The following is a 230,686-nucleotide window of genomic DNA, read 5'->3' on the forward strand; positions in this document are numbered from 1 at the left end:
ATGTATTTGCCGGACTAAATCAGTATTCAACAGGTGTCATCTTAAGCGTAGCAGGATCCCTTATTTGGGTCGCTTATGGAATGGCGCAAAAATTAATGTTGCGTAAATTTAATTCACAACAAATCTTGCTAATGATGTATTTAGGTTGTGCCATAGCCTTTATGCCGATGGCTGAATTCTCACAAGTACAAGAACTCACACCTTTAGCTCTGATTTGTTTTATTTACTGCTGTTTAAATACCTTAATTGGATACGGCTCTTATGCGGAAGCTCTTAATCGTTGGGATGTATCAAAAGTCAGTGTGGTTATCACACTTGTACCTCTTTTCACGATCCTATTTTCTCATATTGCCCATTATTTTAGACCTGCAGATTTTGCGGCACCAGAATTGAATAATATTAGCTATATTGGCGCATTTGTTGTAGTATGCGGGGCAATTTTATCCGCGATTGGACATAAATTATTACCGCATAAAACTCATTAAAGTGCGGTTTATTTTGGAGAAGTTTTAATGAAATTTATTGATGAATCCCTTATTCGAATTGAGGCTGGGGATGGTGGCAACGGTTGCGTAAGTTTCCGTCGAGAGAAATTTATTCCGAAAGGCGGCCCTGATGGTGGCGATGGTGGCGATGGTGGCGATGTATATTTACAAGCCGATGAAAACCTTAATACCTTAATTGACTACCGCTTTAATAAACGCTTTGCCGCAGAGCGAGGAGAGAATGGACGGAGTTCAGATTGTACAGGACGTCGCGGTAAAGATATTATTTTACCTGTTCCCGTAGGAACTCGCGCTATTGATAACGACACTAAAGAAACCTTGGGAGATTTAACCCAACATGGTCAAAAAATGTTGGTCGCCAAAGGTGGTTATCACGGTTTAGGGAATACTCGTTTCAAATCATCGGTAAACCGTGCGCCGCGTCAAAAAACAATGGGTACGCCGGGCGAAAAACGCGATTTATTATTGGAATTAATGCTACTTGCTGATGTGGGAATGCTGGGTTTACCTAATGCAGGTAAATCCACTTTTATTCGTGCCGTTTCTGCAGCCAAACCAAAAGTTGCAGATTATCCATTTACTACCTTAGTACCAAGTCTCGGTGTAGTGAAAGTTGATGACTCACACAGTTTCGTAGTCGCCGATATTCCAGGATTAATTGAGGGCGCAGCAGATGGTGCAGGACTAGGCATTCGCTTTTTAAAACATCTAGAACGTTGCAGAGTGCTTATTCATTTAGTCGATATTGCTCCAATTGATGGCTCTAATCCAGCAGATAATGTCGCTATTATTGAATCTGAACTTTTCCAATACAGTGAAAAATTATCAGAAAAACCACGTTGGTTAGTATTCAATAAAATTGATACGATGAGCGATGAAGAAGCTGAAGAGCGGGCTCGAGAAATTACTGAACAATTGGGTTGGGAAGAAGATTATTACCTAATTTCAGCTGCAACAGGGAAAAATGTTCTACCACTTTGTCGTGATATTATGGACTTTATCATCGCGAATCCACGCGAAGCTGAAACACAACAAGTTGCACCTGAAGAAGTGAAATTCAAATGGGAAGATTATCATCAGGAACAACTATCGGAGCATCAATTTAATGATGACGAAGATTGGGATGATGATTGGACTGAAGAAGATGATGAAGGAATTGAATTCATCTATAAACCTTAAGAAAGTCTAATTTTGTAAGCATTAAAAATTTAAAAGCACCTGAACTATTTTAGGTGCTTTTTACTATCAATCAACGCTCAAAAATTTCAGAATCAGTAAAGAAATAGGCGATTTCACGATTTACACTTTCCACACTATCCGAACCATGAACCGAATTCTCACGCTGACTTAATGCAAAATCTTTACGAATTGTACCTTCTGCTGCAGTTTCTGGATTCGTTGTACCAATCAAAGTGCGGTAATCTTTCACTGCATTTTCTTTTTCAAGAACAGAAACCACTATCGGTGAAGACATCATATAATCAACTAAAGGAGCAAAAAATTCTTTGCCTTGATGTTCTGCATAAAAGCCTTCAGCCTGCTCACGAGTTAAGCGTACCATTTTAGAGGCTATGATTTTAAAACCATTTTGCTCAAAACGGGTTAAGATTGCCCCAATTAGATTACGCTTTACCGCATCAGGTTTAATAATCGAAAAAGTTCTTTCTGTCATCATATCTCCTTACTTCAATGATTTTGATAACATTAAATTTGCTAAAGTTTGCACACCAATCCCTGTTGCGCCAACAGCCCATAAATCACTACCAGATTTACGATAAGTTGCGGAACAATCAATATGCAACCAATTTTGCTGATAATTTTTTATAAAATACGATAAAAATGCCGTTGCAGTGCTTGCACCCGCTCCAACTGGAACCGAACCAATATTAGCAATATCTGCAAAGGATGAATTAATTTGTGAACGATGAAAATCTTCAAATGGTAAACGCCAAAAAGGTTCGTTTTCTTGTTGTGCTGATTGGAAAAGATTTTTCACGAGATCATCATCCATAGATAATACCGAATGATAGTCATTTCCTACAGCCACTTTTGCTGCTCCAGTTAACGTCGCACAATCAATAATAAAACTTGGATTTTGGTTATCAGCCACAATCAATCCATCGGCTAACACCAAACGACCTTCAGCATCAGTATTCAGCACTTCTGCGCTCACGCCATTTTTATAAGTAATAATATCACCCAATTTAAATGCATTATTGCTCACCAAATTTTCTGCACAACATAAATACAGTTTAACGCGTTGATTTAATCCGCGAGCGATAGCGAAACCTAAAGCTCCCGTTAATAGTGCAGCACCTCCCATATCAGTTCGCATTGTGCTCATTCCATCACTTGGTTTAATGCTGTAGCCGCCACTGTCAAAAGTAATCCCCTTGCCAACTAAACAAGCTAACACTGGCGCATTCGGATCTTGTACTGGATTGAAATCTAGTTGCAACATAGCGGGCAAATTAGCTGAGCCTTTACCCACAGTCCAAATTCCATGATAACCTTGTTGCTCAAGCTCCTCCCCAGAAATAATCTTAAAATTTACCGCACTTTTTTCATTATAAATATCCGCTTGGTTTAAGATAAATTCAGCCGCACGCTCCGCTAATTTAACTGGCGTTAAACTTTGTGCTGGTTCATTAATAATCCCGCGCACAAAATCACCACATTCTATACGCGCTAACAATTCATCTTGCGGCTCATCATCTAAATGTGGAAACTCAATCGCGTAATCTTGTTTTGCGGTATAAAAACCTTGATAAAACGCCCAACAAAATTCCAAATCCCATTCTTCACCGACCAATTCCACCTCTTTAATCCCTTGCCCACGCAATTTACGAGCAACTTGTTGAACTAAAGTGCGGTCAATTTTTTCATTATTTTTTAAATGAATCGTAGCTTTATTAGAGTCAAAGCTCAAAATAGCACTTTTGCCCCAAGCGTCAGATGCTTGGTTTATTGATAATATAATTTCCATTTTTATTTCTCGAATATAAGCCCATAGCGGAATAAAACTATACCAGTTTTATTTTTAAATAGTTAATTATTTAAAACTCTTTGACACCATTCTTGATGGTTCAGATACCAAATTACTGTTTTTCTTAATCCAGATTCAAAAGTCTCTTTAGGCACCCAGAATAACTCATCATTGATTTTACTTGTATCAAGCGCATAACGAAGATCGTGACCTGGTCTATCTTGCACATAGCAAATTAAATCTTCATATTTATCAATATGTTTTGGTTTATTAGGTAAAAATTCTTCCAGTAAAGAACAAATAGAACTCACCACTTCAATGTTGGATCTTTCATTATTTCCCCCAATATTATACGTTTCCCCAATATTTCCTTTCGTCAAAACGAAATATAGTGCATCAATATGATCTTCAACAAATAACCAATCTCTAATTTGTAAACCATCGCCATAAATAGGCAGTGTTTTTCCCTTTATCGCATTTAAAATCATTAATGGAATTAATTTTTCAGGGTACTGATACGGGCCATAATTATTTGAACTATGTGTAATGATTGTCGGTAACCCATATGTTCTATACCAAGCCTGCACAAGATGATCGCTTGCCGCCTTTGAAGCAGAATAAGGGCTACTAGGTTTATAAGCTGATGTTTCAGTAAATAAACCCTCATTACTTTTTAAATCGCCATAAACTTCATCGGTGGAAATATGTAAGAATCGGAAGCTGGATTTTTTTTGATTATCTAAACGATGCCAGTAGTCTAGAATAGATTCAAGTAGCCTATAAGTGCCTACAATATTGGTTTGTATAAACTCCGAAGAAGCATTTATAGAACGATCAACATGGCTTTCAGCAGCAAGATGGATAACTGCATCAGGTTGATATTGTGAAAAAATATAAGACAACGCCTTAGTATCACAAATATCTGCTTGTACAAAAGCATAATGTGGACGGTTTTCTACAGTTTTAAGTGAGGATAAATTTCCTGCATAAGTCAGCTTATCAACATTGACGATCTTATTATGTGTCTTTTCAAGAAGATAACGGACAAGCGCAGAACCAATAAAACCCGCTCCACCAGTGACTAGAATTGTTCTATTTGTATTCGACATTTTACCCGAGTCTCGTTATAAACAATTTCAAACGAAAAGTGCGGTAAATTTTACCGCACTTTTAAAAATGATTTCATCAATAATGATTACGCATAATACATATCAAACTCAACCGGATGTGGTGCCATATTTAAACGTTCCACTTCTTTACGTTTGATGCTGATAAACGCATCAATAAAATCTTTAGCAAATACGCCACCTTGAGTTAAAAATTCATAGTCTTTTTCTAATGAATTCAACGCTTCTTCTAGCGAGCTTGCTACTGCTGGAATATCTTTTAATTCTTCTGGTGGAAGATCATAAAGATTTTTATCCATTGCATCGCCTGGGTGGATTTTGTTTACTACACCATCAAGGCCCGCCATTAATAATGCAGCAAAAGCCAGATATGGGTTTGCCAATGGATCTGGGAAACGTGCTTCTACGCGAATCGCTTTTGGATTAGTTACAGCAGGGATACGAATTGAGGCAGAACGATTGCTTGCGGAATAAGCCAGCAATACTGGCGCTTCATAACCAGGCACTAAACGTTTATATGAATTAGTACTTGGATTAGTGAATGCATTTAATGCTTTAGCATGCTTAATAATACCGCCGATGTAATAAAGTGCGGTTTCAGAAAGACCTGCATATTTATCGCCTTGGAAAATATTTTTTCCGTCTTTGCTTAATGACATATTACAGTGCATTCCCGAACCATTATCGCCCGTAATTGGTTTTGGCATAAAGCATGCCGTTTTGCCATGCTCTAATGCAACATTTTGCACGACATATTTATAGATTTGAGTTTCATCGGCTTTTAAAGTTAGCGTATTAAATTTAGTCGCAATTTCGTTTTGCCCTGCAGTCGCCACTTCATGATGATGGGCTTCGATGACTAATCCCATTTCTTCTAAAATCAAGCACATTTCAGAACGAATATCGTGCGCACTATCAATTGGTGCAACGGCACAATATCCGCCTTTTTTCAATGGACGATAAGCGTTATTGCCTTCTTCATATTTTTTATTCGTGTTCCAAGCAGCTTCTATATCATCAATAGAAAAAGATGCTTTGTTCATTGATACATTAAAACGCACATCATCAAATAAGAAGAATTCAGGCTCTGGGCCGAAAAAAGCTTGATCCGCAATACCTGTTGAACGCATATAATTTTCTGCACGAATTGCAATAGAGCGCGGATCGCGATCATAGCTTTGCATTGTCGTTGGTTCATAAACACTACAACGAATAGAAAGCGTTGGAATTTGCGCAAATGGATCGACAACTGCGGTTTCAGCCATTGGCATAAGCAACATATCGGCTTTATTAATAGTCTTCCATCCTTCTACAGAGGAACCATCAAACATCTTGCCATCTTCAAACATTTCTTCATCCACAAGGCTTACAGGAATGGATACACCATGCTCTTTGCCTTTAATATCGGTGAATCGAAGAAGTACAAATTTCACATTATTTTCTTCAATTAGCTTAAATACATTGGCGATTGCATTTGCGTTTGACATTAGGGAGTCCTCTATAATTAGTCCGATTAAAATAAGTCCGTATTATAACGTAACCATACTATTTTTTCATGAGATTTATTTTTCTTATTCTAGCCATAGCAGAAAAAGAAAAATGCATGTATAATTTTTGCCCTTTCGACAAATGTAGAAACGTAGGGTGCAACGCGTTGCACCATTTTTTATGTAACGATGCAATGAAAATTGCATCTCATCTAATCAAAGCATTAAACAATGAAAAACGAAATCGATATTAAAAAACTCCGTAACATCGCAATTATTGCGCACGTTGACCATGGTAAAACCACTCTTGTAGATAAACTTCTTCAACAATCTGGTACTTTTGAATCTGCACGTGGTGATGTAGATGAACGAGTTATGGACTCAAACGATCTTGAAAAAGAACGTGGCATTACAATTCTTGCAAAAAATACCGCGATTAACTGGAATGACTACCGCATTAACATCGTGGACACTCCGGGGCACGCAGACTTCGGTGGTGAAGTTGAACGCGTCCTTTCTATGGTGGACTCTGTTCTATTAGTTGTTGATGCGTTTGATGGCCCAATGCCACAAACTCGTTTCGTGACCCAAAAAGCGTTCGCTCATGGCTTAAAACCTATCGTCGTAATTAATAAAGTTGATCGCCCTGGTGCACGTCCTGACTGGGTTGTGGATCAAGTATTTGACTTATTCGTAAATCTTGGTGCAACAGATGAACAGTTAGACTTTCCTATTATCTATGCATCAGCGCTAAATGGTGTTGCAGGTCTTGAGCACGAAGAATTAGCAGAAGATATGACTCCGTTATTTGAAGCCATTGTTAAACACGTTGAACCGCCAAAAGTAGAACTTGATGCGCCATTCCAAATGCAAATTTCACAATTAGACTACAACAACTATGTAGGTGTTATCGGCATTGGTCGTATTAAGCGTGGTTCGATTAAACCAAACCAACCGGTTACTATCATCAATAGCGAAGGAAAAACTCGTCAAGGTCGTATCGGTCAAGTACTTGGTCACCTTGGTTTACAACGTTATGAAGAAGATGTTGCTTACGCTGGCGATATCGTGGCAATCACTGGTTTAGGTGAATTAAATATTTCTGATACAATTTGTGATATCAACGCTGTTGAAGCGCTTCCATCATTAACTGTTGATGAACCAACAGTAACCATGTTCTTCTGTGTAAATACCTCTCCATTTGCGGGTCAAGAAGGTAAATATGTGACTTCTCGTCAAATTCTTGAACGTTTAAACAAAGAATTAGTTCACAATGTGGCATTACGCGTAGAAGAAACCCAAAACCCGGATGAATTCCGTGTTTCTGGCCGTGGTGAATTACACCTTTCTGTATTAATTGAAAATATGCGCCGCGAAGGTTATGAGCTTGCGGTTTCTCGCCCTAAAGTAATCTACCGTGATATTGATGGTAAAAAACAAGAGCCATACGAACAAGTAACTATTGATGTGGAAGAACAACATCAAGGCTCCGTGATGGAAGCATTAGGTATCCGTAAAGGTGAAGTTCGAGATATGTTACCTGACGGTAAAGGCCGCGTTCGCTTAGAATATATCATTCCTAGCCGTGGATTAATTGGCTTCCGTGGTGACTTTATGACCATGACTTCTGGTACAGGCTTACTTTACTCAAGCTTTAGCCACTACGATGAAATCAAAGGTGGAGATATCGGTCAACGTAAAAATGGTGTGTTGATTTCTAATGCAACAGGTAAAGCGCTGGGTTATGCATTATTTGGCTTACAAGAACGTGGTAAGTTAATGATTGATGCAAACGTAGAAGTTTACGAAGGTCAAATTATTGGTATTCATAGCCGTTCAAATGATTTAACCGTAAACTGCTTACAAGGTAAAAAACTGACCAATATGCGTGCGTCAGGTAAAGACGATGCGATTGTGCTGACTACACCTGTAAAATTCAGTCTTGAACAAGCGATTGAATTTATCGATGACGATGAGTTAGTGGAAGTGACACCTGAGTCGATTCGTATCCGTAAAAAACTTTTAACGGAAAACGATCGTAAGCGTGCAAATCGTACAACGACAAGTACTAGCACGCATTAATAAACAACGCTAGCACGAAAATTTGTAAAAAATTAACCGCACTTTGGGATACAACTAAAGTGCGGTTATTTTTATGCTCAATTTACTAAGGAGAAAGTCTTTCTCTAATCCAATTATTGCTTTCTTTACGATAACGAATGCGATCATGTAAACGGCTTGGTCGCCCTTGCCAAAACTCCACTGTTTCTGGCACAACTAAATAGCCACCCCAATAATCTGGTCGAGGCACGTTTAACGGATGTTTAGCGGCAACCAATTCGGCTTTTGCTAGCAAAGATTTATAATTAGAAATCACCGCACTTTGCTCACTTGCCCAAGCCCCTATACGGCTGGTATAAGGTCGGGTAGCAAAATATTTATCGGATTGTTCTGCTGGGATTTTGACTGCTTTACCTTCAATTCGCACTTGGCGTTCCAATTCAGGCCAAAAGAAAGTCAACGCGACATAAGGATTACGCTCAATACAGCTACCTTTTCGGCTAAGATAATTCGTAAAAAAGACAAAACCTTGCTCATTGACTTCTTTTAGCAAAACCATTCGGCTATTTGGGCGACCTTGTTCATCAACAGTCGCAATATTCATTGCGGTTGGCTCATTGACTTGCGCATGAATAGCCTCTTTCTGCCATTGTTCAAATTGTGAGATTGGATTTTCATGGCAATCATGTTGTGAAAGCACTCGTTTAGTATATTCATCACGAATATTATGTAACTCCATTTTCTCTCCTTTCAAATTTGATGAAAAACGCAAATAGAATAAAGGCTGTAAAATCGTTCGTCAATTTTCATAAAATAAAACTCAAATGACATCGAATCTTGCAATTATTTGAAATATGCGTATCATCTAGCCCCCTATATTCAACCTCGGGTTCCCTAACCCCGATTTATTTAAACTAAAAAGGTACAACATGAAATTAAACTCTCCGATCTTTAATGATCAACAAAAACGTCGTGCAATCATCTGGCTCAGCTTTTTCCACATATTCATCATTGCAGCGAGCAATTACTTTGTACAAATTCCTTTTGAAATCACGCTAAAATTGACCGCTCTTGGTGCAGCAAATGATTTTTCTTTCCACAGCACTTGGGGAACGATCACATTCCCATTTATCTTTTTGGCTACTGATTTGACTGTGCGTATTTTCGGTGCGGAAGATGCGAGAAAAATCATCTTCGTGGTGATGTTTCCTGCACTTATTGTAAGTTACGTCATATCGGTTTTATTCTCTGAAAGCAAATTCCAAGGTTTTGAATCATTAACGCATTTCGATCTGTTTGTATTCCGTATTGCTATTGCGAGCTTTGCAGCTTACGTTGTAGGACAATTACTTGATGTGATCGTATTTAACCGTTTACGCCAGTTAAAAACATGGTGGGTGGCGCCAACTAGCTCAATGACATTTGGCTCAATGGCAGATACGTTTGTTTTCTTCAGTGTAGCTTTCTACCAAAGTGCAGATCCGTTCATGGCTGAACATTGGGCACAACTCGGTTTTGTAGATTATATATTTAAATTATTTATAGGAATTATCTTGTTCGTCCCAGCCTATGGCGTAGTATTAAATGTTATTTTACGAAAACTACAAATGCTCGTAGCAGAACGCGTTCCAGCATAAACCAAATTTCTGGCGCATATAAAACAATTAACCCCGCTCTTTTGAGTGGGGTTAATTATTAAGAAGCTCATTAAATCGCTTGAGAGCGCCATAAAGTCTTCCTATTATATTCTCTACACTTACGTTGATAAGTAGTGTGGTAAAAAAGTATAAATTTATAACCGCGCTTTTTTTATATCAAAAAAACATATTTTCTAGCTAAAAGTTATTGGCGCTACCTTCTTATTTTTTTAGAAAATACCGACCTACTTAGTTCTAAAAGAGAAGGAATATTTATGCTTTTAACTGGATTATTTTGCGGAATTTTACTCGGATTTGTCATGCAGCGGGGGCGATTTTGTATGACTGGCGCATTTCGCGATATGTATGTCACCAAAAATAACAAAATGTTTGTTGCCCTTTTATTGGCGATTACCGTGCAATCCATTGGATTCTTCCTCTTAAAAGAAATTGGTATATTAAATGTTGATCCAGCTGAAAACTTTGCCTTTTTAGCCGTGATTATCGGTGCCTTTGTGTTTGGTATCGGCATTGTTCTTGCTGGCGGTTGTGCAACAGGTACGTGGTACCGTGCTGCGGAAGGCTTGGTCGGCAGTTGGGTCGCGTTATTCACTTATATGTTATTAAGTGCCATCATGCGCACCGGCCCATTAGGCGAATTCAATAAAACTTTACGCAGTATCAATATTGAACAACGCAACATTTACGATACATTCGGTATCTCACCTTGGTGGTTAGTCACATTATTAACTTTAGTGACGGCTTTCTATGTGTACAAACATCTCAGCAAACCAAGCGTAAAAGTCGCGGCATTAAAACCGAAAAAAACTGGGCTTGCTCATTTATTATTTGAAAAACGCTGGCACCCATTTTTCTCTGCCGTATTAATCGGATTAATCGCACTTGCCGCTTGGCCACTCAGTGTCGCTACAGGTCGTGAGTTTGGACTTGGGATCACTGGTCCATCTGCCAATATCATGCAATTCCTCGTTACTGGCGACGGTAAATTTATTAACTGGGGCGTATTCTTAGTCTTAGGGATTTTTATCGGGTCATTCATCGGCGCGAAAGCGAGCAATGAATTTCGTGTCCGCGTACCGGATGCCAGCACGATTCTACGCAGCGGACTTGGCAGTATTCTTATGGGTATCGGTGCAACCCTTGCGGGTGGCTGTTCTATCGGTAATGGCTTAGTCGAAACCGCCTTTTTCTCTTGGCAAGGTTGGGTATCATTGCCATTAATGATTCTCGGCACTTGGGTGGCCGCCTACTTCACCATTATCCGTCCACAACGTTTAAAATTAGCAAAAGCATCATAAGGAGTTTATATGATCGTTAAATTACCAACACTCGGCCTAGTTTGCCCCTTTCCTCTCGTTGAAGCCAAGGAAGCCATGGCTAAGTTAAATAAAGGCGATGGCCTAGAAATTGAATTTGACTGTACTCAAGCTACCGAAGCTATTCCCGCTTGGGCGGCTGAAGAAGGTTATGAAGTGACTAACTTCGAACAAATTGATGATGCAAAATGGTCAATTACGGTGATTAAATAATAAAAAAGGCGGTTAAAAACAAAAACATGTTTAACCGCCCTTTTTCAAAAATTAAATTAATTTAACAGGTACTTTTACGACTAATTTTTTAATTTTTTCTGTTTTTCCATTCACTACGCAGCAAGGTTTATGCGGTTCGTAAGGATAAAATACAGCGAACATTTTTGGCTTCATTGTGACGGTGAATTTATCATCAATATCTGCACAAAGTTGATAATCATCCGCTTCGTTGTAAGATTCATACTTAGACAAATCAGGATAATTAGCGCCAACTTCTATATTTTCCGTACCACGGATTAACACCTGAACATCCAAGTATTCATGATGTAACTCTGCTTTTTTGCTGCTTGGTTCTGCAGTTTCCGGTTCCATTACGTTCATATAAATTTGATCATTAATATCATGGCGACCATTTTCTAACGCATTCAAATCTAACGTATTCAAATAATCACATACTTCAGCAATCACTTTTGGTAAACCAACTTTAAAATTTGGGCTGGTTAAGCTGCTAATAATCATAGAATTTTCCTTATAGTGGATAAAAGTTGTCCTATGATACCAAGTCGGTTAAATGAAATAAAGTTACCAATCACACAAAAACCTCTGTATAATGCTTAGGCTTTATTTTCTACATTAGCGTGCGGCTATCAAAAGCAATTTTAAGCGCTCGAAAGTGCGGTTGTTTTTACAAAAGATTTCTTTTGCTAGTCGCAATCTGGAAAATAAAGCATTGTTTTTAATATAAATTTTAAGGGAAACATTGTGAATCCAATTGTTAAACAATTTAAATACGGTCAACATACCGTTACTCTAGAAACCGGCGCAATTGCACGTCAAGCAACTGCTGCGGTTATGGCAAGCATGGACGATACCACGGTATTCGTGACTGTTGTTGCTAAAAAAGACGTGAAAGAAGGTCAAGACTTCTTCCCATTAACCGTAAACTACCAAGAGCGTACTTATGCAGCGGGTAAAATCCCTGGTGGTTTCTTCAAACGTGAAGGTCGCCCATCTGAAGGCGAAACTTTAATTGCACGTTTAATTGACCGTCCAATTCGTCCATTATTCCCAGAAGGTTTCTTCAACGAAATCCAAGTTGTGGCAACTGTAGTTTCTGTAAACCCACAAATCAGCCCAGACTTAGTGGCTATGATTGGTGCTTCTGCAGCATTAACTTTATCTGGAGTGCCTTTCAATGGCCCTATCGGTGCGGCGCGTGTTGGTTTTATTGACAACCAATTCGTATTAAACCCAACTATGGCTGAACAAAAACAAAGCCGCTTGGACTTAGTGGTTGCAGGTACTGACAAAGCCGTATTAATGGTTGAATCTGAAGCTGATATCTTAACTGAAGAACAAATGTTAGCAGCAGTAGTATTCGGTCATCAACAACAACAAGTTGTAGTTGAAGCAATCAAAGAGTTTGCGAAAGAAGCAGGTAAACCACGTTGGGATTGGGTTGCACCACAACCAAACACAGATTTAATTAACAAAGTAAAAGTGATTGCTGAAGCACGTTTAGGCGATGCATACCGCATTACTGAAAAACAAGCACGTTACGAACAAATCGATGCGATTAAAGCAGATGTGATTGCACAAATCACAGCTGAGGATGAAGAAATCAGCGAAGGTAAAATCGTGGATATTTTCACCGCACTTGAAAGCCAAATCGTTCGTGGCCGTATCATTGCTGGTGAACCACGTATTGATGGTCGTACCGTTGATACCGTTCGTGCATTAGACATTTGCACTGGTGTATTACCACGTACACACGGTTCTGCAATTTTCACTCGTGGTGAAACACAAGCATTAGCCGTTGCAACGTTAGGGACTGAACGTGATGCACAAATCATTGATGAATTAACGGGTGAACGTCAAGATCACTTCTTATTCCACTACAACTTCCCGCCATATTCTGTAGGTGAAACCGGTATGATCGGCTCACCAAAACGTCGTGAAATCGGTCACGGTCGTTTAGCAAAACGTGGGGTAGCAGCAGTTATGCCAAGTCTTGCAGAATTCCCGTATGTAGTGCGTGTTGTATCTGAAATCACTGAATCTAACGGTTCTTCTTCTATGGCGTCTGTATGTGGTGCGTCTTTAGCATTAATGGACGCGGGCGTTCCAATCAAAGCCGCTGTTGCAGGTATCGCAATGGGCTTAGTGAAAGAAGAAGAGAAATTCGTGGTGCTTTCAGATATCTTAGGTGATGAAGACCACTTAGGGGATATGGACTTTAAAGTAGCGGGTACACGTGAAGGTGTCACCGCCCTTCAAATGGACATCAAAATTGAAGGTATCACCCCTGAAATTATGCAAATTGCATTAAACCAAGCGAAAAGTGCGCGTATGCACATTCTTGGCGTAATGGAACAAGCAATCCCTGCTCCACGCGCGGATATTTCTGACTACGCACCGCGCATCTACACAATGAAAATTGATCCGAAGAAAATCAAAGATGTCATTGGTAAAGGTGGCGCAACAATTCGTTCATTAACTGAAGAAACTGGTACATCAATTGACATTGATGACGATGGTACAGTGAAGATTGCCGCAGTAGATAGCAATGCAGCGAAAAACGTAATGGGACGTATTGAAGAAATCGTTGCAGAAGTTGAAGCTGGCGCAATTTACAAAGGTAAAGTGACTCGCCTTGCTGATTTTGGTGCATTCGTAGCAATCGTTGGAAATAAAGAAGGTTTAGTTCATATTTCTCAAATTGCTGAAGAGCGCGTAGAAAAAGTTAGCGATTACCTCCAAGTGGGCCAAGAAGTAGACGTAAAAGTTGTTGAAATCGATCGTCAAGGTCGTATTCGTTTAACAATGAAAGACTTGGCTCCAAAACAAGAAACTGAAATTAACCAAGAAGATTCTGTAGAAGAACAAGAATAATCTTGGAATATCGAATCAAAACTTGGTAGCAACCGCTGCCAAGTTTTGTTGTTTTCCAACTTTTAGGCATAAAGAAAGCAAATGCGGTGTTTTCGCTTATCTCGCCATTTTGTAGTCTATTTATTTAGCTTATGTGCGATCTTACTCCTCGCAGGCTGTGTTCAGTCTAGGGGTGGTTTTGTGTCTAAAAATCATGTCGTGTTGGCTGAACAAAATCCGAATACTCACTTTGAACAAGAAGTGATGATCGTACGATTAAGCCAAGTACTACTCGTTGGAAAAATGAGTAATGAAGAACGTGCATCGCTACATTTTGAACGTGGCGTACTCTATGATTCCCTTGGATTATGGGGACTTGCTCGTTACGATTTTACTCAAGCCCTTGCATTACAGCCTAAAATGGCATCTGTGTACAATTACTTAGGGCTTTATTTATTGCTTGAAGAAGATTACGACGGCGCATTGGAAGCATTCAATACGGTGTTTGAATTAGATTCAAGTTATGACTACACCCACCTTAATCGTGGTTTAAATTTTTATTATGTAGGGCGCTACCATCTTGCTCAGCAAGATTTCTTACAGTTCTACCAAGCCGATACAAAAGATCCCTATCGTGTCTTATGGCTATATTTGAACGAACAAAAATTAAAACCACAAGAAGCCCAAACAAACCTTGTTGAACGAGCAAAAGGGCTATCAGAGGACTTCTGGGGTACACATATCGTTCAATATTACTTAGGACGCATCTCTGTAGAAGAATTACAACAACGTGCGAGTGAATTTGCTGAAAATTCACAACAATATGCTGAAATTCTCACAGAAACCTATTTTTATCTAGCAAAACAAAAACTCAATGTAGGGCTAGTAGATGAAGCAGCAGCTTTATTTAAACTAGCTATGGCAAATCAGGTTTATAACTTTGTTGAGTATCGTTTTGCCGCGTTTGAACTAATGAAATTAAAACCGGTTCAAACAGAAGACGAAAAAGAAGAGAAAAGTGCGGTAACAAAAGCGATTGTTTTCTAAAAATCAATCCAAAACTCACCGCTCTTTGCAGTAGAACGAATAGAAAAATTCATTCGCTCTGCCCAACTTAATAAACCGAAGGCCTCTTTGAGCTTTCCTTTTTATATTCGAGTATTTTAATGACTGACAAAATTACTTTTAATGACTTAGGCTTACCTGAGTTCATCTTAAAAGCTGTTTCTGACTTAGGTTTTGAAACCCCTTCTCCAATTCAACAAGAATGTATCCCGCATTTGCTCAATGGCAATGATGTGCTAGGTATGGCACAAACAGGTAGTGGTAAAACCGCTGCTTTTGCTCTGCCTTTATTAGCGCAAATCGATCCAAGTGAAAAACATCCACAAATGTTAGTGATGGCGCCGACTCGCGAACTTGCTATTCAAGTTGCCGATGCGTGCGAACAATTTGTTAAATATGCGCATGGCTCGCGCATTGTTACTTTATATGGTGGCCAACGTTATGACATCCAACTTCGTGCATTAAAACAAGGCGCACAAGTGGTTGTGGGTACACCAGGTCGTATTCTTGACCATATTCGCCGCGGCACATTAAATCTTTCTGAACTTCGTTTTATCGTATTAGATGAAGCAGATGAAATGCTACGTATGGGTTTCATTGATGATGTAGAAACCGTCATGGCAGAATTACCAGAAAATCACCAAACAGCGTTATTCTCTGCAACAATGCCTGAACCGATCCGTCGTATTACGAAACGTTTTATGAATGATCCAAAAGAAGTGAAGATCAAAGTTAATAACGAAAATGCCCCAGATATCGACCAAAGTTGTTGGTATGTGCACGGTGTGCGTAAAAATGAAGCCCTTCTGCGTTTCTTAGAAGTGGAAGATTTTGATGCAGCGATTATCTTTGCTCGCACTAAAACAGGTACTTTAGACATTACAGAACTGCTTGAAAAAAATGGTTTCCGTTCTGCCGCACTTAATGGTGATATGACACAACAACTCCGCGAACAAACCCTCGATCGCTTACGTAACGGCAGTTTAGATATTGTAGTGGCAACTGATGTGGCCGCACGCGGTATTGATATTGAACGCATCAGCCTTGTAGTGAACTACGACATTCCGCTTGATGCAGAATCTTATGTACACCGAATTGGCCGTACTGGTCGTGCAGGTCGTTCTGGTCGTGCTTTATTATTCGTTGAGCCTCGCGAGCGTCGTTTACTTCGTAATATTGAACACCTAATGAAAAAAGGTATCAATGAAGTAGAATTACCAAATCATCTTGTGTTACAAGAATGTCGCCGCAAAAAATTCGTTGCAAAAATTACAAAACAACTAGAACATCACGATTTAGAGCAATATCGTAGTTTATTAGAAGACTTATTCACAGCCGATCAGGATCAAGAAGATATTGCTGCAGCAATGTTAATGTTGCTACAAGGCAAACAAAAATTAATTCTTCCACCTGATCCACCAATGGAAAAACGTCGTCGTGAACGTAATGAACGAGGTGATCGCCGTGAAAATCCACGTTCAGCGGAACGTCGTGGCGAACGTAAAGGTTATGGAAATCCACAACCAATGGATTTATATCGTATAGAAGTCGGTCGTGCAGATGGTGTAGAAGTTCGTCATATCGTTGGTGCGATTGCTAACGAAGGTGATATCAATAGCCGCTATATTGGCCATATCAAACTTTATGATGACTACACGACCGTTGAATTGCCACAAGGCATGCCGAAAGAATTATTGCAACAATTCGGTAAAACACGTGTATTGAATAAACAAATGCAAATGTCTTTCTTAGGTGCGGTGAAGTCTGATAGTTCCCGTGGCGACGATGATTTTAATGGTAAACGTAAAGGTCGTGGTGGAGATTTCCGTGGAGAACGCGGACGCAATGAACGCGGTAATGACAATCGTGGAAATCGTAAATTTAATGAAAAAAGTAACCGCTCTTTTAGCGATAAACCACGCCGTGATCGCCAAGGATAATATCCTTACGATATAAAGAATAGTGCTATTTCCTAATGTTTTTTGCATCATTTAAAATTTAGCACTACTCGGTGAACAAAACTTAGCTCCTTGAACCTCAAGGGGCTTTTTATTGTCTATTGATTAAATTCTAGCTACAATCCCGCAAGCTTTTTATATAGGAAAAATCATTGAAAGGTCTCTTTTTACGTATTATTACTGCCTTGGCTTTATTGCTTTGGGCTATTGATATGGTATTCCCATGGCAATTTCTACACCATGCTGAAGAAAACCACTATACAGCAATTCAAGAACGAGGCTCACTCATTGTGGGCACAATGAACAACCCTATTTCTTATTTTATAAATAAAGACGGTGAACGAGGCTTTGAATATGAATTGGCTAGAGCATTTGCTGATTCACTAGGTGTAGAACTCGAAATTAAAACTTTCAATAATCAAGAACAATTATTTAATGAGTTAGATAAGCATAATATTGATTTAGCTGCCGCTCACCTTTTATATCATCCTAATAATGCAGAACGTTTCCAAATTGGCCCAGCGTATCATTCAGCCTCATGGCAATTAGCTTATCGAAAAGATGAACAACGCCCTAAAAATCTGGGCGATGTTAAGAAAGAAATTTATATCGCTAACAATTCATCATTGGAAGAAACACTAAAAGAATTACAAAAACAATATCCACAATTAACTTGGGAAAGAAATCAAGCGTTTACTCAAGAAGAACTATTGCTGCAGCTGTCTGAAGGAAAAATTCCTTACGTCATTGCTAATTCCATTGATATCGCGGCGATCCAACAAATCAAACCAGAATTAGCTATTGCCTTTGATATTGCTGATGAAGCAAACATTCACTGGTATTTACCGAATAATGCCTACAATGATCTTCAAGCTGCCTTACTCAATTTTATGAATAATGCTCAAGAAACAGGGCTAGTCGATAATTTAAAAGAAAAATATTTAGGGCATATTTCACAATTTGATTACGTAGATACGCGCTCTTATATGAACGCAATTGAAAATACCCTGCCACAATTCTCACCACTCTTTGAAAAATATAAAGGTGAATTAGATTGGCGATTACTCGCAGCTGTTGCTTATCAAGAGTCTCATTGGAATCCTGATGCAACATCACCTACTGGCGTGCGTGGCATAATGATGCTGACGAAAGATACCGCACAACATATGAAAATCAGCGATAGAACAGATCCTGAACAAAGCATTAAAGCGGGCTCAGAATATTTACACTGGCTGATTAGTCAAATTCCAGAAACCATTGAAAAAGAAGAAAGAATTTGGTTTGCTTTAGCCGCCTATAACATGGGACTAGGCCACTTAATTGATGCGCGTCGTTTAACTAAAAATCTTGGAGGAAATCCAGATAATTGGCTCGATGTGAAAAAAAATCTGCCTTTATTAGCAGAAAAACGCTATTATTCCCAACTGAAATACGGCTATGCGCGAGGCTATGAAGCCCATCAATATGTAGAAAATATTCGCCGCTATATGAATAGCATTGTGAATTATCATCGAGTCCAAGAAAATCAAACAACAAATGATAATGCCAACAACGAAAGCGCGCTTGGAAATTCAGAAGAAATAAAAGAAAAAAAGGATAAATAAAATGTTAAAACGCAAAACTTTTCTTAAAAAGAAAACCAATTTACAACAAACCTCTTTATCACGTAATCTACGTTTAAGACGCTTGAAACACCGAAAACAACAGCAATTTGCGAGACATTCATTACAATTTGTTGTACAAGAAATTTGTTGTTAATTAAAGCATCTCTATCCAACAAAAAAATGGATGCTCGGCACCCCATTTAACAAAAGCAGAAATAATCCCTGAAACGATACCAACAAATACTGCTACGCCATAACGACGACGGTTTGCCGGACTTTGAGTAAAAATACCTGACATATTTTGTTCTCCAATAAAAGTAAAGAAAAAATAACCGCACTTTTACGTCATTGTTTATACAATTTAAAGTGCGATCCCTATTTTATCGATATAACAAAATATGGGTAGAATACTAGAATGTTTTGTGGATTAGTCAAGTTATTATTCTGATTTCACACCAAGATTCCCAATTTTCACGCCTAATAATCCAATAAAAACAGGATCGAAATAATCACACAGAAATTTGAATAACTCATTTAATTCTGTAAAAGAGAGTTGAATTTTTATTTGATCTTCTACTTTACGAACAAACTCATAACGTACTCTATTTTCTTCAAAATATGCAGTTAAAGTGAGGTAGATAGTTTCAAAAAAATGGCTTTTAGCCCCCTCTTCACCAGGATCGCTAATGCGTACATTCCATGTATTATTAAATAGGACTTGAGGCTGATTTGACATTGTTATACTCCTTTTTACTATTTTTAGACTAAGAAAAACCCGATTATAAAGTTTCTGTAATCAAAAAATTTATAATCGGGCTTTTCAAATATTTTCCCTGCGTGTTTCGCTTTACGTTGGTAACTACCTTTCCCTTTACGTTTTTTCTCAACACGCTGGCGAAATAATTTATCATTCAATAATGCCATCACTGCATTATCTTTGATCACTCCTCGAGTGTGCTCATAAACGGTTTCATTTTCAACCGCACTTTTTTGTTGCTTTGCCATAATTTTTCCTCAAAAAAGCCGCGGAAGGATTTCCACGGCTGGAGTATTATACGCGCAAACGTTTAAATTACAAAATCTCAAGTATACTTTCTGGCGGACGACCGATTTTAGCTTGATTACCATTGATCACAATTGGGCGTTCAATAAGCGCTGAATGTTCACTCATGGCTTTTAATAATTCAGCTTGAGAGAGCTCTAAATTGTCTAAATTTAAACTTTTATATAGTTCATCTTTCGTACGCATCATTTGACGCACATCATCAATTCCTAATTTTTGGGCAATGCTTTGTAATTCATCAATGGAATACTGCTTTTGCAAATACAATTCAACTATTGGCTGAACACCTTGATTTTCTAATAATGCTAGAGTTTCACGACTTTTTGAACAACGAGGGTTGTGATAAATCACGATAGACATAGGATTTCCTCTTAGTAGCTATAAACACTATAAATTTTAACTTATAATGGCGAAAAATACTTATAGGAAAAGAAATTATGCTAGAAATGTTGAAAAGCTGGTACTCGCGTCGCTTAAGCGATCCACAAGCGATGGGGCTATTAGCAATATTATTATTTGGCTTTATCTCCATTTATTTTTTTGGAAATTTAATTGCGCCTTTGTTAATTGCTCTAGTGCTATCCTATTTACTAGAAATGCCGATCAATTTTTTACATCAACATTTAAAATGCCCAAGAATGCTAGCCACAATCATCATTTTTGGTAGCTTTATTGGACTAGCAACAATCTTCTTTTTAATCCTCATGCCAATGTTATGGAATCAAACTATTTCCTTATTAAGTGATTTACCCGCAATGTTTAATAAACTCAATGAATGGTTACTAAACTTACCAGAGCATTATCCTGAACTCATCGACTATTCAATGGTAGATTCTATTTTCAATTCTGTTCGAGAAAAGATCCTTGGTTTTGGTGAATCTGCGGTAAAACTTTCTTTAACCTCCATCATGAACTTGGTTTCTTTAGGGATTTATGCCTTTTTAGTGCCATTAATGATGTTTTTTATGTTGAAGGATAAATCAGAACTTTTACAAGGGGTGAGCCGTTTCTTACCGAAAAATAGAAACTTAGCCTTCAAAGTATGGAAAGAAATGCAACAGCAAATTTCCAACTACATTCATGGAAAATTATTAGAAATACTGATTGTCACGCTCATCACCTACATTATTTTCTTAATATTCGGGCTAAATTACCCGCTCTTATTGGCTTTTGCTGTTGGTCTTTCTGTTCTCGTTCCTTATATTGGCGCGGTAATTGTCACGATTCCTGTTGCATTAGTTGCTCTATTCCAGTTTGGAATCAGCTCAACGTTTTGGTATATCATCATCGCTTTTGCTGTAAGCCAGCTCTTAGATGGAAACTTACTCGTGCCTTATTTATTTTCTGAAGCGGTGAATTTGCATCCATTGATTATTATCATTTCAGTATTAATTTTCGGTGGTTTATGGGGATTTTGGGGCGTATTCTTTGCCATTCCCTTAGCGACTTTAGTGAAAGCCGTTATAAATGCCTTACCGCAAGATTAAAAGTCTAAATTAAAAAGTTATACAAATAAAAAAATAGTTAACCATGAATTTTTGGTTAACTATTTTTTATTGAAGTTTATTCTAAGAATAGAATTTAACTAAGGTAATTCATCAATTTCCTTATCTACTTTAGGCGGGATCATATGTTCACGGCGTAATCCAACATCGTATGCAATTGCGATTGCAATAAAGATTGAAGAATATGTACCAAATCCAATACCCACAAGTAATGCTAAAGAGAAGTTATGAATTGATGGACCACCAAAAAAGAACAATGCAATAACAACAATTAATGTTGTCGCAGAGGTCATGATGGTTCTTGATAAAGTTTGCGTTAGAGAAACATCAATAATATCAATCGTATCTAGACGTCTTATTTTTCTGAAGTTTTCACGCACACGGTCAAAGACCACGATACTATCGTTAATAGAATAACCCACAACAGATAAAATCGCTGCAACGAAGGTTAAATCAATTTCTATTTGTAACGCTGAAAACACACCAAGAGTAATAATTACGTCATGCGCAAGGGATGCGATACCGCCGAAACCTAAACGCCATTCAAAACGAGAACCTACATAAACTAGCATCATTGCTAATGTTGCTAATGTCGCATATACCGCGCCTTGAGCCAATTCTTCCCCTACGTTTGGTCCAACGAATTCAACACTACGAATCTTAATGCCAGAATCTACTTCTTGGAGCATCCCTTTTACACGATCGCCAATACCAGAATCATTATCCGTAGCTGGTAAACGAATCATGACATCTTGAACAGAACCCGTCGTCTGCACAATTGGGCTTTCAATACCATTTTCGTGCAGCTTACCACGGATTTTCTCTAAATCTGCAGATTGTGAAAAATGGGTATCAAAAACAACCCCACCAGTAAAATCCAATCCCCAGTTAAAGCCTTTTGATACGATAAAAAATAGCGAAATGGCCATTAAAAGTGCGGAAAAAACATAGCCCCATTTACGCAGTTTCATAAATTCGGTCAATGGGAACGGGAGTTTAATCCCATTGATTTCACGGATAAAATGTCCGTCTTTATCTTTTGCAAAAATTTTCATCGTTCCCTACCTAAATTGATAATTTCTTAAGTTGTTTGCCGCCATAAAGCGCATTAACTAATGCACGTGTTCCTGTAATTGCGGTAAACATTGAAATTGCCACACCAAGTGAAAGTGTAATCGCAAATCCTTGAATTGGGCCTGTCCCCACAGCATACAAGATAATAGCGGTTAAAATTGTCGTTAAATTTGCATCAAAAATAGAACTAAATGCCCCGTTATAACCTTCATTGATTGCTTGTTGAATTGGACGACCATTTCGAATTTCTTCTTTAATACGTTCAAAAATCAACACGTTGGCATCCACCGACATACCTAGGGTTAATACGATACCAGCAATCCCGGGCATTGAAAGCGTTGCACCAGGTAAAATAGACATTAAACCGACTAACAACACAATATTAATGACCAAAGCAAAACTTGCGATAATACCGAACATTTTGTAGTAGAACAGCATAAAGACAATCACAGCAATGAGCCCCCATAAACTCGCATTAATCCCTTGCTCTACATTTTGAGCTCCTAAAGATGGACCAATTGTACGTTCTTCAACAATTTGAATTGGTGCAATTAATGCCCCAGATTTCAATAAGGTAGAAAGATTGTGCGCTTCCGCGATACTATCAACACCAGTAATTTGGAAATTAGAACTGAAACGACCTTGGATCGTCGCCACATTAATGACTTCCTCATGTTTTTCTAAAATGGTTTTACCATTTTCATCTTTTTTGCCATTATCTTTATATTCAACATAAAGTGTTGCCATTGGTTTCTTGTAATATTTTTTGGTGGTTTGAGACATGATCTCACCGCCTTCCCCATCCAACGTTACACTTACTTGCAACGTGCTTGAATGAGGATCTAAACCGGAACTTGAATTAATAATATGCTCACCACCTAATACCGCGCGTTTAAATAATGCGACAGGATGACCTTGGCGATCATATTTAATTTCTGTATCGGCTGGTAACATATTACGAGAAATTGCATCGGCTGTAACATTTTGATTTACGATACGAAACTCAAGCGTCGCTGTTGCCCCTAAAATTTCTTTTGCTCGTGCTGTATCTTGTATTCCAGGTAATTCAATAACAATACGCTCAGCGCCTTGACGTTGAATAACTGCTTCAGATACCCCTAATTCAGCAACACGTTTACGTAAAATCGTTAAGTTTTGCTCAATAGCTAAGTCGCGTGCTTCATTTAATGCTGAAGTTGAAAGACCTAAATTGATACTATCATTATCCAACTCTGTGATATCTAAGGTTGGATGCAACTGATGAATAATACGTTCTGCTTTAGAATGTTGACTTGCATCAGCCAATGTGACAGAAGTACCAAAATGTTCAGTATTTTTAATTGCCGTATATTGAATTTTTTCTTTGCGAAGTTCGTTACGTAAACTGTCTTGTAATTGCTCTTGGCGTTTTACAAGTGCAGAATTCATATCAACTTCCATCAAAAAACGAACCCCACCACGTAAGTCTAATCCCCATTTCATTGGGTTAGCACCAAACATGCTTAACCAAGCTGGAGTGGCTGGAGCAAGATTTAATGCGGTGGTGTAATTATTGCCAAGACGTTCAGCAATTTTATCTTTAGCGAGGAGTTGATCATCGGTATTAGTGAAACGAGCTAGAATTGAGCCGTTCTCAAGCACGACAGATTTGGTTGGAAGATTGTTGGTTTTAAGCACATCTTGAACTTGTCCAAGCACGCTAGTATTCGCTTCTTGACCGCGCGTACCGGAAATTTGCACCGCAGGATCTTCACCATAAATATTTGGAAGAGAATATAAAATCCCGATGGCCACAATAAAAATAACCATCAAATTCTTCCATAATGGATAACGGTTTAACATAGTTTTCCTTTTCTTTTCTAACGCACAGAGCCACAATTCGTGGCTCTGGAAAATAATTTAACGTTACTCTTAAAGTGATTTTAATGAACCTTTAGGAAGAACGCTCACAATGTAGTTACGATTAATCGTAATTTCTGTCGTGTCGTTTAACGCAATCACGATGCTATCACTACCTTCGGTTACTTTAGTAATTTTGCCGATTAAACCACCAGCAGTTAAAACTTCAGTACCTTTTGCAAGCTCAGACATCAATTTTTTATGTTCTTTATTGCGTTTAGCTTGCGGGCGATAAATCATAAAGTAAAAAATTAAACCAAAGATCACGAAAATAAATAACGTGGACATCGGGTTTTGTGCTTCCATTGTATGTTTTCCTTGTTAATTTAAGTTAAAAATTTCGCTTAAAATACCATAAATTGGCTCATTGGGAAAGGTGAACCACGCCCAATATCCTACGTTATGGCGATTAATTTTATTTTTTCAAGATAACGATAAATTCTTTTTCCGAAACGTAATATTGCTCGACCAAAGCAACAGAATTTTCTTCTGCAAAAATAGAAAAATTTTCCACCGCACTTTCAAGGTTTAAGATCAACATTAGCTCATCATTTTTATCCAAATTTTTTAAGGCTTTTTTGGCACTTAAAAGAGGAATTGGACATCGAAGTGCGGTTAAATTGAGCTGATATTTCATTCTTTAACTTGACGACGAGCACTCATGTTCTTGCCCATTTCAGCCAAAATATCCGCACTTAAGCATTCACGCCCCATTTCAAATAGCGGTTCTTCTAACGCAATATGACGATCATAACCTTGAATAAAGCGTTCAATTAAATGTTCATCAATATTTTGACGTTGTTCAGAAATAAGCTCTTCTAACTGCGCAGATAATGCATTCCAATTTTCATGCAAATATTCGTGCTGTTTTTCTAATTCATCAATGGAGCTTTGTGCTTGCGGAGCCACTTTGACTAATTGAGGGAAAAAATCTAATTCTTCGTCCTCATGATGTAACGGCGCGGCACGATTGAAATAAGTTAAAATCTGCTCAACATCATTTAATACAGCCTGAGTATAGCCGTGTTTTTCTAGATAATCAGGCAAAATGCTTAACTGGCGACAAAAGCGTTTTACCTTACTATGACAGGCATAAAGCATTTCAATAGGTTCATTCCAGGTGGCGAATTGTTGAGATTCAAGAATTTGCATAAGGTTTCCTTTGTTAAAAAGTGCGGTCAGAAAACATTTCATTTTTCTACCGCACTTTCATCAATTATGATTTATCCGCTAATTGTAATGGTGGAACAGGTTTGCCCATGCGAGCATAGAATTCCACAACAAAATCATCAAAACGATCATTTTCAATCGCTTGACGAATTTCCGCCATTAAACGTTGATAATAGCGTAAATTATGAATGGTATTTAAGCGCGCACCTAAAATTTCACCGCACTTATCTAAATGATATAAATAGGCTTTGGTGTAGTTTTTACAGGTGTAGCAATCACATTCTGGATCCAATGGGCTGGTATCATCACGGTATTTTGCATTACGGATTTTAACAATGCCGTCTGTCACGAATAAATGGCCGTTACGTGCGTTACGGGTTGGCATTACGCAGTCGAACATATCAATGCCACGACGTACACCTTCCACTAAATCTTCTGGTTTGCCCACGCCCATTAAATAACGCGGTTTATCAGCCGGGATTTGTGGGCAGATGTATTCTAAAATGCGGTGCATATCTTCTTTTGGTTCGCCTACCGCTAAACCGCCCACCGCATAACCGTCAAAGCCAATATTCACTAAGCCTTCTAATGATACTTTGCGTAATTCTTCAAATACGCCGCCTTGAATAATACCGAATAGCGCATTTTTATTGCCTAATTCATCAAAGCGATCGCGGCTGCGTTTTGCCCAACGAAGAGACATTTCCATGGATTTTTTAGCATAATCAAAAGTTGCAGGATAAGGCGTACATTCATCGAAAATCATCACAATGTCAGAACCTAAATCATATTGAATTTCCATAGATTTTTCAGGAGAAAGGAAAATGCGCTCACCGTTAATTGGGTTTTGGAATTTCACGCCTTCTTCGGTAATTTTACGTAATTTACCTAAACTAAATACTTGGAAACCACCACTGTCAGTCAAAATCGGACGATGCCATTGCATAAAGTCATGTAAATCACCGTGTTTACGCATCACTTCCTGTCCAGGACGAAGCCATAGATGAAAGGTGTTACCCAGTAAAATCTCTGCACCTGTCGCACGCACTTCTTCTGGTGTCATGCCTTTTACGGTGCCATAAGTGCCCACTGGCATAAATGCAGGGGTTTCTACACTGAACGTGCCTTGTGGACGTTCAAATACCAAGCGACCACGACGAGCATTGCCGCTTGTTTTATCTAATTCATACTTCATTTTTGCTCCAACGAATAAACAGTTCGAAGATTTTTTTAAACAAAAAAGCCTGTTAAAAAATACAGGCTTTGTGCTATCATATTTCTAATGCTCTTTAAGCAGAGGCGGATCTACTAAGATAGTCCGCCAGTTGCCGCTGTCGGGCTATTTCGTAGATCCTGAGTTTGTTAATCATACTAAGGATAAAAATATGACTAAATTTATGATTAAGTTGGACATCATTATTCTACTTTGCCTGTTATTGAAAAGTAGCACTGGCCATTAGTAGTTGATGCCGACAAGGGATGGTTACCGCCATCTCTTGTTCTTTATTGTAGGTGCTGACTAATTACAAGTCAAACAACTTATTCCAATCCTCTCACATTAGAATTTTTATTAATAAACATCGCATCTCCATAACTAAAGAAACGATATTTTTCTTGCACTGCATGCTTATATGCATTCATGGTATTTTTATAACCAGCAAAAGCTGAAACTAACATTATCAATGTGCTTTCAGGTAAGTGGAAATTAGTAATTAAACAATCTACCACTCGGAATTTTTTACCAGGATAAATAAAAATAGAGGTATCAGAAAAATAAGGCTCAATTAAATCTGGATTGCCAAATTCTTCCGCAGAAAGCGCCGCACTTTCAATAGAACGAACAGAAGTGGTTCCCACGGCAATAACACGTTTACCCGCTTTCTTTGTTGCAATAATTGCATTGCAAACTTCTTGAGAAACTTCTACATATTCTGCATGCATCACATGATCTTCAATATTTTCGACACGAACAGGCTGAAATGTTCCCGCACCCACATGCAATGTGACAAATTCAAAATTGACACCTTTATCTTTAAGTTTTTCAAGCAAAGGTTCATCAAAATGTAATCCAGCTGTTGGCGCTGCCACAGCACCCGGTACTTTACTATAAACGGTTTGATAACATTCTTGATCGGCTTCTTCATCTGGACGGTCGATATAAGGCGGCAATGGAATATGTCCAATGGCTTGCAACACATCTAAAAGAGCGGTTGATTTATCACTTAATTCCACTTCAAACAATGCACCATGACGTGCTGTCATTACCGCTTTAATTCCATTATTTTCGCCTAATTTATCTTCACCTAAAAATAATTCAGCCCCTTCTTTTGGTGATTTTGATGAACGAATATGGGCTAAGAAACGATGCTCATCTAACATGCGTTCAACTAAAACTTCAATTTTTCCACCGCTGGCTTTACGCCCAAACATTCTTGCAGGAATGACGCGAGTATTATTGAAAATCAATAAATCGCCTTCATCAATTAAATCCAATACATCTGAAAAAGTGCGGTCAATTACCGCGCCATTTTCCCCATTCAAATGTAATAAACGGCAAGATGTTCTATCCTCTTTTGGATAGCGAGCAATAAGTTCATCAGGTAAATCGAAATTAAAATCTGAAACACGCATAATAAAGTTTAGGTTAAATAAAATAGGCGGTAAGTCTAGTTTGAATCGGGGATGATCTCAAGAAAAAATAAAAATCTTATCTTCTATTCATAGTTAAACTTTTTTATTTATCTATTGAGGTGATGCAAGTTAAGAGCTATTTAAGATAGAAAAATGGCTAGCAATTACGCTAGCCATTTGATGAATTATAAATTTGCTTTTTTAGTTGCTTTTGCGTTTACATCACAGTTTTTGATGATAATCTTATCGCTAGTTTTGCCTTTTTGAATTAAATTCACTGGCACAACAGAATCAAATTTATCTAAAGTTAAACCACTATCTACATTCCAAACATAGTCACCAGAAGTGAAACTTGTAAAATCGTTTTGTGATTTATCACGAGCAAAATCTTTTGCAATAATTTTGTTACCTAAACTAACCATTGCCGCAACTGGCTCTTGGTTTTCAAATTGATACACTGCAGTCACAGTTTTTTTGTTGCAAGAATAAACTACTGTTTTGTCAGTGATAGTTGACGCAGTTTGAGCAGCCATTTGAGTCGATGCATTTTCCATTATTGGCGCATCTTTTGCACATGCAGATAATACAACAGCGGCAGCAAATGCCGGTAAAACTTTAGTGAAGTTCATTATTAAATCCTCTTAATTAAGCCCCAATCTGAGGCGCTACTTAGATACGTTAAATAAAATAAAGTTCTATTTTAAAGTAAAAATTTGTTGAGATAAAAACTAAACAACTCGTCAAACAAATCAACCTATCTACGAATGATGTTTTACCAACGATAGCCTAATTTCAAGCCTATATTTTGCTGTTTATCTAATTGCGAACCTTTCGATTGTGAGATAGCAGCAGAAAATTGGAAATGTAAAATTTCCGTACTTAATCCAACCTCTTTTTGCCAATAACGTACAAATGGCTGTTGTAATGTAGCACTATTCACTTTGATTTGCATATTGGCATTAGATGCATCAACATAATTCACTGAGAAATAAGGCTTAACCGTGATGTTATTAGTTGGTGTAAAAGTATAATCGATCCGTACACCTGTATTATAGCGATTAAATACAAGGCTAGGTGTTTGAACTCTCACGCCTTCCGATTGATAGTTTTCACGTTCAATAAAATAGCGATTCCCCCCCAAATAAGGCTGAATACCTAATTGCCCTAAGCGGAACTGATAACTTGCATTTACACCATAATTTACCACTTTACGATAAATTTTTCGGCTTTGTTCTCCTGCTGTTTTACTTACACTGCTCCCCATTCCTACGCTTACACCGAACTGGAAATCCTTCCATTGATATTGAGCAAATCCCGATAGCATCATCAGTGTAGTATAATTTTTAACTTGCTCATCAAAGGTATTATCCGAACGGCTATGTGAGAAAACTGCCCCAATTCGTCCATTACCTAACGCTTTTTGCATCCCAATTTGACGCAAGTTAGTTTTCTGCTTATAAGCACGGAACGCATCAGAATCATAGTGTCTTTTATCCTGTGCGATATTTGTCCACACCATAGGCTGCGTTTGCTCCACAAAAAGACGATCCAATTCATCTTGAATGGAAAGCATACTATTTACTGTAGCAGACAATTCCGATAACGCATTGTTTGAGTATTTACTAATTAAATTTTTTTGTTTGAGCTGTTTTTTAGCTTCTATTCTTGCTTGCTCTTCCTGAGCTTTGCGTTTTTCTGCCTCAATACGTTCCTGCTCTTCTTGAGCTTTACGTTTCTCAGCTTCAATACGTTCTTGCTCTTCTTGAGCTTTGCGTTTCTCGGCTTCAATACGTTCTTGCTCTTCTTGAGCTTTGCGTTTCTCGGCTTCAATACGTTCTTGCTCTTCTTGAGCTTTACGTTTCTCGGCTTCAATGCGCTCTGCTTCTTCTTGAGCTTTACGTTTCTCGGCTTCAATACGTTCTTGCTCTTCTTGAGCTTTGCGTTTCTCGGCTTCAATACGTTCTTGCTCTTCTTGAGCTTTGCGTTTCTCGGCTTCAATGCGCTCTGCTTCTTCTTGAGCTTTACGTTTCTCAGCTTCAATACGTTCTTGCTCTTCTTGAGCTTTGCGTTTCTCTGCTTCAATGCGCTCTGCTTCTTCTTGAGCTTTGCGTTTCTCGGCTTCAATGCGCTCTGCTTCTTCTTGAGCTTTACGTTTCTCAGCTTCAATGCGCTCTGCTTCTTCTTGAGCTTTACGTTTCTCAGCTTCAATACGTTCTTGCTCTTCTTGAGCTTTGCGTTTCTCGGCTTCAATACGTTCTTGCTCTTCTTGAGCTTTACGTTTCTCGGCTTCAATACGTTCTTGCTCTTCTTGAGCTTTACGTTTCTCAGCTTCAATACGTTCTTGCTCTTCTTGAGCTTTGCGTTTCTCAGCTTCAATACGTTCTTGCTCTTCTTGAGCTTTACGTTTCTCGGCTTCAATACGTTCTTGCTCTTCTTGAGCTTTACGTTTCTCGGCTTCAATACGATCAGCTTCCGCTTGTTTTAATTCTGCTTCTTTAATTGGGCTGTAAAGTCGATATTGATTACCGTCTTTAATTAACTCATAACGCCATGCTCCCGCATCAACATATTGATTGGTTAATGAAACATCTAATCCAGTCGTAGGCATTGTTCTTAGTGAGATGAGAGTAAGGTGATCGAGTCTCGTTGGTTCTGCACCTGTGTTACGAACATTGAGTTTAAATGTCCCTTGTGCTTGCCCATTGACCTGCAACTTATCGCCTAAATATTGATTCAAATGAGTAAGATAATTAAATGTTCCAGAACCATTTAAATCTCCATTAATCGTTAATATATTAAATTGGTTACGGTTAGTTTCTTTCGCAAAATCAGGATTTAATGTGACTTCACTATTATTTAAAGTAAGATTACCTAATATTGTGCTCGTCGGCATTGTCCATTGTGATTGCTTTAAAGACACATGTGTGCCATTCTCACCTGTAATTTGATGATCAAATCTTGCATTATTAAATTTAAGCTGTGCAGAATGAGTTAATTGTGCATCACCTATTAAATTAGCATCATCTACGATAGAGTCAGCTTGATCTCGCAAAATTAAATTACCTTGATGAGTGGCTTTATTGATTAAACGGTAAGTCGAATATTCTTGTGCGGTTAGATTACCCGTTAATTGAGAATGATCCATCGTCATTTCACCAATATTCGATAAACTAACTGAACCATTGATTTGAGACGCTTCATTAACATTCACTCGTCCAGTTGAGCGAACATTACCATTAATAATTGATCTGGTAATATCTGCAGCCGATCTTTCTGTGGTAAGGTCAAGTAATCCATCCAAACGAGCATTATTGGAAAGAGTGATTCTATTGTTTCCTAAAGAACTCAAACTACCTGAATGTGCCGATTGATCTTTAAGAGTATAGGAGGCATTTTGGCTTAAAGTGACGCTACCATTCACCCGTGCGCTATTTGTCGCGGTTAATTCATTGTCCTTCGTCGCTTGAATATTTCCATTAACAGTGGAAGAATCGATGTTTAAATTCGCATTATCTTCAAGATGAATAGAACCAGTTGTAGCGGCGTGGTTAGTAATATTAATGTTGGTATCATTATAGGCAAGCATATCTCCAGTCATAGTGGCATCATTAATGCTTGCTTGAGCATTGCCATCAAGATGAATATCGCCTGCTTGGTTAGCTTTATGTGTTAAGTGATATTCACTATCAGAGTGGGCGTAAACAGCCCCATTAAGAGAAACTAATCCATTCACATTTAATCGAGCATGATCGGATAGTGAAATATGTCCATTAACTTGTGTAGTAGGAATAGATTTAATCACAGATGGTTCGGTAAGATTAACGGATTGACAAGTTGTTGCGCCCGTCCAATCAGAGCGAGTACAAATTGTGTTTTCTTGATTTGGGATCACGCCAAAAGTAACCGATGCATTATTGCTAATATTCCATCCGCCTTTAATAGAAGAAACATTGCGAGAAACAAATGTATTACCATTCTGAATGTTAAAATTTCCAGCAACGAAAGAACGATTAATCCAATCATCATCCATTACCACTTCACCGCGTTTTGTGCCTTCCATTTTGGCATGGTGCGGATTTAAATGGTTATAAGCGTGTGGAGTAGGGCGACCGCTGAAAATTAAGTTGCCCCCGTTTTGGGTGATATTACCTTTTAGATTGGTGCCACCAGAAAGTAAAAGATGATTTTCTTGATTGGTTGGAGAATAATTAACATTTAAATGCCCCGTGTTTTTTGCATCATCTTTATCGCCAAACCAACCATTAAAGGCAATGTCGCGTTTATTAGTAAGATCATTCTCTTTATTATTAATGATGTTGCTTCCCGTAATAGTAATATTGGATTCTTTGTTGGCATTATGATTGACTAACATTGCACCTTCATCAACGTTTTGAATACGAGTAAAGGTAAGGTCATTCCCATTTAAATCTAAACGTCCACCTCGGAACCCGAAGTAGATATTATTTGGATCGACCTGATCTGCACTATTAAGTTTTACGGTTGCTCGACCGCTCACAATCCCCACTTCTTTGAAGGCTTGTTTCTGACCATTTGTATCTGCTTTCTGATCTAAAATAACGGTTCCGTTACCAACACTAATGTCACCCAAATTTTTCCCTGTGCCGTTTACAAGTAGTGTGCCGATCCCAAGCTTAGAGAGACGATCACCTTCGGGGTTTTTTACCTGCCATTCAACGGTGGCGTCTTCCCCAATAGAAACACCTGCACCCTGCCAAGTTATATTATTTTCACTTGGTTTAACGGTGAAATCACCTTCAAAGTAAATCCCGCCGGCACCTTGATTGACATTATTTGCAATAGTAAGTATGCCTTTCCCCATGTCGCCTAAATAAATAGTTTTACCATTATGTAACGCAGGAGACCAGGGATTCGGTCCACCATAACTTGGGGATATATCGCCATTTTGATCTCGGGCTTTCTCGAGAAGAGTGCTCTTATACAGCCCCACTTCCTTAGGCTTTCTTCCATTTTGAGAGATGGTACCTTTCCCGTCCTCTACGGTTTTAAAGACGTAATGGGCATTATTGGCAAATTCTCTTACCGTTGTGTCATTATTTTGCACTTCTTCAAGGTACTCTTGGCGAGCAACTTGGTATCCATTGCCTACCGCTGCGTAAGGGTGTCCTTCACGCAACACGCCATTTAATAACCACTTGCCTTTATCTTTATCATAAATAAACATAGGGGATCCGCTATCGCCTTGCGCCCCCGCAATCGGTAATGGTCCATATTCATTAGGGTTTTGTACACGTCCATTAAGATAAAGATCGCCGTTTCTTGTACCGCCATCCATAAAGGTATTACCTCCTGTCAGCCATGTACCACCATAAGCTAAGTCACCATTGGTTTCATTATTATCATTCTTCCAATATTGGTGTCCGCTTCCTGCGCGTACTCGCATAGGATATTTTTTTAAGTCAGTGTAAACATTACCGTGAGTGTTTGTTACCATCTCAATCGGTGCGACTTCTGTTACAAACTTAGCAAGACGAGGATGTTGGTAATCCGTCATAAATGGATGTCGAGCATCATTGACATAGTTATATCGTTTAACAACTAGATATTTATAGTTATGTCGATCGGGATTGCGTCCAAACTCACCAAAATCGACATCTTGATATCCCACGTTGTGCGCCACACTCACTAAATGTTGATCGCCCACTAGTGTGGCATAACCACCTTTTGCAAGCGAAGATAAATCAGGCATTGGCACACCTTTCATCATAGTACCAATCATTTCACCTTTCTTGTTATAAATGTCAATATTTTGCGCACCAACCGTAAACTTGCCTTTGTTTTCAGCAAAGTCACGATAGTATTGATAATTGATGCCAAAATAAGTATGTCCTGCCCAAGCTTGCGATACTATCCCTAATGAAATGCAAGCAGTTAAAAGATTAAGACGAAATATAGTTTTTTTCATAAGACTTACTCAATAAACAATTTGTTATATATAAAACTTATAGTTAAACATTAAAAGTGCGGTAATTTTCTGAAAAGATTTCAGATAAAAACTGAAAGGTTTAGGAGAAAATGAAAGTTGAAAATTGTACATCATTAAATAAGCAATCGCCAGGAACTTTGGTTACCGATTGATAGGTAATATTATCGCCCTATATAATATTGGGAATAACTTTTACAAATAGAGATTAAATTAAACCTACATATAGCAAATAAAATCACCGCACTTTATATCTACGTTCTATAAAGTGCGGTAATTTTTAACGTTTTTCCAAAATTGGTTTAAGGAATCTGGCAGTATGAGATCCTTCGACGTTAGCGACTTCTTCAGGCGTGCCAGTAGCAATAATTTGTCCGCCACCGCTTCCCCCTTCAGGACCAAGATCGACAATCCAGTCTGCCGTTTTAATCACATCAAGATTGTGTTCAATGACGACAATAGTATTTCCTTGATCGCGTAATCGATGCAACACTTCAAGTAATTGCTTAATGTCAGCAAAATGCAAACCAGTTGTCGGCTCATCTAGAATATACAAGGTTTTGCCTGTATCACGTTTAGAAAGCTCAGTCGCTAGCTTGACGCGCTGCGCTTCGCCGCCCGAAAGTGTTGTGGAAGATTGACCTAATCGAATATAAGATAATCCCACATCCATCAAGGTTTGTAATTTTCTTGCAATCATTGGAATCGCGTCAAAAAACTCGCGAGCCTCTTCTACCGTCATATCTAAAACTTGATGAATCGTTTTCCCTTTGTAACGAATTTCTAAGGTTTCGCGATTATAGCGTTTACCTTTACATTGGTCGCAGGGAACATAAACATCCGGTAAAAAATGCATTTCAACTTTGAGTACACCATCGCCCTGACAGGCTTCACAGCGCCCACCTCGTACGTTAAAGCTAAAACGTCCTGGATTATAACCACGAGCACGTGCCTCTGGCACGCCTGCAAAAAGTTCACGAATCGGAGTAAATAAGCCTGTATAAGTGGCTGGATTTGAACGTGGTGTGCGTCCAATCGGGCTTTGATTAATATCAATAACTTTATCGAAATACTCTAATCCCTCGATAGACTGATAAGGTGCGTAATCCGTCTTTTCTGCTCGATTTAATGCATTTTGCGCAAGTGGAAATAAAGTGTCATTAATAAGTGTTGATTTTCCCGAACCAGATACACCAGTTACACAAGTAAACAAACCGACGGGGATATCTAAATTTACATTTTTTAAGTTATTACCTGATGCCCCTTTAAGTTTGAGCCATTTTTTCTTATCAAGTGCGGTGCGTTTTTTAGGAATTTCGATTTTATCTTCGCCCGATAAAAATTTTCCCGTGATGGAATTTGGATTCAGCATAATTTCATCGGCATTTCCTTGCGCAATAACTTGCCCGCCATGCACGCCAGCACCAGGTCCAATATCAATAATATGGTCAGCCGCACGAATCGCGTCTTCATCGTGTTCCACGACAATTACCGTATTACCAAGATTACGCAAATGAATTAACGTGTTAAGTAAGCGTTCATTATCACGTTGGTGCAGGCCAATTGAAGGTTCATCTAATACGTACATCACACCAACAAGCCCGGCACCAATTTGGCTAGCAAGGCGAATACGTTGTGCTTCACCACCTGAAAGAGTTTCAGCAGAACGAGAAAGAGAAAGATAATTCAAACCTACATTCACTAAGAACTGCAAACGCTCACGGATTTCTTTAAGAATTTTTTCCGCAATTTGCGCTTTTTGACCAGTGAGAGAAAGTGCGGTGAAAAATTCGAGCGTTTCACCAATACTTTTTTCCGCGATCATCGGTAAATTCGTTTTTCCGATATACACATTACGCGCTTCTGGTCGTAAACGAGATCCGCCACAGTCTGCACAAGGGCGATTACTAATATTTTTCGCTAATTCTTCTCGCACCGACATTGATTCCGTTTCTTTATATCGGCGAGCCATATTATTCAAAATACCTTCAAAAGGATGCTTACGAATAACCACATCGCCACGATCATTCATATATTGGAATTCAATTTCCTCTTTGCCTGAGCCATGCATAATGATGTGTTGAATTTTCTTTGGCAAAGATTCATAGGGCGCTTCAACATCAAAATTATAATGTTTCGCCAATGAGGTGAGCATTTGATAATAATAGAAATTACGGCGATCCCAGCCTTTCACCGCACCACCGGCAAGGGAAATAGTTGGATTTTGCACCACACGATCTTCATCAAAATATTGTTGCATACCCAAACCATCACAAGTAGGGCACGCTCCAGCAGGGTTATTAAAGGAAAATAAACGAGGTTCTAATTCTGGCACAGAATAACCACAATGCGGACAAGCAAAATTTGCGGAAAAAACTAATTCTTCCGCTTTCGGATTATCCATATCTGCCACAATCGCGGTGCCGCCTGAAAGCTCTAATGCGGTTTCAAAAGACTCAGCTAAACGTGTTGCTAAATCTGACCGCACTTTAAAGCGATCAACCACCACTTCAATAGTATGTTTTTTCTGTAACTCTAATTTTGGTGGATCAGATAAATCGCAAATTTCGCCATCAATACGCGCCCGAATGTAACCTTGCGCAGCAATATTTTCTAAAATCTTAACATGTTCACCTTTTCGATTTTTGACAACTGGCGCAAGTAACATCATCTTGCTGTCTTCTGGCAAACTTAATACTTTGTCCACCATTTGACTAATCGTTTGTGCCGTTAATGGAACATCATGATCTGGACAACGCGGTTCACCTACTCGGGCAAACAATAAACGTAAATAATCGTAAATTTCCGTAATAGTCCCCACCGTAGAACGTGGATTGTGTGAGGTAGACTTTTGTTCAATCGAAATCGCAGGGGAAAGCCCTTCAATAGAATCTACATCCGGCTTTTCCATTAAAGATAAAAACTGACGCGCATAAGCAGAAAGGGATTCAACATATCGACGTTGCCCTTCCGCATAAAGTGTATCAAAGGCTAAAGAAGATTTCCCCGAACCTGAAAGCCCTGTGATCACGACAAGTTTATTGCGTGGAATAGTCAGATTAATATTTTTCAGGTTATGGGTTCGAGCCCCGCGAATATCGATATTTTCCATAAAATAACTCAAAAGAATGAAATAAGTTTAAATTCTGCGATCATTATCGCATATTTTAATATCTGTGCAAATATCCAGTTAAAATATATAGATCTTTTGAAAAATTTCAGGCAAAATAACCGCACTTTTTTAGATAAAAAATGAGGTTTTTTATGGCTGGAGTTAATAAAGTCATTATTGTGGGTCATCTAGGCAATGATCCTGAAATTCGTACCATGCCAAATGGCGATGCCGTAGCTAATATTAGTGTAGCGACTAGTGAAAGCTGGAACGACCGCAATACTGGCGAGCGCCGTGAAGTAACGGAATGGCACCGCATTGTATTCTATCGTCGTCAAGCGGAGATTTGCGGTGAATATTTGCGTAAAGGCTCTCAAGTATATGTGGAAGGTCGTTTACGTACCCGTAAATGGCAAGATCAAAACGGTCAAGATCGCTATACCACAGAAATTCAAGGTGATGTAATGCAAATGCTTGGTGCTCGTAATCAATCTGGTGGCTACTCTAGTGATATGGGATCTGCACCACAACCCTCTTACCAAGCTCGTCAAACTAACAATGGTGGTAGTTATCAATCATCTCGTCCAGCGCCACAACAAGCTGCACCACAGGCTGAGCCACCAATGGATGGATTTGATGACGATATCCCTTTTTAATTCAAACGAACTCAAAACAAAAAGGAAGCAATTTGCTTCCTTTTTTTAGTTGAAATGTATTGAAATCATTTTACGAATTATTGTTTGACGTTTCTTCAGATTCCTCAATCAATATTCCTGCTGTTTCATCATTTAATGCCTGAGCATCGACATGAGGTTTAATGAATGGTTTTGGCGTCCAATATTTTTTTAAGATTTCATTAGAAAAACCATGTAGAACTTCCTCATTTAGACGTTCTTGATCCAATGCTCGCACTTCTTTAATGACTTCATCAGCCTCAATCTTATCAATGCCAAGTTTCATTAGTGTTGCTTGGCTAAGCGCAATTGCGGACTCAAAAGTTTCACGCACAATAAAATCCACATCTTGCTTAATTAGGCTCACCGTCGTTTTTCTATCATAAGTGCGGGTTAAAATCGGCAAGTTTGGATAAGCCTCTTTAAGTTGGCTAACAATAGTTTCAATACGATCTGTATCATTAATACCAATCACGACACATTTAGCTTTTTCAATACCCGCGGCGTAAAGTACATCCAAACGAATACCATCACCATAATAGACTTTAAAACCAAATTTTGCCGCAGCACGGATATTTTCTATATTACGATCAATCACTGAAACGCTGATGCCGCGGATTAATAATGTTTGACATACGATTTGACTAAAACGCCCAAAACCAATTACAAGCACGTTATCTTCTAAATCATCAATAGGTGACAGATCACTCGTATCTGGTTGATTCGCTGATTTTCTCTCTCCAGATTGCGCTAATTTGCGAGTAATTTGTGTAATAAATGGAGAAAACAACATCGAAATAATTACTGCTGCAGTAAAAGTAGCATTTTCATGGTTGCTCATTACGCCAGCTGTTGTTGCGGAAGAGAAAAGTACGAAAGCAAATTCACCACCGTGCGCCAAGAGTGACATTCTTCCCACTGCTTCCCTATGTTCTAAGCGAGTGATTCGAGCAACAACATACACAGAAAGTCCTTTGCCAATAATATAAAGGAATACAATTCCAAGTAGTAATAACCAATGATTGAAAACTAAACGTAAATCCAATGACATGCCCACGCCCATAAAAAACAGACCAAGCAATAAACCACGAAATGGCTCTATATCCGCTTCTAATTGATGGCGGAACGAAGATTCTGACAGCATAACGCCCGCTACAAATGCCCCCATTGCCATTGAAAGTCCACCTATTTCCATGGCTAATGCTGCGCCAAGCACAACTAATAAAGCCGCCGCCGTCATCATCTCTCGAATATGTGCTTTAGAAATTAATCGGAATAATGGATTCATTAACCATTTGCCCGCAACAATCAAGCCGATTACCGCACCTAATGCGATGCCGATTGACATCCAATCGGTATGAGTGCTTTCTTCAGAATGAGGCGCAAGAAACGCCACTGATGCCAATAATGGCACAATAGCAATATCTTCAAAAATTAAAGTCGAAATAATTCGCTGACCTTTAGATGTGCTGGTAATACAACGTTCTTCCAAAGTTTGCATCACAATCGCAGTTGAAGAAAGTGTAAATCCCATTCCTGCTATAAATGCGACTTCTTTCGGTAAATCAAGTAAATAAATCCCTGCCAAAGTAAGCAATACACCACACAACCCAACTTGCAGCAAGCCACGACCAAAAATTGCTTTTTTCATAGACCAAAGCCGTTCAGGGTGCATTTCAAGCCCAATAATGAACAAGAACATCACTACACCCAATTCAGCCAAATGCACAACTGAAGCCGGATCTTGAATAACACCGAATACTGAAGGACCAATCATACAGCCCGCCACTAAATACCCAAGCACGCTACCAAGCCCTAGGCGTTTAAATAACGGTACAATAGTCACGCTCGACGCAAGCAAAATTACGGTTTTAATCAGATCTGAATCGGCAAGATGGGACATTAATAGCTCCAATGATGAAATGGAATATAATTGTATTCTAACTAGTTTCCTTTAAATAAAAAAGTGAGCATATCTCATATTATGCTCACTTTAGAAATGGATAAACCTAAGTTCAATTAATTAACTCAGAATGTCTTTTCAAACAACATATTCACATTCTTCTGTGTATAAGAATACATTTCTGGGATATTACTATCTTGTTTACGCCAGCTTAATTGGAGTTTTGGTGTAATTCCCCAAATATGCCAATCGCGTTTCCATAGGGATAAATTTATGCCGTAAATTTTATCTTCTCGACGTTTTCCAAAAGAAAACAAATTGAGATTACCAAGTTTGGCAATATCTTTAAATTCACGTTTCATTATGGATAAGCCGAGACGTGAGGAAATGCCCCAATTCCATTCTTGTCCCCAACCTAAACGTAAGCTTTTACTGTCTGAACCATATTGACGAACCTTCGTTCTTTCTGCCATGAAATCGGAACCGAGGTAGAAAAACTGTTTCGGTGTTCTTGCCCACAGTAAGGTTGCGGAAATCAGTTTGTTATTACCGTTTTGTGATGTACTGTCTAAATAACGTTGTTTTGAAAACTCTCCCGCCGTAAAAAGTTGCCAGTTTGGACTTAACCAGCGAGAAAATTCCACCCTTGCCCCATTAGACCAACGGTAACTTTCGCCGCCATACCAACGTTTTTCATAAAAGGGTTTAATACGGAAATTTTGCTTTGCGGTTTTATGTGCATAGCCAACAAAAGTGCGGTTGGAAATATCATCAAATTTATGATTATCCCAGTAGCTCTTGCCACCGAACTCATTGCCCACCGTGAGGTAATTAGAGTTCCATAAATTGAAATCTCTAGAAATATCAAGTGAATACGCCAAGCCGTGTGCTGTTTGTGGCATCATTGATTCAGAACGCGTTAAGGTGCCACCATTATTTAATACGACCGTTTTGCCTTCGCCGACATTGTTGACATTGGTATCACGTACATAATTAAAAGAAAAGTCCACATTCCAGCTATCACGTTCTTTTAAAGCCTCTAAATAAGCATCCATTAAACGCTTAACTTGAGGCGGTAAATCCTCTGCGGTTTGTGCTTTTTCAAATTGGTCTTTAGCAGCACCGTCTTGTTTTTGATTGAATAAAGCGATAGCCAGTTCAATTCGTACAGGGTTTAAATTTGGATTTTTGGCTAAAATTTCGCGATATTTATCAATAGCTACAGTATAGTTTTCCGTTATCGCAGCCAATTTTCCTTCTGCAAAGCGTTCCATAATCGGGTCACGATTTGGAAAAGTGCGGTAAATTTCCAGCAATTTTTTAATCATTTCTGGATTGCGGGCATAAATGGCACGAGTTAATAATTCGTGGGTTAAAACTGGGTTTTGTTTAAGTTGCTCAAGGGTAATTTGAATTTGTTCGACTTGCTCTGTGCCTAAGGGTGGTAAATTTTGTTCGCGTTTTTCAAGTTTGGCGACATTAATTTGTGGTTCAAGTTCGGTTTTAATTGGTGTTTGACGAATATCTAGTGCCGTTGTTTCTGCTAAAGCAAGAGCGGGGAAAAGTGCAGTAAAAAAGAGAGCAATACTTTTCATAAAATGAGTAACTTTAAGTAAATATTTATAAACAAACAATAAGTTGAAAAATGGCGGACAAAAATCCGCCAAATATTGTTTTATAACGATTATTTAGGTTGTTTGGTTGCATCAAAAAAGGCTTCATAGCCAAAAAGATATTTTGTTGCACCATCTTTGCCTTCAAAGCTTGGATAAAAACCATCCTCTATTGCGCGTCTAGAATTATACTCCACACGTCCAACTATATCACCATTTTTTGAAATAGTAGCAGAATACTTACCGTCAGCATCATCCCCAAAATCTACATGACCATCTTTCACTTTATTTTCTATAATCTCTTTTTCTCTCAACTGAATGCTACCTACGGTTTTACTATCGATAGTTCCCGACATTTTAAATTTATCAGAAGAATTTTTTTGAACATTAAGTGTAACATCACCGTCTTCATCTGTCGTCGTTTGTGCGTATCTTTCCTCGTCAGTGTTACTAAGCTTAACTTTTGCAAATACTTTACCTTTATAAGTTGCATCAACTAAATCGCTAGATTTATCATCTACTACAGCTCGATAAAACAGCTTTTCAAAATCATGGTATGAAGATGCCGCTGGTTGAGTTGCGCCTGGTTGAGCTGCTTCTGGTTGAGCTGCTTCTGGTTGAGCTGCGCCTGGTTGAGCTGCGCCTGGTTGAGCTGCTTCTGGTTGAGCTGCGCCTGGTTGAGCTGCTTCTGGTTGAGCTGCGCCTGGTTGAGCTGCGCCTGGTTGAGCTGCTTCTGGTTGAGCTGCGCCTGGTTGAGCTGCGCCTGGTTGAGCTGCGTCTGGTTGAGTTGCGCCTGGTTGAGCTGCTTCTGGTTGAGCTGCGTCTGGTTGAGTTGCGTCTGGTTGAGTTGCGCCTGGTTGAGCTGCTTCTGGTTGAGCTGCGTCTGGTTGAGTTGCGCCTGGTTGAGCTGCTTCTGGTTGAGCTGCGCCTGGTTGAGCTGCGCCTGGTTGAGCTGCGTCTGGTTGAGCTGCGCCTGGTTGAGCTGCTTCTGGTTGAGTTGCGCCTGGTTGAGCTGCTTCTGGTTGAGCTGCTTCTGGTTGAGCTGCGCCTGGTTTAGTTGCGCCTGGTTGAGCTGCTTCTGGTTGAACTGGTGTTGGACGAGCATCTGCAAAATTTGAAGTAGATTTACAAGCAGTCAAACTTAGTGCAATACACATCGCTAATGCGGTTGTTTTTAACGTTGGTTTCATAACTTTTTCCTTTAAATATAAAGATATCGACTAACGCTTTCATTGAAATCATACTGACTACATGATGCCTCATTAGTAATGAATTCCAATAAAAACGCCCAGTATGATAAACAAAAAAACAAATAAGAACTATTAATATTTGTTGATTCTAAATACAATTTTCTAAATAAACGGCGTGTACAGTCATTCCATGTATTTTCATGATAGAATGCTGCTTAAAATTTTTTTCACCGCACTTTTTAAGTATGTCGTTACAATTCAATATAATCGCCTTGTTATTGGTGATTTTAATTATTCTCGGGTTACTCAGTCACAACAGCGCAATTACCATTTCTTCTGCTGTATTACTTATCATGCAGCAAACTTTTTTATCTTCACACATTCCTTTGCTCGAAAAATATGGCGTTAAAATTGGTATCATTATTTTAACCGTTGGGGTTTTAAGCCCCTTAGTTTCAGGAAAAATTCAGTTGCCTGATTTATCGGGTTTTCTTAGTTGGAAAATGGCACTTTCCATTTCTGTTGGTGTGCTTGTGGCATGGCTTGCAGGCAAAGGTGTTCCTTTAATGGGCGAACAACCGATTTTAGTCACTGGCTTGCTTATCGGCACAATTATTGGTGTAGCATTTTTAGGTGGAATTCCCGTTGGCCCACTTATTGCTGCAGGTATATTAGCTTTACTTTTAGGAAAAATTTAAATGAAAAACAAATACCTCACCCTTACTGCTTTAAGCGGTTTCTTCTGTGTCGCACTAGGCGCATTTGCAGCTCATGGCTTAAGCCATATATTAGAAGCCAAAGCATTATCATGGATTGATACGGGTTTAAAATATCAAATGTTCCATACTATTGCAGTACTTGCCGTTGCATTATCTGCTTTACGTGACAACAAATTCGCCCGATTATCCATGGCTTCTTGGTTAATTGGAACCTTATTATTTAGTGGAAGTTTATACGCACTCGCTTTCGGAGCAAGCAATGCAATAGTGTGGATTACGCCTATTGGCGGAACTTTATTTTTAATCGGATGGATTAGCTTAGCTTACGGAAGTTTCAAAAATAAATCGCTATGAAAAACAGATCGGTAAAACACGCATTAACACCTTTACAACAATCTCTTTTTTCTCAATTACATGACATCATGTTGGTAGATCAACGTCGCTTATCCGCCCGCATTCATGGTATTGGAAAAATTAAAAGCCAAGAGGCTCAACAAGCCGTTGCAGATGAAATCCAACAGCAAATTGAACAAGCAAGGTTACGTATAGAACAACGGAAAAGTGCGGTACAAAATCCCATCGTTTTTCCAGAAAGTCTACCCGTTAGCCAACGCAAAGCAGAAATTCAAAAACTGCTTTCTGAACATCAGGTCATTGTGGTGGCGGGGGAAACTGGTTCAGGTAAAACCACCCAATTGCCGAAAATGTGTTTGGAATTAGGTTTCGGCAATTTAGGCATGATTGGTCATACTCAACCTCGTCGTATTGCTGCACGCTCTGTGGCGGCTCGTATTGCGGAAGAACTGGAAACGGAGCTTGGCGGTTTAGTTGGTTATAAGGTTCGTTTTAACGATCAAATCAGTGATGATACACAAATCAAATTGATGACTGACGGGATCCTGTTAGCAGAAATTCAAAACAATCGTTTCCTCAATCAATATTCTTGTTTGATTATTGATGAAGCCCACGAACGTAGCTTAAATAACGATTTTATTCTCGGTTATCTGAAACAGCTTTTACCACGTCGTCGTGATTTAAAACTTATCATCACCTCTGCGACCATTGATGTGGAACGCTTTTCCAAACATTTCAACAATGCCCCGATTATCGAAGTCTCGGGCAGAACGTATCCCGTGGAAGTGCGTTATCGCCCTGTCGTGGAAGAAGACGATCAAGATCAGCTACAAGGCATTCTCAATGCGGTGGATGAACTGCAAGCGGAAGGCCGTGGCGATATTTTGATCTTTATGAACGGCGAGCGTGAAATTCGCGATACTGCTGAAGCCTTACAAAAACAAAATCTAAAACACACGGAAATTCTACCGCTCTTTGCTCGCTTATCTGCGCAAGAACAGAATAAAATTTTCCATCCAAGCGGATTAAATCGTATTGTATTAACGACCAACGTCGCAGAAACTTCATTGACCGTGCCGGGCATTAAATATGTGATTGACCCAGGTACAGCGCGCATTTCCCGTTATAGCTATCGCACCAAAGTACAACGTTTACCGATTGAACCCATTTCACAGGCATCCGCTAATCAGCGTAAAGGTCGTTGTGGTCGTGTAAGTGAAGGGATTTGTATTCGTTTATATTCGGAAGAGGATTTTAATTCTCGTCCTGAATTTACCGATCCTGAAATTCTGCGCACCAATTTAGCCTCCGTTATTTTGCAAATGACGACATTGGGTTTGGATGATATTGAAGCCTTCCCATTTGTGGATGCGCCGGATAAACGCCATATTCAAGATGGTATAAAACTGTTGGAAGAATTAGGTGCGTTTGAAATAGTTCGCTCTAAAGCAGGCGAGAAACGTCAATTAACCCCAGTTGGTCGTCAATTATCGCAACTCCCTGTGGATCCACGTTTGGCGAAGATGTTGCTGAATGCTGTTTCACAGGGTGCCTTGCATGAAGTGATGATTATTGTCGCGGCCTTATCCATTCAAGATCCGCGCGAGCGCCCACAAGAAAAACAGCAAGCTTCCGATGAAAAACATCGTCGTTTTGCCGATAAAAAATCGGATTTCTTGGCTTTCCTCAATCTTTGGCGTTATCTGCAAGAACAACAAAAAGAATTGAGTAAAAACCAATTCCGTCGTCAGTGCCAAAAGGATTTCTTAAATTATTTACGCATTCGCGAATGGCAGGATATTTATCATCAAATTCGTTTAACCGTGCGTGAAATGGGCTTGCCGATTAATTCGGAAAAAGCAGAATATCAGCAAATTCACACCGCACTTTTAAGTGGCTTGCTGTCGCATATCGGTTTAAAAGAAGCGGAAAAACAACAATATCTCGGCGCCCGCAATGCGCATTTTGCGATTTTCCCTAATTCCGTGCTTTTCAAAAAACAACCGAAATGGGTGATGGCGGCGGAGCTTGTCGAAACCTCCAAACTTTGGGGGCGTATGGTGGCGGAAATTGAGCCGGAATGGATTGAGCCACTTTCTGAGCATTTAATTAAAAAATCCTATTCCGAACCACGTTGGTCGAAATCTCGCGGAGCGGTGATTGCCGATGAAAAAGTCAGTCTGTATGGCGTGCCGATTGTGGCAGCGCGACCAGTGAATTATGGATCCATTGACCCAACGGTGAGCCGTGAGATCTTTATTCAATCCGCCTTGGTAGAAGGGGATTGGAATACCAAACATAAATTCTTCAAAGAAAATCAACGACTCGTTCGAGAAGTAGAGGAATTGGAACACAAAAGCCGCCGCCGTGATATTTTGGTGGATGACCGCACGCTTTTTGAATTTTACGATCAGCGTATTGGTACGGAAGTGGTTTCCCAAAAACATTTTGATACCTGGTGGAAAAAGGCGCAGCAAAAAGATCCTGAATTGCTTAATTTTGAACGCTCATTCTTGATTAACGATGATGCGGAACAAGTGAGCAAGCTGGACTTCCCAAATTTCTGGCATCAAGGCAATTTAAAATTCAAATTAACTTATCAATTTGAACCAGGCACCGATGCAGATGGTGTGACTGTGCATATTCCGTTGCCATTGCTCAACCAAGTGGAAATGACAGGCTTTGACTGGCAAATTCCAGGCTTGCGTGAAGAGCTGGTGATCGCGCTGATTAAATCTCTGCCGAAATCTTATCGTCGTAACTTCGTGCCGGCACCTAATTATGCTCAAGCTTTTTTAAGCCGAGCTGTGCCATTGGAAAAACCGTTATTGGATACGCTGATTTATGAATTACGTCGTATGACGGGCGTCACCGTAGAAGCGGAACATTGGAATTGGGAACAAATCCCAAGCCATCTGAAAATGACGTTCCGTGTGGTGGATGAGAACGGCAAGAAAATCGCCGAATCCATGAATTTGGATGAGCTGAAATTTAACTTAAAAGATCGTGTGCAGGAAAGTATTTCTGCCGTGGCTGATGATGGCATTGAACAAAGTGGATTGCATATTTGGAGCTTTGCAGATTTACCACAATGTTACGAACAAAAACAACGTGATTTCAGCGTCAAAGCGTTCCCGGCTATTGTAGATGAAAAAGATGCGGTTGGTATCAAACTGTTTGAAACAGAATTTGAGCAAGCGGTGGCGATGCAACAAGGTCTGCGCCGCTTGTTGTTGCTCAATGTACCATCACCGATTAAATATCTGCATGAAAAATTGCCGAATAAAGCTAAATTGGGGCTGTATTTTACCCCGTTTGGTCGCGTGTTAGATTTGATTGATGACTGTATCGCTTGTGCGGTGGATAAACTGATTACCGATTTTGGCGGTTTTGTATGGGATGAAGCCGGTTTTGAAAAATTGCGTGATTTTGTTCGAGAAAACCTTAACGAAGTGACCGTAGATATTGCGCAGAAAGTGGAGCAAATCCTATCCCTTAACCATGCCTTAAACCAACGTTTAAAAGGCAAAATGGATTTCACTATGGCATTCGCATTGTCCGACATCAAATCACAACTTTCAAGCTTGGTATATCAAGGTTTTGTACAAAAGAGCGGTTATGATCGCCTACCGGATTTACAGCGCTATCTGCAAGCCGTTGATAAACGCATTGATAAACTGGCTCAAGATGTAAACCGTGATCGTGCGGCGATGCTACGCGTGGAACAAGTGCAACAAGCCTACCAACAACTCCTCGCCAAGCTACCAAAATCCAAACCGATTTCTGATGAGGTGGCGGAAATTCATTATATGATCGAGGAGCTACGTGTGAGTTTATTTGCGCAGCAGTTGGGGACGAAGTATCAGGTGTCGGATAAGCGGGTTTTGAATGTGATTAATAATATTTAAAGAGGAACTAATGATAGATATTTTATCCTTAATAATAGGAATTTTTATTTGTGTTATCGTTGATTTAATCTTAAAACCATGGGTTATTGCTTATAGTAAAAAATGGGGTGAGATAAGTGCTCAGTTAGCAACAAAGGATGATTTAAAAGAAATTACACACAGTATTGAGTCTGCGAAGAAAAATGCTGAGATAGATACTCAATTAGTTAGAAAGGAGGATCTGAAAGAACTTACAGAAGCTATTGAGTCAGTTAAGACTGGACTAGAAAGGAGAAATATTGAGTATCAGATCCGATATTCTAAGATATATGAAAAAAGCATTTTAGAACTGGAAAAAGTAATTAATAAATTTTTAGAGTTATCTTTGTGGGCAAAAAATATAGATATTGAATATAATTCTATGAATGGTGATAAAAATGAGTTTCTTTATAAAAAGTTTTTAGAACTTGATAAAGTTTTAATTGAACAAAAAATAATTATAAAAAAATCATTTATTTGGCTACCTAATGAAATTATAAAAGAGATAGATGATTGTATTATCTTTCTCACTAAGGAATATAAAAGAATAGAGTTGGAAATGGATAAAAGCGATCCAATACACGCTGGACACGTTTTTCAAGTATATTTTGTAAGCTATACAAAAAAATTTCTTGAAATGGAAAATAAGATTATATGTATAATCAAGAATAGTAACTATTATTCAATGAAATAGTCCCCCCCACGATAGCGCTCGTCTCTTGACGCGTGCTTGTATCTTCAATTTAAGGGCATCGCCCAAGATAGCGCAAGCGTCCACGCTTGTGCTTATTTGGTCCAAGCGTGGACGCTTGAACCATCGTTCTGTTTTTAAAAGTGCGGTAGATTTTCAAACGTTTTTCAACCTCAAAAACAGGTTCAAAATCTACCGCACTTTTGCTTATCAAAACTCCACATAAACCTTCTTCTCCAATCCTTCCGTAGTACGTTGTAAAAAGGCAAGTGACGGGTTGTGGTTGCCTAATTCAAAACGACTAATAGCACTTTGGGAGATGCCAGTTTTTTCGGCTAAACCTTTTGGGTTGAGCTGCTGTCCTTGGCGTAATTTAATAATTTAATGAATAAATTTAATACTTGATAGAAAAATTACGAGTCAGTTTATTTGCTCAACAGCTGGGAACAAAATATCAAATATCGGATAAAAGAATAGCAAATATTATTAGTCAATATTAATGATAATAATACTCAAAATTAAGGCGGTGTAAACCGCCTTAATTTATCCCAAATAACTCATACCTCTTTATAAGTATTTTAAGAAATAAGGTTGATCAATCTCACATTTTTTAGTTATACGAGTGGAAAAACTTTTTTCTTTTGGTATCTTACGCGCGAGTGAATCTATATCCACACATTTTATGTGGTATTAAGAATAATTCTCAACTTTCTATTTAACCTAACCTTTTTATTACAACAAATGGAGTGATTATCGTGAACGCATTCAAAAAAAGCCTCATTGTGGCAGCGTCTTTCGCGAGTTTAAGCTTATTTAACTCAGCGGTAGCTGATATGGTTTATAAGCCATTAGAACAACCTGTTGAACCAGTAAAACCAGATTTGAAAATTGAATCTGTAAATGAAAAATTTGCAGAAAAATATCCAAATCAATATAACAGCTGGCGTTCAACAGCAAACGGCAAAGGTGAAAAAATTATTTATGCCGATGAAGAAAATCCACGCTTAATCGTTCTTTGGGGCGGTTATGCATTTGCAAAAGAATACAATGCACCGCGTGGTCACTTTTATGCGGTGACTGATGTTCGTAACATTCTACGAACTGGCGCACCAAAAACTTCAAATGATGGTCCACAACCAATGGCATGTTGGACATGTAAAGGCCCAGATGTTCCACGTTTAATCGCGGAATGGGGTGAAAAAGATTATTTCAATGCGAAATGGGCAAAAGGAGGTCCAGAAATCGTGAACTCAATCGGTTGTGCTGACTGTCACGATACGACCTCTAAAGATTTTGCTGAAGGAAAACCGGCATTACGTATTGCTCGTCCACACGTATTACGCGCGCTTGACGCTTTAGAAAAAGCAACTGCTGAAAAAGATAAAGCGGAAGGTCGCCCACACAACAATTTAAGTTTCAACACTGCAGCTCGTACTGAAAAGCGCGCTGAAATCTGTGCAAACTGCCACGTTGAATACTACTTCGCAGGCGATATCAAACAAGTAACCTTCCCTTGGAATAAAGGTCAAACTGTTGATGATATTGAAAAATATTATGATGAAATTGGTTTCAGTGACTGGACTCATAGCCTTTCTAAAGCACCAATGTTAAAAGCTCAACACCCTGACTTTGAAATTTGGTCTTTAGGTATGCACGGTAAAAACGGTGTAACTTGTGTAGACTGTCACATGCCAAAAGTACAAGGTAAAGACGGTAAAGTTTATACTGATCACCAAATCCAAAATCCATTTGATGCATTTGACCGCACTTGTGCAAACTGTCACGATCAAAGCAAAGAAAAATTACGCGATATCGTCACTTCACGTAAAAAAGAAGTGAAAGATGTAATGGGTCGTTTAGAAGAGCAAGTTGTTAAAGCTCACTTTGAAGCAAAAGCTGCTTGGGATGCAGGTGCAACTAAAGAAGAAATGGAAGCGGCATTAATGGATATTCGTCATGCTCAATGGCGTTGGGATTATGCTGCAGCGAGCCACGGTGGCCATATGCACGCACCTGAAGTCATGCTTCGTGTATTAGGCTCTGGCTTAGATAAAGCGGCTGATGCTCGTACTAAACTTGCAGCAATCTTAACTAAACACGGTGTGAAAACTCCGGTTCAAATCCCAGATATTTCAACAGCTGATAAAGCATGGAAAGTAATGGGTATTGATATCGAAAAAGAACGCAAAGCAAAAGAAGAATTCTTAAAAACTGTGGTACCACAATGGGAACAACAAGCTAAAGAAAAAGGCTTATTAGTTGATCCACCAGCACAAAAATAAATGAAAAATCCACCGCACTTTTAAGTGCAAACTGGAAAGTGCGGTGATTTTCAAGGTCAAATTTGAGGTAACCCAAATGAATTTAACTTCTTTAATCAACAAATCTGCAAAAGCGTTAGCGTTAAGTGCGGCATTTGTAGCAGCGCCGTTTTTGGCTCATGCTGATGGTGCACAAAAACCTGCGGATCATTTTACTTATGAACCGCAATTAGATAACCAACGCGATCCAAATCAATATTGTGCTAAATGCCATAAATTCGACAAAGTAGATAAAAACCAAACTGTAGATCAGTCTGGTGGCGAACTCCACTTTGGTAAATTCCATGGTGCGCACTTAGATAAGAAAAATCCAAATAACGGTAAAGCAATTACTTGTGTAAGCTGTCACGGTAACATTTCTGAAAATCACCGTCGTGGTGCTAAAGATGTTATGCGTTTTGAAGGGGATATTTTCGGTAATAAAAAACCGATGTATTCAGTTCAAGAACAAAACCAAGTTTGTTTTGCTTGTCACCAACCTGACAAACTTCGTGAAAAACTATGGGCGCATGATGTACACGCAATGAAATTACCTTGTGCAAGTTGCCATACTCTTCACCCTAAAGAAGACGCAATGAAAGGTATTCAACCAAAACAACGCGTTAAACTTTGCGTAGATTGCCATGGTGAACAACAAAAACGTAAAGCAGAACAAGATAAACTAACCGAACAGAAGGATAAACAATGACAGCCTGCTCACGCCGAAACTTTGTTTCCGGCATGGGGGCTGTGATCCTTATGACGGGAACATCTTTACCTTCTTTTGCGAAAGAAGACAAGGCGGATAAACCTAAACGTTACGCAATGGTACACGATGAAAATTCGTGTATCGGCTGTACAGCCTGTATGGATGCATGCCGTGATGTGAACCAAGTGCCAGAAGGCGTTTCTCGCTTGGAAATCTTGCGCAGTGAGCCTTACGGTGAATTTCCAAATCAGGAATATGAGTTCTTCCGTCAATCTTGCCAACATTGTACAAACGCACCTTGCGTAGCAGTTTGTCCAACTGGTGCATCTTTTATTGATAAAGAGACTGGCATTGTAGATGTACATAAAGATTTATGCGTAGGCTGCCAATACTGTATAGCAGTTTGCCCATATCGTGTACGTTTTATTCATCCAGTACATCGTACCGCAGATAAATGTAACTTCTGCCGAGATACAAATTTAGCCAATGGTAAACAACCGGCTTGTGTGGAGGCTTGCCCAACCAAAGCATTAACCTTTGGGGATATGAATGATCCAATGAGTGCAGTTTCACGTAAAGTGAAAGAAAAACCGGTTTATCGCACTAAAGTGGAGTTAGGTACACAACCAAACTTGTACCACATTCCATTCCAACATGGGGAGCCTAGAAGATGACATTAGATTATCCAGTTCCATTTCATACGCCTAATCTAGTGTGGGATTCTACCATTGCGATCTACTTGTTCTTATTGGGGATCTCATCTGGTGCGGTACAGTTGGCAATTGCTTATAAACGTAGTAATAAATTAATGAATCCAAGTCAAAATTGGATTATTCGATCCGGTGTGATTTTGGGATCTGTGCCAACATTAATTGGTTTAACGCTATTAGTTTTCCACTTAGCAAGACCTTGGACATTCTGGAAATTGATGTTTAACTATCAATTCAACTCCGTAATGTCGATGGGGGTAATGCTATTCCAAATTTATATGTTGTTTTTAGTAATTTGGGGTGTGGTGGTTTTCAAAAAAGAAATCGAAGTATTAATTAATCGCTTTATGCCAAAACTACAATTTGTGATAAAACTCATCGGTATTGTAGAACGTATTGTCAGTCCAGTTGAAGTTATTCTTTTCATATTGGCTGCAGTGCTTGGTGCATACACTGGTTTCTTACTTTCTGCATTAATTAGCTATCCAATGTTGAATAATCCTGTATTACCTGCATTGTTCTTAGCCTCGGGTACATCATCTGGTATTGCCGCAACCTTCTTAATTATCTTGATTGCAGGAAAATTAAAAGGTGATTCTCACGAATCGCACTTCATCCACAAATTTGAAGTACCTATTATGGTGACAGAACTTGGTTTGCTTGTGTGTTTCTTCGTTGGCTTACATTTTGGTGGTGGACAAAAAACAGTTGCATTACATAATGCATTATCTGGTTTTTGGGGAGCCGTGTTCTGGATTGGGGTATTCTTTATTGGTATCTTGCTCCCATTAATTGCCAATATGTTTGTGAATGACCGCTTAAAATATAATCGTAACTTTATTATCTTAGTGTCAGTTTTTGACTTAATTGGGGTATTCTGTTTACGTTTCTTTGTTTTATATGCGGGACAATTAACAGTGGCATAAATCAGAATTATGTGTATAAGAAAGGCGTATTAATAAATACGCCTTTTTTCTTGTTTAAATAAGGGGCTGACATAAATTAGCAAGTGCGCTAGTCTATAAAATGAAGATAACCCATTGTAAATTAAATAAATCTATACAAAATAAGCTACTTGAATTTTTTGTATTAGAAGTCACAGCCCGAGCAACGGCTTATTTACTTGGTATCCACGCCAATTCAGCGATTTTGTTTTTCCGAAAAATTCCTAAAGCCATTAGTTATCATTTATCCCTTGAAGCCGATGAGTTTTTTGATGTGAGCAAATTTCACCACGAACGAATCAATCATTCCGAACTATTTGCGGTGAAACAAAACCATATAAATGGAATAGAAAATTTCTGAAGTCAGGCGAAGATAATACTCCGAAAATATAATGGAATTGACCGAAAAAACTTTCCATTATTCTTGAAGGAATGTGAATTTCGGTTTAACTTTGGAGCACTAAAAGAACAATTTAAAATATTGCGAAAATGGTATGGTACTTAGCGCTAATCTATGTCAGCCCCATTTCTTTTTATCAATATTTATTACTTTAATTTTCAAATCTTATTTCTTTGAATAACTCTCATTAGAAATAATCGGTAATGATTTCTAGAAAATACTGTGTTAACTAAAAGGATCATTTCGAAGAGACCTAATACCTACATGATATGAAAAATCCATAGCATCTCTCTTGATATTCTCTTCGTAATGGTGTTAAATCACTCACATATTGTGAGGTTATATCTTATTTAAATTATGTGTCAATTACTCGGAATGAATTGTAATACGCCGACGGATATTGTCTTTTCTTTTGAAGGTTTTCGTCGTCGTGCTGGTTTAACTGATTGTCATTCAGATGGCTTTGGAATTGCTTTTTTTGAAGGGCGTGGAGTACGTATTTTTCGCGACAATCAAGCTGCTAGCCTTTCCCCCATCGCTGATTGTGTGAAGCAATATAAAATCAAGTCTTTGAATGTTATTGCACATATTCGTAAGGCGACTCAGGGTGAAGTGAATATTGAAAATACTCATCCGTTTATTCGTGAAATTTGGGGGCAAAACTGGGTTTTTGCGCATAATGGTAATCTGAAAAACTTACCAGACATGACAGAACATTTTTTGCAGCCAATAGGTTCTACAGATTCTGAAGCTGCTTTTTGTTATATGGCGGAATATCTTAAAAATACTTTTCGTAAAAAACCGAGTGAAATGGAAATTTTTGAGGCTATTCAAAAAGTAACAAAAGAGCTTGCTCAACACGGCACATTTAATTTTATTATCTCTAATGGCGAATGGATGATAGCCCATTGTTCAACGAATTTACATTATGTCATGCGACAAGCGCCTTTTGGTAAAGCACACAGAATTGATGATGATGGTGTCATTGATTTTAGTGATTATGCAAAGGAAGGCGATAAAGTGAATATCATTACAACCTTTCCGTTAACTAAAGATGAAAATTGGACAAAAATGGAAAATGGTGGATTTGTATTTTTTAAGAATGGGGACAAAATTGCTGAAGTGGTAGGTACTCCGAAAGAAGCGATTGATGATGGTACCTTAGGTAATCGAGTAGCTTAATTAAATCTAGCCAAAGAAAAGTGCGGTTAAACTCAAAGAGAATTAACCGCACTTTTTTTATTGAAGCGTGAAACTAATCGGCACATTTAACCCAGAAGGGAATCCTGAAGGTCTTGCACCGACAGGTCTTGCGCTGTTAACTGCTTCTAATGCTGCATTATCTAGGCTTTCATCACCTGATGATTGAGTAACGCGAGCACCACTTAGTGAGCCATCAGGGCCTACATTGAAGGACACGCTGACTTTACCTTGCTTACGCATCATTTTTGCGCGAGTAGGGTAACGTTTATGACGTTCAATTTCACGACGAATTGCGGAGCGATAGGCTGCCATTTCGCTCGTGTCTGTTCCACTACCAGCCACTTGTGCATTGCTATTGGTGGCGCCAGTTGTGGTCGCTTTAGCATTCACGTTTGCACTTGAATCAATATTTTTATCACCTTTTGGTAGATCTTTATTGATTGATTTTTCCTGTGGTTTAACGTCTTTTTTCGGTTTATCCTTTGGCTTTTCTTTAGGTTTTTCTTTTGGTTTTGGCTTTTCTTTTTCCGGTTCTTTGATTTTTTGCGGTTCAGGTTTTACCGTTGGATCTTCCACAACCTCTTGTTTTTCTGGTTCTGGCTCTTTTTGTACATTTTCTGGCTCAGGAGCAGGTTCTTCCATCACCATACCTTGCACCATTTCCATGGAAATACTTGTGGATATGTCGCCTGATGCGCTATTGGCGCTATCACTTGGCTTATTCCAACTCCATAAGATTAATCCTACAACAATGCTGTGCACGATCAAAGAAATAAGCAAACCTAATAGCGAACGTTTTGTTTGCTGCATAATTATTCCTTAAGGCGTCGTTGGCACAGATTGAGCGGGTGCAGATTCTTGAGGATTTTTACCCGCACTTTTACCCTTATCTTTCATAGAAACAATAGCTACATTTTTGATCTCATTTTTAGAGAGCATATCTGTAATGGTCACAAAATCTTGGAAGGAGGCTTCAGCATCAATTTTTAAAGTGACTTTCTGATCTTTGTTCCATTGGGCAATTTCTGCTTCTAGGGCTTCTTGCGTAATAGGTCTATCATTGAAATAGAGTTGTTTATCCGCTGTCACAGTTAATAATTTAGCAAGCTCATCAGCTTTAAATGCAACGGCTGTACTGGCTTTAGGTACGTTAACTTGAATTTTACCTTGAGAGATAAAAGATGCAGTGATAAGTACCACAGCAAGCAACACCAACATAATATCAATGAAAGGGATAATGTTGATTTCATCGAATTTTTTCACAGACTATTCCTTATCTTTTTGTTCGTTTAACACTTTCCATTTCAAACGATTAACTTCAACTTTACGACCTAAACCGTTATAAAACACCATCGATGGAATAGCCACAAGAATACCTAATGCTGTCGCTTTTAATGCTAAAGACAAGTGCATCATAATCACGCCAGTGTCAATTTCGCCACCGCCATGACCGATTTGATAAAACGTTAATAAAATCCCGATAACTGTACCAAGCAAACCAACATATGGCGCGTTTGCACCAATAGTAGAAATCACGGTCATATTGCGATTTAAATCGATATCTAATGCGTGAATGGTGGAATAGTGTGCGACGTTTACCTTTCTTAAGAAAAGATAACGTTCAATTACCATGGCTAGCATAATAATGCTCATCAGTAATAATAAACCGATGATAAAGTAGTCACTGTACTGTTGTAAAAAATCAAAAAGCTGCATCATTTTTTCTGTCCTTATTATTTGAGAAATATCTTGGGAATATAATTGAGAATGAATTTCAATCAAGGATAAATTCTAGCAAAGGCGGAATAATGCGTAAATATTGAACTGAAAAAATAATGAATTTTTACCGCACTTTATATAGAAAAGTGCGGTAATTTTTGAAGGGTTATAGGGTTCGAAGATAATCGACGATAACTTGATGATGTTCTGTTGTTTTGAATTTATCAAATACGTGAATAATTTTTCCGTTTTCATCAATTAAAAAACTAATTCGGTGAATACCATCGTAAGTTTTCCCCATGAATTTTTTCTCACCCCATACACCAAATTTTTCTGCAATTTTGTGATCAGGATCGGAAAGTAGTGTGAAATTAAGTGCTTTTTTCTCAATAAACTGAGCTAATTTTTTCGGTGTGTCAGGGCTAATACCAAGTACAACTAAACCTAATTCATCTAATTCTGATTTACTATCACGCAATCCGCATGCTTGCGTTGTGCAGCCAGGCGTGAGTGCTTTCGGGTAAAAATAGACTAACACTTTTTTACCGCGAAAATCATTTAAAGAAACAGGTTGTTCTTGCTGATTAAATAACGTAAAAATGGGTGCTTGGCTACCAACGGATAATGGATTCATAAAAAGCTCCTTTGATGAAAAAATATTTGCAAATTCAAGTCATTTTAGCGACTATAACGAGCTATACCAAATAATAAAATTAAAAAACCAACGGAGGTTCTATGTCAGCACAAAATCCTTTATTTTCAGGCAGTATTGTTGCACTTGTTACACCTATGAATAATTACGGCGAAGTAGATTTCGCTTGTTTAGAAAAATTGGTGGAATATCACGTTGAGGCAGGCTCTAATGCGCTTGTTTCTGTGGGAACAACGGGTGAATCAGCAACATTAAGTATTGAAGAAAATGTAAAGGTTATTGAGAAGACGGTTGAATTTGCCAAGGGACGTATTCCTGTGATTGCTGGTGCAGGCGCAAATGCGACGAGCGAAGCAATTACAATGACAAAATTATTACGCGATAGCGGCGTTGCGGGTTGTCTATCCGTTGTACCTTACTACAATAAACCAACCCAAGAAGGAATCTTCCAGCATTTTAAAGCCATTGCTGAATGTACAGATTTACCACAAATTCTTTATAATGTACCAGGTCGTACTGGTAGCGATATGAAGCCAGAAACTGTTGCTCGTTTATCGAAAATCAACAACATTGTTGGTATTAAAGAAGCAACTGGAGATATCAGTCGTGTCACCAAAATTAAAGAACTTGCAGGCAAGGATTTCATCGTTTTAAGTGGTGATGATGCAACGAGTTTGGATGCGATGAAACTCGGCGCAGAAGGCGTGATTTCTGTAACGAATAACTTAGCACCAAAAGATATGGCGGATATGTGTCGCTATGCCCTTGCGGGAGATTTTGCTAAAGCAGAAGCAATTAATGCTCGCTTAATGCGTTTGCATCACGATCTTTTTATTGAATCAAACCCAATTCCTGTGAAATGGGCGGCTTATCGTTTAGGTTTAATTAAGTCAGCACATTTACGTTTGCCATTGACGGTGTTAAGCGAAGAAGTTCAACCAAAAGTAGAAGAAGCACTGAAAATCGCAGGATTATTATAAAAATCAGGGGTAAATCATTACCCCTAAACTTTTTGCATTATAGGCTGTCGAAGTGCGGTCAAAATTCATAAAGTTTTCAATTTAGTTAAGGTTCAAATATGAAAAAAATAATGTTGAGTTTAGCAGCGGTTATCGTATTGGCTGGATGTTCGTCTGATCCTGAAGCATTAAAGACTGCTAATGATTCTTTCCAAAAATCAGGGGCTTCTATCCCTGGATTTTCACCGTTGGCGAGCGGTGGCGTAATGCTACCAAAAGCAGATGATACTTATGCGTTGCCTAATATTGCTGTGAAAAAGGGAGAAAATATTGATATTCGTCCTCCATCAACACCGTTAGCGATTATTGAAAATTCATTAACACAATTTGATGGTGAACGAGCATTGATCGTGTATCCAGAACAACAAGCAAGTGTGTATAACCTCCAACAAGTTGAACGCTTATTAAAAGAAGACGGTATTTCATCAACGACGAATGGTGCGATTTTAACGACTGACTGGGCGCCTACAGGAAGAATTGGTGATAAATCGGGCACTGAGATTAAATATCAAGTAGAACAAGTTATGGCTCAAGATGCGAGTGCACTAGCAGTATCTGTTTTGCAAATGCGTCGTGATGGCGTGATTTTCACTCCAAGTGTATCTGATAAGCAACGTTATACGTCTGAACGCTTAAACCGCATTGTGTCTGCATTAACTTCTGCTTACAACAAACAGCAACAAGATTTATCTAGTGCATCTGTGGGAGCGGTAGCTTCGCAAATTATTCAGGATTTGAATGGTCAAACTGCATTAGCAATAAATGTTAATTTTGGTCAAGCATGGGAAAAATTAGGTGGAGCTTTACCTAAAGTGGGTTTTGCAATCAAATCTGAAACTGCAGGTAAAGGTTATCGTGAATTAAAATATTCAGCATTAAAAAAAGAAGATTGGTTACGTATGGGCGCTGAACTTCCAGAACTTGAAAATGGCACTTACCAAATGCAAATTTCTGATCATGGCAGACAAAGCTCCGTTGTCATTTCTGATGAAAAAGGCAAGGCATTGTCTGGCGATTCAGCCGCGAGAATTTACCAAGCAATTAGTAACTTGATTGCAAGATAAATAAAAGCTCAGCATTAGCTGAGCTTTTTCTTCAGAATAATCCTAATTTTTTCATTTGTTCAATGACAGGTTCGACTTGAATTTCTGCCATTAAATTTTTCCCTTTTAGTTTTGTTGCCCAAGGTAGTTCAGATGATGGTTTGCCAAATTCTTTTTGGGTATTTTCTTCATATACTGATACCACGTTATCTAAATTATTATAAGGTGCGGTACGCAAAGGATTGTGATACGCATATAAGCCAATAACAGGTGTTCCTTGTGTTGTCGCAATATGGGCAGGGCCAGAATCTGGCGAAAGTACCAGATCGACCTTAGAAATTAAAGCGGTAAGCTGTTTTAGGTTTGTTTTTCCTGCAATATTGGTTGGTGTGAAATGGCAAAGTGCGGTAATTTTTTCGACTATTTCTAATTCACGTTTAGCTGGCGAACTGCAGAAAATTACATTGATATTATACTGATGAGCAATATTGGCAACCTCTGCATAACGTTCGATTAGCCAATCTTTTTCTGCTTTGCTAGAACAAGGGGAAATTAATAAATTTTTACGCGAGAAATCAATAAATTGATCGGCAAATTTATAATCATCTTCTGAGATAGCTAATTCCCATTTCGGTTCTGCTTTCGGTACGCCAATATATTCAGCGAAAGCCATAAATCCATCTAATACATGAGGCGATGAGGGATCGGTGATACGACGATTTACAAATAGCCATTGCCCTTCGCGAGAACGTTTTTCTCCAAATCCAATTTTGAATTTTGCTTTAATTCCTAAAGAAAGGATTGATGCACGAAATGCTGTTTGCATATTTAATAGCGCATCAAACTGTTTATTTTTTAGTTGTTTCCAGAGTGATAAAACGCCTTTCCATCCCGCTTTTTTATCGTAAGGAATGAGCGTGACATTAGGAATGCCTGAAAGCAAACCCATTTCAGTTTTACCTACAATCCAAGTCATTTCTGTTTGGGGATAATATGCCTGAATGTGCTGAACCACAGCCAAGGCATGACAGACATCGCCTACAGCTGATAATCGGAGAATACAAAGGGATTTTGGAGCTTCGGTAAAAAGTGGCATTGACATTCCTTTCTCATTTAACTTGCGCCTATTTTAAAGTAGAATGAGTCCATTTTCTATTCATAACAACATTTCCATGCACCAATTCCAACAAGATAACCAATATTTTATCTTTAATTTTGACCGTACTTTTGAGCAAACAACCGAGTTTTTCCTAGCGGAATTTTGGCAAAAACAAGACCGACTGATAGGAAGTGCAAAAGGCCGAGGCACCACTTATTTCTTGCAAACGGAAGATTGGTTTGGCGTAAATTGTGCGTTGCGTCATTATTATCGAGGGGGACTTTGGGGTAAACTGAACAAAGATCGTTATCGTTTTTCTGATCTTGAAACTGCTCGTAGTTTTTCTGAGTTTCATTTGTTGCAACGTTTGTATGAAGCGGGTTTACCTGTGCCTAAACCGATTGCCGCACGTATTCAAAAAGGCAAGTTAGGTATTTGCTATCAAGCGGATATTTTGACGGAAAAAATCGAAAACGCGCAGGATTTAACCGCACTTTTACAAACACAAACATTGCCAAAAGAAACTTGGATGCAAATTGGTCGTTTGATTCGAAAATTACATGATTTACAGATTTGCCATACAGACTTGAATGCACACAATATTTTGCTTCAACAAACTGAACAAGAGCAAAAATGTTGGTTGATTGACTTTGATAAGTGCGGTGAAAAATCAGGAGATTTTTGGAAAGTGCAAAATCTGAACCGTTTAAAACGTTCCTTTGAAAAAGAAGTTGGACGAATGAATATTCAATTTACCGAGCAAAACTGGGCTGATTTAACGGCAGCTTATCATCAATAAAAGGACTAATTATGAAACAAAAAATCGTACTTGCTACAGGCAATAAAGGCAAAGTGAAAGAAATGGCTGATGTCCTATCTGATTTTGGTTTTGAAGTGATTGCGCAAACAGATTTAGGCATTGAAAGCCCAGAAGAAACAGGCTTAACTTTCGTTGAGAATGCGTTATTAAAAGCGCGCTATGCCTCAGAAAAATCAGGTTTACCAGCCATTGCAGATGATTCAGGCTTGGTGGTTTCCGCACTTAATGGCGCGCCAGGTCTGTATTCTGCACGTTATGCTGGTGAAGAGGGAAATGATGCTAAAAACCGTGAGAAATTATTGGCAGAGCTTGCTCATGTTGCACAAGATAAGCGCCAAGCCAAATTTGTGAGCTGTATCGTGTTTTTACAGCATCCAACGGATCCATCACCAATTATTGCTGAAGGCGAGTGTCATGGTGCGATTGGTTTTGAAGAAAAAGGTGAAAATGGTTTTGGTTATGACAGTTTATTCTTTAGCCCAGAACAAGGTTGCACATTTGCTGAATTAGAAACAGCTGAGAAGAAAAAAATTTCTCATCGAGCAAGAGCGCTTAAGGTATTAAAAAGTAAGTTATAAATCTAGTTAAAAGTATGATGATAAAAGGCACGCATATTTTTTATATGCGTGCCTTTTTATATGGATTTTATCTATAGCGGAAAAGTAATATTATTCAGCATGTTCACTTAAAAATCCGCCACTTTGATGATTCCAAAGTTTAGCGTACAGACCATTACGCTCCAGTAATTCAGCATGGGTACCTTGTTCAACAATTTGTCCTTTATCAAGCACAATCAGGCGATCCATCGCTGCGATGGTGGATAAACGATGAGCAATGGCAATCACAGTTTTATTTTCCATCATCTTATCGAGACTTTCTTGTATCGCCACTTCTACTTCTGAATCCAGTGCGCTTGTGGCTTCATCTAACAATAGAATTGGTGCATCTTTTAACATGACACGAGCAATAGCAATGCGTTGACGTTGACCACCTGAAAGTTTTACACCTCTTTCACCCACATGGGCATCGTAGCCTTTTCTGCCTTGAGCATCAGTGAGGAATGGAATGAAATCAGCGGCTTCTGCTCTTTCAGCCGCTAAAACCATTTCTTCATCTGTGGCATTAGGGCGTCCATAAATAATATTGTCACGCACAGAGCGATGTAGCAGCGAAGTGTCTTGAGTCACTAAACCGATTTGGCGGCGTAGGCTTTCTTGTTGCACATCTAGTACATTTTGCCCGTCAATGGTAATCGCACCTTGTTGTGCTTCATAGAAACGAAGCAACAAGTTCACAATTGTAGATTTTCCTGCACCAGAACGGCCGATTAGTCCGACTTTTTCACCTGGTTTGATGGTGAGATTGAAATGATTGAGCAGTGGTTTTGTCGGATCATAAGCAAAGGTAATATCGTTAAACTTAATTTCCCCTTGTGTCACTTGTAACGGAGATGCTTGAGGTTTATCCACAATAGTGTGAGGTTTGGTTAAAGTATTCATTCCGTCGTTTACAGTTCCGATATTCTCAAACAAACGCGCAGACTCCCACATAATCCAACGAGACAGCCCATTGACTCGTAATGCCATCGCGGTTGCTGTTGCAATTGCGCCCACGCCAACTTGCCCATTTTTCCATAAAATAATACCAAGTATTGCAGTACTTAACGTAAGTAGAATATTTGTAGTGTAAGTGAGTGTATCTAGTGATGTGGCTAAGCGCATTTGGGCATGCACTGTTACCATAAAATCTTCCATAGAACGTTTGGCATAAGCGGCCTCGCGCGAACCATGAGAGAATAATTTTACTGTGGCAATATTGGAATAAGCATCTGTAATGCGTCCTGTCATTAAAGAACGAGCATCAGCTTGTCGTTGAGCAGTCTTTGATAATTTAGGAATGAAGGTTCGTAGGATAAAAACAAAAATCGTAATCCAAGCAATAAATGGCAGTAAGAACCAAGAATCTAATGCTGCGAGAACTAATCCTGATGTAATAAAATATACGATGACATATACAAACATATCCGCAAGTGTAAGCACTGTATCTCGAACAGCAAGTGCGGTTTGCATTACTTTGGCAGACACTCTGCCAGCAAATTCATCTTGATAAAAACTCAAACTTTGTCCAAGCATTAAACGATGGAAATTCCAACGTAATCGCATTGGAAATACGCCTTGTAAGGTTTGTAAACGTACGGTAGAGGCTAAAAATCCCCACACAATGCTAACAAGTAATAGGGCAGCCATGCCAATTAATAAATGACCTTTTTCTTGCCATAATGTCTCAGGCGTGAATGTCCCTAACCAATCTACAAGCGTTCCCATAAATTGGAATAATACGGCTTCCATTACACCAGTACCAACCGTTAGCACTGTCAGTAAGAGAATCCAGCCTTTCATTCCTTCCATGCTAGACCAAATAAAGCGCAATAAGCCTTTTTTAGGTGTTGTTGGATTACCTTCTGGATAAGGATTTAAACGGTTTTCAAACCACGAAAAAATTTTGTTAAACATATCTTTTCCTTAAAAAGAAAAGGCAACAGATGTTGCCTTTCAAAAAACTTGGCGATTATAGCGTAAAAATTCTCCAATTTATAGGCTGGCAGATTTTCTGTATTGGCTTGGTGAAAGTTGGTAGTAATTCTTGAAGGCTTTACTAAAATGCGCCTCCGATTGATACCCCACCTCTAAAGCAATGGCAAGCACGGATTGTTGGGATTGTTTTAATAAAAACGCTGCTGATTGTAACCGCACTTGAGTAATAAAACGCCCTGGCGACATACCAAGTTGTTGTTGAAAAACACGAATAAAGTTTGCACGAGACATTGCAGAAAGATCGGCTAACTGCTCAATTCGCCAATCTTCTTGAGGACGTTGTAATATCGCACCCAGCACCGCATTTAATCGCTTATCTTGCAATGCGAGTAGCACACCGCCTGTAATTAAGTTCTCTTGAATCGCATGCCGTAAAATATAAATTAAAAGCACATTCGAAAGTGCATCGACGACTGATTTCGTACCTGCATCGTTTTTTTGTGCTTCTTGTAGAAAAAGCTGAACCAAAGGATGAATCGGTGTATCGCATAAATTGAGATGCAAATATTCAGGCATAGAAGCGGTGAGGAGTGCATCTTGCTGATAATAAAACGCCCCGCAGAACATTTTTAAATCAGGCGTGCCTTGCCCTACTTGATACAATTCAAATGCACCTTGCCAGCTTTTTTTCAATGATGCGTCTTTTGTTTGGTTGGACGAATGACGCATAAAGTGCGGTTGATTTTGGGGAAGGAAAAAGATATCACCTTCCTTTAAATGAAATTGCTTTTGTCCGAGTGTAAGCCAGCATTCGCCTTGTTCAATAAGATGGAATACGCCTTTTCCTGCATCTTTTTCTTGGTGGGCGACTTGCCATTCACCTTGAAATTCACAGCGAATATTAATTTCCCCACGCACTTGTGCTAAATGGGTGAGTTTATCTAAATAATCCATAATGAGATGTTAGCGATAAAAATTGAGATAAATAAGCAAGTATCATAATCCAATCTGCCTATAATTTGCCATACCAGTTCGTTATTAATTCAATATATTTAGGAGAACATTATGTTTGCAGATTGGAAAGAAGAAACATCACACGTTAAAAAATCATTTGGTGCGTTAGGTAAACAATATCCAAAAATGTTACAAGCTTACCAAGCATTAGGCGCAGCAGCGGCAGAAGGCAATGTGCTTGACGCTAAAACTCGTGAACTTATCGCATTAGCCGTTGCTGTAACAACTCGTTGCGAAAGCTGCATTAGCGTACACGCAGAAGAAGCTGTGAAAGCTGGCGCAAGCGAAGCTGAAGTGGCTGCAGCATTAGCAATGTCTATCGCATTAAATGCAGGCGCTGCTTATACTTATTCTTTACGTGCATTGGAAGCATATAACGTACAGAAAGGTTAATTACCCGTCATTCCATAGAGTTAAGTTGATTAAAGGAAAGGGAGTATTTTTAATACTCCCTTTGTTTTATCGATATTTGACTGCCTAACAAAATAAAAGCATTTTGCGATTAAAATTCTAACGATTTTCTAGCGCTTTTTTCACTGGGGCGAAGCTACGACGATGTTGCGGTAACGCGCCAAGTTCAGCTAATTTTTCCAAATGTAATTTGGTCGGATAGCCTTTATGCTGGGCAAAAGCGTACTCTGGATATTGCTTGTCTAATTCTTCCATTTCTTGGTCTCGTGCCACTTTCGCCAAAATAGAGGCTGCACTGATTTCCGACACAAGGCTATCGCCTTTTACGACAGCTTGCGCTGGAATACCTAAATCTTTTGGGATCTTATTGCCATCAACCAACACAAAGTGCGGTTGAATTTTTAAAGATTTTACTGCTCGAGCCATTGCCAGCAAGGAGGCTTGTAGGATATTTATCTCGTCAATTTCGTTAGCTTCTGCTCGTCCTAATGCCCACGCAAGGGCTTTTTGTTTGATTTCTTCAGCAAGGGCTAAACGTTTTTTCTCTGAAAGTTTTTTAGAATCAGCGAGGCCTTCAATTGGATTATTAGGATCTAAAATGACGGCTGCCGTGACAACCGCCCCAACTAGAGGGCCTCGCCCAACTTCATCAACGCCAGCGATCAATTCATAGCCTTGTGGATATTCAAACATTTTCTTTTCCTTCTAATAAATCAATGACCGCTTGGGCCGCTTGCTTATCGGCATTGCATTGAATTTTTTGGTGTAAATCCGTGAAGTGCTGAATTAAAACATGGCGATTTTTTACCGCACTTTCATCATTAGAAAGATAAGCAGATAGTTTTTCAGCGAGCAATTCTGGCGTGCATTCTTCTTGAATCATTTCAGGAACGAGCATTTCATTCGCAAGCAAGTTTGGTAAAGAAATATAATCGGTTTTCACTAAACGTTTTGCTAAGAAATAGGTCAGTGGTTTCATTCGATAGCCAACCACCATGGGGGATTTACAAAGCATTGCTTCAAGTGCTGCTGTCCCTGAAGCAAGCAATGTTGCATCAGCTGCGATCATTGCTTGTCGTGCATTGCCATTAATTAAATGCAGGTCTAGATTTGGTGCAATTTTAGCTTTAATGGCTTCAAATTGAATTCGTCGTTTTTCGTTAACCAAAGGAACGAGGAATTGTAAATCAGGAAATTGTTCTTTTAACAATAAAGCCGTTTTCAAGAAAGGCTCAGCCAGAAATTCCACTTCTGAACCACGACTTCCAACTAAGATTGCTAAATAGCGTTGTGTGGGATCAATCTGGAGCATTTGGCAGGCTTCGGCACGGTTTGGTTTAAGCGGAATAGCATCTGCCATTGTGTGCCCAATAAAACGGCAAGGTACGTTAAATTTATCGTAAAAGGCTTTCTCAAAAGGCAAAAAGGCAAGCACTTGATGAGTCGCTTTGGCAATTTTATGGATGCGATTTTGACGCCATGCCCATACAGAGGGGCTCACGTAATGAATAGTTTTAATTCCGTTTTCTTTGAGCTTGAGTTCTACATCCAAATTAAAATCAGGTGCATCAATGCCGATGTAAACATCAGGTTTTTCTTGCAACATGGTTTGAATGACATTTTTGCGAATTTTCAACAGACGTGGGAGATGTTTCAAGATTTCAGCCAAACCCATGACTGAAAGTTCTTCCATATCGACAAGCGTCTCACAGCCTTCAGCCAACATTTTTGGGCCAGCAATGCCAATAAAGCGTGCATTAGGATAATGAGCTTTGAGCTGGCGAATTAAACCAGCACCGAGAATATCACCAGATACTTCTCCTGCAACAAGAGCAATGGTTGGGTTTATCCTATTCATAAACGTTATCCTTGAATAAAATTAAAACAATAAAAATTACAAAGGGCGTTTGTATAAGTACGCCCTAATGTGATTTTTAATTTAACATGATATAAAACATCCTAGAACTACCATTCTAGAATTTACCTTCTAATGATAGATAGGTTCCCCATTGTTTACTACTAATCAGTCCATTTTTTATATAAGGTGTAAGGGATACACTAAATTTTGGAGAAAATTGGTAATTCAATCCTGAACTAATACTCCACTGGGTTTTGTGAATATTAAGATGATAGTCATGTTTGAGGTTTTCTATTTGCACAGCACCAGTCACATTACTTTTAATTTGATGTTCAATTTCTATATTATTTAACCATGTTAATTTAGTAGTTATTGAATAATTCCATTTTATACCTGATGCAAGTGAATGAACTGTCCATTTTATATTATTGTATTTCATTAAAAACTGAGAAGCAGGTGCATCATATCCATTTTGTTTAATCTGTGTATTTCGGTAAGATAAATACCAACCTAAAGAGTTTTTATTTGATAGTGTTAAGTCCTGACCCAATGTTAAATTCCATGAGATACCTTTATATCTGGTAACGCTGTTATTAAAATAGGGGGGGGCTAAATAAGAATTATTATTTTTTGCAATTCCAGCTACAATATATGAATTAGAAGGCAATTTATAATGTACGAAAGCCCCTATTCCAACATTATTATGAAGTGTACGATAGTTGTTTGGTAAATGATTTTCTAATGAACGCTCTATGTTTACTCCTAAAGTTAACTTATTTGTTATTCCGTATCCCAAACGCAGGCCAAGTAAATTATCATGTATATCATTTTTAGCCATATAATGATGTCGAATGCCATAACAAAACTCATTTTTATTAGCTATACAATAGGTTTGTAAGGAACGTAATTTATTAAATTGATGCTTCAATAATATACTATTGTTTTCTTCTAATTTTAGTTTCGATAGTGATTGGCGAGGCTCAACATATTCAGGTTTATCCATTATTGGCGCATTAGATGGCACAGCTGTAATTGAAACATATGTAACTACTGGTAGTCTATCTTGAAAATCAGCTTCACCATCCTTATCTCCATTAACCCCACCATTAAACTCTGGATATTCGGCTTCTTCAGGAATACCATTAACTGGACCTGTAAATTCACTTTTTGAATGTATCTCAGGTGAGCCTTTCTCATATAGAATTTTAGGGGCATCAGCTTCTTTATCAACAGCTACTTTCACTTTATAAACTTCAACAGATACTTTCTCTTCAGCAGATACTTTCACTTTATCAGCATCAGCGTAAACAGTGCCGTGGTCAATTTTGTCGTAAATCTTATAAGGTGTACTTACCTCTGCACGATGCACATCACTACAATTAGTAATACAACCTGTATATTCTGGTATTTCATGAATTGGTGGATCCATATCATTTACCCCTCCAGTAAACTCTGGAGATTCAGCTGCGACTTCTGGAATACCATTAACGGCACCATTAAACTCTGGGGGAAGCTCTGTTCTTATTACTTTGAAAGGAACGGCACCAATAGAAATAACATCTTTAATTATTAATGATTCAGAAATAGGAGATTCTTTATCATCAATCGAAACTGATAGATGTAGTGCTAATGTATCAGGAGAAGAAAATAAAAAGGTTGTAGTAAGAAAAAATTTAAACTTACTGTTGAGATTTAATAACATAAATTTTTCTTATAATTATTATGAATAGTGAATGAAAAATATTATTAACGAATAATACCGCGAGTTGAACGTTTGAAAAATTCAACAAAGAAACTGATGGCTGAATCGGTTTCTGCAATCTGCTCAATTTCTGGTAACACTTCTTCGAGTGTTTTGCCGCTACGATAGATCATTTTGTAAACGTTACGGATTGCGTGCATGGTTGGTTTATCAAAACCACGACGTTTTAACCCTTCTAAGTTTACGCCAAATGGACGGGCGTGGTTGCCTTGTGCCATAACGTAAGGAGGTACATCTTGGCTTACCATAGAACCACCACCTAACATGACGTGTGCACCAACGATTACAAATTGGTGAATTGCTGACATGCCACCAACAATCACGAAATCATCTAATTCTACGTGACCTGCAAGCGTTGCATTGTTTGCCAGAATACAGTTATTTTTAATTTGGCAATCGTGCGCAACGTGAACATTCACCATTAATAAGTTGTTATTGCCAATAGAGGTTACGCCACCGCCTTGGATAGTGCCACGATGGATTGTCACGTGTTCACGGATTCGGTTGCCATTACCAATAATCGTTTTGGTTGCTTCGCCGTTATATTTTAAATCTTGGTTTACTTCACCAATGCTAGAGAATTGATAGATTTCGTTATCTTCGCCAATAACCGTATCGCCACGTACGACAACGTGAGATTTCAATACAGTGCGAGCTTTAATTTCAACGCTGCCCTCAACAATACAGAAAGGCCCAATAAAAACATCTTCACCAATAACTGCGCCTTCTTCAACTAAGGCTGTAGGATGGATTTTTGCATTTGGGTGGATCATATTTACCCCCTTAATTAACGACGAGCGCACATTAGTTTTGCTTCACAAGCAATTTCACCGTTTACGGTTGCTACGCCAGTAAATGCAGTGATGCCACGGCGTTCTTTAATCACTTGAACGTTTAATTCCATCTGATCTCCAGGTAACACTGGGCGTTTAAAGCGCGCTTCATCAATACCTGCGAAATAGAATAATTCACCACCTTTTAATTCGTGAGTTTTAAAGGCTAAAATGCCCATTGCCTGTGCCAAAGCTTCTAAAATTAAAACGCCCGGTAAAATAGGTTCGCTAGGGAAGTGACCCGTGAAACAAGGCTCATTGACGCTAATATTTTTAATCGCTTTTAACCATTCACCTTCTTTAAAATCCAATACGCGATCCACTAATAAAAATGGATAGCGATGTGGTAATAAAGTCATAATTTCTTTTGATTCGATCACTCTTGGTTGTTGTTCTGACACGTTGATACCTTACAAAAAATAAACAAATAAAATCTCTTGGATTATACGATATTTACGGCTAAAAATAAAACGCACTCAATATAGCCTAGTGTTTAGGACGAATATCAATGGCTGGATCGTCATCTTTACGATATTTTTCATCAATTCGTTTTTGCAATCCAAAGTCATTTTTATCCGATTCGTTAGAAAATAAATCTTCTATTTGCGTTAATTGAGGATTTTTAATCCCTATCCAATTTGCGATTCCTTCTAAGAAGTTCAAACCAGATTTAAACACCTTATATTCTTTGCGTTCGGTATCATCTGATGAAATTTTGAATAGCGGAATATTATGGTGTTCTCGACTGAAACAGTTTTGATTAAACAAAAGTATATTATTTTTTTCATCTTGTTGGTGGCACAAACCGTGATCTGAGAAATAAATCATTGAGAAAGTGCGGTGATTTTTCTTCACGTTTTCTTCAAGCTGATCATATACGCGTTTTAAAAATTCATCAGTTTTCTTAATAGACGACACATAGCAATTTAAATAACCATATCTCGGATTAAGATCTTTATCGTCAAAAATTTTTGGATAATCTTCGACACGGTCGCAAGCCATTGGATGTGAGCCATAAATATGCAACACAATAAAACGTTTTCCTTGAACAGGATCTTCTAATACTTGGGCGAATTTTGGTAATAAATCAAAATCGCTAAAGTTAGTAGAATTAAAGCTCCCGCCTTTTTTTAAGAAAAAGGTTTCATCAGATTTTGAGGCAAGGGATGAAACTGGCGTATCGAATTCACCGAGCATACCTTGATTAGAAAGCCAATAAGTTTTCACGCCTGCAGATTTGATGAGATCCACTAAACTCAAGCTGTAATTGGGTTCCCATTTTTCTTTGTTAGGAAGGGTTAACATGAGTCGAAGTGAGGCTACAGTATTTGTTCCCGCTGAACGGAAACCATCAATCAACGTGCCTTTAGCGCTAGACATAAATGGCGTGTTTTCAATCGGATAACCATAGGCATGGTGATAATCTTTACGCGCACTTTCACCAAGAACAATAACATAATCATCATAGCGTGAATTTTCTAATGTTGATTTTCCCCAGTTATCAGATTGGGACATTTGTTTTAGTTTTTGCACTTCATCTACAATTTTTAATGTGGAACTTACTGTTTCTTTAATCGGTTCAGCAAGTGGCATGTTGTAGGCAAAGAGCAATGTTGCTAAGGCTATAAATGTTTTATTACGATAAAATTTTATGCCAAATTTCACCGCACTTTTGTACTGAAGAAAAATCAAAATAGGAATGGCGAAAGCAATTAAGTAACTACTCACTGGGATTTGCAATAGAAATTCCTTCGTTTCCAACATATCTGTCGCGAAAAGCGAGGCGATATATTGATAGCTTGGAGGGCCAAAATTTAGCCCCGTAGGCGTATAAAAAGCATGTAGTAATGCAAGCGGTAGCAAAATCAAATAGAAGGATTTTTTACTGCTGCTTAATAAGAGAATAGTTATTGTCGCAAGCAGAATGAGAGCCACACTTGGTTCTGTAAACATTCCAGAACCGATTAAAATAAAATAACCTGCTAATGCGGCACAAATCACCGCAAAAAGTGCGGGCAAAATTTGGCTTGTTTTTTTCGTGTTCATAATTGTCTTCCCTGAAAAGAAAATGTCGCTATTATCCTCCTTTCACTCAGAATTTCCATATTTAACTTCTTCACTCTTGAGCGGTTATTTTATAGAATAAGCCAATTTTTTAAGCCAGAGGAAAAAAAATAATGAGCCAACCAATTTATAAACGTATTTTATTGAAATTAAGCGGTGAAGCATTACAAGGAGAAGATGGTTTTGGTATCGATCCTGCGATTCTCGATCGTATGGCTGTTGAAATTAAAGAATTAGTGGAAATGGGCGTGGAAGTCGGTGTCGTTCTTGGTGGTGGAAACTTATTCCGTGGCGCAAAACTAGCAAAAGCTGGGATGAATCGCGTGGTGGGCGACCATATGGGAATGCTTGCTACGGTGATGAATGGTTTGGCAATGCGTGATTCTTTATTCCGCGCTGATGTGAATGCAAAATTAATGTCTGCTTTCCAATTAAATGGTATTTGCGATACTTATAACTGGTCTGAAGCAATTAAAATGTTACGCGAAAAACGCGTAGTCATTTTCTCTGCGGGAACAGGAAGTCCATTCTTTACCACTGATTCTGCTGCTTGTTTACGTGGCATTGAAATTGAAGCTGATGTTGTGTTGAAAGCGACTAAAGTTGATGGTGTGTATGATTGTGATCCAGCGAAAAATCCTGATGCAAAACTTTATAAAAATTTAAGTTATGCAGAAGTGATCGATAAAGAATTACAAGTGATGGACTTAGCGGCGTTTACTTTAGCTCGCGATCATGGCATGCCGATTAGAGTGTTCAATATGGGTAAACCTGGTGCATTACGTCAAGTAGTAACAGGCACCGAGGAAGGCACCACTATTTGTTAGTGAATGTAGAAAAGTAAAACGGTAGGAAAATTCCTACCGTTTTTGTTTGGCTCTAGCCTAGAGATTACAACAATCCGCCTTGACCTAATGCTGGGTCAGTTTCACGTGCTTTTAATGCATCTTCAACTGTTAAGCCCAATGCTTTTGCAACGCCTTCACCATATGCAGGATCACACCAGTGACAGTTACGGATATGACGGTATTTGATGAACTCAGGTGCATCACCCATTGCAGCTGCAGTATTGTTGAATAATGCTTGTTTTTGCTCTGGATTCATTAAGTTAAATAATGCACGCGGTTGGCTGAAGTAATCATTATCATCATTACGGAAATCCCAGTGTGCTGCATCTCCGTTGATACGAAGTGGTGGTTCAGCAAAGTCTGGTTGTTGTTGCCATTGGCTGAAGCTGTTTGGTTCGTAGTGCGGTAAGCTACCGTAGTTGCCATCTACACGGCCTTGTCCATCACGTTGGTTGCTATGAACAGGGCAACGTGGACGGTTTACTGGAATTTGACGGTAGTTCACGCCTAAACGGTAACGTTGTGCATCCGCATAGTTGAATAAACGAGCTTGTAACATTTTATCTGGGCTTGCGCCGATACCTGGAACTAAATTGCTTGGTGCAAATGCAGATTGTTCTACATCAGCAAAGAAGTTTTCTGGGTTACGGTTAAGTTCAAATTCACCCACTTCAATTAACGGATAATCTTTTTTCGGCCATACTTTGGTTAAATCGAATGGATGATAAGGTACTTTTTCCGCATCTGCTTCAGGCATAATTTGTACATATAATGTCCATTTAGGGAAGTCACCACGTTCAATTGCTTCATATAAATCACGTTGGTGACTTTCGCGGTCGTTTGCAATCACTGCTGCCGCTTCCGCATCGGTTAAGTTTTTGATGCCTTGTTGTGTATGGAAGTGGAATTTTACCCAGAAACGTTCGCCAGCTTCATTCCAGAAACTGTAAGTATGTGAACCATAACCATGCATATGGCGGTAGCTTGCAGGAATACCACGATCACTCATTACAACGGTTACTTGGTGTAGTGCTTCTGGTAATAATGTCCAGAAATCCCAGTTGTTTGTTGCTGAACGCATATTAGTACGAGGATCACGTTTTACCGCTTTGTTTAAGTCTGGGAATTTACGTGGATCACGTAAGAAGAACACAGGGGTGTTGTTACCCACTAAGTCCCAGTTACCTTCTTCGGTATAGAATTTTAATGCAAAACCGCGGATATCACGTTCAGCATCAGCTGCACCACGTTCACCGGCAACAGTGGTAAAGCGTGCGAACATTTCTGTTTTTTTACCCACTTCACTGAAAATTTTTGCGCGAGTATATTTAGTAATATCGTGTGTGACAGTAAAGGTACCAAATGCACCAGAACCTTTTGCGTGCATACGACGCTCTGGAATAACTTCGCGTACGAAATCAGCTAATTTTTCGTTAAGCCACAAATCTTGTGAAAGTAATGGACCACGTGGACCTGCAGTTAAACTGTTTTGATTGTCCGCCACAGGCGCGCCATTTCCCATAGTTAGGTTAGTAGACGATAAATGCGAAAAAGGGCATTGAGAACTCATTATTAACTCCTTGTATGTATGAAATAAGTAGGGTTGAAATAAATTTCGTAAACATCATACAAAAAGGTTTTAACGATTGAAATCTATTAAATCAATCAAAAAAAACTATTTAAGGTGACAGGATTTTGAGATTAGATGTATTTTTATTGGTTTTATAATGCAACAAAAAAGCCTTGAAATTTAAAATTCCAAGGCTTTTTATAAACTGGTGGAGATAATCGGGATCGAACCGACGACCTCTTGAATGCCATTCAAGCGCTCTCCCAACTGAGCTATATCCCCATAAAAAACAACAACATGATAAAATTTGACTATGTGGCTGTCAATACGATTTTATTATGCGTTTGTTATCCGATTAAATATTAAGCATTTTGTGCATTAATAAAATCAATAGCACGTTGAATACGTGCAAGTACGCGATCTCTGCCGATACCGACTAGGGTAACATCCATTGATGGAGATTGACCAGAACCTGTCACAGCGACACGTAATGGCATGCCAACTTTACCCATGCCCACTTCTAGTTCAGCAGCCGTTTGTTCAATGGCTTCGTGAGTAGAATGTAAATCCCAGCTAGAAAGTGCGGTTAATTTTTCTTTCACTTTTGCAAGTGCTTCAGCAGCATTGCCTTTGAAATGTTTTTTCGCTGCGGCTTCATCAAAGGTTTCAAATTCTTCAAAGAAGTAGCGGCTTGAACTAGCCATTTCTTTTAAAGTTTTGCAACGTTCCGCAAGCATGGTGACTATTTCAGTTAATGCAGGACCATTGGTTGTATCAATGCCTTGGTCTTTGTAATGCCATTCAAGATGTTTAGCCACATATTCTGGCGGTAATTCACGGATATAATGTTGATTCAACCATTGTAATTTTTCGGTATTAAATGCACTAGCTGATTTGCTAACGTGATCTAATTCGAAATACTTGATCATTTCTTCGCGACTGAAAATTTCTTGGTCGCCATGTCCCCAGCCTAAACGTACGAGATAGTTGATTAAAGCTTCTGGTAAGTAACCATCATCACGATATTGCATGACGCTCACTGCGCCATGTCGTTTAGATAATTTTTGGCCATCATCTCCATTAATCATGGAAACGTGCGCATAGGTTGGAATTGGTGCACCAATTGCTTTTAAAATGTTAATTTGACGTGGGGTGTTGTTAATATGATCTTCGCCACGCACCACATGAGTGATGCCCATGTCCCAGTCATCTACAACTACGCAGAAGTTATAAGTTGGTGAACCGTCTGTGCGACGAATAATAAGATCATCAAGCTCACTGTTGCTGATTTCAATACGGCCACGCACGGCATCATCAAATACTACCGAGCCTTCAGTTGGATTTTTAAAACGTACAACGTGGGGTTCATCTGGTGAATGGCTGTGATCGTGTAAGCAGTGACGGTCATAACGTGGTTTTTCTTTATTTTGTTCTTGAGTATGACGAAGTTCTTCTAAGCGATCTTTAGTACAATAACAACGATATGCTAAGCCTTGTTCAATCATTTCATCGATCACTTGGTTGTAACGATCAAAGCGTTTAGTTTGGTAATAAGGGCCATGTTCCCAAGGAAGATTTAACCATTCCATTCCTTCAATAATTGCAGCAGTTGCTTCTGGTGTTGAACGCTCTAAATCCGTGTCTTCAATTCGTAATACAAATTCGCCGTTATTATGTTTTGCGTACAACCAAGAATAAAGTGCGGTACGTGCGCCACCTACATGTAAATAACCTGTAGGGCTAGGAGCAAAACGAGTACGCACTTTTACATTTGGATCTAAATTAAAAGGAGCATCTAGTTTCATTTTTATAACCTATCTTCAATAAAATATTAGTCGTTATTCTACTACGACTTGTTTGACTTCTAAATAAAAAAGCGGATTTTATGCTTATTTTTACGACAATTAAACAAAATTTAATAAAAAGGTATTGACTGAAAATGCATTCTCCCTATAATGCCAACCCACAGCATTAAGGGCGATTAGCTCAGTTGGGAGAGCACCTCCCTTACAAGGAGGGGGTCACTGGTTCGAGACCGGTATCGCCCACCACTTCTCTAAAAAGTGTTCTTAATGTTACTAAGTTTGACCTAGCGGGCGATTAGCTCAGTTGGGAGAGCACCTCCCTTACAAGGAGGGGGTCACTGGTTCGAGACCGGTATCGCCCACCACTTTTCTAAAGTGTCCTTTCCGCTCAAACTTTCCCTTTATATTTAAACGCTTTCTAGTGGGCGATTAGCTCAGTTGGGAGAGCACCTCCCTTACAAGGAGGGGGTCACTGGTTCGAGACCGGTATCGCCCACCACTTAAAAGTGTTTAAATAAACCGAAAATTTAGGGTTTTGCCTTAATATTATCGGGCGATTAGCTCAGTTGGGAGAGCACCTCCCTTACAAGGAGGGGGTCACTGGTTCGAGACCGGTATCGCCCACCACTTTATTTTCAAATTATCTAAATAATTTTCTTTTCCCGTTCAATCTATTACGTTTACGTGATAAAGTGCGCAGACATTGTCATGTCTCATTTTAGTCTGTTATGCATCATAGGGAAAATTCATGATCGCTTATATTTTCTTAGCTTTATTCACAATTGCGGCAGTGATTTTTATCGTAAACTCTCATTATCGTTGGACTTATTTCTTTGCTATTACGCTTTTTACTTTTTTATTTGGTGGCATGCTTATGGTTTCTGGCCAATGGCAACGAGCTTTAAATTTTTCATCTGTGCTTTTTGTGGTACTGATGTTATTTCACCGTTTAAAAATTCATTATTACAAACAGCCTTTGTTAATTTCAGATTTCTTTCTTGTGGTGGATTGGCGAAATTGGGAAACCTTAATTCATTATAAAGGTGCATTGTTTGGCGTTATTGGGCTAATTGCGTTATTAGGTTATGCGATTTTTGGTTTTAATGATGTCGAGTCTTTAGGGATATTAGGTAATAGTATTGGGGCGTTATTGTTTATCGTTAGCTTTAGCTTGATGTGGCATTATTCTAAAAAGCCAAGTGCGGTGCAAGTTTGGTTAGATTCTTTGCCTGATGACGGGCGTGATGTATTTTTGAATTTACCAATGTCTTGCCGCGGTATTTTTTTCAAAGTGCCAAATTTTGATGGCAATAGCCAAAATTTTATTGAAAAAATGACCGCACTTTCATCTGATACAAACAAGGTATCTGAAACAAAACCCGATATTGTTGTAACATTAATGGAATCCACGCTAAACCCTCATCAATTTGCTTTTAGTCAGCAATCTATTCCACCACTTTCCATGTTTGAGCCTCAAAGTGATACAGTATTTGCTTCGCCGTTGCGTGTACATACTTTTGCTGGCGCAACGTGGAAATCAGAATTTGCTTTTTTAGCCGGTGTGCCTTCGACCGATTTTGGCGCGTTAGCAAGTGGCGTTTTTTATTCTGTTGTACCGCACTTGCAATCAGGCTTAGTGAAAAATCTAAAAGCTCAAGGATATTTTTGTGTTGCTTTGTCGCCTTTTACAAAAGGTAACTACAATGCGAAATCCGCTTATGATCATTTCGGTTTTGATTTGATGTTACAGCCGCAAGATCTTGGTTATCCTGCGCCTATCAGTAAAAATCTTTGGGATATTAGTAGTGAAGAAATGATGACGTACACCCGAATGATTTTGGAAAAGCAGCATCCGGCGTTAGAAAATGTAGATCAGCCAATGTTTGTTTATGTATTGACTATGCGAGAACATGGTCCATATGAATTGGGCATGGAAAATACATTTAATCTTCAAATGCCTAATTTAGGGGCTAAAAGTATTTCTGCATTGAATGATTATACTCAACGTATTGTCGCCTTGAATGATGCGATTGAAGGAATGAATAACTATTTACATGAACGTAAAAAGCCTTTTGTTCTAGGGTATTTCGGTGATCACCAAGTAGCATTTGATAATGTTATCCCTCCGAAGAAAGGAGATTATGCACAGCCCGATTATGTGACGCAATTCGTTGTAAGAAGTAATTGTGCGAGCCAATTTAAGCAAGAACAACATTTTTTAGATCTTGCTTTTGCCGGAAGTGTCTTGATGAATGTAGCTGGATTATCAGCAGAAGATGAATTTATGAAAGCGAATATGGCAATGTGTAAACTAAGTAACGGAAAATTGGAAGATTCTTCTAATCCTGCATTTGTGAATGACTATCGTCATTACCTCTATCAAACCTTAAAAATTGCAAAATAGCTAAATAAAAAAGACCGATGTTGATAAATCGGTCTTTCCATTTTTATTCTTTTAACTCACCTAATACTTCAGATAATTGAGCCCCGACCAACACAACTAGCCAGCTAATCTGAATCCACAATAGCATAATCGGCAATGTTGCCATTGCGCCATAGATTAGTTGATAAGAAGGGAATGTGGTGATATACCAAGTAAAGGCTTGTTTACCGAGTGTAAAGAAGATCGCGGCAATAAGCGCACCACAAGCGGAATATCTGATATCCACTTTCTTATTTGGCACGATGGTATAAATTAATGTGAAAATAAACCATGTGAAAAAGAATGGGAGTAAACTGAGCAATTTCACACCGAGTGAAAGCGTTTCCGATTGTTCAAACATGACTTTTATATAAGAGCTAATCCCTATACTTGTACCTATAACAAGAGGTCCAAAAGTCAGAATCATCCAGTAAATTGCGAAAGAGGTAAAAATAGGGCGAATACTGGTATCATGCCAAATGCTGTTGATGGTTCGGTCGATGTTATTAATTAGCATCAAGGCAACGGCAATTAAACTCACAATTCCCACCGCACTCATTTTCTTTGAGTTTAATACGAATTGATCGATATATTCGCCCACCATATCACTTGCCGATGGCGCAAAATTGGTGAAAATCATTTCTTTCAGTTCCCCTGTCACTTCATTGAATACAGGAAATGCAGAGAATATAGAAAAAATCACCATCACCATTGGTACGATAGCAAGCATCGTGCTATAAGTTAGCGCGGCAGCAGCTTGGTTGAGTTTATTTTCTGAAAAACGTTTCCAAAAGAGCAGGCTAAATTGTTTCAATGAAATCATAAAAATCCCCCACAGCAATGTTTAAATTTTTTACCGGAACCACATACACAAGGTTGTTTCATTGTAGGCAAGGATACGGTCGGATCAATAAAATACCAACGGTTTTCAATTTTCACAAAAATTGACCGCTCTTGATGGGTTAGTTCTCCCTCTTCGCCTTGAAAAATAGCTTTAAATTCCACCGCGCTTTGAGTTTTTGTAAGGTTTTCTGTTTTTAGGATTTCTAATCCTAGCCATGTCGTGTTGTCAGCCCATTCTTGCAATAGATGAGTCTCTAATAAACTTTGTTGGTTTGGCACAGTTGTTGCAACAATATAAGGTATATTTTTTAAAACATAAGCGGTATAACGTGAACGCATGAGTTGTTCTGCTGTTTCGGGAAACGCTTGTCTCAAATGAAATTTGCCACAACAATCTGCGTAATGATGGCCAGATTGACATGGACAGTCTTCTGAAAGTGCGGTTGAAATTTCTGACATATTTATCCCTGTTGTTTGAATTTCGATACTTGCGATCGAATTGAGCGTTTAAAGGCTTCAGCTAATACTTCAATATCTAATGCCGCTTCTAGTTCTGCTTCATTTTCGGGTGCAGATAACAAGCGATTTAAATGGCGAATTGTTACTTGCGGATAAGGGCGCGCGAGCAATTTCAATTCATCACCTTGTCTAATTTCTCCCGTTTCAATGACGCGAACATACCATCCACTGAGCCCAGTTTGATAAACAATATCGCGAGTATCTTCGTTTTCCGTATTTTTTGATAAACGCTCACAAGGCTTGCGCGGCTGAGACACTTCTAAAATTGTTGAGCCAATTTGATAACGATCGCCAATGCAGACATTGTCTTCATTCAAGCCTGAAACGACAAAATTTTCTCCGTATGTAGCAGTTTCCATATAAGAAAAATCTTTATTTAATAACGTATTTAATTCATTAAAAGAACCTGCCGACATAAAAAAGAGAGATTTATCTACACCACCATGATGTTTTTTCAAGCCCACATCGTTTCCTTCTGCACCAAGAGAATGAATTTTTACCGATTGTACGGTTTTCTTACGAATTGCGCTTTCGTATACGCTTCCATCTGAAAAAGTTAGGGTTTGAACTTGTCCCACTTTTATGACTAAAATTTTTGCATTCATTTTGCTTTTTTATTGTTCCAGAAAAAATTTTCGTGGAATTATAACCGAAAACGTTTAACTTTTTGACCGCACTTCTTTTTTTACTTATTATTCGTTACAACAAAAAACAAAAGGATATTCATTTATGCAATACGCTCTCTCTCGCACAGAACAAGGTAAAATCCTAGGCATCACGGCCAAAATGGCTAACCGCCATGGCCTTATTGCTGGCGCAACAGGTACGGGTAAAACTGTCACATTACGTAAAATGGCAGAAGCCTTCAGTGATGATGGGGTTCCGGTATTTTTAGTGGACGTGAAAGGCGATCTTTCTGGCTTAGTAAAGAGCGGTCAATTTCAGGGCAAAATTGCGGAACGAATTGAGCAGTTCGAGTTAGGCAATGAAAGTTATCTCAATGGCTATCCTGTTTCTTTTTGGGATGTTTTTGGCCAAACGGGCATTCCTCTCCGAACAACTATTTCTGAAATGGGCCCTTTGTTGCTTTCTCGTTTATTGAATCTAAATGCTACGCAAGAAGGATTATTAAACCTCGTATTTCGTGTGGCAGATGATAAAGGTCTATTGCTCATTGATTTAAAAGATCTTCGTGCAATGCTGAAATATGTTGCAGAGAATGCGAAAACCTTCCAAGTTGAGTATGGTAATGTTTCGACCGCAAGTGTTGGCGCAATCCAACGAGCGTTACTGACACTTGAAAATGAAGGCGCTATAAATTTATTTGGTGAGCCAGCATTGAATCTAGATGACTGGATGCAAACTCGCGATGGGCGAGGGGTAATTAATGTACTCAATTCTGAAAAATTGATTAATTCCCCAAGAATGTATAGTGCATTTCTATTATGGTTGATGGCAGAACTCTTTGAACAACTGCCAGAAGTGGGTGATCCTGAGAAACCTAAATTTGTTATGTTTTTTGATGAAGCACACTTATTGTTTGACGGTGCACCGAGCGTATTAGTGGAAAAAGTAGAACAAGTTGTACGTTTGATTCGTTCTAAAGGTGTGGGAATCTATTTTGTCACGCAGAACCCACTTGATTTGCCAGATACCGTATTAGGGCAGTTAGGTAATCGTGTTCAACACGCTCTTCGTGCATTTACTCCGCGCGATCAAAAAGCTGTAAAATCAGCTGCAGAAACTTTCCGAGCAAACCCTTCAGTGAATGTCGTTGAGACTATTTCAACCCTTGGAGTGGGGCAAGCATTGGTATCATTTTTAGATGAAAAAGGCATGCCTACGCCAGTTGAAATTGCCTATATCTATCCGCCAAAAAGTCAGCTTTCACCATTAACGACAGACGAGCGTAATGCTTGGGTGAAAGATGATGATCTTTATGCGTATTATAAAGAATATGTAGATAATGAATCTGCCTTTGAAGTATTAACTGCTCAAGCGGATTTAGCTGCGGTACAACAAAAACAAGCAGAGCAAGCCCAAGCGGAAGAAGAAAACGGTTTCTTAGGTAGTTTGAGTCGAATGATTTTTGGTACGCAAAAGCGCGGTGAAAAATTATCGCCAACTGAGCAAATTGTAAATAGTGTTGCGCAGTCTGTAGGGCGAAATATTCGAAATCAAATTACCAAGCAAATTATGAGAGGCATAATGGGCGCGCTTAAGAGATAAAGTTGTATTTTCGAAAAATACTCGCGTGCTTTTATTTATTCAAAAATCTGATTTCGCCTCAGGGTGAAATCATCACGTTAAATGGCAATAAGGAGATTTATTATGTCAGACGTATTCCACCTAAACCTCACAAAATCCCAATTGAAAGGGGCTACACTAGCTATTGTTCCTGGCGATCCTGCTCGTAGTGAACGTATTGCTAAACAACTTGATAATCCAGAGTTTCTTGCTAGCACGCGTGAATTTACTTCATGGTTAGGTTATCTTAATGGACAACCTGTTGTAGTATGTTCTACAGGTATTGGTGGGCCATCAACATCAATTTGTGTGGAAGAGCTTGCTCAACTTGGTGTTCGTACTTTCTTGCGGATTGGTACAACGGGCGCCATTCAGCCACATATTAATGTAGGTGATGTTCTTATCACAACCGCTTCTGTTCGCTTAGATGGTGCAAGCCGTCATTTTGCACCATTAGAATATCCTGCAGTGGCAAACTTTGAATGTACAACCGCACTTTATAATGCAGCGAAAGCAAAAGGTATCGAGCCTTATGTAGGCGTAACCGCATCATCTGATACATTCTATCCAGGTCAAGAACGCTATGATACCTATAGCGGTAAAGTATATCGTGATTACCAAGGGCTACTTAAACAATGGCAAGATTTGAATGTGATGAACTATGAAATGGAATCATCAACATTGTTTACCATGTGTAGCGCATTAGGTTTGCGTGCAGGGATGGTTGCGGGCGTGATTGTAAACCGCACTCAACAAGAAATTCCAAATGAAGCAACAATGAAACAAACGGAAGAAAAAGCTGTGTCTGTTGTGATCGCAGCTGCGCAGGCGTTGTTAAGTTAATCTCTTTTAATTGAAAGAATAAAGCCTTGTAATCTGCACCCAAAAGTTGACGAGACAACTAACTGATTAAGGTGCAGATTTTTTATCATTAAATATACCCAATCAGTCAAACAACAAGTGATCGATTTTTATCTTCGACACAGTAAAAATCCTTTTCTCACAAAGAAATATTTTCATTTTACTGACATAATCTTGAGAGACTGGATTAAACAATTTTGGGCTATCCTAGATACTAACTTAAATTCCTCTTAACTAATTGTTTTAAAGTGAGTTTAAAACTGCTCTAAACAGAATAACTCATAGAGTTTTGATAGTTAGAATTTAACTAAATCATCGACCATATAATCAATAAATCGTACAAATTCTGACTGAGTTGAACTAATGAAAGATGGGTAATAAACCTAAATGAATTTGAATATGTAGAAAATGGTAGCAAGGCTTGAGGGGCAAACCCTATTTTACATTTTGCCAAGGGTTGGCAATATCAAATAAGAAGTTATCAAGAAATCCTGTTGAAAAATAGTATTTGAAAAGTATGTCAAGAAAAGGAAATTGTCTAGATAATACGATGATAAATAGCTTCTTTGGATAGTAAAAACGGGGTTTACGACAGAAAATAATTTGATGCTTTTGAGCAACTAGAAAAACGATCCATGAATACATTCATTATTACAACCATAAGCGTATTCAGTTTAAACTAAGAGAACTAACCCTATGATTCCCATAACTTAGCCTTGATTTAACAGCCTAACCTTTTGGAGTTTGCTGAATTATCAAGGCTTTATTTTTTCTATCTAAAATGATGATAATTATAATGATACCCGACACTTGGGACTACAGGAATAACTGGTAGCGAACTTCTCACTCGAGTTCTAACCTTATTATCACTCGCATTCAATTTTAAGTTAGTATCAACTTGACTTGCCACTTTATCTTTCTGTGCCTGAGTAACCGTATTACCACTTGTTACACGAGCATTATACTCTTGCACAGCCTTCATATCATAAACACCGCCACCAGTTTGTTCTGGTTGAGATGAACATGCTGCTAAACCTAAGATTGCACAACTAACAAAAACTATTTTTCTCATTAAATCATCCTATTTACAAATTACGTCAGTTAATACAGCCCTACCTTCTGATACATAATTCGCTGCTTTTTCCTTTAATGTTTTATTTTCTTTTAACTGAATACGCTTAGATAAATCTTTATCTGTAATTGAATAAACTGGTACATAACTTAAATTTTGAGGATCTTTTTGATTATAAATCGTCGCCCCCGTTACACTGCCGTAATATTCACTTTTATCATTTGGTGAAAGATAATTGTGAGTTGAATTTGTGTAATCCACACCTCTTTTCACTTTAAATCCTTGACAAATGCCAGCTGGAGACTCAAAAACACTCTCAGATGAACTCATCTCGTCAATTTTATAAACTTTTAACTCAATACTTTGTGCAAGCTTCTGCACATCATTACCAGAAACATCAGAATTAAAAGCCTTTTTATCTTTTTCATCAACATAAGTTACTGAGCTAGACATTCCTTCTGCAAGAGATAAGCGTGGTATAAGCAAGCTAATCAGCATACAACAAAATAAAGAAAAAAATGTGTGATTTTTATAATCCATTTCCCGTTTTCCTTAATATCCTGGACTGTATTTCTCACATGAAATACTAACAACTAACCACATGCCAACAACACCAAAGCACTATACCAAAAAGACTTATATGATACTAGGTTATTTTTCAGGGGTAATACTTTTTGATTTTTCTTCGTTTTGAGCTTCTAAAGCATCACGCGCAGCACGAATACTTTTTTCAATTAGTGGAACACGCTCATCATCTTTAGGCATTAAGCGCAGCATCATCGCCCAAGTCACTGCAGCCATTTTATAATCTTCCGTTTCAAAGTAACGGAATGCGAGCAGACTTAACGCCTCAACATTAGTGTGATCTTGACGAATCACTTGACGCAATAAATCGCCACCTTTAAGTTTATCAGTCGCGTCTTCAGAGAACATCAATATACGAGCATAACCTAATTTATATTGCACATTATCTGGTTCGAGTTTATTAGCCTTTTGATAGCTATCAAATGCCAAACGCGCATCACCTAAATTCATCCCAATTTGACCAAGCATCCACCATTTTTTTGCATCAGTTGGATTTTTCTGCAAATCGATTCGAAGTGCGGTAGAAAATTGCTGCATTTCTGCATCAGAAAATGGATTTTTATCTTCATCTTTCATTCGATCAAAGAAATAGGGCAATTTCGCATAAGTTTGCTCTAACATAGATTCGGCTTGCCAAGATCCCACCATAAAATAAGAAGAGCCCGCGATAATTCCTAGCGCCAACACGCCAGATACAAACCATACTTTCCCATAAGATTTGCCTAAAAAATCCACATTCTCTTGAACCTTGCTCGGAACATCATCAAGCAAAGTTTTCTGTAATTCTTGTTTAAGTTGTTCAACATTTTCAACTAAACCTTGGGAATTATCTTGCTCAATTTCTTCCAAGCGTGAGAAATATAACGCCTTATTTAAATCATCACGTTTTTGCCCATGTTTCGCTTTGAATTGACGTAATAAAGGATAAAAACAAATTAACGCCACAACTAAAGTGGTTAATATAAAAATTAATGCAAAATTCATCTATTTATCCTTGTTTAATAATTCTGCCAAACGCGCATTATCTTCATCCGTTAAAACATCTTGGGATTTCACCGCACTTTGAGCTTTTGGTTTACGTTTTAATAAAAATACTACGCCTAACAACACAAGCAATAATGGGGCAATCCATAGCACTAATGTACTCGCTGTCATAGGTGGATCGTAAGTTACAAAATTGCCATAGCGCGCCACCATATAATCCACAACGTCATTTTTAGATTTGCCTTCTTGTAAAAGCTCAAATACTTTGCCACGCATATCCACAGCAATAGTTGCGTTGGAATCCGCAATATTGTTATTTTGACATTGAGGGCAACGCAAATATTGTGTTAATTGATGGTAATCACTCTCTTGCTGTGGAGAACTAAAATTAAGCGCATCAATGGATGAAAACGCCACTGAGCTAAACAAAAGTGCGGTTAAAAATAGCCATATTTTTTTCATTATTGTTGCTCCGAAAGTTTGTCATAAATTGGTTTTAAAGTCTGAGTCCAAACTTTCTCGTTTACATCACCGGCATAACGATAATGAATCACGCCTTTTCCATCTACAATGAACGTTTCTGGCGCACCATATACTCCTAAGTCCAAACCGAAAGAACCTTTTTCATCTTTTAAAACAACTTTATAAGGATTGCCAAGATCTTTTAGCCACTTCATTGCTTTAGGTGATTCATCTTTATAATCTAAACCGATAATTCGCACACCATCTTTAGCAAGTTTGTTTAAATATTGATGTTCGGCATAACAAGTCGGACACCAAGTCGCCCACACATTAAGCAAAACGGGCTTACCTTGTTGAAACAATTCAGTCGTGTAAGCTTTATTTTCAAAAAGCTCCGTTAAATTTTTTGCTGGCACAGGCTTTCCAACCAAAGCAGACTCTAATGCTTTAATATCTTCACCTTGCGCATTACGTTTTAATTGCACTAAAAAGGCAATTGTTATCGATAAAAAGAGAATAAGAGGAACGAGTAATTTTTTTTTCATTTTTTACCGCACTTTAAATATAAAAAAACAAAGTAAGTTTTTATAAAGCCTTCATTGTTCACACAAGCTAATTAAAAGTTAAGGAACACCTTAATCGAGATGCGCCGCCATATTATTTTTTCAATAAAGCGTTAAATCGATAGCGTCTATCGAACATACACAACAATCCACCTAACGCCATAAACAAGCCGCCAATCCAAATCCAACGAATAAACGGCTTGTAATATAAGCGTAACGCCCAAGAATTATCCTCAAGTTTTTCACCAAGTGCCACATAAAGATCTCGAGTTAAACCACCAGCAATGGCAGCTTCTGTCATAGACATACGACTTACTGTGTAAAAACGTTTTTCTGCGAATAAACTTGTCTCTGGTTGCCCATCTTTCGAAATATCAATTTGCGCTTTTCCACCAACATAATTTGGACCATTCGCGTCCGTCACACCTGCGAATTTAAAATCGTAACGACCAATTTGTGCACTCTCGCCGACTTTCATTCGAACATCACGTTCTACGCTAAAGTTTTGGCTAAATGCGATACCCCATACGGTCATTGCTACACCTAAGTGAGCTAACATCATTCCCCAATGAGAACGAGATAGTTTGCGTACGCCCACAAAGAATGGTTCACGATGCGTCGCACGTTGTTGCAATTCGTAAAGCGCAAGTAACGCAATAATCACGGTCATCATTGAACCAAGCACCGAACTCACGGTAATTTTATCTTGCAAGAAGTAAGGTAACGCAAAACCTGCAATCACCATAACAAATACGCTAATAACAACAGGCGTACGAATTGCAGAAAATTGGTCTCTACGCCATTTCACCAAAGGTCCAATACCAAGCAATAATGCAAATGGTGTCATAATAATTAAGAACATTTGATCAAAGAATGGCGCACCAATAGAAATAGAACCTAAACCAAGTTGTTTGTGAACGAGCGGTAACAACGTTCCTAAGAATACAACGCAAAGTGCGGTCATTAATAAGATATTATTTAATAACAACATACTTTCACGTGAATAGCGTTCTGCATTATCGCGAGAACGAATTTGACTTCCTTTATACGCATAGAGCGCAAGTGAACCACCAATCACCACAACGAGGTAAGCCAAAATATACAAACCACGAGTTGGATCCGATGCAAATGCGTGAACTGAAACTAAGATGCCCGAACGAACTAAGAAGGTTCCAAGTAAACAAAGTGAAAAGGCTAAAATCGCCAGTAATACCGTCCAAGCTTTGAAAGAACCACGTTTTTCTGTCACAGAAAGAGAGTGAATCAATGCTGTACCAGCAAGCCACGGCATAAACGATGAGTTTTCTACTGGATCCCAGAACCACCAGCCACCCCAGCCAAGCTCATAATAAGCCCACCAAGAACCGAGTACGATACCTAAAGTTAAAAACACCCAAGCAGCAAGCGTCCAAGGACGTGACCAACGCGCCCAAGCTGAATCTAATTTTCCGGTAATTAAGGATGCAATCGCAAACGCAAATGCCACAGAAAAACCGACATAGCCCATATAAAGTAATGGAGGGTGGAAAATCAAGCCTACATCTTGCAACATTGGATTGAGCTCTTTTCCGTCCACTGGGAAATCCGGGAAAGTACGCGTAAAAGGATTTGAGGTGAACAAGACGAACAACACAAAACCTACGCTAATAATCCCCATAATACCAAGCACACGAGCAACCGCTTCTTGGGGTAAATGTTTACTCAACAACGCAACGGCAGATGACCAAACGGCCAGTAGCCAAATCCACAGCAATAAAGAACCTTCGTGAGAACCCCATACGGCAGACAAACGATAATAAATAGGTAAAGCCGTATTAGAGTTATTCACCACATACTGCACACTAAAATCATTTACTGCGAATAAATAAAATAACGCAGCAAAAGCAATGCTTAAACTTGCAAATAAACCATAAGTCATTGGGCGAGCTAGTGCCATTAATTGTGCATTGCCCTTTTCTGCCCCCCACAAAGGGAAAATCGCTAACATAAGCGATACGGCTAAACTTAAAGCCAGCGCATAATTTCCTAATTCAGCAATCATTTTGCGCCTTCTTTTTCTTGACGATCACGTGTGCTTTCGCCTTTTAAATCTGCATCGCCAATCCCCATTGGTTTATGCACTTTTTGCATTTTTTCACCTAATTCTGGTGGCACATAATTTTCATCGTGTTTAGCCAATACTTCTGTCGCAGTTAAAACGGTTGGCTGAGTTAATACACCTTGAGCCACAATACCTTGTCCTTCACGGAAAAGATCTGGCAAAATGCCTTCATATTCAACAGTGATCGCAGGGCCAATATCATTTAAATCGAACCGCACTTTTAAGCTTTTTGGATCACGCACTACTGTGCCTTCAACTACCATACCGCCAACACGAATACGTTGCCCCACTTCTGGTTTTTGATTCGGGTTATTATCCTTACCTTGGATCACTTCAGATGGCGTATAAAACAAGTCGATATTTTGACGTAACGCATACAGCATCAATCCACTTGCAATTGCAATGCCGAGCACAACAAAAATGACTAATTTAAATCTGGATTTACGTCTTGGATTCATAGTGTGTTCCCTTTATTTGCTTGTTGTAAACGTTCTTCGCGTTGTTGCTCACGCAATACATTTTGTAACACTGTCTTGCGTTGTTTTACACTTTGAACAATTAAGGCAATAACTGCCACTAAACTTACTGCATAGGATAACCATACGTAAAAACCGTAGCCACCCATATTAAAAAAATCACTCCAAGTTTGGAAAAACATAAAATATTCCTTATAAAAAATCGCTAAAAAACTAACCGCACGTTATTTCAGTGTTTGAGCCAATGCTTTAACCCAAGGACGTTTCGCATCTTCTTTCAATAATTCCACGCGATAACGAACTAAAGTAAGCCAAATATACAAGGTTAAAAAACCGAAGATACACAAAATCAATGGAACCAACATTGGAATTGCAATGGATGGTTTTTCCAGTTTAGTGATACTCGCACCTTGATGTAACGTGTTCCACCATTCCACCGAAAAATGAATAATCGGTAAAATCACGACCGTTGTAATGCATAAAATCCCGGCAGCTTTTGCTCCTACGTTACGATCTGAAAAAGCAGAATAAAGCGCTAAGATACCAAGATAAAGAAAAAATAAAATCAATTCTGCAGTTAAGCGAGCATCCCACACCCACCAAGTGCCCCACATTGGTTTACCCCAAATTGCCCCCGTAACAAGCGATAAAAAAGTAAACAATGCACCAATTGGCGCCATTGCAATCATGGCGAGGTGAGCTTGCTTAATTTGCCACACAAGGGCAACCACAGCAGCAATCGCCATTGAACCATACACACCCATTGACCAAATCGCTGTCGGAACATGTACATACATAATTCGGAAACTATTGCCCTGTTGGTAATCTGCTGGGGCGAATGCTAAACCCCATACAATGCCAACTCCGAGTAAAATAAGCGTTAAAAATGCAAATAACGGACTCAATTTACCGCAGATACGATATTGAGTTTCTGGTTTTGCATAAGGATGTAGCCACTTCCACATAAAAAAGATCCTTAAAAATTAAAGAGAAAAACCACCGCACTTTTATACGGTGGAATGAAATTAATTATCTAAACTAATTCGCAGTGCCGCGGCGATGGCAAAAGGCGAAAGCGTTACTGCGCCAACCATCATGGCACCTAAAATCGCCAATTGTCCCCCATAAGGTACATTTAATCCAGCTGCCTCTAATATTGATGATGCAAAAATTAAAACAGGAATAAACAACGGAACAACAAGCAAACTCAACAACACGCCACCTTTTCGCAATCCCACCGTTAAAGCGACGCCAATTGCACCGATACAACTCAATACAGGGGTGCCCAGTAACAATGTCAAAACCAATGCCCACCAAATATTGACCTCAAGAGAAAGCAATAAAGCAGCAATAGGTGATAGCAAAATAAGCGGCAAACCAGTGAGCAACCAATGTGCAACGACTTTAGCCAGAGCCGTCATCGGCAAAGGCTGTGCGGTTAACATTAATTGTTCAAGAGAACCATCAATAAAATCATCACGAAACAAACGTTCAAAAGAAAGCAATGCTGAAAGTAATGCTGCTACCCATGCAATACCCGGTGCGATACGGGAAAGTAATTTAGGATCCGGCCCAATAACAAGCGGAAACAAAGTAATCACAAGCAAAAAGAACCATAGCGGATTTAAAATTTCCGCATTTTTGCGCATCGCAATTTGAAGTTCCCGTTTAATTATCTCTAAAAAAATCATCAAGTTATTCCGCTTTATAAGCCGCTAAATTCAATTTTTGCAGATGAGAACTTGGCACTTCTTGGTGGCTGGTCAATAATACAATACCTCCACGTTGAGCATGCTCATCAAAAAGTGCGGTTAGAATTTCCACGCCTTTTTTATCAATCGCAGTAAAGGGCTCATCTAAAATCCATAAGGGCGCTTGAGACAGCCATAAGCGACCTAACGCGATACGTTTTTGTTGCCCTGCAGAAAGTTGTGCAGCGGGCAAATCTTCTCGACCTAACAATCCCACTTTCTCAAGCAAATCCCACAAAATATCAGTATTTTGCTCCGCTTGACTAATTCGTTGATAAAACTGCAAATTTTCCCACGCGGTTAATTCTGGTTTAACACCCGAAAGATGACCCAAATAAAGCAAATTCTGATGATACTGCTCACGTTGTTTATAAATTGCTTCAGCATCCCACCGCACTTCGCCTTCTAAAGGTTGAGCTAAACCCGCAAGAATACGTAATAAACTGGTTTTACCTATGCCGTTATGCCCTTCAATTTGTACAAAATCACCGCTATTAAAATCGCAAGTCAAAGCACGAAAAAGTACTCGCTCACCACGTTGGCAGGATAAATTTTGCAGAGATAACTTGTGTGGTTCAAACATAATTGCAAAGGGAAAATAAAAAGTGGCGGTATTCTATCACAAGAGAAATATTTGACGAGATTTTAGCCCCCAAAACAGATAACTCTTTAGGTGTAGATCGACAGGTTTATTGATTTAAAACAAGGTTTAATAAATTCGTCTATTAATGTAAAAGGAAAAACATTTAATGATCTAAATCAAAATTTTTGCTATTATTTGCCCAATTTTGGTTATAGACCAAAACCCTCAACGAAATTTGTCTTTACATAATAGAAGGAATAAATTATGGCTTACACTCTACCCGAATTAGGCTACGCCTACGATGCATTAGAACCACATTTCGATGCGCAAACAATGGAAATCCACCACAGCAAACACCACCAAGCTTATGTAAACAATGCAAACGCTGCATTAGAAGGTTTACCAGCTGAATTAGTGGAAATGTGCCCGGGTCAATTAGTTTCTAACCTTGACAAAATCCCTGCAGAAAAACGTGGCGTATTACGCAATAACGCAGGCGGTCATGCAAACCACAGCTTATTCTGGAAAGGTTTGAAAAAAGGCACAACCTTACAGGGCGCATTAAAAGATGCTATCGAACGTGATTTCGGTTCTGTAGATGCATTTAAAGCAGAATTTGAAAAAGCAGCAGCAACTCGTTTTGGTTCAGGTTGGGCGTGGTTAGTATTAACTGCTGAAGGTAAATTGGCAGTGGTATCAACAGCAAACCAAGATAACCCATTAATGGGTAAAGAAGTGGCAGGTTGTGAAGGTTTCCCACTTTTAGGTTTAGACGTTTGGGAACACGCTTACTACTTAAAATTCCAAAACCGTCGTCCAGATTACATTAAAGAATTCTGGAACGTGGTAAACTGGGATTTCGTCGCAGAACGTTTTGAACAAAAAACAGCACACTGCAACTGTGCAAAATAATCAATATTAAAGAAGCCTAGCAAACGCTAGGCTTTTCTTCTTTCCCTATACTCAATATATAAAAGTGCGGTGAAAACGACTAGCCCCAAAAGTTAGACTGTTATCAACGGATAATCAACCATAATTTTCTGTAGCTAATTTTTCCATTCGATCATTTGCTCAATCAATAAAATTAATTTTCTTCTTTCCATATCATTTAATTGATTTAATAATCGATCAAGTTGATAAATTTGATCCGATGGTTGCAAACTACTATCTGTGATTAAATCAGACACACGGCATTGAAACAGTGTTGCAAATTCACATAAACGCTCTACATTTAATCCAATCCTGCCGCGCTCCATTCTTGAAATGGCATCATTGCTTAATCCCAATATTTCTGCCACTTTTGCTTGTGATAAACCTGAGGCTTTCCGATATTTTGCAATAGAAGCTCCCACTTGTTTATTTATCTCAACTTTATCTTTCACGCCATTTTCTTTATTCCATTTTTTGAATGGAACGAGTATAGACATTCACCACCCAATAAAAAGAGAATTAAAATCTTGCAATAAAGAGTTAAATTCTTACAATAAGCGAGATTTTATACAAAATATTTTTCTCGCCCGAATCAACCGTGCAAATACTTTACATAAAATACGCACATATATTGAAATCAAGAGAATAACTATGTCGAACAAACACGAAAAACTAGCGGAACGTTTAGCTTCTATTTTGGTGGAATTGAATACCACTGGGCAGATTGATATTAATGAATTAGCTGATCGCTTTTCTATCGGCATTCGCACCTTACAAAAAGATCTAAATGAACGTCTTGTTTTTTTAAATTGGGAACAAAATGGACCGCGCTTTTATCGTTTAAACCGCGCCCAACTCGGTGTGTTCACTAAAGAAGATATTGAACGATTTGCCCATTTCGCCAGTGTTCAAGATCTTTTCCCTAAAATAGATCGTGAATTTTTTCAACATAGTTTAAATGAAAGTATTGCCGTTAAAGGATTACATTACGAAACGATTCAGCATCGCCAACAAGAATTTAAACAACTTCAAAATGCCATTGAAAAACATTGCATAGTGCAATTTACCTATCAAAAACTCGGCACTCAAAATGCCTCAAATCGTGAAGTTGAGCCTTATGTGCTGTTAAATAAAAATGGGGTTTGGTATCTCATCGGTCTTGAAAATGGAAAACAAAAAACCTTTTGCTTTACTCAAATCCATTTTTTAAATATAACAGATAAAACATTCAAACCTAATGAACAATTTCTCTCAGAAATTCAAAAAAGCGACAGCATTTCTCACGGCAATCAAATTAGTGAAGTTGTAATCAAAGTAGATGCTTCCGTTGCCCATTATTTCACTCGACGCAATTTGCTACCAAACCAAGAAACTATCCGAAAATTAGAAAATGGCGAGCTTCTGCTCTCTTGCAAAAACATTCACGAGTTAGAAATTATTCCATTGGTGCAATATTGGATTCCATTTTTAACTATCGTCAGCCCGAATGATTTACAAGAACGAATGATTGCTAAGTTGAAAGACTATATGGCAAATATTGGAGCTTAACAATGGAAATCACATCAAATAATTACCGCACTTATTACCAAAATTTAATAAATCAACGTGCTAGCTTTGAAATTTATCAAGTATCACTTACCGATATGATTTCCATCTGTGGTGAACTAGAAGAATATATCGAAAAACAAAACCTAAAATGCCGAATTTATACAGAAAAACGTATGACAAGCCTGCTATCATCTGTTCTGAATAAACGCTATGGCATTTTATCCGCAGCCTTTATCTTGGCACATAATCTTTTAACTTGGAGTCCTGATTATGAAATTAGTCGAGATTTGGCAAATAATCGAATCAATATTAGATATAAAAAGTGAGGTATTTTAATTTATGCATAATAATTTATTTGAAATTATTGTTGTTGCCACAATGAGTGCGGGTAAATCCACTGTAATTAATGCGCTTATTGGAAAAGAATTACTACATTCTGCCAATGAGGCTACAACAGCAACCATTACTCGTATTCATGATAAGGATGATTTACCTTTCTTTTCAGGTAATGCATATGGCTATAAGTCAGAACTTATTGCAGAAGCCCATAATATTGATGCACAAACATTAAGAGAATGGAATGCAAACCCTAAAATTAAGATGATTGATTTGATGGGAGATATTGAGGCGTTATATAACGATGAAGCTGAATTAGTTATTTATGACACACCTGGCCCTAATAACAGCCAAGATGATAATCACGAAGCATTAACTATGGAAGTAATCAACGATGGTGGTTATGGATTAATTTTATATGTTTTAAACGCTACTCAATTAGGTGTAAATGACGATAGAAGCTTGTTAGAAAAAATCAAAGAAGCATTAGGGAAAGATCCAAATAAAGAAATTCTTTTCCTATTAAATAAAGCAGACTGTCTTGATGAAGAAAAAGGTGAACGCCTGGATCAAGTCGTAATAAGAACCCAGAAATATTTAACTGACGTCGGATTTAATAACCCAACAATTATCCCAACCGCAGCCAATTATGCATTGGTATTACAAAAAATGTTAAATAAAGAACAACTTACTCGTTCCGAAAGAGCCAAGTTGAATACCGCACTAGATAGCTTAAATACGAATTTAATTGTTGCTTCAACTATCGAAACCGCAAAAAAATTAAAAATTTTAAACAATATTAAGAAAACAAAAACTGACGGTAGAGTGAAAACTGTAAACGGAAATACGATTACCAAACAACGTTTAGAAAGAGCTTTAATGAAATCAGGTTTTGGTGTAGTTAATTATTTATTACAAACTCGTCTTGCAAATCTTAAATAATTTTTTATCCACATAAAGGTACTTAATATGAACAATGTTTTTATTTCCCACAATCCATTTACAGTAGAAACTGTATTTGAAATTAATGGTACTCCAGTACAAAGTGCATTTGCAGAGCAAAATCGTACTCGTCGTTTACAATTATGGATCGAGTATTTATTCGATGAATTGTATAACTTTACAGGGGGTAATACACATTTTAATCTTGAGTTTCAAGGCGTAGAAGCGGATTGGCTAGATATTCAGGAAGCTGCAAAAATAGCAAATGAAAAAGGAATGGCTATCCAACTTAGATGGATTGAATCAGAAGATCCTGTTTCTCGCATTACAAAGATTCAAGATTTAATGAAAGAAGCTGAAAAGCATCCTGATTTTGGCGACAATCTCAAAAAAAGTCCTAAAATCAGAGAGATGTTTAATGAAGCCATGAACAAAGATTTTGATGTTTATGTGGCTGCAACAATGTCTTCAGGCAAATCAACATTGATCAATGCAATGCTTGGTACAGATTTGTTGCCAGCAGCGAATGAAGCAACAACTGCAACCATTGCGCAAATTACAGATAATGATTCAAAACCAGTTGGCGAATTTGTTGGTTCTCGTTTTAACAAAGACGGTATTGAAGTTGATGCTCTACAACGAGTCACCCTTGAAATGTTAAAAGAATGGAATGCAAAACCTGATACAAAACTAATCAAATTAGAAGGTAATATTATCGGTATTAATGAGCGTGAAAATGTACGTTTAGTTATTACCGACACTCCAGGACCAAATAATAGCCAAGATCCTGAGCATGCTCGTACTACAATGCAACATATTCAAGATTCAGTACGTAATCCATTAATTCTATATATCTTAAATGCAATGACCCTTGCTACAAATGACGATCAACAGGTACTCAGTGAGATTGCCAAAATTATGCAACAAGGTGGCAAACAATCAAAAGATCGCTTTATCTTCGTTGTAAATAAAATGGATGCCTTTGATCCTGAAGCTGGCGAAAATGTAGAAGCAGCATTAGGTCGCATCACAAAATATTTAGAAGATAACGGCATTGAAAACCCATTAATTTATCCTGTTTCAGCGAATTTGACCCGTTTGTATCGTAAACGGACTGAAATGCCGAATCATTTAACGCGTAAAGAACGTGATGATTTAACCTCAATGGAAAATTTATTTACTGAAGAACCAACGATGGACTTAGTGAAATATATGCCATTAACATCTTCGGCTCGTCGTAATTTAAAAGAGAAAAATCTTCCATTAGTGTTAGAACGAAGTGGTTTACCTGCAATTGAGTCAATGATTGATGAATATATTGACAAATATAACTTACCAAATCGAGTAAACCGTGCTTATCAAGCATTAAATGCGGCAATTGCAGTAAGTAGTAATGAAAATGAAACCCTTGTTGAGTTAAATGAACACTTAAGTGAAATGGAAAGCATTGAGGCTCAATTAAAATCATTAGCCTCTAATAAAAATCACTTTGCAAAAGCAAAAGTAAATATGGAAAAAGTGATTAAAGATAAAAAATCACTTTATCCACGCAACGCCATTTCAAAAATTGATGAAGAAGAATCAGCTATTCGTCAAAGAATTTATCGTTTCCAAGATGATTTTATAGGCAACGGTGGTGAAATCACACCTAAACAAGCAGAAAGAAAAATCCGTATACTAACGGAAAGCATTAATTTTGAATCTTCACGCTTAATTAATAATCTTGAAAATGTCATTTTAGAAGCTCAAGGTATTACTCAAGAAAAATTAGGTCATATTTTCAATAATTATGTAAAAGATTTATTTGAAGGGTTAGATGGTATCCCTCTCCCTGTATTAGATGGCTTAAAAGCTCAAGTAAGTAATATCGCCACAATGACTGGTTTAGGTTTAAATAGTGATGAAATTGAAGAAAGTATAACTAAAGAAAGAGTAAAAACAGGAACAAAAGAAGAATCTTATAGAGTAAAAACTGGAACTCGCAGTACATCCACTTGGTATAAACCTTGGACCTGGGGAAACGAAGAAGACGTTTATGAAACTCGTTACCGAACCGTTGATGTATATGACGATGTAGAAAAACGAATTGAATACGTTGATGCCGATGCACTTTGGGAAAACCGTGAGTTTGAAATTACTCATTACTTCAATGAACTCACTAAGGCTGCAGCAACTAAAGTAGAAACCGATACTGAGGCCTATGCTAATTCATTTAAAGAATTTATGGAAAAAGAATTTGAAGTGAAATTCAAAGAAATTATTTCTGATTTACAAGCTAAAACTGCAGATAAAGAGAAAATCAAAGTATTAGCGGCTCAAGCTAAAGATAAATTAGAACGTATTCAAAAATTTAAACATAAATTAAATGAAGTTTTAGCGTTATAGGAAAAACTATGAAACAGCAATTTATTACCTCTTTAAAAAACGGGCAAGTCCCGTTTTTAGAAAATGAAAAAGCATTTTCAGCTTTAGCAGATGATTTGTTTGAACCATACAATGAGATTATGGTATCGCTAGAACAACATCAACACCGTTGGTCGGAAGATTATTTTAATCAAAAAGCAATGGACTTAGACTTTAATTTTTCTAAAGAATTAGTTCAGCATTTGATTAAGGTAAAAAAACATTTGCAAGAACAAGGTATTTTAAAACCGCTTGTTCAAGCAAGCAATCAGCCTGCTACATTTGAGCAACCCAAGGAAGTAGAAACAGTTACACCGATTTATTCAGTAGCACATAAATCTCAAGCAGTGAAAAAAGAAGAGAATATAGCAAAACCTGACTTACTTAATTTCAAACCTAATGAAAAATTAACTAATTTCTTATCAGAAGGGAATTTAAGCAAAATCAGAACTTATTTAATGTCAATGTTAAATAATCGCCGAATGGATTTAGAAGAAGTATTTAAATCAATTTGGTATGTTCATCAATACAAGCCATCTGTTTTTGAACAAGCTGAAGAAAGTGCTTTTATTCAAGATATTGATAAGAATGAAGAAAATTGGAACGTAGATTATTTTAATCAACAACAAGTTTATTTGAATAAAAACTTTTCATTAGCTCGGCTGCTGCATTTAGCCAACGTTCGTGAAACCCTGATGAAAAAAGGTGATCGCAATTTCCAACAAATTATTGTGGAAAAAGCACAAGAGCAAGTTCGTGTTGAGCCTCGCCAACAGACTAGCACAACTTCAAGTTCATCATCTTCTCGTTCATATACAACTAGACAAGAACCACCGAAACAAGAACAACCACGTTATCAACAACCTCGTCAAGACGTTCCTAAGTACAATGAGCCAGAAAATGATAATGGTTTCATTAAAACGGTTGCAATGATCGGTGGTGCTGTATTGGTTTTAGCTGTTGCATTATTTGCTATTTTTAAATAGGACTGAATATGACTACTCAATTAATGACTAAAAATCCTGAAAATATTAGAACAAAGGCCCTTGCATCATTACAAAATGGTCAAGCATTGCTAAATAAAAACTATTTAGCAGAGCTTGAACATTATGCTCCAATGTTGTTAGCAACAAATAGCCAACTTTCTTATGGATTGGATACTCGATTATATAAAGTCGAACGTATCGTTTTAGAAAACAAACAATCTACATTAGAAAGCCTTACGGCTGCTTATACCGCTTTAGGTTCTGCTGGTTATTCCGTTTTTTTATTTTTGAAAAGTGATGGGACTACAACAGATGTTTATTTAGGCGTACGAGGTATTCCTAAAAAAATGATGGGGGCAGAAGCTGGGGCTTTAGTTGAGCAGGTATTTAAAGGTCATTTTTCGGGTAGTCAATTAACCTCTATTAATAGCCAAGAAACAGAGAAGTTATTATTTGGATTAAATCAAACAAAACAAAATTTACCGCCTTCCGTAACAGCGGTAAGTGGCGTGCCCTCAAATGCAGTAATTGAACGTGAATTTTTTATGCAAGGGCTAGAAAAATTTATTGATGCTGCGGAAGGGCGTTGTTACCAAGCATTAATTTTAGCTGAGCCGATTGATTCGGCTCAATTAAATTCTATTCAACATGGTTATGAAAGCGTTGCTACTCAACTTTCACCCTTATTAAAGCAATCACTTTCTTTTGGTGAAAATGAGAGTGAAAGCATTGGATTAAGTATTGGAGAAAGTATTAGTCAATCATTTGGGCAAAGTTTGAGTTTGACGGAAACCAAAAGTACAAATGAAAGTACTTCAAATACTTTTACCACAGGTAAAAATGAAAGTTTTACTAAAGGTAGTAGCGAGTCTTTTACAAGAGGTGAATCAAATAGCTCAACTCTTAGTACTAGTACTACAGCTGGATTTTCTTTTTTGGCGAATGCTTCAGTAACTAGAGGATATAGTCATACATCTACGGTAAGCTCATCCTATACTAGAAGTACTAACTCTTCTCATACAACAGGAACATCCACATCTAATAGCACAGGGAAAACACACGGTTCATCACTTAGTTCTGGTTCAACAACAGGCACTACGACAACCGATACTTACGGTAGCACGACAAATAAATCCGTAAATAATACGCAAGGATCTAGTCGTCAAATTACCTTAGAAATAGTTGATAAAGGTATTGAACAATTATTAAAACAAGTTGATCATCATTTAGAACGTGTTACAGAAGCAAGACGATATGGTGCTTGGCATACTGCGGCTTATTTTATCGGTGATAGTACGGCATCTTCTCGTTCTTTAGCGAGTGTATTTTTAGGCTTAATGCGTGGAGAAAATTCTAATAGCGAGAATTTTGCTTTAACTACTTGGAATAGCGATAAAAGTAAAATGTTATTACCTTGGTTATGTAATTTAACACACCCGCGATTGATGTCTGATTTATCAAGAAACCTGAATATTTCTTATTTAACACCTGCGACTTTGGTGTCAGGAAAAGAAATGGCAATGCAATTAAGTTTGCCACGCCGTTCAACTTCAACAGTCTCTGTTGTTGAAGCAACACCTTTTGGGCGCAAAATCCAAAATGTTGATGGTTTCACTCAAAAAGCAGAAAAATCAGTTAATCTTGGTGTGGTTCGTCACTTATGGACAGATCTACCACAAAAAGTAGAACTAGATGTTAAGAAATTATCAAGCCATATTTTTGTAACAGGTTCTACTGGTTCAGGGAAAAGTAATACGGTTTATCAATTACTTTCTGAATTAAATAAAAATGATGTGAACTTTATGGTGATTGAACCTGCAAAAGGCGAATACAAAAATGTTTTTGGGCATAGTGAAGATGTGTTGGTATTAGGCACAAATCCGCTCCAAGCTCAAATGCTTAAAATCAATCCGTTTAAATTCCCAGAGGGGATACACGTTTTAGAACATATTGATCGCTTAGTGGAAATCTTCAATGTTTGCTGGCCGATGTATGCGGCTATGCCTGCTGTATTGAAAGATGCCATGTTAGAGGCCTATAAAACAAGCGGTTGGGATTTGGATACATCTTGTAATCTGTTTGGCAAAGCATTATTCCCAACCTTTACAGATTTACTCACACAATTAGAAAAAGTGATTCAGCAATCAGCATTCTCAGAGGAAGTGAAAAGTAACTATATCGGTTCATTAGTGACACGCGTTAAGTCACTCACTAATGGTTTAAATGGGCAAATTTTTGCTTCAAATGAAATTGATAATGCACAGTTATTTGATAGCAATGTGATTGTAGATTTAAGCCGTATAGGCTCACAAGAAACCAAATCGCTCATTATGGGCATTTTAGTAATGCGTTTGAGCGAACATCGTATGTCGGATGCTACTGGGATGAACCAACCACTCAAACACGTTACTGTACTAGAAGAAGCACATAATATTTTGAAACGTACTTCAACAGAACAAAGCTCAGAAGGTTCAAACGTAGCAGGTAAGGCAGTGGAAATGTTATCTAATGCGATTGCCGAAATGCGGACTTATGGCGAAGGCTTTATTATTGCAGATCAGTCACCAAGTGCGGTAGATATTTCAGCTATTCGTAATACCAACACAAAAATTATTATGCGTTTGCCTGATGAAACAGATCGTCGTTTAGCAGGTAAAGCGGCTGGAGTCACGGATGAGCAGTTAGAAGAAATCGCAAAATTGCCAAAAGGTGTAGCAGTGGTATATCAAAACGATTGGTTAGAACCAGTACTTTGTAAAATTCATCACTTTGGAGAGGAAGAAAAGCCGTATCAATATGAGCCGCAAAAGCAGCTAAGTGATGAGAAAAAAGCATTTCATCAACATATTGCAGATTTGTTATTTAGCCAAAAGACGAAAAAACAGCTAGATTTGGTTGAAATTTCTAAAAGTATTGAGCAGTCAAAACTAGGCGTAGAGTATAAAAATTACTTTTTAGAGGTCGTTAGTCGTCTTACTCAAAATACAATTCCGCCAATTTTGGAAAAAGATGATACTTATTTGGTTGATCTTTATCAACGGATCATTCAGCAACAAATAGAATTGGTTCAAGAAGATTTATCTGTTGAGTTACAACAGCATTTAGCTAACATTAGCTAGGGGACTATTATGTTAGAGAATTTTAAGCCTTCGGATATTCAGCCCTCTGTAGAAAGCACTAAAGATAATTCTTTTAAAATGCCTGAGATTAAGGATTTACCTCCGATTGATGACAAAGAAGAGGTTAAAGATATTAATCCTATGTTGGCAATAGATGATTTGCCTCCAGTAGACGACAAATGCTATGCTAATGGTGAACATAAAGAAAATAACGAGAAAAAGATTTCTTGCCGTAATGAAAAGTTAAAAGATACAACCCATCCCGAAACAAATGTTCCATTTAAGGAAAAAACAGTTGAAAATCCTCAAGGAGAACAAGTAACGGGTGTTTTCCCTGAATTTGAATCGACGTTTGATGCTCTATTACCAGAAGAAATGTATCAATCTTCAGATAGAGTTCAATTTGAAGAATGTAATAAACAGCTAAAAGAAGCAGTTGAAAACAATTCGGAATTAAAAGAAAAGTTTTCTGACGAACAATTAGAGCAAATTGAAAATGGAGATACCCCAGACGGTTATACATGGCATCACCATGAAGAATCGGGAAAAATGCAATTAGTTGATACAGAAACCCATAGTAAAACAGGTCACACCGGAGGAAAAGCAATCTGGGGTGGTGGTTCTGAAAATAGATAAGAGGCTTGAATTATGACACAATTAACTTGGAAATACGTTAAACCAATTAAAGAACAAAATGTAATTGAACTTTTTGAAAAAAAAGCAGATATAAAATTTCCTGATGATTTAAAAGCGATTCTTAATCAATATAACAATGGTCGCCCATCAAATAAATATTTTGATACTGAAACAGAAAAAGAATGCGAATTTAAGAAATTGCTTTCTTTGAATGTTGAAGATAGTGATAATATTTATGATGTATTTGGTTTTGAAACCCAATTTAAGAATCTTGTAGCATTTGCTAGCAATTCAGGTGGTAATTTGATTTGTCTCTATGAAGGAAAAATTGTTTATTGGAAAAGTGAAACCGATCAAATAGAACCTTTATCAGAGACATTTACTCAGTTTCTAGAAAAGTTGTATTAACTCTTTCCCCAAACCGTCCCAAGAGGTTGGTTTCCTTCTAAAATTTACAAACCCACCAATCTATACCATAATGGCTCCATGTTGATAACATCGGAGCCTATTATGTCACTGACTGAACAATTAGAAAATTTAAATGATTACTACAAAGAAAATCGTGATACCTTTAACGATAACTTTCGCTTAAAAATGCACCGTACATTAAGCTGGTTGAAAAAAGCCAATGAAGAAGAAAATTTAGACTTCAAATTTATCGCACTTTGGATTGCCTTTAATGCAGCCTATGCCGATGAGTTAAGTAAAAAAGAAATTGAACGTAAGGTATTTCATCAATTTATTACTCGCCTTTGTGAATTGGATTCTGAACATCTACTTTATGGAATTATCTGGGATGAATTTCCTGGGACAGTGAAAGCTCTACTAGATACGCCTTATACATTCCAACCATTTTGGGATGCTCATAATGGTCTATTAGCAGGGAAAGAATGGAAAGCAATGTTTTCTGCAGCGAAGAAAAAAGCCCATTTTGCTTTTGAAGAACAGAAAACAGCAGAAGTATTGGAAGTGGTATTTGGGCATTTATACACATTGAGAAATCAGCTTATACATGGCGGAGCTACTTATGAAAGTAGTACCAACCGTAAACAGCTAGAAGAAGCCTGTGCATTACTGTCATTATTCGTACCTGCAATGGTAAAAATTATGTTGCGTAATGATTCAGAGCCAAGTTGGGGAAAACCTTTCTATCCTGTTGTAAAATAAATTTATTTCTTAATGTAATTTGCGAACCAACCTTGCAATCTAGTTCGCTATAATTCTCACCAATCTGATATCATTCAGATTGAACTCCTTTGGTCTAGGTAAAAGTGCGGTGAAAATTCACCGCACTTTGTTCTTCTTGGTTTATCCCTCAATCCCTTCAAACAATGCTGTGCTTAAATAGCGCTCTGAAGCTGAAGGCAAAATAACGACAATGAGTTTATCAGCAAATTCTGGTAATTTAGCTAGGCGATCTGCAGCCGCGACAGCTGCACCAGATGAAATACCTGCAAGAATGCCTTCTTCCGCCATTAAGCGACGAGCTGTGGCAAGTGCGGTATCGCTATCAACAGTTTCTACGCGATCAATAATAGATAAATCTAAATTTTTTGGAATAAAACCAGCACCGATACCCTGAATTTTGTGTGGACCTGGTTTTGCTTCTTCGCCCGCTAAAGTTTGAGTAATAACAGGCGATTCCGCTGGTTCAACAGCAACAGAAGTGATTTGTTTACCAAAATCTAATTTAATCGCACGAGAAATACCCGTAATTGTGCCACCTGTTCCTACGCCAGCAACCACAACATCGACTTTACCATCCGTATCTTTCCAAATTTCAGGACCTGTTGTTTCTCGATGAATTTGTGGGTTGGCTGGATTTTCAAACTGTTTAAGCATGACATAGCGGCTTGGATCAGAAGCAACAATTTCTTCCGCTTTCGCAATCGCGCCTTTCATTCCTTTTGTGCCTTCGGTAAGCACTAAATTCACACCCAATCCGCGCAATAAACGTTTTCTTTCTAGGCTCATTGTTTCTGGCATGGTGAGCGTGATTTTATAACCTCTAGCGGCTGCAACATAGGCCAAAGCGATACCTGTATTACCGCTCGTTGCATCTACAATTTCTTTTCCTTTCGTGAGCGTGCCATCTTTTTCTGCTTGCCACACCATATTCGCTCCAATACGGCATTTTACGCTGTAGCTTGGGTTACGACCTTCAATTTTCACGACCACATTGCCGTTATGACCAAAATGTTTTAAACGCACAAGTGGCGTATTTCCGATAGAATAAGAATTGTCTGCATAAATTGTCATAATATTTCCCTTTTGTTGGACTTCGTTAGTGTTGGTTTATTTATAGCACCGCACTTTTGATTAAAAAAATAGTTATTTGATCTATTTTATAACCGCAAGCTATTTAACAACCCCTGTATTTTCTGAACGAACATCAAGCCCCGTTTGAGATGATGGGTAGCTATTCATATTAAAACGTAAATAATTACGATAATTTTCCACCCACATCACCGTCGCACCGCATACTGCAACAGGCATAATTAATAAATTAATCACGGGCACAAATGTGCAACAAGTCACCAATCCACCAAAACTTAAACTTTGAGTTCGTTGATTGCCAAGCGCATTTTTCATGATATCAAAAGAGACTTTGTGATTATCAAAAGGATAATCACAGTATTGAATTGCCATCATCCAACAAGTGAACAAAAAAGTAAGTACAGGTACGATGGTTTGCCCAACCAAAGGAATAAAACTTAGTAAAAACAAGGCGATAATTTTAGGCAGGCTGTAACGTAATTTTTGCCACTCTCGAGAAAGCATACGAGGCACATCTTTCATTACATCCACGAGACTATCATCATTAATATTTTCACCTGTCAGCATTTTTTCTACTTTTTCCGCTAACAAGCCATTAAAAGGGGCAGCGATAAAACCGGACAGTGTGGTGAAAGTAAAATAAAAGAGCAATAAAATCGTTAAAATTGACAGGGTTAACAAAATTACACTGAGAAAATTCAGCCAGTCTGGAATAAAATTCATCACCCAATCAATCGCACTGGTAATTTGACTAATAAAAAGCCAAAATAAACCACAAAGCAAAACGGTATTGAGCAAAATCGGAATAATAACAAACCGACGCAGACCTTTTTGCGTGATGTAATGCCAGCCCATTACAAAATAATGGAAACCAGATTTTAATTCATTGGGATTCAACATTTTTCTTTCCTTTCAATAAAAATACGCCTAAAACAGACCGCTCTTTTCCCTTAAAATTCCACGCATTGAAGTATTTTTTCACCTACTGAAATATGGTAGGATTAGCGCCATTAATAGCATTCTCGCTGGACTAGCACGCGTAAGGAATAGAGATGGATTTAAATACAATTTTGATTATTGTGGGCATTTTGGCACTCGTTGCCTTAATCGTGCACGGATTATGGTCAAATCGTCGTGAGAAATCAAAATATTTTGATAAAGCCAACAAATTTGACCGCACTTCTCATGTGCAAAGATCCCATACGCAAGAAGAAACGATACCAACAAATGCTAATTTGTCTCACGTCACTACAGCGCAAGCAAATGCACCAATTCGTCATAAAGTCATGCCTAATGCATCAGTGAATCAAGAACCTGTTGATTATAGACAAAGTGAAAAAAGCGTCGATGACATTAAGATTTCAATTCCAAATGTTCAACCTGTTTATGATATGGGAAATCATCGTTATGAGCCGTTAAAGCCGACTCAACCACAATATGATATGCCGACATCAAATAGCGTTGCTAATATGACATTGGAACAAATTGAAGAACAAAGCCAAAATGCTAGTTTCGATGGAATTAATTCATCATCACCAGAATTAAGAGCGCAACTTGCGGAATTAGCTCACGAAGAACGTCAAGTGGACTACAACGTATCTTTTAATGAACCAAAAGCAGAAACGACAGCCAAACTCAAACAAACAACGGGCTATATTCAACTTTATCTTATTCCCAAATCTAGCGAGCAATTCAATGGTGCAAAATTAGTACAAGCACTTGAAAACCTAGGGTTTATCTTGGGTGAGGATGAAATGTATCACCGCCACTTAGATTTAAGTGTGGCAAGTCCAGTTCTCTTTAGCGTGGCAAATTTAGAGCAACCGGGAACATTCGATGCTTATAACTTAGTCGATTTCAGCACGATGGGAATTGTATTCTTTATGCAACTACCATCACCAGGTAATAATCTCGCTAATTTACGAATGATGATCCGCGCTGCGCATACATTAGCCGAAGATTTACAAGGCATCGTGCTTACTGAAGAACAAGAAATCTTTGATGAAAATGCAGAGCAAGCATATCTTGCTCGCGTGTAAATCCATGCCTTAAATTTACCGCACTTTTATCTTTATTGAGACAGGCTTTATGCCTGTCTATTTTCACTCTAAACACACAAAAAGTGCGGTCATTTTTCCCCGAGAATTTTATGACAAATATTCAAACTCAAATAGACAATCTACGCAAAACCTTGCGCCAATATGAATACGAATATCACGTTCTAGATAATCCAACCGTGCCTGATAGCGAATATGATCGTCTATTTCATCAACTAAAAGCGTTAGAACTAGAACATCCTGAATTTCTTACTTCAGACTCCCCAACTCAACGTGTTGGCGCAAAACCACTTTCTGGGTTTAGCCAAATTCGTCATGAAATTCCCATGCTCTCTTTGGATAATGCTTTTTCCGATGAAGAATTCAATGCCTTTGTAAAACGCATTGAAGATCGTTTAATCGTATTGCCTAAACCACTTACATTCTGTTGTGAACCTAAACTTGATGGTTTGGCAGTGAGTATTTTGTATGTAAATGGAATTCTCACCCAAGCTGCCACTCGTGGTGATGGCACCACTGGCGAAGATATTACAGCCAATATCCGCACTATTCGTAATATTCCATTACAACTTCTAACGGACAATCCTCCCGCACGTTTAGAAGTGCGAGGCGAAGTTTTTATGCCACACGCAGGCTTTGAGCGTTTAAATGAATATGCGCTAGAACATGGTGAAAAAACCTTTGCTAACCCTCGTAATGCTGCGGCAGGTTCTTTGCGCCAGCTTGATCCCAATATTACAAGTAAACGCCCATTAGTATTAAATGCTTATGGTATTGGAATTGCTGAAGGCGTTGAACTGCCAAATACTCATTATGCTCGTTTGCAATGGCTAAAATCCATCGGTATTCCAGTGAATCCAGAAATTCGTTTATGTAATGGCACAAATGAAGTTTTAGATTTTTACCGAGATATTCAAAATAAACGAAGCTCGCTGGGTTATGACATTGATGGGACAGTATTAAAAATCAATGATATAGCCTTACAAAATGAGTTAGGATTTATTTCTAAAGCACCTCGTTGGGCAATTGCTTATAAGTTCCCAGCTCAAGAAGAATTAACTGTCTTGAATGATGTTGAATTCCAAGTTGGTCGAACCGGTGCAATCACACCGGTCGCTAAATTAGAACCAGTGTTTGTTGCAGGTGTTACAGTAAGTAATGCCACCTTACACAATGGTGATGAAATTGAACGCTTAAATATTGCTATTGGCGATACTGTTGTCATTCGTCGAGCAGGCGATGTAATTCCACAAATTATCGGTGTATTACATGAACGTCGCCCTGATAATGCTAAACCAATAATTTTCCCAACAAACTGCCCTGTGTGCGACTCTCAAATTATTCGTATTGAAGGCGAAGCGGTGGCTCGCTGTACGGGAGGTTTATTCTGTGCTGCACAACGCAAAGAGGCGTTAAAACATTTCGTCTCTCGTAAAGCCATGGATATTGATAGTATAGGCGGAAAATTAATAGAACAATTAGTCGATCGAGAACTGATTCATACACCAGCGGACTTATTTAAACTTGATTTAACTACGCTCACTCGCTTAGAAAGAATGGGCGCAAAATCTGCAGAAAACGCTCTCAATAGTCTTGAGAAAGCTAAAAGCACGACCCTTGCTCGCTTTATTTTTGCTTTAGGCATTCGTGAAGTAGGTGAAGCCACTGCATTGAATCTCGCTAATCACTTTAAAACTTTAGATACCCTTAAAGCCGCTGATCTTGAACAACTTCAACAAGTGCCTGATGTGGGTGAAGTTGTAGCAAACAGAATTTTTGTATTCTGGCGTGAAGCGCATAATGTTGCGGTTGTTGATGATTTAATCGCACAAGGCGTACATTGGGAAACTGTGGAAGTAAAAGAAGCCAGTGAAAACTTCTTCAAAGATAAAACCGTCGTCCTCACAGGCACCCTCACTCAAATGGGTCGCAACGAAGCAAAAGCATTACTACAGCAATTAGGCGCAAAAGTAAGTGGTTCTGTTTCCAGTAAAACTGACTTTGTCATCGCAGGTGACGCAGCTGGCTCTAAACTCGCCAAAGCACAGGAACTAAATATTCCAGTATTAACAGAAGAAGAATTTTTAGAGCAGGTTAATCTTTTAAATTAGTTGAATTCAAATCGTATAAACAAAAGCGGCCAAAAATCATTATATTTTGACCGCTCTTTTGTATTAGGGATATACCGCTAATGACGCCCGCCAAAAGGTGGTTTTGCAAACCAAATCACAATAAACAATCCTAAGAATCCCATAGCTGATAGCCAAAATATTTCATTTGCGCCAATAATAAATCCTTGCGATGTTATTTGTTGAGCAATGTAAGCTGAAGTTTGGGTATCACTTAAACCAAATTGATTCATTTGATGGTAAAAACTTTGGGAAATTGGGTTATAAGGATTAATGTGTTCCGTTAATTGAGTATGGTGAACAGCTTCACGGTTATACCAAATAAATGTGGTTAAAGATGTCCCTACAGAACCCGCTAAAGTTCTCAAGAAGTTAAATAAGCTAGATGCAGAAGCCATTCTATGCGCAGGCAAGCCAGACAGCGTTATAGTGGTAAGTGGCATAAAGAAACAAGCCACAGCCAAACCTTGCACTAATTGTGGTAAAGTCACATCAGCAAATGTCATTGATGGCTCAAAAGTCACCGCTCGCCAATAAAATGTTATTGCATATACAATAAAACTTATTGTCACTAAAACTCGCATATCGATCTTATAACCGAAACGCCCAATAATCGGTGAAAGCAAAATTGGGAATAATCCAACTGGGGAAGCCGCAAGCCCAGCCCACGTCGCGGTGTAATGGAAGACTTGTTGTAGCAAGAGCGGAATTAATACCACAGAACCTAAATAAATCAAAAAGGCTAAACTAGTACATAAACACCCTACACTAAAATTACGAGAATGGAAAAGCGAAATATCTACTACAGGATTATCATCTGTCAATTCCCAAATAACCAAGGCAATCAGACAAACGACAGCAACAACGGCTAATATAATGATTTCATTAGAATTAAACCAATCTTGCTCACGCCCCTGATCAAGCATTAATTGCAAACATCCCACGCCTAAGACAAGTAAAACTAAACCGACCTTATCAATAGGTTGATGAACAATTTCACTTTCTCGTCTACCTAAAATCTTCCAGCTGATTAGCACAACTAATAAACCAATCGGAACATTAATAAAGAAAATCCATCCCCAGTGGATATTATCACTAATCCATCCGCCTAAAATTGGGCCAAAAATAGGTGCAACAACAATAGTCATTGACCAAAATGCCAATGCCATTCCACGTTTTTCTGGCGGGTAATTATTTAATAATAAACTTTGCGAAAGGGGAATCACCGGGCCTGCTACAGCACCTTGAATGACGCGAAAAATAATTAATGCTTCAAGACTATCTGCAATCCCACAAAGCCAAGATGAAACAACGAATAAAAAAGTTGAGACTAAAAATAACCGCACTTCGCCAAAACGTTTTGCTAACCAACCTGTTATTGGAATAGAAATCGCATTTGCCACACCAAAAGAAGTAATTACCCATGTACCTTGACTAAAAGATGCGCCAAGATCTCCCGCAATAGTAGGAATCGCCACATTTGCAATGGTAGAATCTAATACTTGCATAAAGGTGGCAAGAGATAAAGCCAGCGTCAATAAAATCAGGGCGCCACCTTGAATAGGCGGGAATTTTTTTGCGGAATTGTCCATAACACCGCCTTAATGGCTGTTTTGTTGAATAATAGATTCAATCAAATCTTCTACCGCACTTTCATCATATTTAAGTGTATCAGTAGCAAATAACGTTTTCGGTTCTGCTTTTTCTCTTAATATTGGACCAGATGAATCGGAAATTCTTACTTTTGCCGTTGCAGAAAGACCAATTCTCAATGGTGTTTCTACAAATTGTTGTGGATCTAATTTAATTCGCACAGGTACACGTTGCACCACCTTAATCCAGTTACCCGTAGCATTTTGTGAAGGTAAAAGAGAAAACGCATTGCCAGTCCCCATTTCAATACCATTTATCACGCCATCAAATTCTTTATTTTTACCGTATAAATCAAAATAAATTTTCACCGGCTGGCCAATGCGCATATTCGTTAATTGGGTTTCTTTGAAGTTAGCTTCTAGCCACATTTGTTCATTAGAAACCACTGCCATTAATGCGCCGCCCACTGAAACAGCTTGCCCAACTTGAGCATTACGACGCGCCACATAGCCATCAATTGGACTTCTAATTTTTGTACGTTGTAAATTCAACCAAGCCTGTTTAAGCGAGCTCATTGCATTCTGTATTTGCGGTTGTTGACGTAGTGGAACGTTACTCAATAAAGCCTGATTGGCCGCTAATTGATTTCTAGAAGAATTTAAATTTGCTTTGGAAAGCTCAACGGCTTCTTTTGCATGTTGGAAAGATTCTTTATCAATCGCGCCCATTTTTTCAAGTTGAACACGGCGTGTCAAATTGCCTTGAGCTTGAGCTAAAGAAATTTCATTGGCGTGCACAGCTGATTGCAATTGCTGCACAGTGAAACCAAGTTGTTCTACCTGACGTACAGCATTGGCGAGATTGCTTTTGGCCTGTTCGAAGCTAAGTTTCGCATTCGTATCATCCAATTCAACTAGAATATCACCTGCATGGACTTTATCCATATTGTCAGCATTAATCTTCGCTACATTGCCCGCAACTTGTGATGACACCATCACTTGATTTCCACCCACATAAGCATCTTCCGTTTCCTCAAAATCTTTCAAGAAGAAAAACCAATACAAAGCACAAGCAATACCAATAATAAGCAGGAGAAGAATAAAAATACTTAAGCCTTTTTTACGGTTAGTTTTATTTGATACAGATTTATTTGATGGGTTTTCAGTTGCAGTTTGCGTCATAATGCCTTCCCTAAGTTGGGATAATGTTTAAAAATGAGATATTTAAGATAACCTTTAAAACTATCAAAAATAAAAAATGAAGGGTCATTATGAAACTTTAAAAAGGGGAACTCAAGGGAAATCATCATATCTTTATTTTCTAGATTAATGAATGCTCCAAAGATATGGTCTCATTAATTTGATTTATTTTCGTATAAGAATCAAAAATCGACAATCATAGCAATTTTGTTCATCCGCCTTACGATATTCGTCAAATTCAATTTTCCACTCATCCCAATTCAATTGAGGGAAAAAAGTATCACCATCTAGTTCTGCCTGAATTTGAGTAAGGTATAACTTATCTGCTTGTGGCAAATATTGTTTGAATAACTCTCCCCCACCAATCAACATAATTTCATCAAAATCTCTGACAAAATCGACCGCACTTTCAAGGCTATCTTTCCATACCACGCCTTCTCGTTCAAAGGGCTGACGAGAAAGTACGATATTCGCCCTTTTAGGTAGCGGACGACCAATACTTTCAAACGTTTTACGCCCCATGATGACCGGTTTGCCAGTGGTGTTCTGACGAAACCATACTAAATCTGCAGGCAAGTGCCAAGGCATTTGGTTATCTTTACCAATCACGCTATTTAATGTCGTCGCCACAATTAAACTAAATGTCATAAATCCCCCTAAAATTTGCCATTACTATACCTGATATTAGGTGATTTTTCATTGATTTAGTGATAACGTTAATGTCAATTTTAAGAACTTTGGAAACGACTATGAACAAAAAAACAATCGTAGTGAAATTTGGTACAAGTACCCTAACACAGGGTTCGCCAAAACTGAATTCACCGCACATGATGGAAATCGTTCGTCAAATTGCAAAACTGCATAATGATGGATTTCGTATAGTGATCGTTACTTCTGGCGCTATTGCAGCGGGTCGCCATTATCTAAATCATCCCCAATTACCACCCACAATTGCCTCAAAGCAACTACTTGCAGCGGTTGGTCAGAGCCAATTAATTCAGGCTTGGGAAAAATTATTTGCTATTTATGATATTCATATCGGACAACTTTTATTAACGCGTGCCGATATTGAAGATCGCGAACGTTTTTTAAATGCGCGAGATACTTTACACGCACTTTTAGATAACCACATTATTCCTGTAATTAATGAAAATGATGCGGTGGCGACCGCAGAAATTAAAGTGGGCGATAATGACAATTTATCTGCATTAGTCGCTATTCTTGTTCAAGCGGAACAACTTTATTTATTGACTGATCAACAAGGTTTATTTGATAGTGATCCGCGTAAAAATCCTGCAGCGAAATTAATTCCAGTTGTAGAACAAATTACTGATCACATTCGCTCAATCGCTGGTGGCAGTGGAACCAATCTTGGCACAGGTGGAATGATGACTAAAATCATTGCTGCCGACGTTGCGACTCGCTCTGGAATTGAAACAATTATTGCACCAGGTAATCGCCCAAATGTAATTGCAGATCTTGCTTATGAACAAAATATTGGTACAAAATTTATTGCACATCAATCTGATCGATTAGAAAGTCGCAAACAATGGCTTTTCGCCGCGCCATCTGCAGGTATCATCACTGTTGATGAAGGGGCGCAAAATGCTATTCTTGAACAAAACAAATCCTTATTACCAGCTGGTATTGCTAACGTGGAAGGGCTTTTTTCGCGAGGTGAAGTAGTCAAAATACGTACTCAATCTGGTAAAGACATTGCACTAGGTATGCCACGCTATAACAGCGATGCCCTACAATTAATTAAGGGCCGAAAATCAGCAGACATTGAAAATGTTTTAGGCTATGAATACGGTGCAGTAGCAATGCATCGTGATGACATGATTATTTTGTAATAATCCTTAATGAAAAAATCCCAACTAATTGCACCGCACTTTTAGTTGGGATTTTTTATTTCAATGATAGAGATTTAACGTATCAAGATAACTCAACAACGTTAGATTAGCATTACATGCCAATCACAACGCAATCCGCCACACTTTTAGCTTTACTTTGCGCTTGCACTGCTGCATCTCGACTAGCAAATCCACCAACACGAACACGGTTCCATTCACCATTCACTTGTACTTGTGCATTTAAACCAGTCATTGCTAAACGACCTTGCATATTTTCAGCTTGTGCTCGATTTTTGAAAGCACCACATTGCAAACCAAATTTTTTACCACCATTCGGATTATCTGCTGTTTTAGGTTGCTCAACTTTTTTAGCAGTATCAATTTTAGGCTGTTCTTGTTTTTGTGTAGATTCAGGTTTCACTGTTTCTATTTTTAACACTTCAGGCTTTTTCTCCTGCTCTACTTTTTGTGTCACTTGAGCTTTAGCTGCTTCTTCCGATCGTTGTTGCTCCGCTAATTTACGCGCCTCTTCTGCTGCTTGTTGTTCTTTTTCCATTTGCACGAGGACTTGGCGTTGTTCTTCTGTTAAGCGCATATTTTGCTCTACGCTCGCAGGTTTATTATCAACAGGAACAGTTCGCGTTTCTAACGCTTTGATATAACTCCAAACTTCCTCTGGCCGATTAGGTAAGACACTTTTAGGTTGCGTTTTTTCTTGTTGTGTCGCAGCCTGTTGCACTACAGCTTCGCTATTTTTATTTTTCAACAAATAAAGTCCTGTGCCAAAAGCCAACACAATGACTAAAGCGAGGATGATCAGAATATTCTTATTCTTTTTTGTTTTTTTCTTATTATTTGAACCGCGACGTGCGGCAAAATCTCGATGAGCCACAATAAATTCCTAAATTTGAAGTGATATTTTAATAATTCAACAAAACTCATTAAGTTTACTGAAAAATAGGCTTTAAATAAAGACTAACATCAATAGATTATTGTGTATAAACACAAAATAAAAATACCGCACTTATTAGCTAAGTGCGGTATTTTTTCACAATATTTTGAGAAAATTATTTCTCGTCTTTGAATCCTGACTCAACGCCACTCATATCAGGTAATTGGTGTGCAATACCTTTGTGACAGTCAATACAAGTTTTACCTTCAGTCTTCATTTTTTCATGCATACGTGCTGCCACAGAACGTTGATCGTTGAAGTTCATACGATCTACTTTATGACAGTTACGGCATTCTTTAGAATCGTTAGCTTTCATACGAGCCCATTCGTTTTCAGCCATTTCTAAACGATGTGCATTGAATTTTTCTAAGGTATCCACTTTCCCAGTATAGTGAGCAAATACTTCTTTCGCTGCAACAATTTTACGTTTCATTTTTGCGCCAAATTCATGTGGCACATGGCAATCTGGACAACTTGCGCCTACACCTGTACGAGTTTGATAATGCACGCTATGCAAATATTCTGGATAAGCATCTTGAGTATGACAACTCGCACAGAACTGCTCAGTGTTAGTTTTCTCTAGACCATAGTTAAAACCAACCCAAGAAAGAATACCGCCAATAGCTGATAAGATAATAATTGTACCTATCGCCATACGGCTTGGTTTTCTAAACCATTGCCAGAAACGCTTTAAGATATTTGGTTTTTTCTCAGACATATAGACCTCTTAAATTAGTTTCCGTAACCTTTCATCGGTTTGAAATCATTTGGAACAATCGGATCTACGTTTGATTGAGAAACGTGACATTGTAAACAGAAATAACGACGTGGTGATGAGCTTGAACCCACTTTACCATCACGATCCATAAAGTGAGTTGGGCTGATTCGGGTTGCACCACTCAAACGAGAATTTTCTGGACTGTGGCAATTTAAACATTGGTTCGCATTTTTTGTCACTTGATAATTTGCAACACTATGTGGAACCATTGGAGGTTGGTTTACATAGTTTAATGCTGGTAATTCACCTTGACGCGGTGCATTATGAAATGCTGGAGCAATATTTTCTGCAGCTTGAGTTAAATCTTTTCCCACTGCTGGAGCATCAGATGCCATCAGTGAGCCAGCAAAAAGTGCGGTAAATAATCCCGCTAAAATTTTAGATACCTGTTTAGTCATATTAATCACTCCCCTGAATGATCGAATCTGGTCGAAAATTTAAAAACTTTTTCAGCGCAAACGTCAATACAACGTCCGCAGCTGATGCAATCTTTGGAAAGCACAAGTAGGCTTTCGTCTTTTTTTCCATGTAAAGGTGAACGTAACACTTGGGCTTCGGGACAAACATTGTAACAATCCATACAATTATCGCATTTTGCACGATCAATCACTTTGATACGGATTAAACTTTTTGCACCAATCACACCATAAGCAGCGCCAATCGGGCAAAGATGTCCACACCAACCATGTTCTGCAATCAATAAATCAAAAAGAAAAATAACAAGTAATAGCCAACCTGTTGCACCAAAACCAAATATAAAGGCACGGCCAAGTGCAGCCACTGGATTAACCCACTCCCAAAGCAACATTCCGCTTACACAACTGCCTAATAAAATAAGCGCAAGAATACCATAACGTAAACCGCGCGAAATTTTTGCCGTTTGGCGAATGCCTAACTTACGGCGTAGCCACGCAGCACAGTCAGTCACAACATTTAGTGGACATACCCAACCACAAAATACTTTACTACCAAGCACTGAGTAAAATAACACAATAATTGCTGCTCCAATCAAGGTGAGAGCATCAGGTAAATGTCTTGCAGCCAAGCTTTCTGCTGTAATTAAAGGGTCGCTTAATGGAACAGTATCGAGCAATAAGCTTCCACTATAATTGCCTTTTAAAATCCACACGCCAAAATAAGGACCGCTTAAAAACATCGCAAGAATGCTAAGTTGGCTTAATCGACGCCAAAACAAAAAGCGGTTTGCGTACCACCAACCCCATTTTTCTCGCGACTCTCTACCTGCAAATTTTGGTGTATTTGCCATTATTTGCCACTCCCTAAAATAGGTGCAAGCACGGGTTCTGCCGGTTCAGGAATTACAGTTGTTCCTTCTGGCGTTCGAGTAGGCAATGAAATCATATCTTTAGGCGCAAGAGAATGGCCAGCTTTCGCTTTTTCTTCCCAGCCTAAACGATAATGTTTACCTAACATACCTTTTGCAAGATCCATTGGTAAAACCTTAATCGCAGCTTCTTCTAACACACAAGCTTGCTCACATTTCCCACATCCGGTACAGGCATCAGAATGTACTGTTGGAATAAATAACGCATGCTTATCAGAACGTTGATTATGTTGTTTTTCCAATGTAATCGCTTTATCGATTAATGGACAAACCCGATAACAAACATCGCAACGTAACCCTTGCCAGTTCAAACACGTTTCATGGTCTAACAGTACTGACAGCCCCATACGCGACTCATTAATATCTGTCGCATTGCGATCAAGTGCGCCTGTTGGACAAGCATGAGCACAAGGAATATCCGGACACATTTCACAAGGTTTATCACGCGCAATAAAATACGGTGTTCCAGCTTCTACTGGCGATAATAAAGATGCTAAATGCAGCATATCGTAAGGGCAGGCTTGAACACATTGCCCACAACGAATACAAGCGGCAGAAAACGCTTTCGCATCTTGCAAAGCAAACGGCGGACGTAATGGCACACCTTCGCGCGCAAGACTTTGATTTTGCTGCAATCCCAACAAAATCCCAACGCCAGCTAAACCACCCGCAGTACGGGTTGCTTCTTTAAGAAATTTTCTACGTTCAGGATTGAGAGCGGGCTTCTTCATTTTCTTTTTAGATTTTAACCGCACTTTCATCTTCCTATGTTATTGATAGGAGGAAAATAAAGTGCGGTTGATTTTTACATGGTTTTTACGCAGCCTTTTCCACTTTTACCGCACATTTTTTGAAGTCGGTTTCTTTTGAAATTGGGTCTGTCGCATCTAGCGTTAAGCTATTTGCAAGCTGACCTGCATCAAAGAAAGTGGTAAATACTAAGCCACGAGGTGGTTTATTACGTCCGCGAGTATCTAAATAAGAAATCATTTCTCCTCGACGAGATGAAATCTTAATTTTATCGCCATGGCGTAAACCACGAGCTTCAGCATCTAATGGGTGCATCCAAACAAGGTTATTCGGCATTGCACGGTGTAATTCAGGCACACGACGAGTCATAGTACCTGTATGCCAATGCTCTAAAACACGACCGGTAGATAACCATAAATCATATTCTTTATCTGGAGACTCAGCTGCAGGCTCATAAGGTACCGCAAGAATAATCGCTTTCTTGTCTGGATAACCGTAGAATGCCACACCTTCACCTTCTTTAACGTACGGATCGTAGCCTTCACGGTAACGCCATAAGGTTTCTTTACCTTCTACAACCGGCCAGCGTAAACCACGCGCTTTGTGATACATTTCAAACGGAGCCAAGTCATGACCATGACCGCGACCAAATTCAGCATATTCTTCGAATAAACCTTTGTGTACATAATAACCAAAGTGTTCTGATTCGTCGTTTAATTGACCTTCAGCAAGTTCGCTTAATGGGAATTTATCTACTTGACCATTTTTGAAGAGCACATCATATAAAGTTTTACCTCTATATTCAGGCATTTGAGCAAGTAATTCTTCTGTCCACATTTCATCAGTTGTGAAGTATTTTGCAAACTCCATTAATTGCCATAAGTCTGATTTTGCTTCACCTGGTGCTTTTACTTGTTGACGCCAGAATTGGGTACGACGTTCTGCATTACCGTAAGCACCCTCTTTTTCTACCCACATTGCAGTTGGAAGAATTAAGTCAGCAGAAAGTGCGGATACAGTTGGGTAAGGATCAGATACAACAACGAAGTTGCCTTCTTTACGCCAGCCTGGTAAACGATCTTGATTAATGTTTGGACCAGCTTGCATATTGTTGTTACACATTTGCCATAGCACATTCATTTTGCCATCGTTCATTGCACGGTCTTGTGCAATTGTGTCCAAACCAACTTTTTCAGAAACCGTACCTTTTGGTAATTTCCAAATACGTTCCGCTGTTTCACGGTGTTTAGGATTAGTTACCACTAAGTCTGCTGGTAAACGGTGAGGGAATGAACCTACTTCACGCGCTGTACCACAAGCAGAAGGTTGACCTGTTAATGAGAATGGTCCACAACCTGGAAGTGAGATTTTCCCAGTTAATAAGTGGATATTATAAATTAGTTGGTTTGCCCACACACCACGAGTGTGTTGGTTGAAGCCCATTGTCCAGAAAGATACCACTTTTTTGCTTGGATCAGCATAAAGTTTTGCTAAGGTTTCAAGCTGAGTTTTATCCACACCTGACATTTCAGATACTTTTTCAAGTGTGTATTCAGACACAATTTGTTTTAATTCTTCGAAAGAAGAATCATACATTTTGCCCGCAGTTTTACGGTTAGTATCTTTTTCTAATGGATTTTCAGGACGTAAACCGTAACCAATATTGGTTTCACCACGTTTGAATTTAGTGTGTTTGTTCACAAAATCGTGGTTTACAGCATTGTTCTGAATTAAATAATTGATAATATAGTTCATGATCGCCAAATCGGTTTGTGGTGTAAATACCAAACCGTGATCAGCAAGTTCGAAACTACGATGCTCGTAAGTAGAAAGTACAGTTACACGAACATCAGGATTAGAAATACGGCGATCAGTAATACGAGACCACAAAATTGGGTGCATTTCCGCCATATTTGAGCCCCAAAGAACGAAAGCATCTGCATTTTCAATGTCGTTATAACAACCCATAGGTTCATCCATACCGAAGGTACGCATAAACGCAACTGCAGCCGATGCCATACAGTGACGTGCATTCGGGTCTACGTTGTTAGAACGGAAACCAGCTTTCCAAAGTTTGTTCTTCGCGTAGCCTTCCCAAATGGTAGACTGACCAGAACTGAACATACCTACTGCATTTTGACCGTTCTTTTTGAAAGCTTCTTTGAATTTTTCAGCCATTGTTTTGAACGCAAAATCCCAAGAAACAGGCGTAAAATCGCCGTTCTTATCAAATTTTCCGTTTGTCATACGTAAAAGTGGCTGAGTTACACGGTCTTTACCGTACATAATTTTCGGTAAGAAGTAACCTTTAATACAGTTTAAACCACGGTTTACTTCTGCATCCGGATCACCTTGAGATGCCACAACGCGTCCATCTTTAGTACCCACTAATACTGCACAACCGGTACCACAGAAACGACATACTGCTTTGTCCCATTTAATTTCGGATTCAGCCGCAACCACATTTTTGACTGGGATGGTTAGCCCCGCAGCCGTTGCCGCAGCTACAGCTGCGTTGGCTTTCATAAAGTCTCGACGACTTAAACTCATCGCGTTTCCCCCACGTTAAACACTGATTTATTATTAAATGTAAACTTTTTTTACACACCTATAAGGCAGTAGCCTTACGATAAAAGACAACAACTTTTCTTTTATCTTTTAAGCATTTTCCTTGCTTACAAGAGAATAAAGGTATTGTTATAGTAATTTATTTCTTCTGCTCGTCTTGCTCGTGATAGACCAATGACACATTAATAACACCATCAATGTCTTTCACTCTTTCCATATTATCTAGCAGAATATGTTGATCATGCGATTGCATCACTACGACCATCTTTCCAAATTTTTCATCAAAAGTTGGAATTTCAGTATGCTCAATCGCTAAAAGTGCGGTTCGAATTGCCGCAAATTTTTCCGGATTACCTTGAACAATTAGCCCAACAACATGCCAATTTTTTGCGCTTCCCGGAGATAAATTTGTATTACTCATTTTGTTTTAGATAACTAATTTTAATCGCATTCACCGGACACCCCTGTAAACAAGCCCCACAGCCGTTACAAACATCCGTATTCACTAAAGGCTGCGCCACTCCACCCATTTGCAGACGAAAACTAATTGCTCTCATCGGGCAGCTGTCTTGGCAAGAACGGCACTCAATGCTATGTTGGCTTAAACAAGCCATGCCAATTTCGATTTTGTGTAACCAAGGCTTTTCATCACGAGAATGAAAAATAGGTTGTTTACACACATCTACGCATTTTCCACAAAAAGTACATTCACCATTATCAAAACGAACTTCAGGAAAGCCTCCATCGCCTTTTACCAAAATATTGGTTTCACAGACAGAAAGACAATCGCCACAGCGAGTACATTGCTCCACAAAAATAGAATTTTCGACAGCCCAAGGTGGGCGAATTCCATCAAAGCCTTGTTTTTGCTCATTTTCTGAATGTAAAGACGTTAAGAATTTACCTCGTAAAAACTGTCTGCGGGGTAAGTTTTCAACGGTCATCGAGCGTGCCTTTTGTGAATAAATAAACAAATGCTTTTTTAAGGCGTAGAATTATGCGACGCAACAGTTACAATATAAACCACCCGAAATGGGTAGATTGTTAAATTATTGAGCTTTATTTGTGATAGATCAAAAAATCTAAAGTGCGGTGAATTTCGCTAATATTTTTAATAAAACAGCACAGCGATTGCCATGCTGTTTTTAAATCAAATTACTCTGCTTTTGCTGGATATTCCCACCAAATATCAAATAATTCACTTACTTCAATTTGTTGCAAACCATTGGTTTCTAACCATTTTTTCACAGTTTCACGGTGGCTTTCATCACATTTACCAATTTTTTCTAGGCAAACTAAACCTTCCCAATGTAAATACCCGCTACCTTCATAAGCTAGACCATTTGGTTGAATCACTTCGTTAATAAAACGATCAACGATTTCGTCTACAGTTTCAATCGCAGTACCTTCTGCAAATTGGAAATTTACAAGAAAACCAAGTTCTTGGAATTCAGCGAGGTGAAGTTTTTTGCGTTGACGTTGATTGTAAGATTTAGACATGGTATTTCTCCTATTAAGGTCGTATTCAAATCAGTATTCTATATTAAATTCGTGAATTTGGCATCGGATTTCCCCAACATCAATCTTCACCCAAAAGTTAATTTGCCCAAAATAGGCTTATTTCTTCACAAAGTATAAATCCCAAACACCATGACCAAGTCTGTGGCCTCTGGCTTCAAATTTAGTTAAAGGTCTAAAATCTGGTCTTGGAATATAATCACCATTTTTCGAGGTGTTCACTAAATCGGTATTTGCGCTTAATACTTCTAGCATTTGCTCAGCATAATTTTTCCAGTCTGTTGCCATATGGATAAAACCATTTCCACCTAATTTTTGCACAACTTGTGCCACAAAGTGCGCTTGAACAATACGACGTTTATGATGCTTTGCTTTATGCCAAGGATCTGGGAAAAATAACTGCAAACCGCCAAGTGCACCATCTGCAATACTGTCTCGTAAAATTTCCGTGGCATCATGACAAATCACGCGTAAATTCGTCACACCTTTTTCCACTGCATAAGCAATACAGGCACCAACGCCTGGAGTATGAACTTCAATGCCTAGGTAATTTTTGTCGGGATTAGCAAAAGCCATATCCACGAGCGATTTTCCCATTCCAAAGCCAATTTCTAATACAACTGGATTATCATTGCTATAAATCTTCGCAAAATCAAAAGGTTCCGTTTGATAATCTAAACCAAGTGTTCCCCAGTTATCATTCATCATGTTTTTCTGAAATTCACTCAAACGACCAGTACGTAACACAAAGCTACGGACTTTGCGTTTATAACGGCCATCTTCGGTAAATTCTGCGGTTTCAACGGTTTTACGTTTTTGATCAGCAAAAGTTTGTGTCATAAAAATCTTGTTCGTGAAAAAAATTGGCGGCGATTATACACGTTTTTCTCGTATAATAGGGCAAATTTTTTCCCAAGGTTGATTATGAAAATTGTCCGAGTGGCACTGGCTGTGCCGCTTCCTCGTTTATTTGATTATCTCGTCCCCGATGATGTTTTATTACAAATCGGTATGCGCGTTCTTGTGCCTTTTAGTACGCAAAAACGCGTCGCCATTGTGGCTGATTTCCCGACAAAATCGGACGTGCCAGAGGATAAACTCAAAGCTATTCTTAAACCATTGGATTTAACACCACTTTTTACGCCCATTTATTGGGATTGGCTGCATTGGGCAGCAAATTATTATCAAGCAGGATTAGGCGATGTGTTATTTCAAGCCTTGCCTGTGAAATTACGTAACGGCGAAAGTGCGGTGAAAAATGACCGCACTTTTTGGCGAATTACGGATGCGGGGAAAAATGCCCTTGAACAAGGCCTGTTAAAACGCTCTAAAAAGCAACTTGGAGCCCTACAATGCTTATCTGAAACTGATCTTGAAAAAGGCAATAATGATTTTTCCTCTGCGATTTGGTCAGCCTTAAAAGCCAAAGGGTTTATTGAGGAAATTACTATCCAAACAAATCCCCTAAGCTGGCAACAAAGCTTAGGCAATAACCCAATTGTCAATGCTGAAAATCGCTTAACCTTAAATAAGGAGCAAGCCTTATCGTTTAGTCAATTGCTCTTTCATTCTGGTTTCAATGTATGGCTGCTCGATGGGGTGACAGGTTCAGGCAAAACAGAAATTTATCTGCAATATATTGAAGAAATTTTAAAATCGGGCAAACAAGTATTAGTGCTTGTGCCTGAAATCGGGTTAACACCACAAACGGTGCAACGTTTCAAAGCGCGTTTCAACGTAGAAATTGATGTTCTTCATTCTAATTTAACCGATACGCAACGGCTTTATGTATGGGATCGTGCGCGTTCGGGACAAAGTGCCATTGTGATTGGCACGAGATCGGCATTGTTCACGCAATTTTCTAATCTTGGTGCAATTATTTTGGACGAAGAACACGATGCATCTTACAAACAGCAAGACAGTTGGCGTTACCACGCGCGAGACTTGGCGATTGTACTGGCTCAAAAACTAAATATTGCTGTATTAATGGGTTCCGCCACACCAAGTTTAGAAAGTATTAATAATGTACAAAACGGCAAATACCAACATTTAGTTTTATCAAAAAGAGCAGGAAATTCCACCGCACTTCGTCATTTCGTTATTGATTTGAAAAATCAAAACATACAAAACGGGTTATCAAAACCCTTATTAGAACGGATGAAAGCCCACCTAGAAAAAGGCAATCAAGTGTTGCTTTTCTTAAATCGTCGTGGCTTTGCGCCCGTATTGCTTTGCCATGAATGTGGTTGGATTGCACAATGCCCTCATTGTGAAAAACCTTATACCTATCATCAGCATCAAAATATATTGCGTTGTCATCATTGTGGTGCACAGAAAACTATTCCTCGACAATGTGATGATTGTGGCTCGACTCATTTAGTCACCACAGGTCTCGGAACGGAACAATTAGAAGAAACCTTGAAAATGCTATTTCCTAATTATTCTGTAGCTCGAATCGACCGCGATAGCACTTCGCGTAAAGGAAAATTGGAAGGTTATTTAGAAGATATTCAACAAGGCAAAAGTCAAATTTTGATTGGCACACAAATGCTTGCGAAAGGACATCATTTCCCGAATGTTACTCTCGTTGCCTTAGTGAATGTAGATAGTGCATTATTTTCACTAGATTTTCGTGCAGAAGAACGCTTAGCTCAACTTTATATTCAGGTTGCTGGACGTGCTGGGCGTGCCGATAAACAAGGTGAAGTCGTGCTACAAACACATTATCCAGATCATCCTTTGCTTACCACGTTATTAGCGAATGGCTACCAAGCTTTTGCAAAAGAAACCTTACAATTACGCCATTCAATGGGATTACCGCCTTTCACTTTTCAGGCGTTATTTAAAGCACAGGCTCGACATTCTGAGCTTGCAGAAAATTGCTTAAGCCAGGTTGCAGATTTTTTTCAATCGAAGCAAATTGCGGGATTGCAAATGCTTGGCCCAATGCCTGCACCGTTCAGCAAAAAAGCGGGGCAATATCGCTGGCAGTTATTATTGCAACATCCATCAAGAATGACGTTGCAAAAAGCATTAAAAGAATATCAACAAGCCGAACTTGAAAGAAACAGCCAAGTGCGGTTAATTTTGGATATTGATCCGCAAGACTTATCATAAAAAATGCGGTGAAAATTCACCGCACTTTCTACATAAAACATTTCTATTTAAAATCTTCGACATCCCCCAATAGACAGGCATATTTCGCCGTATTGGGACTGGACTCCAAGGCAATTTTTAATGCCATCGTCAAAGGAACAGAAAGTAACATTCCCACTGTTCCAAGTAACCATCCCCAAAACAATAATGAAAGGAATACTACTAAGGTTGAAAGCCCTAATCGTTGTCCCATCATTTTAGGCTCAATAATGTTACCTACAACCATATTGATCGCAATAACACCGATTGCGACGCCAAAGCCAATTCCAAAACCGTTCAGTAATAAGGCTTGAACAATAATCGGAATAGCCGCGATGATAGAACCAATATTGGGAATATAATTCAGCAAGAAACTCAAAGTTGCCCACAAAATGGCATATTGAACCCCACAGGCTTCCAACAAAATAAAAATACCAACACCAGTAAGCAAGCTGGTGATACTTTTAATGCCGAGATAACCAATTACGCCTTGCAAAACGCGATCAATATGACGTTCTTCTTTGGCTGCATCATGAGGAGTTGAACTAATCACCATTGCAAATTTATGTTTCATCGTTGGCGCTTCAGCAAGCATAAAAATCACGACCAGCACTAAAACAAACACATTACTCACCACACCAGAGAAATTCAGCAATACTCGGCTCACAAAATTCATAATGATGCTTGGGTCAAAATTTTCTTGGATGGTTTCACGCGAAAGCGTGAAAGGCAGATTGAAACGTTGCAACAATCCTGTTAGATCACTCACACGTTGTGAAAGCAAAACTTTATACTGTGGAATAGATTGGGTAAATTCTCTTGCAGTGCTGTTAATCAGCCCTACTAAAAAGAAAAACACCAAAGAAATCAAGACGAAAAGCAAGGTTATGGCCAACCAATGAGGAATTCGGCGTTGCGTCATCGCCTTAATCATCGGTGAGCAAATTATCGCGATAAATAGCGATAGTAAGAATGGTACCACAATTTCTGCCGCCAATTTTACGCCAGCTAAGATAATAATCACCGAAGCAATGCCAAGCAAAGTGCGGTGTAAATTTAAATTATTTTGCACTAAATCGCATCCTCGTTTTCTTCGCCTGTGCGAATGCGGATCGCTCGCTCAACGTTATAAACAAAAATTTTGCCGTCACCGATTTTGCCCGTTTGTGCCGTTTCAATAATAGCTTCAATACATTGATCCACAAGCTCATCAGGAACTACCACTTCCAATTTCACCTTCGGTAGAAAGTCCACCATATATTCTGCACCACGATAAAGTTCTGTATGACCTTTTTGGCGACCGAATCCACGTACTTCCGTGATTGTCATACCTGAAATACCAATATCTGAAAGACTTTCTCGCACATCATCTAATTTAAACGGTTTGATCATTGCTTCGATTTTTTTCATGCTATTTCTCCAGATTTTCACGTCTTGCAGATTTAGGACGGAAACTTTCAATGATTTCAGGTTTGGTATCAATATATAAGCCGTTAATCAGTTGCAAACAATAAGGCACCGCGCTGAAAATGCCTTTTACAAGCACATTTCCCTCTTTATCCTTCACACCTTCCAAGGTTTCTTTAATCGCTTTAGGCTGTCCCGGAAGATTTAAAATCAGGCTTTCCTTACGAATCACACCCACTTGGCGGGATAAAATTGCGGTAGGCACAAAATGCAAACTAACTTGGCGCATTTGTTCCCCAAAACCCGGCATTTCTCGATCCGCTACCGCAAGGGTGGCATCTGGCGTTACATCGCGTTTTACAGGCCCTGTTCCACCAGTTGTCAGCACTAAATGGCAACCTTGTTCATCCACCAGCTCTTTTAATGTTTGTTCAATAACTGGCTGCTCATCGGGGATTAATCTTGTTTCCAAATAGAAAGGATCGACAAGTGCTTGTTCTAACCAAGCCTGTAATTCTGGGATGCCTTGATCTTGATACACGCCTGCTGATGCACGATCTGAAACAGACACAAGACCAATTTTTAAAAGTGCGGTCATATTTTTCCTTATTTTTATAAATGATTTTGACGTGATTGAATAAATCAAAAATGCGGTAAAAACTTACCGCACTTTTGAAGGGCTAGAAGAATAAAATTCCGCCCCAAACGATACCGACAATACAAAGGGCAATAAATACCGATGCAGAACCTTGATCTTTCGCACGCCCTGAAAGTTCGTGGCGTTCTGTACCAATGCGATCAACTACAGCTTCCACCGCACTGTTTAAAAGTTCTAACGCCATCACAAGCAAAACAGAAGAAATCATCAAGATAATTTCAATTTTTGTTTCGCCTAAAAAGAACGCAAGAGGAATTAAAATGCAGGCTAAAAAACATTCATGACGAAAGGCTGTTTCATTTTTAAACGCACTTTTTAAGCCTTGTAATGAATATTTAGTGGAGTTGATTAAATGGGTTAGCCCCGTCGTTTTATACATAAATTTTCCTATTTTTATAAACGTTTCGCCTCAATTACGTCATCTAATTTTGCTAATCGAGCCAATATTTTACTCAAACTTTCAACATTATGGAGTTCAATTTCCATATCAATGGTAGCAAGCTGTTTTTTGGTATCAGCACGGCTTGACACCCCTAATACGCTAATTTTTTCATTTGCTAGAACCGTCGTAATATCACGTAATAAGCCATTGCGATCGCCTGCCACAATACGGATATTAATATGGAAACCACTTGCGTAATTTTCTCCCCAAATAGATTCCACTACTCGTTCTGGATGAGCTGCTTGCAAATCTAAGAACTGTTCACAATCCGCTCGGTGAATAGAAATACCACGCCCCATTGTGATATAACCAACAATCGCATCGCCAGGAATAGGTTGGCAGCAACGTGCAATATGATGCATAAGATTGCCTACACCTTCCACAATTACATAGCCATTGTTCTTTTCAGATTTCTGCTGAGAATTGACCGAACTTTTGTTAGCAACGTGGCGCAGTATTTCCTGATCCGCTTCTTCAGCGGTCACTTTAATCAATTTACTTTGCAAGAAATTGATTAAGTTATTTAAACGAATATCGCCACTGCCAATGCCAGCATAAAGATCGTCCAAATTTTTCAAGTTATAGCGTGGTAACGCATAAGGTTCCACTTGCTTAATACTTAAATTTAAACGCGCGAGTTCATTATCGAGTAATTCTTTACCCGCCGGAATATTTTTATCGCGATCTTGTTTTTTAAACCACGCCTGAATTTTGGCTCGAGATTTTGCGGTGTGAGTAAATCCTAAATTTGGGTTTAGCCAGTCACGGCTTGGATTCGGATTTTTTTGGGTAATAATATCAATTTGATCACCCATTTGTAGCTGATAGGTAAATGGCACAATACGTCCTGCCACTTTTGCCCCGATACAGCGATGACCAATTTCACTATGAATTGCATAAGCAAAATCTAATGGTGTAGATCCCGTTGGCAAATCCACCACTTCGCCTTTTGGCGTAAACACATAGACACGATCATCAAATACTTGACTGCGTAACTCAGCCATCACTTCGCCAGAATCCGTAATATCATCTTGCCAAGCTAGCAATTTACGCAACCACGCAATTTTTTCTTCGTAGGCAGACATACTGCCTGTATTGCCCTCTTTATATTTCCAGTGAGCCGCCACGCCCAACTCTGCATCATCGTGCATTTGTTGGGTGCGAATTTGTACTTCAATTGGCTTGCCGCCTTTACCCAAAACAACAGTATGAATAGATTGATAACCGTTCGGTTTCGGGTTCGCCACATAATCGTCAAATTCTTTGGGTAAGTGTTTAAATTGAGTATGAACAATTCCAAGTGCGGTGTAACAATCTTGTAATTTTTGCACGATAATTCTGACCGCTCTTACATCATATAAACCGCTAAACTCAAGATGCTTTTTCTGCATTTTTCGCCAAATGCTGTAAATATGTTTCGGACGACCATAGACTTCCACTTGCTCGATGTTTTCACGTAAATAGCCACTCAACTCGCTAACGAAATCAGCAATGTAATGTTCACGATCAAGACGACGTTCCTGTAATAATTTAGCAATAGCGCGATATTGTTCTGGATGGAGATAACGGAAGCAGTAATCTTCTAACTCCCACTTCAGCTGACCAATCCCAAGACGATTAGCAAGAGGGGCGTAAATATTAGAACATTCTTTAGCGGCAAGAACTTTATCTTCTTCAGCACAACGATGCTCTGCATCACGCAAGAAAGTAATGCGTTCAGCAAGTTTAATGATTACGCAGCGGAAATCGTCCACCATTGCCAACAACATACGGCGAACATTATCCACTTGTAACGCATTAGCTGAATGACTGGCATTGAGTTGGCGAATATTATCCATTTCCAACACGCCTTTAAGCAATTTAGTGATTTTCGCACCAAATTTTTCTTTTAGGCTTTCCCAGTCTGTTAATTTATTTGCAACCACAGGAAATAACATGGCAGTAAGCAATGTTTCGGCATCCATATTAAGTTCGTGCAAAATTTCTACCATTTCCACGCCAGATTGCAGCATCAAGGTCGCATTCTTCATTTCATCGGGATGGGTGCTCATTAAGTCACGTGCGTAATACCACGCATCGATCAAACTTTTTTCTGTTTGTTCTGCCAGTTTTAAGCCAGCGCACCATTGTTCAATCACAAAATCCTGCGGATTTAACAAATGAGAACCACGAACAGCAACCATAACACCCCCTTGTTGGTGAAGTGAAAAACGACATCCTATCGCTCCGTTTTGAGTAGCTATTCTATCAGAATATCCTCGTTATTTTGTATTAAATTGCGGAATTAATAGGAGGATAAAATCTATCCCATTGAAAATCATAGTTTTTATATGTTGGTAATCTAAACAAATGGGTTTGCGGAGATGATAACAATACGATTGATTCTATACCTTGTGCCAATAGCCCGCACCATATACGAGCCTTATCCCTAGCGAAAGCAAGTGGAATTGATGGGATAATTTCCAAAAGATTTTTTAATGCGTTTTTTGGTTATTGGGTGAGTGTAAATGAATCGCCATATTTTGGCTCCAGTTGGTTTAACCAATAAATACAGATTATCCCTATCAGAAAATAGTTGCTCTTTATTAGTTGGTTTAATTCCATGAATATAAGAATCAGTGAATTTTTTGAAAAGTCTCTAGCCATTGTTCAAGCCCTATAATAAATAACAATTTACCGTTCTTCTGTTCCCTCGTTTTTGTTCCTTCATAAAGAGGGAACATTTAAGGGAACAATAAAAACGAACAATGACAAACAATAAAAGATGAAAACAACAATAAGGTTGATTATAAAATGCTGTTTTTATGATGTTTTTTGACAGAAAAGACGTTACTTGACAAGTCGAATGGTCCCCCCTACCGGACTTGAACCAGTGACCAAGCGATTATGAGTCGCCTGCTCTAACCGACTGAGCTAAGGGGGGAGAAGTGCGGTAATTATAGAGAAATAATCGGTTGGAGTCTATAAAACAATGGATGATTGATGAAAAATCAATCATCCATTTTTATCACTATTAAAAGAAGTGCTCTAAATGTTACTCAATATTTAATTATGGAAAGTATTCAAATTATTACGTATTGCACCTTGCTCTTTGACGATCCTCCTCTAAATCAGAAGGAGCATCATGTCCTCCCATAATATAACCCAAATGAGGCTTAACCCCTCTTACCCTTTCTTTATCACAAAAAACCTCAAACCAATCAGCTAGCCAATAAGGTTTTTCTTTTTTTAAGTTTTCAGTTAATTCAATTGCAAGAGATTTTCGTATTAAATATAAACTTGATCCCTGATTATTATAACCATAATACATAGGACAGAAATTTTCATCTAAATTAAACCAATCAAAGGCTAAACTTTGTAAAATAATTAAATCTACATTTTCTTGGTTCAAAAAATATCCGTTTTCAAAAACATCTATCACTTTTTGAAGTGAGGATTGTAAATCATCTTTTAAGAGCACATCATCTTCAGCAATAATAGCAAAATCTCGCTCCAGTAAATCATCGTCATTTGCAATTGCTTTCCAACATGCAATATGGGAAAGGGTACAAGCAATTTCGCCTGAAGTTATCTTCTGTCCCAGTAAACTTTCACACTGTGCAATATTAAAAAAAATTTCTAAATCAAATAGCTCAAGTAACTTCTTATCAACAGCGGGCATACGCGTAAATAAATTTGCTGAAGCTTGAGAAAAAAACTTTCTTAATCGTTCAGGAGAACGATTCAAATTAATGACGTACCCTTTTATTTGTTTGTTTGTTTGTTTGTTTGTTTGTTTGTTTGTTTGTTTGTTTGTTTGTTTGTTTGTTTGTTTGTTTGTTTGTTCAAGCATAATTTTCTTTTTTGATTAGAATCGAAATTTAAAAGCCCATTTCTGGGCATTAAATCATTATTGTAAAACAGAAATATTTGCTACCTGTAAGAACAAGTTTTGTAACGTATTTAAAATCGCTAAGCGGTTTTGACGTAATGCAGGATCTTCGGCATTTACCATCACGTTATCAAAGAAACTGTCCACTGGTGCGCGTAAGTTTGCTAATTTATCTAATACTGCGGTGTAATCGCCTTGTGCGATAAACGGTTGTACTTCAGTGCGTAATGCAAGTACCGCTGCAGCAAGGGCTTTTTCTGCTGGTTCTACGCAAGCGGTCAAATTGATCTCGCCAATTGCAGCATCCGCTTTAGCTAAAATATTGCTTACACGTTTGTTTGCTGCTGCTAACGCTTCTGCTGAGTCTAAAGTACGGAAATGTGAAACCGCACGCACGCGCGCATCAAAATCAGCTGGGCGAGTTGGACGACGTGCCAATACTGCTTGAATCACATCCACTGCAATGCCTTCATCTTGATACCATGCACGGAAACGACCAAGCATGAAGTCCACCACATCGGCGACCACATTTTGATTGGTAAGTTTATCACCGAAAAGTGCGGCTGATTTTTTCACTAAATCTTCTAAATCTAGTGGTAAATTTTTCTCTACGATAATACGTAATGCACCTAATGCCGCACGACGAAGTGCAAATGGGTCTGCGCTACCTTTTGGCGCTTGGCCGATACCGAAGATACCTGTTAGAGTGTCAAATTTATCCGCTAAAGCGACCGCACTTGCAACGAGTGATTTTGGTAATTCATCACCGGCAAAGCGAGGCATATATTGTTCATTTAATGCAACTGCGACTTCTTCATCTTCACCATCATGACGAGCATAGTGCATACCCATTACGCCTTGAGTATCGGTGAATTCGAATACCATGTTGGTCATCAAGTCACATTTTGACAGTAAGCCGGCACGTTTTGCTTTCGCTTCGTCTGCACCGATTTGTTTTGCAATTTCACCTGCCAGTTGCTCAATGCGGTCAGTTTTGTCTTTCAATGTACCGAGTTGTTGTTGGAACAATACGGTTTCTAAACGCGGTAAACGATCAACGAGTTTTTGTTTTAAGTCGGTTTTGAAGAAGAATTCCGCATCGGTTAAACGTGGACGAACCACTTTTTCGTTCCCTTCAATAATCGCGGTTGGATCTTCTGGGTTGATGTTCGAGACAAAAATAAAGTGCGGTAATAATTTGCCGTCTTTGTCATAAATTGGGAAGTATTTTTGATCGCCTTTCATGGTGTAAACCAAGGCTTCCGCAGGCACTGCTAAGAAGTGTTCTTCGAATTTTGCCGCTAAAACATTTGGATATTCCACCAATGAAGTCACTTCTTCAAGTAAGCTTTCTTCAATGTCAGCCACGCCGCCAAGTGCGGTCGCTTTTGCTTGAGATTTTGCCAAAATTTCTGCTTTACGCTCGTTGAAATTAGCCACTACAGAACCTTTTTCACGCAATAATTGCGGATATTGGTCTGCATGTTGAATTTCAAATTCTTTCTCGCCTAAGAAACGGTGTCCGCGAATGGTGCGAGCACTTGCCACACCTAAAATTTCGCCTTCGATTAACTCATCACCTAACAACATGGTCACAGTGTGAACTGGACGGATAAATTGCACGGTTTTATCTGCCCAACGCATTGGTTTTGGAATTGGCAATTTCGCCAACGCATTAGCTACAACGCCGTTAAGTAGATTTTTAGTCGGCTGACCTTCAATTTTTGCACGATGAACAAGCCATTCGCCTTTATCAGTCGCAATCCGTTCTGTTTGCTCAACAGTAATCCCACAACCACGCGCCCAGCCTTCAGCCGCTTTGGTCGGTTTACCTTCAGCATCAAAGGCGGCTGACACGGCAGGACCGCGTTTTTCGATTTCTTTGCTTGGTTGTTGTGTGGCTAAGTTCAACACTTTCACCGCCAAACGACGAGGCGCCGCAAACCATTCGATTTTATCAAAGGTTAAACCTGCTTGGTTCAATTCCGCCTCAACGTTATCCGCAAAAGAGGTCGCTAATGTTTTGAGAGCTTTAGGTGGCAGCTCTTCCGTGCCGATTTCTACTAGGAAGTTTTGGGTTGTCATTTTGTTTTCTCTGATAAGGTGCGATTTGGCACCATTTTATTTTAATTTAATCTTTTTCAATAATGGCTTCACATTTCACCGGAAAATTAAGTGAATTTGCGATAAAACACGCCTGATGCGCATTTTCATGTAATGCCAATGCCTTAACGGCATCCGACTCGCTTGAAATTCTCACACGAGGATTTAATGTTGCCGAAATGAAGCGTCCTGCATGCTCAGAACTGCCTTCATCCATAATTGCGATAGCCTCATCACGGTATTCTTGCACAATAATGTTATTAACGGCACAAAAATGTAAATACCACAATTTATGACAGGCAGAAATGGAGGCTAATAACATATCTTCTGGATTCCAACGTGTTTTATCACCACGAAAAGCTGGATCAGCAGAACCTAAAATATTAGGTTTATTCGATGCTGAGGCAATAAAATCCCGCTCATACGCGGTATAAGAAGAAGTGCCTCGTCCTGAATTTCCAACCCATTCTACGGTAGTTTGATAAGTATGTTGCTTCATTATATTTTCCGTTATCTCTTATAGCGTATGTAAATTAAGAAATTCATGTCTTATTTGATTATTTTCTTCGTTTTCACTTCTGCCAAATCTCCCCTACCCCTCTTTGCTAAAGAGGGGATTGGATCTTTGGAGAATTAAATATTTATGTTCTACTTTAACGTTTTTTGAAAGCAGATAATTTAATCGCTATTGAAATTAAAATGTGAATGAGCCAGTTACTATCAATTTACTCAAGAATTCCCCCCTCTTTAGCAAAGAGGGGGAGGAGAGATTTAGCAGAGGTTAATCCAACCTCATACTCAATAATCCCTTATATTCTAAAATATAAATAGCCTGCTACTGTCAATTTACTCAAGAATTCCCCTCTTTAGCAAAGAGGGGTAGGGGAGATTTGGCAGAAATTAATCCAACCTCATACTCAATCCGCCCTTACATTCTCTAAAAACAAATAAATCTGCTCTACTACCGCTTCAATTTCACGCATGACTTCATCATTGCTAAATCGCATTACCGTAAAACCAAGTGAATTTAATTCTGCATCTCGCAATGCGTCTTTTTCCTGATAATCAGGCTCATAGTGCTGACTACCATCTAATTCAATAATCAGCTTTGCTTTTGCACAATAAAAATCAACGATATAACTTAAAAGTGGCTTTTGTCGATTAAATCGAAATCCTAATAATTGATCTCGATTGATGCGTTGCCATAGCTTTCTTTCAGCATCCGTTTGATCCACTCGCAATTTTTGCGAATTCTCTTTTAAGTATTTTTCATAGGGTTGCATGAACGCTATTTCTTACCGTTCTCAATCCCTTCACTCAACACCTTTTGAAACTGCTCATAATCACAAAAGCCATTTTCATCTGTTTTACAGCCTTTGAGGGTTAATGCTGTTTGGTTTGGTGGTGTCGCTAAACTTAATGGCTTGATGTTAATTAGCTGTTCAGTGGTTTGATAAACATAATCTAACTTAAATTTGAGCTTACCACTGGGTTTGTGCTTCCACACTTCAAATAGTAACTTGCCACCGATTGGGATATTTTCCAATGAATCATTCAATTCATAAGGCTCAACACCTAGTGCTGCCAGCAGAGCGACAATATTAGAATCGTGTCCAACCAATAAGTTAATTTTATTTTCACTATTTAGCTGTTGCTGAATAAATGCTAACAACGGATATGAGGCATTTTGTGCCAACGCTTCGTTGTTTTTAAATAAAGTGCGGTAATATTCGTTTTTAATTTCGTTAATTGCACGCCATTTTTCTTGGCTATCCACACGACCGTTTGCGATTTCTGAATCAGGCTTGCCCACATAATGTGCGAGTAATAATGCACTGACAATTTTCTTTCCAGTGCTGATAGAACCCGTAATTTTGACCGACTTGCCGTCTTTAATACTGTATTCACCGACTTTTCCACCTAAATCGCACTCGCCTTTTTGCAAGCAGTTTGGTGAATTTTTATAATCGATGATTTCACTCAATAGCGCATAATTTGGCGCTAATTTTTGCTGTAAAGCGGTTAAATCAACGTTATTTTTTGCAGATTCAATCAAGGCTTTACTTGGATTATGCGCCTGCGTGTTAAAAATTGGATCTTTTTCTGAACCAATTTTACCGTGATGTTGCAGTTGAACATTACAGCCCGCAAATGCACCTGAAACAATCGCCTGACCTGTAGCAATAGTCCGTTGCACTCCATTCGCATAAGCGAAAATGCCTTCGCCCGATGCACAACGTTCTATTGTTAATAACCCTTTATCTGCCAGCCATTGACCTAAATACTGCCCGAAATAGGTTTCTAGCACCGTCCCTTTTGCCGTGAGGTAGCCAGATGGTACATTCCATTTTGCCCATTCATAAGGGGAATATTTCGCCATTTCTTGCGGATCTTTTTCCACTGGCGAACGCAATCCATGTCGGCTGAAAATCAATACTTTCTCTAATTCATAATCAGAACTTGAGGAATTTTGACCATTTTCTGTTGCCAACACGCTAGTTGCTAAAGCAGAGCCAAGCAAAAGTGCGGTGAATTTTAGGGTTATTTTTTTCATATTCGAGACTTAATCATTTAATGTTGAATTGAGCTATAAAAATTCAATGCATATTTGGTGCCGTAAACTAACACCATAAATACCGCAACAATATTGACTACCGCAAAAAAGATTAACTGTTTACTGTTGCTTTCCAGCCAGAGCATTTTAAATAATGCGAGCGTACCAATATTTTCATCAAGTTCGCTCTCTCCACTCAGTGTTCTTAAGGTTTTCAGCATCTTACGTACAAAAAAGACGGTATTAATTGCCATTACACTAAGCGCAATAAATCCGGAAGCGAGGCATAAAAATAGCACAAGCAGATTACCCCACTCCCAATGCCGCCAATCCAGCTCAGAAAACATAAATAATGCCAGTGATAAAAATAACACTGCTGGCGTTAAGTTACGTAAAAACATTAAATAATCATCGCCAATTTTAAATAAAAATTGCCAAAACCCGACTTTCTTCATTACTTTAAAAAATCTCTTTTAATTTGGATTCATCCAAAATAACACGGTCGTCATCTAACAATAACGCCGGAAAGCCCGCATAGCCTTGTGCTTTTGCATCATCAAATGCGGCGTGACGATCACGCAAGCGTAACCATTGTTTCAAATTCGGGATGGAAGATAGTACTTCCACTGACTCATAATCCACGCCCAAGCGTTTTAACTCTGCCACAAATGGCGCAGTATCAGGGCAATCTGCCGCATAATAAAGAATGGGTTTGCTCATTTTTCTCTCCTAAAGTGCGGTCAAATTTCACCGCACTTTTTTGAATTACCTTTAAGCGTTATTTTTTACAACCTGGGAAACCTAAGGCTTCACGGCTTGCATAATAGGCTTCCGCCACGCCTTTGGTTAATGCACGAATACGTAAAATATAGCGTTGGCGTTCGGTCACTGAAATTGCTTTACGTGCATCTAACAAGTTAAAGCTGTGTGCTGCTTTCAAAATGCGCTCATAAGCTGGCAATGGTAACGGTTTTTCTAAGGCTAATAACTCTTGTGCCTCTTTTTCGTATTGATCGAAGCAGTAGAATAAGAAATCTGTGTTTGCGTGTTCAAAGTTATAGGTTGATTGCTCAACTTCATTTTGATGGAAAACATCGCCATAAGTGGTTTTGCCTAATGGGCCGTCAGACCAAACTAGGTCATACACAGAATCTACGCCTTGAATGTACATGGCCAAACGCTCTAAACCGTAAGTCACCTCGCCCGTTACAGGTTTACATTCTAAGCCACCCACTTGTTGGAAATAGGTAAACTGGGTCACTTCCATACCGTTTAGCCATACTTCCCAGCCCAAGCCCCATGCACCTAAGGTTGGGTTTTCCCAGTTATCTTCTACGAAACGAATATCGTTTTTGGTCGGATCGAAACCAAGCATTTCAAGCGAGCCTAAATAAAGTTCTTGAATGTTATCTGGAGAAGGTTTGATTACCACTTGGAATTGATAGTAATGCTGTAAACGGTTTGGGTTTTCGCCATAACGACCGTCTGTCGGGCGGCGTGAAGGTTGCACATAAGCAAATGCCATTGGCTCTGGGCCTAATGCGCGTAATGCGGTCATTGGGTGAGAGGTACCTGCGCCCACTTCCATATCAAAAGGTTGCACAATGGTGCAGCCTTGGTTTGCCCAATATTCTTGCAGGGCTAAAATCATACCCTGGAATGTTTTTACGTTAAATTTTGTGCTCATAATCGTTGATCTAATGTGATTAAAAATGCCCGCATTATACTTGAAAGCGCAAGGCTGATAAAGGTGAAAAAGTGCGGTCAAAAAACGAATTTTTTTACAAAATGAACAGAATTTTTAAAGTAAATGAAAATTCTCAACTAGGAAATGAATGTCTATTGTGCCAAAATAGCGCACTTTTTAAAAAGAGGAACCAACTTAATGAAAACTAACTTAATTACTACCGCACTTTTATTGAGTGCATCGGCTTTTGTACAAGCTGAAACCAAAACCGAGCTTGAACCGATCAATGTGTATTCGGCTTACGCAACACCTGTAAACCAAGATCAAACTGCATCATCAGTCACCGTATTAACAGAAAAAGATTTTGCAGCACGTAATGCGACTTATGTGAGTGATGTATTGAAGACTGTGCCAGGTGTTGCGATGGGGGCCAGTGGTGGACGTGGTGCACTAACAAGCCTTTTCTTGCGTGGTGCAAATTCAAAACATACTGCGGTCATTATTGACGGCATTCGCGTTAATCCTGCAGATGCTAACTTTGATTTTGGTGGTTTAGCATTAAGTAACATTGAACAAATCGAAGTGTTACGTGGCGAACAATCTGCACTTTGGGGTAGTGATGCCATGGGTGGCGTTGTTTATATCACCACAAAAAACGGATTATATAAAGACAAAGAATTTAACGTCGATTTTGACTTAGGCACAGGTTCACATCGCACCCGTGATGGCTCTATTACCCTTTCTGGTCAGCATCATGGTCTTTACTATGCTCTTCATGGCGATAGCCATCGTACGCAAGGGATTTCTGCGCGTAGCGAACGCGTATTTAATTATACGAGCGTATCTGGCGGTAAAAGCATAAATGTGCCGGCAACTGAAAAGGATGGCTTCCACCGTGATAATATGTCTATGCGTTTAGGTTTTGATGATGGTAAAAAAGGCGTTGATTTTCTTGCCTCACATTCATCTCAAACCGTTCATTTTGATAATAGTGCAGAGCACGAAAGAAAATTTGATGACAATACCCGTACACGCGAAACTCGCTATAAATTAAGCGGTTATTTTGGTAATGCAGAAGATTTATTCGTGCATAAAGCGGCGGTAAGTCACGTTAAAACGGACGCAGATACTGCACAATATCAAAGTTGGGCTTCCGCTATTGGTAAAACAGAATACGACAGCAAAAAGTTGAATACGAACTATCAACTTGATATTAACTTCGACCGTGAAGGTGAAGTCAAACAAGCCGTTAGCGTCTTAGCGGATTACCAAAATACAAAATATATTGCTTCCGCTTACAATTTTGCTGAGAAAAAATTAACAGAGAAAAGTGTTGCCGCAGAGTACCGTTTATTTACCGAAGCCGACCACAGTCTTTCTGTCAGCGGTCGTTATACTGACAATAGCTTATTTGAAAATGCCTTCACTGCGCGTCTTGCCAGTGCTTATCGCCTCTCGCCAAATGTAAAAGCACACGCTAGTTTGGGTAAAGCTATTCATAATCCAACCATGTCCGAATATTACGGTTGGGGTGGTACTTGGTTAGCTAACCCGAACTTGAAAGCAGAAAAAAGTTTGGGGGGAGAATTTGGTGTCTTACTTGAAACCGATGATAAGCGTCATAGCTTGGATACGACCTATTTTGCCCGTAATGTAAATAACTTTTTAAGTGACGAAAATTCCCTTACCGGTAATTACATGAATCCAACAAATCGTGCAGTAAACCGCGATGGTAAGACGAAGATCAAAGGCGTAGAAGTGGCGTATAACGGTAAATTTACCGATAGCCTTTCAGGTTATGCGAACTATACTTACACCTATATTAAATCTGAAAATGATCAATATGGTTTAAATTATGTTCGTCGCCCAAAACACACAGGAAACCTTGGTTTAGCTTATCAAATCACGGAAAAATTAGGTTCTGATGTGAATGTTTCTTATGTAGGTAAACGCCTTGATTCCGGCGATTTCAAAATGCCATCCTACACCTTGGCAAACTTAGGCGTGAACTATAAAGTAGCTGATAGTTTGACGATTTATGCGAACTTAAACAACGTATTCAATAAAAAATACGAAAACGTACTCGGCTACAGCCAAGACGGTCGCAATGTTTACGTTGGGTTAAAAGGATCATTCTAATTATTACCCACTAACAAGGGCGTGCTTAGCACGCCTTTTTACATTCTTGATGGCGTAGCGTATCATTATCTATATGCAAAAAACTCGCTTAATTTTAACCGCACTTTTCTTGCCTCTGGCTTCGCATGCGTCGGAGCAATTCGTTTCGCTTACGCTTTGTAGCGATCGTCTTTTGTCGGAAATTGCGCGTCCTGAGCAAATTGCCGCACAATCTTCTTATTCTAAAAATCCCTTGATGATGTTGGATAAACTCAATGTGGATAAGCCAACCCTTGAACCACAACTCACCGCATTATTGCCCTATCTCGATAAAACGTTGCTTATCAATGAAACCTTTTATCCACAACTTGTGGCAGATTTGAAAAAACTCGGGGCAAAAATTGAGCCAATTAATGACACGCCACAAACGGCAGAAGAATTATTTGCGCTAATATTGCACTTGGGCAAACTTACGGGTAACGAAATGCAGGCAGAATCTTTGGTTGAAAAACTTAAATTACAAGATTCTCACCTCAATCTATCACTCACTGACACATTAATACTTTCAGATACAGGCATTGTAGAAACTTATACGCCACAGTATCCAACTTTACTTAATTTACTAGGCTTAACCCCGCTAAAAACACCGCTTACGGCACAAAATTTTTCTCTTGAAAAAGTGTTACGAGCTGAACCCAACGTGTTGATTGAAATCAGCGACCAACAAAGTTATAACGAGCAAGCGGAATTGCTTAAACATCCGCTTTTGCAAAATCTTTTTAAAAATCGACCGCACTTTCGCATTCCAATGAAATATACTTATTGCTTTGATCACGGCGTGTGGCAAGGGGCGGAGAAGATTTATCAACAATTAAAATGATATTTGGATTACATAGGAAATTATTCATTGACCAAAACACTAAAATTAAATACCGCACTTTTCTTAGCGCTACTATTGATTATCGGGTTTGCGATTTATCATCAACTCGGCGATTTTGCTCATCTCAAAAATGCCGATGGTGTGCTCACGGATATGCGCTCGCTCGTATTGCTTGATATTCGCCTACCGCGCCTCGGATTAGCCATTTTAACTGGCGCAAGCCTTGCTTTAGCGGGCAATGCAATGCAGGGGATATTTCAAAATCCACTGGCAAGTCCCGGCTTATTGGGCAGTAGTGCCGGTGCAACCACCACCAGTGTCTTTTTACTTTACTATTTTTCCGTCCCCTTAAGTCTGTTGTTAATTGGCGGTGTGGCTGGCGCGTTATCTAGTTTTTTATTGGTTTATTTAATCGCTAAAAACCACGGTACAACGGCGATGATTTTAAGTGGTTTAGCCGTCAATATGTTGCTCTCTGCTGCCGTCGCATTGCTACTTTCGAACGCAGAAAGCCCTTGGGCATTAGCTGAACTATACCGCTGGCTACAAGGTTCTCTTGTGTGGGCAAAACTTGATACGCTGCTCATTTCACTTCCAATCGTATTATTGGGATTGTTCTGTTTATATCGTGAACGCCGCTATATTGACTTGCTCACCTTCGGTGAAGAAACCGCAAGTACAATGGGCGTGAATCCTAAACGTAGCTTTTTCGTCACGACCTTTGGCGTGGCATTATTAGTGGGTGCAACGATTCCGCAAACAGGCACTATTGGTTTTATTGGCTTAATCGCACCGCACTTTGCTCGCCTATTGCTAAAAAAACGCCCTTCGCAACTTTACATCACTAGTGCATTACTTGGCGCATTATTGCTACTTATTGCGGATCTTTGCGTGCAATATATTCCAATCTTCTCACATATTTATATTGGCACGCTCATTGCAATCATTGGCGCACCTTGCTTAATTTGGATTTTAATTACGGAGCAACGCAAGTTGGTAAGATAATGATTAGAATCGAAAATCTTTCCCAGCCTTATGGCTTAAACAACATCAGCTGCACGCTTCCTAAAGGAAAACTTATCGGCATTATGGGTGCAAACGGTGCGGGCAAATCAACTTTGCTTAAAACGATTGCAGGAATTTTACCTATTACAAGAGGTGAAATTTATTTTGGAAACAGCCCGTTAGGCAAAATGGGTACATCTGAAAAAAGCCAGCAACTCGCTTATCTTGCGCAAGATACCAATATCCATTGGGATTTATCGGTTTATGATGTCATTGCTCTCGGCTTAAATTCGCCATTATCCTCAGTAAAAGAGCGGTCAAAAATTACGGAGATTTCACAAAAATTTTCGATTGCACATTTGATTAATAAATCCTTTCAGAAACTGTCAGGTGGAGAAAAAGCACGAGTGCAACTCGCTCGTTGTTGTATTAAAAATGCGCCGCTATTGCTTGCCGATGAACCTATCGCACCACTCGATCCCTATTATCAAATAGATATGATGGAACAATTAAAATCGCTCACGCCACAGCATACCTGCGTTGTAGCGATCCATCATTTATCCCTCGCATATAAATACTGTGATGAAGTGATTTTGCTCGACAAAGGCAAAATCATTGCGACAGGCAAAACACAAGCGGTGCTAAATTCAGCAAATCTTGCACAAGCCTTTGATATAAGCGTGAAATTTGATGTAGAAAGAAAAGAAATTTATGGGATAGAGAAATTGGAAACCTAATTCCAATTTCTCATTTTGCTGAAAGTAAAAATTATTTTCGAGAAAAATCAACCGCCCTTACAAATCAACCAAGGAACTTGCTTGCCTTGTTGATTCTTGTAGTAAATTGAACTTTGAGATCGTGCGATTAAATCCACATAACTTCCTTGAATCGGATCATACGAACGATAAACCACTTCAAATTTTGTACCGCGCGCATTCAGTGTCAGCGTGTATGAATGATCAAAAGGCACCGCCTTGCCATTATCTAGCCGGAAATAAAACCCGAAGTTATCTTTCATACGGCTTTCACGCGACAGAGGGAAATAAGTCGTCAAATGAGAAATCCCGCCAGTTTCTTTATTATTACAACGATAATGATATGGTTTGTAATTAACAGAATTATTTAACTCAGCTTGGCTAATATTATTCTTTAAAAATAGAGATTTAACCGTCTTCTTCGGCTGATGTGTTGTGGTACAAGCAAATAAACTCACAAGGACACCCACAAACAACGCCATCTTTAATCTATTCATAAATACAAAATTCCGAGAAATAAGAAAGCGCGTATGATAGCGGAAATTGGGAATTGTGCAACTAGGCTTTCAATTTATAGAGAATATACAATCTTTCGTATATTCAAAGCTACAGAAGAGGAAATATGAAGAACAAACAGAGATAGATGGGATTGAAGTGAGTTTTTTAGTGAAATTAGGCACTGTGCGCTATCTTGAATATTTTATATTAATTTAACTCATTGCTTTATTTGATGTAATATAGTTAAACCTTTTTTCTATTTGATAAAATATATGAAATTATATTAACTAAAGGAACTTTTATGGGAAAACATTTATTAATAACAGGAGCTGGAGTGGATCGTTCAGAGGGAATTGATTTTCCTTTGGCTAATACTTTACTTGCAGATGTGGCTGGATATCTAGCTAATAAAGATAATTGTGTTGATTCAGAATTACGTAAGATGATTCCTGGCCTTCGTTTTAATTTTAATAATATGATTGCTAGAGCAGTAGATAAGGTGGCTACAAGAGAAATTCATGAGCAAAAACAAATGATTCAGAGAGTTCGTGAGGTACTCAATAATCTAGAGGAAAATGATGATAAGAATAAGAAGTTAGCGCAATTATTAATCAAGTTATTTGAAAAACTAGCAACGATAGCTGAACAAAGCTATTTAGATGAAGAAACAGAAAGCCTAATTAGAGATGTATTTCCTGATGATGCAGATGATATTATTGATAGTGATTCTATTTTAGATATACATAAGCTGTCTCTTTCTGACACTTTTAAGCTAGTGCTTAAACGAACTTTAAGAATGAGCTTAAAAGGTGATAATCCTATTGCTAGGGCAATTGGAGCGGATTTGTTAAATATAGAAACATTATTAATAGAGAAATTTTTAGGGTTTTATAATGAAAATCCTGCAGATATTAAGAATTATATTTATATTTCTTGGTCTTTATGGGCTTATCTAGTACATAAACAACAAGAAGTTATTAGTAAGAATCTAAGTCTACCATTTTATAGTCAATTACACAAAGATATTAGAGCAGTAACATTAAATTATACTTATTTTCTTGAAAATCAATTGACAGGAAATAATGTTATATACTTTCATGGTGGGTTGGCAGAATATGTAAGAATGGATACAAGAGACTTATTGAACATAGAAAATATACTATCACTTAACCCGAGTGATTTTATTCGTGATGTTATAGCGCCAAGTATTAATTTAAATGATTATGATATATCAAAACAAGTCCATACAATTCCATCGCTAGTTCCACCTTTAAGGTTAAAGCCTGTGTTATCAAATAAATATATTGAATTATGGGCAAAATCAACAGAGTGGATTAAAGAAGCTGAACATATCGTCATTATAGGATATTCATTTAATAATGCTGATGAGCATTTTAATGACATATTAAGATGCTATCATAATAATAAAAAAATTGATATCGTTGTACCAAATGCAGATGGTGACTATTTTAAAAATAGAATAGAAAAAGTATTTAATATTCCGCAGAATCAATTAACCAAAGTTACGGTTCAAAATAGATCTGCTCTTCAGTGTAGGAATATCCGCTTAATTTCAGCTTGTGCTACAGAAATAGATGTTTCTAAATTGTTTGGATTAGATTGTTAATAGTCATAAATGTATGAGGGGGAATAATTCTTCCCCCTTTATGATTCCTACTTCATCGCTACACCCAACCACTTCATCATCTCTCTCTCATCCCAACCTTTACGTTTGGCATAATCTTGAGCTTGATCTTCATCAATGCGACCTAGAGTGAAATAATTACTTGCCGGGTGGGTGAAGTACCAACCGCAGACAGAAGCCGCTGGCCACATGGCGTAGCTTTCGGTGAGTTTCATGCCTATGCGTTGTTCTACTTCTAATAAATCCCAAATCAAGGCTTTTTCGGTATGTTCCGGACAGCTTGGGTAGCCCGGTGCAGGGCGGATGCCGACATAGTTTTCATTGATTAAACCTTGATTGTCGAATTCCTCTTGCGTGTAGCCCCAAATGCGGGTGCGCAACTCAAAGTGCAAGTATTCTGCCATGGCTTCGGCGAGACGGTCGCCTACGGCTTGTAGCAAGATGGCGTTGTAGTCATCGCCTGCGGCTTTGTAGCCTTCCACTAAATCCATTTCTTCAACGCCGGCACACACGGCGAACATGCCGAACCAGTCTTTTTTACCGCTTTCGCGATCAGCAATAAAGTCGCTTAAGCAGAAGTTAAATGGGCTTTTGCTGTTTTTGCCGCGTTCCGTTTGTTGGCGTAAGCCGTAAGCGGTGCCAATGGATTGTCTGCGTTCTTCATCAGAGAAAAGCACCACATCGTCGCCCACACGTTCCGCAGGGAAAATGCCTAAAATACCGCTTGGGTTGAGTTTGTGGTTTTGTTCTAATTCATCCAATACCACTTGTGCATCGTTCCACACTTTACGAGCTTCTTCACCGCCTTCCGGATAATCAAAGGCATCAGGGTAGCCGCCCATCAAGCCCCAAATACGGAAGAATGGTGACCAGTCGATAAATTTGCGTAGTTCGGCAATTGGCACGTTTTTAAATTCCACAATGCCCGTTTGTTTTGGCGTTGGCGGCACATAATCTGCCCATTCACCGCTAAAGCCGTCAAAGCGGTTTGCTCGTGCTTCTTCAATGCTAAGCTGTTTACGCAGTGGCTTACGGTTAGAGAAAGATTGCTGAATTTTCTCGTAATCTTTCTTGAATTGTTCCCACAATGCCGCACGCCCTTCTGGGTTCATCAATGTCGCACAAACCGTTACCGCGCGTGAAGCGTTCGAGGTATAGAACACACCATGTTGTTTGTATTTTGGATACAGTTTAATGGCTGTATGTTCTTTGGAGGTGGTTGCGCCGCCGATCAACACCGGCAAGTCCAAACCTAGGCGCGTCATTTCTCCAAGGAAGTATTCCATTTCATCAAGGGATGGCGTAATCAAACCGCTTAAGCCGATAATATCCGCCTTTTCATCAATAGCGGTTTGAATGATTTTATCCGCCGGCACCATCACGCCTAAGTCAATCACTTCAAAGTTATTACATTGCAACACCACGCTCACGATATTTTTGCCGATGTCATGCACGTCACCTTTCACGGTGGCAATCACTACTTTGCCGTTGCTGGAGCCTTTTTGTTTGGTGGCGTTGATAAATGGCTCTAAATACGCCACTGATTGTTTCATTACGCGTGCGGATTTCACCACTTGTGGCAGGAACATTTTACCGTCGCCGAACAAATCGCCCACCACGTCCATACCCGCCATGAGCGGACCTTCAATTACCTCTAACGGAGTTGGCAGTTTTTGGCGCGCCTCTTCGGTATCTTCGATGATATGCGTAGTAATCCCTTTCACAAGGGCGTGTTTTAAGCGTTCTTCCACCGGCCACGTACGCCATTCGGCGACAGAATCCACCGCACTTTCATCGTTGCCTTGATTGCGATATTTTTCCGCAATATCCAGTAAACGTTCTGTGCCATCTGGTGTGCGGTTTAAGACAGCGTCTTCAATTACATTGCGTAATTCCGGATCCAGATCATCGTAAATCGCGAGCTGTCCTGCGTTCACGATCCCCATATCCATGCCTTGTTTGATGGCGTGATAGAGGAAGACCGCGTGAATAGCCTCACGCATGACGTTATTACCACGGAAAGAGAAGGACACGTTTGACACTCCGCCCGAAATTTTGGCATGTGGCAAGCTGCGTTTAATACGTCCCGTGGCGTTGATGAAATCTACACCGTAGTTGTTGTGTTCTTCAATTCCGGTGCCGATGGCGAAAATATTCGGGTCGAAAATAATGTCTTCTGGCGGGAAGCCTACTTGGTTGACTAAGATGTTATAAGCACGGGTACAGATTTCGACTTTACGCTCTTCGGTATCAGCCTGCCCTACTTCATCAAATGCCATCACCACAACGGCTGCACCGTATTTACGCACCAATTTAGCCTGATGGATAAATTTTTCCTCGCCTTCTTTTAAAGATATAGAGTTAACGATTGGTTTACCTTGTACTGATTGCAAACCTGCCTCGATCACTTCCCATTTAGACGAGTCAATCATCACTGGCACTTTGGCTGCATCTGGTTCCGTCGCCATAATGTTGAGGAAACGGGTCATGCATTTTTTGCCGTCGAGTAAGGCTTCGTCCATGTTCACGTCAATCACTTGCGCGCCGTTTTCCACTTGGTCGATGGCAATTTCAATGGCTTCGGCAAATTTGTCTTCTTTAATTAAGCGTTTGAATTTCGCTGAACCTGTCACGTTATTACGTTCGCCCACGTTCACGAATAGACTTTCATCATCAATATTGAGTGGTTCTAAACCAGACAAACGCATGGCGGTTTTGATTTGTGGCAATTTACGTGGTGGGATATTTTCTACCGCTTCAGCAAAGGCTTTAATGTGTTCCGGTGTGGTACCACAACAACCGCCGATAATGTTCACAAAACCACTTTCTGCCCACTCTTTTAAGTGAGCAGCCATCTCTTCTGCCCCTAAATCATAACCACCAAAAGCATTCGGCAAACCTGCATTCGGATGCACAGAAACATAGGTTTCACTGATTTTTGAAAGCTGTTCTACATATTGGCGTAATTCTTTTGGACCTAAAGCACAGTTCAAACCGAAAGTGAGTGGTTTTGCATGACGGAGGGAGTTATAGAAAGCCTCAGTAGTTTGCCCAGAAAGGGTACGCCCTGAAGCATCGGTAATGGTACCAGAAATCATGATTGGCAATTCTACGCCTAATTCTTCGAATACACTTTCAATGGCGAAAACGGCTGCTTTAGCGTTAAGCGTGTCAAAAATGGTTTCGATCATAATTAAATCCGCACCACCTTCGATTAAGCCTTTTGTTGCTTGGGCATAAGCATCCACCAACTCCATAAAAGTAACATTGCGGAAACCTGGATCATTTACATCGGGTGAAATGGACGCTGTACGGTTTGTTGGCCCTAACACGCCCGCGACAAAGCGAGGTTTTTCTGGCGTGCTATATTTATCTGCTGCCAAACGAGCTAATTTTGCGCCAACAAAATTGAGTTCATAAGCGATAGATTGCAAGTCGTAATCCGCTTGAGCAATCGTAGTTGAACTAAAAGTATTGGTTTCAATAATATCGGCACCTGCTGCTAAATATTTCTCATGAATAGCGGAAATTAGCAGTGGCTGAGTCAATGTCAGTAAATCATTATTACCGCGTAAATCGACCGCACTTTCCTTAAACTTCTCACCTCTAAAATCGGCTTCTGTCAGTTTATATTTTTGGATCATCGTCCCCATCGCACCGTCTAAAATGAGAATACGATTTTCTAGAGCTTGTTTAAGTTGAGCGGTTTTATTCACCATAATTATTTTGTTCCGTAAATCTTAATAAATAACTAAGGAATAATAGGTGTAAGGGCTAGGGGTGTCAAATGTTAGAAGGAAAGTGCGGCGGAAAATAAAGTATTTTTTTATATAAGAAAAATAAAAAGTTTACGCAAAATGATTGAATTATTGCTCAAAAATCCGTTAGCATAGTGGCGTATTAGTTTATCTAATATGTTAAGTTTAACTATTATTAACTAGAGGATCTCTTCATGAAGAAACTTATCGCAGTTGCGGTGCTTTCTGCGTGTGGCTCGTTAGCTCATGCAAACACCAATATTCCAAACTACAATACAGACGCCCATCTTTACGAATTCACGCAAACCTACGATTTAGTTGTGCCAAAAGGCTCGCAAGGGCAAACCAATTTATGGGTTCCATTGCCATTTAATGGAGAATACCAACAAGTGAAATCGATTCACTTTGAAGGTAATTACATGAATGCCTATGTAACAGAAAACAATAAATACGGTGCGAAAACCTTATTTGCAACTTGGGATAAAGATGCACAAAAACGTGATTTAAAAGTCACTATGGTCATTGAAACAAAAGACCGTGAACCGATGGTGAAAGGTGCTTTAGAGAATTATACTCCGCCAAAAGATATTCAGTATTCCGTGGATGTACAAGAGTACTTAAAAGCTACTCCACATATTAAAACTGATGGTATTGTGAAAGAATTTGCTGACAAAATCGTAGGTAAAGAAACTAATCCATTGAAAAAAACTGAATTGATTCACCACTGGATCGTAAAAAATATGGAACGTGATAATTCTGTTTTAGGCTGTGGTGACGGCGATGTAGAAAAAATTCTTACCACTGGCGTATTAAAAGGTAAATGTACCGATATTAATTCTGTATTTGTGGCTCTTGCTCGTGCGGCAGGCATCCCAGCTCGTGAAATTTTTGGTATTCGCTTAGGTGCGGCAGAGAAAATGGGCAAATATTCCAAAGGTGCTTTTGGTAGTGCGAATGAACAAGGCATCGCAAACGTAAGTGGCGGTCAGCACTGCCGCGCTGAATTCTACCTTGCAGGGTTTGGATGGGTACCAGTTGATTCTGCAGACGTGGCCAAAATGCGTTTAGCAGAGAAAAAATCTGTTGAAGATAAAGATACACAAGCCGTAGCAAAATATTTGTTTGGTAACTGGGAAGCAAACTGGGTCGGATTTAATCATGCCCGTGACTTCGATTTATATCCACAACCAGAACTGGCTCCAATCAATAACTTCGGCTACCCGTATGCTGAAGTAGGTGGCGATCCGTTAAATTCCTTTGATCCAAAAGAATTTAAATATGACTACGTCTCTAAAAAACTCTAATAAATCCTTTTGGGTTGCCATAGCTACCGCACTTAGCGCCGCGGTGGCATCAACGTTGTGCTGCATCGCACCATTAATTTATTTAGTATTTGGTGTGTCGTCCACTTGGTTGATTGGCTTAGGCGAATATGATTATTTGCGTATTCCTATGCTTATCGTTTCATTATGCGCCTTCGCCTATGGATTTTGGCTGTTGATGTTTTCCAAAAAAATCATTTGTAGCAAATATATTTCCCGTAAAAAACTCATCGTTTTATATTGGATTGTATTTATCGTGATGATTTTTTTCTTAACCTATCCAACAATTTTGCCTTGGATTTTAGAATTAGCTAATTAGGAATAAAAATGAAGAAATTATGTACCGCACTTTTGCTTTCGCTGTTTGCAATTTCTTTCGCTCATGCGAATGAAACCAAACAAATTGTGCTAAAAGTAAAAGAAATGAATTGCCAGCTTTGTGCTTACTTAGTCAATAAAGAACTACGTAATATCGATGGCGTTATATCAACAAAAGCATCCATTAAAGATGGTTTAGTGACGGTTGTGGAAGATCCCAAAGTCACAAACCAACAATTATTCGATGCGATTCACAAGCTGAAATATACTGCTGAAGTCGTGAATTAAACGCTAAATATCTAGCAAAAAAGTGCGGTGAAAATTCACCGCACTTTTCGTTTCGAACAATCGAATTATTTAATCACGCCACAAGCCATACGTGGGCCGCCACCGCCAAGTGGAGCTGGATGATCGGAGTGATTATCACCACCAGCGTGGATCATAATAGAGTGACCGCGAACATCATCTAAATGTTTAAGACGTGGTGCTAAAACAGGGTTAGTAGCTGTACCATCATGTAATACAGTTAATGCAGGTAAATCACCTAAGTGTGCGTCATCTTGCCATGGATAACCATGTTGTTTTGCACCTTTAGGATCCCAGTGACCACCAGCACCTAAACCAGCTGTCAATTTACCCTCTTTTTCTTTTGGCTCACAGCTTGGATTTTCATGGATGTGGAAACCATGTAAGCCTTCGCTTAATCCTTGTAAATTAGGGGTAAACACAAGACCATAGTTAGATTCAGTAATCGTAACAGTACCCACATCTTTGTTACCGTTTACTGGATCAAGTTGTTGCACTTTCACTTCAATAGAAGCACCTTTGGGTGCCATATTGTGATCATGATTATGCTCATGTGCTTGCGCAACACCAACTGAACATACCGCACTAACCGCTAGTGCTAATAAGGTTTTCATATTCATTGCAATCTCCTTTATTGCAGTAAAAACTCATGACTATTTTAGTCAATTTCGTTTAAAAAGCCGACAAGTTTTTACGAAAATTTCACATTATTTTAAACATCCACGTACAATCAATACGCCAACATTTCGAGCTTGCGCAACAGCTTTCGGTTTACTCAGTTTAATTTTTAATCCTTGAAGTTGATAACGTGACTCAAGCAAATCCGCCACTTCATAAGCCACTCGTTCAATCAGCAAGAAAGATTTGCTTTCCACATAATCAATAATCACTTGGCTCACTTCAGCATAATTCAAACAATATGCAACATCATCTGTTTCCGCCGCTTGTTTACAATCCCAAGCCATTTCTAAATCAAACACAAGTTTTTGCTTAATTTGCTGCTCCCAATCATATACGCCAATTTGAGCAAAAACAGTCAATTCTTCAATAAAAACACGATCCATAAGATTTCCTCTAAAATTATTGTAGGCGTATGCTATCAACTTTGGGTAGAATAACGAATAATTTTTCTTACTGGAGTACAAAATGAGCCTTTTTGCCCTTTTTTATATGCTTTGTGCCTATCTTTTAGGCTCTATTTCCAGTGCTATTCTAATTTGTCGTATCGCAGGCTTACCAGATCCTCGTGAAAATGGCTCACACAATCCAGGGGCGACAAATGTGCTTCGTATCGGAGGCCGTTGGTCTGCTCTCGCCGTACTGATTATTGATATTTTAAAAGGCATGACGCCAGTATGGGTTGGTTACTATTTAGGACTCACACAATTTGAATTAGGCATGGTCGCACTAGGTGCTTGCTTAGGGCACATTTTCCCCATTTTCTTCCAATTCAAAGGCGGTAAAGGCGTCGCAACCGCTTTTGGTGCGATTGCACCAATTTCTTGGGCTGTAGCGGGTTCTACATTTGGAACCTGGGTCTTCGTTTTTCTTATCAGCGGTTATTCTTCATTAAGTGCGGTTATTTCTGCTTTACTTGTGCCTTTTTATGTGTGGTGGTTCAAACCTGAATTTACTTTTCCCGTTGCCTTGGTCTGTTGTCTATTAATTTATCGTCATCACGATAATGTTCAACGTTTATGGCGCGGTCAAGAAGATAAAGTTTGGGCTAAATTTAAAAAGAAATAAAAAATTCACCGCACTTTTCTAAATTTCCACTGGAGTTTCCTGTGCATACTAAACGTTCAGTTTCCACTCGTATTGCTAAATATTTATTCATCATTCTCATCGTTGCAGGCGTGATTAGCTCGCTAAGTTTGGCAATTATGAGCAGTAATAAATATGACGCAGAAGCCATTAATATTTCAGGATCTTTGCGGATGCAAAGTTATCGCCTGCTCTATGAAATGCAAGAGCAACCAGAAAGCTTGGAAACCAACTTACGTCGTTATCATATAAGCCTTCATTCGTCTGCTTTGTTGGAAGTTCAAAATCAATTTTTCACACCGAATGTATTAAAACATTCCTATCAAAACATTTTGCAACGTTGGACGAACATGGAAAAATATGCGCGCCAACACGATGTAAAAAACTATAGTAATCAGCTCACTGACTATGTAGCAGATGTTGATTATTTTGTGTTTGAGCTACAACGTTTCAGTGAACAAAAATGGATTTTGGGCGTATCGGTGCTCTTTTTCGCGATGTGGTTAATTTTACTCATGGTGTCTTATGTGATTTGGTACACACAGCGGGAAGTCGTAAAACCATTGCACTTAATGACCAAAGCCAGTATGCAAGTGCAAATGCGTCAATTCAATCACATTCCGCTTGATACAACGAAACAAAATGAACTCGGTACATTGGCTCGTATCTTCACACAAATGTCCACGGAGCTTGGTCAGCTTTATTCAAGTTTGGAAGAAACAGTAAACGAAAAAACACAAAAGTTACGCCAAACCAACCGCTCTTTGACGACCCTTTATCAAAGTTCTCAAATCCTTAATGCCAACACAATCAACGATAAAGTATTAAGCCAAGTGCTCGATCACATTCTAGTCAGCGAGAATTTGAAATATATTAAAGTTGAAGTTATGGGTGCAGAGCATTGGGATATTGCTTTTGGTACTCAAGATTTAGACTGCTCTTTGCAAACTGAGACACTTTCTGTCGATAACGAAGAATTCGGTGCACTCTCTTGGCAAGCAGGATTACCTTGTCCCGATCCGAGAATGATGCAAAACCTTGCTCAAATGCTTGGGCGAGCCCTTTATTTCCAAAAAAGTTTACGCCAACAAGAACAGCTCTTATTGATGGAAGAGCGGTCAATTATAGCCCGAGAATTGCATGACTCGTTGGCTCAAGTGCTATCATTTTTACAGATCCAGCTTACATTACTTAAACATAACTTGAAGAAAGAAGGCGATTCCTCCAAAGAACAAAGTTTGGTCATTATTCGTGATTTTGAACAGGCTCTTTCAAGTGGATATGCACAATTACGCGAGCTTTTAGCCACTTTCCGTTTAACCATACAAGAAGCTAATTTACAGCTTGCGCTAGAGCAAGTGATTGACTCATTACGTTCACAAACAACGATGCAAATGAACGTTAATTGCCAATTGCCATCACAAAGTTTGAATCCACAACAACTGGTTCATGTGCTACAAATTGTACGTGAAGCCACCACCAATGCGATCAAACATTCTCAAGGCACAGCAATTGAAATTAGCGCCAAAATTAATGCAGAAGGCGAATACGAAATTTTAGTTGAAGATAATGGTATTGGTATTCAAAACCTTGAAGAGCCTGAAGGTCATTATGGGTTAAATATTATGACTGAACGTAGTCGCCAACTTAACGCAGAATTTAACATCATCCGTCGCGAACAAGGCGGTACACAGGTGAAAATCACGCTTCCACATGCTTTATGTTGATTACGGTGGATATAATTATTCATAGCAACTGGTATAAAAGATAAATTTTTTATGCACCCCACAATGGTATTTTAAATGCAAAATTTACAACCTTTTCACACTTTCCATATTCATGCTAATGCTCGTGAAATTATCGAAGCGCATAGCACTGAACAACTACAACAAGCATGGGCTCATTCAAAAGCGGAAAATTTACCCGCACTTTTTCTAGGTCAAGGCAGTAATATGCTATTTCTAGATGATTTTAATGGTGTGGTGATTTTAAATCGTTTAATGGGCATTACCCACCAACAGGATTCTGATTTTCACTACCTGCATGTGAATGGCGGTGAAAATTGGCATGAATTGGTGGAGTGGTCTATTAACAATGATATTTATGGATTAGAAAATCTGGCCCTGATTCCTGGCTGTGCAGGCTCTGCACCAATTCAAAATATCGGTGCATACGGTGTGGAATTTAAAGATGTATGCGATTATGTAGATGTGCTTAATTTAAACACAAATGAAACCTTCCGACTCGACGTAGAACAATGTGAATTTGGTTATCGTGAAAGTATTTTCAAACATCATTATCAACAAGGTTATGTGATTACAGCGGTTGGATTAAAGCTCACAAAAAATTGGCAGCCAATTATAAAATATGGTTCGCTTGTAGAATTCGAGCCAAAAACAGTCACCGCTAAACAAATTTTTGATGAAGTCTGTCATATCCGTCAAAGCAAATTACCTAATCCAAATGAATTTGGTAATGCGGGCAGTTTCTTTAAAAATCCAGTTGTCAGTTCAGAACATTTTGAAGAAATCAAAAAACATCACGAAAATCTACCGCACTTTCCACAGGCAGATGGTTCAATGAAATTAGCGGCAGGCTGGCTGATTGATCAATGCAATCTTAAAGGTTTTCAAATTGGTGGCGCAGCCGTTCATGAAAAACAAGCATTAGTGTTAATTAACAAAAGTGGTGCAACAGGACAAGACGTAGTCAAACTCGCCCATCACGTTCGCAAAACTGTTGCAGAAAAATTTAGTGTATATTTACAACCTGAAGTCCGCTTTATTGGCGCAACTGGTGAAGTAAATAGCGAGCAAACTATCGCATAATTTATATAGATTAAGGAAATAAATCATGAGCTTTAAAGAAATTTTAGAAACCTTACCCACAATCGAGCATTTAACCGGTTTAAATGTGATGGATGGTGAGGCTATTATCCACAACATTCCAGCCATACCAGGTAAATTAGGGTCGCTTCGTCTTTATAATGCGTTGGCTGAAAAATTTAACGGGAAATTAAACCGCACTTCCGCACAACAAGGTGTTGAATGGTTTGCAGAACACGTCGAAGATGCTAAAGCTAATCCAGGCAAGCATCCGAACATCGATTTACTATTTAAAGTCATTAATGAAAATCTTAATTTAACCCTCATTCCTCTTTGCTAATTAATCAGAATTATTTAGAATAATTGAACTTTTGATTGATAAAACCTGTCTTATTAACAAATTGGTTCAATAAGATAGCTTATTGTGCTATAACTAAGTACATTGATTGGCAAACGCCAAAATAAAGAAGGGAAATGATGGATAAAGAAACACAAATGATGTTAGTTCCTCAAGGCAGTATCGAAGGTTATATTCGTGCGGCAAATGAATATCCGATGCTGACCGCAGAGGAAGAAAAAGAATTATCAGAACGTTTGTATTATCACGAGGATTTAGATGCTGCGAAAAAACTCATTTTGTCGCATCTTCGTTTCGTGATCCATGTTGCGCGTGGCTATTCTGGCTATGGTTTGCCTCAAGCTGACTTAATCCAAGAAGGCAATATCGGCTTAATGAAAGCTGTCAAACGTTTTAACCCTGAAGTTGGTGTACGTTTGGTGTCATTCGCCGTGCATTGGATTAAAGCTGAAATCCACGAATATGTTCTTCGTAACTGGCGTATCGTAAAAGTCGCAACCACGAAGGCTCAACGTAAATTATTTTTCAACCTACGCAAAACTAAACAACGTTTAGGCTGGTTTAACGAAAATGAAGTTGATATCGTGGCAAATGAATTGGGTGTTTCCAAAGAAGATGTGATCGAAATGGAATCGCGTATGAGCGGTGCGGATGTAGGTTTTGATTTACCCACTGATGATGCAGAAACAGAGACTTATTCTCCAGCCCTTTATTTGGAAGATAAAAGTTCTAATTTCGCAGCAGAGCTTGAAAATGAAAACTTTGAAAGCCAAGCAACCGAGCAATTAGGTGCAGCGTTACAAAGTCTAGATGCGCGTAGTCAGGATATTATCAAAGCTCGTTGGTTAGATGATAACAAAGCTACATTGCACGACTTGGCAGCCAAATATAATGTCTCTGCGGAACGTATCCGTCAATTAGAAACCAATGCACTGAAAAAATTAAAAAGTGCGGTCAGTTTTTAAATAATTTAGAAATAAAAAACCTGCTGATTAGCAGGTTTTTTTATTTATCATCTAAACGTAATTTCAAATCTTCAGCTGTTTGGCAAGTCTTAATCTTATCAAACACTTGGTTCGCCTCATCATATTCCTTATTCAAATAACGTAACCATTGTTTAATTCGTGCCACATGATAAAAACCGCTGTCATATTCATTTTCAACATTAGCATATTTTTGCAAGATTTTTTGAATCTCACACCAAGGCATTTTTTCTGCATTTGATTTCAGAACATGGCTTAAATTCGGAATATTCAACGCGCCTCGTCCCACCATTAAATCCTGACAACCTGTTTGAGATAAGCAATCTTGCCCATCTTGCCAATGCCAAATTTCTCCGTTAGCAATAACTGGAATGGATAAACGCTCTCGGACTTCACCAATTTTTTTCCAATTAATTCGATCAGCACGATAACCATCGGCTTTTGTGCGTCCATGAACTGTAATTTCGGTTGCACCACCCTTCTCCACCGCATCAGTAATTTCAAAAGCTTGTGAAATATCATCCCAACCTAACCGCACTTTTACACTAACAGGAAACTCATTGGGCACGGCTTGGCGTAAGGCTTGAGTGGCACGATAAATCAATTCAGGCTGTTTCAATAATGCTGCACCTCCATTGCTGCCATTCACAGTTTTAGAGGGACAACCACAATTTAAATCAATGCCATGAGAGCCAAGATCGATCGCACGAATAGCATTTTCAGCAAGGCATTCTGGATGCTGCCCTAACAACTGCACTCGCACAGGCGTGCCAGAAGAAGTAAAGCCCTGATTTTTTAATTCAGGGCATAAACGATAAAATACTTTTTCAGGGAGAAGTTGATCAACTACGCGAACAAATTCTGTTATACATAAATCGTAGTCATTCACTTCGGTAAGAAGTTGACGTACAAAGGGATCTAAAACCCCTTGCATAGGCGCAAGAATAACACGCACTATTTCCAGCCTTTTGCTTTACAAATTAAATCGTAAGCGGCTTGAATCTGTTGAGTTTTTTCTTTTGCCATTTCCATCATTTCTGGAGGTAAACCTTTCGCCACGAGTTTATCTGGATGGTGTTCATTCATTAAACGACGATAAGCACGCTTAACCGTGTTTTGATCGTCAGACTCAGTCACACCCAATACTTTATAGGCATCGTTTAAAGTTGGACCTGAAGCATGTTGGTAACCACCACTATTTTGTTGCTGATATTGGTAGCCACCTTGATATGCACCTTGTTGATATTGCTGATAAAAACCGCCTTGAGTAAAAGCTCGAGCAGCCATTTCCATTGCAATCATTTGTTCAAATTGCATACGAGAAAGACCAAGTTCTTCAGCGATCACATAAAGTACTTCTTTCTCATTTTCGTGAAGTTCTGAATCGGCAAAAGCCGCTTGAACCTGCACTTGTAAGAACATTCGCAATAAATCAGCACGTTGCCCACAACCAATACGAAATTCACGGATAACTTGGCGAATTGGGAAATCAGATTCTTTACCACGACGAAACGCATCTTGCGCTAATTTACGCCCCGCATCATCCAGTTTAAGCTGAATCATTAATTGATTAGCTAATTGAATATCTTCTTCTGTTACACGCCCTTTCGATTTGCTTAAATGGCCTAACACCGCAAAGGTAGTTTGCATAAACAAGTCTTGACGCGTTGTTTTCTTTTTAAAGAAACTAGAACTTACCGAACCAAGTTCATACAATTTTTTATCTGCAATAGAACCTAAAATTAGCCCAGCAATCGCACCAAAAAATCCACCAACTTTCCAACCTAAAAATACGCCTATAATTTTTCCAATAAATCCCATTCTTTCCCCTGTTAAGTCAAAGTGCGGTTATTTTTATAATGTTATTTATAATGATGACAAAAATTTATTTCTCAAGTTTTATACGCCAAATTCAGCACGATAAGCACGCATTTCTGGCAAATGGCTACTGTATCGAGGATCTTGTTCGATAAATTGCATCAAATCATCTAAATCAATGATTGATAGCACTTGGCATTGATAATCACGTTCAACTTCTTGAATTGCAGAAAGCTCGCCTTTTCCTCGTTCTTTACGGTTTAAGGCGATTAATACTGCCGCAAGCTCTGCCTCATTTGCACTAATTAATTCCATAGATTCACGGATCGCAGTACCAGCCGTAATCACGTCATCCACAAGCAAAACTTTTCCTTGCAATGGGCTACCAATTAAATTACCGCCCTCTCCGTGATCTTTCACTTCTTTGCGATTAAAACACACGGGCTTATCAATACCATAACGATTAAATAGCGCCACCGAAACTGAAGTGCCAATTGGAATACCTTTGTAAGCCGGGCCAAAAACCACATCAAAATCTACCGCACTTGCCTGAATTGCCGCAGCATAGAACTCGCCTAAACGCGCTAAATCTGCCCCCGTATTGAACAAACCCGCATTGAAAAAATACGGACTTTTACGCCCCGACTTCAAAGTAAACTCTCCGAATTTCAATACATTTCGGCTTAAAGCAAATTCGATAAAATCACGTTTATATTGTTCCATTTTTTAATCCCTATAAACTGTGTTTATAAGCCTATCGCTTCGCGTTGAGCGATGAAAATTTGATTACAGCCTTGTTTCGCTAAATCTAATAATGTTAATAATTCTTCATGGCTAAATGGCTCGCCTTCTGCAGTGCCTTGCACCTCAATCATTCGACCATCTTCCATCATCACAACATTCATATCGGTTTCCGCTGCAGAATCTTCCACATATTCCAAATCACAAACAGCTTGCCCCTCAACAATCCCTACGGAAATTGCCGAAACTAAACCTTTAATTGGGTTAGTTTTTAACGTGCCATTCTCAATTAAACCGTTAATCGCATCACATAATGCGACTGCTGCACCAGTAATGGATGCAGTACGTGTGCCGCCATCCGCTTGAATAACATCACAATCTAAAGTAATCGCACGTTCACCAAGTGCTTTGAGATCCACCATTGCGCGCAAAGAGCGGGCAATTAAGCGTTGAATTTCCATTGTGCGTCCACCTTGTTTACCTTTAGCCGCTTCACGTTGCATACGACTATGTGTTGAACGTGGCAACATTCCATATTCAGCCGTGACCCAGCCTTGCCCTTGTCCCTTTAAGAAACGTGGTACAGCATCTTCCACTGTTGCAGTACAAAGCACTTTGGTATCACCAAATTCAACAAGCACAGAACCTTCAGCGTGCTTGGTGTAATTACGGGTAATTTTAATTTGGCGGGGTTGATTATTTTCTCGATTATTTGGACGCATAATTATTCCTTGATATGGTTTCTAACGATGTAATGAAAAAGCGCACTATTCTAGCACGCTTTAGTTTTCATTATTGGGTAGTTTTTTCAAAGTCACGAATTTTATGGAAAGTTTCGTTTAAATCTGCCGCAAAATTAATTTTTTGAATATCTGGCGAAGAATTAGATTTAACTAGCATTCTCAACGGCTGGAATTGCATATTGCACAAGTAAAGTTGTTGATGGGGCAACATGTGTTGAACAAATCGAGTAAGCGCATGAATGCCACCAGCATCAAGCACTGTCACTGCATCACATTGCAGCACAATATGTCGAATTTCATGATCGGTATGAACCGTTCTATCATGCAAATCCGCAAATAATTTATCCGCAGCAGCAAAGAAAAGTGGACCGCTAATTCGGTAAACCAAAACATCATCTAAATCTTCAGGCGCATTGTGTTCAATGGCTTTTGTCATCTCAGCAATCGTCCGAATAAACAAGAGGCTTGCAAGCAACACTCCGACACTAATCGCAATCACCATATCAAATAATACAGTCAAAATAAGACAAGTCAGCAACACTGCCATTTCATTTTTGCCTGAACGGCGAGCAAGGTGGATAATATTGTGTACACTTGCCATATTCCACGCCACCACTAACAACAAAGCAGCCATCGATGACAAAGGTAAATAAGAAAGGGCTTGCGAAAACAAAAGTAAAGCGAATAAAACAAGTATTGCGTGCACAACACTCGATATTGGCGATACTGCCCCTGATTTCACATTAGCCGCAGAACGAGCAATCGCAGCTGTTGCCGTAATCCCGCCAAAAAACGGAGAAATGATATTTCCCAAGCCTTGCGCTAATAATTCGTTATTAGAGTGATGTTTAGTATCAGTCATATTATCTAAAATCACTGCACAAAGAAGTGATTCGATTGCGCCCAATACCGCCATTGAAAAAGCAGCAGGTAACAACGCTTGTAAGCTATTAAAATCCCAATGAATTAATTGTCCTTGCGCATCAGGAATATTCCACGGCAGAGAAAAATCTGGCAAGACATTAGGAATCCCATGACCAATGGAACCATCAGGCAAAGTATATTGGAATGCAGATCCAATCGTCGCCACCTCAAAACCAAAATGCTGTAATGCTATAGATAAAATTGTACCAATAATCACAGCAGGTAGGTGCCCTGGCACTGCCAAACGCAATTTATGCCATTGAGTCAGGACTAATAGGGTTACCACACCAACCGCTGCATTCGCCCAATTTATCGTAGGAAGTGCGGTAAAAATTGTTTGGATTTTTTCAAGATAATGCGCCGGCATTTTTTCTATGGAAAGCCCCAAAAAATCCTTAATCTGCAAAGTACCAATAGTAATCCCAATCCCACAAGTAAAACCTAAGGTGACGGGCAACGGAATATATTCAATTAAACGCCCTAGACGAAATAACGCCATCAAAACCAAAATCAGCCCAGAAAGCAACGTTGCCATCAAAAGGCCACTTAGTCCAAATTGTTGAGTAACAGGGTAAAGAATCACAACAAAAGCAGCTGTAGGCCCAGATATATTAAAGCGGGAACCACCCGTCAGCGCGATAACGATACCCGCAATAATTGCCGTATAAAGACCATGTTGTGGCGGTACACCACTTGCAATAGCCAAAGCCATGGAAAGCGGAATTGCAATCACCCCCACAGTCAACCCTGAAATAATGTCGCGAATCAGCGATTTTTTCGAATAACCTAAACGAAAGGAATCTTTCAGTGCGCTAAAGGGTTTTACAGCTAAAAAAACATTTTTAGAAAATAACGCTTTAATATGCATAAAAAAACTACAAACGATAAATAAAGTGCGGTTATTCTAGCGAAACTTTTAAAAGTTTTTTATGTTCTAGCGCAAAAAACTTGACTAAACTGGAGCAAATCTTTATAGTTTGCGCACCTTTTACGGTGAGATGTCCGAGTGGTTGAAGGAGCACGCCTGGAAAGCGTGTATGTGGGAAACTGCATCAAGGGTTCGAATCCCTTTCTCACCGCCACGAACCTTGTCAAATAACGTCTATCTTGTCAAAAAAAAACGTAAAAACAATGATTTAGTTATATCTAATCTGTTTCTTTAGTTGGTCTATGTTTGTCTTTGTTTCCGTTTTTAACTCCCTAGCTTAATTAGGTCAAATTTAGGTGAATTAAAACCGTTTAATTTTAACCAAAAAAACTGCCTGTTATAAGAACAGTGAAACGACAAAGAAAGCATTTCTGAATCTTTTAAAGTGTTACGATTCACACAAAATGATACAAGAAGAGGATATTATGGCGATTCATCAAATACTAACGGAACAAGCTGCGAGTATTACCGATCTAAAACGAAACCCTATGGGAGTAATGCGAGAAAGTGAAAATGGCGTAATAGCTATACTAAATCGTAACCAACCTGCATTTTATTGCCTTACACCTGAAATGTTCGCTTATATGCAAGAATTAATAGAAGATGCAGAACTTGTACGAATTGCAGAAGAACGAAAAGCTGAGGGCTGTTTTATTGAGGTTGATATAAATGACTTATAAACTGACATTTAGCCCAAAAGAAAAGAAAAAATGGAATAAACTTGGTGATACCATAAAAAACCAATTTAAGAAAAAATTACTCGAACGCTTAGAAAATCCATACGTGCCCGCAGATCAGCTTTCTGGCTTTTATCGAAAAGCTTTGTCTATCTATAATAAAATCACCTTACCTTTATACAAGGTAAGGTGCTTTTTTATCAGCTTTTCTTCAACTCTTTCAAGAAAGCTACAAAAATCGTTTTTTGGGGCGTGGTTAATTCCTGCCAGTGTCGGTCTAACTCGTCATTATTCCATTCTGCCAATTCCATACAATCCGAAAAAAAATAGCTGATTGGTGTTTTTAAAAAGGTCGCAATTGCCACCAAATGCGACATATTGATTTTATTTGTACCACGTTCATAACGAGAAAGTTGTGGTTGTGAAATATCTACATATTCAGACAATTTTTCTGCCGTATAACCCAATTCTTTTCGTTTTTGCTGGATACGTTGTCCGACTGCACGATCTATATCACTAGCGATAGGTTGAACCATAAATCATTGCCACCACTTTATTCATAATTGGCATTATTTTTTACAATTTATTACCTTGAATGAATATCCTGTTAAGTATATAATTTTTAAAAATATGCTTTTTACGCATATTTAAGAGTTAATTAGATCATATCAATAACCTAAGGAACTTAATTTATGGAATACATTGTCGGTATTATTCTGATTATTGGATTTATTGTTTACAAAATGTATAAGAAAGGTAGAGCAATAACAGATACCTATATCATTGCAAGTGAAAAGGCTTTCATTATTTTCGCAGAAGATCCTTATGGTGTTTTAAAAAGTCTTTGCCAGCAAGGTGATTTCCCTACGTCAAAAAGAATTTTGAGGGATTACGAATTATTCAAAGACTTTCAAATGGCAACTCAAACATTATCACATGAAGAAAAAGAGCTTTTTGCAGAAGATATCTCATTTGCAATGCTTGGGCTTATTACTTTCTTTATATACGGCGAGAACAGAACAAAAAAGAACTTTAATGATGTTCATCATGATCTTAAACATAATTTTGAGTTCAATGACTCATTCAAGCAAGCAAGAAGAAAGGTGTTGTTCTTATATGGAATTTTATATTTGAATTAGAGGTTATTATGTTTATTAATATCATTCGCTGGATTCTATTGCCATTTGCTTGTGTTCTGGCTTACATTCTAACTGGCATAATTGCAAACTTCTTTATTGGTGGATATGAAGGTGAAACAATTGGATATAGCAGATATGCTTACACTTTAGGTTCTTTTGATGTTTATTGGTATGGTTTAATTAAGAATGCCCTGATGAGTTCAGCTCTTGTCTATGCGGCTTTCTTTGTTGCACCAACTTATAAAATGGCGACAACTAGAGTTATCGCGATAATTATGGCTGTAATTTATATTGGATTATTCGTTTACGCTATATCTGTTTTAGAACCAGGCTTTTGGAAAGTTCTAGGTTATTGTGGTGATATAATAGCTTCATGTATAGGGTTATTGGCTTATAAAACTTTAGATGAAGAGGCTTAATTTATCTTAAATATTTGCGTGTCCGATAATTTATTGTTCACGCATTGTATCTTCCATTTAGAAATCAGCGTCATTTCCCACCGCCATCCTAATTTAATCCCCTTATTTTTCTTCTTTCCCTCTTATTCAAAATCAATTTTTTATTCTTCTTTTCGTATTCTGTTCATTGAATTTTTTTATCAATGCAGTAAACTAGCCATTGATTTCTTAATCACCCTTCTTTTCACTTTAAATGTTACCCGCGAGTAACAAAAGGACACATCATGACAAACAAAGTAAACAGTTATGGCTGGAAAGCCTTAATTGGCTCTGCCGTCGGCTATGCAATGGACGGTTTCGATCTTCTCATTTTAGGTTTCATGCTTAGCGCAATTTCCGCAGACTTAAATCTAACACCCACCCAGAGTGGCTCTCTCGTGACATGGACGCTTATTGGCGCAGTATTTGGCGGCATTTTATTTGGTACATTAAGCGATAAATACGGTCGTGTACGCGTACTTACTTGGACAATTCTTCTCTTTGCGGTATTTACTGGGTTGTGTGCGATTGCACAAGGTTATTGGGATTTACTGATTTATCGCACAATTGCTGGTATTGGATTAGGCGGTGAATTTGGAATTGGGATGGCTCTAGCAGCAGAAGCATGGCCCGCGCGCCACCGAGCTAAAGCAGCATCTTATGTTGCCTTGGGTTGGCAAGCTGGTGTGTTAGGTGCCGCATTACTTACACCATTATTACTCCCGCATATTGGCTGGCGTGGAATGTTCTTGGTGGGTATCTTCCCTGCATTTGTCGCTTGGTTTTTACGTTCTCATCTGCACGAACCTGAAATTTTCACTCAAAAACAAACCGCACTTTCAACGCAATCCAGCTTTACTGATAAATTAAGCTCATTCCAGCTTCTGATTAAAGATAAAGCCACGAGCAAAATTAGCCTTGGTATTGTGGTACTCACCTCCGTACAAAACTTCGGTTATTACGGCATTATGATTTGGTTGCCTAATTTCTTATCAAAACAACTGGGATTCAGTTTAACTAAATCTGGACTTTGGACAGCCGTTACCGTCTGCGGCATGATGGCTGGCATTTGGATTTTCGGACAACTCGCTGACCGCATCGGACGCAAACCAAGTTTCTTACTTTTCCAATTAGGCGCAGTGATAAGTATCGTGGTTTACTCACAACTTACCGATCCTGACATCATGCTTCTTGCTGGAGCATTTTTAGGTATGTTTGTGAACGGAATGATGGGCGGTTACGGTGCATTAATGGCAGAAGCCTACCCAACAGAAGCTCGAGCAACGGCACAAAACGTACTTTTCAATATTGGTCGTGCCGTAGGTGGATTTGGACCTGTGGTTGTGGGCGCAGTTGTACTCGCCTACTCTTTCCAAACGGCCATCGCCCTACTTGCAATTATCTACGTAATTGATATGTTAGCGACAATTTTCTTAATCCCTGAATTAAAAGGTAAAGCCTTAGACTAAGAAAATATAAAAGATAAAAATGCTCGCCAAGTGCGAGCATTTTTTATGAAATAAAAGGAAGCAATTGTGATAACACTTGTTCGGATGAAATCTCTTTCATTGAATTAGCCGATAAGTAATGCTGATTTTTACCATAACAGCCAATCAATTTAGGATCCGTTGCGCCATAAAGCGTAATATTGGGCTTATCCAAAGCGGCAGTTAAATGCGCCAAACCTGTATCCACCGACACGGCGGCTTTTGCATTCGCAAGCTGTTTTGCAAGCTCCGTTAAAGTTAACTTAGGCAACACAATCACATTAGAATGAACTTGAGCCAAACGATCTGCTCGCGCTTTTTCTAGTTCATTTCCCCAAGGCAAATGAATTTCACAATCAGAAAGTGCGGTAATTTTTTCAATCAATTTCTGCCATTCTGATTCTTCCCAATGCTTATCTGCCCGAGTTGTAGAATGAATGAATACCACATAGTTTTTTTCTGAAGTTTGGTTAAAAAAATGACGAGCAATACCATAATCGCCCTGAACTTGAGGTAATTCATAACCTAAACTTTGAGCAAAAAGCTGACGAATTCGTTCCACCGCATGCTGTTGATAGGAAATAGCATATTTTTTATCGTAGAAAAAAGACGCTAACGGCTCTCGGATACTTTGACGATCATAGCCATGTTTCACACCTTGAGCGAAACGAATTGCAAATAATGCACTTTTAATGAGTCCTTGCGCATCAATTACCGCATCATAGTTTTCGGCCTGCAACAAAGTGCGGTAATTCTTCCACTCATTTCTTGTTTGAATAGAAAAAGGCGATTTACGCCAACGACGAAAAGCAATAGGAATCACGCGATTTACGGCAGAATGCCAACGTGGAATTTCGGCAAAGTTTTCTTCCACCACCCAATCGATAGAGAGATTAGGAATAGCACGCTGTGCATCAGTCAATGCCGGCAAAGTATGAATCACATCCCCCATAGAGGAAGTCTTAATCACACATACTTTCATTTAATTAACCTTCTTCCCCAGTGCATAATTCCAAGCCCTGATACGGCTAAAATGCCTCCAATAATTAAGGAGGAATCCACCTGTTCATTCAACCAAACAGCTGAAAATAAAATGCCTAAAATCGGCACAAGAATAATATAAGCCGAGGCATTGCCCGCCCCTAAGTGTTTCACACCATCAAAATACCATGCATAAGCCAATACCGTTGAGCCAAATGCAAGACCAAGTAAACTAAACCATTGCGATCCATTTAATTGAAATACGGTTGCCCAATCTTCCGCACTTTCCGTCCATAATGCTGCCAATGTCAGCATGAAAAAACCAAAAGTAGAAGAAATCGTGGTAGCGGTGAGAGAATCAATTCCGATTAATACTTTACGAGCCAATAAAGTATAAGCAACCCAGCAAACTAAAGCACAAAGCAATAACATTTGACCGAATCCAAAATTTTGTAAGAGGTTAGTTGGCTCCCCTTTTGTCATGGCTAACAAAGAACCGCTAATGGCAATAATCATCCCTAATACAACCCAGCGATTCCATTTTTCTTTAAATAATAAAATAGCAAAAAACATCGTAAAGACAGGATTAGAGGCAACGACCATCGTTCCTTGCCCTGCTGGAACATATTTCAACCCCCAAATAAAGAAAGTCGAATAACCAAAGATCCCAAGCAAAGCCGTTAACAATAACCCAACCCATTGATTAGGTCGCAGTTGTTTAGCATATTTGAAACGATTCGCCGCATATAGCCAAATAATGAGTGGAATAATGGCGAAAAAAAAGCGCACGCTTGAAGCAACAAATGTCGGCATAGCTTGGGCAACCACTCGTCCCCAAGGCCAAGAGGCGCCCCATAAAATCACCATTCCAATTAATTGTAAATGTATGCGTAGAGGGTTCATTTTGCTAATAATGCCTCTAATTTTTCTAATGCCATTTCTGGCGTAATATCAATCAAACTTTGATGATAACCGCCCTCTTTGTCACCTTTACGAACTTTAATCAATCCACCTTCAATTAAACGAATAATCGTTGCCTTATCCGAAAGCGGCGGAGTATATTGCGGGCTAGTTGGTCCATAAAGTGCAATCAATGGACGATTTACTGCTGCCGCAATATGCATTAAACCACTGTCATTGGTCACGACTGCCGTACAATTTGCAATTAAATCCACCGCTTCATTTAAGTTGGTTTTTCCTGCTAAATTGACACAAAACTCACGCAACTCTTCTGGTAGCGCTTGACAAATTTCTTCGCCCACAGGTTCATCTTTAGCTGAGCCAAATAATTCCACTGCATAGCCTTGGGTAATTAACATTTCTGCTAATTTTGCATAATGATAATGTGGCCAACGTTTTGCTGGGCCAAATTCTGCACCAGGACAAAAACCAATAATTGGACGCTCGCCTAAAAGTGCGGTTTGTTTTTCAAATTTTTTTAAGGTTTCAGCTTGTTGCGCTGGCTCAACCATCAAATAGGGTTTTAAGACAGGAATATCATCAGCTTTTGGTACAGCATCTTTTTCAAAAGCCAATGCAACATAACGCTGCACCATCATTGGATAATCTTTTTTATTGGCTCGTAAATCATTCAATAAAATATAACGACTTTCCCCTTTCCAACCACGACGATGGATAATTTTTGCAAAGAAAGGAATAAACGCAGATTTCAATGAATTAGGCAAAACAATCGCCATATCATATTGCTCACGCAAGGACTTTCCTAAACGATAACGCGTTCCCAATTCAAAGGCTCCGTGCCCTAATGGCATTTCAATCGCCTTACGCACCTCTGGCATACGCGCAAGCAAAGGCTTACACCAATTCGGTGCCATCACATCAATATTGCAGTTTAGATATTGAATTTTCAGTTGCTGGTACAAACTGTGCGACATCATCATATCGCCAACCCAAGATGGGCCAATAATTAGAATATTCATTTTCTGTCTTTCAGATAAAAGTGCGGTCAAAAATACCGAGATTTTTAACCGCACTTTGTTGATTGGAAGTAGGCAAACCTACGGTTTATTTTCTATTCAACCATGCCATATATTCAGCCACGCCTTCCGCGACTGTTTTGAATGGCTTATCGTAGCCTGTTGAACGAAGTTTAGTTAAATCAGCTTGCGTATATTCTTGATAACGAGATTTCAAATGCTCTGGGAATGGAATGGTTTCAATCTCGCCTTTACCGTGGAATTTCACTACCGCATCAGCCACCGCACGGAAACTTTCTGCATTTCCTGTACCAAGGTTGTAAATACCCGAAATACCATTTTGCCAACACCAAATATTCACTGCAGCCACATCGCCTACATAAACAAAATCACGGCGGAAGTGTTCGCTGCCTGCAAATAATTTTGGATTTTCTCCCTTTAAGATTTGGTTATTCAAGTGGAATGCTACACTCGCCATAGAACCTTTATGATTTTCACGCGGCCCATAAACATTGAAATAACGGAAACCACATACTGGCGATTTTGTTTCTGGCAAAATGTTACGTACATATTGGTCGAATAAGAATTTAGAATAGCCATAAACATTTAACGGACCTTCAAATTCACGTTCCTCACGGAATACTTTGGTATCTCCATAAGTTGCAGCGCTTGAGGCATAAAAGAAAGGGATTTCGCGGTCAAGGCAATAATGTAACAACTCTTTAGAATATTCGTAGTTGTTGTGCATAATGTATTTGCCATCCCATTCCGTAGTCGCAGAACATGCTCCCTCATGGAATACTGCATCAATATCACCAAATTCGTCGCCCGCAATAATAGAAGCAATGAAATCTTCTTTATCGCAATAATCTGCAATATCTAAATCAACTAAATTTGCGAATTTTGTGCCATCTTTTAAGTTATCTACCACTAAAATATCTTTGCGCCCTAAATCATTTAATGCTTTGACAATATTGCTGCCAATAAAACCAGCGCCGCCTGTTACGATAATCATAATTCTGTCCTCTTTAAAATAAGTCCTGCGTATTGTAATAGATTTTCTACCGCTTAGCCAAAAAACTCTGTGAAAAACAACCGCACCTTTAATCCCCAATAACTCGTGAGGCCAGTCGTAACAAGATCCATTTTGCCTTTACTCAACAGCACAATTGTGGGCGTCACATTAATTTGCCATCGTTCTGCAAATTCCCCTTTAGGATCGTTAACCGTAGTGAAGTGGTAGTCATGTTTACTTAAATAATCATTTACGTCCGCCTCATTGCCTGAGCGTAACGCCACCGATACAACTTGATAGCCTTCTTTTGCTAAAGAATTAATCGCTGGCGAAGTATAGCGACAATAACCACACCAAGTTCCCCAAAAATAAAGTAACGTCGCTTTATTTTGATCAAGACTTTCAAGAGAGAACGTATTCCCTTGAAGATCTTGTAGCGTGATTTTATTTATTTCCTCTGGCACTACAGGGCGACGAACAAAATCCAGTATGCTACTCATCACAATAAAAGTTAAAAAGAGGGATAATCCATTCTTAAGTAGTTTTTTAATCTTCATTTTCTTTATTCCTTATCGCATTGAGATCATTGTAATCAAGCATAAAAGCACAGTCAAAAACAAGGGATTTTTGCTACAATAGGTAAAACATAAATAAAAGAGGAAAATTATGACACCGAATCAACTTGCTCAATATATCGATCACACCGCACTTACCGCAGAAAAAAATGAACAAGATATTTTGACACTCTGTAATGAAGCGATTGAACACAGATTTTATTCTGTATGTATCAATTCTGGTTATATTCCAGTCACAAAAGAAAAACTTGCTGGCTCAAATGTAAAAATTTGCACCGTAGTTGGCTTCCCTTTGGGGGCAAATTTAACCTCAGTCAAAGCATTTGAAACACAAGAATCCATTAAAGCGGGCGCAGATGAAATTGATATGGTGATTAATGTAGGTTGGATAAAATCGCAAAAATGGGATGCAGTAAAACAAGATATTCAAGCTGTATTTAATGCTTGTAATGGCACGCCATTAAAAGTGATTTTAGAAACTTGTTTGCTCACTAAAGATGAAATAGTGGAAGCCTGCGAAATTTGTAAAGAAATCGGTGTGGATTTTGTTAAAACATCAACTGGTTTCAACAAAAGCGGTGCGACTGTGGAAGATGTAGCATTGATGAAACAAACGGTCGGCAATATTGGTGTTAAAGCATCAGGCGGCGTGCGTGATACTGAAACGGCACTTGCAATGATAAAAGCGGGCGCAACACGCATTGGTGCAAGTGCGGGCATTGCAATTATTAGTGGTACGCAAGATACCCAAAGCACTTACTAATCCTTTCACGCGTGGTATTCTCACCACGCGTTTTTACATATTCGACAATTTCTGCAGCAAACGATCCATTGCTCGATAGCCCAAGGCCTCCGCTAAGTGCGGTTGAGAAATTTGTTGTTCTCCTTGTAGGTCGGCAATGGTTCGAGAAACTTTCAAAATACGATGGTAAGCCCGTACAGAAAGCCCAAGTTTATTCAGCGCATTTTCAAGGAAAAAGGCATCTTTATCACATAACTTGCAATCACGTTCAATCTCTTTACTGTTCAAATAAGCGTTAATTTTTCCAGCTCTTTCCATTTGAATCTCACGCACTTTTAACACTTTTTCTCGTACTTGTGCGCTGGTTTCACCACGATCGCCCGTATTTTGTAAGCTGCCTTGTGGCAATAAAGGCACTTCAATAGACAAATCGAAACGATCTAAAAATGGCCCTGAAAGTCGATTCAAATAACGCATAATTTGCTGGGGTGAAGTGCGGTTATGTGTTCCAGTATAATGACCTGTCGGGCTTGGATTCATCGCTGCCACCAACTGAAAACGAGCTGGGAATTGAATTTTTGCATTAGCACGAGAAATAATAATCTCACCACTTTCCAAAGGCTGACGTAGAGCATCTAATACTTTTCGTTCAAACTCTGGAAGTTCATCAAGAAAAAGTACGCCATTTGTTGCTAAGGATATTTCACCAGGTTTAGGGATCGTTCCGCCTCCAACTAAAGCTGGCATTGATGCACTATGGTGCGGAGCTCGAAAAGGACGTTGTTTCCAATTATGAAAATTTAACTCGTTTTGAACTAAACTCGTTACAGATGCCGTTTCTATCGCTTCTAGATCGGTCATTTCAGGTAAAAGCCCTGTTAATCGGCTGGCTAACATGGTTTTCCCTGTACCCGGTGGGCCAAGAAAGAGCAAATTATGCTGCCCTGCTGCGGCAATGGTTAATGCACGTTTAGCGTGCTGTTGTCCAATGATATCCGTTAAATCTAATGTATTTTTACCTGAAATATTAACCGCACTTTCTTTCACAATTTCAGTGGCGAGGGATAATTTTTCCTGACCATTGAGAAATTGCACCACATCTAAAAGCGTTTGCGCAAAATAAGTATTTTGATCAGACACGAGCGAGGCTTCATTAGCATTTTGCTTCGCGATAATTAATTCTCGCTTTGACTTTTGCGCTGCAAGAATAGCGGGAATTACACCGTGTACGCCACGTAATTGCCCCGTCAGCGCAAGCTCCGCCACAAATTCAAATTGCTTTAAACGGCTCGCATCAAGCTGATCCGATGCGGCTAAAATCCCGATGGCAATAGGCAAATCAAATCGTCCGCCTTCTTTCGGTAAATCCGCAGGTGCGAGATTCACGGTAATACGTTTGGCTGGATATTTAAATTGTGCATTCATCAACGCACTACGCACCCGATCTTGTGCCTCTTTCACCGTTTTTTCGGGCAAACCAACAAGTGTAAACCCTGGTTTTCCGTTGCTTAAATGCACCTCAATGGTGACAAGCGGCGCTTGCACCCCCATAGAGGCACGGCTGTAAACAATAGCAAGGGACATAATAATCCTTAAAGTGCGGTAAAAATGAAAATAGTTTTTGCACTATAAAAAAAGCACATAATGAAATCATTCATCATGTGCTTTTCTTGCGATCTAGATCACAAAATTTACATTTTATTCCGCAAAAAGTGGCGAAAACCAAAAATCTAATTTCGCTGCAAGTTTATCAATACCAATTTTATTTTGTGCAGAAAAGGCTTCTACTTGAATATCACCTTGGAATGGAAGAATCGCTTCGCGCACCATTTTTACTTGTTTACTACGTGCGCTTTGGCTCAATTTATCGGCTTTAGTAAGTAATAAAAGTACTGGTAAATCTGCTGAAACCGCCCATTCAATCATTTGTTGGTCAAGATCTTTAAGTGGATGGCGAATATCCATCAGCACAACCAATCCCGCCAAACATTCTCGTTTTTGCAAATATTCACCTAAGGATTTTTGCCATTGGATTTTCATTTGCTCTGGCACGGCAGCATAACCATAGCCCGGTAAATCCACCAATTTGCAATTTTGTTCCACTTCAAATAAGTTGATTAATTGTGTGCGCCCTGGTGTTTTTGAAGTGCGGGCTAAGCTTTTTTGATTGGTTAATGCATTAAGTGCGGTCGATTTTCCCGCATTTGAACGACCCGCAAACGCAATTTCAATGCCAGTATCTTCAGGAATGGAACGAATATTCGGCGCACTCGTTAAAAAATGAGTTTTATGATAATTAAGTTTAATTTCAGACATAAGGATTCCTTTTAAAATTGCGCTTAGAATAGCATAAATGGAAAATTTCCTGAAATTATGTCAAAATTTGCGCCAAAATTATAACCAATTCATGGCAATCCAGATGACAACAAAAACAACTTACCAATGGCCTCAATCTAAAGATATTTATCCATATCGACCAGGGCGTTTTGATGCACCAAAACATTGGCGTTATAACTTACGTAGCTTTTTAAATCGTGGCTCAATTCGTCGCTTTGAACAATTTATCAATCAGCATCCTTTTCTCGTCGATATTTTTAATACGCACTTGGATTATAGTTATCCCGTTGCTTGTCGTTTTCTGGATAAACGTTTCAATGCATCACAACGTTTTGATGCCGTTTGTGATAACCTTTTATTTTTACCCGAAAAACTTACCGCACTTTCTACGCCGTTATGGGAAAAACCATTAAGTTTTGGCGAAGTCATTCCTGATTTTGAAATGACATTAAGCATGACAACCCATCAACCAATGGAGGGATATTGGGTATTAGAGCTATGGCATAAACCAAGAAATGAATTAGTCTATTTGCTTACTTTTGCCAAATTGGACGATGCGTTGCTTATTGCTGTTGTACAAGGGCCAAATTTTGAAGGCTCAAAGGAAATGGTGAAACAACTCACCAAATCATGTCACGGTTTGCGCCCAGCCTATTTAATGGTTGAAACCATGAAATCACTCACGAAAATTCTAGGATACGATAAATTGCTTGGCATTCCGCAAAAATACCAAAATAAATCTCGCCTCATCCAAAGTAAACAATATACGGTAGATTATGATGCAATTTTTGGTGAATCGGGCGGAGAATTAAAAGATTACTGGGAATTACCTTTAGAAATGGATAGAAATCTGGATGATATTCCAAGTAAGAAACGCTCCATGTATCGTAAACGCTATGCCATGTTAGATGAAATAACCCTCACTATAAAAGACACCATCAAACTTTAAAACAATGGCGCAGATCAACGCCTGCGCCTATTTTTTCTATCGAAAAATTTTTCCTTTTAAGATTAAATTTGTGCTATCGTAGCCCACATTATTCATTCCATTGCCCTCGAATAGGAGATACAAATGACAACTCAATTAGATTCACTTCGTCAAATGACCGTTGTGGTTGCTGATACTGGCGATATCGACGCGATTAAAAAATATCAACCACAAGATGCAACCACGAATCCATCTTTAATTTTAAGTGCATCAGCACTTCCACAATACGCGCCATTAATTGATGAAGCAGTAGCGTATGCAAAAGCTCAAAGCAATGATAAAGCACAACAACTTATTGATGCAGAAGATAAATTAGCGGTAAATATTGGTTTAGAAATTTTAAAAATCGTTCCAGGACGTATTTCTACTGAAGTGGATGCGCGCCTTTCTTACAACACACAAGCAACAGTTGAAAAAGCGCGTAAATTAATCGCACTTTATAATGCAGCAGGCATCTCAAATGATCGTATTTTGATCAAAATTGCTTCAACATGGCAAGGTATCCGAGCTGCAGAAATCCTTGAAAAAGAAGGCATTAACTGTAACTTAACCTTATTATTCTCTGAAGCCCAAGCTCGCGCTTGTGCAGAAGCAGGCGTTTACTTAATTTCGCCATTTGTAGGTCGTATTTTAGACTGGTACAAAGCAAACTCCGATAAAAAAGAATATGCGCCAGCAGAAGACCCAGGCGTTATTTCTGTTACCAAAATCTATAATTACTACAAAGAATATGGCTACAACACCGTTGTGATGGGCGCAAGCTTCCGTAATGTAGGTGAAATTACTGAACTTGCAGGTTGCGATCGCTTAACCATTGCACCAGCATTACTGAAAGAATTACAAGAAAATTCAACCGCACTTGTACGCAAACTAGAATACAAAGGCGAAGTAAAAGCGAAACCACAACCATTAACAGAAACTGAGTTCTACTGGCAACATAACAGTGATGCTATGGCTGTTGAAAAATTAGCAGAGGGTATTCGTAAATTTGCTGTTGACCAAGAAAAATTGGAAACCATGCTTTCAGCAAAACTTTAATCCATAAATTCAATATAAAAAATAACCGCACTTTTGAGTAATCAAAGTGCGGTTATTTCTATTCGAGGACTGAATAAATCATTCAGACTTATTTATTTAATTTCGCTTTGTAAGTTGGGTTCATTAAGTTTTCTACAGAAAGAATGTCATCTAATTGTTCTTCTGTTAATAAACCTTTTTCTAACACAACTTCACGTACGCCTTTACCTGTTTGCGCACAGATTTTACCCACTAAGTCGCCGTTGTGGTGACCGATAAATGGATTCAAGTAAGTCACGATACCGATTGAGTTAAATACGTAGTTTTCACAAATTTCTTTGTTTACAGTGATGCCATCCACGCATTTATCACGTAAGTTAACACAAGCATTCGTTAAGATGTCGATAGATTCGAACATTGCTTGACCAATCACTGGTTCCATTACGTTTAATTGTAATTGACCTGCTTCAGATGCGAAGGTCACAGTGGTATCGTTACCAATTACTTTAAAGCATACTTGGTTCACCACTTCAGGAACAACTGGGTTTACTTTTGCTGGCATGATAGAAGAGCCCGCTTGTAATTCAGGTAAGTTAATTTCTTTAATACCAGCTCGTGGACCAGAAGAAAGTAAACGTAAGTCATTACATACTTTAGAAAGTTTCACTGCGGTACGTTTTAATGCTCCGTGAACCATTACATAAGCACCACAGTCAGATGTTGCTTCAATTAAGTTTTCTGCTGGTACGCAAGGTAATCCAGTTACTTCAGCAAGATGTTTTACAACTAATTCTGTATAACCTTGAGGCGTATTTAAACCAGTACCGATTGCAGTCGCGCCAAGGTTTACTTCAAGGAGTAAATCGGCTGTACGTTTTAAGTTACGCACTTCTTCTTCAAGTAATACGGCGAAAGCTTTGAATTCTTGACCTACACTCATTGGCACGGCATCTTGTAATTGGGTACGACCCATTTTTAAGATGTTCGCAAACTCTTTTGCTTTATTATCAAAACCGTCGTGTAAATATTGAATTTTATCGATCAATTTTAAGATGCTGTTATACACTGCAATACGGAAACCGGTAGGATACGCATCATTGGTTGATTGGCTTGCATTAACGTGGTCCATCGGGTTAATCACGTTATATTCGCCTTTTTTATGGCCAATTTTTTCAAGGGCAAGGTTAGCAACCACTTCATTGGTATTCATATTGACAGACGTTCCTGCGCCACCTTGATATACGTCTGATGGGAATTGATCTAAGCATTTTCCAGTGGTAAGGATTTCATCACAAGCTGCTACAATCGCTTTTGCAATATCACTTGGAATTGCACCTAATTCACCATTGGCTAAAGCCGTTGCTTTTTTCACCATCACCATACCACGTACAAACTCTGGTACGTCAGAAATGGTTACGTTAGAAATATTGAAATTTTCTACCGCTCTTAATGTATGAATACCCCAGTATGCATCTGCTGGCACATCACGTTCGCCGAGTAAATCTACTTCTTTTCTAAATTGAGTCATTTGAATCACCTTTTCTGGTTAGTTAATTTGACGCCATTATAGAAATTTTAAGGAGAAAAAACTTGACCAAGATCACATTTTCAAGAAATGCTCTCAAGACATATTTTCATTTTTCGGATTAGTTTTTTTAGGGGAAGATAACTTGTCTATCAATCTTACGCAGCTTTTAACCGCTCACCAATTTTCTCAAACAGTTTCTGAATTTGCTCTGCTCTATGCCCTAACACACGCACTATCAACCCACCTTCATTCAACTGAGATATACCAAGAAGTAAGGATTTATCTGTTTCTTGCTGTTGAAGCTGTTGCGCTATCTGCTTAATTTCTGCAGATGTTTTTTGTAAGTTAATGTGAACCAATGATCCCTGATGTGAAAAACCTTCCATTTGGCTTAAAGCAGTTAAATTCATTTTAGCCGGCAACCACTGAATACAATCCAACATCAGCGGTTTAACTTTCCCATTTTCTTGCACAAGCTGAACTTTTAAATGAGAAGAAAATTGGCGAAATTCAAAACGTTCATCATTTGCCACTCGACCAATAGCCACAATTTCACCATAAATTAGCGTACTCTCAGGTTGCATATTGATTAACGTTTTTTGCTTAAGAGCAGAGTTCTTATGCAAAACCAACGGATGAGGTAAATAAAATAAACGACTTTTTTTATCAAGCTGAATTAATGTATTTTGCTCGGCAAAATCTCCCTCATTCATTGCCTGAACTCGAGTAAATGCCTGCGTATTTAAAGAAAGTGCGGTAGATTTTTCGAGCGTTATTTGAATATCAACTCGATCCCCCGCTAATAAACCTGGCGAAGAAGACATTTGCATTGCGCTAAGCCCATTTTCCCAAGAATCGGCATAAGCAGATAACGTCATTACTTTAAAAGGTGGCGTCACAAAGTATTCATCAAGTTGAGTTTTGCCGTTTGAGGAAAGTTTGGTTGAAAGTTTGAGGGTACTATTCATAATCTTTTCAATTTGTAAAAAACTCCCCTCTTTAAAGGAGAGGGGATGATTCTTTATCTCACTAATGCCTTAGGTTCTTCTACGTTCTTCAATAACGCATATTTTTCAATCCAACCAATCACTCCATCGAGATTTTCTTTTTTCATTAAATTGGTAAACACAAAGGGCTGACCATTACGCATACGGCGAGCATCGCGTTCCATAATGCTTAAATCCGCGCCAACAAATGGTGCAAGGTCTGTTTTGTTAATCACTAACAAATCTGAACGAGTGATACCCGGTCCACCTTTGCGTGGAATTTTTTCGCCTTGAGCCACGTCAATCACGAAAATAGTCACGTCGGCTAAATCGGGGCTAAAAGTTGCCGATAAGTTATCACCGCCTGATTCAATAAAGACAATTTCTACATCAGAGAAACGTGCAACCATTTCATCTACTGCCTCCAAATTCATCGACGCATCTTCACGGATCGCCGTATGCGGGCAGCCGCCCGTTTCCACGCCCATAATTCGCTCTGGCGGAAGTAAACTATTTTTAGTTAAAAATTCCGCATCTTCTTGAGTGTAGATGTCGTTAGTAATGACTGCCACGCTATATTTACTCGCTATTTCACGAGTGAGTTTTTCAATTAACGCCGTTTTACCCGCCCCAACAGGGCCAGCCACGCCAATTTTAATGTAATTACGCATAATGTTCCTTTCGTTTTTGATGATCACAGAAAAAGCTCATAAGCACTTCCGCGATAGTAAAATCTCAATAAAAAATGACCGCACTTACGACATATAAAGTCGCGTATAAAGTACTTCATGTTGCATTGCTCGTATATCATTCGCAAGCGTTGCCGCACCAAGCCAATCTAAATCAGGTTCTAAACTTAATTCCACTGCTTCAACAAGAGATGCTCGTAAATCGAACAAAATATCTTGCCCGTCCATTTGACTTAGGGGAATAAGTTTTACTCCGTTGGTAATTGAGCCAACCGCTGCATTGTAGTAAAAAGCATAAAGAGTATCAGGCTTTGTTAGTCCCATTGCTTGTGCCACCATAGCAAACACTATGGGAAAATAGCCTTGCACCTCTTTATTTAAAATCGCTTGTTGAAATTGACTTAACATCGGGTGCTGTTCATAGCGAATAAAAATTTTCAACAATCGTACACCGAGTTTAAAACTGCCCTCACGGCTTTCGCGAGCAATTTTTGTTGCAGAAAGCGAATGTTCTAACTCACACAATCTTTCAAAATCATTCTCAGCCATTGCATCAAATGCGAGGGAAAGATACGCCCCGTCGTTGTAAATCCAGTTTTGTAAAAGCTGGGTTTGCACATATTCTTCAAGAGTTGCTTTAGTCGAAACAACGCCTTGCTGGACGAAAGTTTCTAAACCGTTTGAATGGTTAAAGCCCCCGATTGGTAAAGTGGGGTCAACTAAGTGCAACAATGCACCTAAATCTGACAGGCTTCGGTTTAATGTTGGGGCCAATTTCCATCTCCGTGATGATGATAGCCGTGATGATCATGCGAATGACTGTGCGAATGCCCGTGCCCTTGTGCGGAATTGGCTCGCAGGGCTTGGCTTAAACGGCGTTCTGCTTTTTTCGGTTCAAATCCCGCCGCTTGTAACCATTCAAACATCGGTTTATCGTAAGGCAACGTGACTTCATCGCCATCTAAAAACAGCGGAGAATGTTTATTGCCAATTTCATAACAAGCTCGAGCCATTTCAGGCAAGGTTTTTGGCGACAGCACAATCACTTCGCTTGGCAAGATTTCGATCACAATCGCCAACTCATCACTGATAAACACCACATCATCGTGTTTCAAGCGTTGCCCCTCTTTGAGCAAACGAAACGCCACTTCACGCCCCGTATTTGTGGTTTTACGCAAAATATTCCGTTCGCTTTCATACCACTGCAATGCCACACGTTCAATAGTCTGATTAGTAATTTTGCCTTCAGACTGAAAGCTAGTTAAGTCGCCCAAAATTGTATCCATAATGGGCAAAATGGGGTTGAGGATTTTCATATTTCGTCTTATGCCTGTGGTTTTGTGCTAAACAAAACCTCATATTTTTCATTCATTTCAGCCGCCCAAGCGGTTAAATTTGGAAATTCTTTTGCAAGATCTAATCCAATTTTCTCAGCTCTGAATAAGAACCAATCAATAACTGCAACAGCCGTTAGCGTGCCAATATTTAATTCCGTGCCAAATGGTTTTAAGTCTTGCTCAAGTCTTGCAAAACTTTGACGATTACGTTCGGTTAGTTGTTGATGGCGAGCTGTCCACCATTCACTTTCAGGGCGAAGCATTTTTTCAGCCATCATCGGCACGGTATTTTCCATAATGCCATCGGCTAAATTATGCAACGCTAACGCTGCCCAGCGTGGCTTGCCACTTTCTGGAATGAGTTTAGGCTCTACCTTGCCTTTTTGGTCAAGATATTCGCAAATGAGCAAACTGCCATAAAGCCAATTACCACAATTACGTTCTAACGCTGGTACTCGACCTAGTGGATTTGCCTGATTATGCGGAGAGCTTGCATCAAATGATGAACCAATTTTAATCAGTTCTGTTTTATCTAAGAGTTGTTGATATTTCAACGTTACCAGCACTTTACGTACATACGGGCTGGTAGTGGAGTACCAAAGTTTCATTGTAAATTCTCCTTAAAATTTAACCGCTCTTTTCTGCTTAGAACATAAAATATCGTTGCCCCAATGGGACGGTATCTACGGGTTCGCAGGTAATTAGTTCTCCATCTACACGTACTTCATAGCGTTCTGGATCCACCGTAATTTCAGGTGTTGCATTGTTGTGAACGAGATCTTTTTTACCCACGCTGCGGCAGCCTTTCACGGCAATAGTTTCTTTATGTAAACCGAATTTAGCACGAATATCGGATTTTTCAGCAGCTTGTGAAACAAAGAATACCGCGGTTTGTGCCGTTGCTAAGCCTTGTGCACCATACATTGGGCGATAGAACACTGGCTGTGGCGTTGGAATTGAGGCATTTGGATCGCCCATTTTGGCGTAGCTAATAAAGCCTTTTTTAATTACCACTTCTGGTTTTACCCCAAAGAACATTGGTTTCCATAACACAATATCTGCAATTTTGCCCACTTCTAACGAACCAATATGATCCGCAATACCGTGTGCAATTGCTGGGTTGATGGTGTATTTCGCGATATAGCGTTTAATGCGGAAGTTATCGTTTCCTTCATTGCCTAACTCGCCACGTTGTATTTTCATTTTATCAGCGGTTTGCCAAGTACGAATAACAACTTCGCCAATACGTCCCATTGCTTGAGAGTCTGAACTCATAATGGAGAAGACGCCCATATCATGCAAAATATCTTCTGCTGCAATAGTTTCAGGACGGATACGGCTATCGGCAAATGCCACATCTTCTGGCACGCGTTTATCTAAGTGATGGCAAACCATCAACATATCCAAATGTTCATCAATGGTGTTTTTCGTAAATGGACGAGTCGGGTTGGTTGAAGCGGGTAAAACGTTTGGATACATAGCTGCTTTAATGATATCTGGTGCATGACCGCCCCCCGCACCTTCTGTGTGGAAGGTGTGAATCACACGTCCGTCAATCGCTTTCATCGTATCTTCTAAGAAGCCACTTTCGTTCAGTGTGTCGGTGTGAATCGCCACTTGAATATCCATTTCATCAGCCACTTTTAATGCCGAATCAATTACTGCTGGAGTTGCGCCCCAGTCTTCGTGGATTTTTAAACCTAATGCGCCCGCTTCAATTTGTTCGCGTAGCGGATCTAAAGTTGAGCAGTTTCCTTTACCAAAAAAGCCTACGTTTACAGGCAATGCTTCTGCTGCTTGGAACATACGCTCCATATACCACGCACCCGGTGTACAAGTAGTCGCGTGTGTACCATCAGCAGGGCCAGTCCCACCGCCAATTAACGTGGTAACCCCACTTTCAATCGCATGCTGTGCTTGTTGAGGGCAAATAAAGTGAATGTGCGTATCGATACCGCCAGCGGTCGCAATTAAATGCGCACCGTTATGCACTTCCGTGCTTGCACCGATAATCATATTTGGCGTAACGTTATCCATGGTATCAGGGTTACCAGCTTGACCGATGCCCACAATACGACCATCGCGAATACCAATGTCGGCTTTGATAATGCCTAATTTCGCATCAATGATCATCACGTTAGTAATCACAAAATCCAATACATTTGGATTATCACGAGTTGCTGTACCGCTTTGCGCCATGCCGTCGCGCACACTTTTACCGCCACCAAATTTACACTCATCGCCTTTGGTTAATAAATCTTGTTCAATAGTTGCCCATAAATTGGTATCACCTAAACGGACTTTATCGCCGACGGTTGGGCCATAAGTTGCTACATATTGAGCTCTCGAAATTGTTAATGCCATTCTGCCCTACCTTATAATTTGCCATCAATTTGATTATGGAAGCCGTAAATGATTTGGTTACCACCGAAAGCCACTAACTCGACTGATTTCACCTCACCCGGTTCAAAACGCACCGCATTGCCTGATGGCACGTTTAAACGCATACCGCGTGCCAAAGTGCGGTCAAATTTAAGGGCGTTATTGGTTTCAAAAAAATGATAATGCGAGCCAACTTGAATTGGGCGGTCGCCTGAATTGGTTACTTCGATTTTTACGGTTTTTCTGCCGACATTAGCGAGAATATCGCCTTCGGCTAATTGGTATTCGCCTGGGATCATATCTTTGTTCCTTGTAGGGTGGGCTTTAGCTCACCATTGATATTTTTATTTGGTGGGCTAAAGCCCACCCTACGGTTATCTGATTGGATTATGCACCGTCACAAGTTTTGTACCATCTGGGAAAGTGGCTTCAATCTGAACTTCATGAACCATTTCTGCAACGCCTTCCATTACATCATCAACGGTTAAAAGTGTTGAGCCATATTGCATCACTTCAGCCACGCTCATTCCGTCTCTTGCTGCCTCTTGTAAATAGCTCGCAATATAAGCAATGGTTTCTGGATAATTTAATTTAACGCCTCTCGCTTTACGTTTTGCAGCCAGTTCACCGGCCAAAAAGAGCATGAGTTTCTCTTGTTCTCTTGATGTTAAATGCATATTTTCATTCCTTCATTTATTTATCGCACAAAGAGCGGCGAATTTTACGTAAAAAATCCAAATAGGAAAAATATTTTGTCAGAATTTTTTTATTCATAGCCCTTGAAAGCGAAAAAATCCTCCTTATATAAAAACCGCACTTACAAATTCTTAAGAAGGAAATTAATCATGAATATTCGTCCTTTACACGATCGTGTAATTATTAAACGTGAAGAAGTCGAAACCCGTTCAGCTGGCGGTATCGTATTAACTGGTTCAGCGGCGACCAAATCAACTCGTGCTAAAGTATTAGCTGTGGGTAAAGGTCGTATTTTGGAAAATGGCACTGTTCAACCTTTAGATGTGAAAGTTGGCGATACTGTAATTTTCAACGACGGTTACGGCGTGAAAAGCGAAAAAATCGATGGTGAAGAAGTATTAATCATTTCTGAAAATGACATCTTAGCAATTGTAGAATAATTAGATAAGGGAAAAGAAAATGGCAGCAAAAGACGTAAAATTTGGTAATGACGCACGCGTAAAAATGCTTAAAGGCGTGAATGTATTAGCCGATGCAGTAAAAGTAACCCTTGGCCCGAAAGGTCGTAATGTAATTTTAGATAAATCATTTGGCGCACCAACTATCACTAAAGACGGCGTGTCTGTTGCTCGTGAAATCGAATTGGAAGATAAATTCGAAAACATGGGTGCACAAATGGTGAAAGAAGTGGCATCTAAAGCAAATGATGCTGCAGGTGATGGTACAACCACTGCAACTGTACTTGCGCAAGCTATCGTAAATGAAGGCTTAAAAGCAGTAGCGGCAGGTATGAATCCAATGGATTTAAAACGTGGTATTGATAAAGCAGTAAGTGCGGTTGTTTCTGAGCTTAAAAATTTATCTAAACCTTGTGAAACAGCGAAAGAAATTGAACAAGTAGGTACCATTTCTGCAAACTCTGACAGCATTGTAGGTCAATTAATCTCACAAGCGATGGAAAAAGTGGGTAAAGAAGGGGTGATTACCGTTGAAGATGGTACGGGTCTTGAAGATGAATTAGATGTGGTTGAAGGGATGCAATTCGACCGTGGTTACCTTTCTCCATATTTCATCAACAAACCAGAAACAGCAACGGTTGAATTAGATAATCCATATCTTCTTCTTGTAGATAAAAAAATCTCTAACATTCGTGAATTACTTCCAGTGTTAGAAGGTGTTGCGAAAGCTGGTAAACCGTTATTAATCATCGCTGAAGATGTGGAAGGCGAAGCGCTTGCAACCTTAGTGGTGAACACTATGCGCGGTATCGTGAAAGTTGCAGCAGTGAAAGCGCCAGGTTTTGGTGATCGTCGTAAAGCGATGTTACAAGATATTGCGATCTTAACTGCGGGTACCGTGATTTCGGAAGAAATCGGTATGGAATTAGAAAAAGCAACATTAGAAGATTTAGGTCAAGCAAAACGTGTTGTTATCAATAAAGATAATACAACCATTATTGATGGTATCGGTGATGAATCTCAAATCAAAGGTCGTGTGGCTCAAATTCGTCAACAAATTGAAGAATCAACTTCTGACTACGACAAAGAAAAACTTCAAGAACGCGTGGCTAAATTAGCTGGCGGTGTAGCAGTAATCAAAGTAGGTGCAGCAACTGAAGTTGAAATGAAAGAGAAAAAAGATCGTGTAGATGATGCGTTACACGCAACTCGTGCTGCGGTTGAAGAAGGTATCGTTGCTGGTGGTGGTGTTGCATTAGTTCGCGCAGCAGAGAAAGTTGCAGCAAGCCTAAAAGGTGACAACGAAGAACAAAATGTGGGTATCAAACTTGCATTACGTGCGATGGAAGCACCTTTACGTCAAATCGTCACTAACGCAGGTGAAGAAGCATCTGTTGTGGCAAGTGCGGTTAAAAATGGCGAAGGAAACTTTGGCTATAACGCAGGAACAGAACAATACGGCGATATGATCGAAATGGGTATCTTAGATCCAACGAAAGTAACTCGTTCTGCATTACAATTCGCAGCATCTGTAGCAGGCTTAATGATTACCACTGAATGTATGGTAACCGAGCTTCCAAAAGATGAAAAAGCTGACCTAGGCGCAGGCATGGGCGGTATGGGTGGCATGGGCGGAATGATGTAATTCGCTCATCATCAGGTAAAAAGTGCGGTCGTTTTTCCACAAGGAAAAGCGATCGCTTTTTTATTTACAAAGGTTTACACTAATTTCAAATTTACTCAGGAAATCTATTATGCTCATTTCTCATTCTGACCTTAACCAACAACTTAAATCTGCTGGAATCGGCTTTAATGCAACAGAACTACACGGCTTTTTAAGCGGTTTACTTTGTGGTGGCTTAAAAGATCAAAGTTGGCTACCGCTCTTATATCAATTCAGCAATGATAATCACGCTTACCCAACAGCATTAGTTCAACCAGTTACAGAACTTTATGAACAAATTAGTCAAACCTTATCAGATGTTGAAGGATTTACCTTTGAACTTGGTTTAACTGAAGATGAAAATGTCTTTGCACAAGCAGATGGCTTATCCGATTGGGCAAACCAATTCTTACTTGGTCTTGGCTTAGCACAACCTGAATTAGCAAAAGAAAAAGGCGAAATTGGCGAAGCCGTAGATGATTTACAAGATATTTGCCAACTTGGTTATGATGAAGACGATAACGAAGAAGAACTTGCGGAAGCACTAGAAGAAATCATTGAATATGTTCGCACCATTGCAATGTTATTCTATTCTCATTTCAACGAAGGAGAAATTGAGAGCAAACCTGTATTACATTAAGGAGATCTAGGATGGAATTGGCTTATATGGCTGAATTGCCTAAAGAAGAATTTGAGGAACGTCGCACACGAGTATTCACTCAAATGCAACCTAATTCGGCACTATTGCTTTTTTCTGAAATCGAAAAACGCCGTAATAATGATTGTACCTATCCTTTCCGTCAAGATAGCTATTTTTGGTATTTAACAGGCTTTAATGAACCGAATGCAGCACTGTTATTACTGAAAACAGAACAAGCAGAAAAAGCCATTATTTTTCTTCGTCCACGCGATCCGTTACTTGAAACGTGGAATGGTCGCCGATTAGGTGTTGAGCATGCACCACAACAACTTAATGTAAATGAAGCCTATTCTATTGAAGAGTTCTCTACCGTACTGCCAAAAATATTAAAAAAACTAACCGCACTTTACTATGTGCCAGAAATTCATACTTGGGGTGATAAATTAGTGACAGAAAGTGCGGTGAGTTTTAGCGAGATTTTAGATTGGCGACCAATGCTTAGCGAAATGCGCCTTATAAAATCGCCTAATGAAATCCGATTAATGCAACAAGCGGGACAAATTACGGCACTTGCTCATATTAAAGCAATGCAAACAACACGTCCAAATCGCTTTGAATATGAAATTGAAAGCGATATTTTGCATGAATTTAATCGCCATTGCGCAAGATTTCCTTCTTACAATTCCATTGTTGCAGGAGGAAATAACGCCTGTATTTTGCACTACACAGAAAATGATCGCCCACTCAATGATGGGGATTTAGTGCTAATTGACGCCGGCTGTGAGTTTGCGATGTATGCGGGCGATATTACCCGCACTTTTCCTGTAAATGGAAAATTTAGCCAGCCTCAACGTGAAATTTACGAGTTAGTTTTAAAAGCACAAAAACGTGCGATTGAATTACTTGTACCTGGCAATTCAATTAAGCAAGCCAATGATGAAGTCATTCGTATTAAAACCCAGGGATTAGTGGATTTAGGTATCTTAAACGGTGATGTCGATACACTCATTGAACAACAAGCTTATCGCCAATTTTATATGCATGGATTAGGACACTGGCTGGGATTAGATGTGCATGATGTAGGTAGCTATGGTCAAGAGAAACAACGGATACTCGAAATCGGCATGGTGATTACCGTTGAGCCTGGTATTTATATTTCAGAAGATGCTGATGTACCAGAGCAATACAAAGGTATTGGCGTGCGCATTGAGGACAATTTACTCATGACTGAATATGGTAATAAAATCCTAACCGCAGCAGCCCCTAAAGAAATTGCAGACATTGAAAATTTAATGAATTTTTAATAAAAATGTTTAAATTGTGATCTAGTACACAGTTTTTTATTGCTCAAAATGTTAGCATTAGAACCAGTTAAAAGCTCAACCAATCAGTTAAGGAGTCGATTATGTACAAACACGTTTTAGTGGCAGTAGATCTTTCTGAAGAGAGTCCCGTTTTACTTAAAAAAGCGGTTGGGATTGCAAAACGCCACGAAGCAAAACTTTCTATCATCCACGTTGATGTGAACTTCTCGGATCTTTATACTGGATTGATTGATGTGAATATGTCTTCAATGCAAGACAGAATTTCCACGGAAACACAAAAAGCCTTATTAGATTTAGCTGAAAGTGCGGATTATCCAATTTCAGAAAAATTGAGTGGCAGTGGTGATTTAGGACAAGTTCTAAGTGATGCCATCGAACAATATGATGTAGATTTATTAGTGACGGGACATCACCAGGATTTTTGGAGTAAGTTAATGTCTTCAACACGTCAAGTGATGAATACGATTAAAATTGATATGTTGGTTGTTCCGCTTAGAGATGAATAATTAACAAGAAATTGTTTTTTGAATAATCTGAAATAACTTAAATTTTAACCGCACTTCTCAAATAGCGTCGTGAAGTGCGGTTTTATTTTGGGGTTTTGGCAAAAAGCCTTTTTATAAATTTCAAAAATATGCAAGAATAGAGCGATTTAGTTTTTATTTTTATTATGGGTAACAAGGATTCTTTTTAATGAAAACAACAGCAGAAATAAGACAATCATTCCTTGATTTTTTCCATAGCAAAGGCCACCAAGTAGTTGAGAGTAGCTCACTTGTGCCGGAAAATGATCCGACTTTGCTTTTCACGAACGCTGGGATGAACCAATTTAAGGATGTATTCCTTGGAATGGATAAACGCCCTTATTCTAGAGCCACCACAGCGCAACGTTGCGTACGTGCTGGTGGTAAACATAACGACTTAGAAAATGTTGGTTATACCGCGCGTCATCATACTTTCTTTGAAATGCTCGGTAACTTCAGTTTTGGTGATTACTTTAAACACGATGCCATTAATTTTGCTTGGGAATATTTAACTTCGCCACAATGGCTTGGTTTACCTAAAGAAAAACTATGGGTAACCGTATATGAAACCGATGACGAAGCCTACAACATCTGGAATAAAGAAGTCGGTGTTCCTGCTGAACGCATTATTCGCATTGGCGACAATAAAGGCGCACCTTACGCATCAGACAACTTCTGGGCAATGGGCGACACAGGTCCTTGCGGTCCTTGTACTGAAATTTTCTACGATCACGGTGATCATATTTGGGGCGGACCTCCAGGCTCACCAGAAGAAGATGGCGACCGTTATATCGAAATCTGGAACGTTGTGTTCATGCAATTCAACCGTTTAGCCGATGGCACAATGGAAAAATTACCACGACCATCAGTTGACACAGGTATGGGCTTAGAGCGTATTTCTGCTGTATTGCAACATGTGAACTCAAACTACGAGATTGATATTTTCAAAACATTAATCGCAAAAACGGCTGAAGTTGTTGGCACAACAGATTTAAGTAATAAATCATTACGTGTTATTGCTGACCATATTCGTTCTTGTGCATATTTAATCGCTGATGGCGTTATTCCATCAAACGAAGGCCGCGGTTATGTCTTACGTCGCATTATTCGTCGCGCAGTTCGTCACGGTCACTTATTAGGTGCCAAAGAAGCCTTTTTCTATAAACTCGTGCCAACTCTAATTGAAGTAATGGCAGAAGCAGGCAAAGACGTAAAAGCAAAACAAGTAAATGTTGAAAAACTATTACGTTTAGAAGAAGAACAATTCGCTCGCACTCTAGAACGTGGGTTGAGCTTATTAGATGAAGCCCTTGCTCAAGTGAAAGATGGCGTTCTTTCAGGTGAAGTTGCATTCAAACTTTATGATACTTATGGTTTCCCATTGGATTTAACGGCTGATGTATGTCGTGAGCGCAATATCACTATTGATGAACAAGCCTTTGACCGTGAAATGGAAGCACAACGTACTCGTGCTCAAGCAGCGAGTCAGTTTGGTGTGGACTACAACAGCATTATTCGTGTAGATGGTGAAACCAAGTTTGAAGGCTATACTGAAGTCGAATCTCAAGCAAAAATCACCGCACTTTTCTATGATGGTAAATCAGTAGAAAGTATCGAAGCAGGTCAAAGTGCAGTCGTTATTTTAGAAAATACACCGTTTTATGCAGAATCAGGCGGTCAAATTGGTGACAGCGGATATCTAAGTGCGCAAGGCGTGACCTTTAATGTGAAAGATACCCAAAAATATGGGCAAGTATTTGGACACATTGGAGAATTAACGCAAGGAAGTTTGAAAGTTGGGCAAACTGTGAATGCTATTGTGGATGCGGAACGTCGCCATAACACATCGCTCAATCACTCAGCAACACACTTATTGCACGCGGCCTTACGTCAAGTTTTAGGTCAACATGTTGTGCAAAAAGGCTCACTTGTTTCAGATAAAGCCTTGCGTTTTGACTTTGCACAGCCAGAAGCAATTACAAAAGAACAATTAACTCAAATTGAAACATTAGTAAACCAAAAAATCCGTGCTAACTTCCCTGTTCAAACGGATATTATGGACATTGATTCAGCGAAAGAAAAAGGGGCAATGGCACTCTTTGGCGAGAAATATGGTGATAACGTTCGCGTATTGACCATGGGCGATTTCTCAATTGAGCTTTGTGGTGGCATTCACGCAAAACGCACGGGGGATATCGGTCTATTTAAAATTATTACTGAAAGCGCAGTGGCTGCAGGCGTTCGTCGTATTGAAGCTGTAACAGGTGAAAATGCCATTGAGTGGTTACATAATCAACAACGAATTCTGATCCAAAGCGCAGACTTATTAAAATCAGACGTAAATACCTTAGTGGAAAAAATCCAACAACTTCAAGACAAAGCGAAGAAAGTGGAAAAAGAATTACAAGGTCTAAAAGAAAAAGCTGCTATGCAGGCTGGTTCTGATTTTGTGAAAAGTGCGGTGAAAATCAACGGTGTTTCTGTTATCGCGCAACAATTGGATGGCATAGAAACAAAATCATTACGTGTAATGGTCGACGATTTAAAAAATCAACTCGGCTCAGGCGTAATCGCATTCGCATCGATCTTAGATGAAAAAGTCAACCTTGTCGTTGGTGTAACAAACGATTTAACTACCAAAGTAAAAGCTGGAGAGCTCGTTAATTTAATGGCTCAACAGGTCGGGGGTAAAGGCGGTGGTCGTCCGGATATGGCAATGGCAGGAGGCTCCCAACCAGAAAATGTGGCACAAGCAGTTAAAGTGGCGCAAGACTGGTTAAACAAAAATCTGTAGTACAAGCCGGTTGGTGGGATGCCAACCCTTCCTTGATTGATAGGGATATCTAATAAATGCAAACTAAGGAGATAAAAGATGTTAATCTTGACTCGTAAAGTTGGCGAAAGTGTACTTATTGGAAATGATATTTCTATCACGATTTTGAGTGTACGTGGAAACCAAGTTAAACTCGGTGTAGAAGCGCCTAAAGAAGTATCCGTTCACCGAGAAGAAATTTACCAACGAATTAAACAGATGAAAGATGAACAATTAGACAGTTCATCATAATCGTAAATAATGGATTTAATATTATGAAAGCAATTATCCCTGTAGCCGGTCTAGGTACACGTATGTTGCCTGCCACGAAGGCAATTCCGAAGGAAATGCTCACTTTGGTTGATAAGCCGTTGATTCAATACGTGGTAAATGAGTGTGTTGCAGCCGGCATAAAAGAAATTGTGCTTGTCACGCATTCATCAAAAAATGCTATCGAAAACCATTTTGATACCTCTTTTGAACTAGAAACAATGCTAGAAAAACGCGTTAAACGTCAGCTTCTAGAAGAAGTACGTTCTATCTGTCCAAAAGATGTAACTATTATGCATGTTCGCCAAGGTAATGCTAAGGGCTTAGGTCATGCTGTTCTTTGTGGTCGTCCAGTAGTTGGTAATGAGCCTTTTGCTGTAGTATTACCCGATGTATTATTGGCTGATTTTAGCGCAAACCAGAAAAAAGAAAATCTTTCCGCAATGATTAGACGTTTTAAAGAAACAGGAGCTAGTCAGATAATGGTTGCACCTGTTCCACAAGAAAATGTGAGTAGCTATGGTGTTGCAGATTGTGGTGGTGCAGATCTTAATGGCGGTGAAAGTGCAAAAATTAATAGCATTGTTGAAAAACCCTCTATTGAAGATGCGCCATCAAACCTTGCTGTAGTGGGTCGTTACGTTTTCTCAGCCACAATTTGGGACTTGTTGGAAAAGACGCCAATCGGTGTTGGTGATGAAATCCAATTAACCGATGCGATTGATATGCTCATTGAAAAAGAAACTGTTGAAGCATTCCATATGACAGGTGAAACATTCGACTGTGGTGATAAAATTGGCTATATGGAAGCTTTCGTAGAATACGGTATTCGTCACGAAAAATTAGGTAAAGAATTCAAAACCTTTATCAAAAATTTAGCAAAAACGCTATAAATAGTACTAATACAGATAAAATGGACAAAATGAAAGATTTTGTCCATTTTTGTTTTATTATTAATATAGAATATTGCTTTATGCATAAATATGCACAATAATAGAATAATTAATTAAAGTAAAAAGGAAAGATTATGGCACTTTGGGGTGGGCGTTTTACGCAGGCAGCGGATAAACGTTTTAAAGATTTTAATGACTCGCTACGTTTTGATTATCGTTTGGCAGAACAGGATATTCAAGGCTCGATTGGTTGGTCCAAAGCCTTGGTGAAAGTCAATGTATTAACTATCGAAGAACAGCATCAACTTGAACAAGCACTAAATGAATTACTTATTGAAGTGCGGTCAAATCCGCAAGCAATTTTACAAGATGATGCTGAAGATATTCATAGCTGGGTTGAAAGTAAGCTAATCGATAAAGTAGGCAACCTTGGTAAAAAATTACATACTGGTCGTAGCCGTAACGATCAAGTGGCAGTAGATATAAAACTATGGTGCAAACAACGTGTGGTTGAATTACAAGAATCAGTACGTAATTTGCAACGCCACTTAGTTCAAACCGCAGAAAACACACAACAAGCAGTAATGCCTGGCTATACCCATTTACAACGAGCTCAACCAATAACGTTTGCTCATTGGTGTATGGCATATGTGGAAATGTTCGACCGCGACTATTCACGTTTAACAGATGCGTATAATCGTATGAATACCTGTCCACTTGGTAGTGGTGCGCTGGCTGGTACGGCTTATGCTGTAGATCGTGATTCACTTGCGCACGATCTTGGTTTTGCTTTCGCAACTAGAAATAGCTTAGATAGCGTCTCTGACCGCGATCATATCGTAGAATTGCTTTCCATCGCTTCCCTCAGTATGGCGCATCTTTCTCGCTTTGCTGAAGATATGATTATCTTTAACAGCGGAGAGGCAAATTTCGTAGAGCTATCCGACCGCGTGACTTCTGGCTCATCATTAATGCCACAAAAGAAAAATCCTGATGCGTGTGAGTTAATTCGAGGCAAAGCAGGCAGAGTGATTGGCTCATTAACAGGCATGCTAGTCACCTTAAAAGGCTTGCCACTTGCGTATAATAAAGATATGCAAGAAGACAAAGAGGGTATTTTTGATGCCTTAGATACCTGGCAAAACTGTGTGGACATGGCAACGTTCGTATTAGATGAATTGAAAGTAAATGTTGAACGTACTCGTGAAGCCGCGTTAAAAGGTTATTCAAACGCAACTGAATTAGCGGATTATTTAGTCTCTAAGGGCGTACCTTTCCGAGATTCCCATCATATCGTGGGTGAAACGGTCGTTTATGCAATCGAGAAAGGTAAAGGATTAGAAGATCTTACTATCCCTGAATTCTGCCAATTTAGTGAAGTAGTGGGAGATGATGTTTACGAGATTCTTTCCCTCCAATCTTGCTTAGACAAACGTTGTGCAAAAGGCGGTGTATCGCCATTGCGTGTTGCCGAAGCTATTGCAGAAGCCAAAACAAGATTTGCTTAATCATATTTTAACGCGCATATCACAATTGGATTTCACAAGACTCCCTTGCAATCCACTGAATAGCCCCAATTATGACTAGCAACACTTAAATAAGATGATAAAAACAAAAAGTGCGGGAAAAACTACCGCACTTTTTCTTTCAATTAGGAATGATCAATGACCAATCAACAAGACTATACTCAAGACAATGACAAGCTTTACCGTTATCTTTTCCAAAATCGTGCGGTTCGTGGGGAATGGGTTCGTTTAAATAAAACATTTACTGATACATTAAATACCCATCACTATCCTAAAGCAGTACAGGATTTATTGGGTGAAATGATGGTGGCGACTAATTTGCTTACTGCCACACTAAAATTTGACGGCAATATCACCGTACAAATTCAAGGCGATGGTCCATTACGCTTAGCATTAGTAAATGGCAATGATCAACAACAAATCCGCGCCCTTGCTCGAGTGGATGGCAACATCACTGAAAATATGAGTCTGCATAATATGATTGGTAAAGGGGTATTGGTCATTACTATTGCACCAAAAGAAGGCGAACGCTATCAAGGTGTAATTAGCTTGGATAAACCGACAATCACAGAATGCTTAGAAGATTATTTTGTACGTTCAGAACAGCTTCAAACTCAATTAATTATTCGTACTGGTGAATATGAAGGAAAACCAGTGGCAGCAGGTATGCTATTACAGATTATGCCTGATGGTTCTGGTACACCAGAAGATTTTGAGCATTTAACTACGCTCGCAGCAACAATAAAAAACGAAGAATTATTTGGTCTCCCTGCAGAAGAGTTACTCTATCGTTTGTATCATGAAGAAACCGTCAATCTTTATCCAGCACAAGATGTACAATTTTTCTGTGGCTGCTCTGCTGAGCGTTCTGGTTCTGCATTACTGCTCATCTCTGATGAAGAAATTGACGAAATATTAGCCGAGCATAAAGGCAGTATTGATATGCAATGTGAGTGCTGTGGCACACACTACTTTTTTAATAAAGAAGCAATTGAAAAATTAAAATCAACAAAACTTTAAAAACAATCCCGACGCCATATCGGGATTTTTGATCTACATCATCAATACACCTAAAAATAGGTAATGAAGAGCTATAATTTTTCAAAAATGAGATCTAGTTAACATTTTTTTGCATTGACATTCTTTAGAATAGGCGACAGTTAAATTTTAATCTTAAATATTAGAGGTGACTTATGACAGACTTAAACAAAGTAGTAAAAGAACTTGAAGCTCTAGGCATTTATGACGTAAAAGAAGTTGTCTACAATCCAAGCTACGAGCAATTGTTCGAAGAAGAAACCAATCCAGGTTTAGAAGGGTTTGAAAAAGGTACTTTAACTACGACTGGTGCTGTAGCTGTAGATACTGGTATCTTCACTGGCCGTTCACCAAAAGATAAATATATCGTGTTAGATGAAAAAACCAAAGATACTGTTTGGTGGACATCTGAAGCAGCGAAAAATGACAACAAACCAATGAACCAAGCTACATGGCAAAGCTTAAAAGACTTAGTAACTAACCAACTCTCTCGTAAACGCTTATTTGTAGTTGATGGTTTCTGTGGTGCTAGCGAACACGACCGTATTGCAGTACGTATTGTAACTGAAGTTGCATGGCAAGCACACTTTGTGAAAAACATGTTTATTCGCCCAACTGAAGAACAACTCAAAAATTTTAAACCAGATTTCGTTGTAATGAACGGCTCTAAAGTAACCAATCCAAACTGGAAAGAACAAGGTTTAAATTCAGAAAACTTCGTTGCCTTCAACTTAACTGAGCGCATTCAATTAATCGGTGGTACTTGGTACGGCGGTGAAATGAAAAAAGGTATGTTCTCCATGATGAACTACTTCCTGCCACTTAAAGGTGTAGGTGCAATGCACTGCTCAGCTAACGTGGGTAAAGATGGCGATGTAGCAATCTTCTTCGGCTTATCTGGCACAGGTAAAACAACCCTTTCAACCGATCCAAAACGTGAATTAATCGGTGATGATGAGCACGGCTGGGATGATGTTGGTATCTTTAACTTTGAAGGTGGTTGCTATGCGAAAACCATTCACCTTTCAGAAGAAAATGAACCAGATATTTACCGCGCTATCCGTCGCGATGCATTACTAGAAAACGTGGTTGTTCGTGCAGATGGTTCTGTCGATTTCGATGATGGTTCAAAAACAGAAAATACTCGCGTGTCTTACCCAATTTATCACATCGATAACATTGTTAAACCAGTTTCTCGTGCTGGCCACGCAACTAAAGTAATTTTCTTAACTGCAGATGCATTTGGTGTATTACCACCAGTATCTAAATTGACTCCAGAACAAACTAAATACTACTTCTTATCTGGTTTCACTGCAAAATTAGCAGGTACTGAACGTGGTATTACTGAACCAACTCCAACTTTCTCAGCATGTTTTGGTGCAGCATTCTTAACCCTTCACCCAACTCAATATGCTGAAGTGTTAGTAAAACGTATGCAAGCAGCGGGTGCTGAAGCTTACTTAGTGAATACTGGTTGGAATGGCACAGGCAAACGTATCTCAATCAAAGATACTCGCGGAATCATTGATGCAATCTTAGATGGCTCAATTGAAAAAGCTGAAATGGGCGAATTGCCAATCTTCAACTTAGCAATTCCTAAAGCATTACCAGGTGTAGATTCTGCGATCTTGGATCCTCGTGATACTTACGCAGATAAAGCACAATGGCAATCAAAAGCTGAAGACTTAGCCGGTCGCTTTGTGAAAAACTTTGTTAAATATGCAACTAACGAAGAAGGCAAAGCTTTAATTGCAGCTGGTCCTAAAGCTTAATTAAAAATACTAAAAATATTAACCGCACTTTGGGTGACTGAAGTGCGGTCATTTTTTATCTGTTTTCAAGCTGATAAATGTATTCAAAAATTTACAAAAATCCAGTAAAATCACCGCGTTTTAAATTTCGTCAATTAAAAGGACAATGCAATGCTTAACCAAATTAAAAAAGATGCTCAAGATCGTATGGAAAAAAGCCTTGAAGCATTAAAAGGCCATATTTCGAAAATCCGTACAGGTCGTGCACAACCGAGTTTACTTGATGCAATTCAAGTGGAGTATTATGGTGCAGCGACCCCTCTTCGCCAATTAGCAAACGTAGTGGCAGAAGATGCGCGTACTTTAGCTGTAACTGTTTTTGATCGTTCTTTAATCTCTGCGGTAGAAAAAGCAATTTTAACCTCAGATTTAGGTTTAAACCCATCTTCAGCGGGTACCACAATCCGTGTTCCACTTCCGCCATTAACAGAAGAACGTCGTCGCGATTTAATCAAAATTGTAAAAGGCGAAGGTGAACAAGGTAAAGTTGCGGTTCGTAATGTGCGTCGTGATGCGAATGATAAAATCAAAGCATTATTAAAAGACAAAGAAATTAGCGAAAACGAACAACATAAAGCAGAAGAAGAAATCCAAAAAATCACAGATATTTACATTAAAAAAGTAGATGAAGTATTAGCGGATAAAGAAAAAGAATTAATGGATTTCTAATCATAAAAAATGCAAAAGGCAGACAGTTTTGTCTGCCTTTATTTTATTAGGTATGCGAATTTAAACGTACCAATGAACATATCATCAACAAAAGTGCGGTAAAGTTTCTATGCAAAAACAAAACATTGTCATTCTTGGTTCAACGGGATCAATCGGTAAGAGCACCCTTTCGGTTATCGAAAATAACCCTCAGAAATATCATGCATTTGCACTCGTCGGCGGAAAAAATGTAGAAGCAATGTTTGAACAATGTATCAAATACCGACCGCACTTTGCGGTTCTTGATGATGTAAATGCGGCTAAAATTTTACGTGAGAAATTAATTGCGCATCATATTCCAACGGAAGTATTAGCAGGACAACAAGCTATTTGTGAACTTGCAGCACATCCAGATGCAGATCAGATAATGGCGTCGATTGTTGGTGCTGCAGGATTGTTACCTACTCTTTCAGCGGTTAAAGCGGGTAAACGGGTATTACTGGCAAATAAAGAATCATTGGTAACCTGCGGACAGCTTTTTATTGATGCCGTAAAAAACTATGGTGCGAAGCTTTTACCAGTAGATAGTGAACATAATGCTATCTTTCAATCGTTACCGCCAGAAGCACAAGAAAAAATTGGTTTTTGCCCACTTTCTGAATTAGGTGTAAGTAAAATTATACTCACTGGTTCTGGCGGGCCATTCCGTTACATACCACTTGAACAATTCACCAACATCACACCAGAACAAGCGGTTGCACACCCTAATTGGTCTATGGGTAAAAAAATCTCTGTCGATTCAGCTACAATGATGAATAAAGGCTTAGAATACATTGAGGCTCGCTGGCTTTTCAACGCAAGTGCGGAAGAAATAGAAGTCATTATTCATCCACAATCGATTATTCATTCTATGGTGCGTTATGTTGACGGCTCAGTCATTGCTCAAATGGGAAATCCAGATATGCGTACACCAATTGCAGAAACTATGGCATATCCTCACCGCACTTTTGCTGGAGTAGAACCTCTCGATTTCTTTAAAATCAAAGAGCTGACCTTTATTGAACCTGATTTTAATCGCTATCCAAATTTAAAACTCGCTATTGATGCCTTTGCTGCGGGTCAATATGCGACAACAGCAATGAATGCAGCTAATGAAATTGCTGTACAAGCATTTTTAGATCGTCAAATTAGCTTTATGGATATTGCTAAAATTAATTCGAAAACAATTGAGAAAATTTCGCCTTATACTATTCAAAATATTGATGATGTACTCGAAATTGATGCGCAAGCAAGAGAGATTGCGAAAACGCTAATTGGTAAATAGGCCTAGAATAACTAGGTCTAGTTTATTCGATTTAATGAAATACAAATTCCAAGATGCACATATAGGCTGCAATACAAAATAAAATAATCGCCAATAATTTTCTTGTTAAAGCTGGATTCATTAATCCGCGCAATTTCATTGAGAAGAAACTCATCCCAAATGAACCCAAGGTAACGACACCAACTACAAGAAAATTTACATATCCTAATTGGCCACTTAGACTGACATCATAAGGGAAGACCCTTGTGAGATAGCCATATAAATTACCAATACCGCCAATAATCATCATGTAATTCGTATAAACGGCAATTTGTTGTGTTTTTACCCCTTTTAATTGGCCAACAAGCGGAGCAAGGATAGAGCCGCCTCCAATACCTGTAATACCCGCTATTAAACCTCCTCCGCAGCAACTAATACTACCTTTAGCTCGTTCTATAGGAGACATATTAAGCACTTCTATTTGTATTCTCGATCTGTTTAAAAATGTTTTAATCGCTAGTACACTCAAACTTACTGTAAAAATTAAACTAATTATCGCTGTAGAAAAATAAAAACTTAATTCAAAACCAATTTGTACACCAATAATCATCGCTATAGACCATAAAATCATATTGATATGATCAATTTTAATTTTTTGCTTATGGAAAAATAATAAGTTAATCAATGCGGTACACATCACAATGGTGAGAGATGTAGCTGAAATAACTTGAATCGGCAATTCAGGAAATAATGTACGTAAAATTGGCACCATCAATACCCCACCACCAATACCAAAAATAGCAGAAACCATATTGGTACAAATACCGCAAATCAGTAAGATAAAAATTGTACTAATTGCCATTTCTACTCCTATCAAGAAAATCAACTTAATAATGTATTCTAATTGTGGCGTAAGGAGATGAGCATATCTTATGATCAGCATCATATACACTTAAAAATATTCTGTTATGATGAAAAAAATAGAAAGGATATGATGTATGAACGCATTTCAATTAATGGCAAAACCTACTGGCTCAATTTGTAATTTAGATTGCCAGTATTGCTTTTACTTGGAAAAACCTCATTTAAATCAACGAGCCATGAGTGATGAGGTATTAGAAACCTATATCAAATCTTACATAGAAACAGCCCCTCAACAACAAGTAACTTTCCTCTGGCAAGGCGGCGAGCCAACCATGGCAGGCCTTGATTTCTATAAAAGAGCGGTCGATTTTCAGCATAAATATGCTAATGGGAAACAAATTGAAAATTCGCTACAAACCAATGGTGTATTACTTAATGCCGATTGGTGCCGTTTTCTGCATGATCATAATTTTCTTGTCGGGCTTTCTATAGATGGTCCAGAACACTTACATGATACCTATCGTTTAACTAAAAATAGCAAAGGCACATTTCAACAAGTAATAGATGCACTAGATTTACTACATAACTATCAAGTGTCTTTTAATACTCTCACAGTAGTGCATAATCTAAATGTCCTACATGGCAAAGAAATCTATCATTTTCTAAAACGAATTGGATCGCCATATATGCAATTTATTCCACTAATGGGAGATTATAAGCAACAAGCCTCTGCAAAGGATTATGGCCAGTTTCTAATTAATATTTTTGATGAATGGTACGCTAATGATGTAGGAAAAATTGGGATTCAGTTTATTGAACAATGGTTTATGGCCTATCTTGGATTACAACCTAATTTATGTATTTTTCGTGAAACCTGCGGAGATCAATTAGTTATTGAACAAAATGGGGATATTTATAGTTGCGATCATTATGTTTACCCTGAGTACAAGTTAGGAAACCTAATAGAAACACCACTAGTAACATTAGTTGATAACATAAAACAAAAACATTTCGGTTCAGCGAAATCCTTTCTTTCCGAACGATGCAAAAGCTGTAAATTTCGTTTTGCCTGTCATGGAGGTTGTCCCAAACATCGAACGGTTCAAGGATTTGGAAAACCACATAATCAACTCTGCGAAGCCTATTATATGGCGCTCTCTCACATGGAACCCTATTTGAAAGAATTTGCAAAATGCTTTGGTAAAGCAAAATAATATTATTCATTTAAAATAAAAATTTTGTTACCAAGTTAACACTTTTAAAACTTGCTTATAGCAGATAAAAACAGAAATTTGTATAGTAACCTAAAGTTGTTTATGTATTAAAAGGATATTTATGTCAAGCTCATCACCTTATTTACCTCAAAACTTACAACAATGCATTATTTCTGAAAGTAAAACACTAGGGAAAAATAGCTTAATTTATACTCAAGGTGAAAAACCTAAAGAATTTTATTTTTTAAAACAAGGGTTAGTCGGGCTTTATCATAGCTTAGAAAATGGTAAAGAAACCTTGATTCGACTTTATCATGCTAATGAATATTTTGGGTTTAGAACAATCTTTAGTGAAACAACTTATCATTGTAGTGCAAAGGTATTACTAGAAGCAGATATTATTCGTATATTTCCTGGAAATCACACTACTTTTATCGCAAATAATCCTGATTTTTCCCGCTATCTTATGAAACAACTTTCGAATGAATTATATGACGCAGAACACCGAGTAAGTAATACAGCCTATAAACGAAGCTACGAACGTATAATTGATGCAATTGAAAATTTAACTGAAAGTTATCCCGATTATCCTTGGACCTACCGAGAAGTAGCTGAATTTTGTGGATGTGAAACAGAAACTGCTATTCGTATTAGTCAAGAATTAAAGAAACAAGGAATTCTAGACAAAAATACAAGGCATTTAAGAATCTGCTCTTAAATTCAAGATTATGGTTTTGGGCTATCTATCCAAATAATATTTCAGTAAATAAAGCGCTTTTTACTTACATATAAAATAAAAAAGCTCACTATAAAGTGAGCTTTTCCTTTGAATTGATTTTTATTCCTCAGTAGCTGCTTCAGCAACTTCTGGGCGATCAACTAACTCAATGTATGCCATTGGTGCATTATCGCCTACACGGAAACCACATTTCAAAATGCGAGTGTAACCACCTGCACGTTGAGCAAAACGTGGACCTAATTCATTAAATAATTTTGCAACAGTTTCAACGTTGCGAGTACGAGCGAATGCTAAACGACGGTTTGCAACGCTATCTACTTTTGCTAATGTAATTAACGGTTCAACTACACGGCGTAATTCTTTAGCTTTAGGCAAAGTAGTCTTAATGATTTCATGACTAACTAAAGCACTTGCTAAGTTACGAAACATCGCTTGGCGATGGCTGCTATTACGGTTTAGTTGACGACCACTCTTACGATGGCGCATGATCTTATCCTTCTCAGAAAAATCTTAACCTATGACCAAACTAGTCTTCAGCAATACTTGCTGGTGGCCAATTCTCAAGGCGCATACCAAGTGACAAGCCACGTGAAGCGAGCACATCCTTAATTTCAGTAAGAGATTTCTTACCAAGATTAGGTGTTTTTAATAATTCAACTTCTGTACGTTGTACTAAATCACCGATATAATGAATTGTTTCTGCTTTCAAACAGTTAGCAGAACGAACTGTCAACTCTAAATCATCTACAGGACGTAATAAAATCGGATCAAATTCCGGTTTTTCTTCCTTAATCTCAGGTTGACGAACATCACGCAAATCAACGAATGCATCGAGTTGCTCTGCTAAGATTGTTGCAGCACGACGAATTGCTTCTTCGGGCTCAAGCGTACCATTAGTTTCTAACTCAATAACAAGTTTATCTAGGTCAGTACGTTGTTCAACACGAGCGGCCTCAACATTATATGCAATGCGATCAACTGGGCTGTAACAAGCATCAACAAGTAAGCGACCAATTGGACGCTCCTCTGCTTGACTATGAGTGCGAGCCGAAGCTGGAACATATCCTCTACCACGCTGAACTCGAATACGCATACTGATTGATGCATTTTCGTCAGTTAAGTGACAGATTACATGATTCGGATTCACAATTTCAACATCACCATCATGGGTGATATCCGCTGCAACAACAGGGCCAATTCCAGATTTATTTAGTGTCAGAATAACATCATCTTTATTCTGTACTTTAACCGCTAGACCTTTAAGGTTTAAAAGAACTTCAAGAATATCTTCTTGAACACCTTCCTTACTACTATATTCGTGCAATACGCCGTCAATTTCCACTTCAGTTACAGCACAACCTGGCATTGAAGACAGAAGGATACGACGTAATGCATTACCTAGAGTATGGCCAAAACCACGCTCTAACGGCTCTAAGATCACTTTAGCATGAGTTGAACTAATTTGTTCAATATCTACTAAACGTGGTTTTAAAAATTCTGTAACAGAACCCTGCATTTTATCCTCTCTTTGCTTTTAAGCTTAACTATTATTTAGAGTAAAGCTCAACGATCAGATGTTCGTTAATATCTGCTGATAAATCAGAACGTTCAGGAACACGTTTGAACACACCTTCCATTTTTGCAGAATCAACTTCTAACCATGTTGGTTTTTCTCTTTGTTCTGCTAATTCTAATGACGCTTTAATACGTGCTTGTTTTTTAGATTTCTCACGAACAGCAACAACATCATTTACAGAAACTTGGAAAGATGGAATGTTAACAACACGACCATTTACAACAATCGCTTTATGGCTCACTAATTGGCGAGCTTCTGCACGAGTTGCAGCAAATCCCATGCGATAAACAACGTTATCCAATCTACCTTCTAATAACACTAATAAATTCTCACCAGTGTTACCTTTTAAACGGTTTGCTTCTTTATAGTAGTTACGGAATTGACGTTCTAAAATACCATAGATACGACGAACTTTTTGTTTTTCACGTAATTGACTACCATAGTCAGACAAACGCGGTTTACGAGCACCATGTTGACCAGGTGCTGTATCAATTTTACATTTTGAATCAATCGCACGCACGCCTGATTTAAGAAATAAATCAGTACCTTCACGACGGCTGAGCTTGAGTTTTGGACCCAAATATCTTGCCATTTTCTTTCTCCAACTATCCTATATACGTCTTAAACACGACGTTTTTTCGGTGGACGACAACCGTTATGAGGAATCGGAGTCACATCAGTAATATTCGTGATACGGAAACCCGCTGCGTTTAACGCGCGAATTGTAGATTCACGACCTGGACCCGGACCTTTAACCATAACTTCCAAGTTCTTTAAGCCGAATTCTTTAACAATTTCAGCACAACGTTCAGCAGCAACTTGCGCAGCGAACGGGGTAGATTTACGAGAACCACGGAAACCTGAACCACCTGCAGTCGCCCATGCTAGAGCGTTACCTTGACGGTCAGTAATAGTAACGATTGTATTATTGAAAGATGCGTGAATATGTGCTACGCCATCTACGACTTGTTTTTTTACACGTTTACGTGCACGAACTGGTGTTTTAGCCATTCTTTATTTACCCCGACTATTTTTTGATCGGCTTACGTGGACCCTTACGGGTACGCGCATTAGTTTTAGTACGTTGACCACGTACCGGTAAACTACGACGGTGACGTAAACCACGATAACAACCTAAGTCTAAAAGACGTTTGATGTTTAATGTTACTTCACGACGTAAATCACCTTCAACGGTAAATTTACCAACTTCGTCACGCAGTTTGTCAATCTGCTCTTCAGACAATTCTCTGATCTTAACATCTTCAGCAATACCCGCCGCAGCACAAATAGCTTTTGAACGAGTCTTACCGATACCGTAAATTGCAGTTAAAGCGATTACAGCGTGTTTGTGATCAGGAATGTTAATGCCTGCAATACGGGCCACTATGCACTCCTATTATTTTAACTAATTTGATATTCTGATCTTGAAAAGCCCGTTTTCAGGATACTCAAACAGAATACCAAGGACATAAATGAGCTGAGCAGTATAACTGCTCAACTGGTTCTTTGCAAGAAAAAATATGAATTAACCTTGACGTTGTTTATGCTTAGGATCGCTGCACAATACACGCACAACACCTTCACGTTTAACAATTTTACAGTTACGACACATTTTCTTTACGGAAGCACGAACTTTCATTGCTTATCCTTTTCTACTAAATGAACAATTATTGTCCAAAACCTTTAAGGTTTGCTTTTTTCAACGCAGATTCATATTGAGACGACATTAAGTGACTCTGAACCTGCACGATGAAATCCATAATTACAACGACTACAATTAAAAGAGATGTTCCACCGAAGTAAAATTTTACATCCCAAGCCGATGTCATAATATAAGGAACTAAACACACAAACGTTACATAAAGACCGCCAATTAGTGTAAGACGAGTCATAACTTTATCAATATAACGAGATGTTTGTTCCCCTGGTCTAATTCCTGGAATAAATGCACCAGATTTTTTTAGATTATCTGCTGTATCTCGCGGATTATACTGCATTGCAGTGTAAAAGAAGCTAAAGAAAATAATTGCTACAGCATAAACAAGCAAATAAAGAGGTTGCCCCGGATTCAACAGCATAGATAAGTTATTTAACCACTCAAACTTATCATTTTGTCCAAACCATTGAGTTAAGGTAGCAGGAAATAAAATAATACTTGAGGCAAAAATTGCCGGCATTACGTTTGCCATATTTACTTTCAATGGTAAATGTGTCGAATGACCACCTAAAATTTGACGACCTTGTTGACGCTTTGCATATTCAACGCGAATTCTACGCTGTCCTCTTTCAACAAAAACAACGAAATAAGTTACTGCAAATACAATAGCTGCGATAAGAAGAAGCACTAATGGATGCATCTGTCCTTGACGAGCCTGCTCAATAGTTTGAAGTATAGCTGATGGTAAACCAGCTACGATACCGCCAAAAACAAGAATTGAAATACCGTTACCAATACCTCTTTCAGTAATTTGTTCACCTAACCACATGAGGAACATAGTTCCAGTTACTAAGCTAACAACTGAAGTAAAGTAAAAACCAAATCCAACATTTGGCACTAAGCCAGGTAACATATTTGGTAAACCTGTTGAAATAGCTACTGCCTGAATGGTTGCAAAAACAACTGTCGCATACCGAGTATACTTAGAAATTTTACGTTGACCAGCAGCACCTTCTTTCTTTAATTCTGCTAAAGCAGGAGAAACCGTTGCAAGCAACTGAATTACAATAGATGCCGAGATATACGGCATAATACCTAATGCTAAGATAGATGCACGGCTTAATGCACCACCAGAGAACATATTAAACATGTCAATGATGGTGCCTTTTTGTTGTTCAACTAATTGAGCTAGCACAGCCGCATCAATACCAGGAACCGGAATGAAAGAACCAATTCGGTAAACGATAAGCGCACCTAAAACGAAAAGTAATCGGCTTTTTAATTCACCTTTACCGCTATTAGTACTTCTTGCTTGATAACCTGGTTGTTTAGCCATTTGCTAATTATTCCTCAACTGAACCGCCAGCAGCTTCAATCGCTGCTTTTGCACCCTTAGTTACACGCAAACCACGAACTGTTACTGCAGATTTCACTTCACCCGCTAAAACTACTTTAGCGAATTGGATATCTTTAGTTAAGATATTTGCTGCTTTTAATGTTTCTAAGGTTACTACATTACCTTCAACTTTGGTTAACTCATTCAAACGAACTTCTGCAGTTACTGCAGCTTTCATTGAAGTAAAACCAAATTTTGGTAAACGACGGTATAACGGCATCTGACCACCTTCGAAACCGCGACGAACACCGCCACCAGTACGAGATTTTTGACCTTTATGACCACGGCCACCAGTCTTGCCTAAACCTGAACCAATACCACGACCGAGGCGTTTAGCGCTATGCTTTGCACCTTCAGCCGGAGATAGAGTATTTAAACGCATCTCTTACTCCTCCACTTTAACCATGTATGAAACTTGGTTAATCATACCACGTACTGCAGGCGTATCAATTAACTCAACAGTGTGGTGCATATGGCGAAGACCAAGACCACGCAAGGTAGTTTTATGCTTCGGTAAACGAGCAATTGAGCTACGAACTTGTGTTACTTTAATAGTTTTAGCCATTATTCATTACCCCAAGATTTCATCAACAGTTTTACCGCGTTTTGCAGCAACCATTTCTGGTGATTTCATGTTTGCTAATGCATCAATAGTTGCACGAACAACGTTAATTGGGTTGGTAGAACCATACGCTTTAGAAAGAACATTGCGTACACCTGCAACTTCCAATACTGCACGCATTGCACCACCAGCGATGATACCTGTACCTTCGCTTGCTGGTTGCATAAATACACGTGAACCAGTATGAACACCTTTAACTGGATGCTGTAATGTACCTTCATTCAAAGCAACGTTAATCATATTACGACGTGCTTTTTCCATTGCTTTTTGGATCGCTGCTGGAACTTCGCGTGCTTTACCATAACCAAAACCTACTCGGCCATTACCATCGCCCACCACAGTTAATGCAGTGAAACTCATAATACGACCACCTTTTACAGTTTTTGATACACGGTTTACTGCGATTAGCTTCTCTTGCAGTTCACCAACTTGTTTTTCGATGTTTGACATCTCAATTTACCTCATTAGAACTGTAGACCAGCTTCACGTGCAGCGTCCGCTAAAGTTTGGACACGACCATGATATTTAAAACCGGAACGATCAAAAGCAACAGCTTGAACGCCTTTTGCTAATGCGCGTTCTGCAACAGCTTTACCTACTGCAGCAGCAGCATCTTTATTACCGGTGTATTTTACTTGCTCACGAATTGCTTTCTCAACAGTTGAAGCAGCGGCAAGCACTTCTGAACCGTTTGGTGCAATAACTTGTGCATAAATATGACGTGGAGTGCGGTGAATAACTAAACGAGTTACACCTTGCTCTCTCATCATATGACGAGCACGAGCTGCACGACGGATACGAGCTGATTTCTTATCCATAGTGTTACCTTAATTATTTCTTCTTAGCCTCTTTGATACGTACCACTTCATCAGCGTAACGTACCCCTTTACCTTTATAAGGTTCAGGACGGCGATAAGCACGAATATCTGCTGCAACTTGACCGATCAACTGTTTGTCTGCACCTTTCAACACGATTTCGGTTTGAGATGGACATTCTGCAGTAATACCTGCCGGCAAAGTGTGCTCTACTGGGTGAGAATAACCTAAACTTAATGCAATTGCATTGCCTTTAAGTTGAGCTCTGTAACCTACACCCACCAATACTAATTTTTTAGTGAAACCTTCAGTAACGCCGATAACCATTGCATTAACTAATGCACGAGCAGTACCCGATTGAGCATTTGCTTCAACAAAACCTTCACGCGGAGTGAACGTAAATTGTCCGTTATCTTGTTTTACTTCAACTGATTCATGAATTGTGCGAGATAACTCGCCATTTTTACCTTTTACTGTTAATAGCTGACCGTCGAGTTTAACTTCAACGCCGGCAGGAATATTAACAGGTGCCTTTGCAACACGAGACATTTTCCTACCTCTCTATTAAGCTACATAACAGATGATCTCACCGCCTAAACCTGCTTGACGAGCAGCGCGGTCAGTCATAACACCTTTAGATGTAGAAATAACTGCAACACCTAAACCGCCCATAACTTTTGGTAATTCATCTTTACGTTTGTAAATACGAAGACCAGGACGACTTACACGTTGGATGCTTTCTACAACTGGTTTGCCTTGGAAATATTTTAAAGTAATTTCCAATTCAGGTTTAGCACCTTCTAAAACTTTTACGCTTTCGATATAACCTTCAGCAGCTAATACGTTGGCAATTGCCACTTTTAGCTTGGAAGAAGGCATATTGATTGCAACTTTGTTCGCAGCTTGACCGTTACGAATACGGGTCAGCATATCTGCGATTGGATCTTGCATACTCATTGTACTTTTTCTCCGATTCCAAAATAAAGTGGTATATTACCAGCTCGCTTTTTTAAGACCTGGGATTTCACCGCGCATTGCAGCTTCACGAACCTTAATTCGGCTTAAACCAAACTTACGTAAAACGCCATGAGGACGTCCAGTTTGTCGGCAACGGTTACGTTGACGAGATGGGCTAGAATCACGTGGTAAAGTTTGTAACTTTAACACTGCATCCCAACGATCTTCATCAGAGGCATTGACATCAGAAATGATTTTCTTTAATTCAACACGTTTTGCGTAGAATTTTTCAGCCAATTTAACGCGTTTTACATCGCGTGCTTTCATTGATTGTTTAGCCATTATAACCTGCCTTATTTACGGAATGGGAAATTAAAGGCAGCAAGTAGTGCTTGACCTTCTTCATCATTCTTACCAGTAGTTGTGATAGTGATATCTAAACCACGTACACGATCTACTTTATCGTAATCGATTTCAGGGAAGATGATTTGTTCACGCACACCCATGCTATAGTTACCACGACCATCGAATGATTTCGCGCTTAAACCGCGGAAGTCACGAATACGTGGAACAGCAATTGTAATTAAACGTTCAAAGAACTCCCACATACGCTCACCGCGTAGTGTTACTTTACAACCGATTGGATATCCCTGACGGATTTTAAAGCCAGCAACAGATTTACGAGCTTTAGTTACTAAAGGTTTTTGACCGCTGATTGCTGCTAAGTCCGCTACTGCGTTGTCTAGCAATTTTTTGTCGGTCAATGCTTCACCCACACCCATATTCAGGGTAATCTTTTCGATTCGTGGGACTTGCATGACAGATTTGTAGCCGAATTTATTTTTTAATTCGCTTACTACTTGATCTCTGTAGTAATCATGCAGTTTCGCCATCGCATTACTCCAGTTTGTTAGATAATTTCATTGTTAGATTTGAAGAAACGTACTTTTTTGCCGTCTTCGAATCTAAAACCTACACGGTCAGCTTTATTTGTTTTAGGATTGAAAATCGCAACATTTGAAGCATCAATTGCAGCTTCTTTTTTTACTAAACCACCAGCCTTTCCTAATGCAGGAACTGGTTTTTCATGCTTAGTAATGATGTTGATACCTTCAACAAACACTTTACCGTTTGGTAACACTTTAGTTACCTTGCCACGTTTGCCCTTATCTTTACCAGTAAGAACAATTACTTCATCATTTTGACGGATTTTAGCAGCCATTACATTCCCCTTACAGTACTTCTGGAGCTAAAGAAATGATCTTCATGAATTTCTCAGAACGAAGTTCACGAGTCACTGGTCCAAAAATACGAGTACCGATTGGTTGCTCAGTGTTATTATTTAAAATTACACAAGCGTTACCATCGAAACGAATAACTGAGCCATCTGGGCGACGAACACCCTTCTTGGTGCGCACAACAACTGCTTTTAATACATCACCTTTTTTCACTTTACCGCGTGGAATTGCTTCTTTTACAGTAATTTTGATGATGTCACCAATCGCAGCATAACGACGGTGCGATCCACCTAGAACCTTGATACACATTACGCTGCGAGCGCCTGAATTATCAGCAACATCCAGCATAGTCTGTTCTTGGATCATATTAGTGCTCCGTTAAGATTAAAAAAACACCCTTTCGGGACGAACCCATCCGCACTATTCGGATAGGAATGGCGGATAGGTGGCGGATTCTATCAAAAGAAAAAGAGAAAGGCAATGATAATTTACCTTCCTCTTCTTAACCTATTTACTAAATAACCTAGGTGAAATTTACCGCACTTTTTAGAATTATAAGATATCCCTATACTCTTAAAAATTCATTGAATGAAAAATAAACTGCAGAAAAAATGAAATGCTCGCTTACCTTAGATAAATTCATAAGTTTTTAGATTTGGGGAAATTTTCCTTGCCTAAAAGACAGAGATACCTATCAAGTTCTTTTAAAGAAAACATTTCTAATTTATAAAATCTTCAAAAATCTAACAAAATCTCTTTAAATTTTCTATAATTCTTTAAATCTTTCCTTTTAAAGGATGAAAATTTATCTACTTTATTAAAATAGAGGAGAACTCTCTCTACATAGTTATCATAAATTGGAAAAACATTTGGATTATGATGGCTACAATATTTAGTCGAAAAAGAATAAAAATACCTTTTGTTATCACCAATCTTTATGTTTCCTAACTCACAAACTAATTTAATATCACCAGCCTTTAAACGTTTATCTAGATCTTTAATACTTAAAATACGTTTTGCAATATGGTGAACAGCAAATATATTTGTACTATAAAAATCATTTTCATCGTAAAACTCTCTGATACAAATCTCCTCTTCTTGAGTAGGAAGATCATGTATTAATATATACTTCATTGTATCAAATAAATGGCACCACCAATCCTAATCTGCATCAGAAATAAATTCATTGTCAGCAATCTCATCTTCTGACATTTGGCTTATCTTTCCAATTTTCTGAGCATTCATAAAGTTTATTAGAGCTCCGTTAAAGTCATTGCTGTTTTTCTCACTTTCGAATTCAAAACCAACTGCTTTTGCTATTTCATCTAATATGAGCCTGACATTGCGATGTCATAACTGTCACATATCTATTTACTTTTTCAATAAAAAACTCATCATACTCAGCGGAGAAATCAGCATCCTTTGAAAAGTTAGAGTTACCAGTTATATGGGAAATAAGGTGATAACTCAAACTCTGAGGGTTTTCCATTTTTCCATAGACAATTCCCAATCTATCCATAATTTCACGTAATATTTTAAGGGGCTGTACTAGATAACTGACAAATTTCCCATTTAGGATACAATATCTCAATGAGAAAAAGTCGTTTAAGTCAGCACAAACAAAATAAACTCATCGAACTCTTCGTAGCAGGTATGACTGCCTGAACAGCGCTGAGCTCGTTAATGTAAACAAAAATACGGCAGCATTTTATTTCCACCGTTTACGCTTACTTATTTATCAAAACAGTCTCCATTTAGAGATGTTTGAAGGTGAAATTGAAGCTGATGAAAGCTACTTAGGAGGTTCTCGAAAAGGTAAACGTGGACGAGGAGCCGCAGGTAAAGTAACAGTATTCGGGCTGCTCAAGCGTAACGGTAAAGTTTATACCGTCGCTGTGCCGAATACTCAATCAGCAACATTGCTCCCAATTATTCGAGAGCAAGTTAAACCTGATAGTATTGTTTACACAGATACTTATCGTAGTTATGATGTGCTTGATGTCAGTGAGTTTAGGTCATTTTCGTATCAATCACAGTACGCATTTTGCGGAAAATCATAACCACATTAACGGAATTGATAATTTTTGGAACCAAGCTAAACGCCATTTACGTAAGTTTAATGGTATTCCTAAAGCTCATTTTGAGCTTTACTTGAAGGAATGTGAATGGCGTTTTAATCACAGTGATATAAAATCTCAAATTATCATTCTAAAACAATTAGTTAAAGGGAGTTTAATCTAGTTATCTAGTACAGCCCCAAATTAATTATTGTGAATACTTGAATTTATTGTATCTGTCCATATTTGTATATCTAAGTATATAACTTTTGTTATATATGATACATGTAGTAACCTTAGCAAATTTTAGAGGAGATGCATTATGAAATATTATCCTGGGGAATCAGTACCTCAATCAGGTATCTATGGACAATATTCTGCAAGTGGCTCAAAAGAAAATGAAGTAACCTGTGTTAAGGGCGAACCATTTCCACCTACACCACGCCCTAATATGTATTACCAATTAGTGAGAGCAACTCGTTAATTAGTATAAAATAACGGAATAACTGACTAATTGTATTAGTCAGTTATTTTTTGCATCTTAAATACCTTGAATTTACCTTTAATTTAGTTAAAACATAAGACTCTCGGTTTAAGAGATTCTATTATAAGATGCCCTTCGAACTCTGTAACGCCTCCCCCTAAACCCTAATCGCCTGTCTCAACGTCCGTCCAAACACCTTAAATAAACTTTCAATTTTGTGGTGATCGTTGTCGCTGGTGGCTTTAAGGTGTAGCGTGGCGAGTAGCGAAAACGCGAGGGATTGGAAGAAATGTTCGGTCAGTTCGGTGCTTAAATTGCCCACTTTATTGCGTTTGAATTTGGCGTTGAATTTGATCCAAGGTCTGCCGGATAAATCTAAGGCACATTCGGCGCGACATTCATCCATCGGAAGTACAAAGCCTAAGCGGGCGATGCCGCGTTTGTCGCCAAGGGATTGTTTCAATGCTTGACCGAGGGCGAGGGAGAGGGAGAGGGAGAGGGAGAGGGAGAGGGCAGTATCTTCCACCGTATGGTGTTCGTCAATCCACAAATCGCCGTTGCATTGTACGTTCATGCGGAATCCACCGTGAGTGGCGATTTGGTCAAGCATATGGTCGAAAAAGCCAACGTCAGTTTTGATTTCGTTAACTCCGGTTTCATCCAACCATACTTGCACTTTAATATCCGTTTCTTTGGTTTTGCGTGCTACTTCTGCATAGCGAGGCGGGCGATTGCCGATGTTGCTGACGGGTTCGTCGAGCAGTTTTTCTGCGATCAGATCCCAGTTTAATTTTTCAGGGTGATATTGTATAGTGGGCGAATACCGAGATTTTCCGCTAACTGGACGTCGGTGGCACGGTCGCCAATCACAAAAGATCTGTCAGGATCGAACAAGTTTTTTTGGATGTATTTTTTCAGCAACTTGGTTTTCGGCTTGCGGCAAGCGCAGTTATCTTCCGGTTTATGCGGGCAAATCAGCACGTCATCAAATTCAATGCCCTGCGATTTAAACAGCGCCATCATGGCGTTATGTGGCTTGTCGAAATCTTCTTTCGGGAAAGAAGCCGTACCGAGCCCGTCTTGATTGGACACCATCACAAAGCGGTATTTGCCTTTGAGCTTGAGCAAAGCAGGAATTACGTTCGGCTCAAATTTCAGTTTTTCCAAACTATCGATCTGAAAATCGGTTTTCAGTTTGTCAATCAGCGTGCCGTCACGGCCGATGAAAAGGGTGGGTTGCATATATTCTTCCTCTGTTTGCCTAGGGTAGCCGAGCTACCCTAGGTTAATGATAAGCCTCCCCCTTTGGGGTAGATGATGTTCTGTTCCCCGAAGGGGAACGCTTATGCTTAACCGTGGGTACAGTTACCCACGGGAAATTGCGTTGATGACACTCCGGCACTCCTCTCTCGTCCCCACCGTAATCCGAATGCAATTTTGCAAGTTTAACACTTTGTTTTGATCACACAGGATAATGCCTTGATCTCACAACGCCTTGAAAACGCGCTCGCCATCTTGGAATTTTATAAGCAAATAATTGGCTTCGCTGTGGTACACGTTTTCCACTTGCGGCAAACCTGCTAAGGCTTCGGCAAGCCACTGACGATTGGCTAAAATCTCCTGTACACGGGCTTGCACAAGGGCGATATCCTCTGCCCGCAAGGCTTGTTCCGCGATGTCGGCGCTTGGCACAGGGATGGGATAAGGGGCAATCACTTTGCTGAGAATTTGGATTAACGACGCATTGGCTAATACAAAACCGCAACGCAATCCTACCAAGGCAAAGGCTTTGGAAAGGGTGCGGATGATCTGCACCCCAAAAGGGGGACTAAACAACCAACAATTGAGGTTCAGATTTTTTATGGGTAAACACTACACAATAGCATTTAAATTACAGGTCCTTCAACCGATCCTAAAAGGAAAAATGAGCATTCGTGAAGCCGCTCGTTTTTACCATATCCCCTCTTCTGACACATTAGTCGGAACCTGGTTGATACACTTTGAAAAAAGTGGCATAAAAGGGCTTATTCCTTATAAACCATCAGGACGACCGCCGATAAAACCTAAATATGCCAGAATGCCTCCTCCACCCAAAACAGAAGAAGACCACTTGCGTCTGAGAATTTTACAGCTTGAAGCAGAGGTCGCTTACCTAAAGGAGTTGAGAAGGCTCAGACTTCAGGACGAAGCCGAGCAACGAAAATTATCCAAAGGTTAAGAACGCATTATCCGCTAAAATGGCTTTTAAGCTTTCCACGGTTAGCGCGTAGTACGTTCTTTTCCCAGCTTCAAATGAAGCCAGATAAAGACAACGCCCTTAAAGCGGCCATTAAAGACATTAAAGCGAAACATCCTGATTATGGCTATCGACGCGTTCATGCCTGTTTGCCAGGTATGAATCATAAAAAAGTCCAACGTTTAATGCAGACACTTGGGCTTCAAGTGCGGTCAAGAAAAAGTAAGAAATTTTCCCCCTATCAAGGCACGATAGGGGTGATAGCATTGAATCATCTTGAACGCGATTTTACGGCTAGCAAGCCAAACCAAAAGTGGGTAACGGATGTGACCGAGTTTAAAGCAAAAGATGGGAGTCAAGTCTATTTATCCCCAATATTAGACTTATTTAACAATGAGATAGTCTCCTATAACCTCAGCTATTCCCCAAACTGGGCACAGGTGGAGAAGATGTTAAAGCTGGCGGTTAAGCGATAAAATAAAACAAGTGGTAGCATTTTACATTCAGACCAAGGCTGGCAATATCAGATGGCGGCTTATCATTAAATTCTTGCTGAGCACGGCATCATACAAAGTATGTCAAGGAAAGGAAACTGTTTGGATAATGCCGCAATGGAAAGTTTCTTTGGACGATTAAAAACGGAATGTTTTTATGGTCGGGAATTTAACAGTAGAGAAGAGATAGTTGATGCCGTCAGAGATTATTTGGATTACTATAACCACCGAAGGATTCAACTAAAATTAAAAGAACTGAGCCCGATACAATATCGAAAACAATCCTTTAAATGACAGTCTAACTTTTTGGGGTCAGTTCAAAATTCATTGAATTTTAACCGCACTTTAAAAACAAAAAAGCCAATAGATTTACACTATTGGCTTTTATTTTATTACTCTTTGTTATTAATTAAGCAATAACTGCTTTCTCAACAACGCGAACTAAAGTCCAAGATTTGGTTTTTGATAGAGGGCGACATTCGCGAATCTCTACGGTATCACCAATTTTGGCTTCATTGTTCTCATCGTGTACATGTAATTTAGTTGTACGACGGATAAATTTACCATATAAAGGGTGTTTTACCTTACGTTCAATAGCAACAACGAAAGATTTTTCCATTTTGTCGCTAACAACTTTACCTTGTACGCTACGAATTTTATCAGTCATTACTCACCCGCCTTTTCGGTTAATACAGTTTTTACACGTGCAATATCACGACGCACTTGCTTAGCCTGATGGGTTTGTTGAAGCTGACCGGTGGCTGTTTGCATACGCAACTTGAATTGTTCACCTAAAAGGTTTACTAATTCAGCATTCAGCTCTTCAACACTTTTTGTACGTAAATCTTGAGCTTTCATTACATCACCGTCTTAGTTACGAAAGTGGTCTTAACTGGCAATTTAGCAGCTGCTAATGCAAATGCGTTTCTTGCTACTTCTTCAGACACACCATCCATTTCATAAAGCACTTTACCCGGTTGGATTAAGGCTACCCAGTACTCAACGTTACCTTTACCTTTACCCATACGGACTTCTAATGGTTTTTCAGTAATTGGTTTATCTGGGAATACACGAATCCAGATTTTACCTTGACGTTTTACTGCACGTGACATTGCACGACGTGCCGCTTCGATTTGACGAGCGGTTAAACGACAACGACCAACTGCTTTTAAACCGTAAGTACCGAAGCTAACTTCAGTACCGCCCGCGATACCACGGTTGCGGCCTTTGTGAACTTTACGGAATTTTGTACGTTTTGGTTGCAACATTTAGCGTTTCTCCTTACTTACGACCTTTACCGCGAGGAGCCTTTTTAGGCTTGTCGGCAGGTTGTTGTTCTGATTGCGCAACGGCAGCCATTCCACCAAGAATTTCACCTTTGAAGATCCACACTTTAACGCCGATTACGCCGTAAGTTGTGTGAGCTTCTGCAGTGTTATAATCGATGTCCGCACGAAGAGTATGTAGAGGTACGCGACCTTCACGATACCATTCTGAACGTGCGATTTCTGCACCACCTAAACGACCGCTAACCTCAACTTTGATACCTTTAGCACCTAAACGCATTGCGCTTTGTACCGCACGTTTCATTGCGCGACGGAACATTACACGACGTTCTAATTGAGAAGCGATGCTATCTGCAACTAATTTCGCATCTAATTCAGGTTTTTTTACTTCAGCAATGTTGATTTGAGCAGGAACGCCAGCGATTTTAGACACTGCGTTACGTAATTTTTCAACATCTTCGCCTTTTTTACCGATTACGATACCAGGACGAGCTGTGTGAATAGTTACACGAATACTTTTAGCTGGACGCTCAATAGTAATACGTGAAACTGAAGCATTTGCTAATTCTTTATTTAAGAATTTGCGTACTTTGAAATCGCCTTCAAGATTGTCAGCGAAGTCTTGTGTATTCGCGAACCAAGTAGAGCTCCAAGGTTTAACAATACCTAGGCGAATACCATGTGGATGTACTTTTTGACCCATTGCTATTCCTCTACTTATTAACGATCTGACACAACCACAGTAATGTGGCTAGTACGTTTTAAAATACGATCTGCACGACCTTTAGCACGTGGCATAACACGTTTCATGCTAGGACCTTCATCAACGAAGATTTTAGCAACTTTAAGATCATCTATATCTGCACCGTCATTGTGCTCTGCGTTTGCAATAGCGGATTCTAAAACTTTCTTCACTAAAGCTGCTGCTTTTTTGTTAGTGAAAGTTAAGATTTCTAATGCTTGCGCAACTTTTTTACCACGAATTAAATCGGCAACTAAGCGAGCTTTTTGGGCAGAAGTGCGAGCGTAACGATGTTTTGCGATAGTTTCCATCTATTTACCTCTTATTTCTTAGCTTTCTTATCTGCCGCGTGACCGCGGTATGTACGAGTCGGTGCAAATTCACCAAGCTTATGACCGATCATTTCATCAGATACATAAACAGGAACGTGCTGACGACCATTATGGACTGCGATGGTCAATCCAATCATTGATGGAATGATCATTGAACGACGGGACCAAGTTTTGATTGGTTTTTTATCCCCGCTTTCCACCGCCTTCTCTACCTTCTTCAACAAGTGTAGGTCAAGGAAAGGACCCTTCTTGAGAGAACGTGGCATGGCTAATCCTCTTTAATTTAATCTATTATTTGCCACGACGACGTACGATATATTTATCAGTACGTTTGTTGTGACGAGTTTTCTTACCTTTGGTTTGAACGCCCCAAGGAGTTACTGGGTGTTTACCAAAGTTACGACCTTCACCACCACCGTGTGGGTGATCTACTGGGTTCATTGCAGTACCACGAACTGTAGGGCGAATGCCTCTCCAGCGGTTAGCACCAGCTTTACCCAATACGCGAAGCATATGTTCTGAGTTACCAACTTCACCGATTGTTGCAACACATTCAGCTAATACTTTACGCATTTCGCCAGAACGTAAACGTAAAGTTACATAGTTGCCTTCACGTGCGATGATTTGTACATAAGCACCAGCAGAACGAGCGATTTGACCGCCTTTACCTGGTTTTAATTCAACGTTATGTACTGTTGAACCAACTGGGATATTACGCATTGGTAATGAGTTACCCACTTTAATTGGTGAGTTTACGCCAGCTTGGATTTGATCGCCTACTGACAGACCTTTAGGTGCTAAGATATAACGGCGTTCACCATCTTTATAAAGCACTAAAGCAATGTTAGCAGAACGGTTTGGATCATATTCTAAACGCTCAACAACCGCTGGGATGTCTAACTTGTTACGTTTGAAATCGATTAAACGGTAGTGTTGTTTGTGACCGCCACCAATGTGACGAGTAGTAATACGACCATAGTTGTTACGACCACCAGTTTTAGATTTAGTATCTAGAAGAGGTGCGTAAGGTTTACCCTTATGTAATTCAGGGTTCACGATTTTAACAACGTGACGACGACCAGCGGAGGTCGGCTTACATTTAACGATAGCCATTCTCTAATTTCCTCCGATTACTCTGCACTGTCCACGAAGTCCAAGTTTTGGCCTTCGGCTAAAGTTACATAAGCTTTTTTCCAGTCGCTGCGACGACCCATTTTGCTACCACGGCGTTTAGTTTTACCTTTAACAACCACAGTACGAACTGAGTCAACTTTTACTTCAAATAATTGAGCAACAGCAGCAGCAATTTCAGCTTTGTTCGCATCTAAAGCAACTTTAAGTACAACAGTGTTAGATTTTTCAGCATTGTTAGTTGCTTTTTCAGAGATGTGCGGTGCACGTAGCACGCTTAGCAAACGTTCTTGACTCATGCTAGGATCTCCTCAATTTGTTTCACAGCGTCAACAGTAACAATCACTTTATCGAAAGCGATTAAGCTAACTGGATCGATACCTTGAACATCACGTACATCAACTTTATATAAGTTACGTGCTGCTAAGAATAGATTTTCATCTAAACTTGCTGTGATAATTAATGCATCTTCAACTGCTAAATCTTTTAATTTTTGTACTAAAACTTTAGTTTTTGGTGCATCTAATTCGAATTTTTCAACAACAACCAAACGGTCTTGACGAACTAATTCAGAAAGAATGCTTTTGATAGCACCACGGTACATTTTCTTGTTCACTTTTTGGCTGTGATCTTGTGGTTTAGCAGCGAAGGTTATACCACCAGAACGCCAGATTGGTGATTTGATATCACCAGCACGAGCACGACCTGTACCTTTTTGACGCCAAGGTTTTTTACCTGAACCAGACACTTCAGCACGAGTTTTTTGCGCACGAGTACCTTGACGCGCACCTGCTGCATAAGCAACAACAACTTGGTGGATCAACGCTTCGTTAAACTCACGTCCGAAGGTAGTTTCAGAAACAGTTAGTGCGTTTGCACCTACAACTTGTAATTCCATCTCTATCTCCTAGACTTATGCTTTAACTGCTGGCTTAACGATAACATCGCCATTGATAGCACCAGGCACAGAACCTTTTACTAATAGCAATTTACGCTCAGCATCTACACGAACAACTTCAAGTGATTGAACAGTTACACGTTCAGCACCTAAATGTCCTGCCATTTTTTTACCTTTAAACACACGACCTGGAGTTTGGTTTTGACCAATAGAACCAAGTACACGATGTGATAAAGAGTTACCATGAGTCGCATCTTGAGTACGGAAGTTCCAACGTTTAACACCACCTTGGAAACCTTTACCTTTAGAAGTACCAGTAACATCTACTTTTTTAACATCTGCAAAGATGTCAACATTGATTTCTTGACCTAAAGTGAATTCTTCACCTTCAGTACGAAATTCCCATAAACCGCGACCAGCTTCAACACCTGCTTTCACGAAATGACCTGCTTCAGGTTTAGTTACACGATTCGCTTTTTTAGAACCAGTAGTAACTTGAACTGCAGTATAGCCATCGTTTTCAAGAGTTTTAACTTGAGTTACGCGGTTGGCTTCGATTTCGATAACGGTAACTGGTACAGAAACACCGTCTTCATTGAAGATACGGGTCATACCAACTTTACGACCGACTAAACCAATCATTGTAATAACCTCTTAATTAACCTAGGCTGATCTGCACGTCCACGCCGGCAGCCAAATCTAAACGCATTAATGCATCAACAGTTTTTTCTGTTGGCTCTACGATATCTACTAAACGTTTGTGAGTACGAATTTCGTATTGGTCACGTGCGTCTTTATTTACGTGTGGAGAAATCAACACGGTGAAACGCTCTTTACGAGTTGGTAAAGGAATTGGACCACGAACTTGTGCACCAGTACGTTTAGCTGTTTCTACGATCTCCGCAGTAGATTGATCGATCAAACGGTGATCGAAAGCTTTTAAGCGGATACGGATTCTTTGGTTCTGCATTAGACCAGAGCTCCAATAAAATTTAGCTAATAAAAAACTAACACCAATCACAATTCTAACTTCAAAATAGAAAAGGAGGTGCAAGTTACCTGTTATATAGTCTCCAAATCGGAAACATTGTTTAGCGTGACATATCGTCATGCTCGTTTAATAAATGATTACATTAAACGGCTTTCATATTGAAAGCCCGCGAATACTACACAAAAGTTAAACAAATTGCAAGGGATTTATTCAAAGCAAATAAAAAGTGCGGTCATTTATCACCGTATTTTCTCATCGAAAAACACTTAGAAAAATCACCGCACTTAGCATATTAAAATTATTGATGGTTATCTAATAGCGTAATATGTCGTTTCGCTACAATCCACGCACCAACATATCCCATAATTAAACAGCACACTAATAAGAATACAAATTCCCCAACGCCTAATCCATTCAAACTGAATTGGACGGCAAAAATATCCGTTACGTATTTCACGGCAGAAGTAAAATAGCTGATAATAAAACTACTAAAAATTGCAGCAGCTAATCCACCTAATACAGCATAAATCATCCCTGTATAAAGGTAAGGACGAAGAATAAATTGATCTGTCGCACCAAGCAATTTCATCACATCAATACTTGATCGGCTACTGTACACATCAGAGCGAATACTGTTACCAATAACCAAAAATACCGCTATCGTCATTAATACAGTGCAGAAAATTGCCACATGGGCAATTAACCAAGAAAGTGCGGTTAATTTTTCCATCCAATCATTATCCAAGCGAACTTCTTGTACTCCTTTGATTTTATTTAAATTTGTACGTAATTCATCACGTTTTTCTGAAACATTAAATTCGCTCGTTGGTTTTACCATAACGACCGCAGGTAATGGATTATCATCTAGAATTTCTAATTCTTCACCAAAGCCAGACCAGCTTTTAAATTCCTTTAAACTTTCTTGGCGAGAAACATAATTCAGTGATCCCACCCCTTCTTGTTGACGAATTTTCTCTACCACTAAATTCGCATCTTCTTCACTTAAATTCTTATGAAGATAAATCGTCAATTCACTTTCAGGATAAAATTGCGTGGTCGCTAAATGTAAATTTTTCCACATTAAATAGCTCACGGTTGGGATCGTCAGAGATACAGCAATCACCAAAATCGTGAGCAGCGTGCCAAATTTACGTTGCCATAAATCCACCCATACTGCACGCAAAGTATAGGCTGTTTGAACAAAAAAGGATGCATCCGTTGGTCGGCTCATGATTATTCCTTAATAACGTAAATAACCTTGTTCAAGTACAAGACAAGGTTTTGGTTTTTGTTGAATTAAATTAATGTCGTGAGTAGCAATTAACACAGTCATTCCGAGACGATTAAATTCTTCAAACAAATTAAAAATGCCTAAAGAAAGTTCATCATCTAGGTTACCCGTTGGCTCATCTGCTAGTAAAAGTTGAGGTTTATGCACAATCGCACGTGCAATATCAACGCGTTGCTGCTCCCCTCCAGAAATTTGTGGTGGCAAATAGTGCGCTTTATTACGCAATCCTACACGATCTAAAGATGCCATCGCACGTGTATGCGCATCTTTTGGATGCATACCTGCAATAATCAATGGCAATGCCACATTTTCCACCACTGTACGATCTGTTAATAAACGGTAATCTTGGTGAACCATACCAATTTGGCGACGCAAAAATGGAATTTCATATTTTGACAAGCGAGTAATATCGTGTCCGTTAAACCAAATTTGACCCGCGTTGGCTTTTTCCATTCCCATAATAAGCTTGAGTAATGTACTTTTCCCTGCGCCTGAATGCCCAACTAAGTAAGTCATACTTCCCACTGGAAGATGAAAATTCAAGCCTTGTAACGCTGGCTGCGTTGCGCCATGATAGGCTTTAGAAACATTTGAGAACTTAATCACAATTTTTCCTTATTCTTTTTATTCTTCTTCATGAACGAATAATGCCTCAATAAATTCTTTGGCATTAAACTCACGTAAATCTTCAATTTTCTCGCCTACACCGATATAGCGAATAGGCAACTTAAACTGATCGGCTATGGCAAAAATCACGCCGCCTTTTGCCGTACCATCTAATTTTGTTAGAGATATCCCCGTTAAACCAACAGCCTCATTAAATAACTTCGCTTGGCTAATAGCATTTTGTCCCGTCCCAGCATCCAGCGTAAGCATGATTTCATGTGGAGCAGTTTCATCATATTTTTTCATAACACGAACGATTTTTTTCAGTTCGTCCATTAAGTTATTTTTATTTTGCAGACGCCCCGCTGTATCCGCAACAAGAATATCAATATTACGTGCAGCCGCTGATTGCATCGCATCAAAAATCACTGATGCAGAATCAGAACCGGTGCTTTGCGCAACAACTGGAATATGATTGCGCTCTCCCCAAACTTGAAGCTGCTCAACGGCCGCTGCACGGAAAGTATCGCCCGCCGCAAGCATCACTGATTTTCCTTCAGCCTGAAATTTACGTGCAAGCTTACCAATTGTCGTCGTTTTACCCACGCCATTTACGCCCACCATTAAAATCACATAAGGTTTCTTCGTAGTATCAATCACAAGAGGCTGCGCTACCGGCTCAAGAATATCAGCCATTTCTACTTTTAATTGTTGATATAAAAGCTCGGCATCTTTTAATTCTTTGCGGCTTGTATGTTCAGTCAAATTTTTGATGATTTTACTTGTTGTCGGCACGCCAATATCCGCAATCAACAATTGTTCTTCTAATTCTTCAAACAACTCATCATCAATTTTTTTTCCTAAGAAAAAACTACGAAAACCCGCGCCAATATTTTGTTTAGTTTTCAGTAATCCCTTAACTAAACGACTAAAAAAGCCCCCTTCACTTGGCTTTTCGCGAGTTTCAATTTCAACAACAGGCTGAAGCTCATCTTTAATATCTTCAACAATTTCAGATTCAACCACGGTTTCTGTAATCGGAAGCTCATCTTCTAAATTTTTCGCTTCGATGATTTCTTCGACTGGAGCAAGTGCGGTTGAAATTTCCTGTATTTTTTCTTCTTCAACTATTTCATTCGTCTCAATACTTTCATCTAAAAACGGCTTAGAATCCACCGCTCTTTCTACTATCTCTAATTCAGGCTTTTCTTCAACTAAATCATGAGTTTCAAGTTTTTCAATAGATGGCTCGACATTCTTAATCTTTTCTTCTTCAATTTTCGGCTCAATTTTAGGTTCATCTTGCTTTTTATTACGTCCAAATAACGATGCCCAAAATCCGCCTTTTTTATTTTCTTCAGCCATAAAATGCTCTCTTAACTGTAATCCGATAAAAATGTCGTTTATTCTAGCAAAAAATCGTCTAAACTAAGCACAATTTTCAATAAAAATCGAATCTTTATGAAAAAAATACAAACGCCAAATGCAAAAGGCGAGGTTCGCATTATTGCAGGTCTATGGCGAGGGCGAAAACTTCCAGTATTAAATTCAGAGGGCTTACGCCCAACTGGCGATAGAGTGAAAGAAACGCTTTTTAATTGGTTAATGCCTTATATTCATCAGTCTGAATGTTTAGATAGCTTTGCGGGGAGCGGCTCATTAGGTTTTGAAGCACTTTCTCGCCAAGCGAAAAAAGTGACTTTTTTAGAACTAGATAAAACTGTCGCCAATCAATTAAAAAAGAATTTACAAATGCTCAAATGCTCATCAGAACAGGCCGAAGTGATTAATCAAAGTAGTTTGGATTTTCTAAAACAGCCACAAAATCAACCGCACTTTGATGTGGTGTTTTTAGATCCACCCTTTCATTTTAATTTGGCAGAACAAGCAATTAACTTGCTTTGTGAAAATAATTGGCTAAAACCCAATGCGTTAATTTACGTAGAAACAGAGAAAAATAAACCGCTCATCACTCCTGAAAACTGGACGTTATTGAAAGAAAAAACAACGGGAATGGTGAGTTATCGTTTATATCAGAATTAGAGAGAAAATTATGTTAGATATTGTTTTATATGAGCCAGAGATCCCACAAAATACCGGTAACATTATTCGCCTTTGCGCCAATACAGGATTTCGCTTGCACTTAATTGAACCCCTAGGTTTTACCTGGGATGATAAACGCTTACGCCGCTCAGGTTTGGATTATCACGAATTTGCGGAAATCAAACACCACAAGACTTTTGAAGCCTTTTTAGAAAGCGAGAAACCCAAACGTCTCTTTGCACTCACAACAAAAGGCAGTCCAGCTCATAGCCAGGTGAAGTTTGAACTTGGGGATTATTTAATGTTTGGCCCAGAAACTCGCGGAATTCCAATGTCAATTTTAAATGAGATGCCGATGGAACAAAAAATCCGCATTCCAATGACAGCCAATAGCCGCAGTATGAACTTGTCTAATTCTGTTGCAGTAACGGTTTATGAAGCTTGGCGACAATTAGGCTATGAAGGTGCAGTAAATTTGCCAGAAGTAAAATAAACGAAAATAGCGGTTAAAAACTCAATGAGATTTTTAACCGCTATTTTGTTATTTAAATGGCACTTGTTTTCCGAACATTTTTATTTTTACTCGTCCAAATTCATTTTTTATTTTTTCTAAAATAGAAAACTTACGTTGATTTCCGTGCACTCTATCTCTCCCCTCTTTTAAACTGCTTTCAAAAGGATGATCTGGATGTAATACAAAATCTTGAACGCAAATACCAGGTGAAAGTTGTACTATTTTATAATTCTTGAAATGTAAAAAATCCTCAAAAACAAGTGAATCAACCGCCACATCAAGTGGTTTATTTTTTACTAATTCAAGCAAATATTTAGCCCCTTTCGCTGTAACAGTATATCCCGCACATCCTGATTGTTTCACTGTCATAGGATAAATATTTCTATCGCATTTTACAGATTGTGGCTGTTTAAAGAACATTTTGCCATTTGCTTCTAATTTTAAGACATGAATATCATCAGAAATATAATCAATTTCTAATAATTCTTTAGCATTTTCTCCGAGATGAATATCATCTTCAAAGATATTGATATAGTTTAAATTATTTTCTAATGCTAAATCCCATAAAACAATATGGCTTAATGCGCAACCAATTTCTCCATCCGATAACTTGGCTTTAGGAGAACGATCTAATGTAATATTGAATTTTTTAGCAGTTTCTTCAATAATTTCGGGCGTGATAGCATCAAAAAATACGAAAGGAATATTCTGCTTACCAAATTCTTCTGTAATATGTTTTCGGCGTTTTTGCTCGGTCGTTAAACTAATGACATAATTGTGCTGTGCTGTGCTGTGCTGTGCTGTGCTGTGCTGTGCTGTGCTGTGCTGTGCTGTGCTGTGCATAAAAGTTACCCAAATAAATAAAATGTGGAATGATATAAGATAAAAAGTGCGGTGAAAAATCATAGAAATTTTCACCGTACTTCTTCATTTTAAATATTATGTGCTAAACGATACTCAACCAAATCTTCGATGGTAAGCACAGAATAACCAAATTTCTTTGCAAATTCTACAATCTCAGGGGCGCGAGCCATTGTGCCGTCGTCATTCGTGATTTCACAAATCACACCTGCATGTTTAAATCCAGCTAGACGTGCTAAATCAACGGAAGCTTCAGTGTGTCCGCGGCGGGTAAGTACGCCACCATTTGCTGCACGAAGTGGGAAGACATGGCCTGGACGATGTAAATCTGCTGGAACTGCATTATCCGCAATCGCAGTTTTAATGGTTGTGACTCGATCTGCGGCAGATACGCCTGTAGAAACACCTTTCGCGGCTTCAATCGTCACAGTAAAAGCGGTTTTGTTTACGCTATTATTGTGTTCTACCATTGGCGGTAAATCGAGTTGTTGGCAACGTTCATCGGTAATGCACAAACAAACTATACCACTTCCATAACGAATTAATTTTGCCATTTGTTCTGGCGTAATTGTTTCTGCTGGGAAAATTAAATCGCCCTCATTTTCACGATCTTCATCATCTAAAACTAATACGCCATTTCTATTTTTGAAAGCATTAATTGCATTAAGTACGCGTTCTTCAGCGGTATTGCCGAATGGAGATAAAATTGACTGATTCATAGTAATTTCCTAATTTGAGATTTCAATTAAATACCAGAATCAGGGCTGAGAAATGCAAATAAAATGAACGATTTGGGAACCCAATTCGTTTTATTCTCTTTCATCCAGACTTTACTGTCGGCTTTGGAATTTCACCAAATCTGCTGACTTTAAAAGTGAACGTTAGGGCAATTTCGCAGGAAAAACTTGTCTGACATTGACCGCACTTTTAAACGCTCGTGGGCTTTACCACCGGTAGGGAATTTCACCCTGCCCTGAGAATGCGCACTAAGTATAGCGCAAAATACCTAGGCACTAAATCAGAACGTGAAAAATATTTTCATTTAGCCTACAATAAACGCACTCAATTCTTACGCTATCAAGAGCGGATTATGTCAAAAGCAAAAGAGAAAAAAGTCGGTGTTATTTTTGGGAAATTTTATCCCGTACACACAGGCCATATAAATATGATTTATGAAGCGTTCAGTAAAGTCGATGAACTACACGTTATCGTGTGTAGTGATACAGAACGCGATTTGAAATTATTTTACGATAGTAAAATGAAACGTATGCCAACCGTGCAAGATCGTTTACGTTGGATGCAGCAAATTTTCAAATATCAAAAAAATCAGATTTTTATTCATCATTTGGTTGAAGACGGTATTCCAAGTTATCCAAATGGCTGGCAATCTTGGAGTGAAGCGGTTAAAACTCTATTTAATGAAAAACATTTTAAACCTTCAATCGTATTTAGTAGCGAACCTCAAGATAAAGCACCTTACGAGAAATACTTAGGTTTAGAAGTATCGTTAGTCGATCCTGACCGCTCTTTCTTTAATGTGTCCGCAACCAAAATTCGCACCACACCATTTCAATATTGGAAATTTATTCCGAAAGAAGTTCGTCCTTTCTTTGCCAAAACTGTGGCGATTTTAGGTGGAGAAAGCAGTGGTAAAAGCGTGCTTGTGAATAAGTTAGCTGCCGTATTTAATACCACTTCTGCATGGGAATACGGACGTGAATTTGTATTTGAAAAGCTCGGTGGTAATGAGCAAGCCATGCAATATTCTGACTATCCGCAAATGGCTCTTGGTCATCAACGATACATTGATTATGCCGTGCGCCATGCACATAAAATTGCGTTTATAGATACGGATTTCATCACCACCCAAGCATTTTGCATTCAATATGAAGGAAAAGCCCATCCATTTTTAGACTCAATGATTAAAGAATATCCATTCGATGTCACTATTTTGCTGAAAAATAATACTGAATGGGTGGATGATGGCTTGCGCAGTTTAGGTTCACAAAAGCAACGCCAACAATTTCAACAACTACTCAAAAAACTGTTAGATAAATATAAAGTCCCTTACATAGAGATTGAATCGCCAAGTTATCTTGATCGTTATAACCAAGTTAAAGCAGTCATTGAGAAAGTGTTAAATGAAGAAGAAATCAGTGAATTACAAAATAGTCCATTTATTATAAAAGGAAAACATCAATGATCTTATTTGCCGGTGATCCACACGGAAGCTACGATCATATTTACCCTTTTGTGAGAGAACAGGAAAATGTAGCCCTCATAATTTTAGGCGATTTACAGCTCACGACAACAGATGAGCTGGATAAACTCGCGCAACATTGTGATATTTGGTTTATTCATGGAAATCATGATAGCAAAACAATTAGTGCTTTTGATGCGATTTGGGGCTCTGAATGGCAATCACGCAATTTACATAATCGCGTAGTTGATATTCAAGGAACCCGCATTGCTGGGTTAGGCGGTGTATTCCGCGGGCAAATCTGGATGCCACCAAATCGCCCCATGTTTTTTGATCCTATTCATTATTGCCAATATAGCCCACAAGAAAAAATCTGGCGAGGCGGTGTGCCTTTGCGTCATCGCACGTCAATTTTCCCATCAGATATTGAAATCTTAGAAAACCAACAAGCGGATGTGTTGATTTGTCACGAAGCCCCTAAACCACATCCGATGGGTTTCCAAGTAATCAATGATTTGGCAATGAAGATGGGGGTTAAGCAAGTATTCCACGGTCATCATCACGAAAACTTTACTTATCGAACAAAGTATCCCTACAAAATCACGAATGTAGGTTTCCGTAGTCTTGCTGACGCCGAAGGAAATTATTTGCTACAAACGATCGACGATCGTGAAAAATAAATCTAGTCCAAAACAAAAGCCGACTCATTTGAATCGGCTTTTTTACATTCAAAGTGCGGTATTATTCCGCATTATTTTTCGATTTAATAATGGCGTAAACCACACCTGTTGATAAAGCACCAATCGCAATTGCTCCAAGATATTTCAATGGCTCAGATACAAATGGAATGACAAATAATCCGCCGTGTGGGGCTTGTAATGTAATATTTAATCCCATTGAAATCGCACCAGCCACTGCACCACCAATCACAGAGCTAATAATGACTCGAATTGGATCTGCTGCCACAAATGGTAATGCACCTTCAGAAATAAAACATAAACCAAGAACAAATGATGCTTTCCCCGCATCGCGTTGGCTAACGGTGAATTTATTGCGAGCAATCCAAGTCGCCACTGTCATACCAATTGGAGGAACCATACCCGCGGCCATTGCAGCAGCCATTGGCGTATAAACTTGGGAAGCAATTAATCCGACAGAAAAGGTGTACGCTGCTTTATTTACCGGCCCGCCCATATCGATACACATCATTGTGCCAATAATTGCGCCTAAAACAATCGCATTCACTTCGCCCATTGAAGTAAGCCAATTACTTAGCTCTTTCATAATTTCAGCCACTGGTGGATTGATGAGGTAAATCATCGTTAAACCAACAATCATCGAACCTAAGAGCGGTAAAATTAAAATCGGTTTTAATGAAGTCAGGCTTGCTGGCAATCGAATAATCACATTCAGCCCTTTCACTACATAGCCCGCTAAGAAACCCGCAATAATACCGCCAAGAATCCCTGCACCCGCTTCACTTGCCAGCATCCCCGCAATCAAACCAACTGCAAGTCCTGGACGATCCGCGATAGAAAATGCAACGTAACCGGCAAACACGGCAATCATTAACTTGAACGCCACGCCACTACCGATATTCATCAACATATTTGGAAGATCCTGTAAAACTCCTGTATTTTCAATTACATTAAAACTGAACATAAAGGAAATCGCGATCAATAACCCACCCGCAACCACTAACGGTAACATATGAGAAACGCCCGTCATTAAGTGTTTGTACACACCTTTTTTCTCACGACTTTCTTCTTTCGCTCCCGCATTATTTCCACCATCAAAAATTTTGGCCTCTTTAAATGCTTTATCAAATTCTTGCTCGGTTTTCTTCAAGGCTAATCCTGTTGAAGTGCGGTACATTGGCTTACCTTTAAATTTATCTAAAGGTACATCAATATCTGCTGCAACAAATACCAAATCAGCCGCCGCAACTTCTTCTGCCGTAATTTCATTGCCAGCCCCAACTTGACCACGGGTTTCAACTTTTACATTCCAACCTTGTTTTTTCGCATAGGTTTCAATCGCTTCGGCTGACATAAACGTATGCGCAACACCTGTCGGACAAGCAGTTACCGCAACAATATTTTTTACACTAGAAATACCCGTAAAACTCACCGCACTTTTCGGTGCAACATAATCTGCCCCATTGGCTAAGGCATTTGCCAGCGTGACTTCAGGAGAGATCATGGCGATAGCTTCGCCGATAATAAAGACTTTTTTACCGACTAACGCAGAGTTATTTGGTAAGACAGAACCAAATACGAGAACAAGATCTGTTTCGGCTGGTGTTTCTACAATAGAGACATTCGCTTTTTGTGCAGCCGCTCGAAAAACTTCATGTAATAAATAGGCTTTCGCATCGCCTACATTATCTGATTGGGTTAAAAATAACTTCATACTATCCTTCAATCATCGTTATTTGTACTTTTTCTAAAATGGGGTCAAGTAAACTCAAATCACTCACACCAACATTACTTTGAGACACCGCAAAAGCGGACACAGCCGTAGCAAAAACTAAGGTTTCAGATTTCGATAAACCTTTTTCAAAACCATAGATTAAGCCTGCTACCATGGAATCGCCCGCCCCAACCGTACTCACTACATTTTCACATTTTGGTGGTTCGGCTTTGAGTACGCCTTCATTATTAATCCATAAAGAACCTTTTGCGCCCATTGAAATAATCACGTTTTCAATGCCTTTCGCTTTGAGTTGCTGTGCTGCGACAATAATTTCTTCAAGACGATTTAATGGATGACCAACCCAAGCCTCAAGTTCTCGATGATTAGGTTTTACTAGCCAAGGTTTCGCTTTTAATCCAGCGGTGAGCGCAGCATTGCTACTATCAAGCACCACTTTTACGCCAGCTTGGTGAAGCTGATTCAACCAATCAGCAAATAATTCAGGAGATATACCTCGAGGTAAACTGCCACAAACAGCGACAATGTCATAATCTAAACAATAAGCCAAAGAATCAGTCACAAATTGTTGCCAAACTTGTGGGCTTATTTGATATCCCAAGAAATTTAAATCTGTCACATCCGCTTCAGTCTCGGTGATTTTTACATTGATACGCGTTTTGCCATCAACACGGTGGAATTTATCTTCCAAACCGTGCTTATTAAACATTTGCTCGAAATCAGCTGAATTATCCTTGCCCAAGAAACCGCCTACTGCAACATCAACACCTAAATCTTTTAGGACTTTTGCAACATTAATACCTTTCCCTGCAGGAAATAAACCAAGGGTTTCTACGGTATTTACTTCACCAAGTTGGATACGATTTAAACGTCCGACTAAATCATAGGCGGCATTTAAGGTAATTGTTACGACGCTTGCCATACTATTCCCCTAAACCCGATTCAATCACCGCACCGATTCCGTCAATAGCTTGTTGCGCTTCATCGCCCGTCGCAACAAAACGTAAACGAGTCCCTTTCACCACACCTAATGCCACAATTTTCATCAAACTTTTAGCACTCACTAATTGAGAATGACGATCAAGATTCTGAACCGCCACAGAGGCATTATATTTTTTCACTTCGTTTACCAATACTGCACTTGGGCGAGCGTGCAAACCGTGTTCGTTTTTAATCACAAACACGGCTTCAATAGCATTTGCTGGCAAGTTATGATCTTCGCTTACCTCTGGTGCGTGAATTTGTTCCCCCATAATCTCAATAGTATCTAGTTCAGATGGTGGCACCGCAGAAACATTCTCGCCCAAGCCATCGGCAATCACTTTGCCCAATGCTTCAATAGCTTGTTTTGCATCTTCCCCCTCTGCCACAAAACGTAAACGATGTCCTTGTGTTACACCAAGCGCAACAATCTTCATCAAACTTTTTGCACTGACGACTTCACTTTCACGAGTAATATTTTGCACGGTAATTTTCGAAGTGAATTTTTTCACTTCATTAACCAAATTTGCACTTGGGCGCGCATGTAAACCATGTTCATTACGAATCGTAAAGGTTCCCACAACAGCACCTTCTACAGATTGAGTTTCAACCTCATTCTCTGAACCCAAAAGTGCGGTCAAAATTTCTGTTGAATTACCATTGAGTAAGGTTGTTTGAACGTCATCATCTAATAAACGCGCTAAAGTTGGATTAATTTGATCACTAACGGCTGCAACAGTTATCACACCTTTTACGGCTTTGCCATTGTGGCTAAAAATCGTTTTGGCACGACTAAATGCCAAGGCATTTTTCACATTTCCTACGACAGAATCCGTTACCCATAACCCCTTGCCAAGCGGTAATGCCGCATTATTAATCACCTCAGAAATAAAGCGATTTTCCACCGCACTTTGCACCTGCAATTGCCCCGCATTAATCGCAACTAAAGTTAATAAACTTTGGGTATCTACATCTAAACTGATATTGGCAGCAGGGATTTCAAATGGATCAATTGTCTCGCCCATTAAAATCGCACGAAATTCAGTAACATCCGTTATTTTTGCTAATTTCTCTGCGGTATCTTCATCACTCAAAACGTGAGTAAGCTGGCGCAACAAAGACAAATGCTCATCAGATCGCGCCGCAATACCAATCACGACATAAGCAATATTTCCTTCGCCCCATTCTATACCTTGAGGAAATTGAAACACTTGCACACCCGTTTTCTTTACCATCGAACGAGTATCCAAGGTACCATGAGGAATAGCGATGCCATTGCCTAAAAAGGTTGAAGTTTGCTGTTCGCGCGCTAGCATTCCTTGTAAGTAACCATTTTCCACATTGTCTGCTTGAACTAATGCGGACGCTGCCATTTCAATCGCTTGTTGTTTATCAGCTGCGTTAGCATTTAAATGAATGTTGCTTTCCGAAAGTTCTAACATTCTTGCTCCTTAATAATTTAAAAATAAAGCTGCTGGTGAAATAAATCGACCAGCAGCTTGTTGAAAAACAATTATTTAGATGTGCAGGCTTTCAGCAGTGCTTCACTACCTTGCGCAATATATTCATCATTTTCA

233 protein-coding genes, 7 tRNA genes, 9 pseudogenes and 1 riboswitch (2 of these 250 only partly in view) are annotated in these 230,686 nt (G+C 38.9%); of the genes and pseudogenes, 97 read left to right on the plus strand and 152 right to left on the minus strand.

Annotation, left to right across the window (positions count from 1 at the left end; translation table 11 throughout):
- A protein-coding gene (locus DV417_RS02580) for a DMT family transporter (protein ID WP_118878475.1) crosses the window boundary here: on the plus strand, positions 1-485 show its 3' portion. It extends 436 nt beyond the left edge of the window; only the last 485 of its 921 coding nucleotides appear in the window; the start codon falls outside the window, past its left edge; the stop codon is at positions 483-485.
- A 27-nt stretch (positions 486-512) separates the two neighbouring features.
- On the plus strand, positions 513-1,685 hold the full coding sequence (gene cgtA / locus DV417_RS02585) for an Obg family GTPase CgtA (protein WP_118878476.1): 1,173 nt from the start codon (positions 513-515) through the stop codon (positions 1,683-1,685).
- Positions 1,686-1,755: 70 nt separating this feature from the next.
- Here cgtA and ndk read toward each other — a convergent pair whose 3' ends face one another.
- The 4 genes from ndk to glnA all read right to left on the minus strand — a co-directional run bounded on the left by ndk (position 1,756) and on the right by glnA (position 6,106).
- Positions 1,756-2,178: a nucleoside-diphosphate kinase gene (gene ndk / locus DV417_RS02590; protein WP_192878534.1), complete on the minus strand. Its 423-nt coding sequence runs from the start codon at positions 2,176-2,178 to the stop codon at positions 1,756-1,758.
- Positions 2,179-2,187: 9 nt separating this feature from the next.
- Positions 2,188-3,492: an aminopeptidase PepB gene (pepB, locus tag DV417_RS02595; protein WP_118878478.1), complete on the minus strand. Its 1,305-nt coding sequence runs from the start codon at positions 3,490-3,492 to the stop codon at positions 2,188-2,190.
- 62 nt (positions 3,493-3,554) lie between these two features.
- Positions 3,555-4,601 carry a dTDP-glucose 4,6-dehydratase gene (gene rfbB, locus DV417_RS02600; protein WP_118878479.1) on the minus strand — a complete coding sequence of 349 codons (1,047 nt, stop codon included), beginning with the start codon at positions 4,599-4,601 and terminating at the stop codon, positions 3,555-3,557.
- An 86-nt stretch (positions 4,602-4,687) separates the two neighbouring features.
- Positions 4,688-6,106: a glutamate--ammonia ligase gene (glnA, locus tag DV417_RS02605; protein ID WP_118878480.1), complete on the minus strand. Its 1,419-nt coding sequence runs from the start codon at positions 6,104-6,106 to the stop codon at positions 4,688-4,690.
- Positions 6,107-6,337: 231 nt separating this feature from the next.
- Between glnA and typA the strand changes: the two genes are divergently transcribed.
- Positions 6,338-8,188 (plus strand): translational GTPase TypA, encoded by a 1,851-nt coding sequence (typA, locus tag DV417_RS02610; protein WP_118878481.1) that lies wholly within the window; start codon positions 6,338-6,340, stop codon positions 8,186-8,188.
- Between the two features lie 85 nt (positions 8,189-8,273).
- Here typA and pdxH read toward each other — a convergent pair whose 3' ends face one another.
- Positions 8,274-8,906: a pyridoxamine 5'-phosphate oxidase gene (pdxH, locus tag DV417_RS02615; RefSeq protein ID WP_118878482.1), complete on the minus strand. Its 633-nt coding sequence runs from the start codon at positions 8,904-8,906 to the stop codon at positions 8,274-8,276.
- A 190-nt stretch (positions 8,907-9,096) separates the two neighbouring features.
- Between pdxH and DV417_RS02620 the strand changes: the two genes are divergently transcribed.
- The 3 genes from DV417_RS02620 (at position 9,097) to DV417_RS02630 (ending at position 11,354) form a co-directional block, all read left to right on the plus strand.
- The gene (locus DV417_RS02620; RefSeq protein WP_118878483.1) at positions 9,097-9,804 is read left to right on the plus strand and encodes a 7-cyano-7-deazaguanine/7-aminomethyl-7-deazaguanine transporter; all 708 of its coding nucleotides are present in this window, start codon (positions 9,097-9,099) and stop codon (positions 9,802-9,804) included.
- Between the two features lie 275 nt (positions 9,805-10,079).
- Positions 10,080-11,123 carry a YeeE/YedE family protein gene (locus tag DV417_RS02625; RefSeq protein ID WP_118878484.1) on the plus strand — a complete coding sequence of 348 codons (1,044 nt, stop codon included), beginning with the start codon at positions 10,080-10,082 and terminating at the stop codon, positions 11,121-11,123.
- 9 nt (positions 11,124-11,132) lie between these two features.
- Positions 11,133-11,354, plus strand: coding sequence for a sulfurtransferase TusA family protein (locus DV417_RS02630; RefSeq protein WP_005631077.1), 222 nt, complete (start codon positions 11,133-11,135; stop codon positions 11,352-11,354).
- A 51-nt stretch (positions 11,355-11,405) separates the two neighbouring features.
- On the opposite strand, the gene nanQ is transcribed toward DV417_RS02630, so the two are convergent.
- Entirely contained in the window at positions 11,406-11,873 is a 468-nt protein-coding gene (nanQ, locus tag DV417_RS02635; protein WP_105887880.1) for an N-acetylneuraminate anomerase, read from the minus strand.
- 243 nt (positions 11,874-12,116) lie between these two features.
- Here nanQ and pnp point away from each other — a divergent pair, with 243 nt between their 5' ends.
- From pnp to DV417_RS09395, 5 genes are all read left to right on the plus strand, one after another.
- The gene (pnp, locus tag DV417_RS02640; protein WP_118878485.1) at positions 12,117-14,246 is read left to right on the plus strand and encodes a polyribonucleotide nucleotidyltransferase; all 2,130 of its coding nucleotides are present in this window, start codon (positions 12,117-12,119) and stop codon (positions 14,244-14,246) included.
- A gap of 81 nt (positions 14,247-14,327) precedes the next feature.
- Positions 14,328-15,272, plus strand: a complete 945-nt coding sequence (gene nlpI, locus DV417_RS02645; RefSeq protein ID WP_118878486.1) for a lipoprotein NlpI — start codon at positions 14,328-14,330, stop codon at positions 15,270-15,272.
- A gap of 119 nt (positions 15,273-15,391) precedes the next feature.
- Positions 15,392-17,230 carry a DEAD/DEAH box helicase gene (locus tag DV417_RS02650; protein WP_118878487.1) on the plus strand — a complete coding sequence of 613 codons (1,839 nt, stop codon included), beginning with the start codon at positions 15,392-15,394 and terminating at the stop codon, positions 17,228-17,230.
- Positions 17,231-17,400: 170 nt separating this feature from the next.
- Positions 17,401-18,852 carry a membrane-bound lytic murein transglycosylase MltF gene (gene mltF / locus DV417_RS02655; protein WP_118878488.1) on the plus strand — a complete coding sequence of 484 codons (1,452 nt, stop codon included), beginning with the start codon at positions 17,401-17,403 and terminating at the stop codon, positions 18,850-18,852.
- Position 18,853: 1 nt separating this feature from the next.
- The gene (locus tag DV417_RS09395; protein ID WP_005631066.1) at positions 18,854-19,006 is read left to right on the plus strand and encodes a hypothetical protein; all 153 of its coding nucleotides are present in this window, start codon (positions 18,854-18,856) and stop codon (positions 19,004-19,006) included.
- Here the strand turns inward: DV417_RS09395 and DV417_RS09400 are convergent, their stop codons facing one another.
- The 4 genes from DV417_RS09400 to arsC form a co-directional block, all read right to left on the minus strand.
- On the minus strand, positions 19,007-19,150 hold the full coding sequence (locus DV417_RS09400) for a hypothetical protein (protein ID WP_155759367.1): 144 nt from the start codon (positions 19,148-19,150) through the stop codon (positions 19,007-19,009).
- 141 nt (positions 19,151-19,291) lie between these two features.
- The gene (locus DV417_RS02660; RefSeq protein ID WP_118878489.1) at positions 19,292-19,588 is read right to left on the minus strand and encodes a DUF5377 family protein; all 297 of its coding nucleotides are present in this window, start codon (positions 19,586-19,588) and stop codon (positions 19,292-19,294) included.
- 23 nt (positions 19,589-19,611) lie between these two features.
- Entirely contained in the window at positions 19,612-19,857 is a 246-nt protein-coding gene (locus DV417_RS02665) for an alternative ribosome-rescue factor A (RefSeq protein ID WP_118878490.1), read from the minus strand.
- Between the two features lie 67 nt (positions 19,858-19,924).
- Positions 19,925-20,275: an arsenate reductase (glutaredoxin) gene (gene arsC, locus DV417_RS02670; protein WP_118878491.1), complete on the minus strand. Its 351-nt coding sequence runs from the start codon at positions 20,273-20,275 to the stop codon at positions 19,925-19,927.
- 77 nt (positions 20,276-20,352) lie between these two features.
- Between arsC and DV417_RS02675 the strand changes: the two genes are divergently transcribed.
- Positions 20,353-21,402: an AI-2E family transporter gene (locus DV417_RS02675; protein ID WP_118878492.1), complete on the plus strand. Its 1,050-nt coding sequence runs from the start codon at positions 20,353-20,355 to the stop codon at positions 21,400-21,402.
- A 98-nt stretch (positions 21,403-21,500) separates the two neighbouring features.
- Here the strand turns inward: DV417_RS02675 and secF are convergent, their stop codons facing one another.
- The 10 genes from secF to uvrA all read right to left on the minus strand — a co-directional run bounded on the left by secF (position 21,501) and on the right by uvrA (position 37,268).
- Complete coding sequence (secF, locus tag DV417_RS02680; protein ID WP_065264487.1) at positions 21,501-22,475, minus strand: protein translocase subunit SecF; 975 nt, start codon at positions 22,473-22,475, stop codon at positions 21,501-21,503.
- A gap of 10 nt (positions 22,476-22,485) precedes the next feature.
- On the minus strand, positions 22,486-24,336 hold the full coding sequence (gene secD / locus DV417_RS02685) for a protein translocase subunit SecD (RefSeq protein WP_118878493.1): 1,851 nt from the start codon (positions 24,334-24,336) through the stop codon (positions 22,486-22,488).
- Positions 24,337-24,405: 69 nt separating this feature from the next.
- The gene (gene yajC / locus DV417_RS02690; protein ID WP_005631054.1) at positions 24,406-24,699 is read right to left on the minus strand and encodes a preprotein translocase subunit YajC; all 294 of its coding nucleotides are present in this window, start codon (positions 24,697-24,699) and stop codon (positions 24,406-24,408) included.
- A gap of 109 nt (positions 24,700-24,808) precedes the next feature.
- Positions 24,809-25,030 carry a sulfurtransferase TusA family protein gene (locus DV417_RS02695; protein ID WP_106013475.1) on the minus strand — a complete coding sequence of 74 codons (222 nt, stop codon included), beginning with the start codon at positions 25,028-25,030 and terminating at the stop codon, positions 24,809-24,811.
- Positions 25,027-25,545, minus strand: coding sequence for a hemerythrin domain-containing protein (locus DV417_RS02700; protein WP_118878494.1), 519 nt, complete (start codon positions 25,543-25,545; stop codon positions 25,027-25,029). The genes DV417_RS02695 and DV417_RS02700 overlap by 4 nt, the downstream gene beginning before the upstream one ends.
- Positions 25,546-25,609: 64 nt before the next feature.
- Positions 25,610-26,758 (minus strand): tRNA guanosine(34) transglycosylase Tgt, encoded by a 1,149-nt coding sequence (gene tgt / locus DV417_RS02705; RefSeq protein WP_112074645.1) that lies wholly within the window; start codon positions 26,756-26,758, stop codon positions 25,610-25,612.
- Positions 26,759-27,102: 344 nt separating this feature from the next.
- Entirely contained in the window at positions 27,103-28,194 is a 1,092-nt protein-coding gene (gene queA / locus DV417_RS02710) for a tRNA preQ1(34) S-adenosylmethionine ribosyltransferase-isomerase QueA (protein WP_118878495.1), read from the minus strand.
- 185 nt (positions 28,195-28,379) lie between these two features.
- The gene (locus DV417_RS02715) at positions 28,380-28,823 is read right to left on the minus strand and encodes a hypothetical protein (protein WP_005626732.1); all 444 of its coding nucleotides are present in this window, start codon (positions 28,821-28,823) and stop codon (positions 28,380-28,382) included.
- Positions 28,824-28,966: 143 nt separating this feature from the next.
- A complete protein-coding gene (locus tag DV417_RS09505; protein ID WP_239990463.1) occupies positions 28,967-34,138 on the minus strand; it encodes a S6 family peptidase in 5,172 nt (1,723 codons plus the stop codon).
- A 298-nt stretch (positions 34,139-34,436) separates the two neighbouring features.
- Positions 34,437-37,268, minus strand: coding sequence for an excinuclease ABC subunit UvrA (uvrA, locus tag DV417_RS02735; RefSeq protein WP_118878496.1), 2,832 nt, complete (start codon positions 37,266-37,268; stop codon positions 34,437-34,439).
- A 152-nt stretch (positions 37,269-37,420) separates the two neighbouring features.
- Here uvrA and DV417_RS02740 point away from each other — a divergent pair, with 152 nt between their 5' ends.
- A complete protein-coding gene (locus DV417_RS02740; RefSeq protein WP_118878497.1) occupies positions 37,421-37,924 on the plus strand; it encodes a single-stranded DNA-binding protein in 504 nt (167 codons plus the stop codon).
- Positions 37,925-37,994: 70 nt separating this feature from the next.
- Here DV417_RS02740 and DV417_RS02745 read toward each other — a convergent pair whose 3' ends face one another.
- The 3 genes from DV417_RS02745 to DV417_RS09510 all read right to left on the minus strand — a co-directional run bounded on the left by DV417_RS02745 (position 37,995) and on the right by DV417_RS09510 (position 42,648).
- Positions 37,995-39,845: a monovalent cation:proton antiporter-2 (CPA2) family protein gene (locus DV417_RS02745; RefSeq protein WP_118878498.1), complete on the minus strand. Its 1,851-nt coding sequence runs from the start codon at positions 39,843-39,845 to the stop codon at positions 37,995-37,997.
- A gap of 125 nt (positions 39,846-39,970) precedes the next feature.
- Positions 39,971-41,440, minus strand: coding sequence for a surface lipoprotein assembly modifier (locus DV417_RS02750; RefSeq protein ID WP_118878499.1), 1,470 nt, complete (start codon positions 41,438-41,440; stop codon positions 39,971-39,973).
- Positions 41,441-41,529: 89 nt separating this feature from the next.
- Positions 41,530-42,648: a hypothetical protein gene (locus tag DV417_RS09510; RefSeq protein ID WP_239990465.1), complete on the minus strand. Its 1,119-nt coding sequence runs from the start codon at positions 42,646-42,648 to the stop codon at positions 41,530-41,532.
- A gap of 245 nt (positions 42,649-42,893) precedes the next feature.
- Here DV417_RS09510 and DV417_RS02760 point away from each other — a divergent pair, with 245 nt between their 5' ends.
- The 4 genes from DV417_RS02760 to DV417_RS02775 are packed head-to-tail and all read left to right on the plus strand — an operon-like array spanning position 42,894 to position 48,341.
- Positions 42,894-43,346 carry a DUF441 domain-containing protein gene (locus DV417_RS02760; RefSeq protein ID WP_118878500.1) on the plus strand — a complete coding sequence of 151 codons (453 nt, stop codon included), beginning with the start codon at positions 42,894-42,896 and terminating at the stop codon, positions 43,344-43,346.
- Positions 43,347-43,721, plus strand: coding sequence for a DUF423 domain-containing protein (locus DV417_RS02765; protein ID WP_118878501.1), 375 nt, complete (start codon positions 43,347-43,349; stop codon positions 43,719-43,721). It abuts the gene before it with no gap.
- Positions 43,718-47,629 carry an ATP-dependent RNA helicase HrpA gene (gene hrpA / locus DV417_RS02770; RefSeq protein ID WP_118878502.1) on the plus strand — a complete coding sequence of 1,304 codons (3,912 nt, stop codon included), beginning with the start codon at positions 43,718-43,720 and terminating at the stop codon, positions 47,627-47,629. The genes DV417_RS02765 and hrpA overlap by 4 nt, the downstream gene beginning before the upstream one ends.
- A 10-nt stretch (positions 47,630-47,639) precedes the next feature.
- Entirely contained in the window at positions 47,640-48,341 is a 702-nt protein-coding gene (locus DV417_RS02775; protein ID WP_118878503.1) for a hypothetical protein, read from the plus strand.
- Between the two features lie 207 nt (positions 48,342-48,548).
- Here DV417_RS02775 and DV417_RS09640 read toward each other — a convergent pair whose 3' ends face one another.
- Complete coding sequence (locus DV417_RS09640; protein WP_118878732.1) at positions 48,549-48,719, minus strand: helix-turn-helix domain-containing protein; 171 nt, start codon at positions 48,717-48,719, stop codon at positions 48,549-48,551.
- A 17-nt stretch (positions 48,720-48,736) separates the two neighbouring features.
- Between DV417_RS09640 and DV417_RS09645 the strand changes: the two are divergent.
- From DV417_RS09645 to DV417_RS02815, 7 genes and pseudogenes are all read left to right on the plus strand, one after another.
- Positions 48,737-48,838 (plus strand): annotated as a pseudogene (locus DV417_RS09645) (DUF3418 domain-containing protein); the annotation flags it as partial.
- A 255-nt stretch (positions 48,839-49,093) separates the two neighbouring features.
- On the plus strand, positions 49,094-50,620 hold the full coding sequence (gene nrfA, locus DV417_RS02790) for an ammonia-forming nitrite reductase cytochrome c552 subunit (RefSeq protein WP_118878504.1): 1,527 nt from the start codon (positions 49,094-49,096) through the stop codon (positions 50,618-50,620).
- Between the two features lie 76 nt (positions 50,621-50,696).
- The gene (gene nrfB, locus DV417_RS02795; protein ID WP_118878505.1) at positions 50,697-51,347 is read left to right on the plus strand and encodes a cytochrome c nitrite reductase pentaheme subunit; all 651 of its coding nucleotides are present in this window, start codon (positions 50,697-50,699) and stop codon (positions 51,345-51,347) included.
- Positions 51,344-52,021: a cytochrome c nitrite reductase Fe-S protein gene (nrfC, locus tag DV417_RS02800; protein WP_046939769.1), complete on the plus strand. Its 678-nt coding sequence runs from the start codon at positions 51,344-51,346 to the stop codon at positions 52,019-52,021. Before nrfB ends, nrfC begins: the two co-directional genes overlap by 4 nt.
- Positions 52,018-52,983, plus strand: coding sequence for a cytochrome c nitrite reductase subunit NrfD (gene nrfD, locus DV417_RS02805; protein ID WP_118800743.1), 966 nt, complete (start codon positions 52,018-52,020; stop codon positions 52,981-52,983). The genes nrfC and nrfD overlap by 4 nt, the downstream gene beginning before the upstream one ends.
- A 100-nt stretch (positions 52,984-53,083) precedes the next feature.
- Positions 53,084-53,506, plus strand: a pseudogene (locus DV417_RS02810) (transposase).
- Between the two features lie 252 nt (positions 53,507-53,758).
- Complete coding sequence (locus DV417_RS02815; RefSeq protein ID WP_114909531.1) at positions 53,759-54,583, plus strand: class II glutamine amidotransferase; 825 nt, start codon at positions 53,759-53,761, stop codon at positions 54,581-54,583.
- Between the two features lie 57 nt (positions 54,584-54,640).
- Here the strand turns inward: DV417_RS02815 and DV417_RS02820 are convergent, their stop codons facing one another.
- From DV417_RS02820 to bcp, 4 genes are all read right to left on the minus strand, one after another.
- Positions 54,641-55,414, minus strand: a complete 774-nt coding sequence (locus DV417_RS02820) for an energy transducer TonB (RefSeq protein WP_118878506.1) — start codon at positions 55,412-55,414, stop codon at positions 54,641-54,643.
- Between the two features lie 9 nt (positions 55,415-55,423).
- On the minus strand, positions 55,424-55,867 hold the full coding sequence (exbD, locus tag DV417_RS02825) for a TonB system transport protein ExbD (protein WP_005627856.1): 444 nt from the start codon (positions 55,865-55,867) through the stop codon (positions 55,424-55,426).
- Positions 55,868-55,870: 3 nt separating this feature from the next.
- Positions 55,871-56,323 (minus strand): TonB-system energizer ExbB, encoded by a 453-nt coding sequence (gene exbB, locus DV417_RS02830; RefSeq protein ID WP_005627854.1) that lies wholly within the window; start codon positions 56,321-56,323, stop codon positions 55,871-55,873.
- A 166-nt stretch (positions 56,324-56,489) separates the two neighbouring features.
- On the minus strand, positions 56,490-56,957 hold the full coding sequence (bcp, locus tag DV417_RS02835; protein ID WP_118878507.1) for a thioredoxin-dependent thiol peroxidase: 468 nt from the start codon (positions 56,955-56,957) through the stop codon (positions 56,490-56,492).
- Between the two features lie 101 nt (positions 56,958-57,058).
- On the opposite strand from bcp, the gene dapA reads away from it, so the two are divergent.
- Both dapA and bamC read left to right on the plus strand, forming a co-directional pair.
- Positions 57,059-57,955 (plus strand): 4-hydroxy-tetrahydrodipicolinate synthase, encoded by an 897-nt coding sequence (gene dapA, locus DV417_RS02840; protein WP_118878508.1) that lies wholly within the window; start codon positions 57,059-57,061, stop codon positions 57,953-57,955.
- Between the two features lie 98 nt (positions 57,956-58,053).
- Positions 58,054-59,058: an outer membrane protein assembly factor BamC gene (gene bamC / locus DV417_RS02845; RefSeq protein ID WP_118878509.1), complete on the plus strand. Its 1,005-nt coding sequence runs from the start codon at positions 58,054-58,056 to the stop codon at positions 59,056-59,058.
- 31 nt (positions 59,059-59,089) lie between these two features.
- Here bamC and DV417_RS02850 read toward each other — a convergent pair whose 3' ends face one another.
- The gene (locus tag DV417_RS02850) at positions 59,090-60,133 is read right to left on the minus strand and encodes a glycosyltransferase family 9 protein (RefSeq protein ID WP_118781724.1); all 1,044 of its coding nucleotides are present in this window, start codon (positions 60,131-60,133) and stop codon (positions 59,090-59,092) included.
- A 76-nt stretch (positions 60,134-60,209) separates the two neighbouring features.
- Between DV417_RS02850 and DV417_RS02855 the strand changes: the two genes are divergently transcribed.
- Both DV417_RS02855 and rdgB read left to right on the plus strand, forming a co-directional pair.
- Complete coding sequence (locus tag DV417_RS02855) at positions 60,210-60,935, plus strand: 3-deoxy-D-manno-octulosonic acid kinase (protein ID WP_118781725.1); 726 nt, start codon at positions 60,210-60,212, stop codon at positions 60,933-60,935.
- An 11-nt stretch (positions 60,936-60,946) separates the two neighbouring features.
- The gene (gene rdgB, locus DV417_RS02860) at positions 60,947-61,534 is read left to right on the plus strand and encodes an RdgB/HAM1 family non-canonical purine NTP pyrophosphatase (RefSeq protein ID WP_118781726.1); all 588 of its coding nucleotides are present in this window, start codon (positions 60,947-60,949) and stop codon (positions 61,532-61,534) included.
- A gap of 90 nt (positions 61,535-61,624) precedes the next feature.
- On the opposite strand, the gene DV417_RS02865 is transcribed toward rdgB, so the two are convergent.
- A complete protein-coding gene (locus tag DV417_RS02865; protein WP_118878510.1) occupies positions 61,625-63,469 on the minus strand; it encodes an ABC transporter ATP-binding protein in 1,845 nt (614 codons plus the stop codon).
- A 78-nt stretch (positions 63,470-63,547) separates the two neighbouring features.
- Complete coding sequence (locus tag DV417_RS02870; protein ID WP_118805640.1) at positions 63,548-64,444, minus strand: cupin domain-containing protein; 897 nt, start codon at positions 64,442-64,444, stop codon at positions 63,548-63,550.
- A gap of 111 nt (positions 64,445-64,555) precedes the next feature.
- Here DV417_RS02870 and DV417_RS02875 point away from each other — a divergent pair, with 111 nt between their 5' ends.
- Entirely contained in the window at positions 64,556-64,897 is a 342-nt protein-coding gene (locus DV417_RS02875; protein ID WP_005627672.1) for a carboxymuconolactone decarboxylase family protein, read from the plus strand.
- 117 nt (positions 64,898-65,014) lie between these two features.
- Here DV417_RS02875 and rnhB read toward each other — a convergent pair whose 3' ends face one another.
- From rnhB to DV417_RS02905, 6 genes are all read right to left on the minus strand, one after another.
- Positions 65,015-65,608: a ribonuclease HII gene (gene rnhB / locus DV417_RS02880; protein WP_118805641.1), complete on the minus strand. Its 594-nt coding sequence runs from the start codon at positions 65,606-65,608 to the stop codon at positions 65,015-65,017.
- Positions 65,601-66,773: a lipid-A-disaccharide synthase gene (lpxB, locus tag DV417_RS02885; protein ID WP_118805642.1), complete on the minus strand. Its 1,173-nt coding sequence runs from the start codon at positions 66,771-66,773 to the stop codon at positions 65,601-65,603. Before lpxB ends, rnhB begins: the two co-directional genes overlap by 8 nt.
- Before the next feature lie 115 nt (positions 66,774-66,888).
- Positions 66,889-68,475 (minus strand): SIALI-17 repeat-containing surface protein, encoded by a 1,587-nt coding sequence (locus tag DV417_RS02890; protein WP_118878511.1) that lies wholly within the window; start codon positions 68,473-68,475, stop codon positions 66,889-66,891.
- 44 nt (positions 68,476-68,519) lie between these two features.
- Positions 68,520-69,308 carry an acyl-ACP--UDP-N-acetylglucosamine O-acyltransferase gene (gene lpxA / locus DV417_RS02895; protein WP_118878512.1) on the minus strand — a complete coding sequence of 263 codons (789 nt, stop codon included), beginning with the start codon at positions 69,306-69,308 and terminating at the stop codon, positions 68,520-68,522.
- Between the two features lie 14 nt (positions 69,309-69,322).
- A complete protein-coding gene (gene fabZ / locus DV417_RS02900) occupies positions 69,323-69,727 on the minus strand; it encodes a 3-hydroxyacyl-ACP dehydratase FabZ (RefSeq protein WP_192878548.1) in 405 nt (134 codons plus the stop codon).
- A gap of 127 nt (positions 69,728-69,854) precedes the next feature.
- Positions 69,855-71,414: a phosphoethanolamine transferase gene (locus DV417_RS02905; protein WP_118878514.1), complete on the minus strand. Its 1,560-nt coding sequence runs from the start codon at positions 71,412-71,414 to the stop codon at positions 69,855-69,857.
- Positions 71,415-71,545: 131 nt separating this feature from the next.
- Between DV417_RS02905 and pyrH the strand changes: the two genes are divergently transcribed.
- Positions 71,546-72,259 carry a UMP kinase gene (gene pyrH / locus DV417_RS02910; RefSeq protein ID WP_005628053.1) on the plus strand — a complete coding sequence of 238 codons (714 nt, stop codon included), beginning with the start codon at positions 71,546-71,548 and terminating at the stop codon, positions 72,257-72,259.
- Positions 72,260-72,323: 64 nt separating this feature from the next.
- Here the strand turns inward: pyrH and DV417_RS02915 are convergent, their stop codons facing one another.
- The 3 genes from DV417_RS02915 to gltX form a co-directional block, all read right to left on the minus strand.
- On the minus strand, positions 72,324-73,850 hold the full coding sequence (locus DV417_RS02915; protein WP_005635074.1) for a catalase: 1,527 nt from the start codon (positions 73,848-73,850) through the stop codon (positions 72,324-72,326).
- 206 nt (positions 73,851-74,056) lie between these two features.
- A tRNA-Ala gene (locus DV417_RS02920) sits at positions 74,057-74,132 on the minus strand.
- Between the two features lie 80 nt (positions 74,133-74,212).
- Complete coding sequence (gene gltX, locus DV417_RS02925) at positions 74,213-75,655, minus strand: glutamate--tRNA ligase (protein ID WP_111696002.1); 1,443 nt, start codon at positions 75,653-75,655, stop codon at positions 74,213-74,215.
- A 170-nt stretch (positions 75,656-75,825) separates the two neighbouring features.
- On the opposite strand from gltX, the gene DV417_RS02930 reads away from it, so the two are divergent.
- The 5 genes from DV417_RS02930 (at position 75,826) to lpt6 (ending at position 78,059) form a co-directional block, all read left to right on the plus strand.
- Positions 75,826-75,901 (plus strand) — tRNA-Val (locus DV417_RS02930).
- A 43-nt stretch (positions 75,902-75,944) separates the two neighbouring features.
- A tRNA-Val gene (locus tag DV417_RS02935) sits at positions 75,945-76,020 on the plus strand.
- 58 nt (positions 76,021-76,078) lie between these two features.
- A tRNA-Val gene (locus tag DV417_RS02940) sits at positions 76,079-76,154 on the plus strand.
- A gap of 52 nt (positions 76,155-76,206) precedes the next feature.
- Positions 76,207-76,282, plus strand: a tRNA-Val gene (locus DV417_RS02945).
- A 121-nt stretch (positions 76,283-76,403) separates the two neighbouring features.
- Positions 76,404-78,059 carry a phosphoethanolamine transferase Lpt6 gene (gene lpt6, locus DV417_RS02950; protein ID WP_118878515.1) on the plus strand — a complete coding sequence of 552 codons (1,656 nt, stop codon included), beginning with the start codon at positions 76,404-76,406 and terminating at the stop codon, positions 78,057-78,059.
- A 43-nt stretch (positions 78,060-78,102) separates the two neighbouring features.
- Here lpt6 and DV417_RS02955 read toward each other — a convergent pair whose 3' ends face one another.
- Genes DV417_RS02955 through DV417_RS02965 form a run of 3 tightly spaced genes read right to left on the minus strand, consistent with a single transcriptional unit; the run spans position 78,103 to position 80,044 of the window.
- Entirely contained in the window at positions 78,103-78,900 is a 798-nt protein-coding gene (locus tag DV417_RS02955; protein WP_118878516.1) for a virulence factor BrkB family protein, read from the minus strand.
- Positions 78,897-79,379, minus strand: a complete 483-nt coding sequence (locus tag DV417_RS02960) for a YchJ family protein (protein WP_118878517.1) — start codon at positions 79,377-79,379, stop codon at positions 78,897-78,899. Before DV417_RS02960 ends, DV417_RS02955 begins: the two co-directional genes overlap by 4 nt.
- Positions 79,380-79,381: 2 nt before the next feature.
- Complete coding sequence (locus DV417_RS02965; protein ID WP_118878518.1) at positions 79,382-80,044, minus strand: MOSC domain-containing protein; 663 nt, start codon at positions 80,042-80,044, stop codon at positions 79,382-79,384.
- 124 nt (positions 80,045-80,168) lie between these two features.
- Between DV417_RS02965 and DV417_RS02970 the strand changes: the two genes are divergently transcribed.
- The 3 genes and pseudogenes from DV417_RS02970 to DV417_RS09650 form a co-directional block, all read left to right on the plus strand.
- Positions 80,169-81,668 carry a helicase HerA-like C-terminal domain-containing protein gene (locus DV417_RS02970; protein ID WP_118878519.1) on the plus strand — a complete coding sequence of 500 codons (1,500 nt, stop codon included), beginning with the start codon at positions 80,169-80,171 and terminating at the stop codon, positions 81,666-81,668.
- Between the two features lie 102 nt (positions 81,669-81,770).
- Entirely contained in the window at positions 81,771-82,529 is a 759-nt protein-coding gene (gene udp, locus DV417_RS02975; RefSeq protein ID WP_005635080.1) for a uridine phosphorylase, read from the plus strand.
- A 443-nt stretch (positions 82,530-82,972) separates the two neighbouring features.
- A pseudogene (locus DV417_RS09650) lies at positions 82,973-83,247 on the plus strand (IS3 family transposase); the annotation flags it as partial.
- 72 nt (positions 83,248-83,319) lie between these two features.
- On the opposite strand, the gene DV417_RS02985 reads toward DV417_RS09650, so the two are convergent.
- From DV417_RS02985 to ccmA, 11 genes are all read right to left on the minus strand, one after another.
- Positions 83,320-83,619 (minus strand): hypothetical protein, encoded by a 300-nt coding sequence (locus tag DV417_RS02985; RefSeq protein WP_065249943.1) that lies wholly within the window; start codon positions 83,617-83,619, stop codon positions 83,320-83,322.
- Between the two features lie 9 nt (positions 83,620-83,628).
- Positions 83,629-84,159, minus strand: a complete 531-nt coding sequence (locus tag DV417_RS02990) for a DUF8095 domain-containing protein (RefSeq protein WP_118878520.1) — start codon at positions 84,157-84,159, stop codon at positions 83,629-83,631.
- A 111-nt stretch (positions 84,160-84,270) separates the two neighbouring features.
- Positions 84,271-85,188 carry a c-type cytochrome biogenesis protein CcmI gene (ccmI, locus tag DV417_RS02995; RefSeq protein ID WP_065249941.1) on the minus strand — a complete coding sequence of 306 codons (918 nt, stop codon included), beginning with the start codon at positions 85,186-85,188 and terminating at the stop codon, positions 84,271-84,273.
- Positions 85,189-85,650 (minus strand): cytochrome c-type biogenesis protein, encoded by a 462-nt coding sequence (locus DV417_RS03000; protein WP_118878521.1) that lies wholly within the window; start codon positions 85,648-85,650, stop codon positions 85,189-85,191. It abuts the gene before it with no gap.
- Positions 85,650-86,195 carry a DsbE family thiol:disulfide interchange protein gene (locus DV417_RS03005; RefSeq protein ID WP_118878522.1) on the minus strand — a complete coding sequence of 182 codons (546 nt, stop codon included), beginning with the start codon at positions 86,193-86,195 and terminating at the stop codon, positions 85,650-85,652. The genes DV417_RS03000 and DV417_RS03005 overlap by 1 nt, the downstream gene beginning before the upstream one ends.
- A 112-nt stretch (positions 86,196-86,307) precedes the next feature.
- A complete protein-coding gene (locus DV417_RS03010; protein WP_118878523.1) occupies positions 86,308-88,254 on the minus strand; it encodes a heme lyase CcmF/NrfE family subunit in 1,947 nt (648 codons plus the stop codon).
- Complete coding sequence (gene ccmE, locus DV417_RS03015; protein ID WP_005631161.1) at positions 88,251-88,772, minus strand: cytochrome c maturation protein CcmE; 522 nt, start codon at positions 88,770-88,772, stop codon at positions 88,251-88,253. Before ccmE ends, DV417_RS03010 begins: the two co-directional genes overlap by 4 nt.
- Positions 88,769-88,972, minus strand: a complete 204-nt coding sequence (gene ccmD, locus DV417_RS03020) for a heme exporter protein CcmD (RefSeq protein ID WP_005634314.1) — start codon at positions 88,970-88,972, stop codon at positions 88,769-88,771. Before ccmD ends, ccmE begins: the two co-directional genes overlap by 4 nt.
- A gap of 42 nt (positions 88,973-89,014) precedes the next feature.
- Positions 89,015-89,755 carry a heme ABC transporter permease gene (locus DV417_RS03025; RefSeq protein ID WP_005634316.1) on the minus strand — a complete coding sequence of 247 codons (741 nt, stop codon included), beginning with the start codon at positions 89,753-89,755 and terminating at the stop codon, positions 89,015-89,017.
- 60 nt (positions 89,756-89,815) lie between these two features.
- Positions 89,816-90,481: a heme exporter protein CcmB gene (ccmB, locus tag DV417_RS03030; RefSeq protein WP_042599623.1), complete on the minus strand. Its 666-nt coding sequence runs from the start codon at positions 90,479-90,481 to the stop codon at positions 89,816-89,818.
- 4 nt (positions 90,482-90,485) lie between these two features.
- Positions 90,486-91,124: a cytochrome c biogenesis heme-transporting ATPase CcmA gene (ccmA, locus tag DV417_RS03035; protein ID WP_118878524.1), complete on the minus strand. Its 639-nt coding sequence runs from the start codon at positions 91,122-91,124 to the stop codon at positions 90,486-90,488.
- Positions 91,125-91,388: 264 nt separating this feature from the next.
- Between ccmA and sodA the strand changes: the two genes are divergently transcribed.
- A complete protein-coding gene (sodA, locus tag DV417_RS03040) occupies positions 91,389-92,036 on the plus strand; it encodes a superoxide dismutase [Mn] (protein ID WP_046952749.1) in 648 nt (215 codons plus the stop codon).
- A gap of 134 nt (positions 92,037-92,170) precedes the next feature.
- On the opposite strand, the gene DV417_RS03045 is transcribed toward sodA, so the two are convergent.
- Positions 92,171-92,551 (minus strand): helix-turn-helix domain-containing protein, encoded by a 381-nt coding sequence (locus tag DV417_RS03045; protein WP_118878525.1) that lies wholly within the window; start codon positions 92,549-92,551, stop codon positions 92,171-92,173.
- Positions 92,552-92,705: 154 nt separating this feature from the next.
- On the opposite strand from DV417_RS03045, the gene DV417_RS03050 reads away from it, so the two are divergent.
- The 9 genes from DV417_RS03050 (at position 92,706) to DV417_RS03090 (ending at position 103,191) form a co-directional block, all read left to right on the plus strand.
- Positions 92,706-93,602 carry a helix-turn-helix transcriptional regulator gene (locus DV417_RS03050; RefSeq protein WP_118878526.1) on the plus strand — a complete coding sequence of 299 codons (897 nt, stop codon included), beginning with the start codon at positions 92,706-92,708 and terminating at the stop codon, positions 93,600-93,602.
- Positions 93,603-93,604: 2 nt separating this feature from the next.
- Positions 93,605-93,928 (plus strand): hypothetical protein, encoded by a 324-nt coding sequence (locus DV417_RS03055; RefSeq protein WP_118878527.1) that lies wholly within the window; start codon positions 93,605-93,607, stop codon positions 93,926-93,928.
- A gap of 13 nt (positions 93,929-93,941) precedes the next feature.
- Positions 93,942-94,880, plus strand: a complete 939-nt coding sequence (locus tag DV417_RS03060) for a dynamin family protein (RefSeq protein WP_118878528.1) — start codon at positions 93,942-93,944, stop codon at positions 94,878-94,880.
- 27 nt (positions 94,881-94,907) lie between these two features.
- Entirely contained in the window at positions 94,908-97,265 is a 2,358-nt protein-coding gene (locus tag DV417_RS03065) for a dynamin family protein (protein ID WP_118878529.1), read from the plus strand.
- 8 nt (positions 97,266-97,273) lie between these two features.
- Entirely contained in the window at positions 97,274-98,269 is a 996-nt protein-coding gene (locus tag DV417_RS03070) for a hypothetical protein (RefSeq protein WP_118878530.1), read from the plus strand.
- 8 nt (positions 98,270-98,277) lie between these two features.
- Positions 98,278-101,388, plus strand: coding sequence for an ATP-binding protein (locus DV417_RS03075; protein WP_118878531.1), 3,111 nt, complete (start codon positions 98,278-98,280; stop codon positions 101,386-101,388).
- Positions 101,389-101,397: 9 nt separating this feature from the next.
- Positions 101,398-102,024, plus strand: a complete 627-nt coding sequence (locus DV417_RS03080) for an HNH endonuclease (protein WP_204628263.1) — start codon at positions 101,398-101,400, stop codon at positions 102,022-102,024.
- Between the two features lie 12 nt (positions 102,025-102,036).
- Positions 102,037-102,432: an SMI1/KNR4 family protein gene (locus DV417_RS03085; protein ID WP_046942250.1), complete on the plus strand. Its 396-nt coding sequence runs from the start codon at positions 102,037-102,039 to the stop codon at positions 102,430-102,432.
- A 102-nt stretch (positions 102,433-102,534) separates the two neighbouring features.
- Positions 102,535-103,191: a HEPN domain-containing protein gene (locus tag DV417_RS03090; protein WP_118878532.1), complete on the plus strand. Its 657-nt coding sequence runs from the start codon at positions 102,535-102,537 to the stop codon at positions 103,189-103,191.
- Between the two features lie 141 nt (positions 103,192-103,332).
- On the opposite strand, the gene cysK is transcribed toward DV417_RS03090, so the two are convergent.
- Together cysK and cysZ are read right to left on the minus strand one after the other, a co-directional pair.
- Complete coding sequence (gene cysK, locus DV417_RS03095; protein ID WP_009500098.1) at positions 103,333-104,283, minus strand: cysteine synthase A; 951 nt, start codon at positions 104,281-104,283, stop codon at positions 103,333-103,335.
- 99 nt (positions 104,284-104,382) lie between these two features.
- Positions 104,383-105,201, minus strand: coding sequence for a sulfate transporter CysZ (gene cysZ, locus DV417_RS03100; RefSeq protein ID WP_118878533.1), 819 nt, complete (start codon positions 105,199-105,201; stop codon positions 104,383-104,385).
- A 152-nt stretch (positions 105,202-105,353) separates the two neighbouring features.
- Between cysZ and zipA the strand changes: the two genes are divergently transcribed.
- Together zipA and ligA are read left to right on the plus strand one after the other, a co-directional pair.
- Positions 105,354-106,340 carry a cell division protein ZipA gene (gene zipA, locus DV417_RS03105; protein ID WP_118878534.1) on the plus strand — a complete coding sequence of 329 codons (987 nt, stop codon included), beginning with the start codon at positions 105,354-105,356 and terminating at the stop codon, positions 106,338-106,340.
- 110 nt (positions 106,341-106,450) lie between these two features.
- On the plus strand, positions 106,451-108,469 hold the full coding sequence (gene ligA / locus DV417_RS03110) for an NAD-dependent DNA ligase LigA (RefSeq protein ID WP_118878535.1): 2,019 nt from the start codon (positions 106,451-106,453) through the stop codon (positions 108,467-108,469).
- 77 nt (positions 108,470-108,546) lie between these two features.
- Here ligA and DV417_RS03115 read toward each other — a convergent pair whose 3' ends face one another.
- The 3 genes from DV417_RS03115 to folA all read right to left on the minus strand — a co-directional run bounded on the left by DV417_RS03115 (position 108,547) and on the right by folA (position 111,927).
- Positions 108,547-110,079 (minus strand): DHA2 family efflux MFS transporter permease subunit, encoded by a 1,533-nt coding sequence (locus tag DV417_RS03115; protein ID WP_118878536.1) that lies wholly within the window; start codon positions 110,077-110,079, stop codon positions 108,547-108,549.
- Between the two features lie 9 nt (positions 110,080-110,088).
- A complete protein-coding gene (locus tag DV417_RS03120; protein ID WP_118878537.1) occupies positions 110,089-111,261 on the minus strand; it encodes an EmrA/EmrK family multidrug efflux transporter periplasmic adaptor subunit in 1,173 nt (390 codons plus the stop codon).
- Positions 111,262-111,444: 183 nt separating this feature from the next.
- A complete protein-coding gene (gene folA / locus DV417_RS03125; RefSeq protein WP_118878538.1) occupies positions 111,445-111,927 on the minus strand; it encodes a type 3 dihydrofolate reductase in 483 nt (160 codons plus the stop codon).
- Between the two features lie 101 nt (positions 111,928-112,028).
- Between folA and proB the strand changes: the two genes are divergently transcribed.
- Positions 112,029-113,132 carry a glutamate 5-kinase gene (gene proB / locus DV417_RS03130; protein ID WP_118878539.1) on the plus strand — a complete coding sequence of 368 codons (1,104 nt, stop codon included), beginning with the start codon at positions 112,029-112,031 and terminating at the stop codon, positions 113,130-113,132.
- 112 nt (positions 113,133-113,244) lie between these two features.
- On the opposite strand, the gene ftsN is transcribed toward proB, so the two are convergent.
- From ftsN to trmB, 10 genes are all read right to left on the minus strand, one after another.
- On the minus strand, positions 113,245-114,024 hold the full coding sequence (ftsN, locus tag DV417_RS03135) for a cell division protein FtsN (RefSeq protein WP_118781776.1): 780 nt from the start codon (positions 114,022-114,024) through the stop codon (positions 113,245-113,247).
- Between the two features lie 175 nt (positions 114,025-114,199).
- Positions 114,200-114,802: a cytochrome c3 family protein gene (locus DV417_RS03140; protein ID WP_005632140.1), complete on the minus strand. Its 603-nt coding sequence runs from the start codon at positions 114,800-114,802 to the stop codon at positions 114,200-114,202.
- Positions 114,803-114,816: 14 nt separating this feature from the next.
- On the minus strand, positions 114,817-115,260 hold the full coding sequence (locus tag DV417_RS03145; RefSeq protein WP_005636511.1) for a nitrate reductase cytochrome c-type subunit: 444 nt from the start codon (positions 115,258-115,260) through the stop codon (positions 114,817-114,819).
- Between the two features lie 5 nt (positions 115,261-115,265).
- A complete protein-coding gene (gene napH, locus DV417_RS03150; RefSeq protein WP_118781775.1) occupies positions 115,266-116,129 on the minus strand; it encodes a quinol dehydrogenase ferredoxin subunit NapH in 864 nt (287 codons plus the stop codon).
- Complete coding sequence (gene napG, locus DV417_RS03155; RefSeq protein ID WP_114891535.1) at positions 116,129-116,968, minus strand: ferredoxin-type protein NapG; 840 nt, start codon at positions 116,966-116,968, stop codon at positions 116,129-116,131. The genes napH and napG overlap by 1 nt, the downstream gene beginning before the upstream one ends.
- Before the next feature lie 55 nt (positions 116,969-117,023).
- Positions 117,024-119,507: a nitrate reductase catalytic subunit NapA gene (napA, locus tag DV417_RS03160; RefSeq protein WP_118790526.1), complete on the minus strand. Its 2,484-nt coding sequence runs from the start codon at positions 119,505-119,507 to the stop codon at positions 117,024-117,026.
- 157 nt (positions 119,508-119,664) lie between these two features.
- Entirely contained in the window at positions 119,665-119,946 is a 282-nt protein-coding gene (locus tag DV417_RS03165; protein WP_118878540.1) for a chaperone NapD, read from the minus strand.
- Positions 119,939-120,469, minus strand: a complete 531-nt coding sequence (gene napF, locus DV417_RS03170) for a ferredoxin-type protein NapF (protein ID WP_118781773.1) — start codon at positions 120,467-120,469, stop codon at positions 119,939-119,941. The genes DV417_RS03165 and napF overlap by 8 nt, the downstream gene beginning before the upstream one ends.
- A 211-nt stretch (positions 120,470-120,680) precedes the next feature.
- Entirely contained in the window at positions 120,681-121,025 is a 345-nt protein-coding gene (locus tag DV417_RS03175; protein WP_005632159.1) for a YggL family protein, read from the minus strand.
- 117 nt (positions 121,026-121,142) lie between these two features.
- Positions 121,143-121,883, minus strand: coding sequence for a tRNA (guanosine(46)-N7)-methyltransferase TrmB (gene trmB, locus DV417_RS03180; RefSeq protein WP_118878541.1), 741 nt, complete (start codon positions 121,881-121,883; stop codon positions 121,143-121,145).
- Positions 121,884-121,967: 84 nt separating this feature from the next.
- On the opposite strand from trmB, the gene priA reads away from it, so the two are divergent.
- Positions 121,968-124,160, plus strand: coding sequence for a primosomal protein N' (gene priA, locus DV417_RS03185; protein WP_118878542.1), 2,193 nt, complete (start codon positions 121,968-121,970; stop codon positions 124,158-124,160).
- A gap of 43 nt (positions 124,161-124,203) precedes the next feature.
- Here the strand turns inward: priA and DV417_RS03190 are convergent, their stop codons facing one another.
- From DV417_RS03190 to glyQ, 15 genes are all read right to left on the minus strand, one after another.
- A complete protein-coding gene (locus DV417_RS03190; RefSeq protein ID WP_118878543.1) occupies positions 124,204-125,250 on the minus strand; it encodes an AI-2E family transporter in 1,047 nt (348 codons plus the stop codon).
- Positions 125,250-125,588, minus strand: coding sequence for a nitrogen regulatory protein P-II (gene glnB, locus DV417_RS03195; protein ID WP_005627040.1), 339 nt, complete (start codon positions 125,586-125,588; stop codon positions 125,250-125,252). The genes DV417_RS03190 and glnB overlap by 1 nt, the downstream gene beginning before the upstream one ends.
- 1 nt (position 125,589) lies before the next feature.
- On the minus strand, positions 125,590-126,183 hold the full coding sequence (gene mog / locus DV417_RS03200; protein WP_118878544.1) for a molybdopterin adenylyltransferase: 594 nt from the start codon (positions 126,181-126,183) through the stop codon (positions 125,590-125,592).
- An 82-nt stretch (positions 126,184-126,265) separates the two neighbouring features.
- A complete protein-coding gene (locus DV417_RS03205) occupies positions 126,266-126,622 on the minus strand; it encodes a diacylglycerol kinase (protein WP_005627042.1) in 357 nt (118 codons plus the stop codon).
- 14 nt (positions 126,623-126,636) lie between these two features.
- Positions 126,637-128,868 carry a GTP diphosphokinase gene (gene relA / locus DV417_RS03210; protein ID WP_118878545.1) on the minus strand — a complete coding sequence of 744 codons (2,232 nt, stop codon included), beginning with the start codon at positions 128,866-128,868 and terminating at the stop codon, positions 126,637-126,639.
- Positions 128,869-129,113: 245 nt separating this feature from the next.
- Positions 129,114-129,293 (minus strand): integrase arm-type DNA-binding domain-containing protein, encoded by a 180-nt coding sequence (locus tag DV417_RS09600; protein WP_338121159.1) that lies wholly within the window; start codon positions 129,291-129,293, stop codon positions 129,114-129,116.
- A gap of 238 nt (positions 129,294-129,531) precedes the next feature.
- A tRNA-Ile gene (locus DV417_RS03220) sits at positions 129,532-129,608 on the minus strand.
- A gap of 147 nt (positions 129,609-129,755) precedes the next feature.
- Complete coding sequence (locus tag DV417_RS09405; protein ID WP_192878535.1) at positions 129,756-130,517, minus strand: glycosyltransferase family 25 protein; 762 nt, start codon at positions 130,515-130,517, stop codon at positions 129,756-129,758.
- Positions 130,518-130,574: 57 nt separating this feature from the next.
- A complete protein-coding gene (gene glyS / locus DV417_RS03230) occupies positions 130,575-132,641 on the minus strand; it encodes a glycine--tRNA ligase subunit beta (RefSeq protein ID WP_118878546.1) in 2,067 nt (688 codons plus the stop codon).
- A gap of 46 nt (positions 132,642-132,687) precedes the next feature.
- Complete coding sequence (locus DV417_RS03235) at positions 132,688-133,158, minus strand: OsmC family protein (protein WP_118878547.1); 471 nt, start codon at positions 133,156-133,158, stop codon at positions 132,688-132,690.
- 418 nt (positions 133,159-133,576) lie between these two features.
- Positions 133,577-133,942, minus strand: a complete 366-nt coding sequence (locus tag DV417_RS03240; protein ID WP_049364812.1) for an endonuclease domain-containing protein — start codon at positions 133,940-133,942, stop codon at positions 133,577-133,579.
- Positions 133,943-133,947: 5 nt separating this feature from the next.
- Positions 133,948-135,213, minus strand: a complete 1,266-nt coding sequence (locus tag DV417_RS03245; protein WP_118878548.1) for a histidine-type phosphatase — start codon at positions 135,211-135,213, stop codon at positions 133,948-133,950.
- A 17-nt stretch (positions 135,214-135,230) separates the two neighbouring features.
- Complete coding sequence (locus DV417_RS03250; protein WP_118781762.1) at positions 135,231-135,668, minus strand: hypothetical protein; 438 nt, start codon at positions 135,666-135,668, stop codon at positions 135,231-135,233.
- 4 nt (positions 135,669-135,672) lie between these two features.
- Positions 135,673-135,933 carry a hypothetical protein gene (locus tag DV417_RS03255; RefSeq protein WP_005628150.1) on the minus strand — a complete coding sequence of 87 codons (261 nt, stop codon included), beginning with the start codon at positions 135,931-135,933 and terminating at the stop codon, positions 135,673-135,675.
- 58 nt (positions 135,934-135,991) lie between these two features.
- Positions 135,992-136,900: a glycine--tRNA ligase subunit alpha gene (glyQ, locus tag DV417_RS03260; protein WP_005628151.1), complete on the minus strand. Its 909-nt coding sequence runs from the start codon at positions 136,898-136,900 to the stop codon at positions 135,992-135,994.
- Between the two features lie 198 nt (positions 136,901-137,098).
- Between glyQ and DV417_RS03265 the strand changes: the two genes are divergently transcribed.
- The 4 genes from DV417_RS03265 (at position 137,099) to DV417_RS03280 (ending at position 141,640) form a co-directional block, all read left to right on the plus strand.
- Positions 137,099-139,039, plus strand: a complete 1,941-nt coding sequence (locus DV417_RS03265; RefSeq protein WP_118878549.1) for a TonB-dependent receptor plug domain-containing protein — start codon at positions 137,099-137,101, stop codon at positions 139,037-139,039.
- A gap of 73 nt (positions 139,040-139,112) precedes the next feature.
- Entirely contained in the window at positions 139,113-139,898 is a 786-nt protein-coding gene (locus tag DV417_RS03270; protein ID WP_118878550.1) for a substrate-binding domain-containing protein, read from the plus strand.
- 27 nt (positions 139,899-139,925) lie between these two features.
- On the plus strand, positions 139,926-140,903 hold the full coding sequence (locus DV417_RS03275; RefSeq protein ID WP_118878551.1) for a FecCD family ABC transporter permease: 978 nt from the start codon (positions 139,926-139,928) through the stop codon (positions 140,901-140,903).
- Positions 140,903-141,640, plus strand: coding sequence for an ABC transporter ATP-binding protein (locus DV417_RS03280; protein ID WP_118878552.1), 738 nt, complete (start codon positions 140,903-140,905; stop codon positions 141,638-141,640). The genes DV417_RS03275 and DV417_RS03280 overlap by 1 nt, the downstream gene beginning before the upstream one ends.
- A gap of 47 nt (positions 141,641-141,687) precedes the next feature.
- Here DV417_RS03280 and DV417_RS03285 read toward each other — a convergent pair whose 3' ends face one another.
- Positions 141,688-142,155: a hypothetical protein gene (locus tag DV417_RS03285; RefSeq protein ID WP_118878553.1), complete on the minus strand. Its 468-nt coding sequence runs from the start codon at positions 142,153-142,155 to the stop codon at positions 141,688-141,690.
- A 302-nt stretch (positions 142,156-142,457) separates the two neighbouring features.
- On the opposite strand from DV417_RS03285, the gene DV417_RS03290 reads away from it, so the two are divergent.
- A complete protein-coding gene (locus DV417_RS03290) occupies positions 142,458-143,783 on the plus strand; it encodes a hypothetical protein (protein WP_118878554.1) in 1,326 nt (441 codons plus the stop codon).
- Positions 143,784-143,830: 47 nt separating this feature from the next.
- Here DV417_RS03290 and metH read toward each other — a convergent pair whose 3' ends face one another.
- Entirely contained in the window at positions 143,831-147,520 is a 3,690-nt protein-coding gene (metH, locus tag DV417_RS03295; protein WP_192878536.1) for a methionine synthase, read from the minus strand.
- Positions 147,521-147,753: 233 nt separating this feature from the next.
- Between metH and DV417_RS03300 the strand changes: the two genes are divergently transcribed.
- The 3 genes from DV417_RS03300 to DV417_RS03310 are packed head-to-tail and all read left to right on the plus strand — an operon-like array spanning position 147,754 to position 149,487.
- Positions 147,754-148,863, plus strand: coding sequence for a transglutaminase-like domain-containing protein (locus tag DV417_RS03300; protein ID WP_118815703.1), 1,110 nt, complete (start codon positions 147,754-147,756; stop codon positions 148,861-148,863).
- The gene (locus DV417_RS03305) at positions 148,838-149,200 is read left to right on the plus strand and encodes a mercuric transporter MerT family protein (protein WP_005628992.1); all 363 of its coding nucleotides are present in this window, start codon (positions 148,838-148,840) and stop codon (positions 149,198-149,200) included. The genes DV417_RS03300 and DV417_RS03305 overlap by 26 nt, the downstream gene beginning before the upstream one ends.
- A gap of 8 nt (positions 149,201-149,208) precedes the next feature.
- Positions 149,209-149,487, plus strand: coding sequence for a heavy-metal-associated domain-containing protein (locus DV417_RS03310; RefSeq protein WP_005651690.1), 279 nt, complete (start codon positions 149,209-149,211; stop codon positions 149,485-149,487).
- A gap of 65 nt (positions 149,488-149,552) precedes the next feature.
- Here DV417_RS03310 and sodC read toward each other — a convergent pair whose 3' ends face one another.
- Both sodC and folB read right to left on the minus strand, forming a co-directional pair.
- Positions 149,553-150,125, minus strand: coding sequence for a superoxide dismutase family protein (sodC, locus tag DV417_RS03315; RefSeq protein ID WP_005626862.1), 573 nt, complete (start codon positions 150,123-150,125; stop codon positions 149,553-149,555).
- An 87-nt stretch (positions 150,126-150,212) separates the two neighbouring features.
- The gene (folB, locus tag DV417_RS03320; protein ID WP_118815702.1) at positions 150,213-150,569 is read right to left on the minus strand and encodes a dihydroneopterin aldolase; all 357 of its coding nucleotides are present in this window, start codon (positions 150,567-150,569) and stop codon (positions 150,213-150,215) included.
- A gap of 82 nt (positions 150,570-150,651) precedes the next feature.
- Here folB and plsY point away from each other — a divergent pair, with 82 nt between their 5' ends.
- The 5 genes from plsY to rpoH all read left to right on the plus strand — a co-directional run bounded on the left by plsY (position 150,652) and on the right by rpoH (position 155,417).
- Complete coding sequence (plsY, locus tag DV417_RS03325; protein ID WP_118878556.1) at positions 150,652-151,251, plus strand: glycerol-3-phosphate 1-O-acyltransferase PlsY; 600 nt, start codon at positions 150,652-150,654, stop codon at positions 151,249-151,251.
- 41 nt (positions 151,252-151,292) lie between these two features.
- Positions 151,293-152,996 (plus strand): nitrate/nitrite two-component system sensor histidine kinase NarQ, encoded by a 1,704-nt coding sequence (gene narQ, locus DV417_RS03330; RefSeq protein ID WP_118878557.1) that lies wholly within the window; start codon positions 151,293-151,295, stop codon positions 152,994-152,996.
- A gap of 75 nt (positions 152,997-153,071) precedes the next feature.
- The gene (murB, locus tag DV417_RS03335; RefSeq protein ID WP_118878558.1) at positions 153,072-154,097 is read left to right on the plus strand and encodes a UDP-N-acetylmuramate dehydrogenase; all 1,026 of its coding nucleotides are present in this window, start codon (positions 153,072-153,074) and stop codon (positions 154,095-154,097) included.
- A 25-nt stretch (positions 154,098-154,122) separates the two neighbouring features.
- On the plus strand, positions 154,123-154,434 hold the full coding sequence (locus DV417_RS03340; RefSeq protein ID WP_118878559.1) for a DUF2322 family protein: 312 nt from the start codon (positions 154,123-154,125) through the stop codon (positions 154,432-154,434).
- A gap of 137 nt (positions 154,435-154,571) precedes the next feature.
- The gene (gene rpoH / locus DV417_RS03345; protein WP_046942373.1) at positions 154,572-155,417 is read left to right on the plus strand and encodes an RNA polymerase sigma factor RpoH; all 846 of its coding nucleotides are present in this window, start codon (positions 154,572-154,574) and stop codon (positions 155,415-155,417) included.
- Positions 155,418-155,457: 40 nt separating this feature from the next.
- Here the strand turns inward: rpoH and dusC are convergent, their stop codons facing one another.
- The 5 genes from dusC to dauA form a co-directional block, all read right to left on the minus strand.
- Entirely contained in the window at positions 155,458-156,390 is a 933-nt protein-coding gene (dusC, locus tag DV417_RS03350) for a tRNA dihydrouridine(16) synthase DusC (RefSeq protein ID WP_118878560.1), read from the minus strand.
- Complete coding sequence (djlA, locus tag DV417_RS03355) at positions 156,390-157,256, minus strand: co-chaperone DjlA (protein WP_118878561.1); 867 nt, start codon at positions 157,254-157,256, stop codon at positions 156,390-156,392. The genes dusC and djlA overlap by 1 nt, the downstream gene beginning before the upstream one ends.
- A 78-nt stretch (positions 157,257-157,334) precedes the next feature.
- On the minus strand, positions 157,335-157,976 hold the full coding sequence (pyrE, locus tag DV417_RS03360; protein WP_118878562.1) for an orotate phosphoribosyltransferase: 642 nt from the start codon (positions 157,974-157,976) through the stop codon (positions 157,335-157,337).
- A 23-nt stretch (positions 157,977-157,999) separates the two neighbouring features.
- Positions 158,000-158,716 carry a ribonuclease PH gene (gene rph, locus DV417_RS03365; RefSeq protein ID WP_118878563.1) on the minus strand — a complete coding sequence of 239 codons (717 nt, stop codon included), beginning with the start codon at positions 158,714-158,716 and terminating at the stop codon, positions 158,000-158,002.
- A gap of 70 nt (positions 158,717-158,786) precedes the next feature.
- Positions 158,787-160,529: a C4-dicarboxylic acid transporter DauA gene (gene dauA, locus DV417_RS03370; protein ID WP_118878564.1), complete on the minus strand. Its 1,743-nt coding sequence runs from the start codon at positions 160,527-160,529 to the stop codon at positions 158,787-158,789.
- Between the two features lie 124 nt (positions 160,530-160,653).
- Here dauA and DV417_RS03375 point away from each other — a divergent pair.
- Together DV417_RS03375 and DV417_RS03380 are read left to right on the plus strand one after the other, a co-directional pair.
- Positions 160,654-160,743 (plus strand) — tRNA-Ser (locus tag DV417_RS03375).
- A gap of 271 nt (positions 160,744-161,014) precedes the next feature.
- Positions 161,015-161,269 carry a type II toxin-antitoxin system Phd/YefM family antitoxin gene (locus tag DV417_RS03380; RefSeq protein WP_118808650.1) on the plus strand — a complete coding sequence of 85 codons (255 nt, stop codon included), beginning with the start codon at positions 161,015-161,017 and terminating at the stop codon, positions 161,267-161,269.
- Positions 161,270-161,466: 197 nt separating this feature from the next.
- On the opposite strand, the gene DV417_RS03390 is transcribed toward DV417_RS03380, so the two are convergent.
- Positions 161,467-161,802, minus strand: coding sequence for a helix-turn-helix domain-containing protein (locus DV417_RS03390; RefSeq protein WP_118878565.1), 336 nt, complete (start codon positions 161,800-161,802; stop codon positions 161,467-161,469).
- A 156-nt stretch (positions 161,803-161,958) separates the two neighbouring features.
- On the opposite strand from DV417_RS03390, the gene DV417_RS03395 reads away from it, so the two are divergent.
- The 3 genes from DV417_RS03395 (at position 161,959) to DV417_RS03405 (ending at position 164,311) form a co-directional block, all read left to right on the plus strand.
- Positions 161,959-162,405, plus strand: a complete 447-nt coding sequence (locus tag DV417_RS03395; RefSeq protein ID WP_118878566.1) for a hypothetical protein — start codon at positions 161,959-161,961, stop codon at positions 162,403-162,405.
- 8 nt (positions 162,406-162,413) lie between these two features.
- On the plus strand, positions 162,414-162,824 hold the full coding sequence (locus DV417_RS03400) for a hypothetical protein (RefSeq protein ID WP_046939429.1): 411 nt from the start codon (positions 162,414-162,416) through the stop codon (positions 162,822-162,824).
- A 263-nt stretch (positions 162,825-163,087) separates the two neighbouring features.
- Positions 163,088-164,311, plus strand: coding sequence for an MFS transporter (locus DV417_RS03405; protein ID WP_118878567.1), 1,224 nt, complete (start codon positions 163,088-163,090; stop codon positions 164,309-164,311).
- Positions 164,312-164,354: 43 nt separating this feature from the next.
- Here the strand turns inward: DV417_RS03405 and rfaC are convergent, their stop codons facing one another.
- The 5 genes from rfaC to DV417_RS03430 form a co-directional block, all read right to left on the minus strand.
- Entirely contained in the window at positions 164,355-165,311 is a 957-nt protein-coding gene (rfaC, locus tag DV417_RS03410; RefSeq protein ID WP_118878568.1) for a lipopolysaccharide heptosyltransferase RfaC, read from the minus strand.
- Positions 165,308-166,213, minus strand: coding sequence for a DMT family transporter (locus DV417_RS03415; protein WP_118878569.1), 906 nt, complete (start codon positions 166,211-166,213; stop codon positions 165,308-165,310). The genes rfaC and DV417_RS03415 overlap by 4 nt, the downstream gene beginning before the upstream one ends.
- The gene (gene waaF, locus DV417_RS03420; protein ID WP_118878570.1) at positions 166,210-167,250 is read right to left on the minus strand and encodes a lipopolysaccharide heptosyltransferase II; all 1,041 of its coding nucleotides are present in this window, start codon (positions 167,248-167,250) and stop codon (positions 166,210-166,212) included. The genes DV417_RS03415 and waaF overlap by 4 nt, the downstream gene beginning before the upstream one ends.
- 85 nt (positions 167,251-167,335) lie before the next feature.
- Positions 167,336-168,262: an ADP-glyceromanno-heptose 6-epimerase gene (gene rfaD, locus DV417_RS03425; protein WP_118878571.1), complete on the minus strand. Its 927-nt coding sequence runs from the start codon at positions 168,260-168,262 to the stop codon at positions 167,336-167,338.
- Between the two features lie 53 nt (positions 168,263-168,315).
- Positions 168,316-168,819 carry a protein disulfide oxidoreductase gene (locus DV417_RS03430; protein WP_118878572.1) on the minus strand — a complete coding sequence of 168 codons (504 nt, stop codon included), beginning with the start codon at positions 168,817-168,819 and terminating at the stop codon, positions 168,316-168,318.
- Between the two features lie 109 nt (positions 168,820-168,928).
- Here DV417_RS03430 and deoC point away from each other — a divergent pair, with 109 nt between their 5' ends.
- Entirely contained in the window at positions 168,929-169,600 is a 672-nt protein-coding gene (gene deoC, locus DV417_RS03435; protein WP_118878573.1) for a deoxyribose-phosphate aldolase, read from the plus strand.
- A 33-nt stretch (positions 169,601-169,633) separates the two neighbouring features.
- On the opposite strand, the gene DV417_RS03440 is transcribed toward deoC, so the two are convergent.
- A complete protein-coding gene (locus DV417_RS03440) occupies positions 169,634-171,163 on the minus strand; it encodes a YifB family Mg chelatase-like AAA ATPase (protein ID WP_118878574.1) in 1,530 nt (509 codons plus the stop codon).
- Positions 171,164-171,277: 114 nt separating this feature from the next.
- Positions 171,278-171,895, minus strand: coding sequence for a ribosome biogenesis GTP-binding protein YihA/YsxC (gene yihA, locus DV417_RS03445; protein ID WP_118878575.1), 618 nt, complete (start codon positions 171,893-171,895; stop codon positions 171,278-171,280).
- Positions 171,896-171,998: 103 nt separating this feature from the next.
- Here yihA and DV417_RS03450 point away from each other — a divergent pair, with 103 nt between their 5' ends.
- Complete coding sequence (locus DV417_RS03450; RefSeq protein WP_192878537.1) at positions 171,999-172,865, plus strand: VirK/YbjX family protein; 867 nt, start codon at positions 171,999-172,001, stop codon at positions 172,863-172,865.
- Positions 172,866-172,988: 123 nt separating this feature from the next.
- Positions 172,989-173,942, plus strand: coding sequence for a transaldolase (gene tal, locus DV417_RS03455; RefSeq protein ID WP_118878576.1), 954 nt, complete (start codon positions 172,989-172,991; stop codon positions 173,940-173,942).
- An 88-nt stretch (positions 173,943-174,030) separates the two neighbouring features.
- Here the strand turns inward: tal and aspA are convergent, their stop codons facing one another.
- The 9 genes from aspA to ureA all read right to left on the minus strand — a co-directional run bounded on the left by aspA (position 174,031) and on the right by ureA (position 181,520).
- Positions 174,031-175,449, minus strand: a complete 1,419-nt coding sequence (aspA, locus tag DV417_RS03460) for an aspartate ammonia-lyase (RefSeq protein ID WP_118878577.1) — start codon at positions 175,447-175,449, stop codon at positions 174,031-174,033.
- 155 nt (positions 175,450-175,604) lie between these two features.
- Positions 175,605-176,417 carry an urease accessory protein UreD gene (locus tag DV417_RS03465; protein WP_118878578.1) on the minus strand — a complete coding sequence of 271 codons (813 nt, stop codon included), beginning with the start codon at positions 176,415-176,417 and terminating at the stop codon, positions 175,605-175,607.
- 53 nt (positions 176,418-176,470) lie between these two features.
- Entirely contained in the window at positions 176,471-177,106 is a 636-nt protein-coding gene (ureG, locus tag DV417_RS03470) for an urease accessory protein UreG (RefSeq protein WP_118878579.1), read from the minus strand.
- An 84-nt stretch (positions 177,107-177,190) separates the two neighbouring features.
- Positions 177,191-177,898 carry an urease accessory protein UreF gene (locus DV417_RS03475; protein WP_118878580.1) on the minus strand — a complete coding sequence of 236 codons (708 nt, stop codon included), beginning with the start codon at positions 177,896-177,898 and terminating at the stop codon, positions 177,191-177,193.
- Entirely contained in the window at positions 177,883-178,440 is a 558-nt protein-coding gene (gene ureE / locus DV417_RS03480) for an urease accessory protein UreE (RefSeq protein WP_118878581.1), read from the minus strand. Before ureE ends, DV417_RS03475 begins: the two co-directional genes overlap by 16 nt.
- Positions 178,441-178,448: 8 nt before the next feature.
- Positions 178,449-179,069 (minus strand): glutathione S-transferase, encoded by a 621-nt coding sequence (locus DV417_RS03485; protein ID WP_118878582.1) that lies wholly within the window; start codon positions 179,067-179,069, stop codon positions 178,449-178,451.
- Between the two features lie 37 nt (positions 179,070-179,106).
- The gene (ureC, locus tag DV417_RS03490) at positions 179,107-180,825 is read right to left on the minus strand and encodes an urease subunit alpha (protein ID WP_118878583.1); all 1,719 of its coding nucleotides are present in this window, start codon (positions 180,823-180,825) and stop codon (positions 179,107-179,109) included.
- A gap of 11 nt (positions 180,826-180,836) precedes the next feature.
- Positions 180,837-181,142: an urease subunit beta gene (gene ureB / locus DV417_RS03495; RefSeq protein WP_005687041.1), complete on the minus strand. Its 306-nt coding sequence runs from the start codon at positions 181,140-181,142 to the stop codon at positions 180,837-180,839.
- 75 nt (positions 181,143-181,217) lie between these two features.
- Positions 181,218-181,520, minus strand: a complete 303-nt coding sequence (ureA, locus tag DV417_RS03500) for an urease subunit gamma (RefSeq protein ID WP_111354248.1) — start codon at positions 181,518-181,520, stop codon at positions 181,218-181,220.
- 168 nt (positions 181,521-181,688) lie between these two features.
- Between ureA and DV417_RS03505 the strand changes: the two genes are divergently transcribed.
- The 13 genes from DV417_RS03505 (at position 181,689) to ispC (ending at position 196,471) form a co-directional block, all read left to right on the plus strand.
- Positions 181,689-181,979 carry a co-chaperone GroES gene (locus DV417_RS03505; RefSeq protein ID WP_005629492.1) on the plus strand — a complete coding sequence of 97 codons (291 nt, stop codon included), beginning with the start codon at positions 181,689-181,691 and terminating at the stop codon, positions 181,977-181,979.
- 19 nt (positions 181,980-181,998) lie between these two features.
- Positions 181,999-183,642: a chaperonin GroEL gene (gene groL, locus DV417_RS03510; protein WP_118878584.1), complete on the plus strand. Its 1,644-nt coding sequence runs from the start codon at positions 181,999-182,001 to the stop codon at positions 183,640-183,642.
- A gap of 109 nt (positions 183,643-183,751) precedes the next feature.
- Positions 183,752-184,300, plus strand: coding sequence for a YecA/YgfB family protein (locus DV417_RS03515; RefSeq protein ID WP_118878585.1), 549 nt, complete (start codon positions 183,752-183,754; stop codon positions 184,298-184,300).
- Positions 184,301-184,311: 11 nt separating this feature from the next.
- A complete protein-coding gene (gene pepP, locus DV417_RS03520) occupies positions 184,312-185,604 on the plus strand; it encodes a Xaa-Pro aminopeptidase (RefSeq protein ID WP_118878586.1) in 1,293 nt (430 codons plus the stop codon).
- A gap of 101 nt (positions 185,605-185,705) precedes the next feature.
- Positions 185,706-186,131 carry a universal stress protein UspA gene (gene uspA, locus DV417_RS03525; RefSeq protein ID WP_118775675.1) on the plus strand — a complete coding sequence of 142 codons (426 nt, stop codon included), beginning with the start codon at positions 185,706-185,708 and terminating at the stop codon, positions 186,129-186,131.
- A 187-nt stretch (positions 186,132-186,318) separates the two neighbouring features.
- The gene (alaS, locus tag DV417_RS03530) at positions 186,319-188,943 is read left to right on the plus strand and encodes an alanine--tRNA ligase (RefSeq protein WP_065249873.1); all 2,625 of its coding nucleotides are present in this window, start codon (positions 186,319-186,321) and stop codon (positions 188,941-188,943) included.
- Positions 188,944-189,021: 78 nt separating this feature from the next.
- Positions 189,022-189,213 carry a carbon storage regulator CsrA gene (gene csrA / locus DV417_RS03535; protein ID WP_005625841.1) on the plus strand — a complete coding sequence of 64 codons (192 nt, stop codon included), beginning with the start codon at positions 189,022-189,024 and terminating at the stop codon, positions 189,211-189,213.
- Between the two features lie 23 nt (positions 189,214-189,236).
- A complete protein-coding gene (gene galU / locus DV417_RS03540; protein ID WP_065249872.1) occupies positions 189,237-190,124 on the plus strand; it encodes a UTP--glucose-1-phosphate uridylyltransferase GalU in 888 nt (295 codons plus the stop codon).
- Between the two features lie 134 nt (positions 190,125-190,258).
- The gene (gene argH / locus DV417_RS03545) at positions 190,259-191,632 is read left to right on the plus strand and encodes an argininosuccinate lyase (RefSeq protein ID WP_065249871.1); all 1,374 of its coding nucleotides are present in this window, start codon (positions 190,259-190,261) and stop codon (positions 191,630-191,632) included.
- A gap of 156 nt (positions 191,633-191,788) precedes the next feature.
- Positions 191,789-192,670, plus strand: a complete 882-nt coding sequence (gene hslO, locus DV417_RS03550; protein WP_065249870.1) for an Hsp33 family molecular chaperone HslO — start codon at positions 191,789-191,791, stop codon at positions 192,668-192,670.
- A gap of 173 nt (positions 192,671-192,843) precedes the next feature.
- Entirely contained in the window at positions 192,844-194,460 is a 1,617-nt protein-coding gene (gene pckA / locus DV417_RS03555) for a phosphoenolpyruvate carboxykinase (ATP) (protein ID WP_005636257.1), read from the plus strand.
- Positions 194,461-194,610: 150 nt separating this feature from the next.
- Positions 194,611-195,168, plus strand: coding sequence for a ribosome recycling factor (gene frr / locus DV417_RS03560; protein ID WP_005632773.1), 558 nt, complete (start codon positions 194,611-194,613; stop codon positions 195,166-195,168).
- Positions 195,169-195,277: 109 nt separating this feature from the next.
- Positions 195,278-196,471, plus strand: coding sequence for a 1-deoxy-D-xylulose-5-phosphate reductoisomerase (gene ispC / locus DV417_RS03565; protein ID WP_065249869.1), 1,194 nt, complete (start codon positions 195,278-195,280; stop codon positions 196,469-196,471).
- A gap of 31 nt (positions 196,472-196,502) precedes the next feature.
- Here ispC and DV417_RS03570 read toward each other — a convergent pair whose 3' ends face one another.
- Positions 196,503-197,312: a sulfite exporter TauE/SafE family protein gene (locus DV417_RS03570; RefSeq protein ID WP_118878587.1), complete on the minus strand. Its 810-nt coding sequence runs from the start codon at positions 197,310-197,312 to the stop codon at positions 196,503-196,505.
- A gap of 136 nt (positions 197,313-197,448) precedes the next feature.
- Between DV417_RS03570 and DV417_RS03575 the strand changes: the two genes are divergently transcribed.
- Positions 197,449-198,528 (plus strand): anaerobic sulfatase maturase, encoded by a 1,080-nt coding sequence (locus DV417_RS03575; RefSeq protein WP_065246519.1) that lies wholly within the window; start codon positions 197,449-197,451, stop codon positions 198,526-198,528.
- A 121-nt stretch (positions 198,529-198,649) separates the two neighbouring features.
- A complete protein-coding gene (locus tag DV417_RS03580; RefSeq protein ID WP_065246518.1) occupies positions 198,650-199,246 on the plus strand; it encodes a Crp/Fnr family transcriptional regulator in 597 nt (198 codons plus the stop codon).
- Positions 199,247-199,366: 120 nt separating this feature from the next.
- Here the strand turns inward: DV417_RS03580 and rplQ are convergent, their stop codons facing one another.
- The 18 genes and pseudogenes from rplQ to DV417_RS03670 all read right to left on the minus strand — a co-directional run bounded on the left by rplQ (position 199,367) and on the right by DV417_RS03670 (position 208,663).
- Complete coding sequence (gene rplQ, locus DV417_RS03585) at positions 199,367-199,753, minus strand: 50S ribosomal protein L17 (protein ID WP_005625863.1); 387 nt, start codon at positions 199,751-199,753, stop codon at positions 199,367-199,369.
- Positions 199,754-199,793: 40 nt separating this feature from the next.
- Positions 199,794-200,783, minus strand: coding sequence for a DNA-directed RNA polymerase subunit alpha (locus DV417_RS03590; protein WP_005625865.1), 990 nt, complete (start codon positions 200,781-200,783; stop codon positions 199,794-199,796).
- A 31-nt stretch (positions 200,784-200,814) separates the two neighbouring features.
- Entirely contained in the window at positions 200,815-201,435 is a 621-nt protein-coding gene (gene rpsD / locus DV417_RS03595; RefSeq protein WP_005625866.1) for a 30S ribosomal protein S4, read from the minus strand.
- A 29-nt stretch (positions 201,436-201,464) separates the two neighbouring features.
- Positions 201,465-201,854 carry a 30S ribosomal protein S11 gene (gene rpsK, locus DV417_RS03600; RefSeq protein WP_005543603.1) on the minus strand — a complete coding sequence of 130 codons (390 nt, stop codon included), beginning with the start codon at positions 201,852-201,854 and terminating at the stop codon, positions 201,465-201,467.
- A 16-nt stretch (positions 201,855-201,870) separates the two neighbouring features.
- Complete coding sequence (gene rpsM / locus DV417_RS03605; protein ID WP_005625867.1) at positions 201,871-202,227, minus strand: 30S ribosomal protein S13; 357 nt, start codon at positions 202,225-202,227, stop codon at positions 201,871-201,873.
- A 141-nt stretch (positions 202,228-202,368) separates the two neighbouring features.
- Positions 202,369-202,482 (minus strand): 50S ribosomal protein L36, encoded by a 114-nt coding sequence (gene rpmJ, locus DV417_RS03610; protein ID WP_005625868.1) that lies wholly within the window; start codon positions 202,480-202,482, stop codon positions 202,369-202,371.
- 28 nt (positions 202,483-202,510) lie between these two features.
- Positions 202,511-203,836 (minus strand): preprotein translocase subunit SecY, encoded by a 1,326-nt coding sequence (gene secY, locus DV417_RS03615; protein ID WP_005625869.1) that lies wholly within the window; start codon positions 203,834-203,836, stop codon positions 202,511-202,513.
- Positions 203,837-203,843: 7 nt separating this feature from the next.
- Positions 203,844-204,278 (minus strand): 50S ribosomal protein L15, encoded by a 435-nt coding sequence (gene rplO / locus DV417_RS03620; RefSeq protein ID WP_005625870.1) that lies wholly within the window; start codon positions 204,276-204,278, stop codon positions 203,844-203,846.
- Between the two features lie 3 nt (positions 204,279-204,281).
- The gene (gene rpmD / locus DV417_RS03625) at positions 204,282-204,461 is read right to left on the minus strand and encodes a 50S ribosomal protein L30 (protein ID WP_118878588.1); all 180 of its coding nucleotides are present in this window, start codon (positions 204,459-204,461) and stop codon (positions 204,282-204,284) included.
- A gap of 6 nt (positions 204,462-204,467) precedes the next feature.
- Positions 204,468-204,968 carry a 30S ribosomal protein S5 gene (rpsE, locus tag DV417_RS03630; RefSeq protein ID WP_005625871.1) on the minus strand — a complete coding sequence of 167 codons (501 nt, stop codon included), beginning with the start codon at positions 204,966-204,968 and terminating at the stop codon, positions 204,468-204,470.
- 14 nt (positions 204,969-204,982) lie between these two features.
- Positions 204,983-205,336, minus strand: coding sequence for a 50S ribosomal protein L18 (rplR, locus tag DV417_RS03635; protein WP_005625873.1), 354 nt, complete (start codon positions 205,334-205,336; stop codon positions 204,983-204,985).
- A 13-nt stretch (positions 205,337-205,349) separates the two neighbouring features.
- Complete coding sequence (gene rplF, locus DV417_RS03640; RefSeq protein WP_009500767.1) at positions 205,350-205,883, minus strand: 50S ribosomal protein L6; 534 nt, start codon at positions 205,881-205,883, stop codon at positions 205,350-205,352.
- 15 nt (positions 205,884-205,898) lie between these two features.
- Positions 205,899-206,291 (minus strand): 30S ribosomal protein S8, encoded by a 393-nt coding sequence (gene rpsH, locus DV417_RS03645; protein WP_005625877.1) that lies wholly within the window; start codon positions 206,289-206,291, stop codon positions 205,899-205,901.
- A gap of 36 nt (positions 206,292-206,327) precedes the next feature.
- Positions 206,328-206,633: a 30S ribosomal protein S14 gene (gene rpsN, locus DV417_RS03650; RefSeq protein WP_005625879.1), complete on the minus strand. Its 306-nt coding sequence runs from the start codon at positions 206,631-206,633 to the stop codon at positions 206,328-206,330.
- 11 nt (positions 206,634-206,644) lie between these two features.
- Positions 206,645-207,184 (minus strand): 50S ribosomal protein L5, encoded by a 540-nt coding sequence (gene rplE / locus DV417_RS03655; RefSeq protein WP_118878589.1) that lies wholly within the window; start codon positions 207,182-207,184, stop codon positions 206,645-206,647.
- Positions 207,185-207,201: 17 nt separating this feature from the next.
- A complete protein-coding gene (rplX, locus tag DV417_RS03660; protein WP_005635734.1) occupies positions 207,202-207,513 on the minus strand; it encodes a 50S ribosomal protein L24 in 312 nt (103 codons plus the stop codon).
- A 10-nt stretch (positions 207,514-207,523) separates the two neighbouring features.
- Entirely contained in the window at positions 207,524-207,895 is a 372-nt protein-coding gene (gene rplN, locus DV417_RS03665) for a 50S ribosomal protein L14 (protein ID WP_005548786.1), read from the minus strand.
- 273 nt (positions 207,896-208,168) lie between these two features.
- Positions 208,169-208,663: pseudogene (locus tag DV417_RS03670) on the minus strand (hypothetical protein).
- Between the two features lie 456 nt (positions 208,664-209,119).
- On the opposite strand from DV417_RS03670, the pseudogene DV417_RS03675 reads away from it, so the two are divergent.
- A pseudogene (locus DV417_RS03675) lies at positions 209,120-209,770 on the plus strand (IS1595 family transposase).
- 138 nt (positions 209,771-209,908) lie between these two features.
- The gene (locus DV417_RS03680) at positions 209,909-210,070 is read left to right on the plus strand and encodes a YjzC family protein (protein WP_118878590.1); all 162 of its coding nucleotides are present in this window, start codon (positions 209,909-209,911) and stop codon (positions 210,068-210,070) included.
- A 157-nt stretch (positions 210,071-210,227) separates the two neighbouring features.
- On the opposite strand, the pseudogene hisB reads toward DV417_RS03680, so the two are convergent.
- Both hisB and DV417_RS03690 read right to left on the minus strand, forming a co-directional pair.
- Positions 210,228-211,312 (minus strand): annotated as a pseudogene (gene hisB / locus DV417_RS03685) (bifunctional histidinol-phosphatase/imidazoleglycerol-phosphate dehydratase HisB).
- A 123-nt stretch (positions 211,313-211,435) separates the two neighbouring features.
- A pseudogene (locus tag DV417_RS03690) lies at positions 211,436-211,879 on the minus strand (aminotransferase class I/II-fold pyridoxal phosphate-dependent enzyme); the annotation flags it as partial.
- A 115-nt stretch (positions 211,880-211,994) separates the two neighbouring features.
- Here DV417_RS03690 and DV417_RS03695 point away from each other — a divergent pair.
- From DV417_RS03695 to DV417_RS09655, 3 genes are all read left to right on the plus strand, one after another.
- Positions 211,995-212,288, plus strand: a complete 294-nt coding sequence (locus DV417_RS03695) for a hypothetical protein (protein WP_192878538.1) — start codon at positions 211,995-211,997, stop codon at positions 212,286-212,288.
- Positions 212,276-212,782, plus strand: coding sequence for an IS3 family transposase (locus DV417_RS03700; protein WP_239990470.1), 507 nt, complete (start codon positions 212,276-212,278; stop codon positions 212,780-212,782). The genes DV417_RS03695 and DV417_RS03700 overlap by 13 nt, the downstream gene beginning before the upstream one ends.
- A gap of 90 nt (positions 212,783-212,872) precedes the next feature.
- Positions 212,873-213,094: an IS3 family transposase gene (locus tag DV417_RS09655; RefSeq protein WP_420897215.1), complete on the plus strand. Its 222-nt coding sequence runs from the start codon at positions 212,873-212,875 to the stop codon at positions 213,092-213,094.
- Positions 213,095-213,209: 115 nt separating this feature from the next.
- Here the strand turns inward: DV417_RS09655 and rpsQ are convergent, their stop codons facing one another.
- The 14 genes from rpsQ to ftsY form a co-directional block, all read right to left on the minus strand.
- On the minus strand, positions 213,210-213,467 hold the full coding sequence (gene rpsQ / locus DV417_RS03710) for a 30S ribosomal protein S17 (RefSeq protein WP_105875902.1): 258 nt from the start codon (positions 213,465-213,467) through the stop codon (positions 213,210-213,212).
- Complete coding sequence (gene rpmC, locus DV417_RS03715; RefSeq protein ID WP_005625888.1) at positions 213,467-213,658, minus strand: 50S ribosomal protein L29; 192 nt, start codon at positions 213,656-213,658, stop codon at positions 213,467-213,469. The genes rpsQ and rpmC overlap by 1 nt, the downstream gene beginning before the upstream one ends.
- Positions 213,658-214,068 carry a 50S ribosomal protein L16 gene (gene rplP / locus DV417_RS03720; RefSeq protein WP_005625890.1) on the minus strand — a complete coding sequence of 137 codons (411 nt, stop codon included), beginning with the start codon at positions 214,066-214,068 and terminating at the stop codon, positions 213,658-213,660. Before rplP ends, rpmC begins: the two co-directional genes overlap by 1 nt.
- Positions 214,069-214,081: 13 nt before the next feature.
- Positions 214,082-214,789 carry a 30S ribosomal protein S3 gene (rpsC, locus tag DV417_RS03725; RefSeq protein WP_005625894.1) on the minus strand — a complete coding sequence of 236 codons (708 nt, stop codon included), beginning with the start codon at positions 214,787-214,789 and terminating at the stop codon, positions 214,082-214,084.
- 17 nt (positions 214,790-214,806) lie between these two features.
- Positions 214,807-215,139, minus strand: coding sequence for a 50S ribosomal protein L22 (gene rplV, locus DV417_RS03730; RefSeq protein ID WP_005625897.1), 333 nt, complete (start codon positions 215,137-215,139; stop codon positions 214,807-214,809).
- A gap of 11 nt (positions 215,140-215,150) precedes the next feature.
- Positions 215,151-215,426 carry a 30S ribosomal protein S19 gene (gene rpsS, locus DV417_RS03735; protein ID WP_005539416.1) on the minus strand — a complete coding sequence of 92 codons (276 nt, stop codon included), beginning with the start codon at positions 215,424-215,426 and terminating at the stop codon, positions 215,151-215,153.
- Between the two features lie 25 nt (positions 215,427-215,451).
- Positions 215,452-216,273 (minus strand): 50S ribosomal protein L2, encoded by an 822-nt coding sequence (rplB, locus tag DV417_RS03740; RefSeq protein ID WP_005625898.1) that lies wholly within the window; start codon positions 216,271-216,273, stop codon positions 215,452-215,454.
- A gap of 17 nt (positions 216,274-216,290) precedes the next feature.
- Positions 216,291-216,590 carry a 50S ribosomal protein L23 gene (gene rplW / locus DV417_RS03745; RefSeq protein WP_005625900.1) on the minus strand — a complete coding sequence of 100 codons (300 nt, stop codon included), beginning with the start codon at positions 216,588-216,590 and terminating at the stop codon, positions 216,291-216,293.
- Positions 216,587-217,189, minus strand: a complete 603-nt coding sequence (gene rplD, locus DV417_RS03750) for a 50S ribosomal protein L4 (RefSeq protein WP_005625901.1) — start codon at positions 217,187-217,189, stop codon at positions 216,587-216,589. Before rplD ends, rplW begins: the two co-directional genes overlap by 4 nt.
- A gap of 15 nt (positions 217,190-217,204) precedes the next feature.
- Positions 217,205-217,831 (minus strand): 50S ribosomal protein L3, encoded by a 627-nt coding sequence (rplC, locus tag DV417_RS03755; RefSeq protein ID WP_005632753.1) that lies wholly within the window; start codon positions 217,829-217,831, stop codon positions 217,205-217,207.
- Positions 217,832-217,847: 16 nt separating this feature from the next.
- Positions 217,848-218,159 carry a 30S ribosomal protein S10 gene (gene rpsJ, locus DV417_RS03760; protein WP_001181005.1) on the minus strand — a complete coding sequence of 104 codons (312 nt, stop codon included), beginning with the start codon at positions 218,157-218,159 and terminating at the stop codon, positions 217,848-217,850.
- Positions 218,160-218,478: 319 nt separating this feature from the next.
- Positions 218,479-219,411, minus strand: a complete 933-nt coding sequence (gene ftsX / locus DV417_RS03765) for a permease-like cell division protein FtsX (protein ID WP_118878596.1) — start codon at positions 219,409-219,411, stop codon at positions 218,479-218,481.
- A gap of 9 nt (positions 219,412-219,420) precedes the next feature.
- Positions 219,421-220,077, minus strand: coding sequence for a cell division ATP-binding protein FtsE (ftsE, locus tag DV417_RS03770; protein WP_005635730.1), 657 nt, complete (start codon positions 220,075-220,077; stop codon positions 219,421-219,423).
- An 18-nt stretch (positions 220,078-220,095) separates the two neighbouring features.
- Positions 220,096-221,442 carry a signal recognition particle-docking protein FtsY gene (gene ftsY / locus DV417_RS03775; protein ID WP_192878540.1) on the minus strand — a complete coding sequence of 449 codons (1,347 nt, stop codon included), beginning with the start codon at positions 221,440-221,442 and terminating at the stop codon, positions 220,096-220,098.
- A gap of 96 nt (positions 221,443-221,538) precedes the next feature.
- Here ftsY and rsmD point away from each other — a divergent pair, with 96 nt between their 5' ends.
- Both rsmD and trmL read left to right on the plus strand, forming a co-directional pair.
- The gene (gene rsmD, locus DV417_RS03780) at positions 221,539-222,120 is read left to right on the plus strand and encodes a 16S rRNA (guanine(966)-N(2))-methyltransferase RsmD (RefSeq protein WP_118878601.1); all 582 of its coding nucleotides are present in this window, start codon (positions 221,539-221,541) and stop codon (positions 222,118-222,120) included.
- A gap of 10 nt (positions 222,121-222,130) precedes the next feature.
- Positions 222,131-222,613, plus strand: a complete 483-nt coding sequence (gene trmL / locus DV417_RS03785) for a tRNA (uridine(34)/cytosine(34)/5-carboxymethylaminomethyluridine(34)-2'-O)-methyltransferase TrmL (RefSeq protein ID WP_118878604.1) — start codon at positions 222,131-222,133, stop codon at positions 222,611-222,613.
- Positions 222,614-222,661: 48 nt separating this feature from the next.
- Here trmL and DV417_RS03790 read toward each other — a convergent pair.
- Together DV417_RS03790 and ribB are read right to left on the minus strand one after the other, a co-directional pair.
- Positions 222,662-223,552, minus strand: a pseudogene (locus tag DV417_RS03790) (glycosyltransferase family 25 protein).
- Between the two features lie 14 nt (positions 223,553-223,566).
- Positions 223,567-224,214, minus strand: a complete 648-nt coding sequence (ribB, locus tag DV417_RS03795) for a 3,4-dihydroxy-2-butanone-4-phosphate synthase (RefSeq protein ID WP_118878609.1) — start codon at positions 224,212-224,214, stop codon at positions 223,567-223,569.
- A gap of 88 nt (positions 224,215-224,302) precedes the next feature.
- Positions 224,303-224,480, minus strand: a riboswitch (FMN riboswitch).
- On the opposite strand from ribB, the pseudogene nadR reads away from it, so the two are divergent.
- Positions 224,457-225,698 (plus strand): annotated as a pseudogene (gene nadR, locus DV417_RS03800) (multifunctional transcriptional regulator/nicotinamide-nucleotide adenylyltransferase/ribosylnicotinamide kinase NadR); the annotation flags it as partial. It overlaps the preceding riboswitch by 24 nt.
- Entirely contained in the window at positions 225,695-226,375 is a 681-nt protein-coding gene (locus DV417_RS03805) for a metallophosphoesterase family protein (RefSeq protein WP_046950480.1), read from the plus strand. The pseudogene nadR and the gene DV417_RS03805, both read left to right, overlap by 4 nt.
- 61 nt (positions 226,376-226,436) lie before the next feature.
- Here DV417_RS03805 and DV417_RS03810 read toward each other — a convergent pair whose 3' ends face one another.
- From DV417_RS03810 to DV417_RS03825, 4 genes are all read right to left on the minus strand, one after another.
- Positions 226,437-228,107, minus strand: a complete 1,671-nt coding sequence (locus DV417_RS03810) for a fructose-specific PTS transporter subunit EIIC (RefSeq protein ID WP_118878613.1) — start codon at positions 228,105-228,107, stop codon at positions 226,437-226,439.
- A 1-nt stretch (position 228,108) separates the two neighbouring features.
- Positions 228,109-229,050 (minus strand): 1-phosphofructokinase, encoded by a 942-nt coding sequence (gene fruK / locus DV417_RS03815; RefSeq protein WP_118878615.1) that lies wholly within the window; start codon positions 229,048-229,050, stop codon positions 228,109-228,111.
- 1 nt (position 229,051) lies between these two features.
- Positions 229,052-230,551: a fused PTS fructose transporter subunit IIA/HPr protein gene (gene fruB / locus DV417_RS03820; protein WP_118878617.1), complete on the minus strand. Its 1,500-nt coding sequence runs from the start codon at positions 230,549-230,551 to the stop codon at positions 229,052-229,054.
- 71 nt (positions 230,552-230,622) lie between these two features.
- Positions 230,623-230,686 carry the end of a hypothetical protein gene (locus DV417_RS03825; RefSeq protein WP_192878542.1) on the minus strand. Its footprint extends 467 nt past the window's final position, so 64 of the gene's 531 nt are visible here — the last part of the coding sequence; the start codon falls outside the window, past its right edge; the stop codon is at positions 230,623-230,625.

Source organism: Haemophilus haemolyticus (genome assembly GCF_003490935.1).
Classification (GTDB): domain Bacteria; phylum Pseudomonadota; class Gammaproteobacteria; order Enterobacterales; family Pasteurellaceae; genus Haemophilus; species Haemophilus haemolyticus_M.

Excerpts from the sequence above, each read along its gene's own strand:
- cgtA (WP_118878476.1), top strand. The coding sequence starts at position 513 with ATGAAATTTATTGATGAATCCCTTATTCGAATTGAGGCTGGGGATGGT.
- ndk (WP_192878534.1), bottom strand. The coding sequence starts at position 2,178 with ATGACAGAAAGAACTTTTTCGATTATTAAACCTGATGCGGTAAAGCGT.
- pepB (WP_118878478.1), bottom strand. The coding sequence starts at position 3,492 with ATGGAAATTATATTATCAATAAACCAAGCATCTGACGCTTGGGGCAAA.
- rfbB (WP_118878479.1), bottom strand. The coding sequence starts at position 4,601 with ATGTCGAATACAAATAGAACAATTCTAGTCACTGGTGGAGCGGGTTTT.
- glnA (WP_118878480.1), bottom strand. The coding sequence starts at position 6,106 with ATGTCAAACGCAAATGCAATCGCCAATGTATTTAAGCTAATTGAAGAA.
- typA (WP_118878481.1), top strand. The coding sequence starts at position 6,338 with ATGAAAAACGAAATCGATATTAAAAAACTCCGTAACATCGCAATTATT.
- pdxH (WP_118878482.1), bottom strand. The coding sequence starts at position 8,906 with ATGGAGTTACATAATATTCGTGATGAATATACTAAACGAGTGCTTTCA.
- DV417_RS02620 (WP_118878483.1), top strand. The coding sequence starts at position 9,097 with ATGAAATTAAACTCTCCGATCTTTAATGATCAACAAAAACGTCGTGCA.
- DV417_RS02625 (WP_118878484.1), top strand. The coding sequence starts at position 10,080 with ATGCTTTTAACTGGATTATTTTGCGGAATTTTACTCGGATTTGTCATG.
- DV417_RS02630 (WP_005631077.1), top strand. The coding sequence starts at position 11,133 with ATGATCGTTAAATTACCAACACTCGGCCTAGTTTGCCCCTTTCCTCTC.
- nanQ (WP_105887880.1), bottom strand. The coding sequence starts at position 11,873 with ATGATTATTAGCAGCTTAACCAGCCCAAATTTTAAAGTTGGTTTACCA.
- nlpI (WP_118878486.1), top strand. The coding sequence starts at position 14,328 with ATGCGGTGTTTTCGCTTATCTCGCCATTTTGTAGTCTATTTATTTAGC.
- DV417_RS02650 (WP_118878487.1), top strand. The coding sequence starts at position 15,392 with ATGACTGACAAAATTACTTTTAATGACTTAGGCTTACCTGAGTTCATC.
- DV417_RS09395 (WP_005631066.1), top strand. The coding sequence starts at position 18,854 with ATGTTAAAACGCAAAACTTTTCTTAAAAAGAAAACCAATTTACAACAA.
- DV417_RS09400 (WP_155759367.1), bottom strand. The coding sequence starts at position 19,150 with ATGTCAGGTATTTTTACTCAAAGTCCGGCAAACCGTCGTCGTTATGGC.
- DV417_RS02660 (WP_118878489.1), bottom strand. The coding sequence starts at position 19,588 with ATGTCAAATCAGCCTCAAGTCCTATTTAATAATACATGGAATGTACGC.
- DV417_RS02665 (WP_118878490.1), bottom strand. The coding sequence starts at position 19,857 with ATGGCAAAGCAACAAAAAAGTGCGGTTGAAAATGAAACCGTTTATGAG.
- arsC (WP_118878491.1), bottom strand. The coding sequence starts at position 20,275 with ATGTCTATCGTGATTTATCACAACCCTCGTTGTTCAAAAAGTCGTGAA.
- DV417_RS02675 (WP_118878492.1), top strand. The coding sequence starts at position 20,353 with ATGCTAGAAATGTTGAAAAGCTGGTACTCGCGTCGCTTAAGCGATCCA.
- secF (WP_065264487.1), bottom strand. The coding sequence starts at position 22,475 with ATGAAAATTTTTGCAAAAGATAAAGACGGACATTTTATCCGTGAAATC.
- secD (WP_118878493.1), bottom strand. The coding sequence starts at position 24,336 with ATGTTAAACCGTTATCCATTATGGAAGAATTTGATGGTTATTTTTATT.
- yajC (WP_005631054.1), bottom strand. The coding sequence starts at position 24,699 with ATGGAAGCACAAAACCCGATGTCCACGTTATTTATTTTCGTGATCTTT.
- DV417_RS02695 (WP_106013475.1), bottom strand. The coding sequence starts at position 25,030 with ATGAAATATCAGCTCAATTTAACCGCACTTCGATGTCCAATTCCTCTT.
- DV417_RS02700 (WP_118878494.1), bottom strand. The coding sequence starts at position 25,545 with ATGCAAATTCTTGAATCTCAACAATTCGCCACCTGGAATGAACCTATT.
- tgt (WP_112074645.1), bottom strand. The coding sequence starts at position 26,758 with ATGAAGTATGAATTAGATAAAACAAGCGGCAATGCTCGTCGTGGTCGC.
- queA (WP_118878495.1), bottom strand. The coding sequence starts at position 28,194 with ATGCGTGTTTCAGATTTTAATTTCGATTTACCTGATGAACTTATTGCT.
- DV417_RS02715 (WP_005626732.1), bottom strand. The coding sequence starts at position 28,823 with ATGAACTTCACTAAAGTTTTACCGGCATTTGCTGCCGCTGTTGTATTA.
- DV417_RS09505 (WP_239990463.1), bottom strand. The coding sequence starts at position 34,138 with ATGAAAAAAACTATATTTCGTCTTAATCTTTTAACTGCTTGCATTTCA.
- uvrA (WP_118878496.1), bottom strand. The coding sequence starts at position 37,268 with ATGGAAAATATCGATATTCGCGGGGCTCGAACCCATAACCTGAAAAAT.
- DV417_RS02740 (WP_118878497.1), top strand. The coding sequence starts at position 37,421 with ATGGCTGGAGTTAATAAAGTCATTATTGTGGGTCATCTAGGCAATGAT.
- DV417_RS02745 (WP_118878498.1), bottom strand. The coding sequence starts at position 39,845 with ATGTCCCATCTTGCCGATTCAGATCTGATTAAAACCGTAATTTTGCTT.
- DV417_RS02750 (WP_118878499.1), bottom strand. The coding sequence starts at position 41,440 with ATGAAAAGTATTGCTCTCTTTTTTACTGCACTTTTCCCCGCTCTTGCT.
- DV417_RS09510 (WP_239990465.1), bottom strand. The coding sequence starts at position 42,648 with ATGAAACCAACGTTAAAAACAACCGCATTAGCGATGTGTATTGCACTA.
- DV417_RS02760 (WP_118878500.1), top strand. The coding sequence starts at position 42,894 with ATGTCGTTACAATTCAATATAATCGCCTTGTTATTGGTGATTTTAATT.
- DV417_RS02765 (WP_118878501.1), top strand. The coding sequence starts at position 43,347 with ATGAAAAACAAATACCTCACCCTTACTGCTTTAAGCGGTTTCTTCTGT.
- hrpA (WP_118878502.1), top strand. The coding sequence starts at position 43,718 with ATGAAAAACAGATCGGTAAAACACGCATTAACACCTTTACAACAATCT.
- DV417_RS02775 (WP_118878503.1), top strand. The coding sequence starts at position 47,640 with ATGATAGATATTTTATCCTTAATAATAGGAATTTTTATTTGTGTTATC.
- nrfB (WP_118878505.1), top strand. The coding sequence starts at position 50,697 with ATGAATTTAACTTCTTTAATCAACAAATCTGCAAAAGCGTTAGCGTTA.
- nrfC (WP_046939769.1), top strand. The coding sequence starts at position 51,344 with ATGACAGCCTGCTCACGCCGAAACTTTGTTTCCGGCATGGGGGCTGTG.
- nrfD (WP_118800743.1), top strand. The coding sequence starts at position 52,018 with ATGACATTAGATTATCCAGTTCCATTTCATACGCCTAATCTAGTGTGG.
- DV417_RS02815 (WP_114909531.1), top strand. The coding sequence starts at position 53,759 with ATGTGTCAATTACTCGGAATGAATTGTAATACGCCGACGGATATTGTC.
- DV417_RS02820 (WP_118878506.1), bottom strand. The coding sequence starts at position 55,414 with ATGCAGCAAACAAAACGTTCGCTATTAGGTTTGCTTATTTCTTTGATC.
- exbB (WP_005627854.1), bottom strand. The coding sequence starts at position 56,323 with ATGATGCAGCTTTTTGATTTTTTACAACAGTACAGTGACTACTTTATC.
- bcp (WP_118878507.1), bottom strand. The coding sequence starts at position 56,957 with ATGAATCCATTATCCGTTGGTAGCCAAGCACCCATTTTTACGTTATTT.
- dapA (WP_118878508.1), top strand. The coding sequence starts at position 57,059 with ATGTCAGCACAAAATCCTTTATTTTCAGGCAGTATTGTTGCACTTGTT.
- bamC (WP_118878509.1), top strand. The coding sequence starts at position 58,054 with ATGAAAAAAATAATGTTGAGTTTAGCAGCGGTTATCGTATTGGCTGGA.
- DV417_RS02850 (WP_118781724.1), bottom strand. The coding sequence starts at position 60,133 with ATGCCACTTTTTACCGAAGCTCCAAAATCCCTTTGTATTCTCCGATTA.
- DV417_RS02855 (WP_118781725.1), top strand. The coding sequence starts at position 60,210 with ATGCACCAATTCCAACAAGATAACCAATATTTTATCTTTAATTTTGAC.
- rdgB (WP_118781726.1), top strand. The coding sequence starts at position 60,947 with ATGAAACAAAAAATCGTACTTGCTACAGGCAATAAAGGCAAAGTGAAA.
- DV417_RS02865 (WP_118878510.1), bottom strand. The coding sequence starts at position 63,469 with ATGTTTAACAAAATTTTTTCGTGGTTTGAAAACCGTTTAAATCCTTAT.
- DV417_RS02870 (WP_118805640.1), bottom strand. The coding sequence starts at position 64,444 with ATGGATTATTTAGATAAACTCACCCATTTAGCACAAGTGCGTGGGGAA.
- DV417_RS02875 (WP_005627672.1), top strand. The coding sequence starts at position 64,556 with ATGTTTGCAGATTGGAAAGAAGAAACATCACACGTTAAAAAATCATTT.
- rnhB (WP_118805641.1), bottom strand. The coding sequence starts at position 65,608 with ATGTTTGAATATCCACAAGGCTATGAATTGATCGCTGGCGTTGATGAA.
- lpxB (WP_118805642.1), bottom strand. The coding sequence starts at position 66,773 with ATGAATAGGATAAACCCAACCATTGCTCTTGTTGCAGGAGAAGTATCT.
- DV417_RS02890 (WP_118878511.1), bottom strand. The coding sequence starts at position 68,475 with ATGTTATTAAATCTCAACAGTAAGTTTAAATTTTTTCTTACTACAACC.
- lpxA (WP_118878512.1), bottom strand. The coding sequence starts at position 69,308 with ATGATCCACCCAAATGCAAAAATCCATCCTACAGCCTTAGTTGAAGAA.
- fabZ (WP_192878548.1), bottom strand. The coding sequence starts at position 69,727 with ATGACTTTATTACCACATCGCTATCCATTTTTATTAGTGGATCGCGTA.
- DV417_RS02905 (WP_118878514.1), bottom strand. The coding sequence starts at position 71,414 with ATGAACACGAAAAAAACAAGCCAAATTTTGCCCGCACTTTTTGCGGTG.
- pyrH (WP_005628053.1), top strand. The coding sequence starts at position 71,546 with ATGAGCCAACCAATTTATAAACGTATTTTATTGAAATTAAGCGGTGAA.
- DV417_RS02915 (WP_005635074.1), bottom strand. The coding sequence starts at position 73,850 with ATGAGTTCTCAATGCCCTTTTTCGCATTTATCGTCTACTAACCTAACT.
- gltX (WP_111696002.1), bottom strand. The coding sequence starts at position 75,655 with ATGAAACTAGATGCTCCTTTTAATTTAGATCCAAATGTAAAAGTGCGT.
- lpt6 (WP_118878515.1), top strand. The coding sequence starts at position 76,404 with ATGATCGCTTATATTTTCTTAGCTTTATTCACAATTGCGGCAGTGATT.
- DV417_RS02955 (WP_118878516.1), bottom strand. The coding sequence starts at position 78,900 with ATGATTTCATTGAAACAATTTAGCCTGCTCTTTTGGAAACGTTTTTCA.
- DV417_RS02960 (WP_118878517.1), bottom strand. The coding sequence starts at position 79,379 with ATGTCAGAAATTTCAACCGCACTTTCAGAAGACTGTCCATGTCAATCT.
- DV417_RS02965 (WP_118878518.1), bottom strand. The coding sequence starts at position 80,044 with ATGAATGCAAAAATTTTAGTCATAAAAGTGGGACAAGTTCAAACCCTA.
- DV417_RS02970 (WP_118878519.1), top strand. The coding sequence starts at position 80,169 with ATGCAATACGCTCTCTCTCGCACAGAACAAGGTAAAATCCTAGGCATC.
- udp (WP_005635080.1), top strand. The coding sequence starts at position 81,771 with ATGTCAGACGTATTCCACCTAAACCTCACAAAATCCCAATTGAAAGGG.
- DV417_RS02985 (WP_065249943.1), bottom strand. The coding sequence starts at position 83,619 with ATGAGAAAAATAGTTTTTGTTAGTTGTGCAATCTTAGGTTTAGCAGCA.
- DV417_RS02990 (WP_118878520.1), bottom strand. The coding sequence starts at position 84,159 with ATGGATTATAAAAATCACACATTTTTTTCTTTATTTTGTTGTATGCTG.
- ccmI (WP_065249941.1), bottom strand. The coding sequence starts at position 85,188 with ATGAATTTTGCATTAATTTTTATATTAACCACTTTAGTTGTGGCGTTA.
- DV417_RS03000 (WP_118878521.1), bottom strand. The coding sequence starts at position 85,650 with ATGAAAAAAATATGGCTATTTTTAACCGCACTTTTGTTTAGCTCAGTG.
- DV417_RS03005 (WP_118878522.1), bottom strand. The coding sequence starts at position 86,195 with ATGAAAAAAAAATTACTCGTTCCTCTTATTCTCTTTTTATCGATAACA.
- DV417_RS03010 (WP_118878523.1), bottom strand. The coding sequence starts at position 88,254 with ATGATTGCTGAATTAGGAAATTATGCGCTGGCTTTAAGTTTAGCCGTA.
- ccmE (WP_005631161.1), bottom strand. The coding sequence starts at position 88,772 with ATGAATCCAAGACGTAAATCCAGATTTAAATTAGTCATTTTTGTTGTG.
- ccmD (WP_005634314.1), bottom strand. The coding sequence starts at position 88,972 with ATGTTTTTCCAAACTTGGAGTGATTTTTTTAATATGGGTGGCTACGGT.
- DV417_RS03025 (WP_005634316.1), bottom strand. The coding sequence starts at position 89,755 with ATGTGGAAGTGGCTACATCCTTATGCAAAACCAGAAACTCAATATCGT.
- ccmB (WP_042599623.1), bottom strand. The coding sequence starts at position 90,481 with ATGATTTTTTTAGAGATAATTAAACGGGAACTTCAAATTGCGATGCGC.
- ccmA (WP_118878524.1), bottom strand. The coding sequence starts at position 91,124 with ATGTTTGAACCACACAAGTTATCTCTGCAAAATTTATCCTGCCAACGT.
- sodA (WP_046952749.1), top strand. The coding sequence starts at position 91,389 with ATGGCTTACACTCTACCCGAATTAGGCTACGCCTACGATGCATTAGAA.
- DV417_RS03045 (WP_118878525.1), bottom strand. The coding sequence starts at position 92,551 with ATGTCTATACTCGTTCCATTCAAAAAATGGAATAAAGAAAATGGCGTG.
- DV417_RS03050 (WP_118878526.1), top strand. The coding sequence starts at position 92,706 with ATGTCGAACAAACACGAAAAACTAGCGGAACGTTTAGCTTCTATTTTG.
- DV417_RS03055 (WP_118878527.1), top strand. The coding sequence starts at position 93,605 with ATGGAAATCACATCAAATAATTACCGCACTTATTACCAAAATTTAATA.
- DV417_RS03060 (WP_118878528.1), top strand. The coding sequence starts at position 93,942 with ATGCATAATAATTTATTTGAAATTATTGTTGTTGCCACAATGAGTGCG.
- DV417_RS03065 (WP_118878529.1), top strand. The coding sequence starts at position 94,908 with ATGAACAATGTTTTTATTTCCCACAATCCATTTACAGTAGAAACTGTA.
- DV417_RS03070 (WP_118878530.1), top strand. The coding sequence starts at position 97,274 with ATGAAACAGCAATTTATTACCTCTTTAAAAAACGGGCAAGTCCCGTTT.
- DV417_RS03075 (WP_118878531.1), top strand. The coding sequence starts at position 98,278 with ATGACTACTCAATTAATGACTAAAAATCCTGAAAATATTAGAACAAAG.
- DV417_RS03080 (WP_204628263.1), top strand. The coding sequence starts at position 101,398 with ATGTTAGAGAATTTTAAGCCTTCGGATATTCAGCCCTCTGTAGAAAGC.
- DV417_RS03085 (WP_046942250.1), top strand. The coding sequence starts at position 102,037 with ATGACACAATTAACTTGGAAATACGTTAAACCAATTAAAGAACAAAAT.
- DV417_RS03090 (WP_118878532.1), top strand. The coding sequence starts at position 102,535 with ATGTCACTGACTGAACAATTAGAAAATTTAAATGATTACTACAAAGAA.
- cysK (WP_009500098.1), bottom strand. The coding sequence starts at position 104,283 with ATGACAATTTATGCAGACAATTCTTATTCTATCGGAAATACGCCACTT.
- cysZ (WP_118878533.1), bottom strand. The coding sequence starts at position 105,201 with ATGTTGAATCCCAATGAATTAAAATCTGGTTTCCATTATTTTGTAATG.
- zipA (WP_118878534.1), top strand. The coding sequence starts at position 105,354 with ATGGATTTAAATACAATTTTGATTATTGTGGGCATTTTGGCACTCGTT.
- ligA (WP_118878535.1), top strand. The coding sequence starts at position 106,451 with ATGACAAATATTCAAACTCAAATAGACAATCTACGCAAAACCTTGCGC.
- DV417_RS03115 (WP_118878536.1), bottom strand. The coding sequence starts at position 110,079 with ATGGACAATTCCGCAAAAAAATTCCCGCCTATTCAAGGTGGCGCCCTG.
- DV417_RS03120 (WP_118878537.1), bottom strand. The coding sequence starts at position 111,261 with ATGACGCAAACTGCAACTGAAAACCCATCAAATAAATCTGTATCAAAT.
- folA (WP_118878538.1), bottom strand. The coding sequence starts at position 111,927 with ATGACATTTAGTTTAATTGTGGCGACGACATTAAATAGCGTGATTGGT.
- proB (WP_118878539.1), top strand. The coding sequence starts at position 112,029 with ATGAACAAAAAAACAATCGTAGTGAAATTTGGTACAAGTACCCTAACA.
- DV417_RS03140 (WP_005632140.1), bottom strand. The coding sequence starts at position 114,802 with ATGTCTGAGAAAAAACCAAATATCTTAAAGCGTTTCTGGCAATGGTTT.
- DV417_RS03145 (WP_005636511.1), bottom strand. The coding sequence starts at position 115,260 with ATGACTAAACAGGTATCTAAAATTTTAGCGGGATTATTTACCGCACTT.
- napH (WP_118781775.1), bottom strand. The coding sequence starts at position 116,129 with ATGGCAAATACACCAAAATTTGCAGGTAGAGAGTCGCGAGAAAAATGG.
- napG (WP_114891535.1), bottom strand. The coding sequence starts at position 116,968 with ATGAAAGTGCGGTTAAAATCTAAAAAGAAAATGAAGAAGCCCGCTCTC.
- napA (WP_118790526.1), bottom strand. The coding sequence starts at position 119,507 with ATGAGTTTAAGTCGTCGAGACTTTATGAAAGCCAACGCAGCTGTAGCT.
- DV417_RS03165 (WP_118878540.1), bottom strand. The coding sequence starts at position 119,946 with ATGAGTAATACAAATTTATCTCCGGGAAGCGCAAAAAATTGGCATGTT.
- napF (WP_118781773.1), bottom strand. The coding sequence starts at position 120,469 with ATGACCGTTGAAAACTTACCCCGCAGACAGTTTTTACGAGGTAAATTC.
- DV417_RS03175 (WP_005632159.1), bottom strand. The coding sequence starts at position 121,025 with ATGTCTAAATCTTACAATCAACGTCAACGCAAAAAACTTCACCTCGCT.
- trmB (WP_118878541.1), bottom strand. The coding sequence starts at position 121,883 with ATGACACAAACTTTTGCTGATCAAAAACGTAAAACCGTTGAAACCGCA.
- priA (WP_118878542.1), top strand. The coding sequence starts at position 121,968 with ATGAAAATTGTCCGAGTGGCACTGGCTGTGCCGCTTCCTCGTTTATTT.
- glnB (WP_005627040.1), bottom strand. The coding sequence starts at position 125,588 with ATGAAAAAAATCGAAGCAATGATCAAACCGTTTAAATTAGATGATGTG.
- mog (WP_118878544.1), bottom strand. The coding sequence starts at position 126,183 with ATGACCGCACTTTTAAAAATTGGTCTTGTGTCTGTTTCAGATCGTGCA.
- DV417_RS03205 (WP_005627042.1), bottom strand. The coding sequence starts at position 126,622 with ATGTATAAAACGACGGGGCTAACCCATTTAATCAACTCCACTAAATAT.
- relA (WP_118878545.1), bottom strand. The coding sequence starts at position 128,868 with ATGGTTGCTGTTCGTGGTTCTCATTTGTTAAATCCGCAGGATTTTGTG.
- DV417_RS09405 (WP_192878535.1), bottom strand. The coding sequence starts at position 130,517 with ATGCTTGAACAAACAAACAAACAAACAAACAAACAAACAAACAAACAA.
- glyS (WP_118878546.1), bottom strand. The coding sequence starts at position 132,641 with ATGACAACCCAAAACTTCCTAGTAGAAATCGGCACGGAAGAGCTGCCA.
- DV417_RS03235 (WP_118878547.1), bottom strand. The coding sequence starts at position 133,158 with ATGAAGCAACATACTTATCAAACTACCGTAGAATGGGTTGGAAATTCA.
- DV417_RS03240 (WP_049364812.1), bottom strand. The coding sequence starts at position 133,942 with ATGCAACCCTATGAAAAATACTTAAAAGAGAATTCGCAAAAATTGCGA.
- DV417_RS03245 (WP_118878548.1), bottom strand. The coding sequence starts at position 135,213 with ATGAAAAAAATAACCCTAAAATTCACCGCACTTTTGCTTGGCTCTGCT.
- DV417_RS03250 (WP_118781762.1), bottom strand. The coding sequence starts at position 135,668 with ATGAAGAAAGTCGGGTTTTGGCAATTTTTATTTAAAATTGGCGATGAT.
- DV417_RS03255 (WP_005628150.1), bottom strand. The coding sequence starts at position 135,933 with ATGAGCAAACCCATTCTTTATTATGCGGCAGATTGCCCTGATACTGCG.
- glyQ (WP_005628151.1), bottom strand. The coding sequence starts at position 136,900 with ATGAGCACAAAATTTAACGTAAAAACATTCCAGGGTATGATTTTAGCC.
- DV417_RS03265 (WP_118878549.1), top strand. The coding sequence starts at position 137,099 with ATGAAAACTAACTTAATTACTACCGCACTTTTATTGAGTGCATCGGCT.
- DV417_RS03270 (WP_118878550.1), top strand. The coding sequence starts at position 139,113 with ATGCAAAAAACTCGCTTAATTTTAACCGCACTTTTCTTGCCTCTGGCT.
- DV417_RS03280 (WP_118878552.1), top strand. The coding sequence starts at position 140,903 with ATGATTAGAATCGAAAATCTTTCCCAGCCTTATGGCTTAAACAACATC.
- DV417_RS03285 (WP_118878553.1), bottom strand. The coding sequence starts at position 142,155 with ATGAATAGATTAAAGATGGCGTTGTTTGTGGGTGTCCTTGTGAGTTTA.
- DV417_RS03290 (WP_118878554.1), top strand. The coding sequence starts at position 142,458 with ATGGGAAAACATTTATTAATAACAGGAGCTGGAGTGGATCGTTCAGAG.
- metH (WP_192878536.1), bottom strand. The coding sequence starts at position 147,520 with ATGGTGAATAAAACCGCTCAACTTAAACAAGCTCTAGAAAATCGTATT.
- DV417_RS03300 (WP_118815703.1), top strand. The coding sequence starts at position 147,754 with ATGAAGAAACTTATCGCAGTTGCGGTGCTTTCTGCGTGTGGCTCGTTA.
- DV417_RS03305 (WP_005628992.1), top strand. The coding sequence starts at position 148,838 with ATGACTACGTCTCTAAAAAACTCTAATAAATCCTTTTGGGTTGCCATA.
- DV417_RS03310 (WP_005651690.1), top strand. The coding sequence starts at position 149,209 with ATGAAGAAATTATGTACCGCACTTTTGCTTTCGCTGTTTGCAATTTCT.
- sodC (WP_005626862.1), bottom strand. The coding sequence starts at position 150,125 with ATGAATATGAAAACCTTATTAGCACTAGCGGTTAGTGCGGTATGTTCA.
- folB (WP_118815702.1), bottom strand. The coding sequence starts at position 150,569 with ATGGATCGTGTTTTTATTGAAGAATTGACTGTTTTTGCTCAAATTGGC.
- plsY (WP_118878556.1), top strand. The coding sequence starts at position 150,652 with ATGAGCCTTTTTGCCCTTTTTTATATGCTTTGTGCCTATCTTTTAGGC.
- murB (WP_118878558.1), top strand. The coding sequence starts at position 153,072 with ATGCAAAATTTACAACCTTTTCACACTTTCCATATTCATGCTAATGCT.
- DV417_RS03340 (WP_118878559.1), top strand. The coding sequence starts at position 154,123 with ATGAGCTTTAAAGAAATTTTAGAAACCTTACCCACAATCGAGCATTTA.
- rpoH (WP_046942373.1), top strand. The coding sequence starts at position 154,572 with ATGGATAAAGAAACACAAATGATGTTAGTTCCTCAAGGCAGTATCGAA.
- djlA (WP_118878561.1), bottom strand. The coding sequence starts at position 157,256 with ATGGGATTTATTGGAAAAATTATAGGCGTATTTTTAGGTTGGAAAGTT.
- pyrE (WP_118878562.1), bottom strand. The coding sequence starts at position 157,976 with ATGGAACAATATAAACGTGATTTTATCGAATTTGCTTTAAGCCGAAAT.
- rph (WP_118878563.1), bottom strand. The coding sequence starts at position 158,716 with ATGCGTCCAAATAATCGAGAAAATAATCAACCCCGCCAAATTAAAATT.
- dauA (WP_118878564.1), bottom strand. The coding sequence starts at position 160,529 with ATGCATATTAAAGCGTTATTTTCTAAAAATGTTTTTTTAGCTGTAAAA.
- DV417_RS03380 (WP_118808650.1), top strand. The coding sequence starts at position 161,015 with ATGGCGATTCATCAAATACTAACGGAACAAGCTGCGAGTATTACCGAT.
- DV417_RS03390 (WP_118878565.1), bottom strand. The coding sequence starts at position 161,802 with ATGGTTCAACCTATCGCTAGTGATATAGATCGTGCAGTCGGACAACGT.
- DV417_RS03395 (WP_118878566.1), top strand. The coding sequence starts at position 161,959 with ATGGAATACATTGTCGGTATTATTCTGATTATTGGATTTATTGTTTAC.
- DV417_RS03400 (WP_046939429.1), top strand. The coding sequence starts at position 162,414 with ATGTTTATTAATATCATTCGCTGGATTCTATTGCCATTTGCTTGTGTT.
- DV417_RS03405 (WP_118878567.1), top strand. The coding sequence starts at position 163,088 with ATGACAAACAAAGTAAACAGTTATGGCTGGAAAGCCTTAATTGGCTCT.
- rfaC (WP_118878568.1), bottom strand. The coding sequence starts at position 165,311 with ATGAAAGTATGTGTGATTAAGACTTCCTCTATGGGGGATGTGATTCAT.
- DV417_RS03415 (WP_118878569.1), bottom strand. The coding sequence starts at position 166,213 with ATGAACCCTCTACGCATACATTTACAATTAATTGGAATGGTGATTTTA.
- waaF (WP_118878570.1), bottom strand. The coding sequence starts at position 167,250 with ATGAATATTCTAATTATTGGCCCATCTTGGGTTGGCGATATGATGATG.
- rfaD (WP_118878571.1), bottom strand. The coding sequence starts at position 168,262 with ATGATTATCGTAACAGGCGGCGCTGGTTTTATTGGCAGCAATATTGTC.
- DV417_RS03430 (WP_118878572.1), bottom strand. The coding sequence starts at position 168,819 with ATGAAGATTAAAAAACTACTTAAGAATGGATTATCCCTCTTTTTAACT.
- deoC (WP_118878573.1), top strand. The coding sequence starts at position 168,929 with ATGACACCGAATCAACTTGCTCAATATATCGATCACACCGCACTTACC.
- DV417_RS03440 (WP_118878574.1), bottom strand. The coding sequence starts at position 171,163 with ATGTCCCTTGCTATTGTTTACAGCCGTGCCTCTATGGGGGTGCAAGCG.
- yihA (WP_118878575.1), bottom strand. The coding sequence starts at position 171,895 with ATGTCTGAAATTAAACTTAATTATCATAAAACTCATTTTTTAACGAGT.
- DV417_RS03450 (WP_192878537.1), top strand. The coding sequence starts at position 171,999 with ATGACAACAAAAACAACTTACCAATGGCCTCAATCTAAAGATATTTAT.
- tal (WP_118878576.1), top strand. The coding sequence starts at position 172,989 with ATGACAACTCAATTAGATTCACTTCGTCAAATGACCGTTGTGGTTGCT.
- aspA (WP_118878577.1), bottom strand. The coding sequence starts at position 175,449 with ATGACTCAATTTAGAAAAGAAGTAGATTTACTCGGCGAACGTGATGTG.
- DV417_RS03465 (WP_118878578.1), bottom strand. The coding sequence starts at position 176,417 with ATGAATAGTACCCTCAAACTTTCAACCAAACTTTCCTCAAACGGCAAA.
- ureG (WP_118878579.1), bottom strand. The coding sequence starts at position 177,106 with ATGCGTAATTACATTAAAATTGGCGTGGCTGGCCCTGTTGGGGCGGGT.
- ureE (WP_118878581.1), bottom strand. The coding sequence starts at position 178,440 with ATGAAAATCCTCAACCCCATTTTGCCCATTATGGATACAATTTTGGGC.
- DV417_RS03485 (WP_118878582.1), bottom strand. The coding sequence starts at position 179,069 with ATGAAACTTTGGTACTCCACTACCAGCCCGTATGTACGTAAAGTGCTG.
- ureC (WP_118878583.1), bottom strand. The coding sequence starts at position 180,825 with ATGGCATTAACAATTTCGAGAGCTCAATATGTAGCAACTTATGGCCCA.
- ureB (WP_005687041.1), bottom strand. The coding sequence starts at position 181,142 with ATGATCCCAGGCGAATACCAATTAGCCGAAGGCGATATTCTCGCTAAT.
- ureA (WP_111354248.1), bottom strand. The coding sequence starts at position 181,520 with ATGCATTTAACATCAAGAGAACAAGAGAAACTCATGCTCTTTTTGGCC.
- DV417_RS03505 (WP_005629492.1), top strand. The coding sequence starts at position 181,689 with ATGAATATTCGTCCTTTACACGATCGTGTAATTATTAAACGTGAAGAA.
- groL (WP_118878584.1), top strand. The coding sequence starts at position 181,999 with ATGGCAGCAAAAGACGTAAAATTTGGTAATGACGCACGCGTAAAAATG.
- DV417_RS03515 (WP_118878585.1), top strand. The coding sequence starts at position 183,752 with ATGCTCATTTCTCATTCTGACCTTAACCAACAACTTAAATCTGCTGGA.
- pepP (WP_118878586.1), top strand. The coding sequence starts at position 184,312 with ATGGAATTGGCTTATATGGCTGAATTGCCTAAAGAAGAATTTGAGGAA.
- uspA (WP_118775675.1), top strand. The coding sequence starts at position 185,706 with ATGTACAAACACGTTTTAGTGGCAGTAGATCTTTCTGAAGAGAGTCCC.
- alaS (WP_065249873.1), top strand. The coding sequence starts at position 186,319 with ATGAAAACAACAGCAGAAATAAGACAATCATTCCTTGATTTTTTCCAT.
- csrA (WP_005625841.1), top strand. The coding sequence starts at position 189,022 with ATGTTAATCTTGACTCGTAAAGTTGGCGAAAGTGTACTTATTGGAAAT.
- galU (WP_065249872.1), top strand. The coding sequence starts at position 189,237 with ATGAAAGCAATTATCCCTGTAGCCGGTCTAGGTACACGTATGTTGCCT.
- argH (WP_065249871.1), top strand. The coding sequence starts at position 190,259 with ATGGCACTTTGGGGTGGGCGTTTTACGCAGGCAGCGGATAAACGTTTT.
- hslO (WP_065249870.1), top strand. The coding sequence starts at position 191,789 with ATGACCAATCAACAAGACTATACTCAAGACAATGACAAGCTTTACCGT.
- pckA (WP_005636257.1), top strand. The coding sequence starts at position 192,844 with ATGACAGACTTAAACAAAGTAGTAAAAGAACTTGAAGCTCTAGGCATT.
- frr (WP_005632773.1), top strand. The coding sequence starts at position 194,611 with ATGCTTAACCAAATTAAAAAAGATGCTCAAGATCGTATGGAAAAAAGC.
- ispC (WP_065249869.1), top strand. The coding sequence starts at position 195,278 with ATGCAAAAACAAAACATTGTCATTCTTGGTTCAACGGGATCAATCGGT.
- DV417_RS03570 (WP_118878587.1), bottom strand. The coding sequence starts at position 197,312 with ATGGCAATTAGTACAATTTTTATCTTACTGATTTGCGGTATTTGTACC.
- DV417_RS03575 (WP_065246519.1), top strand. The coding sequence starts at position 197,449 with ATGAACGCATTTCAATTAATGGCAAAACCTACTGGCTCAATTTGTAAT.
- DV417_RS03580 (WP_065246518.1), top strand. The coding sequence starts at position 198,650 with ATGTCAAGCTCATCACCTTATTTACCTCAAAACTTACAACAATGCATT.
- rplQ (WP_005625863.1), bottom strand. The coding sequence starts at position 199,753 with ATGCGCCATCGTAAGAGTGGTCGTCAACTAAACCGTAATAGCAGCCAT.
- DV417_RS03590 (WP_005625865.1), bottom strand. The coding sequence starts at position 200,783 with ATGCAGGGTTCTGTTACAGAATTTTTAAAACCACGTTTAGTAGATATT.
- rpsD (WP_005625866.1), bottom strand. The coding sequence starts at position 201,435 with ATGGCAAGATATTTGGGTCCAAAACTCAAGCTCAGCCGTCGTGAAGGT.
- rpsK (WP_005543603.1), bottom strand. The coding sequence starts at position 201,854 with ATGGCTAAAACACCAGTTCGTGCACGTAAACGTGTAAAAAAACAAGTC.
- rpmJ (WP_005625868.1), bottom strand. The coding sequence starts at position 202,482 with ATGAAAGTTCGTGCTTCCGTAAAGAAAATGTGTCGTAACTGTAAAATT.
- secY (WP_005625869.1), bottom strand. The coding sequence starts at position 203,836 with ATGGCTAAACAACCAGGTTATCAAGCAAGAAGTACTAATAGCGGTAAA.
- rplO (WP_005625870.1), bottom strand. The coding sequence starts at position 204,278 with ATGCGTTTAAATACTCTATCTCCGGCTGAAGGTGCAAAGCATAGCGCT.
- rpmD (WP_118878588.1), bottom strand. The coding sequence starts at position 204,461 with ATGGCTAAAACTATTAAAGTAACACAAGTTCGTAGCTCAATTGCTCGT.
- rpsE (WP_005625871.1), bottom strand. The coding sequence starts at position 204,968 with ATGTCAAACATCGAAAAACAAGTTGGTGAACTGCAAGAGAAGCTAATC.
- rplR (WP_005625873.1), bottom strand. The coding sequence starts at position 205,336 with ATGGATAAGAAATCAGCTCGTATCCGTCGTGCAGCTCGTGCTCGTCAT.
- rplF (WP_009500767.1), bottom strand. The coding sequence starts at position 205,883 with ATGTCTCGTGTTGCAAAGGCACCTGTTAATATTCCTGCCGGCGTTGAA.
- rpsH (WP_005625877.1), bottom strand. The coding sequence starts at position 206,291 with ATGAGTATGCAAGATCCAATCGCAGATATGCTGACCCGTATTCGTAAC.
- rpsN (WP_005625879.1), bottom strand. The coding sequence starts at position 206,633 with ATGGCTAAACAATCAATGAAAGCACGCGATGTAAAACGCGTTAAATTG.
- rplE (WP_118878589.1), bottom strand. The coding sequence starts at position 207,184 with ATGGCGAAACTGCATGATTACTACAGAGATCAAGTAGTAAGCGAATTA.
- rplX (WP_005635734.1), bottom strand. The coding sequence starts at position 207,513 with ATGGCTGCTAAAATCCGTCAAAATGATGAAGTAATTGTTCTTACTGGT.
- rplN (WP_005548786.1), bottom strand. The coding sequence starts at position 207,895 with ATGATCCAAGAACAGACTATGCTGGATGTTGCTGATAATTCAGGCGCT.
- DV417_RS03680 (WP_118878590.1), top strand. The coding sequence starts at position 209,909 with ATGAAATATTATCCTGGGGAATCAGTACCTCAATCAGGTATCTATGGA.
- DV417_RS03695 (WP_192878538.1), top strand. The coding sequence starts at position 211,995 with ATGAGCATTCGTGAAGCCGCTCGTTTTTACCATATCCCCTCTTCTGAC.
- rpsQ (WP_105875902.1), bottom strand. The coding sequence starts at position 213,467 with ATGACTGATAAAATTCGTAGCGTACAAGGTAAAGTTGTTAGCGACAAA.
- rpmC (WP_005625888.1), bottom strand. The coding sequence starts at position 213,658 with ATGAAAGCTCAAGATTTACGTACAAAAAGTGTTGAAGAGCTGAATGCT.
- rplP (WP_005625890.1), bottom strand. The coding sequence starts at position 214,068 with ATGTTGCAACCAAAACGTACAAAATTCCGTAAAGTTCACAAAGGCCGC.
- rpsC (WP_005625894.1), bottom strand. The coding sequence starts at position 214,789 with ATGGGTCAAAAAGTACATCCACATGGTATTCGCCTAGGTATTGTTAAA.
- rplV (WP_005625897.1), bottom strand. The coding sequence starts at position 215,139 with ATGGAAACTATCGCAAAACATCGTTACGCTCGCACTTCTGCCCAAAAA.
- rpsS (WP_005539416.1), bottom strand. The coding sequence starts at position 215,426 with ATGCCACGTTCTCTCAAGAAGGGTCCTTTCCTTGACCTACACTTGTTG.
- rplB (WP_005625898.1), bottom strand. The coding sequence starts at position 216,273 with ATGGCTATCGTTAAATGTAAGCCGACCTCCGCTGGTCGTCGTCACGTT.
- rplW (WP_005625900.1), bottom strand. The coding sequence starts at position 216,590 with ATGAGTCAAGAACGTTTGCTAAGCGTGCTACGTGCACCGCACATCTCT.
- rplD (WP_005625901.1), bottom strand. The coding sequence starts at position 217,189 with ATGGAATTACAAGTTGTAGGTGCAAACGCACTAACTGTTTCTGAAACT.
- rplC (WP_005632753.1), bottom strand. The coding sequence starts at position 217,831 with ATGATTGGTTTAGTCGGTCGTAAAGTTGGTATGACCCGTATCTTCAAT.
- rpsJ (WP_001181005.1), bottom strand. The coding sequence starts at position 218,159 with ATGCAGAACCAAAGAATCCGTATCCGCTTAAAAGCTTTCGATCACCGT.
- ftsX (WP_118878596.1), bottom strand. The coding sequence starts at position 219,411 with ATGAGCCGACCAACGGATGCATCCTTTTTTGTTCAAACAGCCTATACT.
- ftsY (WP_192878540.1), bottom strand. The coding sequence starts at position 221,442 with ATGGCTGAAGAAAATAAAAAAGGCGGATTTTGGGCATCGTTATTTGGA.
- rsmD (WP_118878601.1), top strand. The coding sequence starts at position 221,539 with ATGAAAAAAATACAAACGCCAAATGCAAAAGGCGAGGTTCGCATTATT.
- trmL (WP_118878604.1), top strand. The coding sequence starts at position 222,131 with ATGTTAGATATTGTTTTATATGAGCCAGAGATCCCACAAAATACCGGT.
- ribB (WP_118878609.1), bottom strand. The coding sequence starts at position 224,214 with ATGAATCAGTCAATTTTATCTCCATTCGGCAATACCGCTGAAGAACGC.
- DV417_RS03805 (WP_046950480.1), top strand. The coding sequence starts at position 225,695 with ATGATCTTATTTGCCGGTGATCCACACGGAAGCTACGATCATATTTAC.
- DV417_RS03810 (WP_118878613.1), bottom strand. The coding sequence starts at position 228,107 with ATGAAGTTATTTTTAACCCAATCAGATAATGTAGGCGATGCGAAAGCC.
- fruK (WP_118878615.1), bottom strand. The coding sequence starts at position 229,050 with ATGGCAAGCGTCGTAACAATTACCTTAAATGCCGCCTATGATTTAGTC.
- fruB (WP_118878617.1), bottom strand. The coding sequence starts at position 230,551 with ATGTTAGAACTTTCGGAAAGCAACATTCATTTAAATGCTAACGCAGCT.